The following is a 180,255-nucleotide window of genomic DNA, read 5'->3' as shown; positions in this document are numbered from 1 at the left end:
GACCCTGCGCGAGCTCTACGTCGAGAACCCCCGCTGGTGCGGGCTCGCCGTCGACTTCGAACCACGCCTGACCCGCCTCTTGCAGGCCGTCGCCGTCGGCCTCGTCGACGCCGGGAAGGAACCCGCGATCGCTTGATCCGCCGATCGCCCGACCATGTGTCGCGGCAATGGCCCGGCGCCACCTGAAACGGGTTGATCTCCTCCGCGTCGGCGGAACGTGCCGGCGGTCGGTCGAGCCCGGCTCATCTGGCCCTGCCCGATGCCCTTGGACTGGGCAAACTCAGTGGTAGCGGATTGCCGGCGATCGTGGCGGTGCGGTTCGCATGGTGGTACCTCCGGCCCGCTCGTGGTATCCCGACGCGGCTGGGTGACTAACTCATACAACGCCAGTACCCGTCCCGCTGAGCCCTCCTGAATGCCGTAACTGGCTTTCCGCCTTGCGTACGGGTTCAGCTCCTGCCGGGGCGGCCGGTGGCACTGGTGCGCTTCGGCGGCCGGCCGATAAGCGGGTGACGGCTCGGTCCGAAGCCGTTAGCGTCCCGCTCATGAGCCCTGATGTGATCCTCCGGTCGATCGCCGATCCCCGCCGCCTGCGCGCTCTTGCCGCCGTCGTGCTGGGCGCCCGGTCGATCGCCGACATCACGCGGGCCACCGGGCTGTCGCCGCGTGAGGCCGCTGCGGCGGTGCGCCGGTTGCAGCAGGCGGGGCTGGTGGAATCCGACGGCGCCGGGCTGCGCCCGGCGTACGAGAAGCTGCGGGCCGTGGCGGCCGACGATGGCGCCGTGGCGACGGAGTCCGACGTGCCGCAGCCCCTGCGACCCTTCGTCCGCGACGGCCGGCTCGTGTCGATGCCCGCGCAGCAGTCGAAGCGACGGGCGCTGCTCGAGCACCTCACCGAGGTCTCGTTCGACGCCGACGCCGTCTACTCCGAGCCGGAGGTCGACGACCGGCTGCGGCGCTGGTGCGAAGGCTCATCGGTCGACCATGTGAGCGTGCGGCGCTACCTGGTGGAGGCGGAGTTCCTGGTCCGCGCCGGTGGCGTCTATGCCCGGGACAGGGCGCGACTTCCCGCCGCGACCGCTGCCGAGCAGCACGTCACCGCCATGGGCCTGCGGTAGGCCCCTGACCCGTACGAAATGAGGACCGGTCGCGTGAGCAGCAACCACGTCGTCGTCATCCGCGGACTCGGGGGCTCCCGTGCGGCCGACGATGACCGCCCCGAGGAGCCGGGCCTGCGCCCCGGGTGCGTCCTGCTCGACCGGGGCATCCCGAACCTGATCGGCTTCGACCCGCTGCTCGGCGTACCCGTGCCCGTCCGGGTCACCGCCGCGGCGCGCAGGGTCCGCCACCGCAGGTGGGCGTTCGCCCCGCCGTCCTGGCCGGAGGCATACACCGTCGGCGGCGAGCCGGTCGCCGGCCAAGGGCGGCTCGGTGGGCAGGCGCGAGGTGATCGTCGTGACCCGGCGCGGCACCGCTGCACGCCGATCGCCGGATATCGGCGCCGCGACCTACGGCGAGGCGGTCCGTCCTGGGCCGGACGCAGGTCGCCCGCCGCTCGGGTGTACGCCCGCTTCGCCAAGCGCCACCGGTAGTCGGCCGCGAGGTGCCGCAGCGGCCCGGCCGCCTGCCGATGATCGATGTGTACGGCGTGACGTGCGGATAGGGTTGGTCGTGGTGTGCCGGGAAGCCTGGTCGGCGAGGCGATGACTGCTGCCCTGCCGACGAGGAGTTTCCATGACCGACCCCAACGGGCGAGGCGCCAGCCTCTTCGCCCGCCGCTCGTGGGGCGAGACCAGCCGCATCTCCGGCATCCTGCGCAAGGAGACCGTGGGTGGGGCACTGCTGCTCCTGGGGGCGGTTCTGGCGCTGATCTGGTCGAACTCCCCCTGGGCGGAGGGCTACCAGTCCCTGCGGGACCTGCGCGTCGGGCCGGCCACGCTGCACCTCGACCTCAGCCTCGCGACGTGGGCCGCCGACGGCCTGCTGGCAATCTTCTTCTTCGTCGCCGGGCTGGAACTCAAGCGTGAGTTCGTCGCCGGTGACCTGCGTGATCCCCGGCGCGCGGCGGTGCCGGTGGCCGCCGCGGTCGGTGGGGTGGTGGTGCCCGCGCTGCTGTTCGTCCTGGTCGCCGCGGGCGCCGGGGACGGCGCCGCGCGGGGTTGGGCCATCCCGACCGCCACCGACATCGCCTTCGCCCTCGCCGTCCTCGCCGTGGTCGGCCGGTTCCTGCCCTCGGCGCTGCGGACCTTCCTGCTGACCCTGGCCGTCGTCGACGATCTGCTGGCCATCGTCATCATCGCCGTCTTCTACACCTCGGACCTGGCGGTCGGGCCGCTGGTCGGCGCGCTGGTCCCGCTGGCGGTCTTCGGCCTGCTCGTCCAGCGCCGGGTGCGGTCCTGGTGGCTGCTGCTTCCGTTGGCGGTGGTGACCTGGGTGCTGGTGCACGAGTCGGGGGTGCACGCGACCGTGGCCGGGGTGCTGCTCGCGTTCACCGTCCCGGTGGTTCGCAGCGCCGCGGCCGGCGGGCCGGACGCCGGACCGGGGCTGGCCGAGCACTTCGAACATCGGATCCGTCCGCTCTCCGCCGGGGTCGCGGTGCCGGTCTTCGCGTTCCTCTCCGCGGGGGTGACCGTCGGTGGGCTGGCCGGCCTGGTCACCGCGCTCACCGACCGGGTGGCGCTCGGCATCGTGATCGGTCTGATCATCGGTAAACCGGTCGGGATCATGGCCGCCACCTGGCTGGTGTCCCGGTTCACCCGCGCCGATCTGGACGAGGGCCTGAACTGGCTGGACGTGCTCGGTCTGGCGTTGCTCGGTGGGATCGGGTTCACCGTGTCCCTGCTGATCGGCGAGCTGGCCTACGGACCGGGCAGCGAGCGCGACGACCACGTGAAGGTGGCGGTACTCACCGGTTCGCTGCTCTCCGCGCTGCTCGCGACGGTCATCCTGCGTGCCCGCACCCGCGTCTACCGGCGGGTCCACGAGGCGGAGACCATCGACCGTGACCAGGACGGCGTGCCGGACATCTACGAGCCCCGACACGGCCAGGCGTCCGGGAACTGAGCTGAGCCGCCGCCGGACCACCGCACGCGGCGGAACCGGGCCGGCTCCGACGACGGCGCGAGCGGCGCCGTCGACGGTGTGCGCCTGCCCCGGTACGCCAGTCCTGGGGTCTACCGCACCCTTCGTCCCGCCTTTCCCGTTCGTTCGGTGGAGAGCCGGGAGCGCTACCGGCCACCGGCGACGTCATGGCTCGCCATGCTCTCCTGCCGACCAGCTTCAGGACCTGCGCGAACCCGTCGTTGACGCGCAGCGGACCGGGTGTGCCTCCGGACCGCCGCTCAGGTGCCATCCCTCGCTGGTCCGCACCTTCCGCTTGGCTTCCAGAACCGCCACGTCCCGGTGATGCCGTCCCGGACAGGACCCGGCGGGCGCCGCAGGTGAGATGTTGGCCTCTTGGAGACCAGCAACCACGAGGAAGGGACGAGGACGTGACCGAACCGGAGGAGGAGCGGGAGAAGACCGGCAAGACCGACCAGGTTCTGTTCTCGCCCGACGGGGACCCGCACCACACCTTGGCTCAGGCGCCGCAACCCGACGAGCACCTGCCGGTGACCGTCACAGGTGGGGACGCGACCGAGATCGTCGACGACGAACGGTGACCGCCGCGGGCGTCGGACCGCCGCCGCCCGCGGTGGTCCGGCGGCGGTCGGTGAGCGCCCCACCGCCGCATCCGTCGGTGAGTCGACGATGCACGGTCGGCCGATGTGCGGGCGGCACCTGCGACTCGGAGCGGCGTCGACCCGACGCCCGGTCGACCCGCCGGACCCGGGCGCGGTACGGGTTTTGGCCGGGGCCGGGACGGTGCTCGGCGTCCGGGGAGACGGCGACGCCGATCGTCAACCCGTCAGTGCCACGCTCGTTGCTCAGCGCAGGTCGATCTCGACATCGTGTTGCGCGAAGATGCCGAGCAGATACTCCAGGGTGACCGCCGGTCCCAATCGCCGCCGGTCGTAGCCGGCGACGAGGTGTTCGCGGGCGACGGCCGAGTCGTGCCACACCAGCCGGAACGGTGTCCGTGCGCCGAACTTCCCGCAGAGGCAGTCGTCGAACGCGTCGAGGTTGCAGCCGAAGTATCCGCCTGGGCCGTTGATCGCCTCGCCGATAGCGCAGTAGAACCCTTCGATGTCGGTCACGAACCGACCGTCGAGGTCGTACGTGGTACCGGCCGGTCGGTCCGGCACATCAGACTGGTGGGCGAGCGCCACCAAGGCCCAGTGGTGGCGCAACCCCCGGTCGTAGCCGGCCCACATGTTCCTCTGGGCGGGCGGCCCGTTGTGCCAGTGCTCCACAATGCCGAGGATTCCCGTGGGCAGCGGTTCCTGTGGGTCGCTGTCGACGGTCACGTCGAGGAGCCCGACACCGAGCCGCGACGGCTCGCCTGCCGCGACCGTTCCCGACACCACGGCATCGATCACCCGGGCGGCCGAACCGTCGGCGGCGATCATGTGCGCCTCGGCGCGGATCCGGCGGCGGCGCAGGCTGGCCTTGGTCGATTGCCCGACCGCGTCGAGCGCGGCCAGCAACGGCGTTTCCGGCCGGCAGCCGAGCAGCCGGACCTGCGGCACCAGCGGTGCGGCTTGCTCGCGGAACACGCCAGTGACGTCCCGGCATGTGCCGTACGGCGTCTCGTCCTGCCCGAGGAGGACGAATTGGGTGATGCCGCCGGGACGTTCTACCGCCTCCGTGCGGTCGTAGACGTGGATGAACCCGTCGAGATCGATGTCCACGGTTCCCGGCAGCGTGCGGTTTGACCGTTGCCCGACCACGATCAGGTCGCCGAGGTCAGCGCCATGCCAAGGCGGCGGCATGCCTGGCGGTGGCGGAGGCGCCGTTATCGAGAGGTCACCCAGCCAGGCCCGTTCGGTGCCGAGTACCTCGGCTGGCAGCCGGTCGAGCAGGTCGGCAAGCGCGCCGTCCGGAGCGCAGCCGACGAGCGTGAACCGCTCCTGCGGCCGGGGTGGCAGGTCGACGAACAGTCCTTCGATCTCCGCACACAGTGCCAGCGGTCTGTCGTCCTCGTAGAAGCACTCAAACCCGACGTCGCCAAGGAGCAGCCAGCGCGGGCTGACCGAAAGGTCCCATGTCCACCGCCGCCGCTCCGCCGGATGGCCAGCCTCGGAACCGGCGCTCGTCGTCACGCCGCGACTCTATCGGTCGGCCGGACGGGATGAGGTGAAGCATCAGGTGAGGCCACGGTGTGAACCATCATGCGAGACCAGGCAGCGAGCACGCCCTTTGTCCAGACCCATAACATGCTTGACAGGTCAGTCTCGCGACGTGGATGGCACGGTAGACGACACGATCTTGTCGCTCTCTAGTGCTGTGACCGCATAGGTTCGCCGGGTTGGATGCCTTACAGGTTGTTGACGTAGAAGTTGGTGAGCCTTTCGACGGCGGCGTCGACGTATGCGGGCTCGTCGTACATCTCGTAGTGGCCGGCGCCGTCGATCACCATGAGGTCGACCGGGTTGGGGGCCAGTTTCCACAGCTGCGTGCCGGTGTCGTAGGAGCCGGTGTTGCCGATGCGTCCGGCGAGGATGACCTGCAGTGGCTGGGTCATGAGCTGATCGGCCAGGTGGAAGGCGTCATAGCCCAGCAGGAGGGAGTCGCTGCGCAGGAGGCGCCGGTTCGTGGAGTGTTCGTTGCCGCCGCGCTCGGTGCGGTAGTAGGTGACGGCCTGAGTGGTGTCGATGTCGGTCAGGCCCGCTGCGGTGGCGTCCTCGAGGGTGTCGGGCAGCCAGTTCACGCGGGTCATCTCGCCGGAGCGGGCCTCTTCGGTCCGTGCGTCCGCGAGGGCGTCGAGTGCTGCGGCCGGACCATCGGGGGAGAAGCTGCGGAACGCGGCGCCGATGTTGACGGGGACGACCGTGCCGACCGCCTTGATGCGGTGATCCGTGCGGGCGGTGTGCACGGCGTAGCCCCCACCGGCGCAGATGCCGAGGACGCCGATGCGCCGCGGGTCGATGCCGGGGGTCGCGGTGAGCGTGTCGATGGCGTAGGAGATGTCCTCACCTCGGCGGTAGGGGTCTTCGAGGTCGCGGGGCTCGCCCTCGCTCTGGCCCTGATGTGCGGGGTCGAGGACGAGCGCGGCGATGCCGCGGGCGGCGAGACGGGAGGCGTAGTTGGTGCCGATCTGCTCCTTCACGCTGCTGCCCGGGGTGGCGAGCACCACGGCGCGCAGCGGTGGGCTGCTGTCGGCGTTGTCGGGCAGGTGGAGGCTCGCGGCGAGGTTGATGGGACCGCGCGGGATCGTGAGGTGCTGAATCATGCCTGGCTTCCTTCGTGAGATTGTTGTTCCGTAGGAGTCCAGTACAAGACTGCATTTTGTACGAAACAAAACTAATACGAAACTGTACCGCATGGATGGGGGGGCCGCATGTCGGTCGACGGGGCGCAGCTGTGGACGCTGAACCAGCGGCTGCTGGCAGTCGTGATGGATGCCTGCACGCAGGAGCTGGCCGAGCTCGGGTTGGAGACGAAGGAGTTCTTCGTCCTGGCCGAGGCGGAGGCATCGCCGTACCCGGCCGAGATCGCGACGGCACTGCTGCTGCCCAAGGCGAGCGTGACGGTCTACGTCCGTAACCTCGTCGCCAAGGGCTTCATCCGCCGCGAGATCGACGAGGCGGACCTGCGGCGTCACCGGCTCGTACTGACCGCTGAGGGCACCGCGGCACGGGATCGTGCACTCGCCGCCCTCGCGGCGGAGTACGACCGCAGGTTGGCGAGGGTCACCCCCCAGGACCGCAACGAGCTGCACCGCATCCTTCAGGAGATGCTCTCGCCCGCATGAGTCCATGGTCACGAGCGGTCCGTCTGCCCGGTGAGCCCCTGTTCGTCAGTGCTGTGACCGCGTGGATTCGTCGCTGATCGCAGTCGAAGCGGGCGTCACCGTGCATCCAACCGTCCGGACGACCGCCCCGGCGAACCTTCCCGTTCAGAGCACTAGCCCCGTGCTGATCTCGCGCCAGTACTGCCTCACCAGGATGGTCATGGGCATCACCAGAGTGCCGCCGGTGTGGTCGAGCACCCGGCGGGCGGCCTCGACGACAAACTGCCGCCACGGCGGCCAGTGCTGGAAGTTGTCCGTCTCGGGCAGCCCCGGCGTGATGTCCATAAGTGTCTCGCCGACCTTCTCGGCGTCGATGACCCGAGAATCCGGGATCAGTTGCCGCACGAGCACGCTGGTCGTCGTCTTTCCCGCACCGTGGGGCCGTTGTTGCTTACCCGCGGACTCTGGTCGGCACCGCTCGCCGCCGTTCCCGCCCGGCCCGCGCCAGCACTCGGCCGGACGGTGGGCGGGCACCCGGGTGGGCGGAGGACGGTCGACACGAACGGCGAGGGGGTCCCGGGCCGACGGTGAAGGGCGACGCCAGGGCTCAACCACCGCTACGCCGGAATCCCCGCCAGACAAGAGTGTCGGTACGCGCCTACGGTTCCGCCGTGCACCGGGACCGGCGCCGAGCCCCACCGATCAGCGGTTGCCGAGCCAGATGAGCCGGTCGGTGAACCCGCCGCGATCTTCCCGCTTCTCGTGGGCGATCCGCAGCAGATCGTCCACTCCGTACCCCAGCGCGGCAGCGGCGGCGAAGCAGACCTCGACGATGTCGGCCAACTCGACGACCTCTCGGCTTGCCCGGAACTCGTCGACCTCCTCGCCGAGTTTCGCCTCGAGGTAGCGAAGGTAGGTCTCGCCGCAGACAACCTCGACGATGGGGCTCGACCCGTGCCGTTCGATGACGGCGGGAATGCGATCTCGTATCAGCTTGCCGGGTAGTGCCGGTTGGTTCGCCACGAGCGACAAGCCTAGCGCTGGCCAGCACGAGGGCCACGGCGAACCGCCCGGGACATCCGACGCCACGATCAGGCTCGACGACGACCGTCATCGGCCGTGATCGCAGCGTCCGACCTCAACACGGCCACCACGCTGCGCCGGTTCCGGGTGCAGGGCTGACCGTCGAGAAGCGGGGGATCCCGGCCACTGGACACCATTTCGGACCGCCGCCTCGCGCCCCGCTCAGTTCGCGGATCGCCTCGCGGTGCCGGTGAGATCGTGGAGACGTTCCAAGTACCGCCGCTCGGCGACGGCCGGCGCCCAGCCCTCGACCCGTACGTCGAGCGGCGTCAGCTCCTCCACGTAGTCAGACCACGGGCGCGGTGACGGACCGAGTAACGCCATCCGCTCATCCAACAAGATCCGGTTGTCTGGTGGGACGCGAGTGTCAAGGATCTCCCGTGAGAGGACACAGCCGGCTGCCGGTTGAGTGGTGGGATCTGCGTGAGGGTTACCGATCGAAGGCGGGCAGGTGGCGCTCCCGTGCCGCGGTGAGGTGGGCGCGCATCGCGGCGGTGGCGGCGGCGGGCTCGCCGGCGACGATGGCCGCGGCGACGCGCTGGTGCTCGGCATGGGTCTGTGCGGCGGTGGCCGCCGGGAAGTAGAGCCGGTGCAGATGCAGGTGTGAGTGCAGCCGGGTGATCGAGTCGCGCAGCAGCGGGCTGCCCGCGGCCGTGGCGACGAGGTCGTGGAACTGGGCGTCCAACGCGGTGAATGTGGCGTGCCGCCGGTACTCCACGCCGGCGTCGACCCCCTCGGTCGCGGCTGCCTCGGTGGCGATCCGTTGGCGATCGGCGGACGAGGCGTGGGCCGCTGCTCGGGCGGCCGCCTCCCCCTCCAGCAGTAGCCGCATGTCGAAGAGGTCGTCCAGCTCCGCGCGGGTGAGCAGTGGCGTGGTGGTGTAGCCGGAGAGCGCACGCTTGCGGACCAGGCCGTCGGATTCGAGGCGGGCCAGCGCCTCGCGGACCGGGGTGGGGGAGACGTCGAGGTCGCGGGCCAGCGCGTCGATGTTGACCCGTTCGTCCGGAGGCAGGGAGTGGGTCATCACCAGTCCCTTGATGGATTCGTACACGTCGTCGGCGAGAGTGAGCCGCCGGACGGGGCGGGCCCGTGCTCCCGGTGACGTCGGCTGTGGCATCCCGGCCCTCCTCGGCTCTTGACGCTGTCGGTGCGGACGGGTAAACACTAGCAAGCTGAAAATATCCTATAGGAAATATGACCCGTGGGGGTGTGATGTGTCGAAGCCACGCTCCGGCCCTGTCCGGTCGGCCGCGCACGCCGGTCGGATGAGAGCCACCGAGACCGTTCACCTGCGCGACACCGGCGTCACGGTGACCCGGCTCGGGCTGGGCCTCGCCCCGATCGGCGGGCTCTTCACCGCGGTCGGCGACCAGGTCGCCCGAGCGACCGTCGAGGCGGCCTGGGACCTGGGGCTGCGGTACTTCGACACCGCTCCGCTGTACGGCAGCGGGCTGTCCGAACGGCGGGCCGGGGCGGTGCTGGCCGAAAAACCTCGGGACGAGTTCACCCTGTCCACGAAGGTGGGCCGGCTGCTCGTGCCCGGGGGCGCCGACCGGCAGGAGTTCTGGGCCGAGTCCGGCGACCTCACGCCGGCCTTCGACTTCTCCGCCGACGGAGTTCGCCGCTCGCACGCCGAGAGCCTGGTTCGACTCGGCCTGGACCGCATCGACATCGCGCACATCCATGATCCCGACGACCATCTCGTCGAGGCGATCGCGGGGGCGTACCCGGAGCTGGCCCGGCTGCGCGCGGCCGGCGAGATCGGCGCCGTCAGCGCCGGGATGAACCAGGCCCCCGCGCTGGTGCGGTTGGCCCAGGCCGGTGACTTCGACTGCTTCATGCTCGCCGGCCGTTACACCCTGCTCGACCAGTCGGGCCTGGCGGAGTTGCTGCCACTGTGCCACCGGCGCGGCATCTCGATCATCGCGGCCGGCGTCTACAACTCCGGGCTGCTGGCGGACCCGAAGCCGGGGGCGCGGTACGACTACGCTCCGGCCGACCCGGGCCTGGTCGAGCGGGCCCGGGCGATCCGCGCGGTCTGCGACCGGCACGGCGTGCCGCTGCGGGCCGCCGCGATCCAGTTCCCGCTCGGGCACCCGGCGGTCGCCAGCGTCGTCGTCGGAGCCCGGGATCCGCAGCAGATCGCCGACAACGCCGCCATGTTCGAGTGGGACGTCCCGGGTGCGCTCTGGGCCGACCTGAAGCGGGCCGGCCTGCTGGCGGACGAGGTGCCCACCCCGTGATCGTGGACGCGCACCACCACCTCTGGACCGCCGCTAGCACCCCGTGGCTCGCCGCGCCGGAGCAGGCCCCGATCCGCCGCGACTACCACCTCGCCGACCTCGTACCCCGACTGGACCTGGCCGGCGTGACCGCGACCGTGCTGGTCGAGGCCGGTCGCTGCGACCGGGCGGAGGCCGCCGAGCTGCTCGCGATCGCCGCCGGCACCCCGCGGATCGCCGGGGTGGTGGCGTGGGTGTCGCTCACCGATCCCGATGTGGCGGCCACTCTCGACGGGCTCGGCGCGCTGCCCGGCGCCCGGAAACTCGTCGGCCTGCGGGATCAGGTCCAGGCGGTGACCGACCCGGCGTACCTGGCCCGACCCGACGTGCGGTCGGCGCTGGCCACGATCGGCGCGGCCGGCCTCGTGTATGACCTGGTCGTCCAGGTCGGACAACTACCCGCCGTCGGCGAGGCGGCGCGGGCCACCCCGGCCACCACGATGGTCCTCGACCATCTCGGCAAACCCCGGATCGCCGACGGCGCCACCGGTCTGGCGCAGTGGCGGGCCGCGGTGACTCCGCTGGCCCGCTGCGCCAACGTCGTGGCGAAACTCTCCGGGCTGCTCACCGAGGCCGGACCCGGCTGGGATACCGCACGCATCCGGCCGTACGTCGACGTGGCGCTGGAGCTGTTCGGCCCGCAGCGGCTGATGGCCGGCTCGGACTGGCCGGTGTGCGAGCTGGTCGCCTCGTACGCCGAAGCCTGGGCGGTCCTGCACGACTGCCTGGCCGCACTCTCGGCCGACGAGCGGGCGGCCATTCTCGCCGGCACCGCCGTGCGTACCTATCGTCTGGAGGTTGGTTCATGAGGTTGATGCGTGTCGGACCGGTGGGGCGGGAGCGGCCCGTACGGCTCACCGGCGGGCGGTATCACGACCTGTCCCCGGTCACCACCGACATCGACGGCGGATTCCTCGCCGACGACGGCATCCGCCGGGCCCGGGAGGCGACCGGCCTGCCCGAGGTGGACATCACCGGCCAGCGGATCGGCGCGCCGATCGCCCGGCCGGGGGTGATCGTCTGCATCGGGCAGAACTACGCCGCGCACGCCGCCGAATCCGGTGCCGCGCCACCCGAGCATCCGATCGTCTTCTACAAGGCACCCAACACCGTCGTCGGGCCCGACGACGACGTGCTCGTCCCGCGCGGCGCCGGCCGGGTCGACTGGGAGGTGGAGCTCGCGGTGGTGATCGGTCGCCGGGCCCGCTACCTGGCCTCACCCCGGGAGGCGCTCGGGCACGTCGCCGGATACCTGCTCTCCAACGACCTGTCCGAGCGGGACTTCCAGCTCACCGTCTCCGGTGGGCAGTGGTCGAAGGGGAAGTCGTGTGAGACGTTCCAGCCGCTCGGACCGTGGCTGCTGCCCGCCGAGGAGGTCGGCGATCCGCAGGCGCTGCGACTGCGCTCCTGGGTCAACGGCGAACCCCGGCAGGACTCGTCCACCGCGGACATGGTCTTCGACGTGGCGTACCTGGTCTGGCACCTGTCCCAGTTCACCGTCCTGGAGCCGGGCGACCTGATCAACACCGGCACGCCGGAGGGGGTGGCGCTGTCCGGGCGCTTCCCGTACCTCGCCGCCGGGGACGTGGTGGAGGTCGAGATCGACGGACTCGGCCGGCAACGCAGCACGATGAGGAGCGCCTGATGGCCCGGATCACCGCCGTGGACACGTACGACGTGCGGTTCCCCACCTCGCGGGAGCTGGACGGCTCCGACGCGATGAACCCGGATCCGGACTACTCCGCCGCGTACCTGGTGCTGCGCACCGACGACGGCCCGGACGGGCACGGCTTCACCTTCACCATCGGCCGCGGTAACGACATCTGCCGGGTGGCGATCGACGCCCTGGCGTCGTTCGTGGTCGGTCTCGATCCGGACACCGTGGACCTGGGCGACTTCGCCCGGTCGCTCACCCACGACTCGCAGCTGCGCTGGCTCGGCCCGGAGAAGGGCGTGGTGCACCTGGCCGCCGGGGCCGTCATCAACGCGATGTGGGACCTGGTCGCCAAGCGCGCCGGCAAGCCGGTCTGGCGCTACCTCGCCGAGCTGACCCCGGAGCGGATCGTCGACCTGGTCGACTGGCGCTACCTGACCGACGCCCTCACGCCGGCCGAGGCGCTGCGGATGTTGCGCGCCGCCGAGCCCGGCCGCGCGGACCGCACCGCGGAGCTGGTCGCGCGCGGCTATCCGGCGTACACCACCACGCCGGGCTGGCTCGGGTACGACGACGAGAAGCTGGTCCGGCTCGCCGAGCAGGCGGTCGCGGACGGGTTCACCCAGATCAAGTTGAAGGTCGGCGCTGACCGGGCGGACGACGTGCGGCGGCTGCGGCTGGCCCGCGCCGCCGTCGGGCCGGACGTCCGGATCGCGGTCGACGCCAACCAGCGGTGGGACGTGCCGGACGCCGTGGCGTGGATGACCGAGCTGGCGCCGTACGACCCGTGGTGGATCGAGGAGCCCACCTGCCCGGACGACGTCCTCGGGCACGCCGCGATCCGTGCCGCGTTGGCCACCGCCGCGCCGTCGGGCGGCCGGATCCGGGTGGCCACCGGCGAGCACGTGCAGAACCGGGTGGTGTTCAAGCAACTGCTCCAGGCCGGGGCGGTGGACGTCGTGCAGATCGACGCCGCCCGGGTGGGCGGGGTGAACGAGAACGTGGCGATCCTGCTGCTGGCCGCCCGGTACGGGATCCCGGTCTGCCCGCACGCCGGCGGCGTCGGCCTCTGCGAGCTGGTCCAGCACCTGTCGATGTTCGACTTCGTGGCGGTCTCCGGCAGCATCCGCGACCGGTCGATCGAGTACGTGGACCACCTGCACGAGCACTTCCGCACCCCGGTGGTGCTGCGCGACGCCCACTACCGGGCACCGGAGGCACCGGGATTCTCGGCCGAGATGCACCCGGACACCCTCACCCGCTACTCCTATCCGGACGGCCCGGCGTGGGCCTGACCGAGCCCGGCCCGCCCGGCCCGAAACCGGTCACCCTCCGCCGGGCCGGCGTGGGGCCGGAAGGCCCCGGTATCGGGCTGCTCGACGTCGACCTCGCCACCGGTGTGGTGACGACCTGGCCCGCGGTGGAGTTCGGTGGGCCGGTCGCCGCCCTCTGGCTGGTGCTGGCGGCCCTGCCCGGCGACCCTCCGACCGACGACGCGGCCCGCCGCGCCCTGGCCGCCGAGCTGCCGACCGCGCTGGTCGCCTCGACCGTGGCCGGCGTGGCCGCGCCCGGACTGGCCCGGGTCGCCGCGGTCGGGGTGTCACCGCTCTCCGGTGGCGTCGCGGAGACCCGGGCGGAGGGCCCTTTCGCCGCCGGCCTACGCGCCGCCGGCTGCACCGGCCTGGTGCTGCGCGGCCGGGCCGACCGACCGGTGTACGTCCTGGTCACCGAGGGCGGCGCCAGCCTGCACGACGCCGGCGACCTCTGGAGCCTGGACACCTGGGAGGCCACCGCGGCGCTGCGCGAGCGGCACGGCCCGACCGCCGCCGTGGCGGTGGCCGGACCGGCCGGCGAGCGGGGCGTGCCGTACGCCTCGGTGGTGACCTGCGGTCAGCACCCGCTGCCCCGACTCGGGTTCGGGGCGGTCTGGGGCGCCAAGTTCGTCAAGGCGGTGGTCTGCGTCGGCACGGCCCGGCCGCCCGTGGCGGACCCGGCGGCGCTGGCGGAGATCGGCCGGTGGTACGCCCGGCGGTCCGCCACCAGCCCGCTCACCACCTGGCAGCGCACCTCGCCGGGCTTCGGGGTCTGGCCGGCGGTCGGTCCCGCGGCCACGATGGATCCACCCCCGGCACCGGACGGGGTGGCACCCTGCCCCGGCTGCCCGACGGACTGCGTCAAGACCTTCGCCGGGGCCGGGCTGCACCAGGAGGCGCTCGCCGCGCTCGGTCGGGACCTGGGCAGCCGGGACACCGCCGCCGCCCTGGAACTCAACGCGCGGTGCCTGCGCGAGGGCGTCGACCCGGTCTCGTACGCGGAGGCGCTGCGGGCGGCCGGCCGCCGCCCGTTCGACGGCGGCGAGTGGCCGGCACCCGGCCCGGACACCGTCAAGTCGGTGGCGCTACCCCCGTTCGACCCGCGGGAGCAGCCCAACCTGGGCCTCGGCTACGCGGTCGCCCCGTTCGGTCCCCGGTACGACGTCTGCGAGCACGACGTGGACTTCGATCCGGTTGCCGGCCTGCCGCACGCGTTCCCGGAGGTGCGCCGGCTGGGCGTCTGGGTGCCCCGGCCGGTCGGCGAGATCGACGTGCAACGCACCGCGGTGCTGATGGCGCTCTGGTCCGGCCTGGACGCGCTCGGCGTGTGCGTCTTCGCCGCCACCCCCACCCGGCCGCTCACCCTGGAACGGGTGGGTGACCTGGTGGCCGCGGTGACGGGGGAGCGGCCGGACGTCCTGGCGCTGGGCTACCGACGGCTACAGATCATGGCCGAGATCAACCAGCGGTTGGGGGTGCCGGCCAGCGCCGACACCCTGCCGGACCGCTACTTCGACACCCTGGACCGGGACCGCTTCGCCGTGGCGGTGCGCCGGCTCCGACAACTGCTGGGCTGGGAGGGGAACGCTGATGAGATGTGACGGTCTGGTCGCCGTGGTGACCGGAGGTGGCTCGGGGATCGGCCGGGCCTGCACGGAGGCGCTGCTGGCCGCGGGCGCTCGGGTGGGGGTGCTCGACCTCGACCCCTCCGGCGCCCCGGAGGATCCCGGGGTGCGCCCGGTACGGGCCGACGTGGCCGACCGGGCCTCCCTCGCCGCCGCCGTGGCGGAGGTCGTGGCGGCGTTCGGAGGTCTGGACATCCTGGTCAACAACGCGGGCATCTCCGCGGTCGGGACGGTGGAGGAGAACGACGACGCGCAGTGGGCGCGGGTGCTGGACGTGAACGTCACCGGGGTGGCCCGCACCAGCGCGGTGGCGCTGCCGTACCTGCGCCGGTCGTCGTCCGCCGCCGTCGTCAACGTCTCGTCCATCGCGGCCGGGGCCGGTCTGCCCCGGCGGGCCCTGTACTCCGCGTCCAAGGGCGCGGTGCACGCGCTCACCCTGGCGATGGCCGCCGACCTGGTCGCCGAGGGGATCCGGGTCAACTGTGTCGCCCCGGGCACGGTGGACACCCCCTGGGTGGCCCGGCTGCTCGCCGACGCGCCGGACCCGGCGGCGGAACGGCGTCGGCTCGCCGCCCGACAGCCCACCGGGCGGCTGGTCGGCGCGGCGGAGGTGGCCGCGGCGGTGTGCTACCTGGCGTCCCCGGCGGCCGCGGCGGTCACCGGCACCTCGCTGGCGGTGGACGGGGGGATGGCCGGCCTACGGCTGCCGGCCCGCGGCTGACCGGTCGGAGCCGATCCGGGCCGGGCGGACGGCCGGGGGCCGCCGGGGTGCCGGGGCGGGCGGGTCACCGGCCGCGCGCAGCCAGCGGGTGACGTTGGCGATGTGCACGGTGGCCCAGGCCCGGGCGGTCTCCGCGTCGTGCGTGGCCAGCGCGTCGAGAATGCTGCGGTGCTCGTCCACCGTGCGGGCCACCGCATCCTGCTGGGTGACACCGCGCCAGATCCGCGCCCGGACCGTCGGCCCCGAGATGCTGTCCAGCAGGGAGCAGAGCAGCGGCACGCCGGAGGCCGCGGCGATCCGCCGGTGGAACTCCAGGTCGTTGGCGACCAGCTCTTCGACGCTCGGCGCCGGCCCGAGCCGGTCCAGCAGGGCGTGCAGCTCCGCCAGCGCGTCCTCGTCGACCCGGCCGGCGGCCATCGCGGTGGCGGCCGGCTCGAGGATCGCGCGGACCTGGAAGGCCTGCATGATGGTGTCGTCCTGGTGCAGGTCGAGCACGAACGCGACCGCCTCCATCAGCACGTCGGGCGCGAGGCTGGAGACGTACGTGCCGTCGCCCTGCCGTACGGTCAGGATGTTCAGCACCGACAGGGCGCGTACCGCCTCGCGCAGTGAGTTGCGGGACAGGCCGAGCTGGGCGGCCAGATCCGCCTCCCGGGGCAGCCGGTCGCCCGGCCGCAGCCGCCCGGAGACGATCATCTGCCGGATCCGGTCGATCGCCTCGTCGGTGACCGCCATGTCTGCACCTCCAGAGGTCCGATGACTGTCAGTATGCGCTGCCCGGACCGCCTGCCGTCGCCCGGTAGCCTGGGGGCCGGGTCACAGCGGGCTGACAGGTTGAGGGTGGGCGGATGGCGGCGGTGAGTGTCCGGGAGGTCGCCCAGCGGGCCGGGGTGTCGCTCGGCACGGTGAGCAACGTGCTCAACCGCCCCGAGTCGGTGGCCCCGCCCACCCGGCGACGGGTGCTCGACGCGATCGCCGAGCTCGGGTTCGTCCGCAACGACTCGGCGCGCCAGCTGCGGGCCGGCCGCAGTCGCACCATCGCGATCGTGGTGCTGGACATGGCCAACCCCTTCTTCACCGACGTCGCCCGCGGGGCGGAGACGGTCGTGGACGCGGCCGACGGCATGCTGGTGCTGTGCAACAGCGGTGAGGACCCGCGACGCGAGCTGCGGCACCTGGAGCTGCTGGAGGAGCAGCGGGTGCGCGGGGTGCTGCTCACCCCGGTGGGCGACGAGCCGTCACCGGCCGTCGAGCGGCTGATCGCCCGGGGCATTCCGGTGGTGCTGGTGGACCGCGGGGCCAAGCTCGCCGACCGCTGCTCGGTGGCGGTCGACGACGTCCAGGGTGGTCGGTTGGTGCTGCGGCACCTCGTCGCGCAGGGGCACCGGCGGGTGGCGTACGTGGGTGGGCCGTTCGGCATCCGCCAGGTGGCCGAGCGGCACCGGGGGGCGGTGGCCGCGATCGACGAGGCCGGCGCCCCGGTCGAGCTGCGGGTGGTGGCCACCGGCCGGTTGTCCGTCGCGGCCGGGCGGGACGCCGCGGCGGAACTGATCGGCACGCCGGCCGGACAGCGCCCGACCGCGGTCTTCTGCGCCAACGACCTGATCGCGCTCGGCGTCCTGCAGAAGCTCACCGAGCACGGTCTGCGGGTGCCCGACGACGTGGCCATCGTGGGCTACGACGACATCGACTTCGCCGCGGCGGCGGCGGTGCCGCTCTCCTCGGTCCGCCAGCCGCGCGAGCGGTTGGGTCGCACGGCGGCCGAGCTGCTGCTGGCCGAGGCCGACGAGGAGGCCGGTCACGAGCACCGGCACGTGCTCTTCCAGCCCGAACTGGTGGTCCGCCGCTCCAGCGGAGCGCCGGACTGACCGGACCGTCTCGTGGGGAGACCCTTGCCAACGTCACGGGGGCCTGGTAGACATCCGATGATTGAGGACGGTGTAGCGCCGTCCGGTCCGGAGAGGGGTTGTCGGATGGCCCGGTCCGGATCAGCTGTACCGCCGAAGGCGGCCCGCCCTCCGTCGCCTGCGGGGGGCCTGCGGCGGGTGTTCTCCGCCTTCTGCCGGCCAACGATTGAAACGTTACAAAGCCGCTTCCCCACCAACCTCTCGAAGGACTGACCATGACCACGTTGACACGGCGTGCCCTGCTGGGCGGCCTCCTCGCCGGCTCCCTCGTGCTCTCCGGCTGCAGCGGTGCCGACTCCGGTCCCGCCGCAGCGGTTCCCACCGGGGCCGCCGCCGACAACGCCGAGGCCCAGCAGCCCGCGACGATCAGTTTCCTCGCCTTCCAGAGTCCCAACCTGCCGGCCAGCTTCTGGCAGGCGCAGGTCAAGGAGATCCAGAAGACCTACCCGAAGCTCAAGGTGGAGCTGCTGTACACCCCCGGCCTGGACCGCCAGGGTTACGCCAAGCAACTGCTCACCACCGGCAACCTCCCGGACGTCATCTGGGACGTGCCGCTGGCCGACTTCGTCAAGGCCAACGCCCTGCTGCCGTACAGCGACGCCGACCTGGCCACCATCGACGCGCCGCCCAGCGCCGGACTGGTGGACGGCAAGCACTACAGCCTGACCAACGGGGCGCAGACCATCCCGATGCTCTACTACAACAAGAAGGAGCTCGACGCGCTCGGCATCGCGCCGCCCAAGACCTGGCAGGACCTGCTCACCGCGTCCGCCAAGATCAAGGCCGCGGGCAAGACGCCGATCCTCGCCGGTGGCGCCTCCGACGCCTGGGCCTCCACGATCCTGCTCGACGGGATCGTCGACACCGACGTCTACGCGGCCAAGCCCGACTGGATGACGCAGCGCAAGCAGGGCAAGGTCAAGTTCAGCGATCCGGACATGGTCGCCGCCGTGCGCAAGTGGCAGGACCTGATCAAGGCCGGGTATGTCAACCAGGACGCACTGAGCCTCAACTACAGCCAGCTCCAGGCCAAGTTCACCGGCGGCGGCGGCGTCTTCTACCCGATGGGGAGCTGGGCCGGCGCCACCAAGGCGAACTTCGAGATCGGCGTCGTGCCGCTGCCCACCGCCGACGGCAAGGCCGTGATCAGCAAGAACTTCGGCCAGGCACTGTACGTCTCGGCCAAGACCAAGTATCCGGCGCAGGCCCGTGCCTTCGCCGTCGCCATGGCCACCACCCCCGGCGCGGTGACCGCCCAGATGAAGACCGACAGCCTCATCCCGGTGGCGAAGGGCTTCACCCCGCCGTCCGACGTCCCGCCGCTGATCCGGCAGACTGTCGATGTCTACAACACCCCCGGCGCCACCGCCACCCTGCCGTTCGGGTGGGAGGCCGGTGACCAGGCGGCACCGTCGGGCTTCGTCGACGAGTGGAACTCCGGCGCCCAGAGGCTGTACGCCGGCGGCAGCGTCGAGCAGTTCCTCAAGGAGATGGACCAGAAGTTCGAGGACCTGAACCAGGGATGACCGCGCTGTCCACCAGGGAACGGCGGGCCGGCTCTGCCCCTCACCGGGCGAGCCGGCCCCAGCGGCCGACCCGCCGACGTCCACGCCTGCTGCCGTTCGCCGTACCGGCGACGGCGATCTACCTGCTGATGGTCCTGATCCCGATGGTCCTCAGCTTCTACTACTCGTTCACCGACCGGAGCCTGCTCTATCCCGGTGCGGACTTCGTCGGGGTGGACAACTACCGCCGGCTCCTGACCGACCCGGCCTTCCTGCGGCCCTTCGGGTTCACCACCGTGCTCACCATCGCCATGCTGGTGCTGCCGAACGCCGCTGGTCTGGCCGTGGCGATGCTGCTCGACCGGGTCGGCCGGTTCGTCTTCGCGTTGCGGCTGGTGTTCTTCGTGCCCGCCGTGCTCAGTGGGGTGATCGTCGCCTTCCTGTGGTCGACCATCCTGACCGACGACGGACTGCTCAACCACCTGCTCGGCACCGTCGGGCTGGACGGACTGCGCACCAGTTGGCTCGGCCAGCCCCGCTCGGCGCAGACCTCGGTCGTCCTGGTGTCGGCCTGGCAGGCCGTCGCGCTCTGCGTGGTGGTCTACCTGGCCGGCCTGCAGACCATTCCGCGCGAGCTGTACGACGCCGCCCGCATCGACGGCGCCGGGGCGTGGCAGGCGTTCCGGCGGGTCACCTGGCCGCTGCTGGCGCCCGCCCTGACCATCAACTCCACCCTGCTGCTGATCAACGGCTTCAAGACGTACGACATCCCGGTCGTGCTCAACGGCACCGGCCCGGCCGGCGCCACCCGCACCATCGCCACCGAGGTGATCCGGGTCGGTTTCACGGTCAACCGGGCGGGACTGGCCTCGGCGATGGCCGTGGTGATGCTCGTCGTCGTCGGGGCGATCGCCGCGATCACGCTCAAGCTGCTGCAACGACGGGAGGTGTCGTCGTGACGAACCGGATCCGACCGGTCCGCGCGGTGGTGGCCACGGCCGCCGCCGCCGTGTTCGGGCTGCCGCTCTATCTGTGTCTGGTCAACGTGTTCAAGCGCAACGAGCAGATCACCGCGGCGCCCGCCGCCCTGCCGGCACCGATCACCCTGGGCAACCTCGGCCGGGTGCTGACCCGTCCCGACCACCTGTTCTGGGACAGCCTGTTGCACAGCGTGCTCATCGTCGTACCGGTGCTGGTCTGCACGATCGTGCTCGGCTCGATGCTCGGCTACTACCTGGGCCGGGAGCAGGGCACCGCGGTACGGCTGCTGCAGGGTCTGCTGCTGATCGGGCTGATGCTGCCCTTCCAGGTGCTGCTGCTGCCGCTGTCGGTGCTGCTGCGCAGCGTCGAGCTGCAGGGCTCCTACCTCGGCCTGGTGCTGTTCAACATCGGCTACTACGTGCCGTTCGCCGGTTTCGTGTACGGGCGGTTCATGAAGACCGTGCCGCGCGAGCTCGACGAGGCCGCCGAGGTCGACGGGGCCGGGCGGCTGCGTACCTTCGCGCAGATCATCGTGCCGCTGCTGCGGCCGGTGACGGCGAGCGCCGCCATCTTCATCGGGGTGTGGGTGTGGAACGACTTCCTCAACCCGCTGGTCATCCTCGGTCCCGCCGGTGGCACCACCGTCACCACCGGGATCTACAACGCCATCGGCCAGTACAACACCGACTTCGGCAGCATGTTCGCGTTGATGCTGCTGGCCGCCCTGCCGGTGCTGGCGTTCTTCCTGGCGCTGCAGGACCGCTTCGTCAGCGGCCTCACCGCCGGAGCGACGAAGGGCTGAGCGGGGCGGCCACCGGCCGCCCCGCTCAGCGCACCACCGTCAGCGCGTCCGCACCAGGGCCGCGCCGGTGAACCCGCCGCCGGGCGCCTGCATCCGGGCGTACGGCGACGGGTAGCGGGCGTAATGGTTGGCGAGGGTGTTCGCCGCCTCCACCTCGAGCACGGCGCCGGTCCGCCCGGCGAACCGGGTCAGGTCCACCTCGTACGGCGGCACCAGGGCGACCCCGGCCGGTACCCCGTCCACGGTGACCCGGGCCGAACCGACCAGCCCGTCCAGCCGCAGGGCCAGCCGTCGCGCGGCCGGCATGTCGACGACCCGGCGGTACCGCACCACCCCGGAGAAGTCCGACAACCCCCACGCTGGCCAGGGGGCCAGCGGCACCGTCGCGGGGGCGGTGTGCCAGCGCAGCGGCCCGGCCAGCACTCCCGCCCCGGGCCGGCCGGGCGTCGCGGCGAACCGCAGGACCAGCTCGGCCGGGCGGTCCACGGGCAGCCAGCCCAGGTCGTCGCCGCCGACGGCCAGCGGTTCGCCGTCGAGTGTCGCCGCCGTCACCGGGGACCAGGCGGCAAGGCTCACCCCGGTGGCGCCCGCCGGTACGGTCACCCGGATCCGCGTCGCGGTGGGCCGGCCCGGCACCGGGTCGAAGAGCAGTGCCGACCGGGGCCCGTCCCACCAGCGCAGTCGGGTCGCCGGGCCGGAGGCCGGCCGGGGCAGCTCACCGGGCGCGGCCACCGCGAGCAGCGCGCGGGTGGGCTGGTCGGCGCACCGGGTGAGCTTCAGCAGCACCGGGTTGGCGCCGGCGGTCAGCCGGCACGGGTGGGCGGTCGGGGCGACCGACAGGTCCCGCAGCTGCCAGGGCGGGAAGAACACCGCTGCCGTCGCGGGCGCCGGTTCCGCCACCTGCCGGCCGGCGACCCAGACCGTGTGCGCCGCGCGGCTGCCCACCACCACCTGAGCGGGTGTGTCGACGGTCGAGTGGACGGTGCTCCAGAAGTAGTACACCCCGTCGCCGTCCGGGTCGAGCGCGGCCGGGTCGAGGAAGTGCTCCGGCACGCCCTTGAGCCCGTGCGGGCCGGTCATCCGGTCGGCCAGCAGCGGATCACCGGTGACGCCGTGTGCCAGGGAGAAGTCGTATGGGCGCCAGCCGTCCGCCGGGTCGACGGTGCGGGTCGCCGGCAGGGTGGCGTCCAGCTCGGCCGCCCGGTCGGCACCCATGGGCCCCAGCACCCAGAACCGGTGGCCGTCGCCGACCGACGCCGGGCGCCACCGGCCGTCGTCCCCGGCCACCTCGACGTGCCACGTCTGCACGCCCAGCTCCCGCCGGTCGTCGGTCAGGTCGCCGTGGCTGTTGTCCAGCACCGGCACCGGTTCCACGGTCCAGCCGGCGTCGAGGTGGGTCACGACGGGCGGCGCGGTCGGCGCCGCCGCGCAGGGCGCGTCGGCCGCCTGCTGCGCGGCGCAGACCAGCAGCGCCTCGCCGGGCGCCAGGTCGACATCGAGCCGGCGTACGCCCTGGCCCTCGATCCGGTCCGCCTCGGCAGCCAGCGGGGAGACCGCGCCGGTCCAGGGGTCCCACCGGTGCAGCGGTCGGTCGACCCGCAGCCGGCAGCGGGCGGACAGCGGTGCGTCCGTCACGTTGACGAGCAGGTACAGGTCGGCGTCGGGCAGCCGCCGGTGGGTGACCGCGATCCCGTCGACGTCGCAGTGGAAGTCCGGTACGGACAGTGACCGCAGTTCCCGGGTGACGTCCGCCGGGGCCACCCGGCGCGTGCCCGCCGGCAGCGTCACCGGGCCGTCCTCGGTGTGCACCGGCTCGGCGCCGGCGACCAGCACCACACCGCCGTCCTCGGCGAAGCCGGTGAGCCGGCGGGCGGTGTCCCGACGCAGCGCCCGCAGGGCCGGTACGACCACCGCCCGGTAGCCGGTGAGGTCGACCGCGGGGTCACCGACGTCGAGCAGGTCCGCGTCGATCCCGCTCACGGCCAGGGTGGCCAGCAGGTCCCGGGCCAGTTCGGGGGCCTCGGACGCCTCCCCGGTGAGGTCGAGGTCCTGGGTCGGGTCGACGATCGCCACGTCGCAGACGTGCCGGCCGGCCCGCAGCACGGTGCTCAGTCGGGCGACCGCCTGCCACATGACTCCCGCGTCGCGCCACCAGGGTTGCCGGTGGTGGAAGTCCGGCGCGGCCCACTCCCACCAGCCCCCGGCGGTGCTCAGGTAGAGGCCGTGCAGGGCCACGTGGTTGGCGCCGTACGCGAAACCGTGGTGCAGCCCGGCGACGATGTCGGCCGGCCGGACGCCCCAACCGCTGCCGTAGAAGGCCTCGTTGAACACCAGCGGCCGCTGGTAGGCGTGCGCGATGGACGCGCTGACCTTGAACGCGGCCACCTGGCGCGGGCCGGTGAGGTCGGGGTCGTCATTGCCCGGACCGTGGTACCAGCGCATGGTGCGCAGGAAGTCGCCGTAGTGCCGCCGGCCCTGCCGCAGGTCGCCGCGGCTGAGCTGGTCCATCGCCAGGGTGGTGCCGTGCCGTTCGTGCCAGTCGAACACCGGCCGGAAGTAGTGGCGCTCCAGCAGGTCCACCACCACGTCCCGGTACGCGGCCCGGAACGCGTACGTGCGCGGCCCGTGGTCCCGCCAGAGCGCGGGTAACCAGACGGTCGGGTCGAACTCGTGCTCCTCGGCCAGCCGCAGGGCCACCAGGTCGTTCCACATCGGCATGGTGACGGCCAGGTCCAGCTCATCCTGGAAGAACGTGGTGAACGACCGGCCGAGCCGGTCGCCGAGCTCGCTGGCGAACGGCTCGTAGAGGGCGTCGACGACGGCCCGGCCGGAGTCCGGGTGCAGCGGGTCGAACGCGGTCTCCCGGTGCCGCAGCCGGGGCGACTCGCGCAGGACCGCGGAGAGGCCCCAACTGCCCTCCGGGACCGTCCAGGTCAGCTCCCCGTCGGCGAGGCGAACCTCGGCCGGCCGATGTCCGCCGCCCTCGGTCGGGTACGCGAGGGCGGTCACCAGCTCGCCGGTGGTCGGGGTGGTCCACCGCGCCGGTCCCCGTACCTCGGCGGTCAGCTCGCGCAGCGAGCCGGGCCGCAGGCCGGACGTGCGAGGGCCGACGGCGTGCAGGGTCTCGCCGATGATGTTGTAGTCCTGGAAGCCGACGGTCAGCTCCCGGCGGGCGCTCTCGTCGACGAACCAGCGCAGCAGGTCCCACCAGTCGGCGCTGAACGGGGTGGGGGCGCCGGCGTCCACCGAGGCGTCCGGGTGGTGGCTGTAGCCGACGATGGTGCCGCCCAGGCCCGACCCGGCGAGCTGGTCCAGGTGCCAGCCCAACCGCTCGGCGTCGACGTCGCCGCCGCTCCACCAGAACAGCGGGGTGGGACGGGCGGACGGCGGTGGATTCCGGAAGTCGCTCAGGACGTCGTCGAGCATGCGTGATCCTCTGTGCGGTGAGCCGGTCGGTGGTGGCCGGGTCGGGGAAGGTGGCGGGACGGGGGAGCGCCGGCAGCGGGGATTGTCGACGGCGTCCGGGGCGGCTCGGTGGGGACCGCCCGTTGCCTACCCGCCCATCATGCAGATTGATCGGATGTCTTGTCGAGGCTTGGATACTTCCCGGCCGTCGACGCGTCATCCATAGGGGCTTGACAACAGCGAAGCCGCGCCGCAGGCTGAGCTTCGCCGCCACATCCTCGGACAGATCCGATGTCTCGACCCTTGCGGCAATCCGTGTTCCAGCCAGTCCGGAGGATGCCCGCCACGTCAATGAAACGTTTCATCCCTGCTCGGCCCGGAGTTCCGTCCCATCTCCGCCCCCGAAGGAGCGCACTCATGCGCAGACTGTGGTCCACCCTCGCCACGCTGACCCTCGCCGCCGCCGCGGCGCTGGTCGTCGTGCCGCCCCCACCCGCCGTCGCCGCCCCCGTGCACACCGAGACCAACACCTTCTTCACCAGCAGGTACGGCCTGTTCGTGCACTACGTCCCCGGCCTGACCGTGAACAGCTCCGGCGTGGTGGTCAACGACGTCAACCAGCTCGCCGACAGCTTCGACGCTGCCGGTTTCGCCAACGACGTGGCCTCGTTCGGCGTCGAGTACGTCATGTTCACCGCCTGGCACAAGAACATGATCCCGCTCTACCCCAGCGCCAAGATGGCCCAGTGGCGCGGGCCCGGCAAGTCGTCCAACCGGGACGTGCTCGGTGACATGATCGACGCCGTGCGGGCCAAGGGCATCCCGGTGCTCTTCTACACCCACCCGCGCGACGGCCACGACATGGACAACGCCGACATGATCGCCACCGGCTGGGGCGACGGCGGGGCGGCCTACCGGCCCAACCCCAACCCCGCCACCTTCGACAGGACCAAGTGGAACAACTTCGTCAACGACATCTACGCCGAGATGCTCGACCGCTACGCCACCCGGATCAGCGGCCTCTACTTCGACCATCCTGACACCAACGTGGTGGACTACCGCCGGCTGGAGAGCACCGTGCGCTCGCACGGCGGCAACCTCGTCACGATGCAGAACTACTACGGCAACGTGATGACCTCGCAGGTCGCCGACAAGGAGTACGGCGGCGGCGGCGAGTTCGCCTCCACCGACGGCAACACCTGGCCGGCGTACCGCACCGAGGTCGTCTCCTCCGTGATGGGCGGCCAGTGGTGGGCCAAGCTGGGAACGGCGTCGACCACGCCCGGGGCGCGGTTCTCCGCAGAGTCGCTCTTCCGGTACACCGTGCTGCAGGCCGGGACGAACACGGTCGGCGGCGGTGTCAAGTGGGCCGCCGGCCCGTACGCCGGCGGGGGTTGGGAGAACGGCGTGGCCAGCACGATGCGCAAGGTGAACTCCTACCTCGCCCCGGTGGCCCGGTCGGTGAAGAACACCTTCCCCAGTGAGTCGTGGCCGACGGCCGACCGGGCGACGATCAACAGCCTGGCCTGGGGGGTGGCGACCCGTTCGCCGGACGCCACCCACACCTACGTCCACGTGCTCAAGCCGCCGACCGGCAGCACGCTCAACCTGCCGGTGCCGGCGGACGGCCGGCGGTTCGCCAACGCGGCGCTGCTCGCCGACGGGCGGGCGGTGACGCTCACCCAGGACACCGCCGGCGTGCACCTCACCCTGCCCGCCGGGGCCGTCTGGAGCAGCGTCGACACGGTGCTCGACCTGACCTCCGCGACCCTCGCCACCGGACGTATCGTGACCGCGTCCAGCTCGGCGGAGGACGCCAGCTGGGGGCGCGGCAAGGTGGTCGACGGCCGGACCGCCTCGGTGCCCGGCTCGTTCGGCTGGTCCAGCGCGTCCTCGGAGTTCGTCAACCACACCGAGTCGGTGACCGTCGACCTCGGTGCCGCCACCCGGGTGGGCGAGGTGGTGCTCAGCCCGCGCTCCGACGGCGCGAACACCGGCTACGGCTTTCCCGTCGACTTCACCGTGCAGACCTCCACCGACGGCGCCACCTGGACCACCCGGGTGTCCCGCACCGGGTACGCCCGGCCCGACGCCTCGGGGCAGCCGTTCACCTTCACCCCGACGACCGCCCGGTACGTCCGCGTCACCGGCACCAACCTGCGGGCCAACCCGGCCGACTACAACCGGTACCGGATGCAGTTCGCCGAGATCGGGGTGGCCGACACCCCGGTGACCGGGGTCCGGACGCTGCTCAACCAGTCGCACCGGCGGCTGTTGCAGGGCACCGGTGACCCCTACCCCGGCCGTACCGGCACCACCACCGTCGCCGGCACCCCGGCCAGCAGCCCGAACACCGAGGACGACTGGACGGTGCAGGACGCCGGCGGCGGCTACCTGCGGCTGGTCAACTCCACCGGCCGCGTCCTCACCGGTACCGCGGATCCGTACCAGGGCCGAACGGACGTCAGTCAGGTCGCCGAGGGGCCGGCCGGCGGCGGCGACGATCAGCTCTGGCAGCTGCGGGACGCCGGTGGCGGCTGGTACACGCTGGTCAACAAGCGTTACGACCGGCAGCTGCACCTGACCGCCGACCAGTACCTGACCCGGGTCGACGTCAACCAGGTCGTCATGGTCCCCACCAGCTGGGACACCCCCGAACAGCGCTGGTCCATCCGCTGAGTGCACCCGTCGGCGGTCCGGGACGCCCCCGGACCGCCGACCAGGGCCCGCGCCGGTTCCCGTTCCCGTCTCCGTCCCCAGGGAGTGCGCTGATGCGCAGACTGTGGTCCACCCTCACGACGCTGACCCTCGCCGCCGCCGCCGCGGCGCTGGTCGTCGTGCCGCCCCCGCCCGCCGTCGCGGCCCCCGTGCACGCCGAGACCAACACCTTCTTCACCAGTAGGTACGGCCTGTTCGTGCACTACGTGCCCGGCCTGACCGTGGACAGCTCCGGCGTGGTGGTCAACGACGTCAACCAGCTCGCCGACAGCTTCGACGCTGCCGGTTTCGCCAACGACGTGGCCTCGTTCGGGGTCGAGTACGTCATGTTCACCGCCTGGCACAAGGCCATGATCCCGCTCTACCCGAGCGCCAAGATGGCCCAGTGGCGTGGGCCCGGCAAGTCGTCCAACCGGGACGTGCTCGGCGACATGATCGACGCGGTGCGGGCCAAGGGCATCCCGGTGCTCTTCTACACCCATCCCAACGACGGCCACGACATGAGCAACGACGACATGATCGCCACCGGCTGGGGTGACGGTGGGGGCGGTGCGTTCGGCGGCACCCCGAACCCGGCCACGTTCGACAAGGCCCGGTGGAACAACTTCGTCAACGACATCTACGCCGAGATGCTCGACCGCTACGCCACCCGGATCAGCGGCCTCTACTTCGACGCCGCCCGGCCGAACGTGACGGATTACCGGCGGTTGGAGCGGACCGTGCGCTCGCACGGCGGCAACCTCGTCACGATGCAGAACTACTACGGCAACGTGGTGACCACGCAGCTCGGCGACAAGGAGAACCCCGCATTCGTCCCCGCCGAGGGCGACACCTGGCCGGCGTACGCGACGCAGGTCGTCTCCGAGGTGGTCGGCGGCGGGTGGTGGGCCAAGCAGAAGTCGGGGAACCCCGCAGTGCGGCTACCCGCCGAGGCCGTCTTCCGGTACACGGTGTTGCAGGCCGGCACGAACACGGTCGGCGGCGGCGTGAAGTGGGCCGCCGGCCCGTACGCCGGTGGTGGCTGGGAGACGGGCGTGGCACCCATGTTGCGTCAGGTGAACGCCTACCTGGCCCCGGTCACGCGTTCGGTGAAGAACACGTTCCCGAGCGAGTCGTGGCCGACCGCCGACCAGGCGACCATCGACAGCCTGTCCTGGGGGGTGGCCACCCGGTCGCCGGACGCCACCCACACCTACGTGCACGTGCTCAAGCCGCCCACCGGCGCGACGCTGAACCTGCCGGCGCCGGCGGACGGCAGGCGGTTCGCGAACGCCGCGCTGCTGGTCGACGGGCGCCCGGTGGCGCTCACCCAGGACGCCGCCGGCGTACACCTGACCCTGCCGGCCGGGGCCGCCTGGAGCAGCGTCGACACGGTGCTCGACCTGACCACGGCGACCCTCGCCACCGGACGCGCGGTAAGCGCGACCAGCTCCGTGGAGGACGGCACCTGGGGTCTCGCCCGGGCGGTCGACGGCCGGACCGGCCCACAGGGCTGGTCCAGCGAGTCCTCGCTCTTCACCAACCATGCCGAGTCGGTGACCGTGGACCTGGGCGCCCCGGCCGGGGTCAGTGAGGTGGTGCTCAGTCCCCGCACGGACGGCGTGAACACCGGCTACGGCTTCCCCGTGGACCTCACCGTGCAGACCTCCACCGACAGGGTGACCTGGACGACCCGGGTGTCCCGGGCCGGCCTTCCCCGGCCGGGTGCGGAGGGTACGGCACTCACCTTCACCCAGGCGACCGCCCGGTACGTCCGCGTCACGGGCACCAGCCTGCGGGCCAACCCGAACGACGGTGGTCGCTACCGGATGCAGTTCGCCGAGATCGGGGTGGCCGCCGCGCCGGTGAGCGGGAGCCGGACGCTGGTCAACCAGTCCCACCGTCGTCTGCTGCAGGACACCGGGGAGAGCTACCTGGGCCTTCCCGGTGTCACTGCGGTGGCCGGCACGCCGGCGACCAGCCCGAACTCCGCCCAGAACTGGACGGTGCAGGACGCCGGCGGCGGTTACCTGCGGCTGGTCAACGCCACCGGCCGCGTCCTCACCGGCACCGGGGACCCGTATCAGGGCCGCACGGACGTCAACCGGGTCGCCGAGGGCCCGGCCACCGGCGCCGACGACCAGCTCTGGCAGCTGCGTGACGCCGGTGGCGGCTGGTACACGCTGGTCAACAAGCGGTACGACCGCCAGCTGCACCTCACTGCCGACCAGTACCTCGACCGCGTCGACGTCAACCAGGTCGCCCTGGTGCCGACCAGCTGGAACACCGCCGAACAGCGCTGGTCCATCCGCTGAGTGAACCCGTCGGCGGTCCGGGACGCCCCCGGACCGCCGACGGACGCCCACCCCCTGCGACAGAGGAAAAGATCATGAGCCTTTCCACCGGCGCCCTCGACGACCTCGCCGACTTCTCCATCGAGGTGCCCAGCTGGGCGTACGGCAACTCGGGCACCCGGTTCAAGGTCTTCACCACCCCCGGCGTGCCGCGCGACCCGTACGAGAAGCTCGCCGACGCCGCCCAGGTGCACCGGTTCACCGGCCTGGCCCCCCGGGTCTCCCTGCACCTGCCCTGGGACGAGGTGGCGGATCCGGCCAAGCTCGGCGCGTACGCCCAGGACCTGGGCCTGCGCATCGGCGCGGTCAACTCCAACCTGTTCCAGGACGACGACTACCGGCTCGGCTCGCTGGCCCACCCCGACGCCCGGGTCCGGGACAAGGCCGTGGCCCACCACCTGCACTGCCTCGACGTCATGCGCGCCACCGGCTCGACCGACCTGAAGATCTGGCTGCCCGACGGGACCAACTACCCGGGCCAGGACTCGCTGCGCGCCCGGCAGGACCGGCTGGCCGACTCCCTGCGCCGGGTCTACGCCGCGATGGACGACACGCAGCGGCTGCTGCTGGAGTACAAGTTCTTCGAACCGTCCTTCTACAGCATGGACGTGCCGGACTGGGGCACCGCCCTGCTGCACTGCCTCGACCTGGGCGAGCGGGCCCAGGTGGTGCTGGACACCGGCCACCACGCCCCGGGCACGAACATCGAGTTCATCGTCATGCAGCTGCTGCGCCGCGGCCGGCTCGGCGCCTTCGACCTCAACTCCCGCTTCTACGCCGACGACGACCTCATCGTGGGCGCCGCCGACCCGTTCCAGCTGTTCCGGATCCTGGTGGAGATCGTCGCGGTCCGGGCGCACCGGCCCGACTCGGGGGTCAACTTCATGCTCGACCAGTGCCACAACATCGAGGAGAAGATCCCCGGCCAGATCCGCTCGGTGCTCAACGTCGAGCAGGCGCTGGCCAAGGCGCTGCTCGTCGACGCCGACGCGCTGGCCGAGGCCCGACAGCGCGGTGACGTGCTGGGCGCGAACGCCGTGCTGATGGACGCGTACGACACCGACGTGCGGGCCACCCTCGCCGACCGCCGGGAGGCCCGCGGCCTGCCCCGCGACCCGATCGCCGCCTTCGCCGCCTCCGGGTACGCCGCCGAGGTCGCCGCCGGCCGGACCGGCGGCACCCAGGCCGGCTGGGGTGCCTGAAATCCGTTGACCCGACCACAGGAGATCGCCGTCATGCCCGACACCCACCCCACCGTCGACCTCATCGCCCGATCGCACCGGCTCGGCGCGGATCCGCAGGTCACCAACTTCGCCGGGGGTAACACGTCCGCAAAGGGCACCGGAACCGACCCGGTGACCGGCGAGCCGACCGACCTGCTCTGGGTCAAGGGCTCCGGCGGCGACCTCGGCACCCTGACCGCCGACGGACTGGCCGTGCTGCGGCTCGACCGGCTGCGGGCGTTGGCCGACAACTACCCGGGGGTGGCGCGGGAGGACGAGATGGTCGCGGCGTTCGACCACTGCCTCTTCGGCCGGGGCGGGGCCGCACCGTCCATCGACACCGCCATGCACGGCCTGGTCGACGCCCCGCACGTCGACCACCTGCACCCGGACGCCGGGATCGCCCTCGCCACCGCCGCCGACGGGGAGGCGCTGACCAAGGAGATCTTCGGTGACCGGGTGGTGTGGGTGCCGTGGCGCCGCCCCGGCTTCCAGCTCGGACTGGACATCGCGGCGGTGGCCCGGGCCCACCCCCGGGCGATCGGGGTGATCCTGGGGGGCCACGGCATCACGGCCTGGGGGGCGGACAGCGCCGAGTGCGAGGCGCGCTCCCGGGAGATCATCGCCACCGCGACGGCGTACCTGGTCCGGCACGGCCGGCCGGAGCCCTTCGGGCCGCTGGTGCACCCCCCACTGCCGGAAGCGGCCCGCCGGGAACGGGCGGCCGCCCTGCTGCCGGTGCTGCGCGGCCTCGCCTCCACCGACCGGCGTCAGGTCGGGCACTTCACCGACACCGACGTGGTGCTCGACTTCGTCGGCCGGGCCCGGATGCCGGAGCTGGCCGCCCTGGGCACCTCCTGCCCGGACCACTTCCTGCGCACCAAGGTCCGCCCGATGGTGCTCGACCTGCCGCCGGACGCCCCGCTGGACGAGACGGTGAGCCGGCTGCGGGAACTGCACGCCGCCTACCGGGACGACTACCGGGCCTACTACGAGCGGCACGCCGACGCCGACAGCCCGCCGATGCGCGGCGCCGACCCGGCGATCGTCCTGCTGCCGGGGGTGGGCATGGTGAGCTTCGGCGCGACCAGCCAGACCGCCCGGGTGGCCGGCGAGTTCTACGTCAACGCCATCAACGTGATGCGCGGCGCCGAGGCGGTCTCCCGCTACGCCCCGATCGACGAGGCCGAGAAGTTCCGCATCGAGTACTGGGCGCTGGAGGAGGCGAAGCTGCGCCGGATGCCCGCACCTCGACCGTTGGCCACCCGGGTCGCGTTCGTCACCGGTGGTGGCTCCGGCATCGGCCGGGCGGTGGCGCACCGGTTGGCCGCCGAGGGCGCCTGCGTGGTGGTCGCCGACCGGGACGCCGCGGCGGCCGCGACGGTCGCCGCCGAGTTGGGTACGGGCGACGTCGCCGTGGCGGTGGAGGTGGACGTGACCGACGCGGCGGCCGTGCGGGCCGCGCTACGGGCGGCGGTGCTGGCCTTCGGCGGGGTCGACCTGGTGGTGAACAACGCCGGGCTGTCCGTCTCGAAACCGCTGCTGGAGACCACCGAGGAGGACTGGGACCGGCAGCACGACGTGATGGCCCGGGGCTCCTTCCTGGTCGCCCGGGAGGCCGCCCGGGTGCTGATCGACCAGGGCATGGGCGGCGACCTGGTCTACGTGGTAAGCAAGAACGCGGTCTTCGCCGGCCCGAACAACCTGGCGTACGGGGCGGCCAAGGCCGACCAGGCCCACCAGGTACGGCTGCTCGCCGCCGAACTGGGCGGTCACGGCGTCCGGGTCAACGGCGTCAACCCCGACGGGGTGGTACGTGGCTCCGGCATCTTCGCCGGCGGTTGGGGTGCCCGCCGCGCCGAGGTGTACGGCGTGCCGGAGGAGCGGCTCGGCGAGTTCTACGCCCAGCGCACCCTGCTCAAGCGGGAGGTGCTGCCCGAGCACGTGGCCAACGCGGTCTTCGCGTTGACGGGCGGCGACCTGACGCACACGACGGGCCTGCACATTCCGGTGGACGCCGGGGTGGCGGCGGCGTTCCTGCGATGAGGTCCTTCGCCGCGGTGGACCTCGGCGCGTCCAGCGGTCGGGTGATGGTCGGCCGGGTCGGACCGTCGACGGTGCGGCTCACCGCCGCGCACCGGTTCCCGAACCAACCGGTCCGCGCCGGCGGCACCCTCTACTGGGACATCCTGGCGCTGTACCGGGAGGTCCTCGACGGCCTGCGGGCGGCCGGCCCCCTCGACGGGATCGGCGTCGACTCGTGGGCCGTCGACCACGGCCTGCTGGACGCGTCGGGCGCGCTGCTCGGCAACCCGGTGCACTACCGCGACGACCGCACCGCCGGGGTGCCGCAGCGGATCGCGGCGACGATCGGTGACCACCGTCGGTACCAGGTCACCGGCCTGCAGAAGCTGCCCTTCGACACCGCCTGCCAACTAGTCGCGGCGCGCGGCACCCCGCAGTACGAGGCGGCGCGGCGGATGCTGCTGATCCCCGACCTGATCGCCTACTGGCTCACCGGCGAGGTCGGCGCGGAGTACACCAACGCCTCGACGACCGGTCTGCTGGACGTGCGGACCCGCGACTGGTCCGGGCCGCTGATCGACGACCTCGGGCTCCGGTCGTCCCTCTTCCCGCCGCTGCGCCGGCCCGGCTCGTTGATCGGCCGGTACGAGGGCGTTCCGGTGGTCGCCGTGGGGTCGCACGACACGGCCTCCGCGGTCGTCGGGGTGCCCGCGGCGGACGAGCGGTTCGCCTACATTTCCTGCGGCACCTGGTCACTGGTCGGGCTCGAGCTGGCCGATCCGGTGCTCACCGAGGAATCGCGGGCCGCCGACTTCACCAACGAGGGCGGCGTCGACGGCTCCATCCGCTACCTGCGCAACGTCACCGGCCTCTGGCCGTTGCAGGAGTGCATGCGCGAATGGGGTTCGCCGGACATCACGGCGCTGCTGCGGGCGGCGGCGGCGCAACCGCCGTTCGGCGCGCTCGTGGACCTCGACGACCCGATCTTCCTGCCCCCCGGTGACATGACCGGCCGGCTGGTCCGGGCCGCCGGGCTGCCCGCCGACGCCGGACCGGGTCCGGTGACCCGGTGCATCCTGGACAGCCTGGCGCTCGCCCACCGCCGCGCGGTACGCCAGGCGCAGCAGCTCGCCGGCCGCGACGTCGACGTCGTGCACATCGTCGGCGGCGGCGCCCGCAACGCCCTGCTCTGCCAGCTCACCGCGGACGCCTGCGGGCTGCCGGTGCTGGCCGGCCCGGTCGAGGCGACGGCCCTGGGCAACGTCCTGGTGCAGGCCCGGGCGGCCGGGGTGCTGCACGGGGGCCTGCCGGCGCTGCGGTCGGTGCTGCGCGAGACTCAGCAGATCGTGCGCTACGAACCGCGCCGCGCAGAGGTCGGCTGGGCGGCCGCCGCCCGGCGGGTGGAGGAGGTGAGATGCGGATCGCGCTCTTCGTGACCTGCCTGGCCGACACGATGTTCCCGGCCGCGGCGAAGGCCACCGTGCGGCTGCTCGAGCGGCTCGGCCACGAGGTGGTCTTTCCGACCGGGCAGACCTGCTGCGGGCAGATGCACATCAACACGGGCTACCAGGCGGACGCGCTGCCGCTGGTCCGCCGGCACGTGCGGACCTTCGACCCGTACGACGTGGTGGTCGCGCCGTCGGGCAGCTGCGTCGGGTCGGTGCGGCACCAGCACGCGATGGTGGCCGCCGCGGCCGGCGACCGGTCGCTGGCGGCGCGCGCCGAGTCGGTCGCCGGGCGGACGTACGAGCTCTCCGAGCTGCTGGTGGACGTGCTGGAGGTCGAGGACGTGGGCGCCTACTACCCGCACCGGGTCACGTACCACCCGACCTGCCACTCGCTGCGGGTGCTGCGGGTCGGCGACAAGCCGCTGCGGCTGCTGCGCCGGGTCCGCGGGCTCGACCTGGTCGAGCTGCCGGCCGCCGAGCAGTGCTGCGGATTCGGCGGCACGTTCGCGGTGAAGAACGCCGACACCTCCACGGCCATGCTCGCCGACAAGATGCGGCACGTGCTCGCCACCGGCGCGGACGTCTGCACGGCCGGCGACGCGTCCTGCCTGATGCACATCGGCGGAGGCCTGGCTCGCCTCCGGGCCGGGGTACGCACCGTGCACCTGGCCGAGATCCTCGCGTCCACGGAGGCGTCATGACCTTCCTCGGCATGCCCGCCCGCGCCCCGCGCGGCGTCGGCAACCTGCGCGGCGACGAGTCCTTCCCGGACGCCGCCCGCACCGCCCTGGCCGACCCGCAGCTGCGCCGCAACCTGCGCCACGCCACCACCACGATCCGGGGCAAGACCGACCGGGTCACCGCCGAGTTGCCGGACTGGCAGGAGCTGCGCGCGGTCGGGGCGGCGCTCAAGGCGTACACCATGGCTCACCTGCCGGAGCTGCTCGAACGGCTGGAGGAGCGGGTCACCGCGGCGGGCGGGACGGTGCACTGGGCCGCCGACGCCAACGAGGCGAACCGGATCGTCACCGAGCTGGTCCGGGCCACCGGGCAGCAACGGGTGATCAAGGTGAAGTCGATGGCCACCCAGGAGATCGGGCTCAACGAGGCCCTGGCGGCGGCCGGCATCCAGCCGGTGGAGACCGACCTCGCGGAGCTGATCGTGCAGCTCGGGCGGGACCGACCCAGCCACATCCTGGTGCCGGCGATCCACCGCAACCGGGCCGAGATCCGGGAGATCTTCCTGCGCGAGATGCCCGGCGTCGACCCGGCGCTCACCGACGACCCGCCGGCGCTCGCCGCCGCCGCCCGCCGGTACCTGCGCGAGACCTTCCTGAGCACCCCGGTCGCGGTCTCCGGCGCCAACTTCGCGGTCGCCGAGACCGGCACCCTCGCGGTGGTCGAGTCCGAGGGGAACGGGCGGATGTGCCTCACCCTGCCCGAGACCCTGATCACCGTGATGGGCATCGAGAAGGTGGTGCCCCGCTGGCGGGACCTGGAGGTGTTCCTGCAACTGCTGCCCCGCGCCTCCACCGGGGAGCGGATGAACCCGTACACCTCGATGTGGACCGGGGTCACTGCGGGCGACGGGCCGCAGGCGTTCCACCTGGTGTTGCTGGACAACGGGCGCAGCGCGGTGCTCGCCGACCCGGTCGGTCGGTCGGCGCTGCACTGCATCCGCTGCTCCGCCTGCCTCAACGTCTGCCCGGTGTACGAACGGGCCGGCGGGCACGCGTACGGGTCGGTCTATCCGGGCCCGATCGGGGCGGTGCTCTCCCCGCAGCTCACCGGTGTCGAGGACAACGCCTCGCTGCCGTACGCCTCGTCGCTCTGCGGGGCCTGCTTCGACGCCTGCCCGGTGAAGATCGACATTCCGGCGATCCTGGTGCACCTGCGCAACACCGCGCCGCACCCGAGGTCGGAGCGGGCCGCGATGGCCGCTGCGGCGTACACGATGGACCGGCCGGTGCTGTACGCGGCCGCGCAGCGCGCCGCGAGGCTGGCCCGCATCGTCGGCCGGCGGGGTCGGGGCCTGCCCCCGCCGCTGTCCGGCTGGACGGCCAGCCGGGACCTGCCGGATCCGCCCTCGCAGACGTTCCGCGACTGGTGGGCGGCGCGATGAACTCCCGCGATCTGATTCTCGGCCGCATCCGCGCGGCGATCGCCGGGGACGCCCCGCTGCCCACGGTGCCCCGCGACTACCGCCGCGGTGCCGAACAACCCGACCTCGACCTGCTTGTCGAGCGCCTCGCCGACTACGGCGTGGTGGTCCACCGGACGAACGACGTCGCCGCCGCGATCGCCGCGATCCTGGGAACGGGGCAGGTGGTGGTACCGCCGGGTCTGCCGCCGCACTGGCTGCCGTCGGGCGTGCGGGCCCTGGTCGACGACGGCCTGCCCACCGACCGGGTGGCGGCGGCCGACGGGGTGGTGACGGCGGTCGCGGTCGCCGTGGCCGAGACCGGCACGATCGTGCTGGACGCCACACCCGACCAGGGCCGCCGGCTCATCTCCCTCCTGCCCGACCTGCACGTCTGCGTGGTCCACCCGGAACAGGTGGTCTCCTCGGTGCCCCGGGCGCTCGACCGGCTCGACCCCCACCGGCCGCTCACCTGGATCAGCGGACCGTCGGCCACCAGCGACATCGAACTCGACCGGGTGGCGGGCGTCCACGGCCCGCGCACCCTGCACGTGATCCTCACGGAGGCCCCTCATGATCACTGACCTGCTCCCGCCGCGACAGCGCCGCAGGACCCGGATCGGGCTCGTCGCCGGTGGTCTCGGTACCTACTGGCCGCAGTTTCCGAATCTGCTGCCGCAACTGCGGGAGTCGGCCCGCTACGTCACGTCCCGGTTCGTCGAGATGGACGCCGAGGTCACCGACGCCGGGTTCGTCTCGGACGCCCAGGAGGGGGTGGTCGCGGCCGAGAAGCTGCGACAGGCCGACTGCGACCTGATCGTGCTCTTCCTGACCACCTACCTGACCTCGTCGATGGTGCTGCCGATCGCGCAGCGGGCCAACACCCCGGTGCTCGTCATCGACCTGCAACCCACCGAGCGGATGGACCACGCGACGTTCGACACCGGCGCCTGGCTGGCGTACTGCGGGCAGTGCCCGCTGCCCGAGGTGGGCAACCTGTTCCGCCGGGCCGGCATCCCCTTCCGGTCGGTCACCGGCTGGCTGCGGCAGGAGTCGGCGTGGACGCGGATCGGGCAGTGGGTACGCGCCGCGCACGTCCGCGCGGCCCTGCGCGACGCCCGCCACGGGCTGATGGGCCACCTCTACCCGGGCATGCTCGACGTCTCCACCGACCTCACCCTGCTGCCGACCACCTTCGGATCACACGTGGAGGTGCTGGAGTTCGACGACCTGCGGGAGCGGGTTCACGCGGTGACCGACGCCGAGGTGACCGAGCGGATGGAACTGGCCCGGAAGATCTTCGTGCTGGACGACTCCGTCGACGAGGACGACTTCGCGTGGGGCGCCCGGGTCTCCGTCGGCCTGGACCGGCTGGTGGACGACTTCGACCTGGACAGCCTCGCGTACTACCACCGCGGCCTGGGCGGCGAGCAGCACGAGCGGCTGGGCGCCGGCATGATCCTCGGCGCGTCCCTGCTGACCGCTCGGGGCGTACCCGTCACGGGGGAGTACGAGCTGCGGACCACCGTCGCCCAGCTCGCCACCCAGGTGGTCGGCGCAGGCGGGTCGTTCTGCGAGATCCAGGCCCTCGACTTCGTCGACGGTGTGGTCGAGATGGGCCACGACGGGCCGGCCCACCTCGCGGTCAGCGCCAAGCAGCCGTTGCTGCGTGGGCTGGGCGTCTACCACGGCAAGCGTGGCTGGGGGGTCAGCGTCGAGTTCGACGTACGGCACGGGCCGGTGACCCTGCTCGGCCTGGGCCAGGACCGGGACGGCTCGCTGTCGTTCATCGCCGGCGAGGGCACCGTCGTCGACGGGCCGCTCCTGGCGATCGGCAACACCACCAGCCGCGTCGACTTCGGGCGTGACCCGGGCGAGTGGGTCGACGACTGGAGCGCCTCGGGCGTCGGTCACCACTGGTCGTTGTCGTTGGGGCACCGGGCGGCCGACTACCGGGCCGCGGCCAGCCTGCTCGGCATCGACTTCCGTCAGGTGTGACGGACAGGCAGCTCCTGCCGCCGTCTCGCCGAGGACGCGGACTCCTGCCACGCTGACCGCCGGCACCACGCCGTGGAGTGCCAGCCGTTGAGGGCCGCCGCGCCGGTCTGACCACGCCTGGCGGAGCATCTGGCGGATTCGCAAGGAGTGGGGCGGCGGCCCGAGTACCGCCCGTGCGGGGAGGCGACGTAGCCCCGGAGGGCCAACGCGCGCCGTCGGTCGCCGTTGCGCTGTCACGCCGGGGGCGATGGCAACCTCGTTCCCCGAGATCGGCGACCGTCCCGAGGCGCTCTCCGCGGCCGCGTCGTACCGGCTCGACGACGCCCAGTTGGAGCGCGTCGCGTCGTACGGTGTCGCCGAACAGGCCGCCACACCCTGCACTACCTCGTGGACCAGGCGTCCGGGCCGCAGGCGGCGACCTTGGGCAGACTTTGGACGATAAAGGCAGCGGTGGATCCCGAGAACGTCTTCCACCAGAACTTTCCGGTGGCTGTCCCGTAGCTCACCAACCTCGTCGCCGCCCTGCAACGAGGCTGGAGACCACCCACCCCGACCGCGGCGGCGGCACCGAGCACCGGTACACATGACCGCGACACCGCAGGGCGCAACCTGTGTAGGAGGGGGCAGCCACCGGACATCCGACGGTGCGCCGGCATGCCCAGCCAACCGCCCGAGGTGAGTCACTCGCCTTGTTCGGCCCCCCGGCGCTCCTGCTCCCGCGATTCGGGTGTGCGGCACCGATCAGATGTGGACGCGGCGTGTCTCGTAGGCCCACATGACGATCTCGACGCGGTTGCGGGCGTTGAGCTTGCGCATCAGGGCGGCGATGTGGGTCTTGACGGTGCTGAGGCTGATGGACAGCTCATCGCCGATCTCGCTGTTGGTCCGCCCGCGAGCGGCAGCCAGCAGGACCTGTTCCTCGCGAGCGGTCAGCGGCTCGACAGGCTCAGGCGGCACCGGGCGCGAGCGGCTGTTCGCGAAGGAGGACAGGAGCCTCGCGGTGATGTTCGGTGCGATCAGGGCGTCGCCGCGGGCGGCGGCATGGACGGCCTGGGTGAGCATCTCGGCGCCGGCGTCCTTGAGGAGGAAGCCTCGGGCGCCTGCCTTCAGCGCGCCGTAGACGTACTCGTCCAGGTCGAAGGTGGTGATGACGACGACGGCCAGAGGATCGGTGACGTCGGCCCCGGCGAGCTGGCGGGTGGCTTCGATCCCGTCGACCTCGGGCATGCGGATGTCCAGCAGGCAGACGTCGGGACGTAGCGAACGGGCCATGGCGATCGCCCGGCGGCCGTCGGCGGCCTCGCCGACGACGGCGATGCCCGGTTGGGCGCCCAGGATCATGCAGAGCCCTGCCCGGACGATGTCCTGGTCGTCGGCGACCAGCACGCGGATGGTCATGACGCGCGCGCCGTCCGAGGCAGGGAGGCGTCGACGCTCCAGCCGCCGTCCGGGTCAGGTCCTGCCCGGAGGGTGCCGCCGAGCAGGTTCGCCCGCTCGGCCATGCCGCGCAGCCCGTAGCCGGCGTGCGGGAAGTTGGTCGCACTCGTCACGCCGTCATCGCGCACTCGCAGGTGCACCCGGCTGCGGGAGGAGGTGACGTCGACGGTGACACCGGTGGCGCCGCGGGCGTGGCGGGTCGCGTTGGTGACCGCCTCGGCGGCGATCAGGTAGAGGGCGGTACCGACTGCTGGCTCAACGGCCTCGACGTCACCGGAGACCTGCACGCGGACGCCCAGCACCTCGCCGCCGGGACGAGCGAGTCGTTCGACGTCCCCCACCCCTCGCCGGGGCGCGAGATCGGCATCCGTTCCGTCGCGCAGCACGCCCACGAGGGCTCGCATCTCCTTGAGCGTCCGGGACGCCTCTTCCTCGATGGTGACCAGGGTGGCCAGCGCGCGCTTCGGATCTGCGGCGGACAGCGCGCGACCCGCCTGTGCCTGGACGGCGATGGCCAGGACGCGGTGGCCCACCGTGTCGTGCAGCTCGCGGGCGAGTTCGTTGCGCTGGTGAAGCCGCACCTGCTCGATGTCGCGGTCGCGGCTCCTGGTGCGGTAGCGCACCGCCGCGCCCAGCGCGGCCGAGAACAGGAAGAAGCCGTAACCGGCGACCTTCTCCGCGGGTGAGGTCGGGTCCGCGACGAGGGTGACGGGTAGCCAGATGAGGATGATGCCGAGTCCGAGGGCAGCCTCGCGACCTGCCCCCCAGCGCAGCAGGGCGTAGGGCAACACCAGCAGCCCTGCGGTGCCCAGCAGACCGGCGGTGTCAATGACCGCGATCCTCGCGATGTCGAACGCGAGAACGGCTCCGAAGGCAACGGTGACCGCGGCCAGCGGCCGCGTGCGTCGCCACAGCAGGCACGCCGCGACCACGACGCTGACACCGACCAACAGCGGCGCCCATGCCGTGTCGTCGCGCAGCAGCATCTCGACGAGTGAGATCGCGACAAGAGCCGAGGACAGCGCCCAGTCCCGCCAGACCCGCGTCGGCGGGTGTGCGGGGCGAGGCTCAGCCCAGATCCCAGCAAGCATGCTTCCCCCCTCTCCCGGACAACGTAAGGGGGCCGCCGCTCGGGCGGATCAGTCGAAAGTACGGCGGATGTCCCGTGCCCGGGGCCGGGACAGCTCAAGCCCGCGAGCGGAGGTGGTGCCCGTCGACGCTGGTCATGCTGAGGACATCGAGTGAGCCGACCTGGCTGACGCCAGCACACAGGAGACGTGATGACCAGAACCGACAGACCAACCGGCGCGCTCCAGGAAGCGCACATCCCGGTCCAGGCGAAGCTCGCCGCGGCCTGGGCCAGCTTCATGTTCCTCTACATCTACGTCGACTACCTCGCCCTGTACAAGCCCGGCTTCATCGACGACATCCGGGGTGGCGTCGTTCACGAGTTCGACACCGGCCCAACCTTTGTCGCCCTTGCACTCACGCTCGTGGCCATCCCGATCCTCATGATCATGCTCTCCACGACACTCCCCGCCCGGGTCAACCGCGCCACCAACCTCGTCGTGGCAACGCTCTACGTCCCCGTCTCGGTCTACAACGCGGACGGCGAGTCCTGGACCTACTCCTACTTCTACGGCCTCTCCATCGGACTCGAGCTGCTGCTCCTGGCCCTCATCCTGCGCGCCGCATGGACCTGGCCCCGGACCATCCGAGCCACCGCCGGCCGCGACCTCGCCCAGGCCCGGGTGTGACGCTCGAGGCAGGCCCGGTGTGCGGTGTCGGTGGCAGCGCTCCGCCAACAGCGACCGCGAGCAGCGGCACGATCCAAAGCGGGACGGCGCCGACGCACAGCACCACGGAGTCGACCGCCCCGTCGGCGAGGACGGCGTCGGCCGCTCTCGGCCAGCGGTTGAACATGCCTCGGCGCACTGGATCAACGTAGCTGCGTCCAGGGCTGCCGTCGCCGTCCAGCAGGGAGACGGCGACGGCAGCCCGGCGAGGTGGGGGAGCGGCCGAGGTGATCCCGTTGCGAGTCGGTTGGGTGGGGTGTCTCGACCATGTCATAAGTGCGCCGTAGCCTCGGCCTCATGCCGGACATCAAGGACCTCGAGCCGCTGATCGGTCGCTGGCACCAAGTCGTCGACGCGCCGCGGCACCTCGAGGCGAAGGTCGAGGGCACGATGACGCTGGAGTGGCTCCGTGAGGAGAAGGTGATCCTCCAGCGCTCGATCGCCGAGAACCCGATGTTTCCCGAGGGCGTCGTCCTGATCATGGCCGCCAAGGAGGACGCCGAGGGCGACTTCACCGCGCACTACTTCGACTCGCGCGCGGTGGCCCGCGTACTCCACATGAGCTTCCGGGACGGCGTCTGGAAGTGGTGGCGCTACGCCAGGGATCCTGACGATTTCGATCAGCGGTTCGAGGGAACCCTCTCCGCGGACGGCGAGACGATCGTCAGCTCCTGCTACCTCGTCGAAGACGGGGGGTGGATCCACGACTTCGACGTCACGTACACGCGGATCTGAGGTGTGTGGTGAAGCAGCTCCGACCGGTCGGCGCCCGAGCAGGGCTTCCTGGGCGCTGGCCTCTTCGGCGGGCCCAGACCATGAAGAACGTCGACCCGGGACGTCGATCAGCTCCGCGGCTGGTGCCCCTGTGGTCCCACCAGCCGCGCCGTGACCAGCCTCAGTGGCTGGCTGCTGTTGACGATCTTCTTCATCCGTTGCCACGCCGCTCGGGCCGGAGAACCGCTCAGCACGCCACCCAGACCGCCCACACCGCCGCCAGTGGCCGCCCCGCTGTTCTGGGCCAGCTGCTGGGTGGTCTGCTCGAGCTGCTGACCGACCTGCTGGGTGGCTTGTTGCAGCGTCTGCGACAGCGGCCCGTTGGGCCCCAGCGCCTCCTGCGCCGTCTGCCCGACGTGGTCGAGCGTTCGCGCCAGCGGCCCCTGCGGCCCGAGCGCCTGCTGAGCTGTCTGCCCGACCTGGTTCACAGCGGTGTCCACCGTCTTCACCAGGGACTCGATGATCTGCGGGTTGCGCTCGATGGTGCGTAGGGCGCTGTCGAGAATGCCGCGGAGCTCTTCGAGCCTGACCTCGAGCATCGCCTCGGCCTCGACGCCCTTGATGTCGATCTTCACCGTGCCGAGATGCGCCTGAACGCCCACGTCGAGCTGGAGGAGGCTACCCAGGCGGGCTCGCAGTGAGACGGAGGCGTCCAGGTCGTCGACCTCGACGTAGATCTGTTCGACCTTGACCTGCGGGATCTGCAGGACCACGTCCGGGTCTGACATCGTCTTGCTGCTGTGCCCGCCGGCCGGCTGGGGAAGGCCGTGCTCACCACTCCGTGGGGCGCCGGGGCGTTCGCCCGGATCGGCACCCCCGGGCCCGCCGGCGGCACCGGAGCTCTGGCCCCGACCGGCGACTGCCGCGCCCTCTTCCGCGTCGCGCTGCCGATCGACCTGCTCACGCGGCTGCGCGGACGGCTGCCGTTCGCCCATGTCCTGGCTCTCCGGTTCGGCCATCCCGCACTCCTCGGGCCTCGCCTGACATGCGGACCGGATGGAGCCGCCCATCGGTATGTGGCTCCGATCCTCGGCCCGTCCCCGGACCGGGTCGCGGTCTACCCGTGCCCCGACGTGTCAAACGGTTCAGGGGTACGGCCGAGGAGACGGCGGAACAGCTGCGCCTGAACCGAGGGGCCAGGAGGTGAACACCTGCTTCCACCCGCGCGTGTGCTCACGACGACCCCGACCTGCCGGTCGGCGTGCCGGCAGCGACCGGTGATCGCCATGCCGGCCACGACGATCACGCTGACCCTGGCCTGCTCATGTCGTCGCCGAAGGTGTCACCGAAAGGGTCGCTGACGCTACAACATCTCCAGCGGTTGCGGGCCGGTCGGCGGCGGGAACGCCGTGTCGAGTGCCGCCGCGTCCTCCTCGGTCAGCTGCAGGTCGCGCGCTTCCGCGTTCTCCCGGGTGTGTTCGGGGTTGGACGATCGGGGAATGGCCGCGATCCTGTCCTGCCGTAGCAGCCAGGCCAGCGCGACCTGAGCGGGCGTGGCCTCGTGCCGGGCGGCGACCTCCGCGACCTGGGGGTGGCCGAGGAGTCGGCCCTGCTCGATCGGTGAGTACGCCATCACCGGGATCCGGTGCTCGCGTAGCCACGGCAGCAGGTCGTACTCGGGGCCACGTCGGGTGAGGTTGTACAGGATCTGATTGGTCGCGCAGGAGTTCCCACCTGCCTCGAGTAGCTCCGTCATGTCGGAGAGATCGAAGTTGCTCACGCCCCACTGCCCGATGTCACCGGCGTCGACGAGTTCGGTGAACGCCTCGATCGTCTCGGCGAGTGGATGCGTGCCGCGCCAGTGCAGCAGGTAGAGGTCGATGTGGTCGACGCCGAGTCGTTGCAGGCTGCGCCGGCAGGCCTGCACGGTTCCCCGTCGGCTGGCGTTGGACGGCAGCACCTTGTCGACCAGAAAGACGTCGGCGCGTCGTCCGACGATCGCCTCGCCGACGAGTTCCTCGGAAGCGCCGTCACCGTACATCTCCGCGGTGTCGATCATGGTCATACCCAGGTCGAGCCCGGTACGTAGGGCGGCTATCTCGTCCCGCCGCCTCGCGGGGCGCTCGCCCAGGTACCACGTTCCCTGGCCCAGCACGGGCATGGTCTGGCCGGACGGCAGCTCGATGTCGTCCGCAGCGAGGGTCATGGTCGACCTTCCAAGAGCCTGGGTACCAGTGGTCCCCTGCGCTACCCGCTACGACAGGCAGCACACCCTCGTAAGCGCGACCATTTTCCGCGCAGGCTCGCGCTGTGCGGTGGGCAGCTGGCCGGATCATCGCCGATGAGCGACGTCCGCCGGCCTGTCTGCCGGTGCTCGCACCGGGAGGGCGACGGCAAGCGAGCGATGCGTCGCCGGCCGGGCGGCGCCGCGAAGGGAGGCCCCACGCATGGCGCAGAGCCAGCAGCCACTGACCGGCAAGCGAGTCGCCTGCCTCGCCGCCGACGGCGTGGAGGACGTGGAGTACGCCCAGTCCCGGGCCGCCGGCCGGGGAACCAGGCTCATACTGCTGCGGTGACCCCTCCCAGGACCGGAACCGCCGTGATGTCCCACGTCCTCATGGACGGCCCCTGGACGGCTCGGCAAGGCCCGATGTGAGTCGTGCCAACGCTTGGCCGTTGACCTGCATGTTCGACATGCACCGGCGTCGTCCGACGGCACCTTCGAACATTCGGGTCGAAGGCTCTGGCGTGGCGCCCCCTCGGGATACCGGCCCTGATCTCGGGCGGCAGTCCGCAGGCTTGATCATGGCTGGTCCCCGTTGATGTAGCGTGCGGAGATGGCAAGAAGCGAGCGACTCGCGGACCAGCTGGACCGGCACTGGCACAGGAATCTGCGGCCGCGGCTGGACGGTCTTGCCGATGAGGAGTACTTCTGGGAGCCGGTGAGCGGCTGCTGGAGCGTCCGCCCATCCGGCACGTCGGCCGCACCGATGTCGGCAGGTGCGGTGACATGGGCGATGGACTTCGCGTCCCCCGCCCCGGTGCCGGCGCCGGTGACCACGATTGCCTGGCGGCTGGCGCACATCATCGTCTCCTGCCTGGGCTATCGGGTCGGATGGCACTTCGGCGGCCAGGACGTCGACTCCCGGACCTTCGCCTACGCGGGGACGGCCGACGAGGCGCTGAAACAGCTCGACGAGATGTACGGACGATGGAACGCGGGGGTCCGCGAGCTCTCGGACGCTGAGTTGGACGCTCCGCCTGCGGTGGGCCCGGAGCGGTTCCCCATGGAGGGCATCGTCCTGCACGTCAACAGGGAGCTGATCCATCACGGCGCCGAGATTTCCCTGCTGCGCGACCTGTACCGCTGGCAGGACGAAGCCGCACCGCGCCGGGTGTGACGTTCCGGTGGCTGGCGGCTGATCGAGCCGCCATGCGACCGTGGGGTGCAGGGGCCGCGGGAAAGACCCGACTCTCAGCGAAGGGCCGCGGCGGCCCGAGCGACCAGCCAGCGTTCCGATCGCTCGTAGGTCCAGCCGTTGTCGTCGAGCAGCGTGAAGTAGCCGGAGTATCCGAAGTAGAACCAGAGGATGTCCGTCGCCTCCGCGACGTCCATTCCCGCACGCAGGCCACCGACGTCGCGGAGCCGGACGGCGACGGCCTCGACGGCATCCCGGTAGCGCTTCGTGGCCACCCTCAGGTTCTCGGCGACCTCGGGGTGGTGCGGCGCGGTCGTCAGCATCAGCCGCATGATGTCGCCGTACGTCTCGCGCATGGCCCGGACCGTGGCCGCCGTGTCCCGCAGGATCTCGTCCGGGTCGGTGAGGCTCTCCTGTCGGGAGAGGGTCTGCGCCACGATCGGCGCCTGGCTCCACAGGTCGACAAGTGTCCGGATCAGCCCCTGCTTGCCGCCGGTCACCGCGTACACCGTGGCCGGCGCGACCCGGGCCTCCGCGGCGATGTCCTCGATCTTCGTCGCGAAGTATCCGTCGCGGGCGAAGAGCAGGCGCGCCGCCTCGATGATGGCGGTGCGGGTGGCGGCGGCGTACTCGGCCCGGCGGCTCTTCGGTGCTTCGGTCATGGTCAGCGGAGCATAGCCCGAGCCATTTCGTCAGAGTTGGTCTCTAACGAACAGGCGGATACTCTGGCGATCATGAGTGAGCCCCTGACGTCCGGTACGGAGTACGAGGCAGCGCGGACGATCTGGAACGGCGCGGTGACAACCCGACCGCTCGCGGTCCTTCGCTGCGCCACCACGGCCGATGTCCAGGCGGGGATCCGCAGTGCGCGAGAGAAGGGCCTCCCGCTGGCGGTCCGCGGTGGTGGGCACGACTGGGCCGGTCGCGCGCTGGCCGAGGGCGGGCTGACGCTCGACCTGAGCCCTATGCGGCAGGTGAGCGTCGACCCGGCCACCGCGGTCGCCACCGTGGCCGGCGGCGCGACCTCGGCCGACGTCGCCGCGGCCGCGCAGCGGGCCGGCCTGGTCGCGGTCACCGGAACGGCCGGTGCGGTCGGAATGGCCGGCCTGACGCTCGGCGGTGGCTACGGGCCGCTGAGCGGCCGGTTCGGGCTCGCCGCCGACAACCTGCTGTCGGCCGACGTGGTGCTCGCCGACGGCACGCTGGTCACCGCCGACGAGGCGCACGACCCCGAGCTGCTCTGGGCGCTGCGCGGTGGCGGGGGCAACTTCGGCGTGGTCACCTCGATGCGGATCCAGCTGCACGCCGTGCCGGCGATCCTGGCCGGGATGATCATGTTCCGGTTCGACGTCCTGCCGGAGCTGGAGGATTCCCTGCTGCGCGGCCCGGACGAGCTGACCGTGCAGGCCGGTTTCATCACCGCGCCGACCGGTGAGCCGGTGCTCTTCGCCGCACCGACCTGGTGCGGCGACCCCGACGCCGGGACCCGGGTGCTGCACCGGCTCACCGAACTCGGCGAGCCGCTGGTGGCGCAGGTCGGCCCGACCACGATGCCCGACCAGCTCGCCCAGATCGACGCGATGTTCCCGGCCGGCCGGCACGTCGAGATCGGCTCGCGTACCGTCACGGCACTGGACCGTACGGTTCAGGAGGTCCTGCTCGACGCCGCGGCCGCCAAGACCTCGCCGCTGTCGGCGATCTCGCTGCACAGCCTCCACGGGGCGGCCGCCAGGGTCCCCGCCGACGCCACCGCCTTCCGCAACCGGACGCCGCACCTGATGGTCGAGACCATCGCCGTCTGGGAACCCGGAGACCCCGCTGAGGACCAGCACCGGGCCTGGGTGCAGAAAACCGGCTCGCTTCCGGGCGGCTATCCCAACCTGCTCGGTCCGGGCGACGCCGAGCGCACCGCCGCGGCCTTCGGGCCGAATGCCGAGCGCCTGCGCACCGCCAAGAAGCAGTACGACCCGGACCTGGTGTTCCACGCCCCGGGAAGGCTCTGAGGTCGTGCGCGGCACGGGCTGGAGCACCCGGGAGATCGCCCAACTCGCCGGCACCACGCTGCGCGCGGTACGCCACTACCACGACATCGGCCTGCTGGCCGAACCACACCGGCGTCCCAACGGCTACAAGCAGTACGGGGTGGCGCACCTCGTCCGGATCCTGCGCATCAGGCGCCTGACGGAGTTGGGGTTCTCGCTGTCGCAGATCGCGACCATGCAGGACACCGACGACCAGCCGGTGGCGGCCCTGCGCACCCTCGACGCCGAGCTCGCGGCGACCATCGAACGGCTCCAACGGGCCCGCCTCGAACTCGGCGTCATCCTGCGGCAGCCGACACCGGCGGAACTGCCCTCCGGCGTCGTCGCACCGGGTGTCGTGTCGACGATGCCGCAGGCCGACCGGTCGTTCATCGTCGTGCTGACCCGGGTGCTCGGCGCCGACACCATGCGGGCCTGGGCGGACATGCTGCGCAAGCCCGTCACCGACCCGGTCGCCGAACGGTTCAACACGCTGCCCGCGGACGCCGACGAGCAGACCCGCGCGGCCGTGGCCCGGGACCTGGCCCCCTACGTCCGTACCCTGACCGCGGAGAACCCGGGGGCGAGGATCACGAACGCCGGCACCCGGTACAGCGCGCAGTACGTCCGGCAGGCCGTCGGCAAGGCCCTGGCCGAGCTCTACAACCCCGCGCAGTTGGACGTCCTGCGGCGCACCAACCGCCTGTTGTCCGACCCGCACGACTGACCGTCGTGGTCGGGCGGCTGCTCGTCGACAGGCCAGCCGTCGACGCGGCGCAGCTCAGCGGTCGCCCGACACCTGGTCGTGCCGCTGGTCGCCGTCGCGGGCGAAGCGTTGCAGGATCCGGACGTACAACATGCCCATGCAGCCGCTGAGGGTGGCGATGATGATCGCCGCCGGCGGGCGTCCGGCGGGGACGATGCCGGCCACGACGAAGAGCGACACCATGAACGCGACGAGGCCGAGCGCGGCGTAGACCCGGTCCTGCACGTGCGCCCAGCGGCGCATCGCGCGGCTGCCCTGCCGGTCGACACCGCGGGTCTCGATGAACAGCGCGATCAGCAGGACGGGAACCACCTGAAGCGCACCTTCGTAGAGCATCATTCTGATGCCTCTCCAGTTCGTCCGGTGGCGATGAGGCGTCTGGTGCTGCGCCGGAAGCTCCACACGACGACCAGCGCGGCCAGCACGGTCAGCGGCGTGCCCATGACGACCCGGGCGACGCCCAGCCCACCGGTGCTGTCGGTCAGGTAGAGCCACTGCTGGACCGCGAACCGGGAACCGAACACCGATGCCGCAGCGAGGGTCGCGACATCGTGTGCCAGACGTACGGATCGGTCGGAGCGCCACCGGTGCTTCCCGCCGTGCAGGGCGTTCCAGATGACACCGGTCAGCGGTCGACGCGCCAGCACCGACCCGAACGTGACGACGAACCCGGCCAGCGACGCCCAGATCCCGATCACGAAGAAGTCCCGGGCGGAACCGGTCCAGGCGACGATCCCGGCGGCCGCCGCCACGCCGAGGAGGCTGCCGACCGCGGCGACGGGACGCTCGCCGCGCAGCAGCCGGACGACGAACAACGTCAGCCCGGTCGCGACCGCTACCCCGACCGCGCCCGGCAGTGGCAGGAACGCGTTCGCCGTCACGAAGACGACCACCGGAACGGTGGAGTACACGAACCCGGCGACTCCGCCCATCTGGTCTAGGACAGTGGGCTTGCCGGTGTCGTCGGGATGGGTGGAACTGGGGCGCCGTCCGGGCGCCGCGTCCGATCTGGTGTCGCTCCGCATCGGACAATTAGCGGGTGTGCCGCAGCGGCACACTCAAGCGCGTACGACGCGGTGTGGCCGACCTCACCGGCCTACCGTCGACGGCACGGGGCGCATCGGCGCCACCGCCCGCGCCGGACGACGGACGTCTTATCGGCCACGTCACACCCCGGCGGGGTTGAGTGTGCCGTTGCGGCCGGGTGTGTCGTCGAGGACGCAGACGTTGGGAACGAATCGATCCCGGAGGCTCCGATGGCCCTGTTCGACTCCGGTCCGCCCGTGGACCGGTCCGCCGCCCCACCCGCTCCCCGACGCGCCGCCGCTCGCCTCGGCGCAGCGCTCGGCGCGACGGCGGTGCTCACGTTGTCGGCTGCCTGCACCGACGCCCCGACCTCGGCGGAATCCGGGCCCCGGCCGTCGGATGCCGCACTGGCGGTCTACTACGGGCAGAAGCTGTCGTTCGGCTCGTGTGCGGGTTACGGCACCACGCCGGGGGAGAAGAAGCAGTACGTCGAGCCCTTCGAGTGCGCGCGGCTGACGGTGCCGCTGGACTACCAGGATCCGAAGGGCAGGACCATCCAGGTCGCGGTGCTCCGCCTCCCCGCCCAGGGGGATCCCGGGCAGCGCATCGGGTCGCTGGTGCTCAACCCGGGCGGCCCCGGGGGTTCCGGCATGACCCAGGCGACGACCTTCGCCGCCGCGCAGGCGAAGAGCCCGCTGCTGCGACGGTTCGACGTGGTCGGGTTCGACCCGCGCGGAGTGGGGTCGTCGACGCCGGCGATCGGCTGCTTCACCGACGCCGAACGCGACCGTGGCGAGGACCAGACCACCCTGCTGGCGTCCTCGGGGCAGTGGACCGCGGAGGACCCCCGGCGCCTGGCGGAGCGCTGCGCGAAGGGCTCGGGCGGGACGGAGATCCTGTCCGCGGTCGGCACCCGCAACGTCGCCCGGGACATGGACGTCCTGCGCTCGGCGTTGGATGACGAGAAGCTCACGTTCGCCGGGCAGAGCTACGGCACCCGACTCGGCGCGGTCTACGCCGAGATGTTCGGCAGGAACGTACGGGCGATGGTGCTGGACGGAGTGACGGACCCCACCCTGGAGAACCCGCAGCGGCGGCTCACCCAGCAGGCCGGCTTCCAGCAGAACTTCGAGAAGCTGGCCGCCTTCTGCGCCACCAGCAGGGACTGCCCACTGGGCACCGACCCGGCCCGGGCCACAGATGCCTTCCAGAAGCTGGTCCAGCCCCTGATCGACAAGCCCGTTCCCGCCGGGCCGGGGCGCACGCTCAACTTCAACCAGGCCACCGGCGGCGTCACCGCCGGCCTCTACTACCCCGAGGCCTGGCCCAAGCTGATCAAGGGCCTCACCCAGCTCAAGCAGGGCGACGGAGCGCAGATCCTCAAGGTCGGCGACGTGTTCGGCGGTCGGGACGCCTCCGGCGGGTGGACCAACTTCCTCGAGGCCAACCTCGCCGTCAACTGCAACGACGAGGTACGCCGCACACCCGGGCAGGAAGCCCGGCTGCGCGCCGACATCGCCAGGACCAGCCCGTACGTCGCCACCGGCAGGAACGTCGACGGGGTCACCCGGGACGCGTGCGAATCCTGGCCCGGCGAGCCCAGCCTCGGCATCCCCTACGCCCAGGACGTCAAGGACCTGCCCGACACCCTGATCATCTCCGTCACCGGCGACCCGGCCACCCCGTACGCCGCCGGCAAGGTGCTCGCCGACGAGATCGGCGGTACGGTGCTCACCGTCGAGGGCGCACGGCACACCGTGGCGCAGGAGGGGATCAACCCCTGCGTCAACGCCGTCTTCGCCGAATACCTCATCGACCTGAAGGTCCCCGCGGAGGATCGACGCTGTCGCCTCTGACCGGACCACCGGCGATCGACGTGAAGTCGCCGGTCGCGGCCGGTGGCAGCCGGACACTGGCAGGGTAGCCGTGCCATTACCGCACTTCACCGGCTCGACGCTGCCAACACCACCGGCGGTGAGGCACCCACCCGCCGTTCCCGCACTCCCATCGATGGATTGAGAGCATGACCTCCACCTGGATCACCACTCCGATCACCACCGACCTCCTGCGCGGCGCGCTCGACGTCGAGCACACCGCGCGCGGTGTGCTGACGCACCGGCTGCCGGCCTGGGCGCGCGCCCAGAACACCGACGGCCAGATCGCCATGGTGGAGGCCCAGCCCGCCGGCGTACGGCTGGCCCTGCGGACCCGCGCCACCGCGGTCGAGTTGGACACGCTGCCCACCCGATGGACCTACATCGGCCTGCCGTCCCGCCCGGACGGCGTGTACGACCTGCTCGTCGACGGCCGGCTGGCCGGCCAGGCCAGCGTCACCGGCGGCGACACGGTGACCATCGACATGACCAGCGGGACCACCGAGCGCCGGTCCGGTCCACCCGGCACCGTCCGCTTCACCGGCCTGCCCGACCGGGTGAAGGACGTCGAGATCTGGCTGCCGCACCACGAGACCACCGAACTGGTCGCCCTGCGCACCGACGCTCCCGTCGCGCCCATGCCCGACCGGGGGCGCCGGGTGTGGCTGCACCACGGCAGCTCCATCAGTCAGGGCTCCAACGCCACCAGCCCCACCGCCACCTGGCCGGTCGTCGCCGCGTCCCTAGGCGGGGTCGACCTGGTCAATCTCGGCTTCGGCGGCAGCGCGCTGCTCGACCCGTTCACCGCCCGCACCATGCGGGACACCCCGGCCGACCTGATCAGCGTGAAGATCGGCATCAACCTGGTCAACACCGACGTGATGCGGCTGCGCGCCTTCACCCCGGCCGTACACGGCTTCCTCGACACCATCCGCGAGGGCCATCCGGACACTGCGCTGCTGGTCGTCTCCCCGATCTACTGCCCCATCCACGAGGACACCCCCGGGCCCGGCACGTTCGACCTCTCCGCCCTCGCCACCGGACAGGTGCGGTTCCGGGCCACCGGCGACCCGGCCGAACGGGCGGCCGGGAAACTCACCCTCGGCGTCATCCGCGACGAGCTGGCGCGGATCACCGCGCAACGGGCGGCCGCCGACCCGAACCTGCACCACCTGGACGGTCTCGACCTCTACGGCGAGGCCGACTTCGCCGAGCTGCCGCTGCCCGACCAGCTCCACCCGGACACCGCCAGCCACCGGCGCATCGCCGAACGCTTCGCGAAGCAGATCTTCGGCGCCGGCGGTCCCTTCGCCGGGCCCACCTCCTGACCGGCCCGGGGCGGCCGGCGGGGCCGGGAGCGGTCCGCGCCGGCCGGCCCCCAGCCGGTCGTCCCGGCGCTGTCGCGGCCGGCCGCCCGGGAACCCCGCCCTCGGACGTCGACGTCGCGGGACCGTCGGCCTGATCCTGGCTGGTCGGGCCCCACCGTCGGCGCCGGCGATGCCAGATCGGCATGAACACCGCCGGTTCCGTCTTCGACCGCATTCCGGATGCCTGTCAGGGTCGAATCCTGTCCGACCGGCGCTGTCCGGCGCCGAACCACGTACCGACAAGGAGCGATCATGGTTCTTCCGGCTTACCGCCTGGTGGCCGCGGCGGCAGTGGTGTCCCTGGCCGCCTGTAGTCCCGCCGAGGCAACCGAACAGCCGACGCGGGACAACGCGGTGGCGGCCCCCGCGTCGTCGGCACCCGATCGGGACAACGAGTTCCGGCAGCTGGAGGAGAAGTTCGACGCCCGGCTGGGGGTCTACGCGATCGACACCGGCACCGGCCGGACGGTGCGGTACCGGGCCGATGAGCGGTTCGCGTACGCCTCGACCTTCAAGGCGCTGGCCGCCGCCGAGGTCCTCGACGAGACCACGGACGCCGAACTGGACCGGGTGGTGCGGTACTCGGCGGACGACCTCGTGACCTACTCGCCGATCACCGAGCAGCACGTCGACGACGGCATGACGCTGCGCGCGATCGCCGACGCGGCCGTGCGCTACAGCGACAACACCGCCGGCAACCTGATGTTGCGCCGGCTCGGCGGACCGCAGAAGTTCGAGAAGGAGCTGCGCGAGATCGGGGACAAGGTCACCGACCCGGCGCGCTGGGAGACCGCGCTCAACGAGGCCAGGCCCGGCGACCGTCGGGACACCAGCACCCCGCGGGCCATGGCCGGGTCCCTGCGGGCGTACGCCGTCGGCAACGCCCTCGAACCCGCGGACCGTGCGGTCCTCAACGGTTGGCTGCGGGGCAACACCACCGGCGGTGAGCTGATCCGCGCCGGCGTTCCCGACGGGTGGGTGGTCGGGGACAAGACCGGTTCCGGCGGCTACGGCACCCGCAACGACATCGCGGTGATCTGGCCCCCGGACCGGGCGCCGATCGTCCTCGCCGTGCTGTCCAGCCGCGACGAGAAGGACGCCGACTACGACAACGTCCTCATCGCCGAGGCGACGAAGGTGGTGCTGGCCGGCTGGTGACGGGGTGACCCGTAACCACTGGTCGCCGAGCGTCCGCACGGACGCGGGGCGTGTCGGACACCGCGGGGCGGCAGCGATGCAGGACCCGGCCGGCATGCGGCCCCGGTCGGTGGGCCGCTGCCGCCCCGCACCCAACGGATCGAGGTGACCTGGATGTCGAAACGTGCCCGCAACGGCTTCACCAACGCCGCATCGCTGCTGATCTGCGGCCTGCTGGCCGGTGTGGTGGTCGCCGCGTCGACCTTCCCCGCGGTGGCGGTCTCCGGTCTGGCCGCGAAGGTCGGCGCGGAGACGTTCGGGGCGCTGCCCGAGGAGCTGGCGGTGGCCCGCGCGCCGCAGATCAGCTACCTGCTCGCCTCCGACGGCAGGACCCCGCTGGCGACGATGTACGACGAGAACCGGCGCGACGTGAAGCTGGCCGACGTCGCCCCGGTCATGCGGCAGGCGATCGTCGCCGCCGAGGACCACGACTTCTACCGGCACAACGGCGTCGACCTCAACGGCGTGGCCCGGGCGTTCGTCAACAACCAGGCCGGCAGCTCCGGCCGGCAGGGCGCCTCGACGCTGACCATGCAGTACGTGCGGCTGGCCATCGCGTACTCGGCGACCCACCCGGCCGACGTGGTCGCGGCCACCGAGGACACCAGCGCCCGCAAGCTGCGCGAGATGCGCTACGCCCTCCAGATCGACAAGGAGCTCTCCAAGGACGAGATCCTGGAGCGCTACCTGAACATCGCCTCGTTCGGCAACGGCGCGTACGGCATCTACGCCGCCAGCCAGGTCTACTTCGGCAAGCCGCCCAGCAAGCTCAAGCTGGAGGAGGCCGCGATGCTGGCCGGCATGGTCAAGGCGCCCAGCCAGAACGACCCCACCACCCGCAGCGGGCGCACCCTCGCCCTCGACCGGCGCGACTACGTGCTGCAGAACATGGTCACCACCGGCGCGATCGACCAGCGGCAGGCCGACGCGGCCAAGGCCACCAGGCTGGTGGTCAGGGACAAGCGCACCCCCAACGGCTGCGTCGCCACCAACAAGAAGGGCTGGGGCTTCTTCTGCGACTACTTCTACCGCTGGTGGATGGCGCAGGAGACCTTCGGTCCCACCACCTACGACCGGGAGCGGCGGCTCAAGAGCGGCGGCTACACCATCGTCACCACCCTCGACCCGCAGGCGCAGGACGGCGCCGACCGGGCCGTCCGCAAGGCCAAGCCGGTGACCGCCAAGGAAGCCGCCATGGTCGCCGCGGTCGAACCGGGCACCGGCCGGGTCCGGGCACTCGCCGTGAACCGCGTCTTCCGGCCCGACGGCCCGGGCAACCCGACCAACGGGCCGCACAGTGACCCGAAGCAGCGGGTGAAGGGAGCCAGGGGCACCTACCCCGACACGATGAACCCGTTGCTCACCGGCGGCGACGGCATCACCGGCTACCAGGCCGGCTCGACGTTCAAGATCTTCACCGTGGTCGCCGCCCTGGAGAAGGGCATCCCGCTCAGCCACACCATTGACGCACCGCAACGGTTCCGGTCGGAGTACGTCATCGACCGCGCCAGCCCCACCGCGTGTCCCGGGACCAATCTCTACTGCCCCACCAACTCGGACAGGAAGGCCGGCGGTGTGCTGACCATGTGGAGCGCGTTCGCCCGGTCGACCAACACCTACTTCGTGCCGTTGCAGCAGCAGGTCGGTGCGGAGAACGTGGTCGACGTGGCCAAGCGGCTCGGCATCGGGTTCCGGGTCGACCGGGAGGCCGGGTGGGCCGACGACCCGCAGGCCGCCCACGACTGGGGGGCGTTCACCCTGGGCGTCTCCGCCACCACTCCGCTGGAGCTCGCCAACGCGTACGCGACGCTGGCGGCGGACGGCACCTACTGTGTGCCGACTCCCGTGCAGGAGATCCGTGGCGCGGACGGCGGGACCCTCGACGTCGCCGCCCCGCGCTGCGAGAAGCGGGTGAGCACCGGAGTGGCGCGCGCCGCCATCGACGTCGCCCGCTGCCCGGTCGGTGACGACTCCGCCACCAGCAGGTGCGGCACCAGCCGTACGGCCCCGCAGGTGAAGGCCGCCGTGGACGCCCCGGTCGCCGGCAAGACCGGCACCACCGACGGCGACAACTACGCCTCCATGGTCGCCATGACCAGGCAGTACGCCGTGGCCGGCATCCTGACCGACCCGGACTGGCCGCAGACCACCGTCAAGATGGGGCACAACCAGCGCGACGGCATCAACCCGCCGGTCTACCAGAGCCTGGCGGCGGCGATGCAGGGCAAGCCGCGCATCGACTTCGCACCGGCGCCGACGGAACTCACCAGCTGAGCCACGCGCACGTGATCACGCTGCGGCCGTGACGCGATGTCACTGCCCGGCAGGCGCACCGAAGCACATCCACCCCTTGGAGAGGAACATCCCCGATGAACGCCCCACGATCCGACGGATCCTGGAAGACGACGGATCATCCGAGACCTGCCGACCCGGCGGGCCCGCAACCGCGGACACCGAAGCATTCCCTTCCGGCCGCCGACAGCTCCCGCCCGTTCGGCGCCCACCTGCGCACGGCCTGGTGGAAGCCGCTCGTGGTCCTCGCGGTGCCGCCGCTGGTGATGCTGGTCCTCCAGGTGCTGTCCTGGCAGCTGGTGGGCGTCATCGAGGGCAGCGACGACCCGATGTCCCCGACCATGACACCGTTGAAGTCCCTGGGCATCAACCTCAGCATCGGCGCGTCGGGCGTCGTGGCGATCCTGCTCCTGGCGCGGATCGCCAGGGTGCCGTGGCGCAGCCTGATCAGCTCACCCCGGGCCTTCGACGCCCGCCGCCTGGCAACGTACCTGGTCGGCGCGGTGCTGCTGGTGGGTGCCGGGCTCGGCATCGTGTGGTTGGTCGCGCGTGAATCGACGCCCTGGGTCGGGTTCGGGGTCAGCGGCACGACGATCGCCCTGCTGGTGGTCACCGTACTGACCACGCCGCTGCAGTCGGTCGGCGAGGAGCTGTGGTGGCGCGCCGCCGTGCTGCCGGCCGCCGCGTCCTGGGTGCGTGCGGTCCGGCCGGCCCTGGCCGTCGGGCTCGTCGTCTCCAGCCTCGGCTTCGCCGTGCTGCACGGTTCGACCGACCCCTGGCTGTTCGGCTACTACGCCTTCATCGGCCTCTGCACCGGCCTGATGGCGATCATCAGCCGCGGCATCGAGGCGCCGGTCGCCTTCCACGTCGCCAACAACGTCCTGTTCGGGGTCGTCAACACGGTGCTGGCCGACGGCGAGCCCTACGCGATCGACCGGTCCACCGACTCCGGTGACGCGTCGCTGCTGATCCTCGCGGCCGTCAACGTCGCCATGGTGACGCTGGTGTGGCTGCGCGAGCGGCGGGCCCGGGCCGTGAGCGCCGGCTAACCCCACCAGGGCAGGGTGCCCGTGCGCAAATGGTCGTGCAGCGACCGGGCGACCTGCGCCATCGTCGCCTCGCTGCCGGGTTGGGCCGCGGCGGGCACCCGGGAGGCGGTCAACGCGGCGACCGCGTACGACTGCCCGTCGGCGTGCTCCACCACGCCCACCTCGTGACGCAGGTGCAGCAGGGTGCCGGTCTTCGACGACCAGCGGGAGGCGTCGGAGGTGAAGTCCGGGGCGAGCCGCTGCCGGTGCAGGTTGTCACCCATCAGGGCGCGTACCCGCGCTGCGGTGCTCTCCTGGATCGTCGAGGGCCGCCAGAGGGCGTGCAGCAGGTCGACGAAGGCCCGCGCCGACCCGGTGTTGGCGCGGTTGACGTCGAGCTGGGCGACCGGGTGGCCCTGCCCGGGGGTCGCCGCGCCGATGGCGAGGGAGTGGGCCAGGTGCACCTCGTCGGGGCCGAGACGTTCCGCCGGCGTGTCGGCGAGCTCACCCGCCCGGTGTCGTACGGCGATGCCGTCGACGCGCAGTCGCCGTAGCTCGGCGGCGACCGCGTCCGGCGGGACGAGGTCGAACAGGGCGTCGGCGGCGACGGAGTCGCTGATGCTGGTGCTCAGGTAGAGCAGGTCGTCCACGGCGATCCGCGCCGGGTGACGGAAGCGGCTCAGCCCGGTCGGACCCGGTGTGGTGACCCGGCCGGGCGGGACGTCGACCGGTGTCGCCGGGTCGATGTCCCCGCGCGCGACCCGTTCCAGCACGGCGACCGCCAGCGGCACCTTCACCAGCGACGCCGCCGGGTACGGGGTGTCGGTGTCGAAGCCGATCTCCGCGCCGGTGTCGAGGTCGCGGACCAGGAAGGCGCCGTGCAGCCCCGCCTCGTCGAGCAGGTCCTGGGCGTTGCGGACGACCGCGGTGGCGCTCATGTCGGATCTCCGGTCGAAGGGCTGCCGGGTGGGGAGTCCTCGGTGGGCGACGGGTGGCCGTCGGAGGCGCCCAGGCAGTGGGCGATGTCCGCGTACAGCACCGTGCTGAGCTGATCGAGGTCCTCGCGTACGCCGGCCGCGACGTCGTAGCCGCGCATTAGCCGCGGGTCGGCGAGCGGGCACCAGTGCAGCGCGAAGTCCTCGGCCTGCTGACGGGAGCAGAGCAGCAGGTCGGGGGAGCCGAGGGCCGCCGCCGCGGCGTCGACCAGCGACGGCGCGACCGTCACCTGGGACGGCGCCAGGCCGGCCGACTGCCCGGCACGGGTCAGCGGGTCCCGCAGGTGCGCGACGTCGTCCTCGGGTTGGATGAGGATCCGCCGGCGGGCCTGGGTCCGGGACCGGCCGCTGCGCAGCGTCTCCAGGAACACCGTCGGCGCCGGGAACGGGGTCCGGGCGGCCAGCCCGAGCGGCACCCGCCAGGCCGCCGTCGCCTCGGGTACCGCCACGATCCCGGCGCCGACCTCCAGGGTCCGGCAGAGCCGTTCCCGCTCCGGCGGGCCGGCCGGTCGTACCTCCAGGTGGATCCGCTGCCGCCGGGCCGCGACCACCAGGTCGGCGAGGCGGCGCGGCGGGCAGATCTCGGGTACGGCGACCCGCAGCGGACGCAGCCGGGCCCGCTCGGCGTCGTCGACCATGGCGTCGGCGAGGTCGACCAGGCGCCGGGCCGAGGGCAGCATGTCCTGCCCGAACGACGTCAGCCGCACCGCCCGCGACGACCTGTCGAACAGCCGCGCCCCGAAGTGCTCCTCCAGGGCGGCGATGCGGCGACTGGCGACCGACTGGGGGATGCCCGCGGCGGCGGCCCCGGAGGTGAAGCTCCCGTGACCGCTGACCGCGACGAAGGCCCGGCAGGCGGCGACCACATCCACCTGCCGAACCTATACCGGGTGGCAGGGGCGAACCGGTGGAGAAGGATCACACGGACGCCGGATTGAGTGTGCCGCTACGGCCGGGTGTCTGATCGGGGGCGTAATCCGCCGTCGCCGCTACGAGCGGCAGCACCGGCCGAGCAGTCCGCGCACCGGGCGCGGCCCGACCGGTCGGCCCGCCGACACGAAGGAAGACATGCGCCACTCTGCAGCACACCCGATCGTGCGTCCGCTGGGGGCGTTCGAGCACATCATCGACCTCTACATCAGTCGCAACCCGGTTCAGTTCTCGCTCGCCGTCGAACTCACCTCGCCCGTTTCGGCGCACCACCTGGAACGCGCGCTCGCGCAGCTGCAGAAGACCCACCCGCTGCTCGCCGTCGGCATCGATCGCAGCGGCGACCACCCGACCTTCCGGAAGTCGACCGAGCCCATCGGTGTCCGACAGACCCGCGGTGGCGACTGGCGCGAAGCGGCAGCGCAGGAGCAGACCCGTCCCGTCGACGCCGACGGGAGTCCGTTGGCACGCGTGACGCTCGTGAGCGACGCAAGCGGTGACCGTGGAACCGCCCTCGTCCTGACGTTCTCCCACCAGATCACCGACGGACGCGGCGCCCTCCGCGCCGCACACGACCTGCTCGCGATCCTCGACGGGCAGACGCCTGCGGCCCGGCCGGCGCCCATCGACCAGGAGAGCCTGCTCGCGCGCCTGCCCGAGACGCAGCGGCCGATCGACCACACCCCGGGCCCCGCGGCGGAGCCGAAGGCCGCCACGATCCGCCCCTTCGACGCCACGGCACCGAGCATCGAGACCGCCGAACTCGACCGCGCGAGCACCGAACACCTTCGCGCCACCGCCCGTGCCAACGGAGCCACCGTCCAAGGCGCGCTCTGTGCCGCCGCCGCCCAGGCGCTCTCCGCGCTCACCGGGGCCGAGAGCGTCCACATCAACGTTCCCATCGACCTCCGCTCCGCGCTGGGTCTCGACGACGACGTCGTCAACCGCTTCACCGCGACGGCCGTGGTGCTGCACGCCTCTGCCCAGAGCACGCTCTGGTCCCTGGCGAAGGACGCGACGGCGCAACTGCGGGCTGCCCGGAACGGCGCCCGGAACGCGGCGCTGATGCTGGGGTCACTCAACCCCGCCGACGCCGCGGAGGCGGAGGCGGCGATGCTCGCCGCCACCGGCGCCGACCTGGAGATCACCAACCTGGGGACATCCGAGCCCGACAGCTCCTCCGCCGTCGCGATCTGGGGGCCGACGATGACGACGCAGGTCCGCGACGAACGAATCCTCGGCGTCGTCACGCACGCCGGGTCGCTGCGACTCGTACTGACGACGCACGGCGACACGAGCGGTCTTCCCGCTGATATCGCGAGCCGCCTCACCGGCCTGCGAGGGTCGGGAGCCGAGGGCTAGGTTCTCCGCCGTGGCACCCGCTCGGTGGGTCGAGGCCTACCGGGCGGCTCGCCGGCGACGCGCGCGCTCGAACTCGGCCACGTCCGACGTCCAGGGACCGTGCTGGTCGAGTGCGGCGCACCCGCCCCGGACGAAGGCGCTCACCAGCTGCCGGTACCCGCCGATCCCGTCGACGAGGCTGTACTCGACCAGGTACCGCGGATCCGACCCGGTCTCCCCGGGTGGCGCCGTCGTGATCCGGGCGACGGAGTCCGCGTAGAAATGCAGCTGGATCCCTTCGCCCATCTCCTCGTCCTCGATGGTGAACACCTCGTTGTCCGCGGCGGAGCGATCGGCGACGAACTCCCAGAACTCGGCGGACGCGGTGCGGGGACCATCCCGTAGCCACCTCTTCTCGCCGCCCTTGTCGTCGGTGAACGACAGGGCCCTCATACCGAGGTCGGACTCGTCGTCCTCCTCCGGGGTCTTCCTGGAGCGGTCGGCGACCTGCGAGCAGATCAGGAAGCTCACCGTGCGAGTGGCCCCCAGGACCACCCCGCGTTGGGCGCGGCGGCGCCGCACGTGATGCTCCTGGGCGCGTTTCTCGTTCGCCTCCGGCGTGGCCGCCCGCATCGCGTCGCAGACCCGACCGCGCTCCACAGCAGCAGGTGTCTGGCCAGGTTCTCCCGGATCACCGCGAGATGGGCTTCGAAGATCGGGACCGTGAACACGCGGGGCTCGTGGTTGGCGTCGGCCCCGGCGGCGAGCATCAGTTTCAGCTCGCCCTCCTCGCGGATCACGTTCGGGATCCAGCCGCTGCTGCGCGTGAAGACGATGTCTCTCCTGGCTCTGCTCACGACCACCGGGTGAATTCGACGTCGAGGCGTGGGTCGGTGCGGACCCAGACCTCGCCCGCGGCCGCCTCGCCCGCGGCCGCCTCGGCCGGGGCGTCGACCCGGTGGAGACCGAGGAACGCGATCAACTGGAGCAGTTCGGCTCGTGCGGCTCGGTCATGGTCGACGTCGTCGGATTCGAAGAAGACGTAGTACTGGTCGCTCGGGTCGACGATGCCCGAGTCTGACCAGATCCGGCCCACTTCCTCGATTGCCGCTGCTTCCGTCGTGAACGTGGCGGCGCGGGCGGCACCCCGGGTCTCCGGCGACGCGTCGAGAAGTGAGAGGTCGGAGAGCCACTGGCCGAAGTGGTCGAGGCCGGCGTATCCGTTCTCGAAGAACAGCCACGCGCCGGGAAGGTAGCGGTTGGCCCGGTCGACCTTCAGGTGCTCCGACCGGGGTTGGTCCCCATCCTTGATCCGGGAGATCACCCCCAGGCCGGGCTTGAGTACCAGACTCTGCCCCGCCGCCTCGTCCCTGATGGTGTAGGTGTCGGACTCTCGGCCCCGGAAGAACGCCGAGAACGCCTCGCCCGCCTCCTGCGGGTCGGCCACCGAGACGGGTTGATCGTTGCCGTCACCGGCAGCGAAGACGAACTGCTTCGGTCCGGGAATGTAGGGGCGGGCCATCTGCGTCCTTCGTCTGCGGGTGAGGGCTCCACGAGTGGAGTGGATCGGCGCGGATGTGACCGCGGCCCCGATCATAGGTGTGCTGTGCGTGCCGGCCCGGCGCGAGCGATCAGCCGCCTCGAGCGGGAGCGATCATGGCGGATGCGCCTCGGCCGGCTGGATCACATCTGGGCGTACACTGGCGCTGGCCTCGTGGGGTCGGCGCCGGCTTCTCGCCGGGCGTGGGTGGGGCTGCCAATGGTACGTCCGGCCGCCCGGCCATAGGGCATGGTCGGGGGCTCGGCGGGAGGGTGGGGTGCCGTGCGTGGTCCCGCGATGACGGACGTCGCCCGACTGGCCGGCGTCTCCCACCAGACTGTCTCCCGGGTGCTCAACGGGCACCCCAACGTCCGTGAGCAGACCCGGTTACGGGTGCAGGCGGCGATCGTCGAGTTGAACTACCGGCCCAACCGGGCGGCGCGCGCGCTGGTGACCGGGCGGTCCCAGGTGATCGGCGTGGTCGCGCAGAACACCACGCTCTACGGCCCCGCCTCGCTGCTGGCCGCGCTGGAACAGACCGCCGCGGAGGAGGGCTTCGCGGTGAGCGTGGGCAGCGTCCGGGACCTGGACCGGGTGTCGATCTCGGCGGCGGTGGAGCGGCACCTGGCACACCGGGTGGCCGGCATCGTGGTGATCGCCCCGGTGGAGTCGGCCGGTGAGGCGTTGGAGCACCTGCCCAAGGACGTCCCGCTGGTGACGGTCGACGGTGACCCGCGGCGCTCGGTGCCGCTGGTGACCGTGGACCAGGTCGCCGGCGCGCGGGAGGCGACGCGGCACCTGCTGGAGGCGGGGCACCGGACGGTGTGGCACGTGTCCGGTCCGGCCGACTGGTTCGACAGTGCCGGGCGGATCGAGGGTTGGCGGGAGGCGCTGCGGACGGCCGGCGCCGAGGTGCCGCCGGTGGTGCCGGCGGATTGGTCGGCGGCCTCGGGCTACCGGTGCGGGCAGATGCTGGCGCGGATGCCCGAGGTGACGGCGGTCTTCACCGCGAACGACCACCTGGCGCTGGGCGTGCTGCGGGCGTTGCACGAGTACGGCCGTCGGGTGCCCGACGAGATCAGCGTGGTCGGCTTCGACGACGTGCCGGAGGCGGCGTACTTCATCCCGCCGTTGACCACGGTGCGGCCCGACTTCGTCGCGGTCGCCCGGGCCAGCCTCGACCTGCTGCTCGCGCAGCTCGGCTCCGACACGGTCGGTGAGCTGCGGCAGACCATCGCCCCGACCCTGATCTCCCGGCAGAGCGTGGCAGCGCCACCGTCCTGATCGACGCCGAACCGCCCCGACGGCCGTCCGGACCGGCGGCTCCGTGTGCGGTGATCGGGACGGTGCGGCATGCCGGTGAGCCGCCGGTGAGTCCGCGCCGGGCGAGTCGACCGGGCACGGTCTCGCAGCTCGTCGACCCGGTGCAGCCGTCCGTGCCGAACGACCCGACCGGTCCCTGAGTGTCCGGTGCGGACCGCCCCCGGGACCGGGTCCGGTACGGAGTGGACGGTCCAGCGCTCCCGTGGTGTGCCGGCCCGAGGCGAGCCGAGATGGCCCGGCCCGGCGGATGGCGCGGGCGCTGGACAGCGGTGGGCGGCCGTGAACGTCGCCCTGGAAGTGGATCTCGGTTAGCGCTAACAGTTCATCCCGGCCGGTCAAGGTCCTGTGCAGCGGACTGGCAGCGGATTCAACGCATCGACAATTGTGAACGCTCACACTCCGCACTGAGCAAGTCACTGGCGCGTCGGCGGCGCTCGTGGTCGGGTCGGTTGCCGGTCTGTAGCGGTGACATCTTGACCGACGCCGATGTGAGCGCTAACAATGTGAGCCACGGCACGCGGAGGTGGACATGATGCATGTGGACGGGCCGGGGGACCGGTACGTCGTCGGAGTCGACTACGGAACCCTGTCGGGTCGGGCGTTGGTGGTCCGGGTCGGGGACGGGGCCGAGCTGGGCACCGCGGTCCACGAGTACCGGCACGGGGTGATCGGGTCCGTGCTCCCCGGGTCGGCGGCGCCGCTCCCGCCCGACTGGGCGTTGCAGGACCCGGAGGACTACCGCGACGTGCTGCGGCACGCGGTGCCCGCCGCCGTGGCCGCGGCCGGCATCGACCCGGCCCGGGTGATCGGCATCGCGACCGACTTCACCGCCTGCACCGTCCTGCCGACCCTGGCCGACGGCACCCCGCTCTGCCAGGTGCCGGAGCTGCGCGACCGGCCGCACGCCTGGGTGAAGCTGTGGAAGCACCACGCCGGGCAGCCCCAGGCCGACCGGATCAACGCGTTGGCGCACGAGCGCGGCGAGGCGTGGATCGGCCGGTACGGCGGAAAGATCTCCGCCGAGTGGCAGTTCGCCAAGGGGCTGCAACTCCTCGACGAGGACCCGGAGGTCTACCGGCGCGCCGAGCGGTTCGTCGAGGCGGCGGACTGGATCGTCTGGCAGCTCTGCGGCGTCGAGACCCGCAACATCTGCACCGCCGGTTACAAGGGCATCCGCCAGGACGGTCGATACCCGTCCCGGGACTTCCTGTCCGCACTGGACCCCGACTTCGCCGACTTCGTCGGCAAGCTCGACGGACCGCTGCTGCCGATGGGCGCCCGCGCCGGCGGGCTGACCGCGCGGGCCGCGGCGTGGACCGGACTGCCGGAAGGAATCGCGGTGGCGGTCGGCAACGTCGACGCGCACGTGACCGCCGCCGCCGGCCGCGCCCTGCCCCCCGGCCACCTGGTGGCGATCATGGGCACCTCGACCTGTCACGTGGTCAACGGCGCAAACCTGGTGGAGGTGCCCGGGATGTGCGGCGTCGTCGAGGGCGGGATCAGCCCCGGCCACTGGGGCTACGAGGCGGGCCAGAGCGGGGTCGGTGACATCTTCGGCTGGTTCGTCTCGCACGCCGCGCCGGCCGGGATGGACTCGCACGAACGCCTCTGCGAGCTGGCTGCCGCGCAGCCGATCGGCGGCCACGGGCTGGTCGCCCTGGACTGGTGGAACGGCAACCGTTCGCTGCTGGTCAACCACGACCTGAGCGGTCTGGTGGTGGGGCTGACCCTGGCCACCCGGCCGGCGGACGTCTACCGGGCGCTGCTGGAGTCGACGGCGTACGGCACCCGGATGATCATCGAGGCGTTCGTGGCGGCCGGGGTGCCGATCCGGGAGCTGGTGGTGACCGGGGGCCTGGCTTCGAACCGGCTGCTGATGCAGATCTACGCCGACGTCACCGACCGGCCGCTGAGCCTGATCGCCTCGGCGCAGGGGCCGGCGCTGGGCTCCGCGATCCACGCCGCGGTGGCCGCCGGGGCGTACCCGGACGTCTACGCGGCGTCGGCCGCGATGGGCCGGGTGGACCGCGACGTGTACCGGCCGGACCCCGACCGGGCGCGCGCCTACGACGCGCTCTACGCCGAGTACCGGTCGCTGCACGACCACTTCGGCCGGGGCGGCAACGAGGTCATGTCCCGCCTGCGGGCCATCCGCAACGCCGCCGTCGAGCAGGCGGCGACCCGCGCCACGACGCCCCTGGAGGTGGTCGCGTGAACCCCGGACCCGGCCCGCAGATCCGGCGGCTGCGCGAGAGCGTCGCCCGGCTGCACGCCGAACTGACCCGCTACCGGCTGGTCGCCTGGACGGCGGGGAACGTCTCCGCCCGGGTGCCCGGCCACGACCTGATGGTGATCAAGCCGAGCGGCGTCGGCTACGACGACCTCACCCCGGAGAACATGGTCGTCTGCGACCTCGACGGCGTCGTCGTCGAGGGGGACCTGGCGCCGTCCAGCGACACCGCCGCCCACGCGTACGTCTACCGGGCGATGCCCGAGGTGGGCGGGGTGGTGCACACCCACAGCAGCTACGCGACGGCCTGGGCGGCCCGGGGTGAGCCGATCCCGTGCCACCTCACCGCCCAGGCCGACGAGTTCGGCGGGGAGATCCCGGTCGGACCGTTCGCGCTGATCGGCGGCGACGGCATCGGCGAGGGCATCGTGGCGACCCTCGCCGGGCACCGCTCGCCCGCCGTGCTGATGCGCAACCACGGCGTCTTCACCATCGGGCCCGACGCCCGGGCCGCGGTGAAGGCCGCGGTGATGTGCGAGGACGTCGCCCGTACCGCGCATCTCACCCGGGCGCTCGGCGAGCCGGCGCCGATGGCGGCGGCCGACGTGGACGCCCTGCACGACCGCTACCGCAACGTCTACGGACAGCGGCCCGGCGTCACCGGCGAGTCCGCGACGCCGGGCCCCCGACGCGCGTCGCGCCCGGCCGGGCGGGACGCGGAGCACCACCTGTGACACCACCCCCACCACAAGGGCGCGATCCCTTACCCCGAGGAGACATGCGGTGAAGAGAATGAGAGATCACCTGCCGTCCCGCAGGATCATCGCGGTGCTCGCCGCGGCGCTGCTGGCCACCGGCACGGCGGCCTGCGGCAACAGCGACACGGGCGACGGCGGCGGCAAGGACGACGGGAAGATCACCCTGGGCTTCTCCCAGGTGGGCGCGGAGAGTGGCTGGCGGACGGCGAACACGACCTCCATCAAGGAGTCCGCTGCGGCCGCCGGGGTCGACCTGAAGTTCGACGACGCCCAGCAGAAGCAGGAGAACCAGATCAAGGCCATCCGCAACTTCATCCAGCAGAAGGTCGACGTGATCGCCTTCTCGCCGGTGGTGGAGTCCGGGTGGGACACCGTGCTCAAGGAGGCCAAGGACGCCAAGATCCCGGTCATCCTCACCGACCGGTCGGTCGACTCGGCCGACAAGTCCCTCTACAAGACCTTCCTCGGCTCGGACTTCGTCAAGGAGGGGCGGCTGGCCGGCGAGTGGCTGGTGGAGCAGAAGAAGGGCGCGACCGGCCCGGTCAACATCGTCGAGCTCCAGGGCACCACGGGCTCGGCGCCGGCGAACGACCGGAAGAAGGGCTTCGCCGAGGCCATCGCCGCCAACCCGAACCTGAAGATCATCGCCTCGCAGTCCGGTGACTTCACCCGGGCCGGCGGCAAGCAGGTGATGGAGCAGTTCCTGAAGGCCAACCCGAAGATCGACGTGCTCTTCGCCCACAACGACGACATGGGTCTGGGCGCGCTGGAGGCGATCACCGCGGCCGGCAAGGTGCCCGGCAAGGACATCACGATCATCACGGTCGACGCGGTCAAGGACGGCATGCAGGCCCTCGCCGACGGCAGGTTCAACTTCATCGCCGAGTGCAGCCCGCTGCTCGGTCCGCAGCTGATGGACCTGGCCAAGAAGGTGCACAACGGTGAGGAGGTCCCGGCCCGGATCGAGACCCAGGAGACCACCTTCACCCAGGAGCAGGCCAAGGCGGCCCTGCCCGAGCGCAAGTACTGACGCCGGCTACGGGGGCGACGTACCCCGGGTGCCGAGGCGGCGGTCGGGCCTGAGGGGCCCGACCGCCGCGCAGGCCCGACCGGCCTGCCGAGTCGATCGACCGGGCGGGCCGCGTACGCCGCGCCCTGCCCACGAACCTCACCGAAAGGCCGGTGGCATGACGGGAAGTCAGCCAGTCCTGACAATGACGGGGATCAGCAGGTCCTTCCCCGGGGTGCGCGCGCTCGACACCGTCGACCTCCGCCTCTTCGCCGGTGAGGTGCACGCGCTGATGGGGGAGAACGGCGCCGGCAAGTCGACCCTGATCAAGGTCCTGACCGGCGTGTACGGCGTCGACTCCGGCACCGTCACGCTCGACGGGGCGCAGGTGTCGTTCACCGGGCCGATGCAGGCCACCTCCGCCGGGGTGAGCACCGTCTACCAGGAGGTCAACCTCTGCACCAACCTCTCGGTGGCGGAGAACATCTTCATCGGCCGGGAACCGCGCCGCCTCGGCGCGGTCCGGTGGGGCGAGATGCGCCGCCGCGCCCGCGCCCTGCTCGCCCGCCTCGACCTGGACATCGACGTCAACGCGCAGCTGGGCAGCTTCTCGTTGGCGGTGCAGCAGCTGGTGGCCATCGCCCGGGCCATCGACATCGAGGCCCGGGTGCTGGTCCTCGACGAGCCCACCTCCAGCCTGGACGCCGGTGAGGTGGCGCAGCTGTTCCGGGTGATGCGGCAGCTGCGCGACGAGGGGATCGCGATCCTGTTCGTCACCCACTTCCTCGACCAGGTCTACGCGGTGGCCGACCGGATCACCGTGCTGCGAAACGGCCGGCTCGTCGGCGAGTACGCCACCCGCGAACTGCCCCAGCTCAGCCTGGTCGAGAAGATGATCGGCAAGGAGCTGCGGGTGCTGGAGCGCCTGGACGGGCAGCCGCGCGCCGAGGTCGCCGCCACGGCCGGCGTGCCCCTGCTCGACGCCCGGGAACTGGGTCGCCGCTCGGCGGTGGCGCCGTTCAGCCTCACCATCCACGAGGGCGAGGTGGTCGGGCTGGCCGGCCTGCTCGGGTCGGGCCGTACCGAGGTGGCGCGGCTGCTGTTCGGCGCGGACCGGGCCGACCACGGCGAGCTGCGGGTACGGGGCACCCCGACGGCCCTGCGCAGCCCGGTCACCGCCATCGACCGGGGCGTCGGCTTCTGCTCGGAGAACCGGCGGGCCGAGGGCATCGTGCCGGAGCTGTCCGTACGCGAGAACATGATCCTCGCCCTCCAGGCGGCCCGGGGCTGGCTGCGTCCGATTCCCCGCCGCAGGCAGGACGAGCTGGTCGAGCGGTACGTGCAGGCGCTGAGCATCCGTCCCGCCGACCCGGACGTCCCGGTGGCGAACCTGTCCGGCGGCAACCAGCAGAAGGTGCTGCTGGCCCGCTGGCTGATCACCGAGCCGCGGCTGCTGATCCTCGACGAACCGACCCGGGGCATCGACATCGGGGCGAAGACCGAGATCCAGCGGCTGGTGGCGCAGCTCTCCGACGGGGGCATGGCCGTGCTGTTCATCTCCGCCGAACTGGAGGAGGTGCTGCGCCTCAGTCACAAGATCGCGGTCCTGCGGGACCGCGAGATGGTCGCCCAGCTGACCAACGACTCGAGTGTCGACGCCGACCGGATCATGCGGGTCATCGCCGCCGGCGCCACCTTCGAGGGAGTGCCGTCGTGAACTCCGACCGCAGCGGTGCGCGGGCGCTGACCGGCCACCGGCTCTTCTGGCCGGTCGTCGTCCTCGTCGTCCTGCTGGCCGCCAACACGATCTACCGGCCCGGTTTCCTCTCCGTGCAACTGCGCGACGGTCACCTGTACGGCAGCGTCGTCGACATCGTCCGGCTCAGCGCGCCGCTGATCCTCGTCGCGCTCGGCATGACCCTGGTGATCGCCACCGGCGGCATCGACCTGTCGGTCGGCTCGATCTGCGCGATCAGCGGCGCCATCGCCTGCCTGTACATCAGCCGCCAACCCGACCAGAACAGCCTCGGCGGGGTGCTGACCGCGCTGGCCCTGGCGCTGGGCGTGGCCCTGGTGCTCGGCGCCTGGAACGGCGTGCTGGTCGCCGTCATCGGCATCCAGCCGATCATCGCGACGCTGATCCTCATGGTCGCCGGCCGGGGTCTCGCCCAGCTGGTCACGGAGGGGCAGATCCTCACCATCAACTCCGAGCCGTACAAGGCGATCGGCGTCGGCCACCTGCTCACCCTGCCGCTGGCCATCGTCATCGCCCTCGCCGTGGCGCTGCTGATCGCCGCGGTGACCCGCCGTACCGCGCTGGGTCTGATCGTCGAGTCGGTCGGCGGCAACGCCCGGGCCAGCCGGCTGGCGGGCATCCGGTCCGCGCGGATCACCTTCCTGGTCTACGTCATCAGCGCCGCCTGCGCGGCCGTCGCCGGCTTCATGATGACCGCCAACGTGTCCAGCGCCGACGGCAACGCCGCCGGGCTCTGGGTGGAGCTCGACGCGATCCTCGCGGTGGTCATCGGCGGCACCTCGCTCGCCGGTGGCCGCTTCTCCCTGGGCGGCACGATCCTCGGCGCGCTGCTCATCCAGACCCTCACCACCACGGTGTACGCCATGAACATCTCGCCGCAGACGTCCCTGCTGTTCAAGGCGGTCGTGGTCATCGCGGTCTGCCTCGTCCAGGCCCCCGGTTTCCGGGCCCGGTTCGTCCGGCGCCGCGCCCCGGCCGTCGCCGCCGTCACCGCCGGAGAACAGCCGAAGGAGCAGGTGCCCGCATGACCACGTTGTCCCTCACCGCCGCCCGTACCTGGTCGCGCCTGCCCCGGCGGCACGTCCCGGTCCTGGCCACCGGCGTCCTGCTGCTGGTCCTCTACGGCGTCGGCGTGTCGCAGTACCGGGCGTTCTCCAACGTCCAGGTGATCTTCAACGTCTTCATCGACAACGGCTTCCTGCTCGTCGTCGCGGTCGGCATGACCTTCGTGATCCTGACCGGCGGGATCGACCTGTCGGTCGGCTCGGTCGTCGCGATGACCGCGATGGTCTCGGCCTTCCTGCTGGGCAGGGGGGCGCCGGCGGCCCTGGTGCTGCTCGTCGCGCTGCTCATCGGGCCGACGCTCGGCTTCCTGATGGGCTGCGTGATCCACTTCTTCGACATCCAGCCGTTCATCGTGACCCTGGCCGGGATGTTCTTCGCCCGGGGCATGTGCACCTTCATCAGCGACTCGTCCATCCCGATCACCGACGGGTTCTGGACCAGGATGTCGCAGGAACGCATCGGCGACCCCAGCGGCAACTTCGTGTCGATCAGCGTGCTGATCGCCTTCGTGGTGGTCGCCGTCGCCGCCTACGTCCTGGCGTACACCCGGCTGGGCCGCAACGTGTACGCCATCGGCGGCAACGCCCAGTCGGCTCTGCTGATGGGGCTCCCGGTGGGGCGTACCCGGATCGCCGTCTACACCATCAGCGGGTTCTGCGCGGCGATCGGCGGCATCCTGCTCTCCTTCTACACCCTCTCCGGCGCGCCGCTGATCGCCGTCGGGATGGAACTCGACGTGATCGCGGCCGTGGTGATCGGCGGGACGGTGCTCACCGGCGGCTCCGGCTACGTCTTCGGCACCGTGCTCGGGGTGCTGGTCCTCGGGGTGATCCAGACCCTGATCACCTTCGACGGCAGCCTCAACTCCTGGTGGACCCGGATCGTGATCGGCGGCCTGCTCTTCGCGTTCATCCTGCTCCAACGTCTGATCGGAATCCGCTACAAGTGACCGACCATCTCGCGGAAGGCAACCCCATGGCATCGCACCCTGAGCCCGAGATCTGGTTCCTCACCGGCAGTCAGGCCCTGTACGGCGAGGAGACCTTGCGCCAGGTGGCCGACCAGTCCCGGCAGATCGCCGCGGTGCTCGGCGACTCGCCGCAGATTCCCGCCCGGATCGTGTGGAAACCGGTGCTCACCACGAGCGGGGACATCCTGCGGGTCTGCCGGGACGCCGCCGCGCAGGGGGCGGTCGGGGTGATCGCGTGGATGCACACCTTCTCGCCGGCGAAGATGTGGATCTCCGGCCTGGACGCGCTGCGGACGCCCCTGCTGCACCTGCACACCCAGGCCAACGTCGTGCTCCCGTGGGACGACATCGACATGGACTTCATGAACCTCAACCAGGCCGCCCACGGCGACCGGGAGTTCGGGTTCGTCCAGACCCGCCTCGGGGTGGCACGCAAGACCGTCGCCGGGCACGTCACCGACCTCCGGGTGGTCGCCCGCGTCGCGGCCTGGGCCCGGGCCGCGCTGGGCTGGTCGGCGATGCGGTCGCTGCGGCTGGCCCGCTTCGGCGACAACATGCGCGACGTGGCGGTGACCGAGGGCGACAAGGTGGAGGCGGAGCTGCGCTTCGGTGTCTCGGTGAACACCTACGGCGTCAACGACCTGGTCCGGGTGGTCGACGAGGTCGGCGACGCGCAGGTGGACGACCTGGTCAAGGAGTACGACGACAGCTACCGCGTGGCGCCCGGACTGCGCCCCGGAGGGGAGCGGCACGAGTCGTTGCGCTACGCCGCCCGGCTGGAACTGGGCGTGCGTACCTTCCTCGAGGCGGGTGGGTTCCGGGCCTTCACCACCAACTTCGAGGACCTGGGCGGGCTGCGCCAACTGCCCGGCATCGCCGTGCAGCGGCTGATGGCCGACGGCTACGGCTTCGGCGGCGAGGGCGACTGGAAGACCTCCGTGCTGGTCCACACCCTCAAGGCGATGGCGGTCGGGGTGGACGGTGGCACGTCTTTCATGGAGGACTACACCTACGACCTCACCCCGGGCCGGGAGCTGGTGCTCGGCGCGCACATGCTGGAGGTCTGCCCGAGCATCGCCGCGGACGTGCCGTCGGCGGAGATCCACCCGCTGGGCATCGGTGGCCGGGAGGACCCGGTCCGGCTGGTCTTCGACGCCGAGCCCGGTCCCGCGGTGGTGCTCGGCCTGGCCGACATGGGGGAGCGGTTCCGGTTGGTGGCCAACGAGATCGACGTGGTGCCACCGCCGCATCCGCTGCGCCGGCTGCCGGTGGCCCGGGCCGTCTGGCGTCCCCGCCCGCACCTGGCCGGCTCCGCCGAGGCGTGGATCACCGCCGGCGCCCCGCACCACACCGTGCTGTCCCGGGCGGTGGGGGTGGAGGAGCTGCACGACCTGGCCGAGATGAGCCGGACCGAGCTGGTCGTCATCGACGCCGACACCGATCCGCGCCGGTTCGCCGACGAGCTCCGCTGGAACCAGGCCTACTACCGCCTGGCGAAGGGGTTCTGAGCGACCGGCGACCATGTTCCGGCGGACGCGCCCGCCCACCCTCGGGCGCGTCCGCCGTCGCCCTGTCCGCACCCGCCGGGGGCCGTCCGCCGTCGCCGTGTCCGCACCCGGGGGCGGGTCGTCCGCCCGCGGACCGTTACGTCTTGACGTTCTTCGTGTTATCGGTCAAAGTCGATGCGTTGGCTCATGTTAGCGCTAACACCGACGCGGTGCCGTCGGCCCCGGCCGTCCACCGTCCCGTCCCCGAAGGAGGAACATGGCAGTCATCGGACAGGTCGGGCCCGGCGTGCGCGGCCGGCTGTCCCGGCTCGTCGCCGCAGCGGTGGCGCTGCTGCTCGGCGCCGGGATCGTCGCGGTGCTCCCCTCGGCGGCGCAGGCGGCGACGCCGGACACCACCGCCTGGTACGTGCTGGTCAACCGCAACAGCGGCAAGGCGTTGGACGTCTACAACCAGGCCACCACCGACGGGGCACGGGTCACCCAGTGGACCCGCGGCGACGGCGCCAACCAGCAGTGGCAGTTCGTCGACTCCGGCGGCGGCTGGTACCGGCTGCGGTCCCGCAACTCCGGCAAGGTGCTCGACGTCTCCGGCGCCTCGGCGTCCGACGGCGCCGGGCTGATCCAGTGGTCCGACGCCAACGCGACCAACCAGCAGTTCCAGCTGTCCGACTCCAGCGGCGGCTACGTGCGGCTGATCGCCCGGCACTCCGGCAAGGCCGTGGAGGTGCAGAACGCCTCCACCGCCGACGGCGCCAACGTGGTGCAGTACGCCGACTGGGGCGGCAACAACCAGCAGTGGCAGCTCGTCCGCCTCGGCGACACCGGCACCCCGGGCGGCTCCACCTACACCAACCCGGTGCTCTGGCAGGACTTCGCCGACGTGGACATCATCCGGGTCGGGGACACCTACTACCTCTCCTCGTCGACCATGCACTACTCACCGGGCGCGCCCGTGCTGCGCTCGTACGACCTGGTCAACTGGGAGTTCGCCGGGCACTCGGTGCCCCGCCTGGACTTCGGCGCCAAGTACGACCTCAGCGGCGCCGGGCGGGCCTACGTCAACGGCATCTGGGCCTCGGCGCTCAACCACCGCGCCAGCAACGGCACGTTCTACTGGATCGGCTGCATCGATTTCAACAAGTCGTACGTCTACACGTCCACCTCGGTCAGCGGCACCTGGCAGAAACGCTCCGAGATCAACAACTGCTACTACGACGCGGGTCTGCTGGTCGACGACAACGACACCATGTACGTCGCGTACGGCAACAGCACCATCAGCGTGGCGCAGCTGTCGGCGGACGGGCTCACCCAGGTGCGCGCCCAGCAGGTGTTCACCACGCCGTCGAGCATCGGAACGCTGGAGGGTTCGCGGTTCTACAAGCGCAACGGCTACTACTACATCTTCGTCACCAAGCCCGCCAACGGTCAGTACATCCTCCGCTCGACCAGCCCCTGGGGCCCGTACGAGTCGCGGCAGGTGCTGCTCAACATGGCCGGCCCGATCGCCGGCGGGGGAGTGCCGCACCAGGGCGGCCTGGTCCAGACCCAGAACGGCCAGTGGTACTACATGGCGTTCGTCGACGCGTACCCCGGTGGCCGGGTGCCGGCGCTGGCGCCGATCACCTGGACCGCCGACGGTTGGCCGCAGATCCAGACCGTCAACGGCGCCTGGGGCAGCAGCTACCCGTCGCCGCTGCCGCCCCGACCGGTCGCGCCGATGACCGGCACGGACACCTTCACCGGCACCACGCTCGGCCCGCAGTGGGAGTGGAACCACAACCCGGACAACACCAGGTGGTCCACCGGCGGTGGGCTGCGGCTCCAGACCGCCACCGTCACCGGTGACCTCTACAGCGCCCGCAACACGGTGACCCGACGCATCCAGGGCCCCACCTCCACCGCCACCGTCGAGCTGGACTACTCGACCATGCGCGACGGCGACCGCACCGGCCTGGCCATGCTGCGCGACTCGTCGGCCTGGATCGGCGTACGCCGGGACAACGGCGCCACCCGGGTGGTGATGACCAACGGCCTGACCATGGACAGCGGCTGGCGCACCACCGGCACCGGCACCGAGATCGCCGGCGCGCCGGTCAGCGGCGGCCGGATCTGGCTGCGGGCCAGGGCCGACATCCGACCCGGCAGCGGGCGGCAGGCGTCCTTCTCCTACAGCACCGACGGGGTCACCTTCGTGCCCCTGGGCAACGCGCTGACGTTGAACAACGCCTGGCAGTTCTTCATGGGCTACCGCTTCGCGATCTTCAACTACGCCACCCAGGCCCTCGGCGGGGCGGTCACCGCCCGCCGGTTCGACCTGACCACCCCCTGACCGTCCCTGGGCCGGGTGTGCCACGTACACCCGGCCCCGGGCCGCTCCGGCACCTCCACCACCTGCCGTCCCGTCGACGACCACCGTGGCCCGTCGGCGGACGCCCGTCCGCCGCGGCGTGCTCCCGTCGCGGGAAGGAGAAACCCATGAGACGTCCCACCGTGCGCTGGGCCGCCGCCCTCGCCGCCGCGCTGCTGCTGACCGGCGCGGCGACCGGGCTGCGCCCCACGGCCTCGCTCGCCCTCGACAACGGGGTGGCCCGCACCCCACCGATGGGCTGGAACAGCTGGAACTCGTTCGGCTGCAACATCAACGAGTCGCTCATCCGGCAGTCGGCCGACGCCATCGTCACCAGCGGCATGCGCGACGCCGGCTACCAGTACGTGGTCGTCGACGACTGCTGGTTCAACCCCAACCGCGACTCGGCCGGCAACCTCCAGGGCGACCCGGGCCGCTTCCCCAGCGGCATGAAGGCCCTCGGCGACTACCTGCACAGCTTGGGCCTGAAGTTCGGCCTCTACCAGGTCCCCCTTGACAAGACCTGCGCGCAGTACTTCAACTCGTACCCGGGCGCCACCGGCAGCCAGGGCCACGAGGCGCAGGACGCCCGCCAGTTCGCCGCCTGGGGGGTGGACTTCCTCAAGTACGACTGGTGCTCGCCCAGCGGCACCATCGACCAGCAGGTGGCCACCTTCGCCAAGATGCGCGACGCCCTCGCCGCCACCGGCCGGCCGATCGTCTACAGCATCAACCCCAACAGCATCCACGCCAAGACCGGCCCGCAGCGCGACTGGGGCGACGTGGCCAACATGTGGCGGACCACCGAGGACATCACCAACGCGTGGGACACCGGCCAGACCAACGGCTACCCGATGGGCATCCAGAACATCATCAACGTCACCGTGCCGCTGGCCGGCTACGCCCGCCCCGGCGGGTTCAACGACCCCGACATGATGGAGGTCGGCCGGGGCGGCCTGACCGACACCGAGACGCGCAGCCACTTCGCGATGTGGGCGGTGCTCGCCTCGCCGTTGATCGCCGGCAACGACGTACGCTCGATGACCGCGACCACCCAGGGCATCCTGACCAACCGCACCCTCGTCGCGATCAACCAGGACCCGCTCGGCCTGCAGGCCAGCCAGGTCTCCTTCGACGGCACCCGGCGGGTGCTGGCCAAGCGGCTGGCCAACGGTGACGTCGCCGTGGCCCTGTTCAACCAGGGCGGCACCACCACCACGATCTCCACCACCGCCGCCGCGGTCGGCAAGAGCGGAACCAGCTTCACCCTGCTCGACGCGTGGACCAACGCCACCAGCACCACCGGCGGCGCCATCTCCGCCAGCGTTCCCGGCCACGGCACCGTCGTCTACCGGGTCAGCGGCGGCGGCACCACCACCCCGCCCCCGACCACCACCGGCACGCTGGTCAGCGCCGCCTCCGGCCGCTGCCTGGACGACCCGCAGAGCAACACCGCCAACGGCACCCAGCCGGTGATCTGGGACTGCAACGGCGGCGCCAACCAACGGTGGACGGCCACCGGGGACACCCTCCAGGTCCCCGGCAGGTGCCTCGACGCGCCGACCAACGCCACCGCCGGCACCAGGGCGCAGCTCTGGGACTGCACCGGCGGCGCCAACCAGCGCTGGAGCCGCAACGCCGACGGCACCATCCGGTCCGCGCAGGTCGGCCTCTGCCTCGACGTCAACGGCGCCGCCACCGGCAACGGCACCACCGTCATCCTCTGGACCTGCACCGCCGCCGCGAACCAGCGCTGGACCCTGCGATGACGGTCCCACCACCGCCGAGAGCGAGCAACCGATGAGAAGGATCCTCCGCGCGGCACTCGCCGCCGCCCTGCTGCCGCTCGTCGCCGCCGTGGCGCTGCTGACCGCCGGCCCGGCCAGCGCCGCGACCCTCACCCAGGTCACCACCTTCGGCCCCAACCCCACAAACCTCAACATGTACGTCTACGCCCCGGCCACCCTCGCGCCGAGGCCGGCCCTGCTGCTCCTGGTGCACTACTGCGGCGGGTCGGCGAGCGGGATCTTCGGCGGCAACGGTCGCGACTACGTGACCGCCGCCGACCGGTACGGCTATCTCATGGTCCTGCCCGAGGCGACCCGCAGCGGCCACTGCTTCGACGTCTCCTCGCCGGCCGCCCTGCGCCGCGACGGCGGCAGCGACTCCACCGGCATCATGGCGATGGTCGGCTGGGCCCGGCAGAGGTACAACGTCGACCCGGCCCGGATCGTGGTGAGCGGCTTCTCCTCCGGCGCGATGATGACCAACGTGCTGGCCGCCGAGTATCCCGACGTGTTCGCCGCCGCGTCGGCCTTCTCCGGGGTGCCGGCCGGCTGCTTCGCCACCTCCGACGGCTCCCTCTGGAACGGCCAGTGCTCCGGCGGGAACGTCATCCGCACCGCCCAGCAGTGGGGCGACACCGCCCGCGCCATGTACCCGGGCTGGACGGGCGGCTATCCCCGGATGCAGCTGTGGCACGGCACCACCGACACCACCCTCGCGTACCCGAACTTCGGCGAGGAGATCAAGCAGTGGACCAACCTGCACGGCCTGGGCCAGACGGCGGCGTACACCGACCATCCGCAGTCGAGCTGGACCCGGACCCGCTACGGCGCCACCGGCACGCGGGCCACCGTCGAGGGGGTCGGCATCTCGGGCACCGGCCACACCCTGCCGCAGGCCGGCATGCTCGCGTACGCGATCTCCTTCCTCGGTCTCGATGTCGCTCCCACCAGCCCCTCGCCCACGGTGAGTCCTTCACCCACGGTGAGCCCGTCGCCCACCGTTGGCCCGTCGCCGAGCGGCGGGACGGGCGGCTGTCGGGTGACCGCGACCGTGAGCGCCTGGGACACCGGACTGACCGAGAGCATCACCGTCACCAACACCGGTGGCACCGCGATCTCCGGCTGGGCCCTGACATTCGTCCTGCCGGCCGGCCAGCGGATCACCAACGGCTGGAACGCCACCTACAGCCCGAGCAGCGGCCCGGTCACCGCCCGCGACGTCGGCTACAACGCCGTCGTCCCGCCCGGCGGCACCCAGACCATCGGCTTCCAGGCCACCCAGACCGGTGACAGCGCCCCGGCGTCGGGGTTCACGCTCAACGGCACCGCCTGCTCGCGGGGGTAGCCGTCCCGTCCACCCATCACGGCGGCCCGCCCGGTGGCAGTGGCGCGACCGGGCGGGCCGCCGTGAACCGGGAGTGCTCTTACCGGGTGGCGGAGAGCAGCAGCCACTCGTCACAGCCCTGAGACCTGGGACGGGTACCGACTCGACATTTTCAGATATCGACCTGCCCTCAGGCCGCATTTGTGAAGGGGGGTCTGGGTGAGGGTGAGTACTTGAGCTTGACTCGGTGAGGACCTCGCGGTTGACCACGCGTCCCAGCCTCGCGCGGTGCCCTGGGCGTGTTCGGCGAGGGATTCGACGCCGAGGGCGAGGCAGATGCCCCTGACGCGCATGCCGGTGGGTGCAGTCGGGAGAAATGACGCCGCGCAGAACGGGTACGCCACGCACCGCGCCGGAGGCCGGCGAGGCGCGGACGACAACGAACAGAGCCGAGGTGGTCGCGTGGCAAGGACCTGGATTGCCAGCCTGACGAACGGGATCGTGGCTGGCGCCACCGCTACGCTCGCCCGCGAACTGATCAGTAATCTCGACGTGGGCATCCGGGCTCGTCCGACGAGTGACACCCACGAACGCGCCGTGCAGCGGATGGCGGACGTGACCCACGTGAATCTGGGGCCGGCAGAGCGGGCGGCGCACCGGCGTGCCGGGATTGGCTCTGTGTTCGGATTCGTCAACGGGGTGTTGGCCGTGTCGCTCTTCGCGGCGTTCAGGGGGCGGCGGCGGCCACCGCTACCGGTGGCCGCAGGGGTGATCGGGATCGGTGGCATGCTGGTGGCCGACGGGTCGATGACCGCGCTCGGGGTGACGGACCCTCGCCGCTGGGGCGCCGAGGGCTGGTTCGAGGACGCCCTACCGTATGTCGCGTACGGCCTGGTCGCTGCCGCGACGCTGAACCGGCTGGATGGTGCTGACTGATCCTCCGGTTCTGGCCGTGCTCAGCTGCCGTCGACGGCCGAGGCGATCTTCGCCGGGGCGTTCAGCGGTACGAGTTGATCTGCGTCCAGTCCGTACCGCTCGGCGAGGTACGCGGGATCCTGCCAGCTGACCAGCGCACCGGGCTGACCGTCGTCGCGCACCATGAGTCGCATTGGCAGGTCGATGGCGATGTCGGGATGGGCCTGCATCAGCGGAGTGCCCGCCTGCGGATTCCCAAAGATGATCACCTGTGTGTCGGGCAAGCTCAGCCCGGCCGTGTGAGCGGCCGCCGCGTGGTCGACCACCGCCACGACCGAAGCACCCACGCGTTCCGCCTCGGTCCGCAGCAGGGAGACCGTCTTTCCGACGTCGTGGGTGCTCCGTCTGGTCACCAATCCGCGGCCCATGGCCGGCCCCCCCACTCACCCGTGTCACTGAGCAAATCCATCCCATTCTGTCCGCGACCGAGGCCAGCGGAGGGAGAGTTGCCGGAAATCGCCCCAGTCAGGTCCGCCGGGCCGAGGCACTGCGGTGCGGTTTGCTCGAGGAGCCGGAGTGGGGAACGCGTGCTCGCCGTCATCGATGTCTTGAGCCCTTAGGCGACGCACCGGCTCCGCGCCGACCGGACGCCGCTCTGCAGGGCGCCGGCGGGGTGACGCGGCTCCGACCCCAGTCAGGTGTCGCCGATAAGTGTCCGCAAGGCTGCGCAGTGGGCGTCGTAGGCATGCTGCCCGGCCTTGGTGATCCGGTAGGTCGTGCTGCTCCCGCGCCCGTGACCGACCTTCGTCGACGTGGCATAACCAGCCGACTCCAGAGTGGACATCTGTTTGGACAGGTCCGACTCGCTGATCTGCAGATGCTCCTTGAGGAATCGGAACGAGACCGTAGGGGCGTTGGCCAGCACCGCCATGGCAGCCAGCCGTTTCGGGACGTGGATGATCGCATCGAGCCCGTCGATCATCGAAGCCTCGCCCGAGCCTCGGCGGCGGCGACGGCATAGCGACGCTCGTAGGCGGTCAGGCCAACCGTCACGAGGACGAAAGCCGTCACGGCCGCCGCCGGTACGCCGACGAGCCACCACACGACGCCGACGACGAGAACGAGCACCGGCAGGGAGGCCAGGTACCTGCGCCAGACGCCGGCGATCTCGTCGGGGGGCGTCCCCTTGCCCGGCCGTGGAAGCGCGCCGTGGCGGCGCTGCATCCGGTGGATGAACAGGATCTCGGCGGTGACCAGGATGACGAGCGACCCCGTGAACAGGACGGCGTTCTCCCGCCACCAGATGAAGGTGCCGATCATGGCGGCGATCCAGGCGCCGATGGACGGCGCGTACCACCACGGGGTGGGTGGAAAGTCGAGGTAGGGGGCGGCGGCACCACGCTCGGCCACCTTGAGCTGCTCCCGCGGGTCAATACTTTCCATGCGGGAAACCTTAATCGGTAACTTTCCGCTTGGGCAAGTGGAAAGCTGGCGAGTGGCTCAGGGATTGACCGGCCCTGGCAGGTCCAGGTCGCAGGGCTCGTCGTGGTCGGCCCGGCGGGTGCAGCGCCGGGACCCGGGTCGGCTCCGGCCGGTGTCTGCACGACTGATGCCGCTGGGCCTGAGCGCTCTGCCAGACGCGCAGCGCCCCCTTGGGGCGTACGGTCTCCTCCCGCTTTGCCCTGCGGTTACCGGTTCGAAAGACTCGGGGGTCTGCCCCGAACCCCGGCCCTGCTCAGAGAGGACGCCACGGACGAGTGGCCCGGCTTCATCCGGCCCCGCGGTGGCCGTCGGAAGCTGAGGCTTACCGAAGTGGCGGACGAACCGAGACGCCGGTCAGCGGGTCTTCTTCGTCGCTCGCTTGCGCGGCGGGGTCAACAGGTCGGCGATCGCGGCGATGGCAGACGGCACCAGGCGGTAGTACGCCCAGACACCGCGCTTGTCGCGCTCGAGCAGGCCGGCCTCGGTGAGGATCCGCAGGTGGTGGCTGACGGTCGGCTGAGAGAGTCCGAGCGGCGCGGTGAGGTCGGTGACGGACGCCTCGCCCTGCGGGTCGGACTGGATCAGGCTGAGCAGCCGCAGTCGGGCGGGGTCGGCGAGCGCCTTGAGCACGCCGGCGAGTTTTGCGGCGTCGGCGCGGTCGATCGGCTCACCGGCGAGGGGCGAGATGGCGGGCGTCGCGGTCTTCACAGTTGCCACGTCCTACATCGTCGCAGCAAACACCGTCGATCCGCTGGCGAACGAGGGCAGGATCACCGTGGGTTCGGATAGCGGGTGACCGCTTCCGTCGTCTGGGCATGATGATCCTCGGGGCGAGGGAGGTGTCGTGCATGCCCAGGTCGTGCGATGTGGTGGTCGTCGGGGGCGGGCAGGCGGGTCTGGCGGCGGGCTACCACCTGCGCCGCGCCGGTCTGGACCACGTCATCCTCGACGCCCAGCCGCAGCCGGGCGGGGCGTGGCGGCACGGCTGGGCGTCGTTGCGGTTGTTCTCGCCGGCGGAGTACAGCCCGCTGCCGGGGTGGGGGATGCCGCGGCAGGAGAACGAGGAGTACCCGACCGCCGGGCACGTCGTGGACTACCTGCGGGCCTACGAGCAGCGCTACGACCTTCCGGTGCGCCGGCCGGTCCAGGTTCGGCAGGTGCGGCGGGCCGGGGAGCGCCTGGCGGTGCAGACCGACGCCGGAACCTGGTCGGCCGGGTACGTCATCTCCGCCACCGGCACGTGGGAGTGCCCGTACGTGCCCGACATTCCGGGCCGTGAGGAGTTCGCCGGGCGGCAGCTGCACACGGTGCACTACACCTCGCCGGAGGAGTTGCGGGGGCAGCGGGTCGTGGTGGTCGGCGGGGGTAACTCGGCGGCGCAGATCCTCGCGGAGGTGTCCCGGGTCGCCGAGGCCACCTGGGTCACCCTGCGCCCGGCACGGTTCATGCCCGACGACGTCGACGGCCGGGTGCTGTTCGGCGTGGCCACCCGAAAGGCCGCCGGTGGTCCCGGTGAGAGCGTCAGCGACCTGGGGGACATCGTCATGGTGCCGGGCGTCCGCGACGCGCGGGACCGCGGCGTCCTGCACTCCCGCCCGATGTTCGCCCGGATGACCGAGCGTGGCGTGCGGTGGGCCGACGGCGCCGAGCAGCCCTGCGACGCCGTGATCTGGTGTACGGGCTTCCGGCCCAACCTCGCTCACCTCGCGCCGCTGCTACCCGGTGCGCGGCAGGGCAAGGTGGCGGTCGAGGGCACCCGGTCGGTGGACGAGGGCCGCCTCTACCTGCTTGGGTACGGCGATTGGACCGGGGCGGCGTCGGCCACGCTGGTGGGTGCCGGCCGGACCGCGAAGGCGACGGTCGCCGACATCGCCTCCCACCTGCGCGGATCACCGTAGGCCCGAGGCGCGGCCGTGGTGGTCGAACCTTGGGCGGCGCCGGTCAGGCGAGGGCGGCGAGAGTGCTCGGCCCTCACATCGGCTACGGCACGCCGGATCACCCGCCGCCACCGCGCTCCTGATCGTGCGTCGACTGCCCAGCCAGGAGATCCGCGGTTGCCGCTAGCATGCTGATGTAGGGGACAGCGGCAGCGCTACGCGCCGGCCCATCCCGAACTCCTCCGCCTGGTCGTCGGTCACGATGGCGAAGGCACCAGCAGGCACCCGGTCGAGAGTTGCCACCTGAGAAGCGACCCGAAGCAGGGCGCTCTCACTGCCGCCGGTGATGAAGAAGATATAGACGTCCCCGTCTTCCTCCCCGTCGTCGTACTCGTGGACGTCGCCCTGCTCGTCCAGGTACTCCAGGAAGTCCTGCACGTCGTCGATCCAGGGGAACGGGTACGCGTCCGTCGGTCCAGCAGCCGCCGTCAGCGGCACGTGGATCTCCACAACCTTCTTCGGCATGGAGGTGATTCTCGCCGAGGCTGAGGGTCAGTGAGGCGGTGGGGCAGCGTAGGGCTGTCCAGCCAGGACCCGAACAAGTCGTCCAAGAGCCCGCAGGCGAAGCGCGTCGCTCCTGGCCCAGGCCTGTCGGAAGCGGTGACGGTCAGAAGTTCGGGTAGGTAGACAGGTGAGGCGCCCGAAATCATCGCCGAGGACACGGAGGAGACAGCATGCGTACCGCGAAGCTCGGGCAACTCGTGGTAGGTCGGATCGGTCTGGGTGCGATGGGGATGTCGCACGGCTACAGCGGGGCCGGCAGCGACGACGCCGAGTCGATCCGCACCATCCACCGGGCGGTCGAGCTCGGCGTCACCCTGATCGACACGGCGGAGATCTACGGCCCGTACGTCAACGAGGAACTGGTCGGCAAGGCGCTGAAGGGCCGTCGCGACCAGGTCGTGCTGGCGACCAAGTTCGGCCTGATCTCGCACACCGGCCGCGGTGCGGGCAGGCCCGACAGCAGCCCGGACAGCATCCGCACCGCGGTCGACGGTTCGCTGAAGCGGCTCGGCACCGACCACATCGACCTGTACTACCAGCACCGCGTCGACCCGGACACGCCGATCGAGGAGACCATGGGTGCCCTCGCCCGGCTCGTCGAGGCCGGCAAGATCCGGTACGTCGGTCTGTCCGAGGCCTGGGTCGACACCATCCGCCGCGCCCACGCGGTGCATCCGGTGACCGCGTTGCAGTCGGAGTACTCGCTGTGGACCCGTGACCAGGAGGAGATCCTGCCGCTGCTGCGCGAGCTGGGCATCGGTCTGGTCGCGTACTCGCCGCTGGGCCGGGGTTTCCTCACCGGTGCCCTGCGTACCCAGGCCGACGTGGAGAAGCTGGACGACAGCGACTTCCGCAAGACCAGTCCGCGTTTCACCGGCGAGAACCTGCAGCGCAACCTGCGTCTCGCCGAGCAGGTCCAGGCGGCCGCCGCCCAGGTGGGCGCCACCCCGGCCCAGGTGGCGCTGGCCTGGCTGCTCGCCCACGGCGACGACATCGTGCCGATCCCCGGCACCAAAAGGGTCAGCCGGGTGGAGGAGAACGTGGCCGCGGACGCCGTCACGCTCACCCCCGAGCAGGTCGCGGCCCTGACCGCGCTGCCCGTGGCCGAGGGCGGCCACCACACCGACGAGCAGATGCAGATGATCGAACGCTGAACCCGGTGGGCCGGTCCCGCTACGGGGTCGGCCCACCAGGGCTCGGCAGGACACCGGGACCGAGCTGTGGGACTGCCGTTACGTCGCCGGCAGCTCCTGGCTTTCGGGGCCCCGCTGGCCTGCGCCGCCGGGCGCGAAACGCCCGCCGGGCGGTGCGGAGCGAGTCAAAATCGGTGGCCGTGGCCGCGGGCGACGTGCCACCGTGGGTACGGCCCGACAGCCGTGACACCGCCAGCGGGCGGTAACCGCGACGAGGAGTGACGATGCGAGCAGATTCCACGCCCCGGACCCTTGACCGTCCCACCGTGGAGATCTGCCTTGGCCTTGTTGAACCTCGGAATCGTCGCCCATGTTGACGCCGGAAAGACCAGCCTGACCGAACGGCTGCTCTACGAGGCCGGCGCCGTGGCCCAGTTGGGCAGCGTCGACGCCGGCACCACGCGCACCGACTCGATGGAGCTGGAACGCCGGCGGGGCATCACCATCCGGGCCGCCGTCACGTCCATCACGATCGGTGGGCTGAACGTCAACCTGGTGGACACCCCCGGGCACCCCGACTTCATCGCCGAGGTCGAGCGTTCGCTTGCGGTGCTGGACGCCGCCGTGCTCGTGGTGTCGAGCGTCGAGGGCGTCCAGCCGCAGACCGTCGCCATCTGGCGGGCGCTGCGCCGCATCGGCGTACCGACGGTGTTCTTCCTCAACAAGGTGGACCGCCGCGGCGCCGACGTCGACCGGGCGATGACCCAGCTGCGCCAGCGGCTCGGGGCCCGGGCCGTCCTGCTCAGCGCGGTCACCGGACAGGGCGGACCGGACGCCCGGGTCCGGGCGGTGGGCCTCGACACCGAGCCTGTGGTGGCGGTGGTGGCGGAGGTCGACGACGCCGTGGCGGCGCGGTGGCTGACGGATCAGCCGGTACGCGCCCGCGACGTCCGGCGGGCGGTCCGGGACGCGGTGCGCCGCGCCGACCTCGTCCCGGTGGCGTGCGGGTCGGCGATCACCGGGGCCGGGGTGGGTCAGCTGCGCCACCTCCTGGCCGACCTGCTGCCGTACGCGGAGAAGCGGGACGGTCCGCTGGCCGGCACGGTCTTCGCCGTGGACCGGGACGGCCACGGCCGGCGGGCCTGGCTGCGGGTGTGGTCCGGCAGCCTGCGCGTGCGGGACCGGGTGGCACTCGCCGGATCCCGCCCTGCGCCGGTGACCCAGATCGCCGTCGTCGAACCCGACGGGGTGCTGGTCCGGCCCTGCGTGTCCGCCGGGCAGATCGCCGCGGTACGCGGGCTGTCGGCCCGGATCGGGCAGCACATCGGGGATCCGCCGCGGCGGCACGGCTACCGGTTCCCGCCACCGACCCGGCAGGCGATCGTCGAGCCCGTCGACCCCGACCAGCGGTTGGCGATGTTCGCCGGCCTGGCCGAGCTGGCCGACGAGGACCCGCTGGTGGACCTGCGCCTCGACGAGCAGCAGGCGGAGGCGGTGATCCGGCTGCACGGCGAGGTGCAGAAGGAGGTGCTGGCCGCCCTGATGGCCGACCGGTACGGCGTGCGGGTGCGCTTCTCCGGCACGCTCACGGCCTGCATCGAACGGGTGGCCGGCAGCGGAACAGCCGAGGAGCGGGTGAAGGAGCGCGGCAACCCGTACCTGGCCGGGTTGGGGTTGCGGATCGACGCCACCCCGGTCGGCAGCGGCATCGAGTTCCGCCCCGGCGTCGAACCCGGCCGACTGCCGCCGGCGTTCGTCGCCGCGACCGAGGAGGGGGCGCGGGCCGCGCTGCGCCACGGCCGGCACGGCTGGCCGGTCACCGACTGCGTGGTCACCATGACGGCGTCCCGGTACTGGCCCCGGCAGAGCAGGCCGCACCAGAAGTTCGACAAGTCGATCTCGACCGTGGCGGCGGACTTCCGCAACCTCGCCCCGGTCGTCGTCGCCGCGGCGCTGCGCCGGGCCGGCACCCGGGTGTGCCAGCCGATCGAGCGCTTCGACGTCAACCTTCCGCAGTCCACGGTGGAGGCGGTGCTGGCGCTGCTGGGCCGGCTCGGCGCGGTGGTCCACGACACGGCCGTCGCCGGTGGGTACCTCGAGGTGAGTGGCATCCTGCCGTCGGCGCGGGTCCCGCAGGTCGTCGCCGCGCTGCCCGACCTCACCGGCGGCGAGGCCGTGCTGACCACCACCTTCGACCACTACGCGCCGGTCACCGCCGAGGCGCCCCCGACGTTGCCCCGGCGCGGACCGGACCCGGGGGACCGGGAGGCGTGGTTCCGGGCCGTACCGCGGTAGCCGGCGGTCGCGGTCGGCGCGGCGGTGCCGGCCGGCGAAACGTCGGCATTGGCGGGTGGTGAACGACGGCTACCCCGGACGCCGGTCCTGCGTCGATCATTGCCAGAGATTGATATGAGTCATTCTCACCTCCGGGTGGAACGCCCGGGCGCGGAGGGCGAGACGTCGGCACCGGCAGCCGGGCGTTACCGAAGGCCCGACTCCGCGTCCCCGGAGGATCGCCATGCCCAGACCCGCTCTCCGCGCCCGGCTCGCGGCGTTCAGCGCCGCCGCCCTGACCGCGAGCGTCCTGACGGTCACCCCGCCGTCACCGGCGCTGGCCGCCACCACGTTCGCCGCCAACGACTACTGCCTCGGCCAGTGCGCCGACATCCTGCCCCCGGGGGAGAACGGCAACGCCACCCTCGCCGCCATCCTGGCCCACCAGGCGCTCGGCACCCGCCCGGCGCACTCCAGCGACCAGCTCGACGAGTACGCGAACCTGGTCTACAACTACGCCGGGCTGACCGACGAACAGATCACCCACTTCTACCACGACTCGTCGTTCGGCGTGCCCGCCGCCCAGGTGGAGAGCACCGTCTCGCCGCGCGCCGACGTCACCATCGTGCGCGACCGGGCCACCGGCGTCCCGCACGTCACCGGCACCACCCGCGCCGGCACCATGTTCGGCGCCGGCTACGCCGGGGCCCAGGACCGGCTCTGGGTGATGGACCTGCTGCGGCACGTCGGCCGCGGCAACGTCACCTCGTTCGCCGGCGGCGCCCCCGGCAACCGGGAGCTGGAGCAGAGCGTCTGGGCCAACTCGCCCTACACCGAGGCGGACCTCCAGACCCAGGTGGACGCGCTGCGCACCAAGGGCGTACGGGGCCAGCAGCTCTACACCGACGTCGTCGACTACATCGCCGGCATCAACGCCTACATCGACAAGTCGATCGCCGACGACAACTACCCCGGCGAGTACGTGCTGGCCGGCGCCGGCAAGCCGAAGCACTTCACCATGACCGACCTGATCGCCACCGCCGGCGTGATCGGCGGCCTGTTCGGCGGGGGCGGCGGCAGCGAGATGCAGTCCGCGCTGGTCCGGGTGGCCGCCCGGGCGAAGTACGGCCCGACCGAGGGCGACCGGGTGTGGACGGCCTTCCGCTCGCAGAACGACCCGGAGACCGTGCTCACCCTGCACGACGGGCAGAGCTTCCCGTACGGCGCGACGCCACCCGGCGCGACCAGCGCCGTGCTCCCCGACGCCGGCACCGTCACCACCGAACCCCTCGCCTACGACGCCACCGGTGGGGCCACCACCCGCACCGGCGCCAACCCCACCACCCAGGGGCTGCTCGGCGGCCTGGCCACCCTGCGAACGCACGGCATGTCCAACGCCGTGGTGGTCTCCGGACGGCACACCACCACCGGCAACCCGGTCGCCGTGTTCGGCCCGCAGACCGGCTACTTCGCCCCGCAACTGCTGATGCTCCAGGAGTTGCAGGGGCCGGGGATCAGCGCGCGCGGCGCCGCGTTCGCCGGGCTGAACCTCTACGTGCTGCTCGGCCGCGGCCAGGACTACGCGTGGAGCGCCACGTCGGCCTCCCAGGACCTCACCGACACGTACGCGGTGCCGCTGTGCACCACCGACGGCACCGCACCGACGCTGCGCACCAACAGCTACCTCTACCACGGGCAGTGCGTGGCCATGGAGACGCTGGAGCAGCGCAACTCCTGGTCGCCGACGCTGGCCGACCCCACCCCGGCCGGCTCCTACACGCTGCGCGCGCTGCGCACGAAGTACGGGCTCGTCGCCCACCGGGGGCTGGTGAACGGGCAGCCGACCGCGTTCACCAGGCTGCGCTCCACCTACCGGCACGAGGCCGACTCGGCGATCGGCTTCCAGGCCTACAACGATCCGTCCGCCATGGGCAGCGCGGCGGCCTTCCAGGCCTCCGCCGCGAGCGTCGGCTACGCGTTCAACTGGTTCTACGTCAACTCCACCGAGGCGGCGTACTACAACTCCGGCGCCAACCCGATCCGGTCGTCGGTGACCGACCCGAACCTGCCGGCGAAGGCCGATCCGGCGTACGAGTGGGTCGGCTGGAATCCGGACACCAACGACGCCAGCTACACCCCGCCCTCGGCCCACCCGCAGTCGGTCGACCAGGACTACTACGTCAGCTGGAACAACAAGCAGGCGCGGGACTTCGGAGCGGCCGACGGCAACTTCAGCTTCGGCTCCGTACACCGGGCCCAGCTGCTCGACGGCCCGGTGCGCGCCGCGATCGCCCAGCGCACGCTCGGCCGCGCCGACGTCGTGAAGATCATGGCCGACGCGGCGGTGACCGACCTGCGCGGCCAGCAGGTCCTCGGTGACCTGCTGCGAGTGCTGGACAGCGCCCCGGTCACCGACCCGGCGCTCGCCGACGCGATCGCCAAGCTGCGCGCCTGGCAGCAGGCCGGCACGCGACGGGTGGAGACCGCGCCCGGCTCGAAGGTCTACCAGCACGCCGACGCCATCCGGATCTTCGACGCCTGGTGGCCGCTGCTAGCCGCCGCGGAGTTCCGCCCCGGCCTCGGCCCCGACCTCTACGCCACGCTGGTCGACGCCATCGAGGTCAACGAGGCCCCGTCGGGCGGCCAGAACGGCGCGCGGGACGGCGCGGTGACCTGGACCGCGCAGGGTCAGGCGCACAAGGGCTCGTCGTTCCAGTACGGCTGGTGGGGCTACGTCGACAAGGACGTGCGCACCGTGCTCGGTGACCCGGTCGCCGGCGGCCTCGGGCGGGCGTACTGCGGCGGCGGCGACCTCGGCGCGTGCCGGACGGCGCTGCTCGGCGCGCTCGGACAGGCCGCCGCCGTGCCGGCCACCACGGTCTACCCCGGCGACAAGTCCTGCGGCGCCGGCGACCAGTGGTGCGCCGACGCGATCGCCCAGTCCGGGCTGGGCGGCATCACCCACCCGCTGATCGCCTGGCAGAACCGCCCCACCTACCAGCAGGTCGTCTCCTTCCCGGCGCGCCGGGGCGACGACGTCACCAACCTGGCCCAGGGCCGCCCGGCCAGCGCGTCCAGCACCCAGTTCCTCACCGGCTACACCCCGGACAAGGCGGTCGACGGCAGCCTCGGCAGCCGCTGGGCCAGCAGCTACAACGACAACCAGTGGCTGCGCGTCGACCTCGGCGCGGCCCGCACCGTCAGCCGAGCGGTGCTGCGCTGGGAGGCCGCGTACGCCACCGCGTACCGGATCGAGGTCTCCGGCGACGGCAGCTCCTGGACGCCGGTCTTCGCCACCACCACCGGCAACGGCGGCGTCGACAACGTCACCTTCGCCCCGGTCACCGCCCGCTACGTGCGGATGTACGGGGTCAGGCGGGCCACCTCGTACGGCTTCTCCCTCTACGAGTACGAGCTCTACGGAAGGTGACCTCCGGCGGGGCCGGCGGGGACCACCCGCCGGCCCCGCCCGGGGTGTGCCGCGCCACAGCCCGCCGGCGGAGTCACAACCGCCGGCCCCGTCCGGTCATAGCTGGCGCAGCAGGTCGGCCACCGCGCCGAGCCGCCCCGACAACGATGACCGGCTGCGAAGCGTTCAGGAGGGCACTCCGGCTCGGGGCGGGTTGGCGGACGGGGCCCCGCCGGGGCGGCGGCCGAAGGGAGCGGTGCTGCCACCCTCGTTGTCCCACACCGCGTCCGCCTCGGAGGTCGTGGCCGCGGCCCGGGGACCGGTCGGGGCGCCGGCCAGTATGTCGGGCGCGCGCCGGAGGTTGGTCGGGCCGGCTGCGACCGCCATCGCCCACTCGGCTGCCGCCCGTGGTGTGGCCGGCGGCACCACCAGCAGGTCGACCTGGACGTCGCGGCCGGTGGTGGCGACCAGCAGGGCGGGGTCGAGGGTGTCGAACCAGCCGATCCGGACCACGTCCGGTCCGACGGTCAACCGGTGGATCCGGCTTTCCCAGGTGTGGATGTTGAGCATGAGATGCCGGATCCGGCCATGGCGCTCGGCCAGGGCGAGGACGAGGCCGGGGAGTTCGGCGGCCGGGTCCCAGGACCGCGGCCACCATCCGCCGTCCAGGACCGTCCGATCCCGGGCGGGGGCGAGGACGAGCCGGGGCGCGGACGACGCCGGCGCGGAGGTGGTGCGGGCTGGTCGGGTGGTGACGGACATGGCTCATCCGTCCTCACGGGTCGGGCGGGGCGGCAGCGGGACCCGAGCGATGCCGGTCGTCGACGGTGGAGTCGGACCGGACCCGGCCGGGTCGCCGGGCTGCGTGCCGGGACGGCGGCCGAGCATCCTCAACTGCACGATCCGGGCGGTGCCGGGCAGGGCGACGAGCAGCACCCCGAAGACCGCGGCCAGCAGCAGCGCGACCCCCATCGGCAGGGTGCCGTGAGCGCCGAGGAACGACACCTCGGCACGCTGTCCGTTCTGCAACACGAAGATCAGGAGCAGCAGGAGCACGAACGCGAACACCACGGCGGCGACCCACACGCCGCCGACCCGGGAGTGCTTCACCGCCGGCCGCCGGGGCATCGCACGAACAGCATCGGTGCCGCCGCGGGCGTCCGGGGACGGGAATCGAACATGGCTGTTCCGAGGTGCGGTCATCACGAACCGCCGCCTTCCGATGAGGATCTCGCGCGCCTGGACGCCGCGGTGCGGTGGCGCGCCTGGATGATGGCGGGCCCACGACGGTCTGTCGCGGTCCGACGTGCCGGTGCGAGGAAGGTGCCTGGCCAGAGAAGCGTCGGAGATCCGGCGAACTGCCCGGTGGATGCGGTGCGGCGGATGGCCGACACGGGAACCTCGATCGGTGGGGTGCGTCCGCCCACGGCGAACTGTCGGCCACCGGGGTCCAGAGCGACACCGCAAGCGTACGCCTCAGTGCCTGCTCCGGCGACCGGCTCGTGGGCCGCCGGCCGTCACGCTCCGGACGGGGCCGCCTGTCGCGCGGTGCCGGCACGTGCGCGTACGGTTGCACCGTCACCGTGCGGGAACCCGTCTGCCTGGGACGGTAGCCACTGACTGGCGAGGTGACCGACATGGCCGAGACCCAACTGGCCGACGTTCTGGTGGAGATGGCCGACACTCTCGTCGACGACTTCGACGTGATCGAGTTCCTGCACGTGCTGACCGAGAGGTGTGTCGAGCTGCTGGGTGTGTCGGCGGCCGGGCTGCTCCTGATCGACCAGCGGGACACGCTCCGGGCGGTCGCCGCCTCCTCCGAACGAACCCGGCTGCTGGAGCTGTTCCAGCTTCAGACCGACCAGGGGCCCTGCCTCGACTGCTTCCGGACCGGCCGACCGGTGTCGGTCGTCGACCTGACCCTGAGCACCGCACGATGGCCGAGGTTCACCGCAGCCGCGGCCGAGGTCGGCTTCGCCGCGGTGCACGCGCTGCCCATGCGTCTGCGCTCCGAGGTCGTCGGTGCGCTGAACCTCTTCGACGTCCGGCCGGGGGCCCTCGCCGAGGACAAGCTGCGCATCGGTCAGGCGCTCGCCGACGTAGCCACCATCGGACTGCTGCAGCACCGCGCCATCCAGCGGCGTGACATCCTCACCGAACAGCTGCAGGCCGCCCTGAACAGTCGGGTCCTGATCGAACAGGCCAAGGGGGTCCTGGCCGAGCGCCTGCAGGTGGACGTGGGCCAGGCCTTCGCGATGCTGCGCGACGGCGCCCGCAGCCGCAACCGGCGGCTGTCCGAACTGTCCGAGGCGATCGTCGACGGCTCCGAGCAGTTCACGCCGGCGCCAGTCAACCACCGGTCCGGCTGACGACCGGTTCGACGCCCGGGTGCGCTCCCCAGAGCCCGTCCGGGTGTCGGTCGGGGAGATGAAGGCGTACGGTTGCGGTGTCGCCCGGGTCCCCGGTGGCCGCCAGTCTCGCTGCCACCAGCCCGTTAGGGGCGTTGGAACAGATGGTCACCTCCGCCGTGACACCCACAGCCGTTTCCTCCCCTGCGACACTGCGCCCGGCTACACCGGTCGCGGGGAGCCCTACGACGACCCGGCACAGGTCGCCGCTTCGAACATCCATCGCCTCCCGTCGCTGGACGGGTCCCGGACCGGGGTCCACGGCTCCGAGCGCCTCGCGCTCGGCGGTGACCTGACCCAGGCGCAGATCGCCACCCGGGTCGGGCTGTCCCAGATGCACGTCTCCCGCCTGCTGAAGTGGTCTCTGGCCCAGCTGAAAGCCGGGATGGTCCGCTGACCGATCGCCGACCGGACCGCTCAGGTGTCCGGGTCGGATCGTCGAGATCACCGGGAGATGATGTCGTGGCCGTTCGTCCGATCGCCGCTACCGGATCCCCGTCCCCGGCCAGCGGGACGTCTGCCCCCTCGACGTTCGTGGGGCGGGTGCGGCGGGCCCTCGACGTCCGCGCACCCCGCCTGCGGCTGTTCCTCCTGGTGGCCGTCCTGCTCCTACCACTGGTGCTCGTCACGACGTTCGCCGACCGCTGACCACGACCGTCCCGAACGACTGATCGAGGGAGATGGACGATGACGATCGCCAGACACCGGATCGTTGCCGCTCTGCGCGAGCGCGGGCAGCAGACCAGGGCTGACTGGGTCGAGCGGGAACTGCCTGAGCGGGTGGACCCCGACAGGCACGCCGGGCTGCTCGCCACCCTGCGTCTCGATCCGGCCGACCTGGCCGACGCGCCGTCACCGTGAGGGTCGCCCTGCTCGGACCGGTCGCCTGGCGGACACCTCCGTACCACTACGGCCCCTGGGAACAGGTGACCGGCCTGCTCGCCGAGGGACTGACCAGGCGCGGCGTGGACGTGACCCTCTTCGCGACGCTGGACTCGGTCACCTCCGCCGACCTCGACGGCGTGTGCCCTCACGGGTACGCCGACGACCCGAGCATGGACGGCCGGGTGTGGGAGGCGATGCACGTCTCCCACGCGATGACCCGCTCCGCGGAGTTCGACCTGGTGCACAGTCACCTCGACTGGCTGCCGCTGGCCTTCGCCGAGCACTGCCGCGCTCCGCTGCTCACCACCGTGCACGGCTTCTCCGGCGCGGGAATCCTCCCCGCCTACGCCCGGGCCCGCTCGTCCTACGTGTCCATCTCCGACGCCGACCGGGTCGCCGGGCTCGACTACGTCGCCACGGTGCACCACGGCGTCGACCTCACCGGGCTGCCCTTCACCCGGGACGCCGGACCAGGACTGGTCGCCCTCGGCCGGATCCACCCGGACAAGGGCACCCACACCGCCATCGAGATCGCCCGTCGCGCCGGCCGGCCGCTGACCATCTGCGGCATCGTGCAGGACGAGCGGTACTTCACCGAGCAGATCGCCCCCCACATCGACGGCGACCAGGTCGTCTTTCTCGGATCGGTGGGCCCTCGACGGCGCGCGGAGGTGCTGGGCGCCAGCACCGCCCTGCTGCACCCGATCGCCTTCGACGAGCCGTTCGGCCTGTCGGTGGTGGAGTCGATGGTCTGCGGCACGCCGGTCGTCGCCTACGCGCGGGGGGCCATGCCGGAAGTCGTCGACGAAGGGGTGACGGGGTGTGTCGTGCACACCGTCGAGCAGGCCGTCGACGCCGTCACCCGGGTCAGTGGCCTCGACCGGGCCGGTTGCCGGGAACGGGCCCGACAACGCTTCGGCGCGGACCGGATGGTCACCGACTACCTGGCCGTCTACGACCGCCTCACCCACCGTCCACGACGCTGAGCACGCTGAACGACCGACGGTTCCCGACGTACCGGGCCCTGCTCGATCCCGACAACTGGAAGGCCAACACCCGTGCCCAGCTACGGATTTCTCAGCACCCACCCACCGACCCGGTGCGGACTGGCCACGTTCAACTCCGCCATCGCCACCCACCTGACCGCCGACGGCACGCGCGGCGGCATCGTGCGGCTCACCGACCGCGGCGACGACCAGCGGGCCGGGCCAGGGGTCGTGCACACCTGGTCGGCGCGCACCCCGGCCGGCTGGCGGGACGCCGCCACGGTCCTGAACACCTTCGACGTGGCCGTCGTACAGCACGAGTACGGCATCTACCCCGGAGCCGACGGCGAGGAGGTCCTGCCGCTGCTGCGCCGGCTCACCGTGCCCAGCATCGTGGTCCTGCACACCGTGCTCCGCCGACCCTCCGCCCGGCAGAAATTTCTGCTGGAACAGATCGTCGCCGCAGCCGGAGCGGTCGTCACGATGACCGACACGGCCCGCGACCGGCTGCTCGTCGGCTACACCGTGTCGCCGGAGAAGCTGTCGGTCATTCCGCACGGGGCCGACGAGCATGCCGGCGTACCCGCCGAACGGCGTACCCGCCCGCACCTGCTGACCTGGGGACTGCTCGGTCCGGGCAAGGGCGTCGAGTGGTCGTTACGGGCCCTTGCGCGGTTGCAGGACCTCGACCCGACCCCCACCTACACCGTCGCGGGCCGGACACATCCGAAGGTGGTCGAGCACCAGGGGGAGGAGTACCGGGCGGGACTGCACCGGCTCGGTGCGCAGCTCGGCGTCGCACACGCCGTGGACTACCAGGACGTCTACCACGACCAGGCCACCCTCGGTCGCCTGATCCGCTCGGCCGACGTGGTCGTGCTGCCCTACGACTCCCGCGAACAGGTCACCTCCGGCGTGCTCATCGAGGCGGTGGCCGCCGGGGTGCCGGTCGTCGCCACGGCCTTCCCGCACGCCGTCGAGCTGCTCACCGGTGGTCCCGGTCTGGTCGTACCCCATCAGGATCCGGCGGCGCTGGCCGCGGCGCTCCGGCGGATCCTGACGGAACCGGGCCTGGCTGACCGGCTGACCGGCCGCATCCGGCCGCTGGCCGCCGACCTGCGCTGGCCGGCGGTGGCGGCCCGCTACGGCTCCCTCGCCGAACGGCTCGTGGCCACCCGCGCCGCCGTGGTCAGCGCGGCGTCGGCGTGACCGCGACCACCGGCCGTCCCACGACGCCGGACGGCGGTCGCCGGCGGACCGTGCCCGGACCGAGCTTCGCCCACCTGACCCGGTTGAGTGACGACACCGGCCTGTTCGAGCACGCCCGGCACGCCATCGTCCGCCGCGAGCACGGCTACTGCACCGACGACGTCGCGCGCGGCCTGGTGGTCACCAGCCGTGAGCCGGACCCGCCCGCGGAGGTGCTCCGGCTCGCCGAGCGCTACCTCGGCTTCCTCACCCATGCGCAGGACGCCGCCGGCGCCTTCCACAACCGGCTCGGTCACGACCGGCGCTGGACCGACCAGCCCGGCCTCGGCGACTGGTGGGGCCGGGCGCTGTGGGGGCTGGGCACCGCCGCTGCGCGCAGCCCCGCGGCCTGGATCCGGGAGGAGGCGCTGGTCGCGTTCACCCGGGGCGCCGCGCGACGCTCACCGGCCCCGCACGCGATGGCCTTCGCCGGGCTCGGCGCCGCCGAGGTGCTGCGCCGCCACCCGGCCCACGCCGCCGCGGCAGCGCTGCTGACGGATGCGGCCACCGCGGTCGGCGCGCCCGGAGCAGATCCCCGGTGGCCCTGGCCCCAGCCGCGGCTGACCTACGCCAACGCGGCCCTCGCCGAGGTCGTCATCGCCGCCAGCCAACTGCGCCACGGCGGTCCACCCCTCGACGAGGGCCTGCGGATGCTGGCGTGGCTGCGTGACGTCCAGCTTCTCGACGGGCATCTGTCGGTCGTGCCCGCCGGTGGGTGGCGGCGCGGCGCGGCGCGGCTGCGCCACGACCAGCAGCCGATCGAGGTCGCCGCCTTCGCCGACGCCTGCGCCACCGCCGTCACGGTCACCGGCGACCTCGGCTGGGAGGCGGGAGTGCGGCACGCGGTCGACTGGTTCCTCGGCGGCAACGACGTCGGCACGGCGATGTGGGATCCCGCGACCGGCGGTGGCTACGACGGGCTGACCCCGCACGGACCCAACCTCAACCAGGGTGCCGAATCCACCCTCGCCCTCATCTCCACCCTGCAGCACGCCCGGCGGTGGTCGTGACCGGCGCCCTGGCCGTCCGGCACGACCTCATCCTCGTTCCGGATCCACGCCGGGTCGTCGTCAAGCTCTTCGTCCCCGGTGAGGACGACGCTCTGGTGCGTACCCGCGCGCAGGCGCTCATCGACCGCGTCGCGCAGCTCGACGACGAGGAGACCGGCCGGCTGCTGCGGGAGACCTTCGACCGCTTCGGCAACCGGCACCGCGATCTGGAGGGCACGTTCCACCACCACTACGACCTGGTCCGGCACCGCATCGCCCGGCGCCGGGACCTTTCCCCCACCACCCGGCTACTGGTCGGCGCCTACTTCAGCCACGAGTACGCGGTCGAGGCCGCCGCACTGTGCAACCCGTCGATGGTGCCGCACCCCGACCAGGCCGGACTGGCCGCCGGGCAGCTGCGCGTCGCGGTCAGCCTGCGCCAGATCGGCGAGGGTCACCTGTCGTCCATCGGGTTCGCCACCGCCGTCCTCGGACCCGGACGCCGGCTCACCGTCGCCGACCGGGCCGGCCCCCTGGTCCTCGGGCAGCGGATGGGCGTACGGCACCGCCGGGACCTGCTCGCCGCCGGCCTGGCGGAGGAGCACTGCGACAACGAGGTCACCGCCACCGTGCTGTACGCCCTGCCCGACCGGTACGACGAGACCACGTTCGAGCTGGTGCTCGGCACCCTGCCCCCGGATCTGCTCTCCCGCAGCACCGGTCCGAGCACCCTCGAACAGCTGCGCCGCACCGACGCCGCCAGCTACGCCACCACCTTCCCCGCCGCCTCGGCCCTGCACCAACGGGTGCTCTGGCCCGCCACGCCGGCGGAGAGCAACGGCCTGGAGGACGCCCGCTTCGTCAGGTTCACCGACGAGAACGGACCCGTCTACCGGGCCACCTACACCGCCTACGACGGACGGCGCATCGCCACCCGCGCGCTGGCCAGCGTCGACCTGCGCCGCTTCGAGATCACCCCGATGCGCGGGCCGGGCGCCCGCAACAAGGGTGTCGCGCTGTTCCCCCGTACGGTCGGCGGCCGGCACCTGGCCCTGTGCCGCGCCGACGGCGAGACCATCGGCCTGACCTGCCTGGACGGCGAGAACCGGTGGCAGGAGGCGGTGCCACTGCACGCCCCTCGCGACAGTTGGGAGCTGATCCAGGTCGGCAACTGCGGCTCTCCCATCGAGACCGACGTCGGTTGGCTCGTCCTCACCCACGGCGTCGGCGCGATGCGCCGGTACGCCATCGGCGCGCTCCTGCTCGATCTGCACCGGCCGGAACGGGTAGTCGCCAGGCTTCCCGGCGGCCTCCTGTCGCCCGACGACGCCGACCGGGACGGGTACGTACCCAACGTCGTCTACTCCTGTGGTGGCCTCGTGCACGCCGGAGAGCTGTGGCTGCCGTACGGGGCGGGCGACGCCCGTGTCCGGTTCGCCACCGTGCCGGTGACCGCCCTCATCGCCGCCATGGTGGAATCCCCGCCGTCGGGTGGCCGGGACGCTTGAGCGACGGCGTGCTCCGCCGGGAGCACCTCCTCGTGGCTGCCGCCGGCCCGAACCGTGGCGCTCAGGTGGTCGGGCCGCCGTGGCGGTCGAGCTTGTCGCGCAGCTGGGCGGCGAAGCCCTCGGCCATGGCCAGTTGGTCGCGCAGAGCGGTGACCCGGGTCGTGGCGGCGGTGTGGAACGCGCCGAGCCGGTCGAGCAGGGCGGCCCGCTCCGCGCCGGCGGCGGTGTCCAACGCGTCGAGGACACCGAGCAGGTCACGCATCTCGTCGAGGGTGAACCCGAGCGGCTTCATCCGCTTGACCACGGCGAGCCGGTCGAGGTCGGGCGCGGTGTAGAGACGGAAACCGCCCTCGCTGCGGGCGGAGGGCACGATGAGGCCGACCTCCTCGTAGTGCCGGATGGTGCGGATGCTGAGCCCGACCCGTTCGGCGGCCTCGCCGATCTGCATCAGGCGTCCGGTGGTCGGGCCGGGATCGTGCCGCCCGGGCCGGGTGGCGGGCATCAGTGGCCCACGCCGAGTCGGCCGGCGAGGGTGTCGTGGATGCGGGCGCTGGGTCGGTTCAACCCGATTATCTCGACGGTCTTGCCGCGGCCGGCGTACTTCTGGGTGATGGCGTCGAGGGCGGCGACGGAGGAGGCGTCCCAGACGTGCGCGTGGGACATGTCGACGACCACGGTGTCGGGGTCGCCCGTGTAGTCGAACCGACCGACCAGGTCGTTGCTGGAGGCGAAGAAGAGCTCACCGTGCACGGAGTAGATCCGGGTGCCGCCGTCGGGGTCCAGCACGCTGGTCACCTCCACCAGGTGGGCGACCCGCCGGGCGAAGATCACCATGGCGGTGAGCACGCCGACCACCACGCCGACGGCCAGGTTGCGGGTGGCCAGGGTGGTCGCCACGGTGGCGAGCATGACGACGGTCTCGCCGTACGGCATCCGCCTGAGGGTGGCCGGGGCGACGGAGTGCCAGTCGAACGTCGACACCGCGACGATGATCATCACGGCGACCAGGGCCGCCATCGGGATGACCGCGACCACGTCGCCGAGCGCGACCACCAGGACCAGCAGGAAGACGCCGGCCAGGAAGGTGGAGAGCCGGGTACGGGCGCCGGACGCCTTCACGTTGATCATCGTCTGCCCGATCATGGCGCAGCCGCCCATGCCCCCGAAGAGGCCGGTGACGATGTTGGCCACCCCCTGGCCCCAGGACTCCCGGGTCTTGCTGGAGGGGGTGTCGGTGATGTCGTCGACCAGCTTCGCGGTCATCAGCGACTCCATCAGCCCGACCAGTGCGATGCCCAGGGCGTAGGGGGCGATCAGGGTGAGGGTGTCCAGGGTCCACGCGACCCGCGGCAGGCCGAGGGTGGGCAGGCTGTCCGGCAGGGCGCCCTCGTCGCCGACGGTCGGCACCGCCGCGTGCGTGGCGACCGTGATCAGGGACAGCACCACGATGGCGACCAGCGGCGCGGGGACGGCGCGGGTGAGTCGGGGCAGTCCGACCATGATCGCCAGGGCGACGGCGACGAGCGGGTAGACCAGCCACGGCACCCCGAGCAGGTGCGGGATCTGGGCGGCGAAGATCAGGATCGCCAGCGCGTTGACGAAACCGACCATGACGCTGCGCGGGATGAACCGCATCAGCTTCGCCACCCCGAGCACGGCGAGCAGGATTTGGATCGCGCCGCCGAGGATCACCGCGGCGACCAGGTGGTCCAGCCCGTGCTCCTTCGCCAGCGGCGCGACCACGAGCGCGACGGCGCCGGTCGCGGCGGAGATCATCGCCGGCCGGCCGCCGCAGATCGCGATCGTGACGGCCATGGTGAACGAGGCGAACAGGCCCACCCGGGGGTCGACCCCGGCCAGGATCGAGAAGGAGATCGCCTCCGGGATCAACGCGAGGGCGACGACCAGGCCGGCGAGAACCTCGGTGCGGAACACCTTCGGCGACAACCAGGACGGACGGTACGGGCGCGGACGCAGGGCCGCGGAAAGCATCGACATGTAACCATTTCCACTCGACGCGCGAAGGCGCGGACGGGTTCGGCCGGGGACGACGCCCGGGCCGGGGACCACTGATCAACGGACCGACCCTACCCTTCCGTCAGGGGAGAGTTCCGGGGGCGTGGCGGTGATCACCGGCCGTGCCGGTGGCTCCCTGCGGTGGCGGTCAGCGCACCCGGACCGATCCGAGCAGATCGAGCACGAGGTCACGGTGGTCCAGCACGGTGAAGTGCCCGCCCGGCAGTAGGTGGCGGGCGAACGGACCGCTGGTCCACTCCCGCCAGCCGTCCACCTCGTCCGCCGGCACGCTGGCGTCGTCCACCCCGACCAGAGCCGTCACCGGGCAGCCGAGCGGCGGCTGCGGCGGCGGGCGGTAGCTCTCCACCGCGGCGACGTCGCTGCGCAGCGTCGGCAGGTACTCCCGCAGCAGGTCGGGATCGTGGAGGATCACGTCGGGGATGCCGCCGTAGCGGCGTTGCAGTTCGCCGGTGAACTCCGCGTCGGAGAGCCCGGACAGCCGGATCCGGCGGGCCTCCACGCCCGGCGGGGGTGACGCGCCGACCAGCAGGTGCACCGGTGCCGGCCGGCCGCGGTCGGACAGCCGCCGGGCGACCTCGAAGGCGACCAGCGACCCGAGGCTGTTGCCGAGCAACGCGAAGGGTGTGCTCAGCAGTGGCGCCGCCGCCCGGAGGAAGTCCTCGGCGAGGTCGGCGACCCGGTCGAGCCGGGGCTCCTCCCACCGGCTCTCCCGGCCGGGCGCCCGCACCGGGCAGACCCGGACCGGTGTCCGGCGCTCGCCGGTGACCCAGGGACGGAACGCGGCCGCGCCACCGCCGGCGTGCGCGAAGCAGAACAGCCGCAGCGCGGGGCTCGGCCCGGCGGCGTCGAGCCACGGCAGCACGCGTGCCGGTGCCCCGACGGCGGATGGATCACCGAACTCGCGCAACGCTCGAACCTTTCGTCGCGGGTCACGGCCGGTCCTGGCCGGTGAGCGCAACCTCCAGGACAAGACCGTGACACAGGCCGGGCCGGCCCTCAACCGCGCCATCCGGGCCGCACCATCCGGGCCGCACCATCCGGCTACGGTGACCTGCAAGATGTGCCATGCCCGCCGGGGAAATCGACCACCTTGACGGCATCATCGGACCGGCTGTAACTTCGGCCCGTATCGAAAAATGGTCCGGCGCTGATCACCTGTGCCCGAACAAAATTGTCGACCCAACGCCGGACCGACCCCGTTAATTGACCCCCCCATTCACCGATGCGAGCCCTTTTTCGGGGCTGTTCCGTTGCCGTTGACCGTCGTGCATCTGATTTCCTGGCCTGGCGTGCCGCAAGACCGACACGGGAGAGCTGTCACCACATGTACACCGCGAATTCATTGGTAGAACTGCCCTTCGCCCCGTATCCCCAGCAGCGGCCCCGGAACCAGGCGGCCCCGCCGCCCCGCACCGACCGCGAATCGCGCGTCGCCACGCCGGTGACGCCGGCCGCCGAGATCAGCAGCGAAGAGTACGGCGACGTGGTGCTCTCCCTGTTCGAGAAGTCGGGAATCGGGCTGGCGGTCCTCGACCCGGCGCTGCGCGTACGGGCGTCGAACCAGGTGTTCAGCGAACAGTGCGGGCGGCCCCGCGAGGCCATCCGGAACCAGAGCTTCATGGCCTTCCTGCACCTCAGCGTGCGGCAGAATCTGCTGCGCCAGTTCGAGCGGCTCGTCCAGGGCCGGCCCACCCGGACCGCCTGCCACTCGCTCGCCGCCCGCTTCGAGGAAACGGACGTCACCGGGCAGCTGGCCGCCTTTCCGGTGGACGACGCCACCGGCCGGGTCCGCATGATCGTGGTGCAGTTCGCCCCCGAGCGGGTCGAGGAGACCGTGCCCGTGGTGCGCGAGCAGCGGAAGCTGACCGCCCTCACCGCCCGGATCCTGGAGGGCGTGGCGGCAGGCGACCCCACCGTGCGGCTGGCGGCCAAACTCTTTCTCAGCCGCCAGGGCATCGAATATCACGTGAGCATTCTCCTGCGACAGTTCAAGGTTCCCAACCGTACGGCGCTCGCCGCGAAGGCGTACTCGATGGGGGTTTTCAGCATCGGCTGCTGGCCACCCAAGGTGCTGCCCGAGTACATCCGATCCTGATCCGGCCCGAATTGCCGTCCGCCGCTGGCCCACGTCCGGAGTATCGACCCCCGGGCCGGGGCGTCGCGAGCCCGCCGGCCGCCCACTGAAAGAACCCTTAGAGCCGCGGCTACCGGCCGCTCAACTAGAAATTGCCTTAGCCCGGCCCGGCTTTACTGAGCGCATGACGGCTACCGGTTACGACGGCGCCCTGGGTGTGCTCGGCGGGATGGGCCCGTCGGCGTCGGCCGGCTTCCTCCAGACCGTGTACGAGACGGCGGCCGAGCGCTCCGGCCCCTTCGCCGAGCAGGTCCTTCCCCGCTGCCTGCTCGACTCGGACCCGGCCTTCCCCGACCGCACCGAGGTGATCCGCACCGGCGGGGAGGCCGAGTTCGTGGCCCGGCTCGCCCGCCGGCTGGCCGGCCTCGAAGACCTCGGCGCCACCCGGATCGTGGTCGCCTGCGTGACCGCCCACCACTTCCTCGACCGGCTCGAACCGGCCCGGCGCGCCCGGGTGATCTCGCTGGTCGACGTGATCCTCGACGACCTGGCCACCGTCGGCGCCGGGGAACGCCTGCTGCTGGTCGCCACCCACGGCACCCGCGACGCCCGCGTCCTCGAGCGCAGCCCCCGCTGGCCGGCCGTGGCGCACCGGGTCGTGCTGCCCGGACCCGAGGTGCAGGAGACCCTGCACCAGTTGCTCTACCGGCTCAAATGGGAGCCGGTCACCGACGACCTCACCGACCGTTTCCTGCGGATCGCCGCCGAGCACGGCTGCCAGGGGCTGATCGCCGGATGCACCGAGGTCCACCTGCTGACCCGCCGGCTGCGCGGCGGCGGGCTGCGGATCGTCGACCCCCTGCTCACCATCGCCACACAACTGAAGTCCCTGCTCGCCGGATGACGGGGACGACGGAACGAAGGAGTGCCCGGGTGAATGCGGACGAAGCGCTGCGGTACTGGCGGGAGCGGCTTGCCGGGGTCACCCAGCCGACGCGGCTGGGCGTCGAGCGTCCCGCCGCCGGCGGCGGCGAGCGCGGCCGGGCCCGGTTGCCGTGGACGGCGGGGCGGGTGTCCGAGCTGGAGCGCGCCGCCGCGGCGGCCGGCCGGCGACCCGAACACCTCCTGCTGGCCGCCGTCGGGCTGCTGATCGCCGCCCACGCCGGTGAGCCGGACGTGGTGCACGGCGTGCTCCCCGACGGATCCGGCGGCGAACCGTGGCCGATGCGGGTACGGGTGGACCCGTTGCAGCCCCTCGCCGCACACCTCGACGACGTCCGGGACGGCTGGGAGGGCGGCACCGCACACGCCGGGCCGACCCCGGCCGAGTTGGCCGCCTGCGCCGGCCTCGCCGACGGCGTCGCCCTCTTCGGCACCGTCGTGCGGGTCACCCGCTGCGCGCCGGACCCGACCGGGTCCGCGTACGACATCGCGCTGACCGTAGCGCTCGGCCCGGAGGCCGGGCTGCACCTCGACCACGCCCACGGGCTCCTCGGCGGCGTCGACGCCGACCGGCTGCTCACCCACCTCGACCGGATCGTGTCCCGGCTGGTCGACGCCGCCGACGGCGACCCGGTGGGCGACCTCGGTCCGCTCTCGGACGCGGAACTGGCCCAGCTCCTGGGGGAGTGGAACGACACCGCGCGCGACCTCGGCGAGCCGCGCTGCCTGCACGAGCTCTTCGAACTCCAGGCGGCCCGCACCCCGGACGCGCTCGCCGTCGTGCAGGGCGCGGACCGGCTCAGCTACGCCGAACTCGACGCCGCCGCCGATCGGCTGGCCGTCCGGCTGGCCGCCGCGGGCGTCGGTCGCGGTGACACGGTGGCGCTCCACCTGCGCCGTACCGTCCGGATGGTGGTCGCCCTGCTCGGTGTCCTGAAGGCCGGCGCCGCGTACGCGCCGGTCGACCCGGCGCTGCCGGCCGAGCGGGTACGCGAGCTGGTGGGGACGCTCGCCGCGCCGGTGGTGCTCAGCGACCCGGACGCCGTACCGGAGGTGCTGCGGCGCTGCGCGGGGCTGCCGGCGCTGCGGGCGGCGCTCTGGCTGGGCGGCGACGGTCAACCACCGGCCGGGACGGCGCCGGAGGGCATGGTGGTCGGCGACGCGCTCGCCGCGCCTGCGGCCGGGGCGCCCGGGCCCGACCGCGCCCACCCCGACGACCCGGCGTACACGATCTTCACCTCCGGCTCCACCGGCCGGCCCAAGGGCGTGGCGGTGGCGCACGCGCCGGCGGTGAACCTGATCCGCTGGGTCAACGAGACCTACCGGGTGGGCCCGGCCGACCAGGTGCTCTGCACCGCCTCGCTCAGCTTCGACCTGTCGGTCTACGACATCTTCGGGCTGCTCGCCGCCGGCGGCAGCATCCGGGTGGCGTCCACCGAGGAGCTGCGCGACCCGCAGCGGCTGCTGGCCATCCTGGACGACGAGCCGGTCACCTTCTGGGACTCCGCGCCGGCCGCGTTGCAGCAGCTGGAACCCTTCTTCGCGCTGCGCGAGCCGCCCGCCGAGCACTCGCTGCGCCTGGTCTTCCTCAGCGGCGACTGGGTGCCGCTGACCCTGCCGGACGCCGCCCGCACCGCCTTCGCCGACCCGGAGGTGGTGGCGCTCGGTGGCGCCACCGAGGCGGCCATCTGGTCCAACCACTTCCCGGTGACCAAGGTCGACCCGGACTGGCCGAGCATCCCGTACGGCCGGCCGATCGCCAACGCCCGCTACCACGTGCTCGACGCCGGACTGCGGCCGGCGCCGGTGGGCGCCCCGGGCGACCTCTACATCGGCGGCGACTGCCTGGCCACCGGCTACCACGCCGACCCGCGGCTGACCGCCGCCAAGTTCGTCCCCGACCCGTACGGCGGCACGCCCGGCGGGCGGTTGTACCGCACCGGCGACCGGGCCCGGTTCTGGCCCGACGGGGTGATCGAGTTCCTCGGCCGGCAGGACGACCAGGTCAAGATCCGCGGCTTCCGGGTCGAGCTGGGCGAGGTCGAGGTGAACCTGGCCGCCCTGCCCGGGGTCGGCTCCGCCGTCGCCGCCGTGCACGGCGGCGCCCCCAACCTGCACCTGGTCGCGTACGTCGTGCCGAGTTCGGGGGCCACCGTGGACCCGGCCGGGTTGCGCGCCGGCCTGGCCGACCGGCTGCCGCCGTACATGGTGCCGGCGCGGATCGTCGTGCTGGACGCGCTGCCCGTCACCGCCAACGGCAAGCTGGACCGGGCCGCGCTGCCCGCCCCCGACTTCGCCGACGCCGGCGGCACGGCGTACGTCGCGCCGCGTACCCCGGTGGAGGAGGTGGTGGCCGAGCTGTGGGCGGAGGTGCTCGGGGTGGAGCGGGTCGGCGCCGAGGACGGCTTCTTCGACCTGGGCGGCCACTCGATGCTGATCCCGCAGGTGCTGGCCCGGCTCACCAGCGACCTCCAGGTCACCGTGCCGCCGGTGACGGTGCTCAACCATCCCACCCTCGCCGGCTTCGCCGCCGTGGTCGAACGGGCCCTGCTCGACCAGATCGAGGCCGCCGAGGTCGAGCAGTCGGCCGGGGCGGCGCGGTCGGCGCCGGCGCCCGAGGTCGGCGGGAAGGAGGCCCAGGGTGCCGGCCACCGACGCTGACAAGCTGCGCGACCTGATCGGCCGGCGGCTCTCCGCGGCCCGCCGCGACCGGGGTCCCCGGGCCGTCATCGAACGCTCCACCGGCCCCGGCCCGGCCGCTCCGCCCCAGGAGCGGATGCTCTTCCTCGACGAGCTGGAACCGGGCGGCTCGGCCTACCACCTGATCCTCACCTTCCGGCTGGAGGGACCGGTCGACGCCGGGGCGCTGGAACGGGCGCTGCGCGGCATCGAGGAACGCCACGAGGTGCTGCGCAGCCGGTACGAGCGGCGCGACGGCACCGAGACGCTGGTGCCGGGCGAACCGTCCTTCACGCTGCGCCGCGCCGACCTGCCCGACGACCCGGCGGCCGTCGCCGCGTTGCAGGCCGCGGAGCTCGGCCGCCCCTTCGACCTGCGCGCCGGGCCGGTGTGGCGCGGGGTGCTGGCCCGTACCGACGACACGCTGCACCACCTGGTGCTCACCGCCCACCACATCGCCATCGACGGATGGTCGATGGACGTCCTGCGGCAGGAGCTGGCCCGGGGGTACGCCGCCGAACTCGGCCGGGGCGCCCGGCCCGCCCCGCCCGCCGTCCGCTACGCCGACTACGCGGCCTGGGAACGCCGGCGCCTCGACAACGGCGACCACGACCAGCAGCTGGCCCACTGGCGGCAGCGGCTGGCCGACCTGCCGGCCGCGCTCGAGCTGCCCACCGACCGCCGCCCGCCGCAGCGGCGCACCCGCCCCGCCGGCCTGGTCGCCGGCCTCGTCGACGCCGAGCTGGCCGGCGCCGTCCGCGCCCTGGCCCGGGACGCGGGGGCCACCCCGTTCATGGTCCTCGCGGCCTGCCTCCAGACCCTGCTGCACCGCTACTGCGGCCGGTCCGACTTCCTGGTCGGCGTACCGGTGGCCGGCCGGACGGAGCCGAGCCTCAAGCCGCTGATCGGTCTGTTCGTCAACACCGTGGTGCTGCGCGCCGACTGTCGTCCCGGACTGTCCTTCCGGGAACTGCTCGACCGGACCCGTGGCGACGCCGTGGCCGCGTTCGCCCACCAGGACGTGCCCTTCGAACGCGTGGTGACGTCGCTGCCGCCGTCCCGGGCGGTCGCCGGCATGCCGCTGTTCGAGGTGATGCTGGTCTGGAACGCCGCCGACCAGGGCACCTGGTCGCTCGGCGGCGCCAAGGCGGTCTACCTGCCGGGCGCGGCCTCCGGCACCGCCAAGTTCGACCTGAGCCTCCAGGTCACCGAGGCGGGCGACGCCTACGAGCTGCTGCTGGAGTACGACCGCGAGCTGTGGGAAGAGGCGAGCGCCGCCCGGATGCTGGGCCACCTGGTCACCCTCACCCGGGGCGCGGTGGTCGACCCCGACCTCGAACTCGGTCGGTTGCCGCTGCTCGACGCCGCGGAGCGGGAGTTGGCCGCCCGGCACGCGCAGGGGCCGGTGCGCGCGTACCCGGGGCCGGTCGACCTGGCGGCCATGGTGGCCGAGCGGGCGGCCCGCGACGGCGACGCGGTCGCCCTGGTGTTCGACGGCGCCGAGCTGACCCACCGGGAACTCGACCGGCGGGCCAACCGCCTCGCCCACCACCTGCGCGCCCTCGGCGTGCGACCCGACCAGCCGGTGGCGGTCCTGCTGGAACGCTCCTTCGACCTGGTGGTGGCGATCCTGGGGATCGTCCGCTCCGGCGGCGCCTACCTGCCCCTGGACCCGGAACACCCGGCCGGACGGTCCGCGGGCGTCCTGCGCGACGCCGGGGTACGCGTCGTCGTCACCCACACCGCCCTGGCCGGCGCGGCCGAGGCGGCCGGCTGCACCCCGGTACGCCTCGACGCCGACGCCACGGCCGTCGCCGCCCATCCCGACACCTGGACCCTGCCCCCGGCCCTGCCGGACCAGTTGGCGTACGTCTTCTACACCTCCGGCTCCACCGGCCGGCCCAAGGGGGTGATGGTCAGCCACCGGGCGGCGCACAACCAGATCCGCTGGCAGGTCGATCGGTTCGGCATCGGCCCCGGCGAGACCGTCCTGCTCAAGACGAACGTCACCTTCGACGACTCGGTGGTCGAGGTGTTCGCCGCCCTGGCCGGAGGCGCCCGGCTGGTGATCGCCCAGCCCGGCGGCCACCGCGACCCGGAGTACCTGCGCGCGCTGCTGGCCGCCGAACGGGTGGGCTACGTGCGGTTCGTGCCCACCATGCTGGCCGCGCTGCTGGAACACGGCGGCGACGTGCCGGTGCCCGCGCTGCGGGTGGTGAAGAGCGCCGGGGAGGCGCTGCCGCCGGAGTTGGCCGCCCGCTGCCTCGCGGCCCTCGACGCGGAGCTGTACAACGCGTACGGTCCGACCGAGGCGGCGGTGAACGTCACCGTCGCGCGCTGTCGGCCGGGGGAGCCGCTGGTGACGATCGGCACCCCGATCGAGAACGTCCGCTGCCACGTGCTCGACGACGCGCTGGCGCCGCAGCCCGTCGGGGTGCCCGGCATGCTCCACCTGGGCGGCGTGCAACTCGCCCGCGGCTACCACGGCCGCCCCGCGCTGACCGCCGAGCAGTTCGTGCCGGACCCGTTCGGACCGCCCGGCGGACGGTTGTACCGCACCGGTGACCTGGTGCGTCGGCTGCCCGACGGCCGGCTCGACTACCTGGGCCGGGCCGACCGGCAGGTCAAGGTCCGCGGCATGCGCATCGAGCTGGGCGAGATCGAGTCCGTCCTCGCCGAGCACCCCACGGTCGGGCAGGCGGTCCTCGCCGCCCGCGACGACCGGCCCGGCGGGGCGCGCCTGGTCGCGTACCTGCTGCCCAGCGCCGCCGGCACCCCGGACGTCCGGCAGCTACGTGCGTGGCTGGCCGACCGGCTGCCCGAGTACATGGTCCCGGCCGCGTTCACCGTGCTGGCCGCGTTCCCGCTGCTGCCCAGCGGCAAGGTGGACCGCAAGAGCCTGCCGGACGCGGAACCCGAGGCCGCCCCGGTCCAGGCGTACGAGCCGCCGCGCGGCGACCTGGAAAGGACCGTCGCCGAGGTCTGGGCCGGCACCCTCGGCGTCGAGCGGATCGGCCGCGACGACAGCTTCTTCACCCACGGCGGTCACTCCCTGCTGGCCATGGAGACGCTGCTCGCCCTCCGGGAACGCCTGCGCCGGCCGGTGCCGCTGCGGCTGGTCTTCGAGGCGCCCACCCTCGCCGCGTTCGCCGCCCGCGTCGCCGAGCTGCCCGCCACGGCGCCGGACGCCCCACCGGTGGAGCCGGTACGCGCCCGCGCCGACGGTGTCGCGGAGGTCTCGGCGGCCGAGGCGCGGATCTGGTTCGCCGACCAACTGGAGCCGGGCGACCCGGCGTACAACCTGCCGGTGGTCTGCCGGCTGCGCGGCGACGTCGACGTGCCGGCGCTGCTCGCCGCCCTGCGCGCCCTGCCGGACGCGCACGAGGCGCTGCGTACCCGCTTCGCGTCGGTCGACGGGCGGCCGGTGCGCGTCGTCGCCGTCGAGGTCGACCTGCCGCTGCGCGTGGTCGACCTACGCGGCCTCGACGCGGCCGACCGGGACCGCGCGCTGACCGCGGCGCTCGCCGAGGCGGCCGGCGCCCCCTTCGACCTGGCCACCGGGCCGCTGGCCCGCGCCGCCGTGCTGCCGCTCGGCGACGACGAGCTGGTGCTGGCGCTCACCCTGCACCACATCGTGGCCGACGGCTGGTCGATCCAGCCGCTCCTGGCCGACCTGGGCACCGCGTACGCGGCCGCGCGGGCCGGCCGGCCCGTCGCGCTGCCCGACCGGCTCGGTGCCGGCGACTACGCCGGCTGGCGCAACCGGCCGCTGCCCGACGAGGCGCGGGCGGCGGAGCTGGCGCACTGGCGGGAACGCCTGACCGGCCTGCCCGGCGCGCCGGAGCTGCCCACCGACGGCCCGCGCGACGCCGCCGACGGCTCTGCGGGCGCCGCCGTCCCGTTCACCGTCCCGGCCGCCACCGCCGACCGGGTGCGGGAGCTGGCCCGGGCCGAGGGCTGCACCCCGTTCATGGTGCTGCTGGCCGGGTACGCCGCCGTGCTCGCCCGGCACTGCGCCACCGACGAGGTGGTGCTCACCATGCCCGTCGCCGACCGGGGCCGCCCCGACCTCGACGGCATCGTCGGCCTGCTGCTGGACACTGCCGTGCTGCGGCTGCCGGTCCGCGCCGACGACGGCTTCCGGACGCTGCTGCGGACCGCCCGCACGGCGGTGCTGGACGCCCAGGAGCACCGGCTGCTCCCGTTCGACCAGGTCGTCGACGCGCTCGGGCTCGACGGCCGGACGCTGGCCCGGTACGCCGTGTCGATGGACCCGCTGCGGGCCGGCGCCGTCGCGTTCGCCGACGGCGTCACCCTGGAACCGGAGCCGTTCGACCTGCGCCACTCCAAGGCCGACCTGAACGTGCTCTTCGCCGACGGTGAGCAGGGCCTCGGCGGCGGGATCGTGCACCGCACCCCGCTGCTCGGCGCCGACCGGGTCCGGCGGCTGACCGGGCACCTGCTCACCCTGCTCGACGCGGCGACCCGCGCCCCGGACATCCCGCTGGCCCGCATCGGGCTGCTCACCCCCGACGAGCGGGCCGAGCTGACCGTCGGGGGCGCCCCGTCGGCCGCCGCCCCCGCACCGGCCTGCCTGCACACGCTGGTCCTCGACCAGATCGCCCGCACCCCGCAGGCGGTGGCCCTGGTCACCGACGAGGGGGAGTGGACCTACCGGCGGCTCGGTGAACGGGCCGCCCGCCTCGCCCGGCACCTGACCGCCCGGGGCGTACGCCCGGGCACCCTGGTCGGCCTCTGCCTGGGGCGGGGAGCGCAGCAACCGGTCGCCGTGCTGGCCGTGCTGCTGGCCGGCGCCGGGTACGTCGCGCTGGACCCCGCCCACCCGCCGGCCCGGCTGCGCGGCGTGCTGGCCGACAGCGGCGCCACCGTCGTCGTCACCGACCGGCCCTGGGCGGCGGCGTGCGCGGACAGCGGCCTGCCCACCGTGGTGCTCGCCGACGACGAGGCCACCATCGCCGGGCAGGACCCCGAGGTGCCCGACACCGCCACCACCGTCGACCCGGCCGCCGTGGCGTACCTGGTCTACACCTCCGGCTCCACCGGACGGCCCAAGGGGGTACGCACCCCGCACGCCGCCGCCGCGGCCTACCTCCGCGACTACCTGGGCGGCTTCGGCCTCGACACCGGCGACACCGTCCTCCAGCTCGCCGGGCTGGCCTTCGACGCCTGCGTCCGCGACCTGCTCGGGCCGCTGACCACCGGCGCCCGGGTGGTCCTGCTCGACGACGAGCGGGCCGCCGACCCGCAGGCCGTGGTCGCCGCCGTCGACCGGCACGGGGTCACCGCCGTGCTGAGCGTGGTGCCGACCCTGCTGCGTGCCCTGCTCACCGTCGCCGAGCAACGCCACCCGGCGCCGGGCGGCCGGCTGCGCCTGCTGCTGACCGCCGGCGAGGCCCTGGACCGGGCCGACTGCGCCCGCGCCGGCACCGCGTTCGCCGGGCGGCCGACAGTGGTCAACCAGTACGGGCCGACCGAGGCCACGATGACCACCACCAGCGCGCCGGTCGAGGCGGCGCCCGGTGAGCGCGGTCCCGCCCCGCTCGGCGTACCCGTGGCCGGCGCCCGGGTGTGGATCGTCGACCGGCACGGCGACCTGGCCCCGACGGGCGTGCCCGGTGAGGTGTGGATCGGTGGCGGACGGCTCGCCGACGGCTACCACCGCCAGCCGGCGCTGACCGCGACGAGCTTCGTACCCGATCCGTTCTCCGGGGTTGCGGGCGCCCGGGCGTACCGCACCGGTGACCGGGCCCGCCGCGAGGCCGACGGCACCCTGACTTTCCTCGGCCGGGGCGACGACCAGGTCAAGATCCGCGGCCACCGGGTGGAACCGGCCGGCGTCGAGAGCGTCCTGCGTACCCTGCCCGGCGTCGAGGAGGCGGCGGTCGTGCCGGTACGCGGCGACTCGGGCGTCGTCCGGCTCGTCGGCTGCGTCGCCCCCGCCACCCTGGACGCCGACGCGGTGCGCGCCGGGCTGCGCGGCCTGCTCCCCGAGTACCAGGTGCCCACCGTCATCCGGGTGCTGCCCGCGCTGCCGCGCACCCCCAACAACAAGGTGGACCGTCGGCTGCTGGCCGCGCTCGACGAGCCGGCACAACGCTCGACGCCACCGCGCACCCCCACCGAGCACGTCGTGGCCGACGTCTTCGCCGAGGTGCTCGGCGACGAGCGGGTCGGCGCCGCGCCGGTCGGCCGCGACGACGACTTCTTCGCCCGCGGCGGCCACTCGCTGCTCGCCGCCCGGCTCGCCGCCCGCCTGCACCGGGCCACCGGCCACGAGGTGCCGCTGCGCGAGGTCCTCGACCTGCGGACGGTGACCGCGCTGGCCGGCTGGCTGGACCGGGCCGGACCGGTGCCGGCCGGCGTCCGGCCCGAGGTGCCGGCGACCGCCGACGCCGCCGAGGCGGCCCCGCCCACCCCGGGGCAGGAGTCGATCTGGCGGCACTGCCGGCGGGAGCCGGACACCGCCGCGTACAACGTGGGTTTCACCGCCCGGGTCACCGGCGACGTGGACCAGGTCGCGCTCGCCCGGGCCCTGGACGCGCTGGCCGACCGGCACCCGGCGCTGCGCACCCGCTTCCCGGACACGGCAGCGGGACCGGGCGTGCTGGTGGCCCCCCGGGTGCTGCTCCCGCTGAACCGGCACGACGTGTCGGGGGAGCCCGACCCGCGCCAGGCGGCGCTGCGGCGGGCCACCGCCGAACTGCGGACGCCGTTCGACCTGGAACGTGGGCCGCTCGCCCGCGCCGTCCTGATCCGCTGCGGCCCCCGGGAGCACCTGCTGGGCCTCACCGTGCACCACATCGTCGCCGACGGCTGGACCCTGTCGGTGCTCCAGCGTGACCTGGCCGCGCTACACGACGAGTTCGCCGCCGGCCGGCTGCCGCAGCTGCCGCCGGTGCCCGGCTTCGCCGGCTACGCCGCCGCGCAACTGGCCCGGCTGGACACCCCACGCGCCGCGGCCGACGCGGCCTTCTGGCGGGACCGGCTGCGCGACGTACCCACCGTCCTGCCGCTGCCCACCGACCGACCCCGGCCGCGGCGCTGGTCACTGGCCGGGTCGGTGGAGCCGTTCACCATCGACCCGGCCGTGGCCGCCGGGGTACGCCGGCTCGCCGACGAGACCGGCGCCACCGGATTCGTGGTGCTGCTGGCCGCCTTCCAACGCTGGCTGCACCGACTGTCCGGCGCGGAGCGTTTCCTGGTCGCGGTCCCGGTGGCCAACCGGCCCGATCCGGAGTCCGAGCGGGTCGCCGGGCCGTTCGCGAACATCGTGCCGGTCCCCGCCGACCTGGGTGGAGCACCGACCTTCCGGGAACTGGTCGGGCGGGTCCGGGAGACCTTCCTCGACGTGTGGGAACACCGTGAGCTGCCGTACGAGCAGCTGGTCACCGCGCACGCCGCCGCGGACGGCGACCGGCCGCCGCTGTGCCAGGCGATGTTCGCCGTGCAGAACCTGCCGCCGGCCGGGCCGGGCCTGAGCGGGCTCGCCGCCACCCCGCTGCTGCTCGACCGCGGCACCTGCCGCTACCAGCTGCACATGCGCTGCCACGAGACGCCCGACGGGCTCGCCGGCTGGCTGGAGTACAGCACCGCGCTGTTCGACCGGCCGGCGGTGCTCCAACGGCTGCGTGGCTTCCTCACGTTGCTGGCCGGGGCGGTCACCGCCCCCGACGATCCCGGAGCCTGCTGAGTGCGCGTCTTCAACCTGATCTGGGCCGGGCAGGCGACCTCGCTCATCGGCTCGGCGATGACCGCCTTCGGCGTCGGCGTGTGGATCTTCGCCCGGACCGGGTCGCCCACGGCGTTCGCCACCCTGATCCTGGCGGCCTCGCTGCCCGGCCTGCTCGCGCTGCCGGTCGCCGGGGTGGTGGTCGACCGCTTCGACCGGCGGCGGGTGATGCTGCTCAGCGACCTGGGCACCGCAACGGGGCCGCTGGTGCTGCTGATCCTGCACACCGCCGGCGCGCTGCAGCTGTGGCACCTGTACGTGATGGCCGCCGTCAGCTCGGTGTTCAAGGCGTTCCAGTGGCCGGCCTTCTCCAGCCTGGTCCCGCAGCTGGTGGCCAAGGACAAGCTCAGCCAGGCCAACGGCCGGGTCGGCATGGCCGAGGCCGTCGGCATGGTCTTCGGTGACCTGCTCGGCGGCGCGCTCTACGCGGTGCTCGGCCTGCGCGGCCTGCTCCTGGTCGACCTGGTCACCTTCGCCGTGGCGGCGACCACCATGCTGCTGTCGTACCGGCTGCGCCCGGCGATCCCGCCGGTCCGCACCGAGGGCGCCCCCCGCCTGCCGATGCGCTCCGAGATGACCCAGGGCTGGCACTTCATCCGGCAACGCCGCGGCCTGCTCGGGCTGCTGCTCTTCTTCGCCGGCTACAACCTGATGATGGAGATGGCGCTGGTCCTGCTCGCGCCGCTGGTGCTCAGCTCGCACCCGCCGTCGGCGCTCGGCGTCATCAACGCCGTCGGCGCGGTCGGCATGATCGCCGTCAGCGGCGTGCTGAGCTTCACCCGGCAGCCGCGCCGCCTGGTCCGCGCCCTCCTGCTGGTCGCCGTCCTGCACAGCTGCCTGCTGCTGGGCATCGGCGTCAGCCAGGGCACCCCGTGGCTGCTGGCCGCCGGAATGTTCGGCGTCCTGGGCGGCTACGCCGTGACCAACGCCGTCACCCCGACCATCTGGCAGCGCAAGACGCCGACGGAGGTGCAGGGCCGGGTCTTCGCCATCCGCCGGCTGCTCGCCTGGTCGTCCGGGCCGATCGCGTTCGCCGCCGCCGGACCGCTCACCGAGTACGTCGGCACACCGCTGGCCGACGGGCCACTGGCCGGCTCGGTCGGGCGGATCACCGGCTCGGGCACCGGCGGCGGGATCGCCATGGTGTTCCTGCTCTGCGGGGTGCTGCTGCTCGTCGTGGTGGCCGCCACCTGCGTACCCCGCGCGGTGCGGCGGATGGAGCAGGATCTCCCGGACGCCGACGTGGCCGAGGAGCCGACGCCGGTGGGCGCGGCGGCGCCGTCCTGACCCGTGGCCGGGCCGGTGCGGCGCCGCCGCGCCGACGTCAGCCTCCGGCGCCGTCCAGGGTGGCGTCGGGGCGCCGGGCCACCTGCCGTACGACGGCGACGAACCGGTCGTGCAGCCCGCGTACGGTGCGCTCCTCCAGCAGGGCCGAGCGGTACTTCCAGACCGCGACGTGGTCGGCTCCGCGCCGCCCGAGGCTCACGGTGAGGTCCAGCGCCGACTTCTCCGCGAACAGCTGCCGGTAGGACACCTCGACGCCGGGGAACTCGGGCTCGGTGAAGCCGGTGTTGTCCAGCTGGAGGATCACCTGCACCAGCGGCAGCCGGCCGGGTGTCCGGGTCGGCCGCACGGCGTCCACCAGACGCTGGAAGGGCACCTCGCCGTGGGCGAGGTCGTCGAGCGTGTGCTCCCGGACCCGGCGCAGCAGCTGCGCGAAGGACTCCTCGGGGCGGACCAGCACCCGCATCGGCAGGGTGTTGGTGAACACGCCCACGAGCTGCTCGGTCTCGGGCAGCTCCCGGCCGGCCACCGGCGACCCGATGACCAGGTCGCGCTGGTCGGAGCCGCGCCACAGGGTGACCGCGAAGGCGGCCAGCAGCGCCATGTAGCCGGAGGCGCCGACCGCGGCGGCCGTCGTCTCCAGCTCGTCCACGACGGCTCCGGGGATCCGGGCCAACAGGGTGCCGGACTCCAGCGCCTCGGTCTCGCCGGGCGGCCGGTCGAAGGGCAGCGGCACGGTGGTGGGCGCCCCGGCCAGCCGCTGCCGCCAGTACGACAGCCCGCGCTCCAGACCGTCGCCGGACTGCCGTTCCCGCTGCCCGATCGCGAAGTCCGCGTACTGGATGGGCAGCTCCGGCAGGCCGGCCGGCTCCCCGGTTACCCGGGCCCGGTACAGCTGGGACAGGTCGCGGTTGAGCACCCCCTCGGACCAGCCGTCGGCGGCGATGTGGTGCATCCGCAGCACCAGGTGGTGCCCGCCGTCGGCGTCGCGCAGCAACGTCCACGACACCGGCGGCTCGGTGGCCAGGTCCAGCTTGCGGACCAGCTGCTCCCGGGCGAAGGCCTCCAACGCCTCGGCGCCGCCGTCCGCCGGCAGGTCGACGGTGGGCACCGGCACCTCCGACGGGGGCAGCACCCGCTGGAAGAGTCCGCCCCGGCCCGGCTCGACCACCGTGCGCAGCACCTCGTGGCGGTGGGCCAGGTCGCTGACCGCGCCGCGCAGCGCCGCGACGTCGAGGTCACCGCGCAGGCCGATGACGAACACGGTGCTCTCCGTGGACGCCTCCGGGTCCAGCCAGTCGGAGAGCCACATCCGCTCCTGGGCGAAGCTGGCCGGGACGACGTCGGGCCTCGGCGCGACGGTCCGCCGGGCCTGCGCGGCGCGGGCCAGCAGCCGCCGCTCGAAGTCGATCCGGGCCGCGGAGACCGCCGGCGTACGGGCCTCAGCCATGCCGGCCGCCGTCCGCCGTCGGGGCGGGCCGCAGCGCGACGACCGCCTCCTCGAACCCGGCGATGTGGTTGGAACGCACCCGGGTCACCGGCCCGGGCACCTCGATGCTGGCCACCCGGCGGGCGACCTCGCCGAAGAGCACCCGCAGTTCGCTGGTCGCCAGGGCGCCGCCGAGGCAGTAGTGGGCGCCGTGGCCGAAGGTCAGGTGCCGGTTGGGCTTGCGGTCGAGGCGGAAGACGTCCGGGGCGTCGAAGACCGTCTCGTCCCGGTTCACCGACCCGCCCCACACCACGACCGACTGCCCCGCCTCGATGCCGCGCCCGGCGAGTTCGGTGTCCCGGACCGCGGTACGCAGGGTGTGCGCGCCCGGGGTGGTCCAGCGCAGGATCTCCTCCACGGCGGTGGGCAGGACGGCGGGGTCGTCGCGCAGCCTCCGCCACTGGTCGGGGTGGGCGGCGAGGGCGAGCAGGCCGCCCACCGAGGCGTGCCGGGTCGTCTCGTTGCCGCCGGAGATCAGGCCGTCGCAGTTGAGCAGGATCTCCTCGTCGGTGAGCGGCCGCCCGTCGACCTCACCCCGGACCAGGGCGGTGACGACGTCCTCGCCCGGGCTGCGCCGACGCTGCTTCACCAGCTCCAGGTAGTAGAGCAGGATGTCGGTGTGCGCCTCGGCCGCCGCCGCCGTCGGGCCGCCGTGCTCGTCGACGGCGCCGAAGGCCACGGTGGTGCGGTCCAGCATGAAGTCCCAGTCCTCGCGGGGAACGCCGAGCAGGTCGCAGATGACCGAGACGGGCAGTCGGGCGGCGATCCGGACGATGTCGCAGGCGCCCCGATCGAAGGCCTCGTCCAGGCAGGCTGTCACCGTCGCCCGCATGTTCTGCTCCAGCCGCTGCACCGTCCGGGCGGTGAAGGCGGAGCCGATGATCCGCCGGATCTCGCCGTGCCGGGGCGGGTCGGTGACGATGAGCATCTTGCGGGAGGCGGCCGCGGCGGCCAGCGGATCCCCGCCCAGCCGGATGCCGCGCTCGGAGGAGAAGGTCCGGCTGTCGCGCAGCACCCGCACCGCGTCGGCGTGCGTGGTGACCGACCAGTACGCGTCCCGGTTGGCGCGTACGGTCCAGCGCACCGGGTCGTTGCCGCGCATCCAGCGCCACACCGGGTCGAGCACGCCGTCGCGGTGCAGCACCGGGTCGGCGACGTCCACCGTGGTCGGGTCGGCCAGCTCCGGTGCGGTCATCGCGCGGCCTCCCGCTGCTCCTCGCCCAGGGCGAGCTGCATGATCGCCTCGGCGAGGTCGGCCAGCACCCGGTGCTCGAAGAGCAGCCGCACCGAGACGTCCAGGCCGGTCGCCGCCTTGACCCGGGCGATCACCTGGGCGGCGAGCAGCGAGTGGCCGCCCTTGTCGAAGAACGAGTCGTGGACACCGATCCGCGGCACGTCCAGCACCTCCTGCCAGATGTCCACCAGGATCTCCTCCAGCGGAGTGCGGGGCGGCTCGTAGTCGACGCTCTCCGGCTGGACCCGCTCGCCGGCCTCGTCGATCAGCGCGGCCAGCGCGGCCCGGTCGGCCTTGCCGTTGCCGGTGATCGGCAGGCTCTCCAGGAAGACGTAGCCGGCGGGCCAGAAGTGGGCGGGGAGCCGGCCGGCGAGGTGCTCGCGCAGCTGCTCGGCCGAGACCGCCGGCCCGTGCGGCGCCCGGACGACGCAGGCGGTCAGCCCGACCACGCCCGAGCTGTCCGGGCGGGCCACGATCGCGCACTCGCGTACGCCGGGGTGGGCGGCGAGCGCGGACTCGATCTCGCCCGGCTCGACCCGGAAGCCGCGTACCTTGATCTGGTCGTCCGCCCGGCCGGCGAAGACCAGTTCCCCGTCGGAGCGCCGGCGGGCCAGGTCACCGGTGCGGTAGAGCCGGGCGCCGGGCTGCGCGGCGTACGGGTCGGGCAGGAACCGTTGCGCGGTCAGCCCGGGCCGGCCGAGGTAGCCGCGGGCCGTCCCGACGCCACCGACGTACAGCTCGCCCACCACGTTGACCGGCACCGGCCGCAGCTCCTCGTCGAGCACCAGCGCGCTGTAGCCGGGGATCGCGGTGCCGATCGGCAGGGCGCCGTCGACGTCGGACTCCCGCACCTCGTGGCCGGTGGCCCAGATGGTGGCCTCGGTGGGGCCGTACAGGTTGAAGCAGCGCGCCTGCGGCGTCCAGTGCGCGACGGTGCCGGCGGTGAGCACCTCGCCGGCCCCGATCACCACCCGCAGGCTCGGCACGTCGGCGGCGCCCAGCGCGGCGATCGCCGACGGCGGGGCCGTCCAGGAGGTGACCCGGTGCCGGCGCATCAGCGCCGCCAGCGGCTCGCCGGGCACCAGCTCGTCGCGGGTGCCCAGGGCGAGGCGGGCGCCGGCCCCGACGGCCAGCCCGATCTCGAACATCGAGGCGTCGAAGCTGGGGGAGCAGAACTGGAGCACCGTGTCGTCCGGGCCGTGCGGCAGCCGGGCCCGCTGCGCGGCCAGCAGCGCCGCGTACGACGCGTGGGTGATCTGCACGCCCTTGGGTTGGCCGGTGGAGCCGGAGGTGTAGATGACGTACGCCAGGCCGTCCCGGTGCGGTCCGGGTCCGGGGTCGGTGCCGTCGGCGGACGCGTCGGGGGCCAGCAGGGGGACGCCGCAGGCCCGGGAAAGCTCCTCGACGGCCGGTCCCGCGCCGATCAGCACGGTCGCGGCGGAGTCGCTGAGCATGTACTCGAGGCGGGCCGCCGGGTATTCCGGGTCCAGCGGCAGATAGGCGCCGCCGGCCCTGAGGACGGCGAGCAGCGCGGTGATCCACTCGGTGGTGCGGGGCAGGCAGACGCCGACGCGGGTCTCCGGGCCGACGCCGTGGGTGCGCAGGGCGGTGGCGAGCCGGTCGGCGCGCGCGTCGAGCTGGGCCCAGCTGAGCGACCGATCGCCGGCGGTGACCGCAGGGCCGTCGGGTCGTTCCCGCGCCCACCGGGCGACCAGCTCCGGCAGCAGCGGCGGCTCCGGGTCGGCCGCCGGGCCGGGCGCGAGCAGCGCGTCCCGCTCCGCGGCGCCGAGCATCGGCAGCTGCGACAGGCGCAGGTCCGGGTCGGCCACCGCGGCTTCGAGCAGCGTACGCAGGTGCGCGTGCAGCCGTTCGATGCTGCCGGCGTCGAAGAGGGCGGCGTCGTACTCCCAGGCGGCGGCGAGGCCCGAGTCGGTGGGCACCAGGGTCAACGCCAGGTCGACGCCGGGAGCCTGGGTGTCCATCCGCACCACGTCGACGGTCAGCCCGTCGAGGTGGATGCTGTCCAGCGACACCTCCGCCAGGTGCAGCACGGTCTGGAAGAAGGTCTGCCGGTCGCCGTCCCGGTCCGGGCGCAGCTCCCTCACCAGCCACTCCAGCGGCACCTCCTGGTGCCCGATGGCCTCCAGCGACACCTCCCGGACCTGCCCGAGCAGCTGGTCGAAGGTGGGGTCACCGGCCAGGTCGTTCCGGGCGACCACGGTGTTGACGAAGCAGCCGATCAGCTCGCCGAGGCCCGGCTGCCCGCGGCCCGCCATCGGCACGCCGACCAGCACGTCGGTCTGGCCGGAACAGCGGTGCAGGAGCGTGTCGAACGCCGCCAGCAGCACCATGAACACGGTCGCGCCGCGCTCGGCGGCGAAGGCGCGGACGTCCTCGATCAGGTCGCCGGGGAGCGTGGCGAGCAGCAGCCGCCCCTGGGCGGCCGTGTCGGCGGTATGCGGCCGGTCGGTGGGGAGCCCGGTCGGCTCACCGACGCCCTTGAGCCGCTGACGCCAGACCTCCATGGACGCCCCGAGCGTCTCCGGGGTGACGTTCTCCCGTTCCCAGGCGGCGAAGTCCGCGTACTGGATGGGCAGGTCGTCGCCGCGCGCCTCCGCGCCGGCGCGCAGCCGTCGGTAGTTCTCCACGATCTCCTGGTAGAGCAGCTGGAGCGACCAGCCGTCGGCGATCAGGTGGTGCAGGCCCAGGGCCAGGCGGTGTTCCTCCTCGCCGAGGCGCAGCAGCGCGGCGCGGAACAGCGGGCCGGCCTCGATGTCGAACGGCCGCTGCCAGGCCCCGGAGAGCCACTCGTCGGCGGCGCCGGCCGGGTCGGCGCGGTCGTCGCAGGCGACCCGCTCCAGCTCGACGCCGGACCACGGCCACACCACCTGCACCGGGTCGCCGTCGGCCGCGGCGAACGTGGTGCGCAGCGCCTCGTGGCGGCGGACCACCGCGTTCAACGCCTCGTGCAGCAGCTCCGGGTCCAGGGCGCCGCGCAGCCGCAGCACGGCCTGGATGTTCCAGGCGGGGCCGCCGCCCTCCATCTGCTCCAGGAACCACAGCCGTCGCTGGGAGTACGACGTCGGTGCGACGAAGTTCTCCTCGGTGAGCTCCATGCCTACTCCTTCACGTCAGACCGGCGTCAGCTGGGGACCGTGCGCCGGGCAGGGCGCGGGATGCGGGTGATGGGCGGGCGCCCGGTCCCCCCGCCGGCCGCCGCCCGGGACACCGCCTCGGCCAGACCCTCGACCGTGCGTCCCTGCGCGAGCAGCGTCTCCAGCCGCAGCTGTACGCCGTGGGCCTTCTCGATCCGGGCGACCACCTGCGCGGCGAGCAGCGAGTGGCCGCCCAGCTCGAAGAAGTCGTCGCGGACGCCGATCTCCGGCTGCCCCAGCACCTCCTGCCAGATCCGCAGCAGGTCCGCCTCGACCGGGGTGCGGGGCGCGACGACGGGCGCGTCGCGCCGGCGCGGACCGGCGCCCCGGGCCAGCAGGGCCGCGTGGTCGACCTTGTGGTTCGGGGTCAGGGGGAACTCCCGCAGCAGGGCGATGGAGTTCGGGATCATGTAGTCGGGCAGCTCGTCGGCGAGGTGGCGGCGCAGCAGGCCGCCGGTCACCGGGCCCGGACCGGGCGCCGGCAGGACGAACGCGAGGATCTGCCCGCCCAGCAGGCCGGTCTCACCGACCAGCACCGCCGCCTGGCTGACCCGGGGGTGGCGTTCCAGCGCCTGCCGGATCTCGTTGAGCTCGATCCGGTGGCCGCGGATCTTGACCTGTCCGTCGGCACGGCCGGAGAACTCCAGGGCGCCGTCGGGCAGGAACCGGCCCAGGTCACCGGTGCGGTACAGCCGCGAGCCCGGCACGTCGGAGAACGGGTCGGGGACGAACGCCGCCGCGGTCAACGCCGGGCGGCCCAGGTAGCCGCGGGCCACCCCGGCGCCGCCGATGCAGATCTCGCCGGTCCCGCCCGGCGGTGACGCCGTACCCGCCGGGTCGTCCACGACGTAGAGCGACACGCCCGCGCACGGCGCCCCGATCGGCACCGAGGGCAGCTCGCCGTGCGCCGGGGTGACCTCGAACAGCGACGCCGCGACGGTGGTCTCGGTCGGGCCGTAGCCGTTGACGAAGCGGTGCCGGGCGGCGAACGAGGCGGCGAGCTTGGGCGGGCAGGCCTCCCCGCCCGAACCGACCACCGCCAGGTCGGGGAACTCCTGGTCGACCAGGGTGGCCAGCACCGAGGGCGGCAGCGCCACCGTGTGGATGCGCTCGCCGCGCAGCCGGTCGGCCAGCCGCTCGGGCGAGGCGACCTCCTCCTTGGTGGCGATGACCAGCGTGCCGCCGTTGGTCAGGGTGGCCAGGGTGTCGAAGACCGAGATGTCGAAGCTGAACGACACGCACTGCAGGGTGCGCCGCCCCGGGCCGACCTCCAGCGCCGGCGCCAGTCCCGCCAGCATGTTGCCCAGCGAGGCGTGGGTGACCTGGACGCCCTTGGGACGGCCGGTGGAGCCGGAGGTGTAGATGACGTACGCCAGGTTGTCCGGATGCGGGCCGGGTCCGGTCGCGGTGGCGTCGGCGCCCGCGGCGGGGGCCAGGAGGGGGACGTCGCAGGCCCGGGCGAGGTGGTCGGCGGTGGGCCCGGCACCGACCAGGACGGTGGCCGCGGAGTCGGTGAGCATGTACTCCAGGCGGGCCGCCGGGTATTCCGGATCCAGGGGCACGTAGGCGCCGCCGGCCTTGAAGACGGCGAGCAGCGCGGTGATCCAGTCGGCGGTGCGGGGCAGACAGATGCCGACGCGGGTCTCGGGGCCGACGCCGTGGGCGCGCAGGGCGCCGGCGAGCCGGTCGGCCCGGGTGTCGAGCTGGGCGTAGGTGAGGGATCGTCGCTCGGAGCTGACGGCCACGGCGTCGGGCCGTTCCCGCGCCCACCGCGCGACCAGCTGGTGTGCCAGGGTGCCCGGACCGCTCTCCATCAGGACCCCTGCTCGGCCATCCGACGGCGCAGGCTCAGTGGACGCATGTCGGTCCAGACCTCCTCGATGTGCGCCAGGCACTCCTCCCGGGTGCCGGTGGTGCCCTCGTCGCGCCAGCCCGGAGCGTTCTCCCGGCCGGCCGGCCAGATGGAGTACTGCTCCTCGTGGTTCAGCACGACCTTGTAGGGGCGGCTCTCCTGGTTGTCGCTCATCTCTCCTCCGTGGGTGGTGCCCGCTGCGGCACCCGGCGCCGACGCACGGCGGGGTGATCCGAGGCCCATTCGACCGTGACGACGACCGGTCGCACCCCTGCCGGGGGAGGTACTAGGACAACACCTGGAACCTGTGCCGGAGCCACCGCGGACGGTGGCCGGGCTAGGTGAAGCCCTACACCCGCGGCCGGTACGACGACAGCGGCCGGGTCCGCGCGGACACTATCCATCGGGCCCCCGACCAGGGGCGACCCGACCGTTGGTCACGAGGAGGAACAGTGCCCGCAGCGTCGCTGACCGCCCGCGCCGGCGCCGCCCTGGTGGTCGCCGGCACCGCGCTCGGGATGGGTGTCCTGGCCGTCCCCGGGCCCGTCGGGGCCGCCCGGCCCGTCGTCGACTCCGGCAGCGCCCGGGCCGTACCCGGCAGCTATCTGGTGCTCTTCGCCGACGGACAGCGGCCCGACCTCGCCGGCCGGTACGGCGTACGGGTCCGGGACAGCTACCACAGCGCGGTGCGCGGTGCGCTGGTCGAGGCGAGCGAGAAGCAGGCGCGGCGGCTGGCAGCGGATCCGTCGGTGCGGCTGGTGGAGCAGGACACCAGGATCGAGCGGGTGGCGTCGCGGACCGGCGTGCAGCAGGCCCCGTCCTGCGGCCTGGACCGGATCGACCAGCCGCGGCTGCCGCTGGACGGGTCGTACCGGTACCCAGCCGCGGCGGGCGCCGGCGTCGACGTCTACCTGGTCGACACCGGCATCGACTACCGGCACCCCGACCTCGCCCCCCGCGCCCGGCCCGGCTTCGACGCCTTCGGCGGCGACGGCGGCGACGAGCAGGGCAACGGCACCCTGATGGCCGGCATCGTCGGCGGCACCACCTACGGCGTGGCGAAGAAGGCCCGGTTGATCTCGGTGAAGGTGCTCGACGCGCAGGGCGGTGGCACCCTCGCCGGGGTGCTGGCCGGGATCGACTGGATCACCGCGCACGCCTCCGGCCCGTCGGTGGCCAACGTCGTCATCGGCGCCCCGGCCAGCGACGTGCTCGACGAGGCGGTACGCGCCTCCGTCGCCTCCGGTGTCACGTACGTGCTGTCGGCCGGGGCGAGCGCCGACGATGTCGACAACTCCTCCCCGGCCCGGGTACGCGAGGCGGTCACCGTCGGCTCGTCCGACTGCGCCGACACCGTGGCGTGGTTCAGCAACCACGGCCCGGGGCTGGACCTGTACGCTCCCGGGGTGGACATCACCTCCACCTGGCCGGGCGGCGGCACCAACTCCGACTCCGGCACCTCGGTCTCGGCCGCACACGCCTCCGGAGCGGCGGCGCTCTATCTGGGCCGGCGCCCCAGAGCCACCCCGGCGCAGGTGGCCGGTGCCCTCGACCGGGCGGCCGTGGCCGGCGCGCTCACCGGCGTACCGGCCGGCACGCCGAACAAGCTGCTCCAGACGGTGCGCTGACACCGGACGGAGGCCCCCGGCCGATGGCACTGTCCCTGCTGGTCGCAGCGCTCGTCCTCGCCGTGCTGGCGGCCGCCTACCGGTACCTGTACCGGCGGCTGGTCCGGGACGTCTCGGTGGCCGGTGGCCGGTGGCGACGGGTCGGCACGGTCGTCGTGCTGCTGCTGGCGGTCGGCACCGCGCTGCTGCTCACCGTCGGGCCGCTGGAGCCGCCCGTGCCGGTACGCCGCCTCGCCGCGGGGTGGGCCGGCTGGTGGCTGCCGGTGCTGCTGTACCTGGTCCTGGCGCTGCTGCTGGGCGAGCTGGTCCGGCCGCTGCTGCGGCGTACCCTCGCCCGCCGGGCCGCCCGCCCGCCGCACCGGACCGACGACGCGGACGACCCCGCGGACGCCTCCCGCCGGCTCTTCGTCGCCCGGACGGTCGCGGTGGGGGCGTCCGTGGTGGCCGTCGGCGGCGCCGTCGCCGGCCGGTCGGCACCGGCGTCCGGCCAGGACCCGGCGGCCGGGGGAGTGGAGCTGTCGCTGCCGTTCACCGGGCTCTGGCTGGCCCGCAACAGCCCGGCCCGGCAGGTGCCGAGCCACGGCACCGACCTGCTCGGCGGCCGGTACGCCATCGACTTCGTGGCGGTGGACGCGGCGCACCGGACATCCGACCGCCACGACTGGCGCAGCCTGCTCACCAGCGAACCGCCGGAGCGGTTCCACGCCTTCGGCCGGCCGATCCTGGCGCCCGCCGCCGGCACCGTCGTCGCGGCCCACGACGGCGAGCCGGACCACGAGGCGCGGCGGTCGCAGCCGGCGCTGGTGCCGTACACCCTGGGACAGTCGGCACGGCTGCGCCGGGGGGTGGGCGCGGTCGCGGGCAACCACGTGGTCATCGCGCTGCCCGGCGGCGCCTTCGTGGGCCTGGCCCACTTCCGGTCCGGCTCCCTGCGCGTCCGGGTCGGCGCGCGGGTGGTCGAGGGCCAGCACCTGGCGGACTGCGGCAACTCGGGCAACTCCACCCAGCCGCACGTGCACGTGCAGGCCATGGACAGTGCCGACCTCACGGTCGCCCGCGGGGTGCCGATGCTGTTCCGGCGGTTCCGGGAGTGGCCCACCGGACCGGGAACGGGACGGGTCAGGGAGTGGACGGTGCCGGGCGAGGAGGCGGTGGTGCAGCCGCTGCCGTCACCGCCCGTCGGAGGGTAGCGCCCGCTCGCCGATGCGCAGGTCGCCGAGCCGGCGGCGGATCGCGGCGCCCTGTCCGGCGCGGCCCCGCTCCTCGGCGACCCGCAGCAGCGACGACAGCGGGAGCACCGGAACCAGCCGGCCCGACGACGGGATCCACAGCCGGTCGTCGGGCGTCGCCGGGGCGGACCAACTGCCGTCCGGCCGACGGTTGCGCACGCCGACCAGGACCTCGAACGGGGTTCCGTCCAGCTCGACCCGGAGCCGGGCGCTCGCGCTCACCCCGGCCGCCCGGAACGGCTCCGTCACGGTGGCGTCCCCGAACCGGCGGCGGAGCGCCGCCAGCCCGACCGGGTCGGTCACCACGTCGACGTCGCCCGGGGTCACCACCGCGCCGTGCAGCGCGGCGGCGGCGCTTCCGGTGACCGCCCAGGCGGTCCGCCGGCCGACCAGCTCCGCGAACCGGTCCAGCGCCGCCCGCCAGGACGCCGGGTGACCTTCGCCGGGTACGACGGCGGTGGCGGGACGGAGCTCGGGCAGCCGGGTGAGCCGGTCGACCCGGTCGGCCGACACGTCGGCGCGGCGGACCGTACGGTCGAGCCAGGTGCCGTGGAGCCCGGCCCGGCAGGCGGCCCGGTGGTCGGTGTCCGGGTCGTCGCCGACGTACCGGAGCTGACGGGGCTGGTGGCCCAGTCGTGCGGCGGCGAGCCGGAAGGCGGCCGGGTCCGGTTTGGCCACGCCGAGCTCGGCGGAGCAGCAGACCACGTCGAAGGCGTCGCCCAGGCCGATCGCCGCCAGCTTGCGCCGCTGCTGGCGGGCGTCACCGTTTGTCAGCACACCGAGCCGGTATCCGTGGCAGCGCAGCCCGACCAGCGCGTCGGCGACGTCGGGGTACACCCGCCACGCGGCCTCGTAGTGTCGCAGGTAGTCGGCGAAGCGGTCGTCGAGCCGCGCCTCGTCGACCGGCGACCCCAGCAGCGGCAGGAACCCCCGCAACCGGCGCCGCCGCTGCTCCTGGAACGAGCACTCCCCGGCCAGGTAGGCGGCGAAGTGTTCCCGTTCCAGGGCCGACCACGCCGCGGCGAGCGCCGGCTCGTCGCCCGCGCCGGGCGCGACGGTGGCCGCCCAGGCGGTGACCGCCCGGCGGGCGGCACCGGCGTGGTCGAGCAGGGTGCCGTCCAGGTCGAACAGCACCGCGGCGGTCACGGCGGCCCGGCCGCCCCGGCGGCCGGCGCCGGGGGACCGGTGGGCACGCCGAGCAGCCGGGCGGCCAGCCCCAGCCGCTCGTCGTGGACGCCGGTCAGCGGCGGCAGCAGCAGGGTCGGCATCCCGACCTCCACGGCGGCGCCGTCGTGCCCCCGGCGGTCGCCGACCATCAGACCGGTGGCGAGGCGTCAGGGAGCGAAGTCGGACCGCTCGTGGTCGTCGCCGTACAGCGGGAGGGCGGGCGTGATCCACCGGGCGTACGTGGCCGCGACGGCCTCGACGGGGGTCACGGTGTCGACCGTAGTGCATCGGTGGCGCCGACGCCGCCCCCTCGGCGCGGGCTCCCGGGGGAACGCCTGGAGCTGGTCGTGTCCCGTCCTCCCTACGGCCGCGACGGGCAGTGGGTCCGGATCGTGTCGACCGGTGGGTCCACCGATCCGGAGGACGCCGTCGACCTCGGCGCCGTCGCAGTGGCGCACTGGTTCGGTGCCGAGGGCGCCTGGTTCGTGACGGTGGCCGGCTCCGGCACGGGCATCCATCCCGGCGAGTGCCTCGACTTCGCCCCCGAGATCACCGAGGTGGAGGCCACCGAGCTGCGCAGCTGGCTCGGCCGCTCCACACCGCCATCCTCCTGAGCGGCCGGCCGGCGTGCGCCGGGCTGGCACCATGCGGCTCATGACGGGGGACCTGGCGCGGCGGGATTCGGGCGGGGTGGCCGAGGGCCGTGGCCGTCGTCGGTGGTGGCAGGCGCTGCGGATCCTGCTGGTGGTGGGCTGGGTCGCCTGGGCGGCGTTCGCCTGGTGGTCGGCGCCGCGCGAGGCCGGGACGGCGCGGGCCCGGTCGGACCTGTCCACCGGCCGGCTGGTCTCCTACGAGTGGGCAGGCGGGTGGTCCTCGGACAACGGTTGGAGTTGGACCGACCGGGTCGAACCCCGGTTCTCCGGCCGGTCCGGGCCGCTGTTCATCTGGCGTACGACCGACTGGCGGGTGCACTACGCCCAGTTCGACCGTGGATCGATCGGCCCGGTGCCCTCGGAGCCCTTCGACGCGGTGCGGTACTCCGGCCCGGAGGCCGCCGCCTTCGACCTGGCGGTCCAATCGGCGAACCTCCAGCCCCGGTGGTCGGGTGTGGACGTCCCGCCACCGTTGCGGGCGCTGCCGACACTGCTGCTGCTCACCACGCTGGCGGTGCTGGTCCTCGGCCCCGCTCCTGCCCGGGGCACCCGGTGGTGCTGGCTCTGGGTGCTCACCGGCGTGCCGTTCGGCCTCGGGCTGCTCTGGTGGCTCGCCCGGGAGCGCCCGTGGTCGCCGGCCGAACCGCCGGCGCCCGACCCGAGCGGTCGCGACCCGCGTGACCGGTGGTACGTCGGTCTGCTGGCCGGGATCGCCACCTCGATCGTGGTCAGTCTCGCGATGTACGGGCTGCGGCAGGTCTTCGGCGAGTGGCTGGTGCCGCCCGGCGCGGGCAGCTGACCCGCCGTCCGGCCGGGGGACCGGTCGGCCGGCGAGGGCGGGCCACCTCCCGCTATCGGACGGACTCTCGGATCCGGCTGTCACCCCCAGCACCGTCAGATATGGTGCTTTTGACCGTTCTGGTGGCGTTTGTCGGAGCCGCCGGCCGGCCATCTTCCCGGCCCACGGCGAGCCCGACCGTCCATCCCACAGAGGTGTGTGAACCACGATGAAGGACGCGGAGACGCTCGTCCTGCCCCCGGTCCCCGCGGCCGGGGTCGGGGTCGAGGACCCGTGGGGGGAGGACCACGACCCGGTGGTCCCACCGGAGGCGGACCCGCCCCGCCGGTCGGTCACCCCGTGGCTGCTCCCGACGCTGCTCATGGGCGCCCTCGCCGTCACCGGCGCCGACCGAACCGGCCCGGCCGGCGGCGACGTCGCAAACCCGCTGCACCACCTGCTGCTGCGCGCCTGGACCACCGTCTTCGGCGGCTCCGACCTCGCCCTGCGTACGCCGTCGATCCTCGCCGTCACCGCCACCGCGGCCCTCGTCGCGGCCCTCGCCGCCCGGGTGTTCACCCCCCGGGTCGGCCTGCTGGCCGGACTGATCTTCGCCCTGCTGCCCGCCACCACCCGGTACGCCCAGCAGCCCCAGCCGTACGCGCTGGCCATGCTCGCCGCCGTGCTCGCCACCTGGTGCCTGGTACGCGCCCTGGAGGCGCCGACGGCCCGCCGGCTGGCCGGCTACGGCGCCGCCGTACTCCTGCTCGGAACCTGTCACGCGCCGGCGCTGCTGCTGCTGGTCGGGCACGGCTGGGCGGTGGTCGTCTTCCGCCGCGGCCTGGCCCCCCGCTGGCTGCTCGTGGCGTCCCTGGGCGCCGCGCCCGCCGTGGCGTTGCTGCTGCTCGGCGCGGGGCACGGCGACCGGCTCGTCGCGGGCGTCGCACCCACCCTGGACGTGCTCGCCGCGACCCCCGGGCAGTTGTTCGGGGTCACCGCCCTGGCCGGCGTCCTGGCCTGGCTGGCGCTGTTCAGCCTGCCGCTGCGCCGCTCCGCCGCCATCTACACCGCGTGGGCGGTGGCGCCGCCGCTCGCCCTGCTGCTGATCGCCCAGGTGACACCGGTCTGGCTGCCGGCGGTGCTGCTGTTCACCCTGCCCGCCTGGGCGACCCTCGGCGCGGTCGCCCTCGCCCGGGTCCACGCGGGCTGGTGCGTCGTCGTACTGGTGGCCGTCGCGGTGCTGGCCGCGCCGGTCCAGGTGGCCCTGCGCTCGCCCGACCCGGACCAGCGGGCCGACGGTCGGCTCACCCGGATCACCCGGCTGTGGACGCCGCCCGGCGGCGCCAACGCCGTCGCGCCCGGCCCGCGGGGCGCCGGCGGCGGCTGAGCGGCCGGCGGCTCGGCACACGTCATCGTTCGTCACCGAGATGTCGACACGGCATCGGCCCGGCCGGGTCCACGGCGGGCAGATCTCTTCATGGGGGCAATGTGGGCGTCGTCAGTGACACACGCCTGGCTCGATCCACCGGGGAGGGCCCGCCGGGCGGCGCCCCCGCCGCCGGTCCGGCCCGCCGGCCACCGTCCGCGCGCCACCACGACCGGCGCCGGCTCAACATCCGGGCGCGCCTGGCGTACGCGGCCTGCGGGGCGACCGCCGGACCGCTGACCGCACCGGTTCGCCCGGACGCGCCGGTCCGCTTCCGCGCCGCCCTCTCACCCGCGTCGCGGCTGGTCCTGACGCTGTTCGTCCTGCTCAACGCCGGCACCGGCCTGCTCTTCGTCGGCTGGCTGCTGATCCCCGCACACGTGCCCGGAGCCGGGGTCGTCGGCCCGGGTGGCTGGCAGACCTTCGCCGCCCGGCTCGGCTTCTGCGTGGTGGTCGGCGTGGAGCTGATCCGCCTGGCGCAGAACGTGGTGGTCTGGGTCTTCGCCTTCCACGCCCGGGATCCGGTGCCGGTGGACCCGCCGGTCGGCCTGCGGGTGGCGCTGCTGACCACGATCGTGCCGAGCAAGGAGCCGATCGACGTGGCCGAGCGGACGCTGCGGCGGATGCGGCAGATCGTCTACTGCGGCCAGGTGGACGTCTGGATCCTCGACGAGGGCGACGACCCGGCGGTCAAGGCGATGGCCGAGCGGCTGGGCGTACGACACTTCAGCCGCCAGGGCCGCCCCGAGTACAACCAGCCCAGCGGCGAGTTCCGGGCCAGGACCAAGTCCGGCAACCACAACGCCTGGCGGGCCGAGCACGAGCACGACTACGACGTGGTGGCCAACGTGGACCCGGACCACGTGCCGCTGCCGGGCTTCCTGGAACGGACGCTCGGCTACTTCCGCGACCCGGACGTGGCGTTCGTGGTGACCCCGCAGGTCTACGGCAACATGCACCAGAACTGGGTGGCGCACGGCGCCTCGGTCCAGCAGTACCTCTACAACGGGCTGATCGCGCGCGGCGGCAACGGCCTGGACGCCCCGCTGCTCACCGGCACCGGGCACCTCTACCGGCCGGCCGCCTGGCGGACCGTCGGCGGCTACCAGGACTCGATCATCGAGGACCACCTGACCAGCATCCGGGTGCACGCCGCGGTCAACCCCGGCACCGGCAACCGGTGGAAGGGCGTCTACACCCCCGACGTGGTGGCGATCGGGGAGGGGCCGACCTCCTGGGCCGACTACTTCAACCAGCAGAAACGCTGGGCTGCCGGGATCTGCGAGATCCTCGTCCGGCCGGAGATGCGGGCCCCCCGCGAGCTGGGGTCACGCCGCCGCTGGCACTACCGGCTGCTCCAGTTCTACTACCCGAGCGTCGCGGTCAGCCTGCTGCTGGGCAACCTCGCCACCGTCCTGTACCTGTTCACCGGCGTGGGCATGAGCCGGCTCGACGTCGCCGTCTGGTCGGCGCTCTGGACGTCCACCATCGGCACCTGGTTCCTGCTCTGGCTCTGGCTGCGCCGGTTCAACATCGCCCCGCACGAACGGGAGGAGATCGGCCTGGTCGGGATGGCCCTGGCGCTGTTCACCGGACCGATCTACGTGGCCGCCGCCGTCGGCGCGTTGCTGCGCCGCAAGCTGGCCTTCGTGGTGACCGCCAAGGGGACGCTGCGGACCAGCGAGTCCCTGGCCACCTTCCGGCTGCACTTCGCCTGGGCGGCCTTCGCCGCGGTGCTGCTCGGGGCGGGCTTCCTGCTCGACGACGGGCTCAACCCGCTGCGGGTGTGGCCCCTGCTGACCCTGCTGACCGGCCTGGCGCCGCCGTTGATCGCCACCGGCTCGGGCCTGGCCGCCCGCGCCGGGCGGCGCCGCCGGCGCCCGGCCCACCTGGCGAGCCGGCCCACCGGGGGCCGCCGCCGCCCGCCCCGATCCCGGGTGCCGGCCGAGAGGAGCGTCCCGTGGCACGGCTGACGGTTCCGCGCGGTGCGCTGCTGGTCACGGCCGCGCTTCTGCTGACGTACGTCTTCGTGATCGCGCCGGGCACCTCCGGCGCCCCGACCGGCGCCCCCACCGGCGCCCCGCCCGAACGGGTGGTGAGCGTCGAGCAGGCGCCCATCGCGACGGCCACCCCGACCCCGCCGCCCCGGCCGCTCTTCCCGCCGGCCGGCCGGACCTTCGTCGGCATCGCCACCCGGGAGGGCGCGTACGACTTCCGCGCGGTGGACGACTTCACCGCGGCGACGAGGCACGCGCCGCAGGTGATGCTCTTCAGCGCGGGGTGGGCGTCCGCCCCGTTCGACCGGGTGCTCTTCGACCGGATCCGGGACCGGGGCATGCTGCCGATGCTGGCCTGGGAACCCTGGGACCACCGGTTGGACGAGGCGGCGCTGCGCAACCAGCTGGCCACCGCGAAGATGAACCGGGAGCGGGCCACCCAGCCCCGGTACCGGCTCGCCCGCATCGCCGGCGGCGACTTCGACGACTACCTGCGCTCCTGGGCCGAGGGGATCCGCGCGCTTGGCTACCCGGTGGCCATCCGCTTCGCCCACGAGATGAACGGCGACTGGTACCCGTGGTGCGAACGGGTCAACGGCAACAAGCCGGGCGACTACATCAGGGCCTGGCGGCACGTGCACGACCTGTTCCAGTCGGTCGGGGCGACGAATGTCACCTGGGTGTGGAGCCCCAACGCGCGGTGGAACAACTCCGCCCCGTCGCTGCACGCGTACTACCCCGGCGACGACTACGTGGACTGGCTCGGCATCTCCGGCTACTACGGGATGGGGGCGTTCGCGACGTACCGGTCCTTCGACCAGATCTTCGGGGCGACCATCGCCCAGCTGCGCACCTTCAGCCGCCGGCCGGTGGTGATCACCGAGACCGGCGCGACCGACGCCAGCGGCCACAAGGCCCGGTGGATCACCGAGGCGTTCCGGTCGCTGCCTCGCTACCCCGAGCTGATCGGCCTGATCTGGTTCGAGGTGGACAAGGAGGTGGACTGGCGGGTGGCCGGCTCCCCGGCGTCGGCCAGGGCGTTCGCCCGGGCCGTGGCCGACCGCCGCTACGCGGTGACCTGGTCACCGGAGTCGGTGCCGCGGACGCGGATCCGGGACTGACCGGCCTCCCGCTCCACCCTGGGCTCCCGGACGGTCGCCGAAAGTGGCAACGGCGGCCGGTGTCGGCCCGTGAATCCGACTCCCGGGCCCGCTCGGGTCACCTACGCTCGAAACCGTGCCGCCGACGCCGGCCCCCCGGGGCCACCGGGCCGTTCCGTTCGAGATCTTCTTCGACCTGGTCTTCGTCTTCGCGCTGACCCGGATCCTGGCGCTGATGCGGCCGGTGACCGGGCCGGCGATGGCCCGTGCCCTGCTCCTGCTGGTGCTGCTCTGGCTCGCCTGGTCGTCGTACGCCTGGTTGGGCAACCAGGTCCGGCTCGACGTCGGCGGGGTGCGCGCCGGTGTGCTGGTCGCCATGGCGGCGCTCTTCGTCGCCGCCCTGGTGATGCCGCGCGCCTGGACCCCGGCGCCGGGACTGGACGCGCCGGTGCTGCTGGCGCTGGCGTACATCCTGCTGCGCAGTTTGCACCTGGGCCTGTACCACTGGGCGGCGGCGGAGCACCCCGACCTGCGCCGACGGATCCGGCTGTTCGCCACGGTCAGCGCGGTCTCCTGGGCGCCACTGCTGCTCGGCGCCCTGCTCGGCGGCGCCGCGCAGGCCGCGCTCTGGGTGGCGGCCTTCGTCGTCGAGATCATCGGGCAGCGCCTGTCGTACGCGCTGCGCGGTGGCTGGCCGCTGCACAGCGTGACCCACTTCGCCGAACGGCACGGGCTGGTCTTGATCATCGCGCTCGGCGAGTCACTGGCGGCGGCCGGCGTCGGGGCCGGAGCGGCGGTGACGGAGCCGCGGGTGCTCGGGGCCGCGCTGCTGGGCCTGGCGGTGGCGATCTGCCTGTGGTCGCTCTACTTCGACCTCGCCGCGCCGGCCGGCGCCCGCGCCCTCGGCGCCGCCACCGGCGGCCGGCGGGACCGGATGGCCGCCGACGCCTACAGCCAGGCCCACCTGCTGCTGATCGTCGGCGTGATCTACCTTGCCTGCGGCGTCGAGGAGGTGCTCGCGCGGGTTGCCGAGCCGTACGGCGGGGGCCACCACGGCGGCCGGGAGCTGAGCTGGTCCGGCGCCTTCGCCCTGTACGGCGGGGTCACGCTCTTCCTCGCCGGCCGGCTGCTCTTCCTGTGGCTCTCCGCCGGCCCGGTCCGGCCGGTGCAGTTGGTGGGGGCCGCCGTGACGGTGGCGCTGCTGCCGGTCGCCCGGCTGCTGCCCGCGGCCGGGGCGCTGGCGCTGCTGACCCTGCTGGTGGCCGCCACCGCCGGCTACGAACGGCTGGCCCGGGCCCGCTGAGCGGACCGGTCCGCTCAGCCGCCTGCGCGAGGCTCAGCGGGCGGCCAGCTCCCGCTCGCTGTATGCCCAGAGCCGGTCCGCGGCGGCCGGGTCCACCGCGTGCGCCGCCACCCCGCCGGTGGTCCCCGGCCCGCCGGGCACCACCTCGACCTCCTGGTTGTCCTCGAAGTACCGGCCGGTGACCCCCTCGACCAGCGGTGACGCGGCCAGCAGCACGGCGGTCGCCGCGCCCTGGGCGGGTGTCTTGTAGTAGTCCGGCGTGATCCTGTTGCCCGCCTCGCCCAACACGCCGAACGCGCGCAGGGTCTCGTCGTCCAGGTACCGCTGGAGATTGGTCATGACGTAACCGGGATTCATCGCGTTGGCGCTGACCCCGTCGACGGCCCAGCGCCGGGCGATGCCGACCGCCATCAACATGTTCGCGGTCTTCGACCGCCCGTACGCCGCCCACGGGTCGTACGGCTGCCGGGCGAGGTGCGGGTCGTCGAAGTCGAAGGGCTGCGCCAGGTGCGCACCCGAGCTGACCAGCACCACCCGCGCCGAGCCGGCGGCGCGCAGCGGGTCGTGCAGGCCGCGGGCGAGCGCGAAGTGGCCCAGGTGGTTGGTGGCGAGGTGCAGCTCCCAGCCCTGCGCCGTGAGCTGCCGGGTCGGCGGCGCCATGATCCCGGCGTTGGCGACCAACGTGTGCAGCGGCCCCTGCCACCCGGCGACGAAGGCGTCGACGCTGTTCAGATCGGCCAGGTCCAGGGCGGTCGCCCGGACCCGGCCGGGGAACTCGGCGACCAGGTCCCCGGCCGCCCCCGGGTTGCGGGTGGCCACGGTGACCTCCGCCCCGGCCCCGGCGAGGGCCCGGACCGTCTCCGCGCCGATCCCGGACGCGCCGCCGGTGACGATCATCCGGCGGCCGGTGAGGTCCACGCCGGCCAGGATCTCGGCGGCGGTGGTGCGGGCGGTGAACGGGGTGCTGAACCGGGAGGCGGTTGTCATGCGTCCACGGTAGGTCACCGTTCTGGACTTTCCGTACGAATGCGTCCAGTATTCTTCAGTCATCGTCCAGAGGAGGTCGGGTGGATCCCTTGACGGACGTGCTGGCTCTGGTCGGCGCCAGCAGCCGGATCTCCGCCGCCCTGGCGGCCGGCGGCCGGTGGTCGGTCCGTTTCGCGCCACCGGCGGGCGTGAAGTTCAACGCCGTGCGGCGCGGCGGCTGCCTGCTGCGGGTCGACGGGGTTCCCGAGCCGGTGACCCTGGCCGAGGGGGACTGCTACCTGCTCACCCAACCGCTGGGCTTCACGCTGGCCGGCGACCTCGACACGGCGCCCGAACCCGCCGAGCCGCTGTTCCGGGCGGCCGTCGACGGGGTGGCCCGGGCCGGCACCGGCGACGACGTGTTCCTCGTCGGCGGCGCCTTCTCCTTCACCGAGCGCGGGCGCGACCTGCTCCTGGACGCCCTGCCCCCGGTCATCCACGTGCCCGCGGCCACCCCGGCGGCCGCCACCGTGCGGTGGGCCGTCGCGGAGATCGACGCCGAGTTGCGTACCTCGGCGCCGGCCGCCGGCCTGGTCGCCGAGCACCTCGCCCTGGTGATGCTGATCCGGATCCTGCGCCTGCACCTCGACCGGGGCGCGACGTCCGGCTGGCTGGCCGGCCTGGCCGACCCGGTGGTCGCCCCCGCCCTGCGGGCCATGCACGCCGAGCCCGCGCACCCCTGGACCGTCGCCGAGCTGGCCCGGGCCGCCGCGGTGTCCCGCTCCACCCTGGCCGCCCGGTTCAAGCAGGTCGTCGGCCGCGGACCGCTCGACTACCTCACCGGCTGGCGGATCGAACTCGCCGCCGACCGCATCCGGCGCGGCGACGGCACGCTGGCCGGCATCGCCCGGGAGGTGGGGTACGGCTCGGAGAGCGCGCTCAGCGTCGCGTTCAAGCGCACCACCGGCCGATCCCCGCGCGACTACCGCGCGTCGGTCGCCCGCTCCGCCTGATCCCCGGTGACCGGCGCGGCCAGCGCCGCCCGCAGCCGCGCCACCCCGGGACGCACGCCGAGCAGCGGCACCTGGATCTCGTGCGGCCGCCGCCCGCGGGACTGGTTCCAGAAGCCCACCTCGCCCCACTCGTACGCGGAGAGCACCGGCCGGGTACGCCGCGGATCGGCCACCACCAGGACCAGGCGCCGGCGGCGTACCTCGGTCACCGAGAGCGCTCCCCGCTCGATCACCAGCGGCGAGCCGTCCGCGCGGGTGAGCACCAGCTCCTCCGGGGTCACCAGCAGCGGCAGGCCGGTCTGCCGGCCCAGTTGGACGTACGACCCGACGGTGACGATCAGGAAGACGGGCAGCACCGACCAGAGATCCCACCACGGCTCGTCGAGGACCAGCGCGTTGACCGCGCCGGCGGCGGCCGTGACGGCGACCAGGGTGCCGGCCAGCCAGGTCAGCACCCGCCCCCGCGACCGTACGAACCGCACCCCGTCCACCGCATCGACCCCCGTCACGGGCCGGGAAATCCCCGTCGGCGCCGGCCGGCAAACGTCTACGGTGGCCGGATGGCCCGCGACGTCGACGCGTACTTCGTCTGCGCCACCCCGCGCACCGGCAGTTCGCTGCTGCTCGGGCTGCTGGAGTCCACCGGGGTGGCGGGACGGCCGCAGGCGTACTTCCGCACGCCGGACGAGCCGCTCTGGGCCGACCGGTGGGGGCTGCACCGAGACCCCGACGGCGGCGTCGATCACCGGGACTTCCTGGCCGCCGCCCTGGCGACCGGCCGGACCGGCAACGGGGTGTTCGGGGCGAAGCTGATGTGGGGCACGCCGGCCGAGCTGGTCGCCCGGCTGGCCACCGTCCATCCCGACAGCCACGGCGACCTGGCGTTGCTGGAACGCGCGTTCGGTCGGGTCCGCTTCGTCCACCTGCGCCGGGCCGATCCGCTGGCCCAGGCGGTGTCCTGGTTGCGCGCCGAGCAGACCGGCCGCTGGTTCGTCGGCGGCAACGGCGAGATCAGCGGCGCCGCCGGCGGCGGGGGAGCGGCGCGCTACGACCGGGCGGCCATCGACGGGCTGCTGGCCACCATCGCCGCGCACGATGCGGCGTGGCGGGACTGGTTCGACCGGCACGGCGTACGCCCGCATCCGGTGCGCTACGAGGAGTTGGCGGCGGACCCGGTCGGGGTGACCCTCGGCGTGCTGGACTTCCTCGGCCTCGACCTGCCGGCCGGGCGGGCGGTGACGCCCGCGCACCGGCGGCAGGCCGACGCGCTGAACGCGGCCTGGATCGCCCGCCACCGCCTCCGGTGACTGAGCGGCCCACCGGGTAGGAATGGGGGCAACCGTCCTACGGAGGTGTGTGTCCATGACCCGCGTCGCGGTCACCGGTGGCAGTGGCAAGCTCGGCCGTGCCGTCGTCGACGAACTGCTCGACCACGGCTACGAGGTGGTGAACCTCGACCTCGCGCCACCGGCGCAGCCCCGCTGCCCGTTCACCCGGATCGACCTGGGCGACTACGGACAGGTGCTGGAGGCATTGACCGGCATCGACAGCCGGTACGCCGGGGTGGACGCGCTGGTGCACCTGGCGGCCATCCCGGGGCCGGGGGTGACCGGCAACGCCGCCACCTTCACCCACAACATCACCGCCACCCATCACGTCTTCGCCGCCGCCCGGGCCGCCGGCATCCACAACGTGGTCTGGGCCTCCAGCGAGACGCTGCTCGGCCTGCCCTTCGACGAGAGCCCGCCGCCGTACGTGCCGGTGGACGAGGCGTACCCGGCCCGGCCGGAGACCTCCTACGCGCTGGCCAAGCACCTGGAGGAGCAGATGGTCGCCCAGTTCTGCCGGTGGGAGCCGCGGCTGAAGGCGATCGGGCTGCGCTTCTCCAACGTGATGGAGCCGGCCGACTACGCCGACTTCCCCGGCTACGACGCGGACCCGCGGCTGCGCGCCTGGAACATGTGGGGCTACATCGACGCCCGGGACGGCGCCCAGGCCGTCCGCCGTGCCCTGGAGCACCGGGCCACCGGGATGGACGTCTTCGTCATCGCCAACGCCGACACGGTGATGAGCCGGCCCAGCGCCGAGCTGGTCGCCGAGTACTTCCCCGACGTGCCGGTCCGCCGGGCCGTCACCGGGACCGAGACGCTGCTCAGCATCGACAAGGCCCGCCGGGTGCTCGGCTACGAGCCCCGGCACGGCTGGCGCGACGCCTGAGACACGCGACCGGCCCGCCGCGGGGTGCGGTGGGCCGGTCCGTGGGGTCGCGGTCAGTGCCGACGGCGGCCGTACGCGCCGGCGGCCAGCCACACGCCGGCGGCGGCGAAGAGCACCTGCAGGAGCAGCTCGATCCAGTCGATGCCCGCGGTCTCGTCCACCCCGAACGCGGCGGCGACCAGCGTGCCGAGGATCGCGGCGACCACACCGATCAGCAGGGTGAGCCAGATCGGGATGTTCTGCTTGCCCGGCACCACCAGCCGGCCCAGCGCGCCGATGATCAAACCGATGATGATGGCGGTGAAGATGCCGGTGATTTCCACGTGATCGTCCTTCCGAGGGGTTGTGGTCGACGGGCTGATGCCCCTCGCCGGCAGCCGCCGAAACGTTTCGCACCGGTTGCCGGCGATTTGTCATGCGACTGTCATGGACCCGTCGTGAGACCGTCACCGAACTCGATGACCTCGGCCGCCGACCGCCGCGGCGCGGCCGGCAGGTCGGCCCTCGGATGGCCGTAGCCCAGCCGCACCACCAGGTACGGCTCGCCCACCCCGGCCAGCAGGTCGCGCATCATCCGGCGCGGCCAGGCCAGCTCGATGGCGTCGCTGATCGGGGCGGCCGACAGGCCCTCTGCGGTGGCGGAGAGCAGCAGCGCGGAGAGCGCCTCGCCGCCGCGCAGCCAGCCCACCGCGTCGTCCCGGTCCCCGAAGAGCAGCACGTACGCGGCCCCGCGGTCGAAGTCGGTGCCCGGGCTCAGCACGGCCGCCTCGCCCGGGGCGTGGTCCCGGACCGGCACCCGGCGCGGCGCCGGGCGGACCGCGGTGGCCGTCGGAACCCCGTCCCCGCTGCCCTCCGGCCGGTGCGTCCACTCGTGCAGCTCGCCCCGGTAACCCGGGTCGGCCAGCTCGGCGGCGGCCGCCCGGGCGGTGGAGACGGCCAGCATCGGCATCTGGTCCAGCCGAACCACGTGCAGGAACGCGCCCTCGTCCTCCACCGTCGCCCGCAGCCGGGACAACAGCTCCCGGGGCACCGGCCGGTCGCCGTACGCCCGGCGGTCGGTGCGCCGGCGGGGGATCGCCTCGACCAGCCGCGCGGCGGCCAGGTCCAGCGGCACCGGGCCGGCCGGCGTGAGCCGGGCCAGCAGCGCCGGGTCCGAGCGGTCCGGGAAGCGCTCCACGCCGACCGTCCAGCCGGCCGCGGCCAGCGAGACCCGGGCGTGGTGCAGCGCCGTGCCGCAGCTCAGGGTGAGCAGCCGGCCGTCCGGGTCGGTGGTGGCCAGCCGGCGCCCCGGATCGGCGTGCAGCTCCAGCGAACCGGCGGTGACCCGCCAGCGCCACGGTTGGGTGTTGAACACCGACGGGGCGTACAGGGACTGCCGGGCCGCGGCCTCCAGCACCCGTACCAGCGGCGGCTGGTCGGTCCAGGTCGACGGCTGGGTCATGGTGGCCTCCTCGATGCGCGTCCCCCTTCACCCTGGGTGACGCGCCCGGGGCCGACCAGGGCCGTCCGGCCCTGGTCGGCCGGCCCGGCCGCCGGGCGGCTCAGTCGGCCGGCTCGGCCGCAGGTGGCATGGCCAGGGCGAGGGTCAGGTCCAGCACGACGGCGGGATCGTGCAGCCGGTCGCCGTACAGCTCCCGCAGCTTGCCCATCCGGTAACGCACGGTCTGCGGGTGGACGAACAGGTCGGCGGCGACATCGTCGCGTCGGCCCTGGTGCAGCAGCCAGGAGCGCAGCGTCTCGGCAAGCCGGGCGGCGGTCGCCGGGGGCAGCCCGGCCAGCGGCTCCAGCACCTGGGCGCGCAGGTCGGCCAGCCCCTCCGGGTCCATGCTGAGCACCAGCTCGGCCAGGTGCTGCTCGGTGTCGAGCACCGGACCACCGTCCACCGGGCCCAACCCGATGCTCAGTGCCCGGGCGGCCCGCCGGTAGGAGTGGGCGACCCGGGTCCAGGCCCGGACCGGACCGAGCACCGCCCGGTGCCCGTGCAGCACCCGGGCCAGCTGCCGGCGGCGGGCGCCGTGCATGTCCGGCACCAGCAGCACCGCCATCTCCTCGGCCAGGTCGACCCCGGGCCGGTCCTCCTCGCTCTCCAGGGTGTGCGGGCTGAGCAGGGCCAGCACCGACCGGACGTTGCTGCGGGGCAGCAGCACCACGGTGAGGGTCTGCGGCGTCGGCCAGTCGGCCCGTTCGGCGCTGCGCCGCAGGGTCTCCTCGACCTCGCCGGCCAGCAGTTGCTGGGTGAGCCGTTCCAGGTAGCGCCGCCGGACCCGACCCGCGCTGGCCAGCTCGTCGGCGTGTCCGGCCACGCTGGCGGCGGAGAGCTCGTCGATGTAGGCGAACATCAGCTCGGCGAACTCGGCCACCGTCTCGGCGGACAGGCCGCTGCGCACGGTGGTGGTGGAGACCTCCCGCCAGGCCACCCGGGCCCCCACCCGGTACGCGGCCAGCAGCGCGTCCATGCTCCGCCCCGAGCGGGCCTCCCCGCTGCCCAGCGCGTACGCCGCCTCCAGGGCGGGGGTGAGCGGGGTGCTCGGGTCGGCCGAGGACTGGGTACCCTCGATGAGCTGGAGGAACGTGCCCAGGGCGATGCGTACCGCGTTCTGGATCTTTTCCCGCATCGAGCCGGTGAGGGCGCCGGAATAGCTGGGCACCTCGGCGGTGATCGCGCTCACCGTCCGTTCGGCGACCATGGGCAGCCGGTCGCGCAGCCGGCCGGCCACCCACTCGTCGAGTTCCAGGTGGGCGGCGCGCCGCGTCGTGGTCGACTCGTCGGACATCGTTTGTACTCTCCGAACAAAAACCTGCGAGTAATTCACCTTTGCCGGTCAAGATGTTATGCGATTCGGCCGGTCACGCTGGTCGTATGACCACAACTGTCCCGCGTCCTCCCGAGAAGGTGACCCTCCGGGACAGGATGCTGCGCCTCGCCGAGACGGTGACCACCCCGCTGCTGCCGCAGGACTACCTCGACCTGGTCGCCCCGCTGCGCTCCGGCGCCGACCTGCGCGGCCGGATCGTCGCCGTCGAGCCGGAGACCCCGGACGCGGCGACCCTGGTCATCCGCCCCGGCCGCGGCTGGCGCGGGCACACCCCCGGCCAGTACGTCCGGCTCGGCGTCGACGTCGACGGGGTCCGCCAGTGGCGGGCGTACTCGGTGACCTCGCCGCCCGACCGGCCCGACGGCTGCATCACGGTGACCGTCAAGGCCATCCCGGACGGCAGGGTCAGCAACCACCTGGTCCGCCGGGTCCGACCCGGCACGCTGGTCCACCTCGACCAGGCGCAGGGCGACTTCGTGCTGCCTGCGGCGACGCCGGAGCGACTGCTCTTCGTCACCGCCGGCAGCGGCGTCACCCCGGTGATGGGGATGCTCCGCTCCGGGGCGCACCGCGGCGCGGACGTGGTGCTGGTGCACTCCGCGCCCCGGCCCGAGGACGTCATCTTCGGCGCCGAGCTGCGGGACCTCGCCGACCGGGGCGTCATCCGGCTCGTGGAGCGGCACACCGACGTCCACGGCCTGCTCGGCGTCGACGAGCTGGCCGAGCTGGTCCCCGACCACCTCGACCGGCAGACCTGGGCCTGCGGCCCGGTCGGGCTGCTCGACGCGCTGGGGGAGCGTTGGGCCACCCGGGACGTCGCCGACCGGCTGCACGTCGAGCGGTTCCGCCGCTCGGTGGCCGCGGTCGGCGAGGGCGGCACGGTGACCTTCGCCCGCTCGACGGTGACCGTGGCGGCCGACGGCGCCACCCCCATCCTGGAGGCCGGCGAGCAGGCCGGCGTGCTGATGCCCTCGGGCTGCCGGATGGGCATCTGTTTCGGCTGCGTGGTCCCGCTGCGCGAAGGCTCCGTGCGGGACCTGCGCAACGGGGACCTGACCACCGCCGAACCCGGCGACGGCGTGCTCATCCAGACCTGCGTGTCGGCGGCGGCCGGCCCCTGCGACATCGAACTCTGACGGAGGAACCGGACGTGACCGTGATCCAGAAGAAGGCCGACAACCCGATCGCGCACCTGACCGCCGAGGACATCGAGTCGCTCGGCAAGGAACTCGACGCCATCCGCGACGAGGTCATCGCGAGCCGGGGCGAGAGCGACGCGGCGTACATCCGCAAGGTGATCAAGACGCAGCGGACGCTGGAGATCAGCAGCCGCGCGGTGCTGCTCTTCTCGCTGTTCCCGCCGGCCTGGCTGGTCGGCACCGCCGGCCTGTCGGTGGCCAAGATCCTGGAGAACATGGAGATCGGCCACAACATCCTGCACGGCCAGTACGACTTCATGCGCGACCCGAAGATCCACTCCACCACCTGGGAGTGGGACCACGTCTCCCCGGCCGCCCAGTGGAAGCACTCGCACAACCAGCTGCACCACACGTACACCAACGTGCTCGGCAAGGACAACGACCTCGGGTACGGCATCATGCGGGTCGACGAGGACCAGAAGTGGCACCCGATGCACCTCGGCCAACCACTGTGGAACTTCCTCAACGCCTGCTTCTTCGAGTACGGCATCGCCGCGTACGACCTGGAGCTGGGCCGCAACCTGCAGAAGGGCCGGCACAGGTCGCCGGAGTTCCGGGCGCGGGCCCGCGCCGTCGGCCGCAAGATCCGCAAGCAGGTCCTCAAGGACTACGTCGTGCACCCGCTGCTGTCCGGCCCGTCCTTCCTCAGCACCCTCGCCGCCACCTTCACCGCGAACCTGGTCCGCAACGTGTGGAGCCACTCGGTGATCATGTGCGGGCACTTCCCCAACGGCGTCGAGACCTTCGAGAAGAAGTCCATCGAGGGGGAGACCAAGGGGGAGTGGTACCTGCGGCAGATGCTCGGCTCGGCCAACATCAGCGGCAGCCGGCTGATGCACATCATGACCGGCAACCTGTCGTTCCAGATCGAGCACCACCTCTTCCCCGACCTGCCCAGCAAGCGCTACCAGGAGATCGCCCCCAAGGTCCGCGACCTGTTCGACCGCTACGGCCTGGCGTACACCACCGGCCCGCTGCCCAAGCAGGTCGCCTCCGCCTGGTGGAAGGTCATCCGGCTGAGCCTGCCCAACCGGCGCGACGCCCGCCCGGCCCAGGACCGGCCGGTCGACGACGCTCCCGCGCAGCCCCGGGTGCCGGCCCTGGCCGGTGCCGCCGGCGCCTGACCGGCGCCCCCCGCGCGTCCGGTCCGGACGGCTGACCAGCGGCGGCGAACGGTGGCAGGTGACCCGGGTGGGTGTCAGACTTGCCCCGGGTCACCACCGCGACGCGAGGAGCTGGTCGGCATGACGCAGCAGGGGCACGACCTTCGACCCGGCGCCGAACGCTTCGAGCTGTTCGGCGCCGAGGTGACGATCCTCGACCCCGCGGCGCTGCTGGCCGAGGCCCGGTCGCACCCGGTGGAGCTCTTCGCCGGCTGCTACTTCCCGGCGCCGGTGCGCGAGGTCCGGCTCACCGTCCGGGTGGACGAGACGGCCGGCTCCCCGGTCCACCACTTCGACGCGGAGGTCCGCGGCGGCGCCGCCGGCCTGGCCGGCGGGCTGCTCGCGCTGGGCGCCGTCGGGCCGGTCGGGGTGCTGCTCGCCCGCCGGCTCGCCGCCGCCGACCCGGCGGCGGGCCGGGTGATCGCCGGCGCCGGCCGGATGGCCGCCGAGGCCACCCGGCGGCTCGGCCTGGTCGTCCCGGCGGCCACCGCGGTCGCCGACCGCGGGCCCGACCCGGCCGGCGCGGCCGTGCTGCGTACCGCCGAGGAGCTGGGGCTGCGACCGGAGGTCGACCAGCAGGAGGGGCCGGACGGCGCGCGTACCGCCACCGTGCGGGCGGCCGTCGCCAGCGACCGGGTCACCCCCGCCCACCTGCGGGCCGCCGTCGGGCTGGTCCTGCAGACCGTACGCGAGCTGGCCGGCGACGACCCGCAGCCGCGGGTGCTGCGCGGGCGGACGTACGTGCTGGGCCGGGCGGTGGCGCCGACGGTGTCGGCGAGCGCGCCGCGCAGCGAGACCGTGACCCTGGACATGGTGGGCGGCCTGGACGAGGTGGTGGCCCGGTTCCGGGAGATCGCCGTCTCGTTCCGGCACCCGGCGGTGATGGCCCGCTGGGGCGCCCGCCGGCCGCAGGGCATCCTGATGTACGGCCCGCCCGGCACCGGCAAGACCATGCTGGCCCGGGCGCTGGCCAACGAGATCGGCGCCGAGTTCGTGGAGATCCGCACCCCGGAGATCCTCGACAAATATCTGGGCGGCTCGGAACGCAACATCAAGCAGATCTTTCGCGACGCCCGCCGCTACCGGGAGCCGACGGTGATGCTCTTCGACGAGTTCGACAGCATCATCAGCTACGCCGGCGCCGGCGGGGACGCCGCGAGCCAGGCCGTCAACGCGGTCGCCGGGATCTTCAAGCAGGAGATGAACACCCTCATCGAGGAGAACCCGAACGTCATCGTGGTGGCCACCACGAACTTCCCGCACCGGGTGGACGCCTCGCTGACCCGCTCCGGACGCTTCGACATCAAGGTGGCGATCCCGCTGCCCGACGAGGCCGGCCGGACGGCGATCATCGCCAAGATGATCCGCGAGCTGATCGCCCGGCACGAGCGCGTCGGGTTCCGGATGTTCGGCGACGACGTCGACCCCGCCGAGCTGGCCGCCCTCACCCCGGGCCTCACCGGCGCCGACATCCGGGAGATCCTGCGCCGGGTGCAACTGGCCAAGGCGATGGCCGAGGCGACCGGCGGCGGGCCGGTCGGCCCGATCAGCCAGCACGACCTGCGCGAGGGCGTCGCGGGCCTGCGTCAGGGTTGAGGCGTACGGTCGGAGGGCCGCCCCGACCCGCCGCCTGCGCGGGCCTTGGAGAGGAGACCCGTGTCGTCCACCCTGCTGTCCCGCCGTGACCTGCGCTTCCTGCTCTTCGACTGGCTCGACGTCACCCGGCTCACCGAGCGTCCCCGCTATGCCGAGCACTCCCGGGAGACCTTCGACGACGCCCTCGACCTGGCCGAGCGGGTGGCCACCGACCACTTCGCCCCGCACAACCGGGCCGCGGATCTGGCCGAGCCGACCTTCGACGGTCGTCGGGTGCACATCATCCCCGAGGTGCGGGCCGCCCTCGACGCCTTCGCCGAGACCGGGCTGCTCGCCGCCGCGATGGACGAGCGGGTCGGCGGGATGCAGCTGCCGCAGGTGGTCTCCGCCGCCTGCTTCGCCTGGTTCCAGGCGGCGAACGTGGGCACCTCGTCGTACCCGTTCCTGACCCTGGGCAACGCCAACCTGCTGCTCGCCCACGGCAGCGACGAGCAGATCGACACCTGGGTACGCCCGATGCTCGAGGGCCGGTTCTTCGGCACCATGTGCCTGTCCGAGCCGCAGGCCGGCAGCTCGCTGGCGGACATCACCGCCCGAGCCGAGCCGCGCGACGACGGGACGTACCGGCTCTTCGGCACCAAGATGTGGATCTCCGCGGGCGACCACGAGCTCTCCGAGAACATCGTCCACCTGGTGCTGGCCCGCATCCCCGGCGGCCCGCCGGGCGTCAAGGGCATCTCGCTGTTCATCGTGCCGAAGGTGCTGCTGCGCCCGGACGGCGCGCCCGGCGCCCGCAACGACGTGGTGCTGGTCGGCCTCAACCACAAGATGGGCTACCGGGGCACCACCAACACCCTGCTGAACTTCGGCGAGGGCGTACACCGGCCGGCGGGTGAGCCCGGCGCGGTCGGCTACCTGGTCGGCGAGGCCCACCAGGGGCTGGCGCAGATGTTCCACATGATGAACGAGGCGCGGATCGGGGTGGGCGCCGGCGCGACCGCGCTGGGCTACACCGGCTACCTGAAGTCCCTGGCGTACGCCCGGACGCGCCCGCAGGGCCGGCCGGTCGCCGACAAGGACCCGACCGCCCCGCAGGTGCCGATCATCGCCCACCCGGACGTACGCCGGATGCTGCTGGCGCAGAAGAGCTACGTCGAGGGAGCCCTGGCGCTGGTGCTCTACTGCGGACGGCTGCTCGACGAGGAGCGCTCGGCGCCCGCCGAGGAGGACCGGCGCCGGGCCCACCTGCTGCTGGACCTGCTCACCCCGATCGCCAAGAGCTGGCCGTCGCAGTGGTGCCTGGCCGCCAACGACCTGGCCATCCAGGTGCACGGCGGGTACGGCTACACCCGCGACTACGACGTCGAGCAGCACTGGCGGGACAACCGGCTCAACCCGATCCACGAGGGCACCCACGGCATCCAGGCCCTCGACCTGCTCGGCCGCAAGGTCACCATGCAGGGCGGGGCCGGGCTGGAGCTGATGCTGGAGACGATCCGGGCCACCGTGCACCGGGCCTGGAAGGCGGACGGCCCCGCGGCGGAGCTGGCCGGCCAGTTGGGCGCGGCGGTCGACCGGATCGCCCTGGTCACCCGGCGGCTGTGGGGCGGCGGGGACCCGGAGGTCGCCCTGGCCAACGCCTCGGTCTACCTGGAGGCCGTCGGCCACGTGGTGGTCGCGTGGATGTGGCTGGAGCAGCTGCTCGCGGTGGAGGCGCTGGGCTCACCGGACGGCCCCGAGGGGGACTTCCTGGCCGGGAAGCGGCAGGCGGCGCGGTACTTCTTCCGCTACGAGCTGCCCCGGACCGGCCCGCAGTTCGACCTGCTGGAGAGCCTGGACCGGACCACCCTGGACGCCCGGGAGAGCTGGTTGTAGGGCGTCAGCTCAGCAACTCCACGTAGCCGTCGCCGCCGTGCACCCGGATCCGCTGCCCGTCGCGGATCAGCCGGGTGGCGTCGGCGACCCCGACGACGGCGGGCAGGCCGTACTCCCGGGCGATCACCGCGCCGTGGGTCATCAGGCCGCCCACCTCTGTCACCAGCCCGGCGACCGCGACGAACAGGGGTGACCAGCTCGGGTCGGTGAACGCGGTGACCAGGATGTCGCCGGGTTCCAGGTCGGCCGCGGCGATGTCGTGGACGATCCGGGCCCGGCCCTCCACGACGCCGGTGGAGACGGGCAGGCCGACCAGCGCGCCGGCCGGCACGTCGTCGCGCCGGTACGCCCCGTCGAGGCACTCCCCGTCGGAGGTGAGCACCCGGGGCGGGGTGAGCGTCCGGTACGACCGGAACTCCTCCCGGCGCCGGCTGATCAGCCCGCGATCCACCCGCCGGGTGCGTACGGCGTCGTGCAGCTCGGTGAAGGTGAGGAACCAGCTGTCCTCCTCGGTGCGGAGCACGCCGTCGCGGACCAGGTCGGCCGCCTCCGCCAGCAGGGCCTGCTTGTAGACCAGGTAGCGGCCGACGATGGCGTACTTCGGATACTCCCGGTATCCGATGAAGGTCCGGACCCGGTCGATCATCCGCTTGGTCTCGTCGGCCCTGCGCTGCCCGTCCGGCAGGGTCCGCAGCCGGGCCAGGACGTCCCGTTCCTTCTCCGCCGCCGCGCGGCGGCCCCGCTCGAAGCGCCGCTCCCGCTCGCCGGGCGGGAAGTTCCGGACGTTCTCCAGCAGCAGGGGGATCAGCGCGACGGGGCGTTCGCTCCACCGGGGCCGGGTGATGTCGATCTCGCCGACGCAGCGCATGCCGTGGCGGTCGAGCCAGCCGTGGATCGCGTCGCGTGCCAGCTCCCCGCCGGGCAGGGCGGGCAGCTCGTCCAGGAAACCGTCGTCGGTGGCCTTTTCCAGGAAGGCCACCACCTCCGGGTGGGGGCGGACGACGTCGGCGACGTCCAGCAGGGCCAGGCCCATCTCCGAGGTGATGTTGCCGGGCGCGGACAGGGTGAGGGTGTCGGCCGCGTTCTTCTCGCCCAGCCACTCCCGCAGGTGCTCGTTGAGCCACCAGGAGGCGTCCATCCCGGCCATGATCACCTGCATGCTCAGCGGGTCGCGTACCAACCGCTTGTGCTCCTCGAAGGCGGCCAGCAGGGAGTCGAACCGCGCCGGCCCGGACGTCGCCGCGATGTCACGGCGCAGGGCGGCGAGGGCCGCCTCGCTACGGGAGACCAGCTCGGTGACGGTCGCCGGATCGGCCTCGACCGGCTCGGGCGCCGCGCGCGGCGGCGGTGGGGGCGTCGGCTGGTCGGGCGGTTCCGGGAGGAAGTCGCCGCGGTCGACGACGGTCTCCAGCGCGTCGCGTACCAGCGGGTCGCCCCGGCCCACCAGCTCCAGCAGGCCGGCGCGGCGGGCCGGCGACGTCAGGGTGTCGGTGACGTCGACGAAGAGCCGGCCACCGGCGGCGTGCATCGTCGCGATGGCGGTCAGCTGCCACATCGACCAGCCCAGCGGCTTCATCGCGTCGGTCATCATCTGCTGGTGACCGACGGAGACGTACACGTGGTTGGCGTCGTCGTCGGCCTCGGGGACCGGGAAGAGCGTGGTGACCGGCCGGCTCTGCACCACGTGGAACTCGTCGTCGACCAGGCACCACTCGATGCCCTGGGGCCGGCCGAAGTGGGCCTCGATCCGCCGGCCGAGGCGCACCAGCCGCAGCACCTGCTCGTCGGTGAGCGCCGGTTCCCGCTGGCGTCGCGGCTCGACCGCCGCCCGGGTCGTCCCGCCGCCGGGCAGGGCGTGCACGGCGACCCGCTTGGCGGCGACCGAACGTTCGACGATCCGGCCGTCGCGTACCCGGTAGGTGTCCGGGTCGACCAGGCCGGCGACCAGCGCCTCGCCGAGGCCGAAGCCGGCCTCCACCGAGGCCACCGTCCGGTTCGAGGTGACCGGGTCGGCGGTGAACAGGACACCCGCCACCTGCGGGAGGACCATCTTCTGCACGACCACGGCCATCCGGACCGCCCGGTGGTCGATGCCGTTGCGCTGCCGGTAGGCCACCGCGCGCTCGGTGAAGAGCGAGGCCCAGCAGCGCCGGACGTCCCGCAGGACCGCCGCCGCGCCGACGACGTTCAGGTACGTGTCCTGCTGGCCGGCGAAGGAGGCGGTGGGCAGGTCCTCCGCCGTCGCGCTGGACCGCACGGCGTACGCGTCGTGCTCGCCCAGATCCTTCACCGCCCGGGTGATCTCCGCCGCCAGGTCCTCGGGGAGGGCGGCCTCCTCGACGTCGCGCCGGATCCGCGCCGCCAGCGCGCGGACCGCCTCCCGGTCGTCCGGGTCGAGGCGGGCCAGCTGGTCGAGCTTGTCTCCGATCGACGGGACGCCGGCCAGCGTCCGCCCGAACGCGTGCGTCGTCACGCAGAAGCCGGGCGGCACCGAGACGCCCTCGATCCGCGACAGCGCCCCCAGGTATGCGCCCTTGCCGCCGACGAGCGCCCGTTGCGTCTCGTCGACCTCGTGCAGACCGCGCACGTCCTGCTGATTCATCCCCGTGCCTCCGATGCCGTCAGCGGTTCAACGACGCTGCGTCCGCGGACGGGTCGGCCCCCGCATGCACGCGTCGTCCCCCGTTCACCCCGCCCGTTTCGGGGCCCGGCCGACGATTCTGCGCCCGCACCCGGGTCTTGCGGCAAGACCCGGGGTGCGATATACGTTCAAGTGGGAGGAGTTGCCGCACCCTCGTGGACTGCGCCACGGCCCGGCCGGGCCGTCCTACCGCCTCTTGTCGACGACGCACATGGTGTGTCGGAAGCCCACCATCTCGTGCCCGACCACCTCGGGAGAAGAATCAACCGGGAAACCGTGCCGGCGCCGGTCCGATCCGGGCGGCGGCGGTCGTAGCAGCGGTGTACGGCGGCCTACCCGGGCGGCCAACGTGCACAGGAGATGATCGGTGATGGCGCAGTACCTGATGTCCGTGCTCCACGACTCGACCGACCCGGCCACCGCCGAGGAGATGGCCGCGATCGACGTCTTCAACGCGAAGCTCCGGGCCGACGGCCACTGGATGTTCGCCGCTGGTCTGGCCTCGCCTGACGCGGCCACCGTCGTCGACGGCCGGCGGCCGGGGCCGATCGTCACCGACGGGCCCTACCTGGAGTCGAAGGAACACGTCATCGGCTTCTGGATCGTCGAGGCGCCCCACCTCGACGTGGCGCTGCGGTTGGCCACCGAGGGGTCGAGGAGCTGCAACCGGCGGGTCGAGCTGCGGCCGATCCTCGGCGAGTGACCGACGTCGACGAGGTGATCGGCCGGGTCCACCGCGAGGAGTGGGCCCGGCTGGTCGCCACCCTCGCCCGCCGGCTCGGGGACCTCGACGTCGCCGAGGAGATGGCCGCCGAGGCGTTCGCCTCGGCGGTGCAACGCTGGCCGGTCGCCGGCGTCCCACCCAACCCCGGCGGCTGGCTCACCACCACCGCGTACCGCAGGGCCGTCGACCGGCTCCGGCGCGAGGTGCGGCGGGAGGAGAAGCACCGGGAGGCGCTGATGCTGTTCCACCCCGCCGAGCCGCTCGGCGCCATCGACGACGACCGGCTCCGCCTGATCTTCACCTGCTGCCATCCCGCCCTGGCCATGGAGGCCCGGGTCGCGTTGACCCTGCGGATGGTCGGCGGCCTGACGGTGGGCGAGATCGCCCGCGCCTTCCTGGTCGAGGAGGCCGCCATGGGCCGGCGGATCACCCGGGCGAAGGCGAAGATCAGAGCCGCCCGGATCCCGTACGGTGTGCCGTCGCGGGAGGATCTGCCGGCCCGGGTCACCGGCGTGCTGGCCGTCCTCTACCTGATCTTCAACGAGGGCTACCTGGCCTCGGACCCCGGGCGGGAACCGGTCCGCGCCGAGCTGACCGCCGAGGCGATCCGGCTGACCCGGCTGGTCCGTGCCCTGCTGCCGGCCGACGGCGAGACCGCCGGGCTGCTGGCGCTGATGCTGCTGACCGAGGCCCGCCGCGAGGCCCGGGTCTCGGTCGACGGTGAACTCGTCACCCTCCACGAGCAGGACCGCGGACGCTGGGACCGGGGGCTGATCGCCGAGGGGCACGCCCTGGTCCGCGCGCTCATCGCCGCCGGCCGGCCCCCGGGGCGCTACCAGATCCTCGCCGCCGTCAACGCCGTGCACACCGACGCCGCCGACGCCCGGCACACCGACTGGTCGCAGGTGGTGGCCCTCTACGACCAGCTCACCCGCCTCGACCCCTCGCCGATCGTACGGCTGAACCGGGCGATCGCGGTCGCCGAACTCGACGGGCCGCAGGTCGCCCTGGCACAGGTCGACGAGCTGCCGCTGCCCGACTACCGCGCCTTCCACGCCACCCGCGCCGAGCTGCTGCGCCGGCTGGGCCGCGTGCAGGAATCCCGGGCGGCGTACGACCGGGCGGTCGGGTCGGCCGGGAACGCCGCCGAGACGGCGTACCTGACCCGGCGCCGCGACCAGCTGGCTGGCCCGTGAAAGGCGTCGCGTTCAGGGGTTCGGTGCGCGCAGACCGTCGACGAGGATCGACAGCAGACGCGGCCCCCGGGCGTCGAGTTCGGCGTCGTCCAGGCGGGTCAGCCAACTGATGAGCACGATCACGTCGCGGGCGTCGGCGTCGGCGCGGATGCCGCCGGCGGAGCGGCCGGCGGCCAGCAGCAGTTCGATCGCCTCGCCGATCGGGCCGAGGCTGTGGGCGGTGAGGTCACGCCACGTCGCCGCCTCGACGGCGGCGAAGACGTCGCGCTTGACCCGGGCATAGGCTGCCACCCGGTCGAACCAGGCGGCCAACGCCTCCAGCGGCGGGCGGGCCGCCAGCAGACGCGGCGCCTCGGCGACCAGCTCGTCGACCTCCCGGCGGTACACCTCGGCGAGCAGGTCCTCCCGGGTGGGGAAGTGCCGGTACAGCGTGCCCTGTCCGATTCCGCAGGCTTTCGCGACGGCGTTCAGCTTCAGCTCGCCCGGCTCGTGCACGAGTTCGCGGGCCGCGCGGAGGATCCGTTCGCGGTTGCGCCGCGCGTCGGCACGTGGCGCGGTGCCACTGGCGGAAGCGGACACGTGTCCGCTAGAGTCGTCGAGGTAACCGGACATGTGTCCAGTCTAGCCTGAGGAGCCTCATGACCATCCAGGGCAAGGTCGTCGCGATCACCGGCGCCAGCAGCGGGATCGGCGAAGCCACGGCTCGCCACCTCGCCGCACACGGCGCCTCCGTCATCCTCGGCGCCCGCCGCACGGACCGGCTCGACCGCCTGGTCACCGAGATCGAAGCCGCCGGCGGCACGGCGACCGCCACCCGGGTGGACGTCACGACGCCCGCCGATCTCCAGTCGCTGGTCGACCTGGCCGTCGAGCGCTTCGGCCGGCTGGACGTCCTGGTGGGCAACGCCGGGGTCAGCAGGATCAGCCCCGTCGCGGACCTGGACGTCGAGGGCTGGTCGGCGATGGTCGACGTGAACGTCAAGGGCATCCTGCACGGGATCGCCGCCGCCCTGCCCGTGTTCACCCGCCAGGGCAGCGGTCACCTCGTCACGGTCGTCTCGACCTCCGGCCTGAAGATCGTCCCCACCCAGGCGGTGTACGCCGGGACGAAGAACGCGGTCCGCACCCTGCTGGAAGGCCTGCGGCAGGAGAGTACGACCGGGGTCCTGCGGACGACGTCGATCTCCCCCGGCTACGTCCGTACCGAACTGATCGACAACGCCGTGGACGACCCAGCCGTGCGGGAGCGGACCAGGCAGCACATGGCCGACCTCGGGATCGACCCCACGGCAGTGGCCCGCGCGATCGCCTTCGTGATCGACCAGCCCCACGACGTGGAGATCGGCGACCTGACCATCCGACCGACCCGGCAGGGCTGACCGCCCCGGCCCCTCGGCTAGCGCCGGCCGGGAAGCCGTTCGGCCAGGGTCGCCCGCAGGTCCTCGGGGATCCCCTCGGTCGCCACCAGCTCCGGCAGCAGCCGTGGCTCGGTCAGGTACGCCCGGAACGCCCGCGCGATCGTCACCCCGTGCGCCGGACGGTCCTCCACGGTCACCGGATCACCGGCCCGCACCTCGCCCGGCTCCAGCACCCGCAGGTACGCGCCGGGCCGGGCCGCCGAGGCGAAGGTCCTCACCCAGTGGGGCTCGCCCATCCTGTGCTGGAACGTGGCGCATGGGATGCGCCCGAACGTCGGCTGGAGCACCAACCGGGAACCGACGTGCCACCGTTCACCGATCACCGCGCCGTTGACGTCCACCCCCGCGGTGGTCAGGTTCTCGCCGAAGATCCCGTCGGCGAGCGGGCGACCCAGCCGCGTCTGCCACCAGTCGTAGTCCTCCCGCGCGTACGCGTAGACCGCCTGGTCGTCACCGCCGTGGTGTTGGACGTCGAAGATCTGGTCGCCGACCAGGCCGCTGTGCAGCCCGGTGGTCTTCGGTCCGGGGGCGCGCACCGGGACCGGGTGGTCGACGGGCCGCTTGTCGATGCCGGTGACCCCCACCTCCTTGGCCGGGTTGGGTCGCGGGACCGCCAGGTTGACCGAGAGGATCGTCGACACGGCCGGAAGCCTAGCGGCGGGCGATCCGCGTCGCCGCCCGGTTTCCCGCCGGTCCGACGGGTACGGTCGTCGCATGCGTGTTCCCACCGCCGCGACCACCGCCGGTTCCCTGATCGGTGGCTGGCAGCTCGCCCGCCGCACCGGCAACCGTCCGCTGGGCGGCGTCGTCCTCGCCGCCGGCGGTGTGCTGGCCGGCCGGGAGTGGGCCCGGCGGACCAGCCCGGCGGTCACGGCGGCGCTGGTCGTCACGTACGTCGGCGCCTTCGGCCTGTCCCACCCGCTGGCCCGGCGGATCGGTTCCTGGCCCTCGGTGCTGGCGGTGTCAGCGCTCACCGCCGCGGCCTCCTACGCCCTGGCGGACCGCCGCTCCCCGCGCTGAGTCGTTCGGACGGCTGTTTCCGGCCGGTGGGTGACCACCGCCGGGCCGGTAAATCCCTGGCCGGCCCCGGCACGCCGCGTCGATGATGTGGCCATGGCGACCATCGGACGAGCCGACCTGCCTCCCCGGGGATCCGCCCCCGATGCCGTAGACGGCCCGCTCGGCGGCAACGGCGCTTCGCTCCGGGCGACGGCCCAGGCGCTCGCCGAAGCCGGGACGGCGGCGGCCGTGGTGCTGGTCGAGGGGATCAGCGACCGGATCGCGCTGGCGACGGCGGCCGCCGGCCGGGGCCGGGATCTCTCGGCCGAGCGGGTGGTGATCGTGCCGATGGGTGGGGCGCACCCGGTCGGCCGCTTCCTGACCATGCTGGGGCCGCAGGGCGCCGGGCGCCGGCTCGCCGGCCTCTGCGACCTGCGTGAGGAGGGGATCTTCCGGCGCGGACTGGACCTGGCGCGAATCTGGTCGCCGCACACCCGGGACGAGCTGGAGCGCCTCGGGTTCGCGGTGTGCGTCGGTGACCTGGAGGAGGAGCTGATCCGCGCCCTCGGCGTCGCCGGGGTCGAGGCGCTCCTCGAGTCACAGGGTGACCTGCGCTCGTTCCGTGCCTTCCAGAGCCAGCCGGCCTGGCGGGGCCGGGAGCCCGGGACGCAGCTGTGGCGCTTCCTGCGCAGCAGCTCCCGCCGCAGCCTGCGCTACGTCCGGCTGCTCACCGAGGTGGCGGCGGAACGGGAAACGCTGCCCCGACCGCTGGAGACGGTGCTCGCCGCCGTCTGACCGGTCAGCCGATCGGATGGCCGTGCCGGCGGGCCAGCGCGGTCAGGTCCGGCTCGCCGAACATCTCCACCAGCGCCGCGAAGCCGGCCACCTTGTCCGCGCCGAACCGGCTCACCTTCGCCGCGTACGACGCCGAGGTGAGGAAGCTGGGCGGCGTCGACTTGCTGTGGAACTTGTCGGCGTACATCACCAGCTGCTCCTCCCCGCTGTCGGCGGTGTAGTCGTCCACCGGCAGCGGCAGGCCCTGGCGTCGCACGTCGTCGCGGGTCAGGCCGACCCCGGTGTGGTGTGAACAGAAGCGACCCAGCTCCTCGGGCAGCCCGAGGTCCCGCAGCAGCGCGTGCCCCAGCACGCCGTGCCGCAGGTAGTTCGCGTGGTCCAGGCGCCCGGTCGAGTCGTAGAGGCGGTAGACGCCGATGTCGTGCAGCAGGGCGCCGGCGCGTACCAGCTCGACGTCCAGCGGGGCGCGGTGCCGGTCGAGCAGCTGCTCGGCCACCTCGCAGACGATCCGGCAGTGGGTGTGGACCAGCTCGAACGCCTCCTCGCTCGGCGCGAACCGCTCGTGCAGCGCCCGGATCTGCTCGTCGGTCGGAAGCACCGACGTGCGTTCGATCGTCACCTGCCGTCACCCGCCCCGCGTCGCCGTCGGCAACACCATACGGGTTGCGCCGCCAGCCGGCGGCGGGCCGGTCAGTCGCCGGCCAGGAGGCGGTCGCGGACCTCGCGGCGCAGCACCTTGCCGATCTGGGAGCGGGGCAGCTCCTCCACCGGCACCACCCGGCGGGGCACCTTGTAGCCGGCCAGGTGCTCACGACAGCCGGCCCGCAGCTCCTCCGGCCCGCCGGTGGCGTCGGGCTCCAGCACCACGGCGGCCACCACCTCCTCGGCCCCGTCCGGGCCGGGCATCCCCACCGCGGCGGCGTCGCGTACGCCGGGCAGCCGGCGCAGCGCCTCCTCCACCTCCGACGGGTAGACGTTGAACCCGCCGGTGATGATCATTTCCTTGATCCGGTCGACCACGCTGACGAAGCCGTCGTCGTCCATCACCACCACGTCCCCGGTACGCAACCACCCGTCGGCCAACAGCACCTGCGCCGTCTCCTCGGGGCGCCGCCAGTAGCCGCCGAACACCTGCGGCCCGCGGACCAGCAGCTCACCGGGCTCACCGGCGGGCCGGTCCCGGGACGGGTCCTCCGGGTCGACGATCCGCACGTCGGTGGAGGGGAACGGAATGCCGACGGTGCCGGGGCGGCGAGCGGGGGAGACCGGGTTGCCCAGCGCGATCGGTGAGGCCTCGGTCATCCCGTACCCCTCGACCAGCAGCCCACCGGTCACCGACTCCCACAACTCGACAGTGGACGGCGGCAGGGGCATCGCGCCGGAGAGGGCGTACCGGGCCGAGGTGAGGTCGACGCCGCGGTCCCGGGCCGCCGTGGCCAGCCGCTCGTAGATCGGCGGCACCGCGGGCAGGAACGTCGGCGGGCGGCGGCCGACGGCGTCGAGCACCTGGTCGAGGTCGAAGCGGGGGAAGAGCACCATGGTGGCGCCGATGCCCACCGAGAAGGTCAGGCAGAGGGTGAGCCCGTACGCGTGGAACAGCGGCAGCACCGCGTACACCGTCTCCTCGCCGTCGCGCAGGCCCGGCACCCAGGCGCGGCCCTGCGCGGCGTTGGCCCGCAGGTTGCGATGGCTGAGCACGGCGCCCTTCGGGGTGCCGGTGGTGCCGCCGGTGTACTGGAGCAGCGCGGTGTCCCCGGCCTCCGGCGCGGGGTGGTCGGCGGCCAGCGGGGTGGCGGCGGCGAGCAGCTCCGCCCAGGACAGCGCGTCGGGGGCCGGCGCGGTCATCGCCGCCCGGGCGGCGCGGGCCCTGCCCAGCGGCAGCCGCAACGCCCAGCGCTTGCGCCGGGGCAGCGCCCGGGTCAGGTCGACCGCGATCACCGTCCGCACCTCGGCCCGGCCGGTCACCGCCGGGGCGATCTTGTCCCAGACCACGGCCACCCGGGCGCCGTGGTCGGTGAGCTGGTGCTCCAGCTCCTGCGGGGTGTAGAGCGGGTTGTGCTCGACCACCACCGCGCCCAGCCGCAGCACGGCGTAGAAGGCGACCACGTGCTGGGGGCAGTTCGGCAGCACCAGCGCCACCCGGTCACCGCGGCCCACGCCGAGGCGGCGCAGCGCCTCCGCGGCGCGGGACACCTGCCCGGCGAGCTCGGCGTACGTGGTGGTGGCGCCGAAGAAGTCCAGCGCCACCCGGGGGCCGAAGCGGTGCGCGGCCTCGGTGAGCAGGTCGACCAGCGAGCCGTCCGGCAGGTCGATCTCCGCCGGTACGCCGGGGGCGTAGCTGCGCAGCCAGGGCCTCTGGTCGGTCCGGTCCATCGCCGCCTCCTCGCTCGCCGCCAACGCCGCCCAGATTAACCTACGCTTCGGTAACCTACGGAAGCGTAGGTGGATGGGCGGGCCCGGCGTGGCGGGCGGGTCAGCGTCGGGAGTGCACCGACTGGCGACCCTTGACGAAGGCCAGCACGATCACCGCGACCAGGGCGATCAACCCGATGATCACCAGCCAGCGGACCGCTTCCAGCAGCAACCCGAGCAGGATGAGCGCGCCCCCGACGACGCCGACGACCCAGAGCAGGGCCCGCATGTTCGCCTCCCGTGACCGACGTGTCCCCGGCGGGGACGCCTGGGCCCGCCTTCCCGCTGCGGCCGCGCCCATGCCGGCCGGCCGCCGGTCAGCGGCGTGCCACGTACACCGTGTTGGCCGACTCGCGGCGCTGCAACGGGTTGGGGAACCGGACGACGTGGGCCAGCGAGGTCGGGAACACCTCGGTCAGGATCCGCTGGAACTCCGGGTCCGGCGGGTCGTTCGACCAGAGCGCGAAGACCCCCTCCGGGCGCAGGTGGCGGGCCATCCGGTGCAGTCCCTCCACGGTGTAGAAACCGGCATGCGACGGATGGAGCACGTGCCGGGGGGAGTGGTCCACGTCCAGCAGGATCGCGTGGAAGAGCCGGCCCGGTTCGTCCGGGTCGAAGCCCGCCCCGCTCTCCACCGCCGCGAAGAAGTCGGCCTGCACGAACCGGGTACGCGGATCCGCCGCCAACCCGTCGGCGAAGGGCAGCAGCCCCCGCCGGTGCCAGTCGATGACGTCCTCGATCGCCTCGACCACCACCATCGAGCGGACCCGGTCCTCCTCCAGCACCGTACGGGCGGTGTAGCCCAGGCCCAGCCCGCCGACAACCACGTCGAGATCGTCACCGGTCAGCGGCGCCAGCCCCAGCCGGGCCAGCTCGATCTCCGCCACCGGGAACAGGCTCGACATCAGGAACTCGTCGTCGAGCTTGACCTCGTACACGTCCAGGTCGAGCGACGGGTCCCGGCGCCGGCGCAGGCTGATCTCCCCGATCGGGGTCTCCCGCCAGGCCAGCTCTTCGAATCGGATGCCCACGCGGTCCCTCATTTCCGGCCGTTTCCGTCGTCGGATGCTACCGGTCCGGCCGTCCGGCCCGGGCCGGCATGCGGGCACACGACCTGGACGGATGCCGCTCCGGTCCACCCCGCGCGCCTCGCCCGCCGGTCACCACCGCCAGAGCGCCGCCGCCGCCACCCCGAGCAGCGCCACGGCCGCGAACACCGACGCCGGCCCGGAGGCGCCCCGGCACCGCAGGGTGACCGCCGCCGTGGCGGTGAGCAGCAGGGCCACCGGCCCGGTGACGACGAGCCACGGCTCCCAGCCGGCCGCCTCCCCACCGTGCGGACCCACCGGCCCGGCGGTGAGCAACCACCCACCGAACAGGGTGCCCGCCCAGCTCACCGGGGTCAGCGCCGAGGTGGCGGCGGCCAGCGCCGCGAGCGTCGGCGGCGGCCCCGAGGCGCCGGGGCCACCGGTGGCGCCGGCGATCGGGGTGCGGCGGGGCACGGCGGGCCGGAGCCCCGGTCGGCGGGCGACGGTGATCACTCGGTGACGCTAAGCCCCGGCCGGCCCGGGACGGATCAGCCGCGGGGTCGGGCCGCGTCGACCGGTGTGCCGGAGGCCCCGCCGCTTCGTCCGGCCGCCCCCGGCCGGCGGGTCGGCCCGGGCCCGTCCGACACGGCTCCGCGCCGACCGGCGGGTGGCCCGCGGTCTCCGGCCCGTGGCGCGTTCTGCCTGCGCCGATCGGGGCCGCCAGGTGGGTTCGCCTTCCTTTCGAGCTGATGACGCAGACGACTCACGGCAGTCGGCGACCGTGCGTGGACCGGAAGCCGGGCAGACGACGCTCCGGCGATCCGTTCACGTCATCAGCTCGACAGGGTGCGCAGGAGGTGTGCCGCCGGTCCGCTAGGGCCCGCCCGACTCCTCAAGGGCCACCCGACCGCGGCCCCGGGGACCGGGGGAGCGGTGTCGGGTGCTTGCGCGGACACGCAGGGTCCCCGGGATGTCGACGGAACGCTTATCCTGTGCGCCGACCGTATCGCCGGAAGGGACCGCATGCCGTCGCGGCAGGACCAGCTGCACTCGTACCAGTTCACCGTCCAGCGGGCGGTCGCCGCCCTGGTGATGCGGGAGACGGACCCGGCCAGGTCACCGCTGCGCCGGCTCGCCGGCGCCGGGCTGGCCAGCGTGCTGGTCGCCGTGATCGCCCTGGGCGGCGCGGCCCTGTACGGCCTGTTCGCCGGCGGCGGCACCAAGTGGCGCGACCCGAACGCCGTGATCGTGGAGAAGGAGTCCGGCGCCCGGTTCGTCTACCGGCAGGACACCCTGCATCCGGTGCTCAACTACGCGTCGGCGTTGCTGATCATCGGCGCGGAGCAGCCGAGGACCGTGCTGGTCTCCCGCCGGTCGATCGAGGGGGTGCCGCGCGGGCTGCCGCTCGGCATCGCCGACGCCCCCGACTCGTTACCGGCCCCCGGCCGGCTCGCCACCACCGGCTGGACGGTCTGCTCGGTGCCCGGCACCGACCCGGACCGCCCGGGCGCCCGCTCGGCGCTGCTGATCGGCCGGGACGTCACCGGAGGACGACCGCTGCGCGAGGACGGGCTGCTGGTGCGTCACCCCGACGGCACCCTGCACCTGGTCTGGCACCAGCGGCGGCACCTGATCCGTGACCCCGACCGGGTGCTGGCCGCGCTGGCCGCCACCCGGGAACGGGCCGTCCCGGTGGCGCCGGCGCTGCTCAACACCCTCACCGCGGGCGTCGATCTGGCCCCGCCGGCCGTGGCCGGGCTGGGCGGGCCGTCCCGCACGGTGCCGGGGGCCACCATCGGCACCGTCTACCTGGTCCGCAACACCGGGGGTGGCCGCCAGTACGCGCTGGTCGAACGCGACGGCCTCGCCGGGATCACCGAACTCCAGGCGAGCCTGCTGCTCGCCCGCACCGGCCAGAGCGCGCCCGAGCAGCTCAGCCTCGGGCGCTTCGCCGAGCTGCCCAGACTGCGCGACCGGGTGACCCGGGGCGCCGCCGCCCCGCCGTCCTCCCCACCCCGGCTGGCCGGCGCGGAGGCGGGCAGCGTCTGCGCCCGTACCGGCGACGACGGTGGCGCCCGGGAACTGCGACTCGGCGGCTCGCTGCCGGATCTCACCGCCGCCGCGCGGACCCCGTCGTCGGCCGCTGGGCCGCCGCTGGCCGACCACGTCCTGGTCGAGCCGGGCCGGGGTGCGGTCGTGGAGAGCGCCGCCGCTCCGGGGGCCACCGGTGGGGCCGTCTCCGTGGTGACCGACCTCGGGCGCCGGTACGTGCTGGCCGACCGGACCGTGCTCGCCATGCTCGGCTACCGCGACGTCCGGCCGGTACGCCTGCCCGCCGGGCTGGTCAGCCTGGTGCCCGCAGGCAGCCCACTCGACCCGGAGGCGGCCCGCGCGGTCGCCGCCCCCGGCTGACGGGTCAGTCGGCGGGGCGGCGCAGGGCGGTGACCGCGAAGGTGGCCTCGTCCTGCCAGGGGCGCAGGTCCCAGGTGGCGAAGCGGTGTTCGAGGCGCAGGCCGACCGCGGCGGTGTCGGCGTCGAAGTCGGGCAGTCGGTAGCCGCGGTCGGTGCCGAAGCCGACCACCAGCAGCCCGTCGGGGCGCAGGTGGGCAGCGATCCGGCCCAGCACCTCCCGCTCGGTGCCCGGCGCCACGAAGGCCATCACGTTGCCGGCGCAGACCGCCGCGTCGAACGGCTCGGCCTCGCCGGCCTCCGCCAGGTCCAGCTCGGCCAGGTCGCCGACCAGCCAGAGCGGGCCGGGGTGGTCGGTGCGGGCGGCCTCGACCAGCGCGGGATCGGCGTCCACGCCGACGACGGTGTGGCCCCGCCGGGCCAGTGCCGCGCCCACCCGGCCCGTCCCGCAGCCCGCGTCGAGGATCCGCGAGCCGGGGGCCACCATCGCGTCGACGAGTCGCGCCTCACCGGCCAGGTCGACCCCTTCGGCGGCCATCCGCCGGAACCGGTCGATGTACCACTGCGAGTGCTCGGGACCGGTCTCGGTCACCCAGCGGGTCGGGTTCGCCATGCCGCCACGGTAACCGCCCCACCGGCCGGGCCCACGGCGGAGTCGGGTCTCCGGGTCGGCGTCGGCGTGCCGGACCGCGCTCGACAGGCTTGTTCCCTCCACCGCCCGGCCCTGGGCTCAGCCCTTCTCGGCGCCGCTGGTGAGGCCCTCGGTCAACAGGCGCTCGCTGGCGAAGAAGAGGATGACGATGGGCAGGGTGAGCAGCACCGAGCCCGCCATCAGCACCGTCTTCGGCACCTCGACGCCGTCGGAGAGCAGGGACAACCCCAGCGACACCGTCCACCGGTTCGGCTTGTCGACCAGGAACAGCAGGGCGAAGAAGAACTCGTTCCAGGCGATCATGAAGTCGTAGAGCGCGACCGCCATGATCGACGGCGCCGCCAGCGGCAGGCTGACCCGGCGGATGATGCCGAGCCGACCGGCCCCGTCGATGGCCGCGGACTCCTCCAGGCTGACCGGGATCGTCTCGAAGTAGTTCTTCAACATGTAGACCGACACCGGCAGGGTCTGCGAGATGTAGACCAGCACCAGGCCGAGCAGTGACCCGCGCAGCCCGGCCCGGGTGAAGACCACGAAGAGCGGGATCGCGATGACGATCGACGGGAACAGGTAGACCGCCAGGAACAGGAAGTTCACCTGCCGCCGGCCGAAGAACCGCAGCCGGGAGACCGCGTACGCGCCGGGGATGGCGACCAGCAGGGTGAGCAGGGTCGCGCTGACCGCGACGATGCCGCTGTTGCGGATGAAGGTGAGGAAGCCCTGGCCGCCCTCCTCGACCGACTTCAACACCTCCGCGTACGTGGCGACGGTCAGCTCGCCGAACGGCACCAGCAGCGCCCCCGGGTCGAGCAGCAGCCGCTCGATCGGGCGTACCGACAGCACCAGCATGTAGTAGAAGGGCAGCACGGTGACCAGCAGGAAGCCCGCGATCACCAGCCGGCGCAGCCAGCGCAGGGTGACCGTCTCGATCCGGTCCCGGTCCATCACGCCTCCTTCCGGGCGGTGAAGAAGCGCAGGTAGATGCCGACGAAGATGATCAGCACCACGGCCAGGACGACCGCCTGCGCCGCCGCCGCCCCGATGTCGGTACGCGCGGTGAGGAACTGGTAGACCCGGACGCTGACCACCTCGGTGCCGGCGGCCCCGCCGGTGAGCAGGTAGACGTCGTCGAACTTGTTGAAGGTCATGATGAAGCGCAGCAGGGACAGCAGCGCGATCACCGGCAGCAGTTGCGGGAGCAGGATGTGCCGGAACCGCTGGGTCGGGGTGGCCCCGTCGACCAGGGCCGCCTCCTCCAGCTCGCCGGGGACCGCCTGGAGGCGGGCCAGCAGGAAGAGGAAGGCGAACGGGAAGTACCGCCACGCCTCGAAGGCGATCACCGTCCAGAGCGCGGTCGAGTCCTGGGAGAGGAACGGAATGGGCGTGTCCCAGCCGAGGAACCGCTGCCCCCAGTTGTTGACCAGACCGAGCTGCGGGTCGAGCAGCACCTGCCAGACGAAGGCGACGGCCACCACCGGCGCCACGTACGGCAGCAGCATGGACGCCCGGACCAGGGTGCGGCCCTTGAACGGCCGGCGCACCACCAGGGCGGCCACCAGGCCGATCGCGATCGAGCCGAAGGTCCCCCCGACGGCGTAGAGCAGGGTGGTCCAGAGCGTGTCGGCGAACCCGGGGGTGTGCAGCACCCGGTCGAAGTTCGACATGGTGAACTCGCCGAAGAGCCCGGTCTTGCGCAGCGTGGCGAGGCGTACCCGCTGGAAGGCCAGGAGCACCGTCCAGACGATCGGGATGCCGATCACCGCGACCACGACGAGCAGGGTCGGCGCGACCAGCGCGAGCCCGGCGCGGGACTCGCGCTGGCGCAGGGTCACCGGCCGGCGGCCGGTGGGCGGCCGCTCCCGGGTGGGGGAGCGGCCGGCCTCCGGCGCGGTGGTGGTCAATTCACACCGGCCTTGATCGCCTCGACGTCCTTCTTGGCCCGCTTGGCCGCCGCGGCGGCGTCGGACTTGCCGCCGACGACGTCGGCGAGGGCCTTCGGCACGGGCAGCTCACCGAGGATCGCCCCGACCAGTTTGCCCTGCCCCTGCGGCAGCCCCCAGCGGGTGAACGTGTCCGGGCTGCGGCCCAGCGTGTCGAGCACGTCCTTGCCGTAGACGTCGGAGAGCGGCTTCTTGGCGTCCACCCCGGCCTGGCTGGTGCGCCAGGCGGTCAGGAACTTCTCCTTGTCGTCGGCGGTGCCCTTGCGGACCGGGAACCGGCCCTCGGGGGACATGCCGAACCAGCGCGGGTAGCCGTCGGAGAGCATGTACTCCACGAAGGACTTCGCCGGGTCGCTGGCCGCGCCGTCGAGGACCGCCCACGAGCTGATCTCGCCGTACTGGGCCGGCTCGGTGGCGTTCGGGCCCTTGATGGCGGTGACGAAGCCGCTGTTCTTGGCCAGGAAGGTCGGGTCGGCGGCGCACTGCGGGCAGGTCGGCTTGGCGTCGTTGCGCAGCCCCGCCATCTCGTCGAGGATGAACGGCGACCAGACCACCATGGCCGCCTTGCCGGCGAAGTAGGTGGCCCGGGTGGTGTCGACGTCCTGCGCGCCCTTGACCGAGTGGTTGCGCATCAGGTCGCCGTAGAACCGGAACGCCTCCACGCACTCCGGCGAGTCCAGCTTGACGTTCCCCGAGTCGTCGGTGAGCTGGCAGTTGTTCGCCAGCGCCAGGTGCTCGAAGGTCTGCTGGGTGAAGACGTCACCGGGGGCGGTGGCCGCGGTGATGCCGGCGACGCCGCCGGTGTTCAGCCTGGTCGCGGCCGCGGTGATCTTCTCGTACGTGTCGGGGGCGGGCAGGCCGGCCGCGTCGAAGAGATCCTTGCGGTAGACCAGCAGCTGGCCCCACCCGTCACTGGGGACGGAGAGCTGCTTGCCGTCGTCGGAGGTCAGCTCCAGGGCGCGCGGGGAGAACGTCTCCTTGCCCAGCTTGTCGACGATCTGCGCGTTGGCGTCCGGGTGCAGCAGCTCGTTGCCGGCGAGCGTACGGATGCCGGCCAGCGAGACCGAGCCCACCACGTCGGGCAGCTCGCCGGCCGCGGCGCTGGAGGCGATCAGCGAGGGGAACTGGTCCTCGTTCACCGGAACCAGGTTGACCTTGACGCCGGTCTTGGCGGTGTAGTCCGCGATGATCGCCTTGGTGGCGTTCACCCGGTCGGCCACGTCCTCGAGGCTCCAGACGGTGATCTGGGAGTTGTCACTTTTCGGCTCGTCGTTGCCGCAGGCCAGCAGGCTGGCCCCGGCCAATGCCATGATCAGGGTTGAGGCGAGGATCCGCGTCGGAGGGGATGACACCGGTGGCACTCCTCTCGAAGGGTACATGAAGGATTCAACGTCTTGTTCTGATCAATTACAAGACATATAACTATTTTTGTCATTCGCACCAACCCGGCGCTTCCGGGAAGTGACTCATGGGCAATTGGGTTGTCTCACTCGCGGGCCCCCGACTGATCGGTCTGGAGCCCTGCCCCTACGATCCGCTCGGCCCCGGCCAGGTGCGGGTCCGCACCTGCTACTCCGGCATCTCGGCCGGCACCGAGCTCACGCTCTACCGGGGCAGCAACCCCCGGCTCAGCAAGGACTGGGACGACGTCACCCGGATGTTCGTACCCCGCCAGACCCCCGTGCCATACCCCCTGGTGGGTTTCGGCTACGAGGAGGTCGGCGAGGTGGTCGAGGTGGCCTCCGACGTCTCCGACCGACATCCGGGCCAGACCGTCTGGGGCATCTGGGGGCACCGGGCCGAGGCGGTCGTACCGGCCGGCGCGATCACCCCGCTGCCGTCCGGGATGGACCCGCTCGCCGCGGTCTTCGCCCGCCCCGGCGCCATCGCGCTGACCGCCGTCCTCGCCGCCGACCTGCACCTCGGGGACTGGGTCGGGGTGTTCGGGCAGGGCGTCATCGGGCTGCTCGCCACCCGGCTCGGCATGCTCTCCGGCGCCCGGGTGGTCGCCGTCGACCGGATGCCCGCCCGGCTGGCCATGGCCGCCCGGCTCGGCGCCCGGCTCACCGTCGACGCCGGCGTCGAGTCGGCCGCCGGCGTCCTGCACCGGGCCACCGACGGCCGCGGCGCGGACGTCTGCCTGGAGCTGTCCGGGGCGTACCCGGCGCTGCACGAGGCGATCCGGGCCACCACCCACGCCGGCCGCGTGGTGGCGGCCGGCTTCTACCAGGGCCCGGCCGACGGCCTCGGCCTCGGCGAGGAGTTCCACCACAACCGCATCCAGCTGGTGGCGGCCCAGGTCTCCGGCCCCACCCCCGCGCCGAGCATGGCCGGCCGGTGGACCGGCACCCGCGTGGCGCACACCTTCATGGAACTGGTGGCCGAGGGCAGCGTCGACCCGTTGCCGCTGGTGAGCCACGTCGTCGACGCGAGCGCGGTGGCCGACGCGCTGGCGCTGCTCGACCACGCGGCCGGTGACGTCCTACAAGTCGTGCTGAGGTTCTCATGACCATTCCCATCGCCTGCCAGGAACAGCTGCTCCCCGGCGCCGACCTGATCCAGAAGCACGCCCTCGCGGTCTCCCTCGGCTACGACGGGATCGAGCTGCGCGGTCGCGCCGACTTCGCCCTCGCCCGCCGCCGGCCCGAACTGCGCCGGGCCCGCGCCGCCGGAGTGGCCATGCCGACCGTCTGCGTCGAGATGGACCACTTCCTCGGCGACTTCGACCCGGCCCGCTCCCGCGACGCCGTGGCCAACCTGCGCTCCCAGCTGTCGGTGATCGCCGAACTCGGCGGCATCGGGGCGATGACCCCGGCCGCCTGGGGGATGTTCTCCCGCCGGCTGCCGCCGTTCGAACCGCCCCGCTCGGCCGCCGGCGACCGGCAGGTGCTCGTCGACGCCCTGGGCGAGCTGGGCGAACACGCCCGGGCCGAGGGGGTCACCCTCTTCCTGGAACCCCTCAACCGGTACGAGGACCACATGGTCAACCGGCTGGAGGACGCGGTCGCCCTCTGCGCCACGGTGGGACTGCCCTCGGTCCGGGTGGTGGCCGACACCTTCCACATGAACATCGAGGAGGACGACGTGCACCGGGCGCTGCGCGCCGCCGCGCCGTACCTCGGCCACGTCCAGGTCAGCGACTCAAACCGGTTCCAGCCCGGCGCGGGCCACCTGGACTGGCCGGCGCTGCTGCGTACCCTGCTGGAGCTGAACTACCGGGGCTGGCTCGCCCTGGAGTGCCGGCTGCGCGGCGACCCGGTACGCGCCCTGCAACAGGCCGCCACCGTGCTCCGGCACGCCCAGCCCCGGCAGGCCGCCGCGTGACCGCCCCGGGGCCGGCCGCGCCCGCGGTGACCGGCGACGGGGGCGGCCCGGCGGAGGCGGACCAGCTGCGCCGCCTCGCCGTGGCCACCCTCGACGGCAACTGGGAACACGACCACACCGTGCCGTCGCGGACCCTCTACCCGCACCAGTGGAGCTGGGACTCGGCGTTCATCGCGATCGGGCTGGCCCACATCCGCCCCGAGCGGGCCTGGCAGGAGCTGCGTACGCTCTTCGCGGCCCAGTGGGCCGACGGCCGGATGCCGCACATCGTGTTCAACCCGAGGCTGCGGGTCGAGGCGTACTTCCCGGGGCCGGAGTTCTGGGGCTCGGACCGCGCCGACGACGCCCCGGCCGCGGCCACCTCGGGCATCGTGCAGCCGCCCGTGCACGCGCTCGCCGCCTGGCTGGTGCACCGCCGCGCGCCCTCGGCCGCCTCACGGGCGGCGCTGGCCGAGCTCTATCCCGCCCTGGTGGCCCAGCAGCGTTACCTGGCCGAGCGCCGGGACGTCGCCGGCGGCGGGCTGGCGTGCGTGGTCCACCCGTGGGAGTCCGGGCTGGACAACAGCCCCGCCTGGGACGAGCCGATGGCGGCGGTGCCGGCCGACGCCGCCGTGATGCGGGCGTACACCCGGCACGACACCGTGCACGCCGACGCCGCGCACCGCCCCACGGACCTGGACTACGCGCGCTACCTGGCGATGGTGGAGTCGTACCGGGAGCACCGCTACCGCGACGACGACCTGGCGCGGTGGCACCCGTTCCTGGTCGAGTGCCCGCTGTTCAACGCCGCCCGGGGCGCCGCCGAGCACGCCCTCGCCGACATCGCCACGGTGATCGGCGTCGACCCGGCCCCGCACCGCGACCGCGCCCGACGGATCACCGAGGCCCTGGTCGGGCGCCTCTTCGACCCCGTCACCGGCACCTTCCAGCCCCGCGACGTCCGGGCCGACCGGCTGGTGCCCGCGCGTACCGCGCTCGGCCTCACCCCGCTGATCCTCCCCGACCTGCCGCCCCGGCAGGCCGCGGCGGTGGTCACCGAGGCGTGTTCGGCCCGGTTCGGGCTGGCGCCCCGGATGGACCGGCCACTGCCCAGCCACGACCGGACGGCGAGCGACTTCGAACCGCTGCGCTACTGGCGGGGGCCGAGCTGGATGAACCTGAACTGGCTGCTCTGGCGGGGACTGCGCAGCCACGGCCGCCCCGACCTGGCCGCCGGGCTGCGCCGGTCGATGATCGACCTGGTCGCCGGGGCCGGCTGCCACGAGTACTTCCACCCGGACACCGGCGCGGGCCTCGGCTCGGCCGCGTTCGGCTGGACCGCGGCGCTCCTCCTCGACGCCCTCGCCTCAGGCGATGCCGGCCGGGGTGGAGCCGCCGAGGCGTAGCGCGGCCATCGGCGCGTCGTCCACCGCGTACCCGAGCGCGTCGACCACCTGCACCACGCCGCTGACCTGCGCGCTCAGTCGCAGCGCGAGGTGCACGGTGGACCAGCGGTCGAGTTGGCCGGTCAGGGTCACCACGCCCTCGCGCACGGTGACGTCGACGGCGGTGTCCGGCAGCGCGAGCACCCGGTGCAGCACCTCCTGCACCACGTCCCGGCGGATGTCGTCGTCCGGGCGCAGGTGCACCGCGAGCAGGTCACCCCGGGTCACGATGCCGACCAGCCGACCCAGGTCGTCCACCACCGGCAGCCGCTTGACCCGGCGCCCGGTCATCAGCCGGGCCGCCTCGACCAGCGTGGCGTCCGGCCCGACGGTGATCGCCGGTGCGGTCATCAGGTCAGCGGCCAGGGTCGCGTCCGCCTTGATCCGGGCCTGCCGCCGCCGGCTGCCGGGGAACACCCGGCGCTCGTGCGGCTGCCCCAGCAGCTCCACCTTGTGCAGCAGGTCCGCCTCGGAGACCACCCCGAGCACCCGCCGGCCGCCGTCGACCACCGGCGCCGCGGTCACCCGCCGGCCGGTCAGCGCGTCCACGACCTCCCGGTACGCGGTGTTCTCCCGTACCGTCGCGACGTCCGTCGTCATCACGTCCCGTACCTGCCACGTCCGCATGGTGACCTCCTCGGCTCCCCCTCGACGCTAGGGGCCGGCCGGCCGCAGCGGCAGGGGCGCACGGGCCCGTCGGAACGGGACCGGTCCTGGTCCACCCGGGCCGGAGGTCCCGCCCGGGTCACCGCGGCTGGTCGGCCTCGGCCTCGGGCAGCTCCGCCGGCTCGGCCACCCAGGCGGAGAAGACCGGCAGGCCGTGCCACGGGCCCGGCGTGTCGCCGCGCCGGTCGGTGGCCACCGCCACCACCGCGTACGGGTGGCCGAAGCGCAGCTCGGCGGTCCGGGCCACCCCCTCGGGCGGCAGCGACACCAGCCCCATCAGCCCGGTGACCGCGGCGGCCTCGAAGCCGTACCGGGAGTAGCGGGCTACCGCCGCCTGCCGCGCGGCGACGTCCGCCCCGGGCGCGTCCACCAGCGCGGCCAGGGCCCGCCCGACGGTGGTGAAGCCCAGCCCGGCGGCGGTCAGGTCGTGCTCGTCGGACGCCGACCAGCAGGGCAGCGTCGCGACGTGCCGCTCCTCCCGCCCGCCGGGGGCGTTGGTCCGGACGGTCTCCTCGCGCAGCCTCCACAGCGGGGTGTCGCCCAGCGGCAGCTCGAACAGGGACCGCCGCCCGGCCGGGCCGTCCCCGTCGAGCACGGCGGGGGCCAGCTCGTGGGCGACGGCCAGCACGTCCCGCGCGGACACCCCGGGGGCGGCGGCGACCGACACGACGGTCAGGCCGGCGCCGTCGGCGTCCCGGGCGTCGGCGGCGTGCACGGCCACGTCGCCGGCCCGCCCGGTGGCGACGATCCAGGCCCGGTGGCCGTGCCGGGGCGACCGCAGCACCCGGGTCAGCCGCCTCGACCAGTCGCTGTCCGCACCGAGGGCGTCCGCGCCGACCACCTCGAACGGCTGCTCCCAGGAGATCCGGGTGGCCACCGCGCCGGCCAGGGCGAACAGCACGTCGGGGCCGACCGGCAGCGGGAACCTGCCGATCAGGCCGAGGGTGTGCTCGCGGGCCCAGGCGTCCAGCTCGTCCTGTCCGGGCAGCGGACCGGTCCCGGTCGCCTCGGGCAGCGTGGCCCGCCAGTCCGTCCAGCCGGCGGTGTCGTACCCGGGCCGGTGCCAGGCGGCGGTCGCCGCCGCGACCAGCGGGTGCGGGTCGTCGAGCAGCGCGGCCGCCAACCGGGCCGCCGTAGCCGGATCGGCGCCCAGCAGGTCGGTCAGCTCGTCGCGGTCGGGACCGGTGGCCGCGCCGGCGCCGAGGGCCAGCAGCAGCCAGGCCCCGAGCGGGGAGGCGACGTGGTGCCGATCCCCGACGGCGCGGTGCAGCCGGTCGGCGTAGCGGGCGAGGGCGGCGTGCGGAGTCTGGGTCATCCCTCCACTCTGCCCACCCGGCGGCCGGTCGGCACGGTCGTCACGACCAGAGTTCGAACGGCTCGTCGATCCGTTCACCGGCCAGGAAGTCCTCGACCAGCGTCGGCAGGCGGCCCGGATAGAACCGGGCCGACCCGGCGACGATCTCGGCGACCGGCCACCAGCGGAAGCCGAAGTAGTCCTCCACCTCGTAGTCGAGCCGCTCGGCGCCGTCCGCGTCCGGGCCGGGTCCGACCAGCCGTACGGTCAGCACCACCTCGTCCTGCACGTGCCGCAGCTGTCGGTGGACGAAGCTGGCCCGGCGCCGCCAGGTCGGCGGCCCGAGCTGGTCCGCGGTGGCCCGGATGCCGGTCTCCTCGCGCAGCTCGCGCAGGGCGGTGTCCACGTACGTCTCGCCGGGGTCCATCCCGCCGCCGGGCAGCTCCCACCAGATGCCGAGCCGGGGATGGTCGGGGTCGCGGGTGTGGAAGAGCAGCACCCGCCCGTCGCCGTCGAGCACCACCAGGCGGACCGCCCGGCGCTCGATGACGGGCAGGTCGTCGGGAAGGTCCACCGGGTCAGTCAAGCACGGCGCCGGTGCCCGCCGCGCGCTGCGCGGTCGACCGGCTGCGGCTAGGCTGCCGGCCGTGGCGAACCTGTTGAGGAACGTGGCGTCGAGGCTCGGCCGGGTGACCGGGAGGGGCGCGCCGTCGGCCGGTGGCCCGGCGGTGGTCCCGGCGCAGGCCGCCCGCCGGCGCCAGGTGGCCGCCCTGCAACGCCGGGAGCTGGCGTACGCCCCGGAGCTGGATGGGCAGGCCGACCCGGGGGAGATCGTCTGGACCTGGGTGAACTACGAGGACGATCCCCGGCAGGGCAAGGACCGACCGGTGCTCGTGGTCGGGCGCTCCAGCCGCACGTTGTTCGGGCTGATGCTCTCCAGTCAGAGCGAGCGGGACGGCCAGCGGCACTGGCTCGCCCTCGGCCCCGGCGAGTGGGACCGCGACCACCGCCCCAGTTGGGTACGCCTCGACCGGGTGCTCACCATGCGGGAGGACGGCATCCGGCGGGAGGGCGCGGTGCTGGACCGGGCCCGGTTCGAGCGGGTGGGGCAGGCGCTGCGCGCCGGCTACGGCTGGCGCTGACCGCACCGCCCGGGGAGTCGCCGCGGCGGGGCCGGCCGGCCGGCCCGGAAGTCCGCGCGGGGTGAGCCGGCTCAGCACTCGGCGAGGCGTGCGGTCTCCAGCAGGGCCCGTCGGGGCCGGGTGGCGGTGACGCTCTTGGCCCGGTACATCGCCTCGTCGGCGCGGCAGAGCGCCTCGGCGAGCTGGGTGTGACCGGTCACCGGCGCCAGCCCGACCGAGGCGGTCACCCGCAGGCTCATCGAGCCGAGCGCGATCGGCGCGGCCAGTGAGTCGCAGAGCCGGCGGGTGGCGTGGTCGATCCACCGCCGGTCCACGGTGGGGGTGGCCAGCAGTCCGGCGAACTCGTCGCCGCCGAGCCGGGCCACCAGGTTGTCCCCGGCGAAGGCGGCCAGCCGTTGCGCGACGCAGATCAGCACCTGGTCGCCGGCGGCGTGCCCGTAACGGTCGTTGATCTGTTTGAAGTCGTCGAGGTCCAGGACCACGGCGATCAACGGCTGGCCGGCGGCGTCGGTGAGCAGGGTGGCGGCGAGGCGGTGGAAGGCCCGCCGGTTGGGCAGCCCGGTCAACGGGTCGTGGCTGGCGGCGTGCCGCTCGGCGGCCAGCTCCGCCTCGAGGTGACCGATCTTCTCCTCGGCGCGCAGGGCCCGGGCGCGCAGCTGCCAGGCGGAGATCAACGCGCCCGCCGCCGAGATCCCGGACGCGACGGTCAACGGATCCGGCACGAGCCCTCCCATCACCGGGTGTCTCCGGCCCGCGAGGTGGCGTCCGCCCCCGCGTCAGGCCACGTTTTCCCTGCGTGTCGCCAGGTGGGGGGTAACCCAAAGTGAACGGATGGGTACCGGTCCCGTGCGATATCATGCTCGCTGTCCGATGCAGATGCAATAGCAGATGCACGTGCATCCAGGTCCACACTCGACGCTCCGGCCACCACCGCCCCTCCCCGCGGCATCGGCAGGCTCTTCACGAAGGACGCGCCATGCAGCAGCCTCAGAACGGCGTTCCGGTCACCCTCCTGCCCGCCCTCAAGTGGCAGAAGAGCCGCCGGAGCAACCCGAGCGGCAACTGTGTCGAGCTGGCCGAACTGCCCGGCGGCGCCGGCATCGCGATGCGCAACTCACGACATCCCGAGGGGCCGGCCCTGATCTACACGGTGGACGAGATCGCCGCCTTCGTGCTCGGCGCCCGCGACGGGGACTTCGATCACCTGATCAACTGAGCCGTCCCGTCGACGGGACCGAAAGTCCGTCCGGAGGAGTTCTTCTCACTGACCGTTCATGGCATGCTTACACGTCGGCCGGGCTGGGGCGCCCGGTCCGGGTCAGCAGGCATGCGGAGGTCGGCACGTGACGATGGTTCCCGCCGAGAGCGGCCCGGCCACCGGTCCCACCGTGCTGCGCATGCTGCTCGGCGCCCAGCTGCGCCGGCTGCGCGAGACCGCCGGGGTGACCCGCGAGGGGGCCGGCTGGGAGATCCGCTCCTCCGAGTCGAAGATCAGCCGGATGGAGTTGGGTCGGGTCGGCTTCAAGGAGCGCGACGTCTCCGACCTGCTCACCCTCTACGGCGTCAAGGACCCCGACGAGCGGGCCGCGCTGTTGAAGCTGGCTCGCGACGCGAACAGCCCCGGCTGGTGGCACCGGTACGGTGACGTCCTGCCCGCCTGGTTCCAGTCGTACCTGGGGCTGGAGGCCGCGGCGGCGCTGATCCGCACCTACGAGGTGCAGTTCGTCCCCGGTCTGCTCCAGACCGCCGACTACGCCCGCGCCGTGGTGCTGCTGGGTCACCCGTCGGCCACCCCGGACGAGCTGGACCGCCGGGTCGGCCTGCGCATCCAGCGCCAGGAGCTGCTGCGCCGCAGCGATCCGCCGCAACTCTGGGCGGTGGTCGACGAGGCCGCGCTGCGCCGACCGATCGGCGGGCCGGCGGTGATGCGCGGGCAGATCACCGCGCTCATCGAGGCGACCCGCTCGCCGAACGTCCGCCTCCAGGTGATCCCCTTCGACGCGGGCGGCCACGCCGCCGCCGGAGGCGCCTTCACCATCCTGCGCTTCGGCGACCAGGACCTGCCCGACATCGTCTACATCGAACAGCTCACCAGCGCGATCTATCTGGACAAGCGTGAGGACCTCGACTTCTACGCGCTGGCCATGGAACGGCTCTGCGTGGAGGCCGAGCCTCCGGAGCGCACCCCGGAGATCCTCGGCCGGCTGCTGGCGGAGCGGTATCCCGGCTGACCGGGTCTCCGGCGGTGGGGGAGGGGCATTAGCATGGTCCGACCAGTGACAGTGGACACACTGCGCAGCGTGACGGAGGCCCCCTTGACCACCGACGTTCCGGGCACCCCGGCGACCGCCCCGCACCCCAGCGACCGGATCGACACCTCGGTGGCGCATCCCGCCCGCCGCTACAACTACTGGCTCGGCGGTAAGGACAACTTCCAGGCCGACCGGGATTCCGGCGACGCGATGGCGGCCCGCTTCCCGACCATCCGCACCAGCGCCCTGGAGAACCGCCGGTTCCTGCGGCGCGCGGTCGGCCACCTGGCCCGCGAGGCGGGCATCCGGCAGTTCCTCGACATCGGCACCGGCATCCCGACCGCCGACAACACCCACGAGGTGGCCCAGGCCGTGGCCCCGGACTCCCGGGTGGTCTACGTCGACAACGACCCGATCGTGCTGGCCCACGCGCGGGCCCTGCTCACCAGCTCGCCGGAGGGCGCGACCGCCTACCTCGACGCCGACGTCCGCGACCCGGAGCGGATCCTGCGCCACCCCGACCTGCTGCGCACACTCGACCTGTCCCGTCCGGTGGCGCTGATGCTGGTGGCGGTGCTGCACTTCGTGCCGGACGCCGACGACCCGTACGCCGCGGTGACCCGTCTGCTGGACGCGCTGCCACCTGGCAGCTACCTGGCCGCCTCGCACGCCACCCACGAGTACCTCCCACCCCACATCGCGGAGGAGGCCAGGGCGGCGGCGAAGGGCGGCGGTCCGCACGGCATGATCAACCTGCGTACCCGCAAGGAGTTCACCCGCTTCTTCGAGGGGCTGGAGCTGGTCGAGCCGGGCATCACGTCGGTGGCGCAGTGGCGTGCCGACGACGAACCGCAGCCCCGGCCGTCGGTGGTCGACGTCAGCATGTACGGCGCGGTGGCCCGCAAGAACTGACCGTCCCGCGTCCCGGCCCGGCGGTCTCTTCCGCCGGGCCGTTTCGCGTCTCCCGTCCTTTTCCATTGACGCGCGCCGACGGGCGGGGGTAGCTTCTGAATCGATACAGTTCTGAATCGATACAGAAGGGGGTCCCGGTGAAGCCCACCCTGCAAGCCGTGGCGGACGCCGTCGGTGTCTCCCGCAGCACCGTCTCCAACGCCTACAGCCGGCCCGACCAGCTCTCACCGGCGCTGCGCACGCAGATCCTCGCGGCGGCCCGGGAGCTCGGCTACGCCGGCCCCAACCCCACCGCGCGGTCGCTGCGCCGGGGCTTCGTCGGCGCCATCGGCGTCCTGTTCACCTCGCAGTTGTCGTACGCGTTCACCGACCCGTTCGCCGTCCGTTTCCTGGCCGGGGTGAGCCGGGCGGCCGAGCGGCACGGCACGAGCCTGCTGCTGGTGCCCCTGCCGGACGACCCCGCCGGGGCCCGCCAGGCCGTCGAGAACGCCGCCGTCGACGGCTTCTGCGTCTACTGCGCCGGCGACGAGAGCTGGGCGCTCGACGTGATCGGCGACCGCGGCCTGCCGTACGTCACCACCGCCGCCCGCATCGGCGCGGGCACCGACCACCGCTACGTGGCCATCGACGAGCGGGCCGCGGCCCGCTCCGCCGCCGAACACGTGGCCGCCCTCGGGCACCGGCGGGTGGCGTTCCTGGGCGACGGCGTGCTGCCCGACGCGCCGTCGGGCCCGCTGCGACTGTCCACGGCGGACGAGGTGCCGCACCCCACCACCCGGGGCCGGCTCGCCGGTTTCCAGGACGCGTTCGCCGCGGTCGGTGTCGACTGGTCCGCGGTCACCCTGCTCACCGCCGCCGGCAACAGCCGGGCCGCGGGCGCCGACGCCGTCCGCGACCTGCTCGCCGACGACGCGCCACCGACCGCCGTACTGGCCTGCTCCGACGTGCTGGCGCTCGGGGTGCTCGACGCGCTGGCCGCCCGGGACCGGCGCACCGCCGAGCGGCATCCCGTCTCGGTGACCGGTTTCGACGACATTCCGGAGGCCGCCGAGGCGGGCCTCACCACCGTGCGCCAACCGGCCGAGGAGAAGGGCCGGATCGCCACCGAACTGCTGCTGGAACCGCCCGCCGACCCGGCCGCCGGGCAGGTCCTGCTCGACACCGAACTGATCGTCCGCACCTCCACCCGTCCCGTAAGGAGCTGACCATGGAGCACCCGACCGGCTACACCCTCGCCATCGACGCCGTCACCCGGCACGTCAACTCGGCCCGCCCGGACGCCCCCGTGCTGCCGCACCGGGAACCACGGCCGCGCCTCGCGCCCAGCCGGCTGCTCGCGGCGACCGCCCTGCGCCGGCTCGCCGACCTGATGGAACCGGCCCCGGCCAAGCCCTGCGCCGGCTGACCGCTCGCCCATCCGCCCTGGCCCCGGTCGAAAACCGGCGCCGGGGTGGTGGTCGGCGGCGGTGGACGGGCACACTGGGGCACCATGTCGCCGTTCATGCCCGCCCTGAGGCTGCACGATCGGTACGTCCTGCGGGCGCGCATCGGCCTCGGCGGGATGTCCGAGGTGTGGCGCGCCGACGACCAGGTGCTGCACCGGCCCGTCGCGGTCAAGGCCCTCGCCGCCCCGCTCGCCGCGGACCCGCAGCTGCGGGCCACCATCGGGCGCGAGGCCCGCGCCGCCGCCCGGCTGACCCACCCGCACGTCACCCGGGTGTACGACTACGCAGAGGCGACCCTGCCCGACGGTCGCGTCGTGCCGTACCTGGTGATGGAGCTGGTGGAGGGCGAGAACCTGGCCGACCGGCTCGCCACCGGTCCGCTGGCCTGGCGCGACGCCGTCCGGATGGCCGGTCAGGTCGCCGGCGCGCTGGCCGCCGCGCATCGAATCGGCGTGGTGCACCGCGACATCAAGCCCGGCAACGTCATGCTCACCGAGACCGGCGCCAAGGTCCTCGACTTCGGCATCGCCGCGCTCGCCGGACCCTCACACCCCGGTCGGTCCGGCGAGCCGATGATGGGCACGCCCGCGTACTTCGCCCCGGAACGCCTCGCCGCCGGCCCACCCGACCCGGCCAGCGACGTGTACGCCCTCGGCGCGCTGCTCTACCGCGCCCTGACCGGTGCGCCGCCCTTTCCCGTGCGCACCTGGGAGGACGCCCGGGCGGTGCACGCCCGGCCCGCCGCGCCGCCGCCGCTGCGGGTGCCCGGCCTGCCGGCCGACCTGGCCGCGTCGACCCTGGCCTGTCTCTCGCCCGACCCGGTCCGCCGCCCGACCGCCGCCCAGCTCGCCACCCGGTTCGGGGCCGGACAGCCGGCCGACCCACCCACCGCCGTGCTGCCCAGCGGCCCGCTGCCCGCCGGGTACCCGCCGCACGGCGGGTACCCCGGCCAGCCGGGCTTGGTGCGCGGGAACCCGGGCCCGGCCGGCGGCGGGCAGCCACCCACGATGATCGACCGGGCCGCTCCGCGCCCGGCTGCGGCCGCTCGGTCCAACCGCCTGCTCGGCGTGCTGGTCGCCGCCGGTCTCGCCCTGCTGGTCGGCCTGGTCGCCCTGGCCGGTCGGGACGGCGGGATCCCCCGGACCACGTCCCCCACCCGGCCGGCCACCGAGGCGCCCGCCGCGAAGCCGTCGACCGCGCCGGCCGAGCCGACCCGGCGGGCGACCAGCGCCGGGCCGCCCGCCGCCGGCCAACCGGTGCCGGTGACGCTGCGGCAGGTGGCCGCCGCGTTCGGCACCCTCCTCGACCAGGCCGAGAGGGCCGGGCGCGTCGACGGGGACACCGTCGACGAGCTGCGCGACAAGCTCGCCGAGCTGGACCGGGGCAAGCCCAAGGACCGGGCCAAACGGGTCGACGACCTGCGCGAGAAGGTCACCGAAGCGGTCGAGAAGGAGCGGATCGACCCCGCCACCGCCGACGGCCTGCTGCGGCTGCTCGACGCCGCCGACCGGCTGCGCGGTGGCCGCAACGCCGGCTGACCCGGTCGCCCGGGCGAGCTGGGGCCGCCGGATCAGACCAGCCGGACCTGGTCGCCGACCCGGATCGGTCCGGGTCGGAGCACCTGTGCGTAGGCGCCCAGGCACGGTTGCGGGCCGAGCCCGGGCAGCGGCTCCACCCGGTTGAGTCGGGCCGGCACGCGCAGCGCGTCTGGGTCAGGGGGAAGGTCGCCGTGCGCCAGCGTCGGTACGGCGCACCGTGGCGTCGGCGCGATCACCCGCAGCACGAGATCGGTACCGATACGCAGCTCCCGGCCGACCCACCCGTTCTCCGCGAAGGGTTCCGTGTCGGTGGCCAGCACCAGGTTGGGTCGGTACCGCGCAACCGCACCGCCGTCCCGTCTGGCCGGCTCGGTGCCGGGGGACGCCCGCCGACCGTCGATCGCCGCCCCGCTCCCTGCCGTCGCCCAGCCGGCCCGGGCCAGGCTCGGGGTGTTCACCAGGTGGATCGGCGCGAAGTCGACGAAGCTGCCGGGTGGGGCGGCGGCGCCGATCCGGCTCTCGTCCACCGCCACCGTCGCCGTCACGCCGGCGGCCAGGACCTCCTCGGGCCGGGCCCGATCCAGGGTCGCCTCCGGCGGCACCTGGTCGATGAGGGTGACCGGCTCGCCCAGTGCCGCGCTGAGCAGGTCGTCCACGTCGGTGGCGTCGCCGGCGACCGTTCGCCCGTCGGGAAGCGTCACGCGTACCGTCGATCGGCCGTCACCCTCCGCCCGCAGGGTGAGCAGGCTGCGCCAGCGCCGGGGGTCCTTGGCGCTGGCGATCTTTCCCGACGTCTGGTGTCTCAGCGCCAGCCGGCGGTCACCCGGGATACCGGCGGCGGTGACCTCCACCGAGGTGCGGCGTTCACCCAGCATCGACTTGACCGGGTACCGCCAGATCTCCTCGACGTGCCCGACCGCACCGGCCTGCGCCACGTGCCCTCCGGCCGGCCCGGGGTCCGTCGGTCCGGTCGGCGTCCGGCGGGTCACTGCGGCTCCAGCGCGCGGATCAGCGCGGTGGCCCGCGCCGATCGCGCTCCGGCGTCCGGTCCCGCATGGGCCCGCAGCTCGACGGCCCGGTCCAGCGACCCGACCGGACCGGCCTCGATCAGGAAGGCGGCCAGGAAGTCGTGCGCCGGGTGGGCCAGCGGCTCGGTCGGGTCCGCGGCCACCTCCGCCGCGATCAGCGCCGTGGTCGCCAGATCCAGCGGCGGCGGCCCCTCGTCGGTGTTGCGCCAGTCGATGACGACCGGGCCGTCGGGGGTCAGCATCACATTGGCGGGATGCAGGTCCAGGTGCAGGATCCGGTGCCCGGGATCGGCCGAACGGCGGGCCGGTAGGGCGTGCAGCCGCCGGTGCAGGTCGGCCATCATCAGCGCCGCGCCATCGACGGCGACGTCACCGGCGACCAGCGCGTCGAGCAGGGTCGGTCCGGCGAGGCGTTGCAGCTCCAGGTCCGGGCCGTCCGCGCGGTGCACCAGCGGCACCGGGTAGCCCATCTCCCGCAGGTGGACCATCACCTCGGCCTCGGCGCGCACGTCCCCACCGCGGCGGTAGCGGCGCAGCACCCGGCCGCTGCCCAGGGCGTACACGTCGGCGTCCCGGCCGGAGGCGAGAGGAGTGGTCCCGGCGACGGCATCGATCACCGGCCCACCGTAGCGGTGATCCTCCGAACGGACCGCCCCGTGCCGTACGTCCCGAACGGGTGCCGGGCGTGGTCGAAGTGCCGAACGCCCCGTAACTTTGTCGGGTGATCAGAGACGCGCAGCTGGTGCTCGGTCCCCGTACCGTGGCGTCGGAGCCAGCCTCCGACGGGCCTGTCGGTTTCGTGACCGGCCTGGTGGAGCGGCTCGGTGGGCCCGGCGCCGGGCTCGCCGTCGCCCTGGAGAACCTCTTCCCGCCGATCCCCAGCGAGGTGATCCTGCCGCTGGCCGGGTTCACCGCCAGCCAGGGGCGGATGAGCCTGTTCGGGGCGATCGCCTGGACCACCCTCGGTTCCGTGCTCGGGGCGTTGGCCCTCTACTACGTCGGCGCCGCCCTCGGGCGTGACCGGATGCGGGCGATCGCCGAGCGGCTGCCCCTGGTCAAGCTGGCAGACGTCGATCGGACCGAGGCGTGGTTCCTGCGACACGGCACCAAGGCGGTCTTCTTCGGCCGGATGATCCCGATCTTCCGCAGCCTGATCTCGGTGCCGGCCGGCGTCGAGCGGATGCCGGTGCCGACCTTTTTGCTCTACACCACACTCGGCAGCCTGATCTGGAACAGCATCTTCGTGCTCGCCGGCTACCTGCTCGGTGAGAACTGGCACCTCGTCGAGTCGTACGTGGGCACCTTCCAGAACGTCGTCATCGTGGTCTGCGCGGCGGGGTTGGCGTGGTTCGTGGTGTCCCGCGTCCGGCGGTCCCGACGGGCCGGCGCCGACTCCGACGACGACGTGGACCCTGGCGTCCCCCCGACGTCCGGGCGGGTGTACCGCGGCACCGTGTACCGCGGCGGCACCTGGGGGCAGGAGCGCGCCGAGAGCAGCGAGTCACCCGACCGGTGGTGAGGGCGGCTGGGCGGTGAGGGCCGCTCGGCCGTCGGGGCCGTGGAGTGCCGCCGGGGCCCGGGCCGGCCTTCGGGCCGGCCGGGAACCCGTGGCCTTTGCGGGCGCAGCGCCATGGGTTCGGCGGCTACGGACTTGAGAGCGTGGACGACTCACCGGTCCGGCAACGGACGTGCATGTCCCGCCGGTTGCGGCCGGTACGCGATCGCCGCGGGGGCCTGCGGTCCTCGCGGGGTCTCGTCGTCAGCGACGTGGTGGGGCGGGGTGGGGTGATTGTCCGTTTCGGGGTGACCGGCGGCACCCCGGCGGTGGAATGGCGGCCGGGCGCGAGGCGTTACACCCTCTGGACGACCGCAGCAGCACCCCCGGCTGCCAGCGCCGATGCCGTGACGGATCGGGTCGGGCCCCGGAATGATGTGGGGCGCGGGGTCGTTACACATGGTCCGCCGCCACGACGAGCCCCGCTGGGTCCGTGGCCGTGCCGGACACCAAGACTTTCCCCTGCTTGTTGAGCGCCTGACGGTGCTTGCGCGTCGCCTGATCCCCCTCGGGTGGCGCGCCAACCCCCGAATGGAGCTTTCCCATGAACTCGATGCTGACCAAGAGTGTGCTGGGTATTGCTGGTCTTGCCTTCACCGGTGGTGTGTTCGCCGGTCCGGTTGCCGCTCACGCCGCTGAGCCGGTGCACGCTGCCCCGGTCGCCGCGGTGCAGGCCGACAAGCCGGGCGTGGACGCGAAGGCGCTGATCCCGCACGGTGTGCAGGGCACCCAGTCGCGCATTGACCTGAACGATGAGCAGACCGCCAATGCCAAGGCGATCATCGCCGCCACGAAGAAGGCCGGTCTCCCGGAGCGGGCCGCGGTGATCTCGATCGCGACCAGCTTGCAGGAGTCGAAGCTGGAGAACCTGGGCCACCTCGGCGACAAGAACGACCACGATTCGCTGGGTCTGTTCCAGCAGCGCCCGTCCAGTGGTTGGGGTTCGCCGGAGCAGATCACCGACCCGGCCTACTCCACGACCGCGTTCCTGAAGGGCCTCAAGCAGGTCGACGGGTGGCAGGACATGCCCCTGACCGACGCCGCGCAGACGGTGCAGGTGTCGGCCTACCCGGAGGCCTACGCGCAGTGGGAGCAGCAGGCCGCCGACCTCGTCGCCCAGCACTGGAACAACTGACACCACCACATGAACGAACGCTGGCCGGCACCCCGCACGGGGTGCCGGCCAGCGGCATGTCCGGTACCGGTCAGGGGCAGCGCGCGAAGAGCGGGCGGGTGCCGGTGCCGTACGCGGTCGGGTCGGTGAACCGGCAGCCGAAGTCCGCCGCGGCGACCTTCCTCCGGTCGGTCACGTCGTCGCCGGCCGGCCGGGCGCCACCGCGTACCCA

At 73.2% G+C, this 180,255-nt stretch carries 156 protein-coding genes and 2 pseudogenes (1 of these 158 only partly in view); 98 read left to right on the top strand and 60 right to left on the bottom strand.

Annotated features, from left to right (window positions below; genetic code table 11):
* The first annotated feature begins 545 nt into the window (after nt 1-545).
* From GA0070564_RS17205 to GA0070564_RS29340, 4 genes are all read left to right on the top strand, one after another.
* Nucleotides 546-1,118: a DUF2087 domain-containing protein gene (locus GA0070564_RS17205; RefSeq protein WP_091609637.1), complete on the top strand. Its 573-nt coding sequence runs from the start codon at nt 546-548 to the stop codon at nt 1,116-1,118.
* Between the two features lie 33 nt (nt 1,119-1,151).
* Entirely contained in the window at nt 1,152-1,592 is a 441-nt protein-coding gene (locus tag GA0070564_RS17200) for a hypothetical protein (protein ID WP_091609636.1), read from the top strand.
* Nucleotides 1,593-1,734: 142 nt separating this feature from the next.
* Entirely contained in the window at nt 1,735-3,063 is a 1,329-nt protein-coding gene (gene nhaA / locus GA0070564_RS17195) for a Na+/H+ antiporter NhaA (protein ID WP_091609635.1), read from the top strand.
* 428 nt (nt 3,064-3,491) lie between these two features.
* Nucleotides 3,492-3,662: a hypothetical protein gene (locus GA0070564_RS29340; RefSeq protein WP_176730702.1), complete on the top strand. Its 171-nt coding sequence runs from the start codon at nt 3,492-3,494 to the stop codon at nt 3,660-3,662.
* Between the two features lie 264 nt (nt 3,663-3,926).
* Here the strand turns inward: GA0070564_RS29340 and GA0070564_RS17190 are convergent, their stop codons facing one another.
* On the bottom strand, nt 3,927-5,201 hold the full coding sequence (locus GA0070564_RS17190) for a barstar family protein (protein ID WP_245670077.1): 1,275 nt from the start codon (nt 5,199-5,201) through the stop codon (nt 3,927-3,929).
* Between the two features lie 215 nt (nt 5,202-5,416).
* Nucleotides 5,417-6,331 carry an alpha/beta hydrolase gene (locus GA0070564_RS17185; protein WP_091609634.1) on the bottom strand — a complete coding sequence of 305 codons (915 nt, stop codon included), beginning with the start codon at nt 6,329-6,331 and terminating at the stop codon, nt 5,417-5,419.
* A 108-nt stretch (nt 6,332-6,439) separates the two neighbouring features.
* Between GA0070564_RS17185 and GA0070564_RS17180 the strand changes: the two genes are divergently transcribed.
* Complete coding sequence (locus GA0070564_RS17180) at nt 6,440-6,853, top strand: MarR family winged helix-turn-helix transcriptional regulator (protein WP_091609633.1); 414 nt, start codon at nt 6,440-6,442, stop codon at nt 6,851-6,853.
* A 144-nt stretch (nt 6,854-6,997) separates the two neighbouring features.
* Here GA0070564_RS17180 and GA0070564_RS17175 read toward each other — a convergent pair whose 3' ends face one another.
* The 3 genes from GA0070564_RS17175 to GA0070564_RS17165 all read right to left on the bottom strand — a co-directional run bounded on the left by GA0070564_RS17175 (nt 6,998) and on the right by GA0070564_RS17165 (nt 9,032).
* Nucleotides 6,998-7,243, bottom strand: a complete 246-nt coding sequence (locus GA0070564_RS17175) for a hypothetical protein (RefSeq protein ID WP_245670076.1) — start codon at nt 7,241-7,243, stop codon at nt 6,998-7,000.
* 291 nt (nt 7,244-7,534) lie between these two features.
* Nucleotides 7,535-7,855, bottom strand: a complete 321-nt coding sequence (locus tag GA0070564_RS17170; protein WP_091609704.1) for a nucleoside triphosphate pyrophosphohydrolase — start codon at nt 7,853-7,855, stop codon at nt 7,535-7,537.
* A 490-nt stretch (nt 7,856-8,345) separates the two neighbouring features.
* On the bottom strand, nt 8,346-9,032 hold the full coding sequence (locus GA0070564_RS17165; protein ID WP_091609632.1) for a GntR family transcriptional regulator: 687 nt from the start codon (nt 9,030-9,032) through the stop codon (nt 8,346-8,348).
* Nucleotides 9,033-9,180: 148 nt separating this feature from the next.
* On the opposite strand from GA0070564_RS17165, the gene GA0070564_RS17160 reads away from it, so the two are divergent.
* Genes GA0070564_RS17160 through GA0070564_RS17135 form a run of 6 tightly spaced genes read left to right on the top strand, consistent with a single transcriptional unit; the run spans nt 9,181 to nt 15,510 of the window.
* Nucleotides 9,181-10,158 carry an aldo/keto reductase gene (locus GA0070564_RS17160; RefSeq protein WP_091609631.1) on the top strand — a complete coding sequence of 326 codons (978 nt, stop codon included), beginning with the start codon at nt 9,181-9,183 and terminating at the stop codon, nt 10,156-10,158.
* Nucleotides 10,155-11,006, top strand: coding sequence for an amidohydrolase family protein (locus GA0070564_RS17155; RefSeq protein ID WP_091609630.1), 852 nt, complete (start codon nt 10,155-10,157; stop codon nt 11,004-11,006). Before GA0070564_RS17160 ends, GA0070564_RS17155 begins: the two co-directional genes overlap by 4 nt.
* Nucleotides 11,003-11,842, top strand: a complete 840-nt coding sequence (locus GA0070564_RS17150; protein ID WP_091609629.1) for a fumarylacetoacetate hydrolase family protein — start codon at nt 11,003-11,005, stop codon at nt 11,840-11,842. The genes GA0070564_RS17155 and GA0070564_RS17150 overlap by 4 nt, the downstream gene beginning before the upstream one ends.
* A complete protein-coding gene (locus GA0070564_RS17145) occupies nt 11,842-13,146 on the top strand; it encodes an enolase C-terminal domain-like protein (RefSeq protein ID WP_091609628.1) in 1,305 nt (434 codons plus the stop codon). Before GA0070564_RS17150 ends, GA0070564_RS17145 begins: the two co-directional genes overlap by 1 nt.
* Nucleotides 13,137-14,765, top strand: a complete 1,629-nt coding sequence (locus tag GA0070564_RS17140) for an aldehyde ferredoxin oxidoreductase N-terminal domain-containing protein (RefSeq protein WP_176730701.1) — start codon at nt 13,137-13,139, stop codon at nt 14,763-14,765. The genes GA0070564_RS17145 and GA0070564_RS17140 overlap by 10 nt, the downstream gene beginning before the upstream one ends.
* Complete coding sequence (locus tag GA0070564_RS17135; RefSeq protein WP_218104944.1) at nt 14,755-15,510, top strand: SDR family NAD(P)-dependent oxidoreductase; 756 nt, start codon at nt 14,755-14,757, stop codon at nt 15,508-15,510. Before GA0070564_RS17140 ends, GA0070564_RS17135 begins: the two co-directional genes overlap by 11 nt.
* Here GA0070564_RS17135 and GA0070564_RS17130 read toward each other — a convergent pair.
* Nucleotides 15,487-16,245: a FadR/GntR family transcriptional regulator gene (locus GA0070564_RS17130; protein WP_091609625.1), complete on the bottom strand. Its 759-nt coding sequence runs from the start codon at nt 16,243-16,245 to the stop codon at nt 15,487-15,489. The genes GA0070564_RS17135 and GA0070564_RS17130 overlap by 24 nt on opposite strands.
* Before the next feature lie 113 nt (nt 16,246-16,358).
* Between GA0070564_RS17130 and GA0070564_RS17125 the strand changes: the two genes are divergently transcribed.
* The 4 genes from GA0070564_RS17125 (at nt 16,359) to GA0070564_RS17110 (ending at nt 20,705) form a co-directional block, all read left to right on the top strand.
* Entirely contained in the window at nt 16,359-17,378 is a 1,020-nt protein-coding gene (locus GA0070564_RS17125; RefSeq protein WP_091609624.1) for a LacI family DNA-binding transcriptional regulator, read from the top strand.
* Nucleotides 17,379-17,632: 254 nt separating this feature from the next.
* Entirely contained in the window at nt 17,633-18,943 is a 1,311-nt protein-coding gene (locus GA0070564_RS17120; RefSeq protein WP_091609623.1) for an ABC transporter substrate-binding protein, read from the top strand.
* Nucleotides 18,940-19,881, top strand: coding sequence for a carbohydrate ABC transporter permease (locus GA0070564_RS17115; RefSeq protein ID WP_091609622.1), 942 nt, complete (start codon nt 18,940-18,942; stop codon nt 19,879-19,881). Before GA0070564_RS17120 ends, GA0070564_RS17115 begins: the two co-directional genes overlap by 4 nt.
* The gene (locus GA0070564_RS17110) at nt 19,878-20,705 is read left to right on the top strand and encodes a carbohydrate ABC transporter permease (protein ID WP_091609621.1); all 828 of its coding nucleotides are present in this window, start codon (nt 19,878-19,880) and stop codon (nt 20,703-20,705) included. Before GA0070564_RS17115 ends, GA0070564_RS17110 begins: the two co-directional genes overlap by 4 nt.
* Before the next feature lie 39 nt (nt 20,706-20,744).
* Here the strand turns inward: GA0070564_RS17110 and GA0070564_RS17105 are convergent, their stop codons facing one another.
* Nucleotides 20,745-24,131 carry a glycosyl hydrolase gene (locus GA0070564_RS17105; protein ID WP_091609620.1) on the bottom strand — a complete coding sequence of 1,129 codons (3,387 nt, stop codon included), beginning with the start codon at nt 24,129-24,131 and terminating at the stop codon, nt 20,745-20,747.
* Nucleotides 24,132-24,527: 396 nt separating this feature from the next.
* Between GA0070564_RS17105 and GA0070564_RS17100 the strand changes: the two genes are divergently transcribed.
* The 9 genes from GA0070564_RS17100 (at nt 24,528) to GA0070564_RS17060 (ending at nt 37,995) form a co-directional block, all read left to right on the top strand.
* On the top strand, nt 24,528-26,789 hold the full coding sequence (locus GA0070564_RS17100) for a discoidin domain-containing protein (RefSeq protein WP_176730700.1): 2,262 nt from the start codon (nt 24,528-24,530) through the stop codon (nt 26,787-26,789).
* Nucleotides 26,790-26,881: 92 nt separating this feature from the next.
* Entirely contained in the window at nt 26,882-29,122 is a 2,241-nt protein-coding gene (locus GA0070564_RS17095) for a discoidin domain-containing protein (RefSeq protein ID WP_091609618.1), read from the top strand.
* A gap of 74 nt (nt 29,123-29,196) precedes the next feature.
* Nucleotides 29,197-30,363 (top strand): L-rhamnose isomerase, encoded by a 1,167-nt coding sequence (gene rhaI / locus GA0070564_RS17090; protein WP_091609617.1) that lies wholly within the window; start codon nt 29,197-29,199, stop codon nt 30,361-30,363.
* Between the two features lie 6 nt (nt 30,364-30,369).
* A complete protein-coding gene (locus tag GA0070564_RS17085) occupies nt 30,370-32,430 on the top strand; it encodes a bifunctional aldolase/short-chain dehydrogenase (protein WP_245670075.1) in 2,061 nt (686 codons plus the stop codon).
* The gene (locus GA0070564_RS17080; protein ID WP_091609615.1) at nt 32,427-33,845 is read left to right on the top strand and encodes a rhamnulokinase; all 1,419 of its coding nucleotides are present in this window, start codon (nt 32,427-32,429) and stop codon (nt 33,843-33,845) included. Before GA0070564_RS17085 ends, GA0070564_RS17080 begins: the two co-directional genes overlap by 4 nt.
* Complete coding sequence (locus GA0070564_RS17075; RefSeq protein WP_091609614.1) at nt 33,824-34,558, top strand: (Fe-S)-binding protein; 735 nt, start codon at nt 33,824-33,826, stop codon at nt 34,556-34,558. The genes GA0070564_RS17080 and GA0070564_RS17075 overlap by 22 nt, the downstream gene beginning before the upstream one ends.
* Nucleotides 34,555-35,979 carry a lactate utilization protein B gene (locus GA0070564_RS17070; RefSeq protein WP_091609613.1) on the top strand — a complete coding sequence of 475 codons (1,425 nt, stop codon included), beginning with the start codon at nt 34,555-34,557 and terminating at the stop codon, nt 35,977-35,979. The genes GA0070564_RS17075 and GA0070564_RS17070 overlap by 4 nt, the downstream gene beginning before the upstream one ends.
* Entirely contained in the window at nt 35,976-36,581 is a 606-nt protein-coding gene (locus GA0070564_RS17065) for a LutC/YkgG family protein (protein ID WP_091609703.1), read from the top strand. The genes GA0070564_RS17070 and GA0070564_RS17065 overlap by 4 nt, the downstream gene beginning before the upstream one ends.
* Nucleotides 36,571-37,995: an L-fucose/L-arabinose isomerase family protein gene (locus GA0070564_RS17060; RefSeq protein ID WP_091609612.1), complete on the top strand. Its 1,425-nt coding sequence runs from the start codon at nt 36,571-36,573 to the stop codon at nt 37,993-37,995. The genes GA0070564_RS17065 and GA0070564_RS17060 overlap by 11 nt, the downstream gene beginning before the upstream one ends.
* Nucleotides 37,996-38,736: 741 nt before the next feature.
* On the opposite strand, the gene GA0070564_RS17055 is transcribed toward GA0070564_RS17060, so the two are convergent.
* Both GA0070564_RS17055 and GA0070564_RS17050 read right to left on the bottom strand, forming a co-directional pair.
* Nucleotides 38,737-39,393 carry a response regulator gene (locus GA0070564_RS17055; protein WP_091609611.1) on the bottom strand — a complete coding sequence of 219 codons (657 nt, stop codon included), beginning with the start codon at nt 39,391-39,393 and terminating at the stop codon, nt 38,737-38,739.
* Nucleotides 39,390-40,418 (bottom strand): sensor histidine kinase, encoded by a 1,029-nt coding sequence (locus GA0070564_RS17050; protein ID WP_245670074.1) that lies wholly within the window; start codon nt 40,416-40,418, stop codon nt 39,390-39,392. The genes GA0070564_RS17055 and GA0070564_RS17050 overlap by 4 nt, the downstream gene beginning before the upstream one ends.
* Before the next feature lie 294 nt (nt 40,419-40,712).
* On the opposite strand from GA0070564_RS17050, the gene GA0070564_RS17045 reads away from it, so the two are divergent.
* Both GA0070564_RS17045 and GA0070564_RS17040 read left to right on the top strand, forming a co-directional pair.
* A complete protein-coding gene (locus GA0070564_RS17045; protein ID WP_091609702.1) occupies nt 40,713-41,189 on the top strand; it encodes a DUF6326 family protein in 477 nt (158 codons plus the stop codon).
* A gap of 336 nt (nt 41,190-41,525) precedes the next feature.
* Nucleotides 41,526-41,963 carry a hypothetical protein gene (locus tag GA0070564_RS17040; protein WP_141714794.1) on the top strand — a complete coding sequence of 146 codons (438 nt, stop codon included), beginning with the start codon at nt 41,526-41,528 and terminating at the stop codon, nt 41,961-41,963.
* A 107-nt stretch (nt 41,964-42,070) separates the two neighbouring features.
* Here GA0070564_RS17040 and GA0070564_RS17035 read toward each other — a convergent pair whose 3' ends face one another.
* Both GA0070564_RS17035 and GA0070564_RS17030 read right to left on the bottom strand, forming a co-directional pair.
* Nucleotides 42,071-42,961 (bottom strand): hypothetical protein, encoded by an 891-nt coding sequence (locus GA0070564_RS17035; protein WP_141714793.1) that lies wholly within the window; start codon nt 42,959-42,961, stop codon nt 42,071-42,073.
* A 344-nt stretch (nt 42,962-43,305) separates the two neighbouring features.
* Nucleotides 43,306-44,148 carry an aldo/keto reductase gene (locus tag GA0070564_RS17030; RefSeq protein WP_091609607.1) on the bottom strand — a complete coding sequence of 281 codons (843 nt, stop codon included), beginning with the start codon at nt 44,146-44,148 and terminating at the stop codon, nt 43,306-43,308.
* 241 nt (nt 44,149-44,389) lie between these two features.
* Here GA0070564_RS17030 and GA0070564_RS30235 point away from each other — a divergent pair, with 241 nt between their 5' ends.
* Both GA0070564_RS30235 and GA0070564_RS17025 read left to right on the top strand, forming a co-directional pair.
* The gene (locus tag GA0070564_RS30235) at nt 44,390-44,518 is read left to right on the top strand and encodes a hypothetical protein (RefSeq protein WP_281182166.1); all 129 of its coding nucleotides are present in this window, start codon (nt 44,390-44,392) and stop codon (nt 44,516-44,518) included.
* Between the two features lie 261 nt (nt 44,519-44,779).
* Nucleotides 44,780-45,343, top strand: a complete 564-nt coding sequence (locus GA0070564_RS17025) for a DinB family protein (protein ID WP_091609606.1) — start codon at nt 44,780-44,782, stop codon at nt 45,341-45,343.
* Between the two features lie 74 nt (nt 45,344-45,417).
* Here GA0070564_RS17025 and GA0070564_RS17020 read toward each other — a convergent pair whose 3' ends face one another.
* Nucleotides 45,418-46,023: a TetR/AcrR family transcriptional regulator gene (locus GA0070564_RS17020; protein WP_091609605.1), complete on the bottom strand. Its 606-nt coding sequence runs from the start codon at nt 46,021-46,023 to the stop codon at nt 45,418-45,420.
* A gap of 72 nt (nt 46,024-46,095) precedes the next feature.
* Here GA0070564_RS17020 and GA0070564_RS17015 point away from each other — a divergent pair, with 72 nt between their 5' ends.
* Both GA0070564_RS17015 and GA0070564_RS17010 read left to right on the top strand, forming a co-directional pair.
* Complete coding sequence (locus tag GA0070564_RS17015) at nt 46,096-47,364, top strand: FAD-binding oxidoreductase (RefSeq protein WP_091609604.1); 1,269 nt, start codon at nt 46,096-46,098, stop codon at nt 47,362-47,364.
* Between the two features lie 4 nt (nt 47,365-47,368).
* The gene (locus tag GA0070564_RS17010; RefSeq protein ID WP_218104943.1) at nt 47,369-48,109 is read left to right on the top strand and encodes a MerR family transcriptional regulator; all 741 of its coding nucleotides are present in this window, start codon (nt 47,369-47,371) and stop codon (nt 48,107-48,109) included.
* Nucleotides 48,110-48,163: 54 nt separating this feature from the next.
* On the opposite strand, the gene GA0070564_RS17005 is transcribed toward GA0070564_RS17010, so the two are convergent.
* Together GA0070564_RS17005 and GA0070564_RS17000 are read right to left on the bottom strand one after the other, a co-directional pair.
* Nucleotides 48,164-48,460, bottom strand: a complete 297-nt coding sequence (locus tag GA0070564_RS17005; protein ID WP_141714792.1) for a hypothetical protein — start codon at nt 48,458-48,460, stop codon at nt 48,164-48,166.
* 23 nt (nt 48,461-48,483) lie between these two features.
* On the bottom strand, nt 48,484-49,080 hold the full coding sequence (locus GA0070564_RS17000) for a DUF3159 domain-containing protein (protein ID WP_245670073.1): 597 nt from the start codon (nt 49,078-49,080) through the stop codon (nt 48,484-48,486).
* Between the two features lie 324 nt (nt 49,081-49,404).
* Here GA0070564_RS17000 and GA0070564_RS16995 point away from each other — a divergent pair, with 324 nt between their 5' ends.
* From GA0070564_RS16995 to GA0070564_RS16975, 5 genes and pseudogenes are all read left to right on the top strand, one after another.
* Nucleotides 49,405-51,030, top strand: a complete 1,626-nt coding sequence (locus GA0070564_RS16995; protein ID WP_091609600.1) for an alpha/beta fold hydrolase — start codon at nt 49,405-49,407, stop codon at nt 51,028-51,030.
* Nucleotides 51,031-51,197: 167 nt separating this feature from the next.
* A complete protein-coding gene (locus GA0070564_RS16990; RefSeq protein ID WP_091609599.1) occupies nt 51,198-52,376 on the top strand; it encodes an SGNH/GDSL hydrolase family protein in 1,179 nt (392 codons plus the stop codon).
* 288 nt (nt 52,377-52,664) lie between these two features.
* On the top strand, nt 52,665-53,573 hold the full coding sequence (gene bla / locus GA0070564_RS16985; protein WP_425412491.1) for a class A beta-lactamase: 909 nt from the start codon (nt 52,665-52,667) through the stop codon (nt 53,571-53,573).
* A gap of 153 nt (nt 53,574-53,726) precedes the next feature.
* A pseudogene (locus GA0070564_RS16980) lies at nt 53,727-55,877 on the top strand (transglycosylase domain-containing protein); the annotation flags it as partial.
* 266 nt (nt 55,878-56,143) lie between these two features.
* Nucleotides 56,144-56,953: a CPBP family intramembrane glutamic endopeptidase gene (locus tag GA0070564_RS16975; protein WP_218104942.1), complete on the top strand. Its 810-nt coding sequence runs from the start codon at nt 56,144-56,146 to the stop codon at nt 56,951-56,953.
* On the opposite strand, the gene GA0070564_RS16970 is transcribed toward GA0070564_RS16975, so the two are convergent.
* Together GA0070564_RS16970 and GA0070564_RS16965 are read right to left on the bottom strand one after the other, a co-directional pair.
* On the bottom strand, nt 56,950-57,870 hold the full coding sequence (locus tag GA0070564_RS16970; RefSeq protein ID WP_091609596.1) for a serine hydrolase: 921 nt from the start codon (nt 57,868-57,870) through the stop codon (nt 56,950-56,952). The genes GA0070564_RS16975 and GA0070564_RS16970 overlap by 4 nt on opposite strands.
* Entirely contained in the window at nt 57,867-58,799 is a 933-nt protein-coding gene (locus tag GA0070564_RS16965) for a LysR family transcriptional regulator (protein WP_091609595.1), read from the bottom strand. The genes GA0070564_RS16970 and GA0070564_RS16965 overlap by 4 nt, the downstream gene beginning before the upstream one ends.
* A 196-nt stretch (nt 58,800-58,995) precedes the next feature.
* Here GA0070564_RS16965 and GA0070564_RS16960 point away from each other — a divergent pair, with 196 nt between their 5' ends.
* Nucleotides 58,996-60,219, top strand: coding sequence for a phthiocerol/phthiodiolone dimycocerosyl transferase family protein (locus GA0070564_RS16960; RefSeq protein ID WP_141714791.1), 1,224 nt, complete (start codon nt 58,996-58,998; stop codon nt 60,217-60,219).
* Between the two features lie 36 nt (nt 60,220-60,255).
* Here GA0070564_RS16960 and GA0070564_RS16955 read toward each other — a convergent pair whose 3' ends face one another.
* The 3 genes and pseudogenes from GA0070564_RS16955 to GA0070564_RS16950 all read right to left on the bottom strand — a co-directional run bounded on the left by GA0070564_RS16955 (nt 60,256) and on the right by GA0070564_RS16950 (nt 61,720).
* Complete coding sequence (locus GA0070564_RS16955; RefSeq protein WP_218104941.1) at nt 60,256-60,858, bottom strand: DUF6357 family protein; 603 nt, start codon at nt 60,856-60,858, stop codon at nt 60,256-60,258.
* 12 nt (nt 60,859-60,870) lie between these two features.
* Nucleotides 60,871-61,055: pseudogene (locus GA0070564_RS30485) on the bottom strand (DUF6357 family protein); the annotation flags it as partial.
* A complete protein-coding gene (locus GA0070564_RS16950) occupies nt 61,052-61,720 on the bottom strand; it encodes a hypothetical protein (RefSeq protein ID WP_091609593.1) in 669 nt (222 codons plus the stop codon). The pseudogene GA0070564_RS30485 and the gene GA0070564_RS16950, both read right to left, overlap by 4 nt.
* A 315-nt stretch (nt 61,721-62,035) precedes the next feature.
* Here GA0070564_RS16950 and GA0070564_RS16945 point away from each other — a divergent pair, with 315 nt between their 5' ends.
* The 12 genes from GA0070564_RS16945 (at nt 62,036) to GA0070564_RS16890 (ending at nt 78,751) form a co-directional block, all read left to right on the top strand.
* Complete coding sequence (locus GA0070564_RS16945; protein WP_176730699.1) at nt 62,036-63,022, top strand: LacI family DNA-binding transcriptional regulator; 987 nt, start codon at nt 62,036-62,038, stop codon at nt 63,020-63,022.
* A 568-nt stretch (nt 63,023-63,590) separates the two neighbouring features.
* Nucleotides 63,591-65,276: a ribulokinase gene (gene araB, locus GA0070564_RS16940; RefSeq protein WP_091609591.1), complete on the top strand. Its 1,686-nt coding sequence runs from the start codon at nt 63,591-63,593 to the stop codon at nt 65,274-65,276.
* Nucleotides 65,273-66,025, top strand: a complete 753-nt coding sequence (locus GA0070564_RS16935) for an L-ribulose-5-phosphate 4-epimerase (RefSeq protein WP_091609590.1) — start codon at nt 65,273-65,275, stop codon at nt 66,023-66,025. Before araB ends, GA0070564_RS16935 begins: the two co-directional genes overlap by 4 nt.
* 58 nt (nt 66,026-66,083) lie before the next feature.
* Nucleotides 66,084-67,079, top strand: a complete 996-nt coding sequence (locus GA0070564_RS16930; protein WP_091609589.1) for an ABC transporter substrate-binding protein — start codon at nt 66,084-66,086, stop codon at nt 67,077-67,079.
* 157 nt (nt 67,080-67,236) lie between these two features.
* A complete protein-coding gene (locus GA0070564_RS16925) occupies nt 67,237-68,775 on the top strand; it encodes a sugar ABC transporter ATP-binding protein (protein WP_091609588.1) in 1,539 nt (512 codons plus the stop codon).
* A complete protein-coding gene (locus GA0070564_RS16920) occupies nt 68,772-69,842 on the top strand; it encodes an ABC transporter permease (RefSeq protein ID WP_091609587.1) in 1,071 nt (356 codons plus the stop codon). Before GA0070564_RS16925 ends, GA0070564_RS16920 begins: the two co-directional genes overlap by 4 nt.
* Nucleotides 69,839-70,828, top strand: a complete 990-nt coding sequence (gene yjfF, locus GA0070564_RS16915) for a galactofuranose ABC transporter, permease protein YjfF (protein ID WP_091609586.1) — start codon at nt 69,839-69,841, stop codon at nt 70,826-70,828. The genes GA0070564_RS16920 and yjfF overlap by 4 nt, the downstream gene beginning before the upstream one ends.
* Before the next feature lie 26 nt (nt 70,829-70,854).
* Nucleotides 70,855-72,357 carry an L-arabinose isomerase gene (gene araA, locus GA0070564_RS16910; protein ID WP_091609700.1) on the top strand — a complete coding sequence of 501 codons (1,503 nt, stop codon included), beginning with the start codon at nt 70,855-70,857 and terminating at the stop codon, nt 72,355-72,357.
* Between the two features lie 256 nt (nt 72,358-72,613).
* Complete coding sequence (locus tag GA0070564_RS16905; RefSeq protein ID WP_091609585.1) at nt 72,614-74,686, top strand: family 43 glycosylhydrolase; 2,073 nt, start codon at nt 72,614-72,616, stop codon at nt 74,684-74,686.
* Nucleotides 74,687-74,832: 146 nt separating this feature from the next.
* Nucleotides 74,833-76,473: a glycoside hydrolase family 27 protein gene (locus tag GA0070564_RS16900; RefSeq protein ID WP_091609584.1), complete on the top strand. Its 1,641-nt coding sequence runs from the start codon at nt 74,833-74,835 to the stop codon at nt 76,471-76,473.
* Nucleotides 76,474-76,504: 31 nt separating this feature from the next.
* Nucleotides 76,505-77,836, top strand: a complete 1,332-nt coding sequence (locus GA0070564_RS16895) for an extracellular catalytic domain type 1 short-chain-length polyhydroxyalkanoate depolymerase (protein ID WP_091609583.1) — start codon at nt 76,505-76,507, stop codon at nt 77,834-77,836.
* Between the two features lie 441 nt (nt 77,837-78,277).
* Nucleotides 78,278-78,751 (top strand): hypothetical protein, encoded by a 474-nt coding sequence (locus tag GA0070564_RS16890; RefSeq protein ID WP_091609582.1) that lies wholly within the window; start codon nt 78,278-78,280, stop codon nt 78,749-78,751.
* A 20-nt stretch (nt 78,752-78,771) separates the two neighbouring features.
* Here the strand turns inward: GA0070564_RS16890 and GA0070564_RS16885 are convergent, their stop codons facing one another.
* The 4 genes from GA0070564_RS16885 to GA0070564_RS16870 all read right to left on the bottom strand — a co-directional run bounded on the left by GA0070564_RS16885 (nt 78,772) and on the right by GA0070564_RS16870 (nt 80,929).
* Nucleotides 78,772-79,158, bottom strand: a complete 387-nt coding sequence (locus tag GA0070564_RS16885; RefSeq protein ID WP_141714790.1) for a DUF302 domain-containing protein — start codon at nt 79,156-79,158, stop codon at nt 78,772-78,774.
* A gap of 266 nt (nt 79,159-79,424) precedes the next feature.
* Nucleotides 79,425-79,712, bottom strand: coding sequence for a transcriptional regulator (locus GA0070564_RS16880; protein WP_091609580.1), 288 nt, complete (start codon nt 79,710-79,712; stop codon nt 79,425-79,427).
* On the bottom strand, nt 79,709-80,173 hold the full coding sequence (locus tag GA0070564_RS16875) for a hypothetical protein (RefSeq protein WP_091609579.1): 465 nt from the start codon (nt 80,171-80,173) through the stop codon (nt 79,709-79,711). Before GA0070564_RS16875 ends, GA0070564_RS16880 begins: the two co-directional genes overlap by 4 nt.
* Nucleotides 80,174-80,566: 393 nt before the next feature.
* A complete protein-coding gene (locus GA0070564_RS16870; RefSeq protein WP_091609578.1) occupies nt 80,567-80,929 on the bottom strand; it encodes an ArsR/SmtB family transcription factor in 363 nt (120 codons plus the stop codon).
* A 131-nt stretch (nt 80,930-81,060) separates the two neighbouring features.
* Here GA0070564_RS16870 and GA0070564_RS16865 point away from each other — a divergent pair, with 131 nt between their 5' ends.
* Nucleotides 81,061-82,110 carry an ArsO family NAD(P)H-dependent flavin-containing monooxygenase gene (locus tag GA0070564_RS16865; protein ID WP_091609577.1) on the top strand — a complete coding sequence of 350 codons (1,050 nt, stop codon included), beginning with the start codon at nt 81,061-81,063 and terminating at the stop codon, nt 82,108-82,110.
* Nucleotides 82,111-82,272: 162 nt separating this feature from the next.
* Here the strand turns inward: GA0070564_RS16865 and GA0070564_RS16860 are convergent, their stop codons facing one another.
* Complete coding sequence (locus GA0070564_RS16860; RefSeq protein WP_091609576.1) at nt 82,273-82,614, bottom strand: hypothetical protein; 342 nt, start codon at nt 82,612-82,614, stop codon at nt 82,273-82,275.
* A gap of 209 nt (nt 82,615-82,823) precedes the next feature.
* Between GA0070564_RS16860 and GA0070564_RS16855 the strand changes: the two genes are divergently transcribed.
* The 3 genes from GA0070564_RS16855 to GA0070564_RS16845 all read left to right on the top strand — a co-directional run bounded on the left by GA0070564_RS16855 (nt 82,824) and on the right by GA0070564_RS16845 (nt 89,490).
* The gene (locus GA0070564_RS16855) at nt 82,824-83,807 is read left to right on the top strand and encodes an aldo/keto reductase (protein ID WP_091609575.1); all 984 of its coding nucleotides are present in this window, start codon (nt 82,824-82,826) and stop codon (nt 83,805-83,807) included.
* Nucleotides 83,808-84,125: 318 nt separating this feature from the next.
* Nucleotides 84,126-86,081: an elongation factor G gene (locus GA0070564_RS16850; RefSeq protein ID WP_091609574.1), complete on the top strand. Its 1,956-nt coding sequence runs from the start codon at nt 84,126-84,128 to the stop codon at nt 86,079-86,081.
* A gap of 223 nt (nt 86,082-86,304) precedes the next feature.
* Complete coding sequence (locus GA0070564_RS16845) at nt 86,305-89,490, top strand: penicillin acylase family protein (protein ID WP_091609573.1); 3,186 nt, start codon at nt 86,305-86,307, stop codon at nt 89,488-89,490.
* A gap of 165 nt (nt 89,491-89,655) precedes the next feature.
* Here GA0070564_RS16845 and GA0070564_RS16840 read toward each other — a convergent pair whose 3' ends face one another.
* Nucleotides 89,656-90,231 carry a DUF5994 family protein gene (locus GA0070564_RS16840; protein WP_091609572.1) on the bottom strand — a complete coding sequence of 192 codons (576 nt, stop codon included), beginning with the start codon at nt 90,229-90,231 and terminating at the stop codon, nt 89,656-89,658.
* 3 nt (nt 90,232-90,234) lie between these two features.
* The gene (locus tag GA0070564_RS16835) at nt 90,235-90,597 is read right to left on the bottom strand and encodes a LapA family protein (RefSeq protein ID WP_091609571.1); all 363 of its coding nucleotides are present in this window, start codon (nt 90,595-90,597) and stop codon (nt 90,235-90,237) included.
* A gap of 509 nt (nt 90,598-91,106) precedes the next feature.
* On the opposite strand from GA0070564_RS16835, the gene GA0070564_RS16830 reads away from it, so the two are divergent.
* The 8 genes from GA0070564_RS16830 to GA0070564_RS16805 all read left to right on the top strand — a co-directional run bounded on the left by GA0070564_RS16830 (nt 91,107) and on the right by GA0070564_RS16805 (nt 97,493).
* Nucleotides 91,107-91,838 (top strand): GAF and ANTAR domain-containing protein, encoded by a 732-nt coding sequence (locus GA0070564_RS16830; RefSeq protein ID WP_091609699.1) that lies wholly within the window; start codon nt 91,107-91,109, stop codon nt 91,836-91,838.
* Between the two features lie 58 nt (nt 91,839-91,896).
* Nucleotides 91,897-92,274, top strand: coding sequence for a sigma factor-like helix-turn-helix DNA-binding protein (locus GA0070564_RS30350; protein ID WP_141714789.1), 378 nt, complete (start codon nt 91,897-91,899; stop codon nt 92,272-92,274).
* A gap of 65 nt (nt 92,275-92,339) precedes the next feature.
* A complete protein-coding gene (locus GA0070564_RS28895; protein ID WP_141714788.1) occupies nt 92,340-92,525 on the top strand; it encodes a hypothetical protein in 186 nt (61 codons plus the stop codon).
* Nucleotides 92,526-92,564: 39 nt separating this feature from the next.
* On the top strand, nt 92,565-92,738 hold the full coding sequence (locus GA0070564_RS29335; protein ID WP_176730697.1) for a hypothetical protein: 174 nt from the start codon (nt 92,565-92,567) through the stop codon (nt 92,736-92,738).
* Nucleotides 92,735-93,748, top strand: a complete 1,014-nt coding sequence (locus tag GA0070564_RS16820; protein WP_091609569.1) for a glycosyltransferase family 4 protein — start codon at nt 92,735-92,737, stop codon at nt 93,746-93,748. Before GA0070564_RS29335 ends, GA0070564_RS16820 begins: the two co-directional genes overlap by 4 nt.
* Nucleotides 93,749-93,820: 72 nt before the next feature.
* Entirely contained in the window at nt 93,821-94,957 is a 1,137-nt protein-coding gene (locus GA0070564_RS16815) for a glycosyltransferase (RefSeq protein ID WP_091609568.1), read from the top strand.
* Nucleotides 94,954-96,006 (top strand): glycosyltransferase, encoded by a 1,053-nt coding sequence (locus GA0070564_RS16810; protein WP_218104939.1) that lies wholly within the window; start codon nt 94,954-94,956, stop codon nt 96,004-96,006. The genes GA0070564_RS16815 and GA0070564_RS16810 overlap by 4 nt, the downstream gene beginning before the upstream one ends.
* Nucleotides 96,003-97,493 carry a glycoside hydrolase family 130 protein gene (locus tag GA0070564_RS16805; protein ID WP_091609567.1) on the top strand — a complete coding sequence of 497 codons (1,491 nt, stop codon included), beginning with the start codon at nt 96,003-96,005 and terminating at the stop codon, nt 97,491-97,493. Before GA0070564_RS16810 ends, GA0070564_RS16805 begins: the two co-directional genes overlap by 4 nt.
* Before the next feature lie 61 nt (nt 97,494-97,554).
* Here GA0070564_RS16805 and GA0070564_RS16800 read toward each other — a convergent pair whose 3' ends face one another.
* The 3 genes from GA0070564_RS16800 to GA0070564_RS16790 form a co-directional block, all read right to left on the bottom strand.
* Nucleotides 97,555-97,995 (bottom strand): MerR family transcriptional regulator, encoded by a 441-nt coding sequence (locus GA0070564_RS16800; RefSeq protein ID WP_091609566.1) that lies wholly within the window; start codon nt 97,993-97,995, stop codon nt 97,555-97,557.
* Nucleotides 97,995-99,485, bottom strand: a complete 1,491-nt coding sequence (locus GA0070564_RS16795; protein ID WP_425412490.1) for a SulP family inorganic anion transporter — start codon at nt 99,483-99,485, stop codon at nt 97,995-97,997. The genes GA0070564_RS16800 and GA0070564_RS16795 overlap by 1 nt, the downstream gene beginning before the upstream one ends.
* 172 nt (nt 99,486-99,657) lie before the next feature.
* Nucleotides 99,658-100,437, bottom strand: coding sequence for a thioesterase II family protein (locus GA0070564_RS16790; protein WP_176730696.1), 780 nt, complete (start codon nt 100,435-100,437; stop codon nt 99,658-99,660).
* A gap of 417 nt (nt 100,438-100,854) precedes the next feature.
* Between GA0070564_RS16790 and GA0070564_RS16785 the strand changes: the two genes are divergently transcribed.
* The 5 genes from GA0070564_RS16785 (at nt 100,855) to GA0070564_RS16765 (ending at nt 114,262) form a co-directional block, all read left to right on the top strand.
* Entirely contained in the window at nt 100,855-101,625 is a 771-nt protein-coding gene (locus GA0070564_RS16785) for a PAS domain-containing protein (protein WP_091609563.1), read from the top strand.
* A 163-nt stretch (nt 101,626-101,788) separates the two neighbouring features.
* Nucleotides 101,789-102,508 carry an aspartate/glutamate racemase family protein gene (locus GA0070564_RS16780; RefSeq protein WP_176730681.1) on the top strand — a complete coding sequence of 240 codons (720 nt, stop codon included), beginning with the start codon at nt 101,789-101,791 and terminating at the stop codon, nt 102,506-102,508.
* A 29-nt stretch (nt 102,509-102,537) separates the two neighbouring features.
* The gene (locus tag GA0070564_RS16775; protein ID WP_176730695.1) at nt 102,538-105,207 is read left to right on the top strand and encodes a non-ribosomal peptide synthetase; all 2,670 of its coding nucleotides are present in this window, start codon (nt 102,538-102,540) and stop codon (nt 105,205-105,207) included.
* A complete protein-coding gene (locus GA0070564_RS16770) occupies nt 105,188-112,936 on the top strand; it encodes an amino acid adenylation domain-containing protein (protein ID WP_091609561.1) in 7,749 nt (2,582 codons plus the stop codon). Before GA0070564_RS16775 ends, GA0070564_RS16770 begins: the two co-directional genes overlap by 20 nt.
* Entirely contained in the window at nt 112,937-114,262 is a 1,326-nt protein-coding gene (locus GA0070564_RS16765; protein ID WP_091609560.1) for an MFS transporter, read from the top strand.
* A gap of 37 nt (nt 114,263-114,299) precedes the next feature.
* Here GA0070564_RS16765 and GA0070564_RS16760 read toward each other — a convergent pair whose 3' ends face one another.
* Genes GA0070564_RS16760 through GA0070564_RS16740 form a run of 5 tightly spaced genes read right to left on the bottom strand, consistent with a single transcriptional unit; the run spans nt 114,300 to nt 122,163 of the window.
* Nucleotides 114,300-115,709, bottom strand: a complete 1,410-nt coding sequence (locus GA0070564_RS16760) for a condensation domain-containing protein (RefSeq protein ID WP_091609559.1) — start codon at nt 115,707-115,709, stop codon at nt 114,300-114,302.
* The gene (locus tag GA0070564_RS16755; RefSeq protein WP_091609558.1) at nt 115,702-116,943 is read right to left on the bottom strand and encodes a cytochrome P450; all 1,242 of its coding nucleotides are present in this window, start codon (nt 116,941-116,943) and stop codon (nt 115,702-115,704) included. The genes GA0070564_RS16760 and GA0070564_RS16755 overlap by 8 nt, the downstream gene beginning before the upstream one ends.
* Nucleotides 116,940-120,098, bottom strand: coding sequence for a non-ribosomal peptide synthetase (locus GA0070564_RS16750; RefSeq protein ID WP_091609557.1), 3,159 nt, complete (start codon nt 120,096-120,098; stop codon nt 116,940-116,942). Before GA0070564_RS16750 ends, GA0070564_RS16755 begins: the two co-directional genes overlap by 4 nt.
* A 26-nt stretch (nt 120,099-120,124) precedes the next feature.
* Nucleotides 120,125-121,951, bottom strand: coding sequence for a non-ribosomal peptide synthetase (locus GA0070564_RS16745; RefSeq protein WP_091609556.1), 1,827 nt, complete (start codon nt 121,949-121,951; stop codon nt 120,125-120,127).
* Nucleotides 121,951-122,163 carry an MbtH family protein gene (locus tag GA0070564_RS16740; protein WP_091609555.1) on the bottom strand — a complete coding sequence of 71 codons (213 nt, stop codon included), beginning with the start codon at nt 122,161-122,163 and terminating at the stop codon, nt 121,951-121,953. The genes GA0070564_RS16745 and GA0070564_RS16740 overlap by 1 nt, the downstream gene beginning before the upstream one ends.
* A gap of 278 nt (nt 122,164-122,441) precedes the next feature.
* Here GA0070564_RS16740 and GA0070564_RS16735 point away from each other — a divergent pair, with 278 nt between their 5' ends.
* The gene (locus tag GA0070564_RS16735) at nt 122,442-123,617 is read left to right on the top strand and encodes a S8 family peptidase (RefSeq protein WP_218104938.1); all 1,176 of its coding nucleotides are present in this window, start codon (nt 122,442-122,444) and stop codon (nt 123,615-123,617) included.
* Between the two features lie 23 nt (nt 123,618-123,640).
* Nucleotides 123,641-124,807 (top strand): M23 family metallopeptidase, encoded by a 1,167-nt coding sequence (locus tag GA0070564_RS29625; protein WP_091609554.1) that lies wholly within the window; start codon nt 123,641-123,643, stop codon nt 124,805-124,807.
* Here GA0070564_RS29625 and GA0070564_RS16725 read toward each other — a convergent pair.
* Both GA0070564_RS16725 and GA0070564_RS30230 read right to left on the bottom strand, forming a co-directional pair.
* Nucleotides 124,787-125,992, bottom strand: coding sequence for an HAD-IA family hydrolase (locus GA0070564_RS16725; RefSeq protein ID WP_091609553.1), 1,206 nt, complete (start codon nt 125,990-125,992; stop codon nt 124,787-124,789). The genes GA0070564_RS29625 and GA0070564_RS16725 overlap by 21 nt on opposite strands.
* On the bottom strand, nt 125,989-126,114 hold the full coding sequence (locus GA0070564_RS30230; RefSeq protein ID WP_281182165.1) for a hypothetical protein: 126 nt from the start codon (nt 126,112-126,114) through the stop codon (nt 125,989-125,991). The genes GA0070564_RS16725 and GA0070564_RS30230 overlap by 4 nt, the downstream gene beginning before the upstream one ends.
* Before the next feature lie 246 nt (nt 126,115-126,360).
* Between GA0070564_RS30230 and GA0070564_RS16720 the strand changes: the two genes are divergently transcribed.
* From GA0070564_RS16720 to GA0070564_RS16695, 6 genes are all read left to right on the top strand, one after another.
* Nucleotides 126,361-126,627, top strand: a complete 267-nt coding sequence (locus GA0070564_RS16720) for a hypothetical protein (RefSeq protein WP_091609552.1) — start codon at nt 126,361-126,363, stop codon at nt 126,625-126,627.
* A gap of 40 nt (nt 126,628-126,667) precedes the next feature.
* A complete protein-coding gene (locus GA0070564_RS16715; RefSeq protein WP_141714786.1) occupies nt 126,668-127,465 on the top strand; it encodes a hypothetical protein in 798 nt (265 codons plus the stop codon).
* A gap of 208 nt (nt 127,466-127,673) precedes the next feature.
* Nucleotides 127,674-128,831, top strand: coding sequence for a glycosyltransferase family 39 protein (locus GA0070564_RS16710; RefSeq protein ID WP_091609550.1), 1,158 nt, complete (start codon nt 127,674-127,676; stop codon nt 128,829-128,831).
* A 101-nt stretch (nt 128,832-128,932) separates the two neighbouring features.
* Nucleotides 128,933-130,843, top strand: coding sequence for a glycosyltransferase family 2 protein (locus GA0070564_RS16705; protein WP_091609549.1), 1,911 nt, complete (start codon nt 128,933-128,935; stop codon nt 130,841-130,843).
* Nucleotides 130,831-131,988, top strand: a complete 1,158-nt coding sequence (locus GA0070564_RS16700; protein WP_091609548.1) for a glycoside hydrolase family 26 protein — start codon at nt 130,831-130,833, stop codon at nt 131,986-131,988. Before GA0070564_RS16705 ends, GA0070564_RS16700 begins: the two co-directional genes overlap by 13 nt.
* A 115-nt stretch (nt 131,989-132,103) precedes the next feature.
* On the top strand, nt 132,104-133,270 hold the full coding sequence (locus GA0070564_RS16695; protein WP_091609547.1) for a low temperature requirement protein A: 1,167 nt from the start codon (nt 132,104-132,106) through the stop codon (nt 133,268-133,270).
* Between the two features lie 33 nt (nt 133,271-133,303).
* On the opposite strand, the gene GA0070564_RS16690 is transcribed toward GA0070564_RS16695, so the two are convergent.
* Nucleotides 133,304-134,257, bottom strand: a complete 954-nt coding sequence (locus tag GA0070564_RS16690) for an SDR family NAD(P)-dependent oxidoreductase (RefSeq protein WP_091609546.1) — start codon at nt 134,255-134,257, stop codon at nt 133,304-133,306.
* An 80-nt stretch (nt 134,258-134,337) separates the two neighbouring features.
* On the opposite strand from GA0070564_RS16690, the gene GA0070564_RS16685 reads away from it, so the two are divergent.
* The gene (locus GA0070564_RS16685) at nt 134,338-135,249 is read left to right on the top strand and encodes an AraC family transcriptional regulator (protein ID WP_091609545.1); all 912 of its coding nucleotides are present in this window, start codon (nt 134,338-134,340) and stop codon (nt 135,247-135,249) included.
* Here the strand turns inward: GA0070564_RS16685 and GA0070564_RS16680 are convergent.
* Entirely contained in the window at nt 135,219-135,731 is a 513-nt protein-coding gene (locus GA0070564_RS16680; RefSeq protein WP_141714785.1) for a hypothetical protein, read from the bottom strand. The two genes, GA0070564_RS16685 and GA0070564_RS16680, sit on opposite strands and share 31 nt — an antisense overlap.
* Nucleotides 135,732-135,809: 78 nt before the next feature.
* On the opposite strand from GA0070564_RS16680, the gene GA0070564_RS16675 reads away from it, so the two are divergent.
* Entirely contained in the window at nt 135,810-136,556 is a 747-nt protein-coding gene (locus GA0070564_RS16675) for a Stf0 family sulfotransferase (protein ID WP_091609543.1), read from the top strand.
* Between the two features lie 55 nt (nt 136,557-136,611).
* Complete coding sequence (locus GA0070564_RS16670; RefSeq protein ID WP_091609542.1) at nt 136,612-137,466, top strand: NAD-dependent epimerase/dehydratase family protein; 855 nt, start codon at nt 136,612-136,614, stop codon at nt 137,464-137,466.
* 53 nt (nt 137,467-137,519) lie between these two features.
* Here GA0070564_RS16670 and GA0070564_RS16665 read toward each other — a convergent pair whose 3' ends face one another.
* The 3 genes from GA0070564_RS16665 to GA0070564_RS16655 form a co-directional block, all read right to left on the bottom strand.
* A complete protein-coding gene (locus GA0070564_RS16665) occupies nt 137,520-137,789 on the bottom strand; it encodes a GlsB/YeaQ/YmgE family stress response membrane protein (RefSeq protein WP_091609541.1) in 270 nt (89 codons plus the stop codon).
* Nucleotides 137,790-137,890: 101 nt separating this feature from the next.
* Nucleotides 137,891-138,907 (bottom strand): Acg family FMN-binding oxidoreductase, encoded by a 1,017-nt coding sequence (locus tag GA0070564_RS16660; RefSeq protein WP_091609540.1) that lies wholly within the window; start codon nt 138,905-138,907, stop codon nt 137,891-137,893.
* Between the two features lie 100 nt (nt 138,908-139,007).
* Nucleotides 139,008-140,240 (bottom strand): PucR family transcriptional regulator, encoded by a 1,233-nt coding sequence (locus GA0070564_RS16655; protein ID WP_091609539.1) that lies wholly within the window; start codon nt 140,238-140,240, stop codon nt 139,008-139,010.
* Between the two features lie 86 nt (nt 140,241-140,326).
* Here GA0070564_RS16655 and GA0070564_RS16650 point away from each other — a divergent pair, with 86 nt between their 5' ends.
* The 4 genes from GA0070564_RS16650 (at nt 140,327) to GA0070564_RS16635 (ending at nt 146,115) form a co-directional block, all read left to right on the top strand.
* Nucleotides 140,327-141,418, top strand: a complete 1,092-nt coding sequence (locus GA0070564_RS16650) for a ferredoxin reductase (RefSeq protein WP_091609538.1) — start codon at nt 140,327-140,329, stop codon at nt 141,416-141,418.
* Nucleotides 141,419-141,432: 14 nt separating this feature from the next.
* Nucleotides 141,433-142,605: a fatty acid desaturase family protein gene (locus GA0070564_RS16645; protein ID WP_091609537.1), complete on the top strand. Its 1,173-nt coding sequence runs from the start codon at nt 141,433-141,435 to the stop codon at nt 142,603-142,605.
* Nucleotides 142,606-142,725: 120 nt separating this feature from the next.
* Nucleotides 142,726-144,240, top strand: a complete 1,515-nt coding sequence (locus tag GA0070564_RS16640; RefSeq protein WP_091609536.1) for an ATP-binding protein — start codon at nt 142,726-142,728, stop codon at nt 144,238-144,240.
* Nucleotides 144,241-144,300: 60 nt separating this feature from the next.
* Nucleotides 144,301-146,115, top strand: a complete 1,815-nt coding sequence (locus GA0070564_RS16635; RefSeq protein WP_091609535.1) for an acyl-CoA dehydrogenase — start codon at nt 144,301-144,303, stop codon at nt 146,113-146,115.
* 4 nt (nt 146,116-146,119) lie between these two features.
* Here GA0070564_RS16635 and rph read toward each other — a convergent pair whose 3' ends face one another.
* Complete coding sequence (gene rph / locus GA0070564_RS16630; protein ID WP_091609534.1) at nt 146,120-148,717, bottom strand: rifamycin-inactivating phosphotransferase; 2,598 nt, start codon at nt 148,715-148,717, stop codon at nt 146,120-146,122.
* Between the two features lie 409 nt (nt 148,718-149,126).
* Here rph and GA0070564_RS16625 point away from each other — a divergent pair, with 409 nt between their 5' ends.
* Both GA0070564_RS16625 and GA0070564_RS16620 read left to right on the top strand, forming a co-directional pair.
* A complete protein-coding gene (locus tag GA0070564_RS16625; protein WP_091609533.1) occupies nt 149,127-149,459 on the top strand; it encodes a YciI family protein in 333 nt (110 codons plus the stop codon).
* Nucleotides 149,456-150,676, top strand: a complete 1,221-nt coding sequence (locus GA0070564_RS16620; protein WP_091609532.1) for an RNA polymerase sigma factor — start codon at nt 149,456-149,458, stop codon at nt 150,674-150,676. The genes GA0070564_RS16625 and GA0070564_RS16620 overlap by 4 nt, the downstream gene beginning before the upstream one ends.
* 12 nt (nt 150,677-150,688) lie before the next feature.
* On the opposite strand, the gene GA0070564_RS16615 is transcribed toward GA0070564_RS16620, so the two are convergent.
* Nucleotides 150,689-151,288, bottom strand: coding sequence for a TetR/AcrR family transcriptional regulator (locus GA0070564_RS16615; protein ID WP_091609531.1), 600 nt, complete (start codon nt 151,286-151,288; stop codon nt 150,689-150,691).
* Nucleotides 151,289-151,314: 26 nt separating this feature from the next.
* Here GA0070564_RS16615 and GA0070564_RS16610 point away from each other — a divergent pair, with 26 nt between their 5' ends.
* Nucleotides 151,315-152,055: an SDR family oxidoreductase gene (locus GA0070564_RS16610; RefSeq protein ID WP_091609530.1), complete on the top strand. Its 741-nt coding sequence runs from the start codon at nt 151,315-151,317 to the stop codon at nt 152,053-152,055.
* 17 nt (nt 152,056-152,072) lie between these two features.
* Here the strand turns inward: GA0070564_RS16610 and GA0070564_RS16605 are convergent, their stop codons facing one another.
* Nucleotides 152,073-152,735 carry an MOSC domain-containing protein gene (locus GA0070564_RS16605; protein ID WP_091609529.1) on the bottom strand — a complete coding sequence of 221 codons (663 nt, stop codon included), beginning with the start codon at nt 152,733-152,735 and terminating at the stop codon, nt 152,073-152,075.
* Nucleotides 152,736-152,808: 73 nt separating this feature from the next.
* Here GA0070564_RS16605 and GA0070564_RS16600 point away from each other — a divergent pair, with 73 nt between their 5' ends.
* Nucleotides 152,809-153,114, top strand: coding sequence for a hypothetical protein (locus GA0070564_RS16600; protein WP_091609528.1), 306 nt, complete (start codon nt 152,809-152,811; stop codon nt 153,112-153,114).
* Between the two features lie 93 nt (nt 153,115-153,207).
* Complete coding sequence (locus GA0070564_RS16595; RefSeq protein WP_218104937.1) at nt 153,208-153,888, top strand: TOPRIM nucleotidyl transferase/hydrolase domain-containing protein; 681 nt, start codon at nt 153,208-153,210, stop codon at nt 153,886-153,888.
* A gap of 4 nt (nt 153,889-153,892) precedes the next feature.
* On the opposite strand, the gene GA0070564_RS16590 is transcribed toward GA0070564_RS16595, so the two are convergent.
* The 5 genes from GA0070564_RS16590 to GA0070564_RS16575 all read right to left on the bottom strand — a co-directional run bounded on the left by GA0070564_RS16590 (nt 153,893) and on the right by GA0070564_RS16575 (nt 157,841).
* Nucleotides 153,893-154,507: an HD domain-containing protein gene (locus GA0070564_RS16590; protein ID WP_091609527.1), complete on the bottom strand. Its 615-nt coding sequence runs from the start codon at nt 154,505-154,507 to the stop codon at nt 153,893-153,895.
* Nucleotides 154,508-154,578: 71 nt separating this feature from the next.
* Nucleotides 154,579-156,285, bottom strand: a complete 1,707-nt coding sequence (locus tag GA0070564_RS16585) for a long-chain-fatty-acid--CoA ligase (protein WP_281182164.1) — start codon at nt 156,283-156,285, stop codon at nt 154,579-154,581.
* A 76-nt stretch (nt 156,286-156,361) separates the two neighbouring features.
* Nucleotides 156,362-156,529, bottom strand: coding sequence for a hypothetical protein (locus tag GA0070564_RS29330; protein WP_176730694.1), 168 nt, complete (start codon nt 156,527-156,529; stop codon nt 156,362-156,364).
* 88 nt (nt 156,530-156,617) lie between these two features.
* Nucleotides 156,618-157,331, bottom strand: a complete 714-nt coding sequence (locus GA0070564_RS16580) for a polyamine aminopropyltransferase (RefSeq protein ID WP_091609525.1) — start codon at nt 157,329-157,331, stop codon at nt 156,618-156,620.
* 129 nt (nt 157,332-157,460) lie between these two features.
* Nucleotides 157,461-157,841, bottom strand: coding sequence for a hypothetical protein (locus tag GA0070564_RS16575; RefSeq protein ID WP_091609524.1), 381 nt, complete (start codon nt 157,839-157,841; stop codon nt 157,461-157,463).
* A 510-nt stretch (nt 157,842-158,351) separates the two neighbouring features.
* On the opposite strand from GA0070564_RS16575, the gene eccB reads away from it, so the two are divergent.
* The gene (gene eccB / locus GA0070564_RS16570) at nt 158,352-159,740 is read left to right on the top strand and encodes a type VII secretion protein EccB (RefSeq protein ID WP_091609523.1); all 1,389 of its coding nucleotides are present in this window, start codon (nt 158,352-158,354) and stop codon (nt 159,738-159,740) included.
* Nucleotides 159,741-159,744: 4 nt separating this feature from the next.
* Here the strand turns inward: eccB and GA0070564_RS16565 are convergent, their stop codons facing one another.
* The 4 genes from GA0070564_RS16565 to GA0070564_RS16550 all read right to left on the bottom strand — a co-directional run bounded on the left by GA0070564_RS16565 (nt 159,745) and on the right by GA0070564_RS16550 (nt 163,681).
* Nucleotides 159,745-160,350 carry a class I SAM-dependent methyltransferase gene (locus GA0070564_RS16565; protein ID WP_091609522.1) on the bottom strand — a complete coding sequence of 202 codons (606 nt, stop codon included), beginning with the start codon at nt 160,348-160,350 and terminating at the stop codon, nt 159,745-159,747.
* 117 nt (nt 160,351-160,467) lie between these two features.
* Nucleotides 160,468-161,334 carry a carbohydrate ABC transporter permease gene (locus GA0070564_RS16560; protein WP_091609521.1) on the bottom strand — a complete coding sequence of 289 codons (867 nt, stop codon included), beginning with the start codon at nt 161,332-161,334 and terminating at the stop codon, nt 160,468-160,470.
* Nucleotides 161,334-162,290, bottom strand: coding sequence for a carbohydrate ABC transporter permease (locus tag GA0070564_RS16555; RefSeq protein ID WP_091609520.1), 957 nt, complete (start codon nt 162,288-162,290; stop codon nt 161,334-161,336). Before GA0070564_RS16555 ends, GA0070564_RS16560 begins: the two co-directional genes overlap by 1 nt.
* Complete coding sequence (locus GA0070564_RS16550) at nt 162,287-163,681, bottom strand: ABC transporter substrate-binding protein (protein ID WP_091609519.1); 1,395 nt, start codon at nt 163,679-163,681, stop codon at nt 162,287-162,289. Before GA0070564_RS16550 ends, GA0070564_RS16555 begins: the two co-directional genes overlap by 4 nt.
* A gap of 116 nt (nt 163,682-163,797) precedes the next feature.
* On the opposite strand from GA0070564_RS16550, the gene GA0070564_RS16545 reads away from it, so the two are divergent.
* From GA0070564_RS16545 to GA0070564_RS16535, 3 genes are read left to right on the top strand one after another with little or no spacing between them, the layout of a single operon-like run.
* Entirely contained in the window at nt 163,798-164,838 is a 1,041-nt protein-coding gene (locus tag GA0070564_RS16545; RefSeq protein ID WP_091609518.1) for a zinc-dependent alcohol dehydrogenase, read from the top strand.
* Nucleotides 164,835-165,653, top strand: a complete 819-nt coding sequence (locus GA0070564_RS16540) for a sugar phosphate isomerase/epimerase family protein (RefSeq protein WP_091609517.1) — start codon at nt 164,835-164,837, stop codon at nt 165,651-165,653. The genes GA0070564_RS16545 and GA0070564_RS16540 overlap by 4 nt, the downstream gene beginning before the upstream one ends.
* A complete protein-coding gene (locus GA0070564_RS16535) occupies nt 165,650-167,038 on the top strand; it encodes an MGH1-like glycoside hydrolase domain-containing protein (protein ID WP_425412483.1) in 1,389 nt (462 codons plus the stop codon). Before GA0070564_RS16540 ends, GA0070564_RS16535 begins: the two co-directional genes overlap by 4 nt.
* Here the strand turns inward: GA0070564_RS16535 and GA0070564_RS16530 are convergent.
* The 3 genes from GA0070564_RS16530 to GA0070564_RS16520 all read right to left on the bottom strand — a co-directional run bounded on the left by GA0070564_RS16530 (nt 167,000) and on the right by GA0070564_RS16520 (nt 169,611).
* Complete coding sequence (locus tag GA0070564_RS16530) at nt 167,000-167,704, bottom strand: CBS domain-containing protein (RefSeq protein ID WP_091609516.1); 705 nt, start codon at nt 167,702-167,704, stop codon at nt 167,000-167,002. The two genes, GA0070564_RS16535 and GA0070564_RS16530, sit on opposite strands and share 39 nt — an antisense overlap.
* A 118-nt stretch (nt 167,705-167,822) precedes the next feature.
* A complete protein-coding gene (locus GA0070564_RS16525; RefSeq protein WP_091609515.1) occupies nt 167,823-169,058 on the bottom strand; it encodes a hypothetical protein in 1,236 nt (411 codons plus the stop codon).
* Between the two features lie 40 nt (nt 169,059-169,098).
* Entirely contained in the window at nt 169,099-169,611 is a 513-nt protein-coding gene (locus tag GA0070564_RS16520; RefSeq protein WP_091609514.1) for an NUDIX hydrolase, read from the bottom strand.
* A gap of 73 nt (nt 169,612-169,684) precedes the next feature.
* Between GA0070564_RS16520 and GA0070564_RS16515 the strand changes: the two genes are divergently transcribed.
* Nucleotides 169,685-170,179, top strand: a complete 495-nt coding sequence (locus GA0070564_RS16515) for a type II toxin-antitoxin system PemK/MazF family toxin (protein ID WP_091609513.1) — start codon at nt 169,685-169,687, stop codon at nt 170,177-170,179.
* A gap of 71 nt (nt 170,180-170,250) precedes the next feature.
* Here GA0070564_RS16515 and GA0070564_RS16510 read toward each other — a convergent pair whose 3' ends face one another.
* Nucleotides 170,251-170,901, bottom strand: coding sequence for a GGDEF domain-containing protein (locus GA0070564_RS16510; RefSeq protein WP_091609694.1), 651 nt, complete (start codon nt 170,899-170,901; stop codon nt 170,251-170,253).
* Between the two features lie 254 nt (nt 170,902-171,155).
* On the opposite strand from GA0070564_RS16510, the gene GA0070564_RS16505 reads away from it, so the two are divergent.
* From GA0070564_RS16505 to GA0070564_RS16480, 6 genes are all read left to right on the top strand, one after another.
* Nucleotides 171,156-171,395: a DUF397 domain-containing protein gene (locus GA0070564_RS16505; RefSeq protein ID WP_091609512.1), complete on the top strand. Its 240-nt coding sequence runs from the start codon at nt 171,156-171,158 to the stop codon at nt 171,393-171,395.
* A gap of 127 nt (nt 171,396-171,522) precedes the next feature.
* Nucleotides 171,523-172,410: a helix-turn-helix domain-containing protein gene (locus GA0070564_RS16500; protein ID WP_091609511.1), complete on the top strand. Its 888-nt coding sequence runs from the start codon at nt 171,523-171,525 to the stop codon at nt 172,408-172,410.
* Nucleotides 172,411-172,494: 84 nt separating this feature from the next.
* Nucleotides 172,495-173,343: an SAM-dependent methyltransferase gene (locus tag GA0070564_RS16495; protein WP_091609693.1), complete on the top strand. Its 849-nt coding sequence runs from the start codon at nt 172,495-172,497 to the stop codon at nt 173,341-173,343.
* 137 nt (nt 173,344-173,480) lie between these two features.
* On the top strand, nt 173,481-174,548 hold the full coding sequence (locus GA0070564_RS16490; protein WP_091609510.1) for a LacI family DNA-binding transcriptional regulator: 1,068 nt from the start codon (nt 173,481-173,483) through the stop codon (nt 174,546-174,548).
* Between the two features lie 2 nt (nt 174,549-174,550).
* Nucleotides 174,551-174,748: a hypothetical protein gene (locus GA0070564_RS16485; protein ID WP_091609509.1), complete on the top strand. Its 198-nt coding sequence runs from the start codon at nt 174,551-174,553 to the stop codon at nt 174,746-174,748.
* A gap of 96 nt (nt 174,749-174,844) precedes the next feature.
* Nucleotides 174,845-176,326 carry a serine/threonine-protein kinase gene (locus GA0070564_RS16480; RefSeq protein ID WP_245670072.1) on the top strand — a complete coding sequence of 494 codons (1,482 nt, stop codon included), beginning with the start codon at nt 174,845-174,847 and terminating at the stop codon, nt 176,324-176,326.
* 32 nt (nt 176,327-176,358) lie between these two features.
* On the opposite strand, the gene GA0070564_RS16475 is transcribed toward GA0070564_RS16480, so the two are convergent.
* Together GA0070564_RS16475 and GA0070564_RS16470 are read right to left on the bottom strand one after the other, a co-directional pair.
* Nucleotides 176,359-177,261, bottom strand: a complete 903-nt coding sequence (locus GA0070564_RS16475; protein ID WP_245670071.1) for an MOSC domain-containing protein — start codon at nt 177,259-177,261, stop codon at nt 176,359-176,361.
* A gap of 50 nt (nt 177,262-177,311) precedes the next feature.
* A complete protein-coding gene (locus tag GA0070564_RS16470; RefSeq protein WP_218104936.1) occupies nt 177,312-177,971 on the bottom strand; it encodes a phosphotransferase in 660 nt (219 codons plus the stop codon).
* A gap of 104 nt (nt 177,972-178,075) precedes the next feature.
* On the opposite strand from GA0070564_RS16470, the gene GA0070564_RS16465 reads away from it, so the two are divergent.
* Together GA0070564_RS16465 and GA0070564_RS16460 are read left to right on the top strand one after the other, a co-directional pair.
* Entirely contained in the window at nt 178,076-178,873 is a 798-nt protein-coding gene (locus GA0070564_RS16465; RefSeq protein WP_091609508.1) for a DedA family protein, read from the top strand.
* Nucleotides 178,874-179,453: 580 nt separating this feature from the next.
* Complete coding sequence (locus GA0070564_RS16460) at nt 179,454-180,044, top strand: hypothetical protein (protein ID WP_091609507.1); 591 nt, start codon at nt 179,454-179,456, stop codon at nt 180,042-180,044.
* Between the two features lie 70 nt (nt 180,045-180,114).
* Here GA0070564_RS16460 and GA0070564_RS16455 read toward each other — a convergent pair whose 3' ends face one another.
* On the bottom strand, nt 180,115-180,255 hold the end of the coding sequence (locus GA0070564_RS16455) for an alpha/beta hydrolase family protein (RefSeq protein ID WP_245670070.1). It continues 1,221 nt past the right edge of the window; only the last 141 of its 1,362 coding nucleotides appear in the window; the start codon falls outside the window, past its right edge; the stop codon is at nt 180,115-180,117.

This window comes from Micromonospora mirobrigensis, assembly GCF_900091555.1.
Taxonomy (GTDB): domain Bacteria; phylum Actinomycetota; class Actinomycetes; order Mycobacteriales; family Micromonosporaceae; genus Micromonospora; species Micromonospora mirobrigensis.
The sequence above is the reverse complement of the archived record's forward strand: the minus strand, read 5'-3'. Positions and strand labels throughout refer to the sequence as shown.

Bases quoted from the DNA above. Each gene is read 5' to 3' on its own strand.
- GA0070564_RS17205 (WP_091609637.1), top strand. From the start codon at position 546: ATGAGCCCTGATGTGATCCTCCGGTCGATCGCCGATCCCCGCCGCCTG.
- nhaA (WP_091609635.1), top strand. From the start codon at position 1,735: ATGACCGACCCCAACGGGCGAGGCGCCAGCCTCTTCGCCCGCCGCTCG.
- GA0070564_RS17185 (WP_091609634.1), bottom strand. From the start codon at position 6,331: ATGATTCAGCACCTCACGATCCCGCGCGGTCCCATCAACCTCGCCGCG.
- GA0070564_RS17180 (WP_091609633.1), top strand. From the start codon at position 6,440: ATGTCGGTCGACGGGGCGCAGCTGTGGACGCTGAACCAGCGGCTGCTG.
- GA0070564_RS17165 (WP_091609632.1), bottom strand. From the start codon at position 9,032: ATGCCACAGCCGACGTCACCGGGAGCACGGGCCCGCCCCGTCCGGCGG.
- GA0070564_RS17160 (WP_091609631.1), top strand. From the start codon at position 9,181: ATGAGAGCCACCGAGACCGTTCACCTGCGCGACACCGGCGTCACGGTG.
- GA0070564_RS17150 (WP_091609629.1), top strand. From the start codon at position 11,003: ATGAGGTTGATGCGTGTCGGACCGGTGGGGCGGGAGCGGCCCGTACGG.
- GA0070564_RS17145 (WP_091609628.1), top strand. From the start codon at position 11,842: ATGGCCCGGATCACCGCCGTGGACACGTACGACGTGCGGTTCCCCACC.
- GA0070564_RS17135 (WP_218104944.1), top strand. From the start codon at position 14,755: ATGAGATGTGACGGTCTGGTCGCCGTGGTGACCGGAGGTGGCTCGGGG.
- GA0070564_RS17130 (WP_091609625.1), bottom strand. From the start codon at position 16,245: ATGGCGGTCACCGACGAGGCGATCGACCGGATCCGGCAGATGATCGTC.
- GA0070564_RS17125 (WP_091609624.1), top strand. From the start codon at position 16,359: ATGGCGGCGGTGAGTGTCCGGGAGGTCGCCCAGCGGGCCGGGGTGTCG.
- GA0070564_RS17120 (WP_091609623.1), top strand. From the start codon at position 17,633: ATGACCACGTTGACACGGCGTGCCCTGCTGGGCGGCCTCCTCGCCGGC.
- GA0070564_RS17115 (WP_091609622.1), top strand. From the start codon at position 18,940: ATGACCGCGCTGTCCACCAGGGAACGGCGGGCCGGCTCTGCCCCTCAC.
- GA0070564_RS17105 (WP_091609620.1), bottom strand. From the start codon at position 24,131: ATGCTCGACGACGTCCTGAGCGACTTCCGGAATCCACCGCCGTCCGCC.
- GA0070564_RS17100 (WP_176730700.1), top strand. From the start codon at position 24,528: ATGCGCAGACTGTGGTCCACCCTCGCCACGCTGACCCTCGCCGCCGCC.
- GA0070564_RS17095 (WP_091609618.1), top strand. From the start codon at position 26,882: ATGCGCAGACTGTGGTCCACCCTCACGACGCTGACCCTCGCCGCCGCC.
- rhaI (WP_091609617.1), top strand. From the start codon at position 29,197: ATGAGCCTTTCCACCGGCGCCCTCGACGACCTCGCCGACTTCTCCATC.
- GA0070564_RS17080 (WP_091609615.1), top strand. From the start codon at position 32,427: ATGAGGTCCTTCGCCGCGGTGGACCTCGGCGCGTCCAGCGGTCGGGTG.
- GA0070564_RS17075 (WP_091609614.1), top strand. From the start codon at position 33,824: ATGCGGATCGCGCTCTTCGTGACCTGCCTGGCCGACACGATGTTCCCG.
- GA0070564_RS17070 (WP_091609613.1), top strand. From the start codon at position 34,555: ATGACCTTCCTCGGCATGCCCGCCCGCGCCCCGCGCGGCGTCGGCAAC.
- GA0070564_RS17065 (WP_091609703.1), top strand. From the start codon at position 35,976: ATGAACTCCCGCGATCTGATTCTCGGCCGCATCCGCGCGGCGATCGCC.
- GA0070564_RS17060 (WP_091609612.1), top strand. From the start codon at position 36,571: ATGATCACTGACCTGCTCCCGCCGCGACAGCGCCGCAGGACCCGGATC.
- GA0070564_RS17055 (WP_091609611.1), bottom strand. From the start codon at position 39,393: ATGACCATCCGCGTGCTGGTCGCCGACGACCAGGACATCGTCCGGGCA.
- GA0070564_RS17050 (WP_245670074.1), bottom strand. From the start codon at position 40,418: ATGCTGCTGCGCGACGACACGGCATGGGCGCCGCTGTTGGTCGGTGTC.
- GA0070564_RS17045 (WP_091609702.1), top strand. From the start codon at position 40,713: ATGACCAGAACCGACAGACCAACCGGCGCGCTCCAGGAAGCGCACATC.
- GA0070564_RS17040 (WP_141714794.1), top strand. From the start codon at position 41,526: ATGCCGGACATCAAGGACCTCGAGCCGCTGATCGGTCGCTGGCACCAA.
- GA0070564_RS17035 (WP_141714793.1), bottom strand. From the start codon at position 42,961: ATGGCCGAACCGGAGAGCCAGGACATGGGCGAACGGCAGCCGTCCGCG.
- GA0070564_RS17030 (WP_091609607.1), bottom strand. From the start codon at position 44,148: ATGACCCTCGCTGCGGACGACATCGAGCTGCCGTCCGGCCAGACCATG.
- GA0070564_RS30235 (WP_281182166.1), top strand. From the start codon at position 44,390: ATGGCGCAGAGCCAGCAGCCACTGACCGGCAAGCGAGTCGCCTGCCTC.
- GA0070564_RS17025 (WP_091609606.1), top strand. From the start codon at position 44,780: ATGGCAAGAAGCGAGCGACTCGCGGACCAGCTGGACCGGCACTGGCAC.
- GA0070564_RS17020 (WP_091609605.1), bottom strand. From the start codon at position 46,023: ATGACCGAAGCACCGAAGAGCCGCCGGGCCGAGTACGCCGCCGCCACC.
- GA0070564_RS17015 (WP_091609604.1), top strand. From the start codon at position 46,096: ATGAGTGAGCCCCTGACGTCCGGTACGGAGTACGAGGCAGCGCGGACG.
- GA0070564_RS17000 (WP_245670073.1), bottom strand. From the start codon at position 49,080: ATGGGCGGAGTCGCCGGGTTCGTGTACTCCACCGTTCCGGTGGTCGTC.
- GA0070564_RS16995 (WP_091609600.1), top strand. From the start codon at position 49,405: ATGGCCCTGTTCGACTCCGGTCCGCCCGTGGACCGGTCCGCCGCCCCA.
- GA0070564_RS16990 (WP_091609599.1), top strand. From the start codon at position 51,198: ATGACCTCCACCTGGATCACCACTCCGATCACCACCGACCTCCTGCGC.
- GA0070564_RS16970 (WP_091609596.1), bottom strand. From the start codon at position 57,870: ATGAGCGCCACCGCGGTCGTCCGCAACGCCCAGGACCTGCTCGACGAG.
- GA0070564_RS16960 (WP_141714791.1), top strand. From the start codon at position 58,996: ATGCGCCACTCTGCAGCACACCCGATCGTGCGTCCGCTGGGGGCGTTC.
- GA0070564_RS16950 (WP_091609593.1), bottom strand. From the start codon at position 61,720: ATGGCCCGCCCCTACATTCCCGGACCGAAGCAGTTCGTCTTCGCTGCC.
- GA0070564_RS16945 (WP_176730699.1), top strand. From the start codon at position 62,036: ATGACGGACGTCGCCCGACTGGCCGGCGTCTCCCACCAGACTGTCTCC.
- araB (WP_091609591.1), top strand. From the start codon at position 63,591: ATGATGCATGTGGACGGGCCGGGGGACCGGTACGTCGTCGGAGTCGAC.
- GA0070564_RS16930 (WP_091609589.1), top strand. From the start codon at position 66,084: ATGAGAGATCACCTGCCGTCCCGCAGGATCATCGCGGTGCTCGCCGCG.
- GA0070564_RS16925 (WP_091609588.1), top strand. From the start codon at position 67,237: ATGACGGGAAGTCAGCCAGTCCTGACAATGACGGGGATCAGCAGGTCC.
- yjfF (WP_091609586.1), top strand. From the start codon at position 69,839: ATGACCACGTTGTCCCTCACCGCCGCCCGTACCTGGTCGCGCCTGCCC.
- araA (WP_091609700.1), top strand. From the start codon at position 70,855: ATGGCATCGCACCCTGAGCCCGAGATCTGGTTCCTCACCGGCAGTCAG.
- GA0070564_RS16905 (WP_091609585.1), top strand. From the start codon at position 72,614: ATGGCAGTCATCGGACAGGTCGGGCCCGGCGTGCGCGGCCGGCTGTCC.
- GA0070564_RS16900 (WP_091609584.1), top strand. From the start codon at position 74,833: ATGAGACGTCCCACCGTGCGCTGGGCCGCCGCCCTCGCCGCCGCGCTG.
- GA0070564_RS16895 (WP_091609583.1), top strand. From the start codon at position 76,505: ATGAGAAGGATCCTCCGCGCGGCACTCGCCGCCGCCCTGCTGCCGCTC.
- GA0070564_RS16885 (WP_141714790.1), bottom strand. From the start codon at position 79,158: ATGGGCCGCGGATTGGTGACCAGACGGAGCACCCACGACGTCGGAAAG.
- GA0070564_RS16880 (WP_091609580.1), bottom strand. From the start codon at position 79,712: ATGATCGACGGGCTCGATGCGATCATCCACGTCCCGAAACGGCTGGCT.
- GA0070564_RS16875 (WP_091609579.1), bottom strand. From the start codon at position 80,173: ATGGAAAGTATTGACCCGCGGGAGCAGCTCAAGGTGGCCGAGCGTGGT.
- GA0070564_RS16865 (WP_091609577.1), top strand. From the start codon at position 81,061: ATGCCCAGGTCGTGCGATGTGGTGGTCGTCGGGGGCGGGCAGGCGGGT.
- GA0070564_RS16860 (WP_091609576.1), bottom strand. From the start codon at position 82,614: ATGCCGAAGAAGGTTGTGGAGATCCACGTGCCGCTGACGGCGGCTGCT.
- GA0070564_RS16855 (WP_091609575.1), top strand. From the start codon at position 82,824: ATGCGTACCGCGAAGCTCGGGCAACTCGTGGTAGGTCGGATCGGTCTG.
- GA0070564_RS16845 (WP_091609573.1), top strand. From the start codon at position 86,305: ATGCCCAGACCCGCTCTCCGCGCCCGGCTCGCGGCGTTCAGCGCCGCC.
- GA0070564_RS16840 (WP_091609572.1), bottom strand. From the start codon at position 90,231: ATGTCCGTCACCACCCGACCAGCCCGCACCACCTCCGCGCCGGCGTCG.
- GA0070564_RS16835 (WP_091609571.1), bottom strand. From the start codon at position 90,597: ATGCCCCGGCGGCCGGCGGTGAAGCACTCCCGGGTCGGCGGCGTGTGG.
- GA0070564_RS16830 (WP_091609699.1), top strand. From the start codon at position 91,107: ATGGCCGAGACCCAACTGGCCGACGTTCTGGTGGAGATGGCCGACACT.
- GA0070564_RS30350 (WP_141714789.1), top strand. From the start codon at position 91,897: ATGAAGGCGTACGGTTGCGGTGTCGCCCGGGTCCCCGGTGGCCGCCAG.
- GA0070564_RS29335 (WP_176730697.1), top strand. From the start codon at position 92,565: ATGACGATCGCCAGACACCGGATCGTTGCCGCTCTGCGCGAGCGCGGG.
- GA0070564_RS16800 (WP_091609566.1), bottom strand. From the start codon at position 97,995: ATGCCCGCCACCCGGCCCGGGCGGCACGATCCCGGCCCGACCACCGGA.
- GA0070564_RS16795 (WP_425412490.1), bottom strand. From the start codon at position 99,485: ATGCTTTCCGCGGCCCTGCGTCCGCGCCCGTACCGTCCGTCCTGGTTG.
- GA0070564_RS16785 (WP_091609563.1), top strand. From the start codon at position 100,855: ATGTACACCGCGAATTCATTGGTAGAACTGCCCTTCGCCCCGTATCCC.
- GA0070564_RS16780 (WP_176730681.1), top strand. From the start codon at position 101,789: ATGACGGCTACCGGTTACGACGGCGCCCTGGGTGTGCTCGGCGGGATG.
- GA0070564_RS16760 (WP_091609559.1), bottom strand. From the start codon at position 115,709: ATGGCTGAGGCCCGTACGCCGGCGGTCTCCGCGGCCCGGATCGACTTC.
- GA0070564_RS16755 (WP_091609558.1), bottom strand. From the start codon at position 116,943: ATGACCGCACCGGAGCTGGCCGACCCGACCACGGTGGACGTCGCCGAC.
- GA0070564_RS16750 (WP_091609557.1), bottom strand. From the start codon at position 120,098: ATGGAGCTCACCGAGGAGAACTTCGTCGCACCGACGTCGTACTCCCAG.
- GA0070564_RS16745 (WP_091609556.1), bottom strand. From the start codon at position 121,951: ATGGAGAGCGGTCCGGGCACCCTGGCACACCAGCTGGTCGCGCGGTGG.
- GA0070564_RS16740 (WP_091609555.1), bottom strand. From the start codon at position 122,163: ATGAGCGACAACCAGGAGAGCCGCCCCTACAAGGTCGTGCTGAACCAC.
- GA0070564_RS29625 (WP_091609554.1), top strand. From the start codon at position 123,641: ATGGCACTGTCCCTGCTGGTCGCAGCGCTCGTCCTCGCCGTGCTGGCG.
- GA0070564_RS30230 (WP_281182165.1), bottom strand. From the start codon at position 126,114: ATGCCGACCCTGCTGCTGCCGCCGCTGACCGGCGTCCACGACGAGCGG.
- GA0070564_RS16715 (WP_141714786.1), top strand. From the start codon at position 126,668: ATGACGGGGGACCTGGCGCGGCGGGATTCGGGCGGGGTGGCCGAGGGC.
- GA0070564_RS16710 (WP_091609550.1), top strand. From the start codon at position 127,674: ATGAAGGACGCGGAGACGCTCGTCCTGCCCCCGGTCCCCGCGGCCGGG.
- GA0070564_RS16690 (WP_091609546.1), bottom strand. From the start codon at position 134,257: ATGACAACCGCCTCCCGGTTCAGCACCCCGTTCACCGCCCGCACCACC.
- GA0070564_RS16675 (WP_091609543.1), top strand. From the start codon at position 135,810: ATGGCCCGCGACGTCGACGCGTACTTCGTCTGCGCCACCCCGCGCACC.
- GA0070564_RS16670 (WP_091609542.1), top strand. From the start codon at position 136,612: ATGACCCGCGTCGCGGTCACCGGTGGCAGTGGCAAGCTCGGCCGTGCC.
- GA0070564_RS16660 (WP_091609540.1), bottom strand. From the start codon at position 138,907: ATGACCCAGCCGTCGACCTGGACCGACCAGCCGCCGCTGGTACGGGTG.
- GA0070564_RS16655 (WP_091609539.1), bottom strand. From the start codon at position 140,240: ATGTCCGACGAGTCGACCACGACGCGGCGCGCCGCCCACCTGGAACTC.
- GA0070564_RS16650 (WP_091609538.1), top strand. From the start codon at position 140,327: ATGACCACAACTGTCCCGCGTCCTCCCGAGAAGGTGACCCTCCGGGAC.
- GA0070564_RS16640 (WP_091609536.1), top strand. From the start codon at position 142,726: ATGACGCAGCAGGGGCACGACCTTCGACCCGGCGCCGAACGCTTCGAG.
- rph (WP_091609534.1), bottom strand. From the start codon at position 148,717: ATGAATCAGCAGGACGTGCGCGGTCTGCACGAGGTCGACGAGACGCAA.
- GA0070564_RS16625 (WP_091609533.1), top strand. From the start codon at position 149,127: ATGGCGCAGTACCTGATGTCCGTGCTCCACGACTCGACCGACCCGGCC.
- GA0070564_RS16615 (WP_091609531.1), bottom strand. From the start codon at position 151,288: ATGTCCGGTTACCTCGACGACTCTAGCGGACACGTGTCCGCTTCCGCC.
- GA0070564_RS16610 (WP_091609530.1), top strand. From the start codon at position 151,315: ATGACCATCCAGGGCAAGGTCGTCGCGATCACCGGCGCCAGCAGCGGG.
- GA0070564_RS16600 (WP_091609528.1), top strand. From the start codon at position 152,809: ATGCGTGTTCCCACCGCCGCGACCACCGCCGGTTCCCTGATCGGTGGC.
- GA0070564_RS16595 (WP_218104937.1), top strand. From the start codon at position 153,208: ATGGCGACCATCGGACGAGCCGACCTGCCTCCCCGGGGATCCGCCCCC.
- GA0070564_RS29330 (WP_176730694.1), bottom strand. From the start codon at position 156,529: ATGCGGGCCCTGCTCTGGGTCGTCGGCGTCGTCGGGGGCGCGCTCATC.
- eccB (WP_091609523.1), top strand. From the start codon at position 158,352: ATGCCGTCGCGGCAGGACCAGCTGCACTCGTACCAGTTCACCGTCCAG.
- GA0070564_RS16565 (WP_091609522.1), bottom strand. From the start codon at position 160,350: ATGGCGAACCCGACCCGCTGGGTGACCGAGACCGGTCCCGAGCACTCG.
- GA0070564_RS16560 (WP_091609521.1), bottom strand. From the start codon at position 161,334: ATGGACCGGGACCGGATCGAGACGGTCACCCTGCGCTGGCTGCGCCGG.
- GA0070564_RS16545 (WP_091609518.1), top strand. From the start codon at position 163,798: ATGGGCAATTGGGTTGTCTCACTCGCGGGCCCCCGACTGATCGGTCTG.
- GA0070564_RS16540 (WP_091609517.1), top strand. From the start codon at position 164,835: ATGACCATTCCCATCGCCTGCCAGGAACAGCTGCTCCCCGGCGCCGAC.
- GA0070564_RS16530 (WP_091609516.1), bottom strand. From the start codon at position 167,704: ATGCGGACGTGGCAGGTACGGGACGTGATGACGACGGACGTCGCGACG.
- GA0070564_RS16525 (WP_091609515.1), bottom strand. From the start codon at position 169,058: ATGACCCAGACTCCGCACGCCGCCCTCGCCCGCTACGCCGACCGGCTG.
- GA0070564_RS16505 (WP_091609512.1), top strand. From the start codon at position 171,156: ATGCAGCAGCCTCAGAACGGCGTTCCGGTCACCCTCCTGCCCGCCCTC.
- GA0070564_RS16485 (WP_091609509.1), top strand. From the start codon at position 174,551: ATGGAGCACCCGACCGGCTACACCCTCGCCATCGACGCCGTCACCCGG.
- GA0070564_RS16480 (WP_245670072.1), top strand. From the start codon at position 174,845: ATGCCCGCCCTGAGGCTGCACGATCGGTACGTCCTGCGGGCGCGCATC.
- GA0070564_RS16460 (WP_091609507.1), top strand. From the start codon at position 179,454: ATGAACTCGATGCTGACCAAGAGTGTGCTGGGTATTGCTGGTCTTGCC.